The following is a 226,753-nucleotide window of genomic DNA, read 5'->3' as shown; positions in this document are numbered from 1 at the left end:
TTCTGCTCGCCCGCGAGGTACTGGGTCTCGGCCTCGACCGAGGAGTCCTTCAGCAGCGCGAGCTGGGCGACCAGCTCCTGCGACTTCTCCTCCTGCGCCGAGAGCGACGCGCGGGCCGACTCGGCGGCGGCGTCGGCGTCCTTGCGGGCGGCGTCGGCCTCGTCCGAGAGCGCCTGGTGCTCGGTGACGGCGCGGTCGGCCTGGTCGCCGAGCGACTCCGCGTTCTGCTTGTCGGCGAGGGCGTCGGCGTAGACCTTCTGCGACTGCTCCGAGAGCTGCGACATCGCGCCGAGCTGGTAGAGCAGGTCGCCCGCGTCCTTGCCCTTGGCCACGAGGCTGGCGGAGAGGTCGCCGCCGGCGGCGCGAGAGAGGTGCGCGGCCAGCAGGCCGGCGCGCATCTTCGAGGTCTGGGCCTTGGCGGAGGCGGTGGTCGCCTTCTCCTCGAGGTCGGCGACGGCCTTCGCAGCGGCGTCGAGCGCCTCCTTGGCCTGGCGCCAGGCCTCGGCCTTCCTCATCGCGGTGATCGACTTCTCGTCGACCGCGGTCTGCAGGCTCGCGATGAGGCCGGTGATCGAGTCGATCTCGGCCTGCTTGCTCGCCTCGTCCTTCTTGGCGTTCTGCACGTCGTCCCACGTGGGGTACTTCGCGTCGTCGGCGAGGGCCGGGGTGATGCCGAGGGATGCGGTGACCGCCGTGACCGCGAAGGCGGCGGAGATGACGAGCGGGAGGCGGCCCTTCCAGGCGCGCTCCCGGGGTGCCGGGGTGAAGGTGCGTGCGGTCGTCTGTGCGTCAGCCAAGGGTGACTCCTCGTTGGGCCATGAACGGTTGGGCGTCGACGGCGGAGCCGTTGACGCGGGTCTCGAAGTGCAGGTGGCAGCCGGTGGAGGCGCCGGTCGAGCCGACGGCGGCGATCTGCTCGCCCGCCTGGACCTGCTGGCCGACGCGGACGTAGATCCCGCCGGACATGATGTGGGCGTAGCCGGTGCTGATGCCGCTGCCGTGGTCGATCAGAACCCAGTTGCCGTAGGTGCCGTTGGGGCCCGCGTAGGAGACGGTGCCGCTGTGCGCCGCGAAGATCGGGATGCCGCAGCCGCCCGCGAGGTCGGTGCCGCGGTGGTACGAGCCGGAGGATCCTCCGCCGGTCGAGATGCTGTCGCGCGGGCCGAAGGTGCCGGTGATGCGGCCTCCGGCAGGGCGGACCCAGCCGGAGCCGCTGACGGCGCTGGAGCCGCCGCCGCCCGAGGGGGCGTCGTATCCGCCGCCGCCACCGCCGCCGCTGCCGCCGCTCGACGCGGCTGCGGCCCGTGCGGCCTCGCGGCGCGCGGCCTCGGCCTGGGCGGCGGCCTGACGGGCGGCCTCCTCCTCGGCGAGCTTCCGGAGGCGCTCGGCCTCGCGGGCGGCGACGCCGGCCTCGTACTCGGCCACGGTCTTCGACTCGGTGTCGCGGAGCGCGGCGAGCTGCTGCTCGAGCACGACGCTCTGCTCCTGCTGCTCGGCGAGCGCGGCCTCGGACGCCTCCTGGGCGGCGGTCGCCTCGGCCAGCTTCTGCTCGGCGGCGACGCGGAGGCGCTCGCGCTCCGCCTGCGCGACCTCGGCCTGGTCGGCGAGGGAGGACGCGGTGTTGCGGGCGGTGCTGGCCTGCTCGTAGATCGCGGAGGAGCGCTCGACCAGCTTGGTCATGCTCCCGATCTTCGACAGCAGCTGGTCGGCCTGGCCGGCCTTCTGGTCGAGGAAGATGTTGACGGACAGGTCGGTGCCGGTGCTGCGGTAGAGCTGCGCGGCGAGCAGGCCCGCCTGCTGCGAGGCCTTGTCGGCCTCCTCGGCGCTGGCGGCGGCCCGGTCCTCGAGCTTCTTCGACTGGTCCGAGGCCTCGTCGAACGCCTGCTGAGCGGCGAAGTGCTCGTCGCCGCGCTGCTGCGCGAGCTGCTGGGCGGAGGCGACCTCGCTCTGGAGGTCGCCGATCAGGGACGTGATCCGGTCGACCTGAGCGGCGGCGGCGGCGGTGTCGCCCTTCGCCGCCTCGACGTCGGCCCACGACGGGTACTCGACCGCCTGGGCGGGAGTGGCGACGAGCAGGCCGGCGACGAGCGCGACGACGGCGGAGGCCAGGGCAGCACCTCGGAGTCGCCCGAGTCGCGGCGCGCCGGGGAGGCGGGCGGGACGCGGACGGCGCAGGGAGTGGGGCATGGGACCTCGGGGATAGGGGCCCTCCCTCCGCGGCGGTGCGGCTCCGGCGCGCGGGTGGGGGGAAGAGCGATTCCGCCCCACCCTAACCGCGGCCCTGCCCGATCTCCTAGACCCGGGTCAACCCCGGACGGGGTGCACGCCGCCTGCGGAACCGTCGATTTTGCATCCTGCGCCGCAGCCCCCTATGCTTGCGTGTCGGTAGTCATGGGGGGTCGGCCGCAGGGTCGCCCCGCGAGTCTCCGGCCCCATCGTTTAGTGGCCTAGGACACCGCCCTTTCACGGCGGCAGCACGGGTTCGAATCCCGTTGGGGTCACGGATGGGTCGGTACTACCAGCACCACCAGAAGTACCAGCACCACCGGAAAGTGCACCGGCTCGAGAGGGTCGGGGCGTGAAAATAGAACAGCCTCGAAGGCAGTATGCTTGTCTTCGCAACGAGGCCCTGTAGCGCAGTTGGTTAGCGTGCCGCCCTGTCACGGCGGAGGTCGCGGGTTCAAGTCCCGTCAGGGTCGCAAAGAGGCCCTTCCGAGAGGAAGGGCCTTTTTCAGGAGATCACCTCTCCAGCGACATCACGTCGCAACGGCTCTGTAGCTCAGTTGGTAGAGCGCACGACTGAAAATCGTGAGGTCACGGGATCGACGCCCGTCGGAGCCACTGAAACCCTCGCCTAGCTTCTACATGGCGGGGGTTTCTTCGTACCCGGAGGTCCCCGCCGCCGCGATCCGCTACGTGCGCCCGTCCTGCCGATCCGGACCCCGCCGGGCAGCGACTGCAGCCCGGATCCCGTCCAGGCGGTCTGCGTAGGCTGGCCCGGTCATGCAACCCGACGCCTTCCCGCCGCCCGATCCCGCGACGCTCGCGCCCGACTCCGCTGGGGCGCCCTCGTGGTCGGCCGAGCCCCTCCCCTCGGTCCACGCGCCCTACTCCTCCCTCCTCTACCTGCCCGATCCTCGGGTCCGCTGGGGCCTGCCGACCGCCGTGCTCACGATCGTCGGGATCGTCCTGCCGCTGGCCGTGCTCATCCTGCTGTTCGGGTTCGGCGTGCTCCCCTACTCCGCCGGACTCGCCTTCGCGGGGGCGCTCGCGAGCTACCTCGTCGCGCTGATCGTCCCGTTCGCGGCGTCTCGGCTGCGCGGGCTGGGCACGATGGCGGCCGACTTCGGGCTGCGGTTCCGCTGGATCGACGTGCCCATCGGGATCGGGCTCGGCATCGCGGTGCGCATCGTGATCCTGTTCGTGCTCGCCGCGTTCGCTCCGCTCCTCCAGGACGCGCAGGGGAACCTCGACATCGACCCCGATCCGCTGTGGTTCGTGCTGAGCTCGGTCCTCATCCCCGTCGTCGTCGCGCCGCTGGTCGAGGAGGTCCTCTGCCGCGGCGTCGTGATGCGCGCGGTGCGGAACCGGATGCTCCGGGGCTCCGCGGAGTCGGCGCCGCCCACCCGCGGCCGCCGCGTCTGGGCGATGGTGTTCAGCATCCTGGCGTCCACGGCGGTCTTCGCCCTGCTGCACGGGCACCAGATGGTGAACCCGGCGACGATCGTGACGCTCGGCGTGACGACGGTCACCGCGGGACTCGCGCACGGCTGGATCGCGACGATCACCGGGCGGCTCGGAGCGGCGATCGTCTCGCACGCGACGCTGAACGGCTCCGCGGTGCTGCTGCTGGCGCTGCTGCCGCTGCTGACTCCGTAGGGGGATCTCGAGAGGCCCGCTGCGCGGGGTGCTCGATCGGCAGGAGTCGGGGCGGCCCGATCGGGGGCGTGGGGCGGCGCGTCAGACGTCGTAGGTGCGCGCCCCGGGCAGCGGGCCGCGGACCTGGCGGTGGAGGCGCTCCATGTCGGCGTCGAGGGTGGCGGCGGTGCGGGCCGCGTCGGCGAGGCCGTCGAGGAGCTCCTGCGGGACCTGGCGGTCGTACTTGTAGTAGATCTTGTGCTCCAGGCTCGCCCAGAAGTCCATCGCGATGGTCCGGAACTGCACCTCGACGCAGACGTCGACCGATCCGCCGGAGAGGAACACGGGCACCTCGACGATCGCGTGCAGGCTCTTGTAGCCGTTCTCCTTCGGCTCGGCGATGTAGTCCTTCACCTCGAGCACCGTCACGTCGGACTGCGAGGTGAGCAGGTCGAAGACGCGGTAGACGTCCGAGACGAAGCTGCAGGTGATCCGCACGCCGGCGATGTCGGTGATCGCGTCGGCGATGCCCTCGAAGGTCGTCTCGCAGCCCTTGCGCTCGATCTTCTCGATCAGGCTGTCGGCCGACTTGAGCCGGCTCGTGACGTGCTCGATCGGGTTGTACTCCTGCAGCTCGCGGAACTCCTCCTGCAGGATCGACACCTTCGTGACGATCTCGTCCATCCCGAACTTGTACTGGAGCATGAAGCGCGCGAAGTCGTCGCGCAGGGCGCGGATCTCGGCGACGGTGGTGGCGTCGAGCGCCTCGGCGACGGCGTCCGTCAGCGGAGGGACGGCGTGCGCGGGTTCGGGGATGCGGGATTCCACAGTCGGACACCCTACGCGCGGAGTCGTTCGAGACCGGTGGGAGGCGCCCGGCCTAGCCTGGGAGCGTGATCACCGAGCCCCGCCCGCTGCGCTTCTGCGCGTTCGTCATGAACACCGCCTCCCACATCCAGCACGGCCTCTGGCGCCACCCCGACGCCCGGCAGCACGAGTTCGACGACGTGCAGCTCTGGATCGACCTCGCCCGGACGCTGGAGCGCGGCCGCTTCGACGCGATGTTCTTCGCCGACGTGGCGGGGCTCTACGGTCCGGCGGACGGCGACTGGGACGTCAACGCCCGCGAGGGGCTGCAGCTGCCCAGCAACGACCCGTCGGTGCTGCTCTCGGCCCTGGCGGTGAGCACCGAGCACCTCGGCTTCGCGTTCACGAGCTCGGTGCTGCAGTCGCATCCGTTCGACTTCGCCCGGAAGGTCTCGACCCTCGACCACCTCTCGAAGGGGCGGATCGCCTGGAACATCGTCACCAGCGCCCTCGACGGCGCGGCCCGCAACTTCGGCTACGACCGGCTCGAGGAGCACGACGAGCGCTACGCCTGGGCGCAGGAGTACCTCGACGTGGTCTACAAGCTGTGGGAGGGCTCGTGGGACGACGGCGCGCTCCTGCGCGACAAGAGCGGCTCCTTCGCCGACCCGGCGCGCATCCACCGCATCGACCACGTCGGGAAGCGCTACCGCGTGCAGGGGCCGCACCTCTCGGCTCCGTCGCCGCAGCGCACCCCCGTGCTCTTCCAGGCCGGCTCCTCCCCCGCAGGCCGGCGCTTCGCCGCGCGGAACGCGGAGGCGCAGTTCGTGTTCTCGGGGTCGCCGGAGAAGACCCGCGAGCTGATCGAGGACACGCGCGCTCTCGCCGCGGCGGCCGGTCGCGGAGCGGGTGCGCCCTCCTTCTACCTGGGGCTCTCCTTCATCACCGGCGACACGGAGGAGGAGGCGCGACGCGCTGAGCGCGAGATCGACGAGTACCTCTCCTCCGACGCCTTCCTCGTGCACTCGAACCTCGGCTTCGACCCGGCGACGGGCGAGAAGCTCGACCCCGACCTGCCGCTCTCGGCGATCGAGACCTACGCCGGCCAGAGCCACCTGCAGTGGATCCGGGACGCCTCCCCCGACCGCGAGCCGACCGTCCGCGACCTGGCCCGGCTCTCGGCGAAGCTGCGCGGACGGGTCGTCGGCACTCCCGAGCAGATCGCCGACCACCTGGCGGGCTGGCGCGACGCGGGGATCGACGGGATCAACGTCGTCAACTGGATCCTGCCCGGCAGCTACGAGGAGTTCGTCGACCGGGTGATGCCGGTGCTCCAGGAGCGGGGCCTCGCGCAGACCGAGTACGCCGAGGGGACGCTGCGCCGCAAGCTGTTCGGGACGGACGAGCTGCCGGCGACGCACCCGGCGCGGGCGTACCGCGGGGCGTTCGCGGGCTGAGCCGCCGCGGGCCGGGCTCTGCGCGTCCGCTGCCCCTGCACGGGCCGCTCGCCTCGCCCCGCGCCCTCCGTCGGGCGGGGGACGCGAGGGCGGGCGCGGCTCCGTAGCGTCGAGGGATGATCCAGACCTGGGGAGTCCTGTCCGCGCTGTACGGAGTCGTCGTGACGGCGGTCGCGGTGCTCGCGATCGTCCTGCTGGTGCTGCTGTGCCGCCTGGTGCTCGCCGCGCGCGAGAACCTGCAGGCCTCGACGCGGCTGCGCGAGCTGCAGATCGAGCGGATGCTTCTCGAGGACGAGTAGCGGACGCGCGTCGCCGGCCGAGACCAGGTCTCCTCGGCGAGGAGCACTCGCGGCCGACGACGCGCGGTCCGGTCAGGGCAGAGCGGGTCGCGCCTCCGGGCGGGGCGCCCGCGGGATGAGCAGGCCGAGGGCGACGGCGACCAGCGCTCCGATCGCGCCGATCACGAACGTGGTCTCGAAGCCCTGCGAGCTCGGCAGCTGCACGTCGCCGACGGACACGGTCTGCTGCGCGAGCACGCCCGCGGTCACGGCGGAGGAGAGCGTCGTGCCGAGGGTGCGCATCAGCGAGTTCAGCCCGTTCGCGGCGGCGGTCTCCGAGGCGGGGACGGCGTGCATGATGAGCGTCGGCATCGCGGCGTAGGCGAGGCCCAGGCCGACCCCGATGAGGGCGTTGATCACCAGGATCTGCCACACCTCGCCGCCGAACGGGAGGATCAGCAGGTACGAGACCGCGATCAGCCCGGAGCCGGCGATCAGCACGAGCCGCGGCCCGGACTGCGCCGAGAGGCGGGCGGCGAGCGGGGACGTCGCCATCATCGCCAGGCCCGAGGGGGCGAGCACGAGGCTCGCCACGATCAGGCTCAGGCCGAAGCCGACGCCGGACGCGGCGGGCAGCTCGAGGCGCTGCGGCAGGGTGATCTGGGCGCCGAAGAACGCGAAGCCGACCGCGACCGAGGCGAGGTTGGTGAAGAGGACGGCGGGGCGGGCGGCCACCCGGAGGTCGACGAGCGGGCTCTCCTGCCGCAGCTCGTACCAGCCCCAGAGGAGCAGGACGGCGATGCCGCCGAGGCCGGAGCCCAGGATCGCGGGACTGGTCCAGCCGGAGTCGTTGCCGCGCGAGACGGCGATCAGCACGCCGCTCAGTCCGAGGGCGAGGCCGATCGTGCCGACCACGTCGAAGGTGCCCGGCGAGCGCAGAGTCGACACCGGCACGACCAGGAGGACGAGGACGATGTCGAGGACGCCGAGGCCAGCGGACATCCAGAACAGGACGTGCCAGTCGGTGTTCTGCGCGATGAGGGCGCTGAGCGGCAGGCCGAGCGCGCCGCCGATGCCGAGGGTCGCGCTGACCAGGGCGATCGCGCCGGGGAGCCGGTCGCGGTGGAGTGTGTCGCGGAGGATCGAGATGCCGAGCGGGATGACGCCCATCACTGCGCCCTGGAGGGCCCGGCCCACGACCAGCGTCCACACGTCACCCGCGAAGGCGCAGACGATCGAGCCGATCACGAGCACGACCAGCGCGGCCACGGCCATCCGCCGCTTGCCGTAGAGGTCGCCGAGGCGGCCCGAGACCGGGGTGAGGATGCAGGCGCTCAGCAGCGTCGCGGTGATCACCCACGCGGTCTCGGTGCGGTCGGCGCCGAGCAGCGTCGGCAGCTCGGACTGGATCGGGACGACCAGCGTCTGCATGAAGGAGGCGCTCATGCCCGCGAAGGCGAGGACGGCGGTGATGAGGCGCGGGTCCGGCGAGCGGGTCAGGGAGCGTCTGTCGGAGTCGGGCACGGCGGTCCTTCGTGTCGGCGGCGGACGCGCACCCGGACCGCGGCGGCGGGCGGGCCGTCGTCGGCGGGATCGTATCGCTCGGCTCTGCTTTCGACCGGCTCGGGGCTCAACAGCGCGGGCCGCCGCTTTGTTCCCTCCTCCTCCTTCCCGCGCGCGTCGGGCAGGACGAGGATGGGCGGATGATCGACATCGAGAGCTGGATCACCGGCTACGAGAAGGCCTGGGCCACGGACGACGCGGCAGACGTGGCCGCACTGTTCACCGAGGACGCCGAGTACTTCACGGCGCCGCACCGCGACGCGATCACTCCGCGCGACGCGATCGTGGAGTGGTGGCTGGCGGAGGAGGAGCCCGCCGGCCCGACGTTCGCGTGGGGCCTGGTCGCGCTGACGGAGGAGACCGCCGTGGTGGAGGCGCGCACCGTCTACCCGGGCGACCGCACCTACCTGAACCTCTGGGTCATCCGCTTCGCCCCCGACGGGCGGGCCCGCTCGTTCACCGAGTGGTACATGGAGGAGCCGGCCGACTCCGTGTCCTGACCCGCGCGGGTCCGCAGGCAGCGGCGAGGAGCCCTCAGCGGCGTCCGGTCAGAGCTGCGCGGCCGCGAAGGTGTCGCAGCTGGTGGCGTCGCCCTCGAAGCCGGCCTGGAACCAGCGCTGGCGCTGCTCGGCCGAGCCGTGCGTCCACCCCTCCGGATCGACGGTGCCGGTGGCCTGCTCCTGGATGCGGTCGTCGCCGACGGCGGCCGCGGCGCCGAGCGCGTCCTGGTACTCCTGCGCCGTCACCGGCTTGAGGTAGGGCGTGCCGGTCTCGTCGGGCACCGTCGAGGCGTCGCCCACCCAGGCTCCGGCGAAGCAGTCGGCCTGCAGCTCGAGGCGCACCGAGTCCGACTCGGGACCGGTGCCGGAGCGGTCCGCCGACTCCATCGCGCCGGTCAGGTTCTGGATGTGGTGGCCCCACTCGTGGGCGAGGATGTACATCTGCGCGAGCGATCCGCCCGAGGTGTCGAACCGGGTGCGCAGCTCGTCGAAGAAGTCGGTGTCGAGGTAGATCGTCCGGTCCGGCGGGCAGTAGAACGGGCCGACCGCGGCGGTCGCGCTCCCGCAGCCGGTGGTGGTGCTGTCCTCGAACAGGTCGACGCCGGTCGGGGTCGTGTAGGCGACTCCGAGGGTCGGCGTCTGCTCGCCCCAGTAGCGGTCGAGCGACTCGGCCGCACCCTCGAGGCGGCAGTCGACCTGCGTGTTCGCGTCGGCGCCGCTGTCGCAGGCCACCGCGGTGGAGGTGACGCCCTCCGGCGAGGACCCGCCTCCGCCGAACACCTCGCCGAGGCCCGAGAGGTTCACGCCGAGCAGCTGCGAGAGCAGCGCGAGCACGACCACGCCCACCGCGCCCCCGCCGACGGCGATGCCGGTGGTGCGGCCGCGGCGGCGGACCTTGCCGCCGCTGAGCTGGGAGTCGTCGTTGAAGGTCATGCCGACGAAGCTAGCGCTCCGCGGACGGGCTCCGCTCGGGCTTGCGGTCAGCCCCAGCGCGACTCGCTGGCCGAGCGGATGATCTCGAGCAGCGCCTCGCGCAGGGGGCCGTGCTCGAGCGAGCCCGGGAACATGTCGACCTCGAGGCGGTGCGCCCGGCGCCAGGCCTCGCCGCCCGCGTCGGTGAGCGCGACGAGCTGCCGGCGGCGGTCCGACGGATCCGTGGTGCGCGAGACGTGACCCTCGCGCTCGAGGCGCTCGATGGTGCGCGACATGGTCTGCACCTCGACGTGGGCCGCGGCGGCCAGCTCCTTCTGCGCGACGGGACCCGCCTGCAGGAGGTGCAGCACGATCAGGCCGGCGTGGGTGAGGCCGATCTCGGCGAGGGCGCCGTGCCAGGCGTGCTCGACCATCCGGGAGGCGGTGGAGAGCAGCCGACCGGTGGGCCAGTCCTCCATCCCGGAGGCGTCGTCCGCGCGCATCTGATCAGGGTAGACCCGCTCCCGGGGCACGACGGCACCGGGCGCGGGACGCTCCGGCACGGGCGCCCGGGCATCCCGGCCGCGAGGCGCGGACCGCCCCGCCCGTCAGGACGCGAAGCGGTCCGTCGCCTCGATCAGCGCGTCGAGGATCCCCGGCTCGTCGAAGGCGTGGCCCGCGTCGGCGATCATCCGGAAGTCGGCCTCGGGCCAGGCCCGGTGCAGGTCCCAGGCGGTGAAGGCCGGGGTGCACATGTCGTAGCGGCCCTGCACGATGACGGCCGGGATGTCGCGGAGGACACCGGCGTCGCGGATCAGCTGCCCCTCCTCCAGCCAGCCCCTGTGCACGAAGAAGTGGTTCTCGATGCGGGCGAAGGCGAGCGCGAAGACGGGATCGGACCAGTCCGCGATCAGCTCCGGCTTCTGCAGGAGGGTGATGGTCGACGCCTCCCAGGTGGTCCAGGCGACACCGGCGGGGCCGTGCACGGCGGGGTCCGCGTCGTGGAGGAGGCGGTAGTACGCCTCGATGAGGCTGCCCCGCTCGCCGGCCGGGACGACCGAGGTGTAGCCCTCCCAGAGGTCCGGGTAGACCGCGGCGGCGCCGCCCTCGTAGAACCACTCGAGCTCGGCGCGGCGGAGGGTGAAGATCCCGCGGAGGACGATCTCGCTGACCCGCTCGGGGTGGGTCTCGGCGTAGGCGAGGGCGAGGGTCGAGCCCCAGGAGCCGCCGAGCACGAGCCAGCGCTCGACGCCGAGGTGCTCGCGGAGGCGCTCGATGTCGGCGACCAGGTACCAGGTGGTGTTGGTCGAGAGGTCGGCCTCCGGCTCGCCGGCGTGCGGGGTGGAGCGGCCGCACATCCGCTGGTCGAACAGCACGATGCGGTACTTCTCGGGGTCGAACAGCCGGCGGTGGGCGGGCGAGGTGCCGGCTCCGGGGCCGCCGTGCAGGAACACGACGGGCTTGCCCTCGGGGTTGCCCGAGACCTCCCAGTAGAGCGAGTGGCCGTCGCCGACGTCGAGCATGCCGGAGTCGTGGGGCTCTATCTCGGGGTACAGAGTGCGCATGGCCCGCACCCTACCGACTGTCAGGGTCGCGGTCCGCGAGGCGGGCGGCCCGGCCCCGGAGTGGGCGGGAGCGCCCGCGTCCACCCGGCGCACCCGCCTCCCGCGGTCGTTACTGTGGAGCGGACCTGCACGCCCCCGTCGAAGGAGCCCCCATGCCCACCACTGTGCGCGGCGTCATCGCCCGGTCGAAGGGCGCTCCCGTGGAGCTCGTCGACATCGTCGTCCCCGACCCGGGCCCGGGCGAGGCCGTGGTCGACATCGAGACCTGCGGTGTCTGCCACACCGACTACCACTACCGCGAGGGCGGGATCAGCGACGACTTCCCCTTCCTCCTCGGTCACGAGGCGGCCGGACGGGTCAGCGCGATCGGAGAGGGAGTCACCCACGTCGCGGTCGGCGACTTCGTGGTCCTCAACTGGCGCGCGGTCTGCGGCGAGTGCCGGGCCTGCACCCGGGCCGAGCCCTGGTACTGCTTCGACACCTTCAACGCGACGCAGCGGATGACCCTGGAGGACGGAACCGAGCTCAGCCCCGCCCTCGGGATCGGCGCCTTCGCCGAGAAGACCCTCGTGCACGCGAAGCAGTGCACGAAGGTCGATCCGGAGGCGGACCCCGCCGCGGTCGGCCTGCTCGGCTGCGGGATCATGGCGGGCCTCGGCGCGGCGATGAACACCGGGAACGTGACGCGCGGCGACTCCGTCGCGGTCATCGGCTGCGGAGGAGTCGGCACGGCCGCCGTGGTCGGCGCCGCTCTCGCGGGCGCCGGCACGGTCATCGCGATCGACCGGGACCCCAAGAAGCTGGTCGCGGCCGAGAAGCTCGGCGCCACGCACGTCATCGACTCCAGCGGCCTCGACGAGGCGGGCGTCGTCGCGGCGGTGCAGGCCCTGACGAACGGCTTCGGAGCGGACGTCGTCATCGACGCCGTGGGCCGCCCCGAGACCTGGCGCCAGGCGTTCTACGCCCGCGACCTCGCCGGGACCGTGGTGCTGGTCGGGGTGCCGACTCCCGAGATGACGCTCGAGATCCCCCTGCTCGACGTCTTCGGCCGCGGCGGCTCGCTGAAGTCGAGCTGGTACGGCGACTGCCTGCCCGAGCGAGACTTCCCGATGCTGACCGGCCTCTACCTCCAGGGCCGTCTGCCCCTGGACGAGTTCGTGAGCGAGCGGATCGGGATCGAGGACATCGAGGAGGCCTTCGCCACGATGGCCGGCGGCGACGTGCTCCGCTCGGTGGTGGTGCTCTGATGGGCGCGCGGATCGAGCAGCTCGTCACGAGCGGCACCTTCAGCCTCGACGGCGGCACCTGGGACGTCGACAACAACGTCTGGATCGTCGGCGACGACTCCGAGTGCGTCGTCATCGACGCCGCCCACGACGCGGACGCGATCCTCGCGGCCGTCGGCGAGCGCCGGCTCCTCGCCGTGCTGCTGACCCACGGGCACGACGACCACCTCGACGCGGTCGAGGGAGTCCGCGCTGCGACCGGCGCCCCGGTGCTGCTCCACGAGGCCGACCGGATGCTCTGGGACGCCGTGCACCCCGGCACGGCCCCGAGCGGCGCCCTGGTCGACGGACGGATCGTGCCCGTCGCCGGCGTCGAGCTCGAGGTGCGGCACACCCCGGGCCACACCCCCGGCGCCGTCTGCTTCGTCGCCGAGGCGCTCGGCACGGTGTTCACCGGCGACACCCTCTTCCAGGGCGGGCCGGGGGCCACCGGCCGCTCGTACAGCGACTTCCCGACGATCATCGACTCGATCACGGAGCGCCTGCTGACGCTGCCCGCCGCGACGGTCGTCCGGACCGGTCACGGCGACTCGACGACGATCGGAGCGGAGGCGCCGCACCGCGAGGAGTGGATCGCGCGCGGGCACTGACCGGGCGGGGCGGGGCTCAGAGGCGGCGGTCGGCGGCGCTCTCCGCGGGGGCGGGGGCCTCGACGGCCCCGTCCTCCGCGGCTCCGGAGTCGGCCGCGCCGGTCGCGGACGCGCCGGCCGCGGACGCATCGTCCGGCTCCGCCCCTCCGCTCGCCGCGGCCTCCCGCAGGTACTGCGCCGACATGACGCGGTAGGAGCGGGTGAGCATCGCCGCGCCGGCCGCGATGATCATGACGACTCCGCCGACCAGGAACACCAGCGCGATGCCCCGGCCGATGCCGTCGCCGAGCAGCCCGCCGAACGCCGAGCGCCCGGCCGGCGACTCCATGTACGGGATGAGCGCGAACTCGGCGATCGGGGCGATGAGGAACGACGTGATCGGAGCGGCGGCCGACTCGAACGCCGCCGCGAAGCCGAAGACGCGCCCCTGGGTCTCGAAGGGGACGACCTTCTGGATCACCGTCTGCTCCGCGGCCTCGACCGCCGGGATCAGGGTCATGTAGATCCAGATGCCGCCGGCGTAGAGCCACCACCAGTCGCGGAGGGTGAAGACCGCGCCGATCAGGCCCATCGCCATCACGAGCAGCAGCATCGTCCGGATCGGGTTCCTCCCGAGGCCGAACCTCGCGACGAGCAGACCGCCGATGACGAAGCCGGTCGCCGTCACTCCGAGCACCACGCCCCACAGCTCGACCGGGAACACCTCGAGGCCGTACGGGTCCATCAGCGCCATGTAGACGCCGCCGATCAGGTTGTTGAACGTCGAGAAGACGATGAGCGCGAACAGCCCGGTCGCCGCCCGCACCGCGGTGATGCTGCCGCGCAGATCGATCAGCGGCTCCCTCTCCCCCGTCGGCGCGGGCCGGTCCTCCGGGATGCGCAGGAAGAGGAGGTGCAGGAGCGCGGCGGCGGAGAGGCCGATCGCGATCACCAGCGTCCACCCCATGCCGAGCAGGCCGATGGCGAGGCCGCTGAAGACGCTCGTCACCACGAAGGCGAGGCCCTGGACCGTGCCGACGAGGCCGTTCGCGCGGGCGTGCCCCTCCACCGGGACCAGCAGGGTCACCGTCGTGGACAGGGCGATGTTGCGCATGTTCTCGATGACGGCGCCGAAGAGGATCGTGCCCGAGAACACCCAGAACCAGGGGGCGCGGAAGTCCAGGAGCGCCGCCTCGGGCAGCGCGAGGAAGAGACCGCCCGCGACGCCGAAGGACACCAGCGTGACCGCGCCGGCGAACACCATGACGCGGAACTTGCGGTGCCGGTCCACGATCGTGCCGAAGGCCATCGCGAAGACCGCGACGAGCAGCATGTAGGCGCCGCCGATGATCCCTGTCGCCAGGACGGAGCGCGTCTCGAGGTACACCCAGAACGTGAGCGCGAACCAGAGGAAGCTCGTCGTCACGTTCGCGACGGCGGTGTTGAGGAGGATCTGGTGGAAGTCGCGGAGCCTCGTCGAGGCGTCGACGGCGGCTCCGGGCACGGGGGCGGTCGAGGACACGGCTTCCCTCCGCTCGCGACGGCGCCGTCGGTCCCGCGGCGGGAGTCGAGGGTCGTCGCAGCCACTGTAGGACCGCGCCGTCGGCGAGTCGAGAGGGGCCGGGCGTCCGGCGGGGATGCGCTGCCGCCTCCCGCGCGGAACGAGGGCGCCGCCGCCCTCGCGACCCGGATCAGCGGGCCTCGGAGGCGGCGGCGCCGACGGGTCAGACGATGGCGGCGCGGAGGGCCGCGGCGGCCTCGCCGACGTCCGGGGCGCCGTAGATGGCCCCGCCCGCGACGGCCACGAGGGCGCCGGCGCGCTGCACCGACTCGATGGTGGCGGTGCTCACGCCGCCCGCGACCGAGAACGGCACGCCGGAGGACTCGCCATCGCGCAGCAGGGTCTCGAAGGTGAAGCCCTCCTCCGCCTGCTCGTCCAGACCGGCGTGCATCTCGACGAATTCGGCGCCGAGGGCGACGACCTCGCGGGCGCGGGCGGCCTTGTCGGGCACGCCGATGAGGTCGACGACGACGCCCTTGCCGTGCTTCCTCCCGGCGGCGATCGCGCCGGCGATGGTGCTGTCGCCGGCGACGCCGAGGACCGTCACGAGGTCGGCGCCGGCCGCGAAGGCCATGTCGGCCTCGAGCTCGCCCGCGTCCATCGTCTTGAGGTCGGCGAAGACCGTCTTGTCGGGGTGCGCCTCCTTGATGGCGGTGATGGCGGAGAGGCCGGCGCTCTTGATGAGCGGGGTGCCCAGCTCGAGGATGTCGACGTGCGGGGCGGCGGCAGCGGCGAGCTCGAGGGCGGCGTCGGTGCTGAGGGTGTCCATGGCGAACTGGAGCTTCACGGGGTTCTTCTTCCTGTCGAGGTGGGGAGTCGGGTCATTCGAGGTTCGCGTGGCGCGGCCAGAGCTCGTCGGCGCTGTCGCCGCGGCGCTGCCAGAGCGCGTGGAACAGGGCGTCGCCGGTGAGCACGACGACTTGCTCGAAGAGCCCGCCGGAGTACTGCGCCGAGGCGGCCCCGGAGCGGTCGAGCTTGTCGGCGGCGGGCACGACCACCACGGCGGAGGCGAGCCCGGCCAGCGGGGAGTCGGCGGCGGTCGTGATCGCCGCGACCCGCGCTCCGGCGTCGACGGCGGCCTTCGCGGCGCGGACGATGCCCCCGGTGGTGCCGGAGCCGCTCGCGGTGAGCAGCACGTCGCCGCCGCGGATCGCCGGAGTCGTCACGTCGCCGACCACGTGCACCACGAGTCCGAGGTGCATGAGGCGCATGGCGGTCATCCGCAGGGCGAGGCCGGAGCGGCCGGCGCCGTGGACGAAGACGCGGTCGGCGCCGGCGAGCAGCTCGAGGACGGGCTCGAGGCGGTCGGTCGTCAGCGAGGAGGTCGCGGCGGACACCTCGGCGGCGATCACGGCGAGCGCCTCTGCGGGGTCGGTGGTGCGGTCGTCAGCGGGCATGGGTCCACAGTGCGCCCGGCGGCCGGATCCGCGCGCCACCTGATCGAGGAGGCCCACCTACCCGATCGGGTGGGCGGTGCCACTCGCGGGTAGGACGGGTAGGTTCGGGGGATGGATCCCGCCGAGTCCCCCGCCTCCCGCACCCTGCTGCAGCAGCACGCCCGCACGGTGGCCGAGCAGGCCGACCGGCACGCGGTGGCGCTGGAGTCGGTGCTCGCCGCCCTGCGCGCCGAGCGCCTCGACGACCGTGCGGCCCGCACCGTCGCGATCGACATCGCCGCGAACGCCCTGGTCGAGCTGCGCACCGCCTCGGACGAGCAGCGCAGCGCGATGCTGGAGCCCGTCGTGGGCGCGTTCGCGCGGCTCCGGAGCGACCTGCGCCCGCTCGTGCGCTTCGGCGACCTCGACGTGCAGTTCGTCGAGCCGCCCGCCACCGGGCGCGCCCTCCCCGGCGAGGTGGCGCACGCGGCCCGCGCGATCGTGCGGAGCGCCGTGCTGGCGTTCGTGGAGTCGGAGCAGACGCGCCGGGTGCGGATCCAGTGGGACTGCGACGGGCTCAACCTGCTCATCGAGATCCGCGACGACGGCCGGGGCGAGCTGACGACCCGCGACGACGCCCTGCGCCCGATCGCCGAGCGCGTGCGCGGGCTCGACGGGGAGCTCTCGGTCGCGTCGACCGCGGGCTGGGGGTCGACCCTGTCGATCCGCCTCCCCCTCGATCCGCCGGCGCAGCCCGACGGGCTCGACCTCGCCGAGCTCAGCGCCCGCGAGCGGGAGGTGCTGAACCTGATCACGCTCGGCGCCTCGAACCAGCGGATCGCGGACGACCTCGGCATCAGCGGCAACACCGTGAAGTTCCACGTGTCGAACCTGCTGCGCAAGGCCGGGGCCCGCACCCGGGCGGAGCTGGCGGCGCTGGCGCGCTGATCGATCCGGGTGCCCCGTCCTGGCAGAGCCGCCCTCGCAGTGCCGCCCCCGGACGCACGGACGGGCCGCGGCGGCCGCCGAGGGTCTCCCCCTCCTGCGGCGCCGCGGCCCGTCCGGCCGATCAGCGCGCCCCGATCACTCGCTCCGGAGCAGCCCGAAGCGGAATCGGCCGGAGCCGTCGAGCGTGTCGTCGATGCCCGAGATCGTGGAGGAGGCGATGACGGTCTCCGTGCCCTCGAGGAGCGGCACGGTGATCGCCTTCTCCGCCGCGAGGCGCTGCGCCTCCTCGATCGCCGCGGTGCGCTCGTCGCCGGGGGCCAGGCTCCGCTCGCGCAGCACGACCTCGTTGTAGGCGTCGTCCTTCACGGCGGCGCCGAGGATGGAGGGGGCCTCGTCGGTGCCGTAGAGCAGGTTCAGGTAGTTGTCCGAGTCCGGGTAATCCGCGAACCAGCCCTGCTGGTAGAGCGGGTAGGAGGTCGACTTCTCCTTCACGTACTGCGTCCACTCCGTCGACTGCAGGTCGACCGTGAACAGCCCGCTGCGCTCGAGCTGGTTCTTGATGAGCGCGTACTCGTCCGAGGTGCTGGAGCCGTAGTGGTCGGTGTTGTACTGCAGCTTGAGATCGACGGGACCGGTGATCCCTGCGGCCTGGAGCGCGGCGGCGGCCTCGTCCGCGCTGGGACCGCCGCTCCCGTCGCCGAAGGCCTGCTCGTACGCCGGCGTCGATCCGGTCAGAGCGCTGGGGACGATCGAGTAGACCGGCGCGTAGGTGCCCTTGTAGACCTGGTCCGACAGCTCGTCGCGGTCGATCAGGTCGGCGACGGCGGTGCGGACGGCGAGCGCCTTGTCGGCGTCGGCCTCGGAGGTCGCGGAGCCGTAGGGCATGGTCTCGGGGTTGAAGACCAGGAAGCGCATCTCGGCACCGGGACCGGAGTGCACCGTCAGGCCCTCCTCGCCGCGGAGGTCCTCGGTGTCGGTCGCGTTCAGCGTGCGGTAGGCGACCGCGATCTCACCGCGCTGGATGTCGAGCTTGAGGTTGCTCTCGTCCGCGTAGTAGCGGACGATCACGGACTCGTTGGCAGCGGCGCCGAGGAGGCCGTCGTAGGAGTCGTTGCGGGTGAGCTGCACGAGCGAGTTCAGCTTGTAGCTCGTGATGGAGTACTGCCCGCTGAAGGCGTCGCCGGCGACGATGTCGTCGTCGGTGGTGAGGGAGTCGGCCGAGAAGACGTCCTCGTCGACGATCGCGGCGGCGGGGCTGGTGAGGATCTGGGGCCAGAGGGCGTTGTCCGGGGTGGCCAGTGTGAAGACGACGGTGGAGTCGTCCTCCGCCTCGACCGAGACCATGTCCGAGAGCAGCGACGAGGGGCCGTTCGGAGCGGCGATCGCCACCTGGCGCTCGAAGGTGAAGACCACGTCCGAGGCGGTGAGCGGATTGCCGTTGGCGAAGGCGGCGTCCTCGCGCAGGGCGACGCGGTAGTGGGTGGGGTCGGTGAACTCGGCCGAGGCCGCGAGGTCCGGCACGGGATCCGTCGATCCGGGGGCGGAGGTCAGCAGCCAGGAGAAGACCTGGTTCTGCAGCGTCGCCGAGCCGAGGTCCCAGGAGCCGGCGGGATCCAGGGCGGTGACCTTGTCCGTGGTCCCCAGGAGGATCCCGGGGGGCGCCTGGGCTCCGGTGGTGCCCGGCGAGCAGGCGGTGAGGGCGACGGCCATCGCCGCACCGGCGACGAGGGGAGCCAGTACTCGGGATCTCATGGGGAACTCCTTGCGGGTCAGCCGTGCGGCGGGGATGAGGGAGGGACGCCGGGGCGCTGGGTCCATGGTGCCGAGGGAGCGTGCGTCCGGCGTCGAGTAGTCGTCGGGGTCTGCGGCCGCTCGCTTCGACAACTGTCGCACCGCGCTCCGGCGCCGCGCCCGGCCGGGAGGGCCCGGGTTCGACGTCTGCTGTGCCCCGGGCCCTCCGCCCTCGCCACCTGTCCATGGCCGCCGACCCTCCGCGTCGTCAGAGTGGAGTCCTCACGGTTCCGCGCGGGTCGGACCGGGAGAGAGAGGTCGCGGTGCGCGAGAACGTCGACACGGTCGTCATCGGAGGAGGCGCGATGGGCTCCGCCACCGCCTGGCAGCTGGCCCAGCGCGGCACCGACGTGGTGCTCCTCGAGCAGTTCGGCCCCGGCCACGAGAACGGCGCGTCCCACGGCCGCACCCGGAACTTCAACGAGGCCTACGCCGCCGACGACTACCTCGACCTCCTCGGCGAGGCCTCCCGGCTCTGGGACCGGCTGAGCGTCGAGGAGGGCACGACGCTGCTCGACCGGGTCGGCCTCGTGAACCTCGGACCCGTCGGTCCCCTCCGCGCGGTCCGGGAGGCGCACCGCGCCCGCGGCGTCGCGAGCGAGCTGATCTCCGCCGCCGAGGCCCGCGACCGCTGGCCGGCGCTCCGCTTCGAGAGCGAGGTGCTGCACGTCCCCAGCAGCGGACGCGTCCGCGCCGCCGACGCTCTGCTCGCGCTGCGGGCCGGCGCCGAGCGCCGCGGCGCCCGCTTCCGCTACGACACCGCCGTCCGCGGGATCGACGTCGTCGGACCGGACACCGTGATCGTGACGACCGACGACACCGAGTACCGCGCCCGACGGGTCGTCGTCACCGCGGGAGCATGGACGCAGCCCCTCCTCGCCGGCCTCGTGCCGCTGCGCCCCCTCCGGGTCTCGGAGGAGCACCCCGCGCACTTCCGGCTCCGCATGCCCGACGCGGCGTGGCCGAGCTTCAACCACACGCCCGACCCGGACCGCGCCGACCACGCGTACTTCCTCAGCCCCGTCTACGGCATGCTCACGCCGGGCGAGGGCCTGAAGGTCGGCTGGCACGGAGTGGGCAGGAGCGTCGATCCGGACGCCCGCACCCGCCGCCCGGTCGCCGAGCAGCTCGCGGCCCTCCGCCGCTACGTGGCGGAGTGGATCCCGGGCGCTGACGCGGAGGTCTGCGACGTCATCAGCTGCACGTACACGATGACCCGCAACGAGGACTTCATCCTCGACCGCAACGGGCCGATCGTCGTCGGAGCGGGCTTCTCCGGCCACGGGTTCAAGTTCACCCCGGCGATCGGGCGGGTCCTCGCGGACCTGTCCGAGGGCGTCGCCGCCCCCCGCCGCTTCGCCGCGACGGCGCGTCCGGTGCTCGCCGGTCCGGTCCTGTAGGGCGGACGGCCTGCGGAGCGGGCGCGCACCGGGGCGGACGCCCGCCCGACCGACCCTCGCCGGGGCGGACACCTGCCCGACCGGACGCGCTTGGGCGGACGCCTGCCCGACCGGACGCGCACCCGAGCCGCCCCCTGCCCGAGCGGAGGCACGCCGAAGCGGGCGCCCGCAGGAACGGACGCCCGCTGAGCCGGACCGGGTGCCGCCCGGTCCGGCCCGCCGTCAGCTCGCAGCCGCCAGCTCGTCCCGGCTCGCAGCGGCCAGCGCCTCCCGGGCCGCGCGCTGGAGCGCGGGATCCGGCACGGGGAGCGACGCCAGGAGCTTCTGCGTGTACGCCTCGCGGGGCGCGCGGAGCACCTCGGCGGTCGGCCCCTGCTCCACGACCGCGCCCTGCCGCAGCACGACCACCCGGCCGGCCACGCGGTCGACGACGGCGAGGTCGTGGCTGACGAAGAGGCAGCCGAAGCCGAGCGCGCCCTGCAGCTCGGCGAACAGCTCCAGCACGGTCGCCTGCACGGAGACGTCGAGCGCGCTGGTCGGCTCGTCGGCGATGAGCAGGCGCGGGCGCAGCGCGATCGCCCGGGCGAGCGAGGCCCGCTGCCGCTGCCCGCCGGAGAGCTCGTGGGGGAAGCGGTCGGCGAAGGCGCGGGGCAGGCGGACCGCGTCGAGCAGATCCAGGACCTCCTCGCGCACGCCGGCGGCCGACTCCGCGCGCCCGTGGATGACGAACGGCTCGGCGATGCACTCGCCGATGGTCAGGAACGGGTTGAAGCTGGTCGCCGGATCCTGGAAGACGAAGCCGAGGTCGGCGCGCGCGGCGGCACCGAGGGAGGCGCGGCGCCCGACGAGCTCGGAGCCGAGGACCCGGAGCGAGCCGCCGGTCGCGGGGACCAGCCCGGCGATCGTCCGGGCGAGCGTGGTCTTGCCCGAGCCCGACTCCCCCACGAGGCCCAGGACCTCGCCGGGGGCGAGCGTCAGCGAGAGGTCGGCGATCGCCGTGAAGGAGGGCTTGCCCAGGCGCCCCGGGTAGACGATCTCGAGCCGCTCCGCCACGACGAGCGGCTCGCTTCCCGGAGCGGGCTCGGGCCCCGCAGCGCCGGGCGCGCCGATCCGCGGGACCGCGGCCAGGAGCGAGCGGGTGTACTCGTGCTGCGGAGCGGAGAACAGCGACTGCACGTCCGCGGTCTCGACGATCCGGCCGCCGTTCATCACGATCACGCGGTCGGCCAGGTCGGCGACGACCCCCATATTGTGCGTGATGAGGAGCATCGACCCGCCGAGATCGCGCCGCAGCGTGCGCAGGAGCTCGAGGATCTCGGCCTGCACGGTCACGTCCAGCGCGGTCGTCGGCTCGTCGGCCACGATCAGCGGGGCGCCCTGGATCAGCGCCATCGCGATCACGATCCGCTGCTTCTGCCCGCCCGAGAACTGGTGCGGGTAGTCGTCGATCCGCCGCTCGGGATCGGGGATCCCGACGGTCCGGAGGATCCGGACGGCCTCGGCCCGCGCCTCGCGGCGGCCGAGGGAGGTGTGCGCGCGGAGCCCCTCGACGATCTGCCAGCCCACGGTGAAGACCGGGTTGAGCGCGGTCGACGGCTCCTGGAACACCATCGCCGCCGCCGCTCCCCGCAGCCGCCGCATCGTCTTCTCGGGGGCGCCGACGATCTCGACGTCGCTCCCGCCGTGGCGGAGGCGGATGCTGCCGGAGACGACGGCCGACTCCGGCAGCAGCCCGAGGACCGCCTTGCCGGTGACGGTCTTGCCCGAGCCCGACTCCCCCACGAGGGCGACGATCTCCCCCGGCGCGACGTCGAGGTCGACGCCCTCGAGCGCCTGGACCGGGCCGTGGTCGGTGTCGAAGACGACGCGGAGGTCGCGGATGCTCAGTACGGCGGTCATCGCCGGGCCTTTCTCTGGCTGCGGCGGCGGACGCGCAGGCGGGGGTCGGACAGGTCGTTGAGGCTCTCGCCGACGAGGGTGATCCCGAGCACGACGATCATGATCGCGGCGCCGGGAGCGACGCAGGTCCACCAGATCCCGCTCGTGACGTCCTGCACCGAGCGGTTGAGGTCGTAGCCCCACTCGGCGGCGGAGGTGGGCTCGATGCCGAAGCCGAGGAAGCCGAGGCCGGCGAGCGTCATGATCGCCTCGGAGGCGTTCAGCGTGATGATCACGGGCAGGGTGCGGGTGGAGTTGCGGAGCACGTGGCGGATCAGGATCCGCCGGTCCCGCGCGCCCATCACCCGCGCCGACTCCACGAAGGACTCGGAGACGACCCGGAGCACCTCCGCCCTGACCACCCGGAAGTACTGCGGCACGAAGACGACGGTGATCGACATCGCCGCGGCGAGGACTCCGCCCCACAGGCTCGACTGGCCGCCCGAGATCACGATCGACAGGACGATCGCGAGCAGGAGGCTCGGGAAGGCGTACACGGCGTCGGCGACGACCACGAGGATCCTGTCGAGCCAGCCGCCGACGTAGCCCGACACCGCGCCGAGCAGCACGCCCGCCGCGACCGAGGTCAGGAGCGACAGGGCGATCACCTGGACCGCGGTCCGCGCTCCCCACAGGGTGCGCGAGAGGACGTCGTAGCCGCCGACCGTGGTGCCCAGCAGGTGCTGCCCGCCGGGCGGCTGCTGCGCGCCGAAGTTGCGGCCGTCGACGGCGAGCTGGTCGTAGCCGAACGGGGCCAGCAGCGGCGCGCACGCGGCGACGATCACGAGGGCGCCGACGAGCGCGAGGCCGATCAGGAGCATCGCCCGCTGGGACCCTGTGCTGCTGCGCACCTGCGCGACGAGGGGGAGGCGGTCCCGCAGCGGACGCGGCGGAGCGGAGACGGTCGTCATGTCAGAACCTCACTCGGGGGTCGATCAGGGCGGCGAGGACGTCCACCGCGAAGTTCGTGACGGCGACGATGATGGCGAGCACCGCGACGATCCCCTGCACGGCGACGAAGTCGCGGGCGGCGAGGTACTGGCCGAGCATGAAGCCCAGCCCGCGCCACTCGAACGTGGTCTCGGTGAGGACGGCGCCGCCCAGGAGCATCGCGATCTGCATGCCGATGACGGTGATGATCGGGATGAGAGCGGGCCGGAAGGCGTGGCGGGAGACGAGCCTCCCCTCCGAGACCCCGCGGGAGCGGCCGGCCTCGACGTAGCCCGCCTGCAGGGTGCCGATCATGTTGGTGCGCACGAGGCGGAGGAAGGTGCCCGCGGTGAGCAGGCCGAGCGTGAGGCCCGGGAGCACCGCGTGGGCGAGCACGTCGGTCACCGCGGAGCTGCTCCCGGAGCGCAGCGCGTCGACGAGGAAGAGCCCGGTCGGCTGCTGCAGCGTCGTGAGCATCAGCTCCGTCCCGGTGCTCGAGCGGCCCGCCGTGGGCACCACGTCGAGGACGACGCCGAAGACGAGCTTGAGCAGGAGCCCGGCGAAGAAGACGGGGGTCGCGTAGCTGAGGATCGCGAGGACCCGCAGGACGATGTCGGGCATCCGGTCCCGCTTGCGGGCGGCGATCGCGCCGAGCGGCACGCCGACGACCAGGGCGACCAGGAGCGCGTAGACGGCGAGCTCGAAGGTGGCGGCGCCGTAGACGGCGAGGACCTCGGTGACCGGGCGGTTGTCGCTGATGGTGGTGCCGAAGTCGCCGCGCAGGACGCCCCCGAGGTACTCGACGTACTGCACCAGCACGGGGCGGTCGTAGCCGGCGGCGGCCACCCGGGCGGCCAGCTCGGCCCCGGAGAGCCGTCCGCCGAGGGCGGCGGTGATCGGATCGCCGGTCAGGCGCATCAGGAAGAAGACCATCGTGACGAGGATGAGCACCGTCGGGACGATCAGCAGGAAGCGGAGGAAGAGATAGCGCAGGAGAGGGTTCGAGGCGCTCTTCACGCCGCGACGCCCGGGGAGGACGAGGGGCAGTGAGACGGACACGGGGCTCCTTCCGGCAGGGCCGGTCGCTCCGGCCCGTCTCACGCTAGGGAGTGGGTCAGGCGCTCCTCGCCGTCAGGATTCGCGTTCTCGGAGCGGCCGTTCCGACAGCTGTCTGAACGGCTCCGGAGCGCCTCGCGCGCTCACCTGCGCGCGGGAAGAGGGGACTGGGGCTTGGTCACTCCGTAGGCGAAGGAGGTCTCGATCGAGGCCAGGGCGGGGATCATCCGGATCCTCGTGCGCACCAGCGTCTCGTACCCCTCGAGGTCCTCGACGGCGATCTTGAGGAGGAAGTCGCTGTCGCCCGCCATCAGGTACGCCTCCGTCACGTGGGGGATCCCGCGGATGGCCGTCTCGACCTGCTCGACGATCTCGGGGCTGTGGCTCTCGAGGCGCAGGCGCACGAAGGCGGTGATGGCCAGGCCCACCGCGCGGGGGTCGACGACGGCGCGGTAGCCGATCAGCACGCCGTCCTCCTCGAGCCGGCGCACGCGGCGCAGGCACGGTGAGGGCGAGAGGCCCACCCGGTCCGCGAGGTCCTGGTTGCTGAGCCGGCCGTCCTGCTGGAGCTCCTGCAGGATGCGCATGTCGATGTCGTCCATGCTGCCGATCCTGGCAGATCCTGCCGCTACCGCCCGATTACGCGCTCGGATCCGCAATCGCCCGCCTCCTCCCCCGACCTAGCCTCGGAGGGTCGGCATCCACCGGCCCCGCCGAGAGGACCGCCATGACCAGATCCGCCCTCATCGGGACCGTCGCGATGATCGCGACCGTGGCCACCTGGGCCGGATTCGCCCTGAGCATCCGCGGGATCGGCGGGTCGGGCCTCACCACCGTCGACGTCGCGCTCCTGCGCTTCGGGATCCCGCTACTGGTGCTGGCGCCGGCGCTCCCCGGCGCGCTCCGGGCGATCCGGCGCGAGTCGCCGATCACCCTCGCCTGCCTCGCGGTCGGCGCCGGGCTGCCCTACTTCCTCACGGCCGCCGCGGGCGGGAGCCTGACGAGCGCGGCGCTCGTGGGCCTGGTGATCCCCGGCTCGGTGCCGGTCTTCGTCGCTCTGCTCGCCCTCCTGCTGATGCGCGAGCGCCCGAGCGGCGCCCGCCTGGCCGGACTGGGCGCGATCGTCGTCGGCGTCGTCGTCATCGTGGTGCTCACCTCGGCGGCGTCGGTCGCCCTCGGCATCGGCATCCTGCTCGCCGCCGGGATCCTCTGGGCGGTGTACACGCTGGGCCTCCGGCGGACCCGGCTGACCCCGGTCGCGGTGCTCCTGGTGGTCTGCGCCCCCTCCTTCCTCCTGAGCCTCGTCGCGGCGGTCACCGGCGCCCTGCCCTCCACCCTGTTCTCGGGGTCGGCCGATCCGAGCGCCGTCGCGGTGTTCGGCCTCGTCCAGGGCGTCGGCGTCGGGATCGTCGCCGCGCTCGCCTACACCGTCGCCGTCCGCTCCCTGGGCGCGGGCCGCGCCGCGGCCTTCGGGTCGCTGAGCCCCGTCGTCACCGCACTGGTCGCGCTGCCGCTCTTCGGCGAGACGCTGCCGGCGAGCGAGATCGTCGGGCTCGCCCTGATCGTGCTCGGCGTGATCGTCGCGAGCACGGCGCGCCGGACCGCCCCGCTCGTGCCCGACCCCGTCTGGGAGCTCACCCGCCGCTACGCCGCCGACCCCCGGCCCGACCGCCTCGACCTGACCCTCGGCGTCTACCGCGACGAGAACCTGCAGGCCCCCGTGATGGACGCCGTCCACGACGCGGAGCGCCTCCTGCTCGGGCGGCGCGAGTCGAAGCAGTACCGGGGGCCGAGCGGGCACCCCGCCTTCACGGCGCGGATGAGCTCGCTCCTCCTCGGCGAGGAGCTGGCGCAGCGGGCGATCGGCGTGCAGACCGTCGCGGGCACCGGCGCGCTGCGGCTGCTGGCCGAGTTCCTCGCGCACTTCGAGCCGGGGCGGCGCGTGATCCTCGGCGCCCCCTCCTACGTGAACCACGCCCCCGTGCTCCGCGCGGCCGGCCTCGACATCCACGCCGTCCCCTTCCTGGACGCGTCGGGCCGCCCCTGGCTGGAGCCGACCGTCGACGCCCTGCGCTCCGCCCGGCCCGGCGACGCGGTGCTCCTCCAGGGCAACTGCCACAACCCCTCCGGAGCCTCGCTGACGCCCGCGATGTGGGACCGGCTGACCGACGAGATCATCCGGGCGGGCGTGATCCCCTTCATCGACCAGGCCTACTACGGGCTGGGCGACGGCTTCGAGGAGGACCTCGCGGGGATGCGGCGGCTGCTCGCCCGCGTGCCGGAGGGCGTCGTCTCGGTCAGCTGCTCGAAGGCGTTCAGCCTCTACAGCGAGCGCGTCGGCTGCGCCCTCCTCCTCCTGGACCCGTCCGGCACTCCGGGTGCGATGAGCACCCTCGAGGCGATCGCGCGGGCGGCCTACTCGCAGCCCCCGCACCACGGAGCGGCGATCGTGGCGACGATCCTCGGCGACGAGGAGCTCGAGCGCTCGTGGCGCGACGAGCTCGAGCGGATGCGGAACCGGGTCACCCGGCTCCGGGACGGCCTCATCGGCGGCGCTCTCGCGGCCGGCGCCCCCGCCCGCTTCGCCGCCCTCCGCGACCAGCGGGGCCTGTTCCTCTCCCTCCCGCTGTCGCCGACGGCCATGCACCGCCTCCAGCACGACTTCGGCGCCTACGGGCTCCCGTCGGGGCGGATCAACCTGGCCGGCGTCCCCCGGACCGCGGTCGACCGGCTCGCCTCCGCGCTGGCCGAGGTCGCGGCCGAGGACGACGCCGTCCGGGCGGTGGCCTGATGGACCGGCGGGAGCGCGCCCGGCTGCTCGACGAGCTCATCGCCCTGCCGACCGTCTCGGCCGATCCCTCGCGCCTCGGCGACCTGCGCCGGAGCGCCACCCTGCTCGCCGACGCCCTGCGGGAGCGCGGCTTCGACACCCGGCTCGTCGAGGACGACGCCGGCCGCCCCTCGGTCGTGGGCACGCGCGGACTGCTCCCCGGCGTCCCCTCCGCTCTGCTCTACGCGCATCACGACGTGCAGCCCGCGGGCGCCGGCTGGACGTCGGACCCCTTCGTGCCGCTGCACCGGGGGGACGTGGTCACCGGACGCGGCAGCGCCGACAACAAGGCCGGCGTCGTGGCACACCTCGCAGCGATCGACGAGCTCGGCCCCGACCGGGGGCTCGGCCTGATCGTCGTCCTCGACGGCGGCGAGGAGGTCGGCTCCCCCGGAGCGCCCGCCCTGCTCGCCGGGCTCGCCCTGGAGGAGGCGCCCGCGCTGGTCCTCGTGAACGACGGCGTGAACGCGGCCCGCGGCACTCCGTCGCTGACGCAGTCGCTCCGCGGGCTTCTCGCCGTCGACGTCGAAGTCGCCGTGATGGACGAGCCCGCGCACAGCGGCGTGAACGGCGGAGGAGCGGTCGACGCCCTGACCGCGTTCTGCCGGCTGGCCGCCTCCCTCCACGACGAGCGGGGCGAGGTGGCCGTGCCGGGGCTGCGGGTCGGCGCGCCGGCGACCGCCCGCGTCGATCCGGACGCCTTCCGGGCCCGGCTCGGACTGCTCGACGGGGTGCACGTCGCCGACGACCTCGCGACCGCCCTCTGGGCCTCGCCCGCCCTCTCCGTGCTCGCGATCGACGCGCCGCGGATCGCGGAGTCGGCGAACGTGCTGCTCCCCCGGGTGCGCGCGCGCGTCTCGCTCCGGGTGCCGCCGGGGCTCGCGATGGACGACGCGGCCGCCGCGCTCCGGGCGCACCTGCTCGCGCAGCGGCCCTTCGGTGCGCACGTGCGCGTGGACGAGGTGAGCCGGAGCGAGCCGTGGAGCGACGCGCGCATCTCCGGCGTCGTGGTCGCCGCGCTGCAGGACGCGTGGGGGCGCTCGCCCGACCTGCTCGGAGGCGGCGGCGGCATCCCCGTCGTCAGCGCCCTCTCCGCGGCGTTCCCGGAGTCGGTCCTCTGCATCACGGCCGTCGCCGACGCCGAGTCGAGGGTCCACGGGCCCGACGAGAACGTCGACCTGCGGGAGCTGGACCGCGCCGTCGCCGCGGAGGCCGCGGTCCTCGACGCCCTGGCCCTGCCGCAGGACTGACGAGAGCCGGCCGCCCCCACCGCTCAGCGGGAGGGACGGCCGGCTCTCGTGCACGTCAGCGGCTCAGCGCCGGGCCTTCAGCGCACGGGTGGCAGCGCACGGCCGTCAGCGCATGGCCTTCAGCACCCGGTCGCCGGCCATCTCGGCGATCATCGACGCCTCGTCCGGGTAGAGGGCGGGGTCGACGCGGTCGAGGCGGAACGGCTCCGGATCGGCGAAGGGCTCGGTGCCGGTGATCATCTCGGCGACGAGACGGCCCATGCCCGGCCCGTGCGTCACTCCGGACTCGTTGTCGCCCGCCAGCACCCAGAGGCCGTCGCACGCGGGGACGGGCCCGATGTAGAGGCCGCCGTCGACGGAGTAGACGGGCATGCCCTGGATGATCTCGGCGGTGCCGAGCCCTGCGAGCGCCGGGAACACCTCGGCGACGGACGCCTGGTAGTCGCGCTGCGCCTCGATCAGCTGCGGCGAGACGGGGCGGGCGAACGCGCGCTCCAGCCCCTCCTCGCGCTCCAGCACCGAGACGCGGCGGTAGGCGAAGCCGCCGCCCCACGAGAACGCACCGCGCAGCTCGCGCAGCCACAGGCCCAGGTCGAGGCTCTGGATCGTCGGCATCAGCGGCGAGAGGCCGGCCTGCTCCGAGACGAAGCGGGTGGCGACGGTGGGGATGAGCGGGAGCGCCCGGCCCACGGTGCCCAGGAGCGCCGGGGTCCATGCTCCGGCGGCGAGCACCACGGTCGCCGCGTCGACGACGCCCGCCGTGGTCTCGACACCGGTCACCCGGTCGCCGTCCCGGCGGATCCCGGTCGCCTCGGTGCCCCACGAGAAGCGGACGCCCAGCGCCTCCGCGCGGCGGAGGACCTCCTGGAGCGCGAGCCCGGTGGTGACCTGGATCGCCTCGGGGAGCAGCACTCCGCCGACGACGCTCGCCGGGTCGACCGCGCCGAAGGTCATCGACGCGACCTCGTCCGCGTTCAGCGCGCGGGTCCCCGGGGACGCCAGCGGGTGGCGCACGATGCCCTCGACGAGGGTGGTGAGGGTCGTCTCGGTGCGGGCGATCGCGATGTTGCCGTTGGCGGCGAACTCGATCTCGACGCCGGCGTCGTGCAGGCCCCGGTAGAAGGAGAGGCCGTACTCCTCGAGGGGCACGGCGTGGGTGCCGATCCGGCGGTTGCTGTCGGCGCCGTAGCGGGCGACGAAGCCGGCTCCGGCCGGGGTGGTGCCGCTCAGCGGCGAGCCGGCGTCGATCACCGTGACGTCGCGGGCGCCGAGCTCGATCAGGTGGAGGGCGGCCGAGGCGCCGATGATGCCCGCGCCGACGACGCAGACGGGTCCAGGATTCGAAGGCATGCCCGATGGTAGGCAGAGCGGGGGTCCCGGGGGCACGTGCTGCTGTCGAAGGGGCGGAGGGGGCGGCTCGACGGCTGTCGGAGGGTCAGCCCTCGGTGATCCGGACGTAGGGCGACATCCGGAACCAGAGCTGCAGCATCAGCCGGGTGTCGCCGTCGGCGAGGTCGAGCCCGGTCGTCTCGGCGAAGCGGCCGAGCCGGTAGTAGACGGTGGTGCGGTGCAGGTGCAGGTCGGCGCCGGTCTGCACGACGTTGCCCGCGTTCGCGAGGAAGGTCCGCACCGCGAGGATGTTGTCCTCGGACTGCTCCTGCATGGCCCGCCCGAGCTCGGGCGGCACCAGGTGCGACCGCAGCGCCTCGGGGAGCAGCGCCGCGAGCATCCCGTCGAGCCCCGACTCGTCCCAGCGGACCGCGCCCGCCTCCGTCGCTCCCGCGACCCGCGCCGCGCACTCGGCCTGCTCGTGCGAGTGCAGCACGCCGTCGAGCCCGGGCACGAGCGCCCCGACCCCGATCGTCGCCGCGATGCCCGCGCCGTCGAGGCCGCGGCGGAGCGACTCGACGAGCGCGGCGATCCGGTCCTCGGCGGGCGCGACCGAGTAGCCGACCAGCACGACGACGCCCTGGTCGGTCCGCGCGACGGCGGCACCGGAGCTGTGCTGGGCGACGGCCCGCGCGATCACCCGGACCGGGGCGCCGATCGAGCGGTCGCCCTCCCCCTTCGCGATCACCAGGCCGAGCACCTGGTACGCGACGCAGCCGCGGAAGATCCCCGCCGCCGCGATCTCCTCGGCCGCGTCGACCCGGTCGTCCGACCGGTCCGAGAGGAGCGCGAGCACCTGCGCCTCGACCTGCTGGAGGCCGTCGTCGAAGGTCATCGCGCGGCGGACGAGCACGGTCCGCATGTCGTCGACCGCGCGGTCGACGGCGTCGAAGTCCGCGGCCGTGAGGGTCTCGTCGTCGATGATCCAGATCACCGCGGCGAGCTCGCGGTCGACCCGCACGGGAGCGACGTACCGCCGCCGGAGGCCCAGCTCGGGCGCCGCGTCGGTGAAGAACGCCGCGGTCGCGCGCAGCACGCCGGCCCGCCGGGCCCACTCCGCCCGCTCCGGCGTCACCGAGCGCCCCACCAGCGACTCCACCCGGGCGGAGTCCTCGTCGCCGAAGTGGGCGCTGTGCGCGAGGAGCTGCAGCTCCGCGTCGTCGACGGCGACCGAGCGCCCCAGCACCCCCGCCAGGCGCTCGACGATGTTCTGGAGCGGCTCGGGCGAGAATCCTTGGCCTTCGGGCGGCATCGTCTGCTCCTCCTGGACGGATGCTCCGGCAGCACCGTGGCTTCACCGTAGACCAGCGCGGCGCCTGCGCCGACGAACCGGCGGTGCGGATCCTGGCGGGGCGGCGAGCGCCGCGCACGGCGCGACGCCGGCCCCGCGGGAGGGAGCCGGCGTCGTGCCGTCGCGGTTCCGGCTACTCGAGCAGCTTGCCCGCGGTGGCGACCTCGCCGCTGATCAGCGCCTGGATCTCCTCCGGCACCGCGGGGATCTCCTCGCGCGTGATCCCCGTGGAGGGCGACCAGACGAGGTTCACCTGGAGGGCCGGGTCGATGTCCGGGTAGTCGCTGCGGTTGTGGCAGCCGCGGCTCTCCCGGCGCTCGAGCGCTGCCTCGAGGGTGGCCCGCGCGGCCATCGCGGCCGACTTGAGGTCGAAGGCGTGGGCGAGGTCCTGGAAGCCGGCGATGTCCGGGTGCACGCCGATGTCGGCGATGCGCGCCTCGATCGCGTCCAGCTCGGCGAGCCCGGCGAGCAGGCCCTCCTCGTCGCGGACGACTCCGGCGTGCTCGGTCATCGTGTTGCGGATCGCGCGCTGCAGGGCGCGGACGTTCTCGGTGCCGTCGGCCGAGAGCAGGCCGGCGATCTCGTCGCGGGCGACCTGGACGGACGCGGCCGAGCGGGTCTGGGCGGTCAGCGAGGCGGAGTACTCCGCCGCCGCCTGCCCGACGATCCGGCCGAACACCAGCAGCTCGATCAGCGAGTTGCCGCCGAGGCGGTTGGCGCCGTGCAGTCCACTGGAGGCCTCTCCGATCGCGTAGAGCCCGGGGACGTCGGTGCTGTGGTCGTCCGAGCGCACCCAGACCCCGCCCATCGAGTAGTGCGCCGTGGGCGCGATCTCGATCGGGTCCTTCGTGATGTCGAGCATCTGCAGCTCGAGCATCGTCTGGTACACCCGCGGCAGCCGGGTCATGATCGTCTCGCGCGGCAGGTGCGAGACGTCGAGCCAGACCCCGCCGTTCGGCGTGCCGCGACCCTCCTTGATCTCGGTGTAGCAGGCGAGGGCGACGCGGTCGCGGGTCGAGAGCTCGAGGCGCTCGGCGTCGTACTTGCCCATGAAGCGCTCGCCGAGGCCGTTGCGGAGGATGCCGCCCTCGCCGCGCGCGGCCTCGGAGATCAGCGTGCCCGCCGCGTTCTCGGGCTCGATGATGCCCGACGGGTGGAACTGGACCAGCTCCGGGTCGCGCAGGCGGCCGCCGGCCTCCACGGCCAGGCGGAACGAGTCGCCCGTGTTCTCGTCGCGGCGGGAGGAGGTGCGGCGCCAGATGCGGTTGTGCCCGCCCGCGGCGAGGATCACCGCATCCGCGTGGATCAGGTAGCGGGTGCCGTCGACGAGGTCGAAGCCGTAGGCGCCGAACACTGCTCCGTCCTCGTTGACGAGGATGCGCGTGACGTACACGGTGTCCAGGATCGGGATCTCGAGCTGGGCGGCCCGGTTGACGAGCGTGCGCTGGATCTCGAGGCCGGTGTAGTCGCCCGCGAAGGCGGTCCGGCGGTAGGTGTGCGCGCCGAAGAAGCGCTGCGAGATGCGGCCGTCGTCCTCGCGGGCGAACGGCATGCCGTAGCGCTCGAGGTCCTGGATGCCGCGGGCGGCGTTGGAGGTGACGATCTCGACCGTGTGCGGGTTGGCGAGCTGGTAGGACTCGGTGATGGTGTCGGCCGCGTGCTGCTGCCAGCTGTCGTCGGGGTCCATCGTGGCGAGGGCGGCGTTGATGCCGCCGGCGGCGAGGGAGGTGTGCGCGTCCGACTTCGAGCGCTTGCCGAGCGCGAGGACGTCCACGCCCGCCTCGGCGAGCTCGATCGCGGCGCGCAGGCCCGATCCGCCGGTGCCGATGACGAGGACGGAGGTGGAGATCCGACGCTCCGGTGCGGTGGTCTCTGAAGTGGTCATGCCTCCACGCTAGGCACGGCGCTTCGATTACTCCAATGCATAATGCTGGGCACAGCCATGCGCATAGGGTATGCATGTGGATCTCGAGCAGCTCACCGGATTCGTCGAGGTCGCCCGCCTCGGCAGCTTCACCCGCGCCGCCGAGAAGCTGCATCTCGCGCAGCCCTCGCTGAGCCGCCGGATCGCCGCGCTGGAGCAGGACCTCGGCTCCGAGCTCTTCCACCGGGCGCGTTCCGGCAGCACCCTCACACCGGCCGGGGAGCTGCTGCTGCCGCTCGCCCGGCGCATGCTCGCCGACGCCGGATCGGTGCGCCGCGAGCTGGCCGAGCTGGCCGGGCTCGAACGCGGTCGGGTCCGGTTCGGCGCGACGCCGACGCTCTGCATCAGCCTCGTCGCGGAAGTGCTGCACGCCTTCCACTCCGCGCATCCCGCCGTGGAGCTGCACCTCGCCGAGGACGGGTCGCGGAGCCTCTTCGACCGGCTGGCCCGCGGCGAGCTCGACCTGGCGCTGGTGACGACCTCGACCGCGGCCGCTCCCGGCGCCTTCACGGTGACCCCGCTGCTCGTCGAGGAGCTCGTCGTGGTCTCCTCCGCTGCGGAGCCTCCCCTCGCCGCGACCGGCGCGCTCGACCTGGCGGCGGTCGCCCGCCTCCCGCAGATCGTCTTCAACTCCAGCTACGACCTGCGCCGGACGACCGACGCCGCGTTCGCCGCCGCGGGCCTGGAGCCGGACGTGGTGCTGGAGGGCGCCGAGATGGACGCGGTGCTGCGCTTCGCCGAGCGGGGCCTCGGCGTCGCGGTCGTCCCGGCGATGGTGCTGCAGGGGCGCCCGGGGCTGCGCTCGATCCGCCTCGAGGAGCCGACGCTCGAGAAGCCCACGCTGACCCGGACGATCAGCCTCGCGCGCCCGGCGGACCTCGCGCCGACCGCCGCGGCGCGGGTCATGCAGCGCACCATCGCGGCGACCGCCCGCGCCTTCGCCGCCCAGGCCGGCGGCACGATGCGCCTGGCCGACAGCCGCTGACCGAGCGGGGGCTCGAGGCGCCGCTGCTCGACCAGCAGTACGGCGATCATGCTGATCGAGCGGCCCCGGAGGGCGCATCGAGATCCCCCCGCACGCGCAGGAGCGCCCCCGACCCCGCAGGGCCGGGGGCGCTCCCCGATGGTTCAGCCGTGCGCTACGAGCACGGGCGCGCCGCGTACGGAGCGCTCACCTCCGTCTCGACGGGGGCGCCGTTCATCGTGGCCGTGGCCTCGACGGTCACCGCACCGGCGGGCAGGTTCGCCTGACGGGTGGTGAAGGCGTGCGACACGGTCTTGCCGGGCGCCACCGAGGTGAACGACTTCGTGCCGGACGTCGACGTGAAGGTCACGCCGACGGGGACGTCGGAGCCGTTGCTCGCCTGGACGGTGACGATCGCCTTGCCGGCGATGCAGCGGGTCGCCGCGCTCGCCGTGATGTCGAGCGCCGGAGCCGCCTCGCCCTCGGTGAAGGCGAAGGTGTCGAGCTCGAACAGGTCGCCGGAGGGTCCGGAGTAGCTGAAGAACACGTCGTGCACTCCGGTCGCTCCGGTCAGCGCGGCGCTGACGTCGGTCCACTCACCGGTCGTCCCGTTCACCGCGACGGTGCCCGCGACGGGCCCGGTCTCGGAGTCGAGGCGGACGGTGACGGTGCCGCCGGCCTGCAGCGCCTTGGCCTTCGCGGTGAACGTCGCGGCTCCGGTGTCCCCGAAGTCGACGGCGGACAGCGCGGTCCAGTCGCCGTTGTCGAGGTCCTTCAGCACGAGGTTCTGGGTCGCGCCCGCGGCGGGGGTGCCGAGCGGCGCCGTCGCGATGCCCTTGCTCCAGCCGATGGTCTCGGCCGGGAAGGTGCGGTACGGATCGAAGTCCTTCACCTGGTCGACGCCCTTGTAGTCGCCGACCACCTGCTGCACCGTGCCGTCGGCGTTGAACTGCAGCTCCTGGATGTGCGGGCTGCGGTACCCCTGGGTGGTGTCGCCGTTGATCCGCTTGTTGAGCGTCGGCGCGTGGTAGGTGAAGTAGTACTTGCCGCCCAGCTCGAAGACCGACTGGTGGTTGTTGCCGCCGGTGCCGGCTCCGAAGAAGCGGCTCTGGTTCGGGAACATCACGCCGGCGTAGTTCTCCTTGGGCCAGGACATCGGGTCGTCCGAGATCATGTAGCCGATCTCGCCGCCGCCCGGGTAGCCGGGCTCGCGGGTCTGGTTGCCGCCGAAGTCGTTGCCGCCGAAGTGGGACGAGTACGAGAGGTAGTACTTGTCCTGGCGCTTGAACACCTGGGCCGCCTCGAACGCGACGGGCGCGTCCACGACGGCGGAAGTGCCCTGGGTCGAGATCATGTCGTCGCCGAGCTCGATCACGCGGATGTTCTTCGGGTTGTTGAAGCGCTCGGCCGCGGGGAGCGCGGTCGAGGCGGGTCCGCCTCCGAAGAACAGGTAGCCCTGGCCGTCGTCGTCGACGAGCGGTGCCGGGTCGAACTTCCACGCGACCGCCTCGGCGCCCGGGGTGGACGCGTTGATGAGCGTGGAGGTCCGCTGGCTGGTCCACGGGCCCACCGGCGAGTCGCCGGTGATCACGTTGCTGGAGCCGCCGCCGTTGGCGTAGTAGAGGAAGTACTTGTCGACGCCGTTCACGGTCTTCTTCGCCATGCCGGGAGCCCACGAGTTGCCGGTGTAGGGCGCGACTCCGGTGGAGCCGGCGACCTGGATCTCGCCGTGGTCGGTCCAGTTGACGAGGTCGTCCGAGGAGATCACGGTGATCTGGTTGATCTTGCCGTAGTCGATGCCCGCCGAGACGCCCGTGGCGGGGTTCGGAGCGTAGCCCTGGGTGTCGTTCGTCATGTACATGTACACGCGGCCGTTCTCGACGAAGCCGAAGCCGTCGGCGCCGAACTTCCAGCCCATGAGCGGGTTGTGGTCGCCCGGGATCTTGCCCACGACCTCGATGGTGCGCGAGGCGGGCGCGGGCGGCGCCGCTCCGACCAGCGAGACGTCGTCGAGCTTGTAGTCCATGAGGTGCGTCTCGGGCGCGGCCGACGGAGTCGCCGTCCACGGCGTCTCGAAGAAGAGGCGCGCGGTGGCGACGCTCTGCCCGGCGGGGATGGTGAACGATCCGTTGATCGTCGCCCACTGCCCCTTCGTGGCGGTGACGCTCGCGAGGTTCGTGTAGGTGCCTCCGCCGTAGTGCATGGTGGCGAAGAACTGCTTGGTCGCGGGGCTCGCGGCGTTCTCGTACTTGATCTGCGCCTTGACCTGGTAGGTCTGGCCGGCGACGACCTTGCCGCTGAGGTCCTGCATGGCGCCCGCGCCGGTGGTCGTGCGGCCGGTGACGAGCGCTGCGGCGGTGCCGGTGCGCGCGTCCGTGGTCGTCGCGATGGTGCCGGCGTCGGCGGCGTTGCCGTTGTTGACGAACCAGCTGCTGATGCCGCTCTCGAAGCCGCCGTTGACGATGAGCTCCGCCTCAGCGGCGGACGAGGTCTGGGCGGCGAAGGGGGCCACCAGGAGCGCGGTCAGCGCGGCCGTGGCCAGCAGCCTCAGCCGCAACCGCCCCTTCGGAGCGGCTTCTCGTTGTGGTGATCTCACGGATCCTCCTTGATCGTGTCGTGCAGGAGATCGTCGGCGGCGGGTGCCGCTGACGCGTTCGGGGGCGGGGGCGGCCGCGCGGGCCGCCCCCGGAGTGCTCAGCCGCAGGACGCGGCCGGGTGGGGCGCTCTCACCGTGGTCGTCACCGGCTCGCCGTCGAGGGTGGCGGTCGCGGTCACGACCACCTCGGCGGCGGGGACCGAGGCCGCCCGCGTGGTGAAGGCGTGGCTCGTCGTGGCGCCGGGTGCGAGCGCGGCGACCGTCTTCGTGCCGGACGCGCTCTCCATCCGGAGGGCGACGGGCACGTCGTCGGCGTTGGTGGCCCGCACGGTCACGACGACCTTCCCCGCGATGCAGCGGGTCGCGGCGGCGGCGGTCACATCGAGCGACGCCTCCCTCAGCGTCCCGAGGCGGGCCAGCTGGTAGCTGAGCGCGCGCTCCGGGGCGTCGATCTGGTTCTGCGTTCCCGCGGTGCCGACCGCCTGCGCCTTCGCGAGGACCGATTGGAGGTCGGACCAGGCGTCGGCCGGGTAGTCGTCGGAGCGGAGCGTCGCCGCGTGAGCGACGGCCGCGTCGAGCTGCGAGCGGTCGAGCGCCTTCCCCTCCGAGGAGAGGGTGTCGCTCAGGAGGAACTCGTCGACGTCGACGTGGCCGCCGGCGGTCTTCGTCGCGTAGCTGAACAGCCCGAGGCGGTGGCCCATGAAGTGCGTGAGCTGACCGTCGAGGGTCTGCGGGCCGACGCGGCTGCCGAGCTTCGTCCAGCTCGTCCCGTCGAGGCTGTACGAGAAGGTCGTCCAGAGCTGTCCGGCCGGGGCCGAGAGCTCGAGATCGGCCTTCAGGCGCACCTGAGAGGCGTCGCCGAGGGCGGCGGTGGTGCCGGGGAGGAAGGACTCCACGGCCGCCTGGTCGAACGTGGTCGCGAACGGCTGACTGCGGTTCACGACGCCGACGGTGGTGACGCCGTCCACGCGCTTGACCGCGACGTAGGAGAAGCCGCGGTTGTAGGCCGCGAGCCCGGCGACGTCGCCGTCCTTCATCCCGGAGACGTCGAACGCCGCCTCCGCCGACTGCTTCGGAGCCACGATGCGCTGGGAGAGCGTGTTGCGCGCCTCCTCCAGGTACGTCATCTCGGGCGAGCCCGAGAGACGCGTGTGCGCGGCCGTTCCGCTGAGCACCTTCCCGTTGGTGAGGCGGAGCCAGCCCTCGCGCTCGGTCAGCGACCAGTAGCGGTTGTCGGGGGCGTGGTTCCACTGCCAGGGGAGGGCGAGGGTCGAGCCGTTCGGCTCGATCTCGGCGGCCGTCGGGCGCTCGAGGGTGGGAGCGGCGCCGACGAGCGAGACGTCGTCGAGCAGGTACTCGGTGCTCGAGGACGCCGGCTGCGGGTTGCCCCACGGCGTCTCGACGGCGAACTTCACGCTGCCGACATTCGCGGTCTCGGGCACCGTGTAGGTCCCCGTGATCGTCGTCCACTGGCCCTGCGTGACGGCGGCGGACGCCATCGTCACGGGTCCCGCGCCGAAGTCGGCGCAGAGGTTGAAGCGGACCGACGCGGGGCCGGTCGTGTACTTCACCTTCGCGGACACGGTGTAGGTCACGCCGCGCTGCAGCTTGTTCGCGAGCACCTGGCTCGGGCCGGAGCCGTTGAGCGTGCGGGTGCCCACGCGGAGCGCGGCGGTGCCGGACGCCGGGTCGGTCGTGTCGGCCGACAGCGTCGCGCCGAACTGGCCTGCCCACGGCGCCGTCCCCGACTCCGCTCCCGGGTTCTGGAGCAGCTGCACGCCGAGCAGCGACGCGTCGTAGGCGGGCGCGGGCGGGATCGTCCACGACTCGTCCTGGTAGGCCTTCGCCGGGGCGTCGTTGTCGAAGTCGTCCGAGACGACGATGCTCTTCTGCCGCTCGAACAGCTCCTCCTCGGGGCTGAGGCGGATCGGCTTCGGGAAGCTCCCGCCCACCGGCACCGAGCCGTTCGTCCCGAACGTCGGCCAGCCGTCCTTCCACGTCGCCGGGATGAGCCCGGGGATGCGGCCGGTCGGGAAGCTGTCGCGGAAGAACATGCCGTGCCAGGCGGTCGAGCCGTCCTCCTTCGCGATCGGCACGAGGCTCCCCTGGGCGAACCCGCTGGAGTTCAGCACGCCCTTGCCCTCGTAGGGGTTGCTGCCGTCGGCGGTCGCGTAGCGGCCCAGCAGCTCGGACGAGCGGAACAGCGCCACCTGGCGGCCCTGGCCCGAGGGCCAGGTGATGATGACGATGTAGTACTGCCCGTCGATGTACTGCACCTGCGCGCCCTCGAAGAGGCCGCCGAGGTAGCCGGCTCCCGGGTAGTCGGAGGTGCGGAGGATGTTCGGGTACTCGGCGACGACGGTCGTCAGGTCCTCGCTCAGCTTCACGGCGCTGGTGGATCCGGAGCCGTAGAAGATGTACGGCGTGCCGCCGTCCGCGTCGTCGAAGAAGAGCGACGGGTCGTGGAAGGCGCGGCCGAGGGCCGTGCGGGTCCAGGCCCCGTCCTCGATGTCGTCGGTCGAGTAGAGGTAGGAGCCGCCGAGGTTGTTGGTGTTGAAGACCGCGTAGTAGCGGCCGTCGTGGTACCGCAGCGACGAGGCCCACTGGCCGTTGCCGTAGGAGTTCTGCCCGTTGCGGAGCGAGAAGCGGTCGCCGATCTCGAGCCGGTCGAAGACGTAGTTGACGATCTCCCAGTTGACGAGGTCGTAGGACTTCATGATCGGAGCGCCCGGGCTCAGGTGCATCGTGGTGCTGATCATGTAGTAGATGTCGCGGCCCTCGTCGTTCTCGGACGCGGGCACGCGCTCGACACTGACGTCGGGCACGTCGGCGTTCAGCAGCGGCACGGAGTAGGTGCCGTCGCCGCGGTCCGTCGACGTGTAGGAGGCCTTCGGCGACCACGCGCCGGCCGCGGTCGCCGGAGCCGCGCCGGAGGCGAGCAGGCCCGCCGCGAGGAGGGCGCCGATCGCCGTGGAGGCGACTGCGCGCATCGGGGTCATTCGAACAGCGACAGCGTCAGGACGGAGGAGTAGTCGCCGGGGGCGACGTCGGCCTCGGTCTTCAGGGTGAGGCCCGCGGACACGGTCCAGGACCCGTCCGTCGCGGTCTCCTGCGAGTCGAGCGACAGCGCGAGCAGCTCCTGGTCGAACAGCCCCACGGCGTCGGCGCCCTCGTCGAGGATCGTGTCGACCGGGTCGCCCTCGGACACCAGGCCCGACTCGCCGCCGTCCACGAGGACCGGCGTCCAGCCGAGGTGGTCGGAGGAGATGTCCTCCTGGTCCGCGTCGCCGGTGAAGGCGCTCGCCGAGCCGAGGACGTACCAGCCGGCTCCGGCCGGGATCTCGTCGACGGTCCGGGTGTCCGTCACGGTCACGTCGGGCAGCTGCCCCGTGAAGGCGCGCACGGTCGGGGTGGAGCCCTCCTCGGCGAGCGTGGCGGAGGTGCCGTCGATCGACATCGAGAGGGCGCCGGGCTGCTCCAGCTCCTCGATGCTGACGTTCACGTCGACGTCGTCGGAGCCGTACTCGGTGTCGGCGGCCGCGGCCGCGGCGGCGACGCCGGACAGGAGCAGGCAGCCGGCGAGAGCGGCGCCCGAGCGGACGAGCCAGAGGGGTCGGGGGGTGCGTCGCGTGGACATGGTGTTCCTCACTCGATCGGCATCGTCGCCGATCAGGTCGAGCGCCGGACGGCGCGGAGTGGTGGCGCGGCCCGAGGCCGCGAGAGGACGGAGCGCGGCGCAGCCCGAGGGGCGTTCGGCCGCGCCTGGAGCGCAGGACGCGCGGAGAGCGGCGGACGGCTCGTGCGCGGCGGCTTCCACAGCGTGGCCACGCGAGCTCCAGCTCTCGACCCCCTCAGCACTGAGGGGAGAAAGGCTGCCCGACGCTCGTCTCTCTCGACTGCTGAGCTTTCCCTCAGCTAGTCTTGCGGGCAATGTTACCGGGAACATTCCCGATTGCAAGGACGTGTTCTCAACCGTCCGGAGCAGCGCAGCGAGGCGATCACCGCGTTCCGCCGCGGCCGGGCGGGGACGGCGGGAGGGGACGAGGATGTCCGCAGGGGCGGCGACGGCGGAGGCCGAGCAGGAGGTCGTGACGACGGAGTGCGCGGAGCGCTCCGACGTCATCGGCGTGCTCCTGGGCGACTTCGAGCCGTTCGGCACGGAGGTGCTGCAGGGAGTGGCGACGGCGCTCCGGGGGACCCGGTTCGACCTCCTCGCCGGCAGCGGGGCGAGCCGCCGGGGCCGGGCGGGCTGGGAGCAGGAGTCCCTGCGGCGCCTCACCGAGGCGCACGTAGCGGGGGCGATCCTGGTGACTCCCTCCGGCGTGATCCCCCCGTCGGACCTGCCGCTCGTCGTCGTGGATCCGCTGACCGCGCAGACCGAGCTGCACTCGGTGGCGACCGACGACTTCGGCGGAGCGCAGCTGGCGACGGGCCACCTGATCGGGCTCGGCCACCGCCGCATCGGCTTCGTCGCGGGTCGCCCCGACCTGGAGTCGTCGCACCGGCGCGGCGCCGGCTACCAGCGGGCGCTCGCGGACGCCGGCCTCCCCTACGACCCCGCGCTCGTGCGGATCGGCTACTACCGGCACGACCCCTCCCTCGTCGCCGCCCACGAGCTGCTGCTGCTGCCCGACCGGCCGACGGCGGTCTTCGCCGCGAACGACGCCTCCGCCATCGCCGTGATCGAGGCGGCCCGGGCGCTGGGCCTCTCGGTGCCGGGGCAGCTGTCGGTCGTGGGCTACGACGACGTGCCCGACGCCTCCCGGGTGGTCCCCGCGCTCACGACGGTGAGGCAGCCGCTGCACCGCGTCGGGCGCGCTGCCGCCCGGGCGCTCCTGACGCTCATCGACGGCGGGAGCGTGGCCGAGCCGCACGTGCGGCTGCGCAACAAGCTCGTGCTCCGCGGGTCGACGGCGCCTCCCGCCGAGGGCCCGCCGTCCGGCTGACTCCTCCCCCTCCCCCAGCCGGCGGGAATACGCTCGGCGCATGAACCAGCAGCGCACTCCGGTCACGGTCACGGTCACGGGAGCGGGAGGCGCCATCGGCTATGCGCTCCTGTTCCGCATCGCCTCGGGTCAGCTCCTCGGGCCGGACGTCCCCGTCCGCCTGAACCTGCTCGAGATCCCCTCCGGCCTCCGCGCGGCCGCGGGCACGGCGCTCGAGCTGCAGGACGGCGCCTTCCCCCTCCTCCGCGGGATCGAGGCGACGGACGACCCGGCCGCCGCGTTCGACGGCGCGAGCGTCGCCCTCCTGGTGGGCGCCCGGCCGCGCAGCGCGGGCATGGAGCGCGCCGACCTGCTCGCCGCGAACGCGGGCATCTTCGGACCCCAGGGCGCCGCGCTGAACGCGCACGCCGCCTCCGACATCCGCGTGCTGGTCGTCGGCAACCCGGCGAACACCAACGCCTGGATCGCGCGGCGCAGCGCCCCCGACATCCCCGCCGGCCGCTTCACCGCGATGACGCGCCTCGACCACAACCGGGCGGTCGCGCAGCTCGCCGCGAAGCTCGACGCCCCCGTCGACGCGATCGAGGGCGTCGCGATCTGGGGCAACCACTCCGCCTCGCAGTACCCCGACGCGACGCACGCCACCGTCGGCGGACGGCCGGTGCCCGAGCTGGTCGACGCCGAGTGGCTGCACACGGAGTTCGAGCCGCGGGTCGCCAAGCGCGGCGCCGAGATCATCGAGGTCCGCGGAGCCTCCTCGGCCGCGTCCGCCGCCTCCGCCGCGATCGACCACGTGCGCGACTGGGTCGACGGCACGTCGTGGACCTCGGCCGCTGTCGAGTCGGACGGCTCCTACGGGGTGGAGGAGGGGCTGATCTCCTCGTTCCCGGTCCGCTCCGTCGACGGCGAGTGGCGGATCGTCGAGGGACTCGAGATCGACGCGCACTCCCGCGCGCGCATCGACGAGTCCGTGCTCGAGCTGCGCGCCGAGCGCGACCAGGCACTGGCGTTCCTCGCGTCCTGACGCGCCCCTGCCCGTCCTGTCTCCGCGGGATGCCACTCCGGTGCGCCTCGCGCGGCGTGTCGCGTACCGGAGCGGCATCCCGCGGAGGGGCTCAGCGGCGCTTCTCCGGAGTGGGGAGGGTGCCGGAGGCGCGGGCGGCCTCGTACCAGGCGTGCGCCTCCTCCTGGCGCTCCGCCTCGGCGCCGGTCGCGATCACCGCGCGCACGTGCTCGGGCCCGTAGCCGAACGACGCGACCAGGTCGGCGGCGTGCGGGCGGATGCGCGCGAGCAGGCGGTCGATGTAGGACGTCACCGCGACCGCTCGCTGCGACGACAGGCGCCCGTGGATGAGGTACCAGTCGAGGTGCTTCTCGATCAGGCCCAGGCCGAACAGGTCGCGGAGCCAGGTGAGGACGGTGCGCGTGCCCGCGTCCTCGACGCCGGCGAGCGCCTCCGTGAACGCCTCCCACTGCAGCAGCTCGGCGTGCGCGCGCGCCGCCTCGATGAGCTCGCTCTGGTGCGCGTTGAACAGGCGGGCCGCCTCGTCGGAGGGCAGCTTCGACGCCGGGCGCAGCCGTGAGGCGATCCCCGCGACCATGCTCTCGACGCGGCCGGTGAGCAGCTCGCGCTGGTCCTCCCGCAGCTGGCCGACCGAGCGGGCCGTCGATCCGCGATCGGCGACGACCTGGGCCAGACGGCGCAGACCCGAGTTGTCGACGGTCGCCCCCGCGACCTGCGAGGCGGCGTACCGCGCGAGCTCCGCGGGCTGGGCGCCCTTGAAGCGGCGTCCGACGTCGGTCAGCAGGCGCTTGGCGACCAGTTGGAGGAGCACGGTGTTGTCGCCCTCGAAGGTCGCGTACACGTCGAGGTCGGCGCGCAGCTGCGTGAGCCGGTTCTCCGCGAGGAAGCCCGCGCCTCCGCAGGCCTCGCGCGCCTCCTGCAGCGTGTCGAGAGCGTGCCAGGTCGAGAGCGCCTTCAGTCCCGCGGCGAGGGTCTCGAGGTCCTGCCGCGACTGCTCGGTGTCGTTCGCGCCGGAGAAGACCTCGTCGAACGCCGTCAGCAGCTTCTCGTGCGCGAAGGCGGCGGCGTAGGTGGTGGCCAGGCGCGGCAGGAGGCGACGCTGGTGCCGCTGGTAGTCGAGCAGCACCTCCTCCCGCTCGCCCCCGCCGGTGAACTGGCGGCGCTGATCGCCGTAGGTGACGGCGACCGTCAACGCGATCTTCGCCGCAGCGACCGAGGCTCCGTCGAGCGAGACGCGGCCCTGCACGAGCGTGCCGAGCATGGTGAAGAATCGGCGGCCCGGGCTCGCGATCGGCGAGGAGTAGGTGCCGTCGGCGGCGACGTCGCCGTAGCGGTTCAGCAGGTTCTCGCGCGGGACGCGGACGCCGTCGAAGTGGAGGCGGCCGTTGTCGATCCCGTTCAGACCGCCCTTGAGGCCGTCGTCCTCCCCGCCGACGCCGGGCAGGAACGCGCCCTGCTCGTCGCGGATCGGGACGAAGAAGGCGTGGACGCCGTGGTTCACCCCGAGGGTGACCAGCTGCGCGAAGACGACCGCCGCGCGCCCGTCCACCGCCGCGTTGCCGAGGTAGTCCTTCCAGGCCGCGCGGAACGGCGTCCGCAGCACGAACTCGCCGTCCTCGTAGGTGGCGGTCGTGGCGATCGACGCGACGTCGGATCCGTGCCCGGTCTCGGTCATCGCGAAGGCGCCCGGGATCTCGAGGCTCATGATCCCCGGCAGCCACTTCTCGTGGTGCGGGCGGGTGCCCAGGTGCAGGACCGCGGCGCCGAAGAGCCCCCACTGCACGCCGGACTTGATCTGCAGGGAGGGGTCGGCGGTGACCAGCTCCTCGAAGCCGGCGATGTTGCCACCGTGGTCGGCCTCGCCGCCGAGGTCGACCGGGAAGGCGCGGTGCACGCCGCCCTCGGCCGCGAGCACGCGCATCTGCTCCGAGACGCGGAGGCGGTGCTCCTTCATCGGGAGGCCGTCGGTGCGGTGCAGCTCGGGGCGGGCGGTCAGAGCGCGGCTGGCGAGGCGCTGCTCGCGCCAGGCGCCGAGGAGGGTCTCGCCGAGGGCGGCGACGTCGACGGCGGGGGCGCCGTCCTCGTCCAGGCGCGCATCGACCTCGGAGCCGAGGGAGTCCACCGGCGGCGTGGGCGCGATGGAGCCCGAGCGGGAGCGCCGGGCCCGCGTGCGTCCGGTGGCCGCCCGGTCGGCGGCGTCGGCGGCGGAGCGGGGGTGGGGAGCGGTGCTGACCATGGTGTTCGTGTCCCTTCGACCGTCTGCGGTTCGGGCCGCTCCCGGTGCGTCGTGCGCCGACGGGCGCGGCAGCGGAGGCGGTCCTCGCACGGTAGGTCGCTCGGCGGCGCGGCGGAAACGTTCCGTCGCCCGGGCACAAACGGCGCCAGGCGGAGGCGGAAGCGCGTTGTCGGAACCGACCAGGCGGGGGCGGGGCGCCTCGTCTGTGCGCTGGACGGGCTGTCCCTGCCGACGGGAGCGGAGGAGGGGGCGGCTCGTCCGTGTGCTGAACGGACTGTCCCTGCGGATCCCAGCAGAGGAGCGACGCCGCACCGGAGGCCGCCTCGCTAGTCTCTCGGCATGAGCGAGCCGCCGCTGCCTCCCCCTCCGCCCGCCCGACACCCGGCGGCCGGGCCGCCCGCGGACGTCGCGGCAGCGCCTCCCCGGACTCCGGGTGCGCCGCCCGTGGACGTCGCGGCCGCGCCTCCCGCGCCTCCGGCCGCGCCGGGATCCGGGGTGCCGCATCGGCGCCCGGTCCGCGTCTGGGACCTGGTGCTGACGATCGTGCTGATCCTCGTGGCCTCCGCGGTGACGCTGCTGCTGTCGTTCTTCGGGCTGTTCTTCGCGATGGCCAGCGACTCGTGCGGCGGATCGAACGCCTGCGATATCGGCCTGATCGAGGGCGGGATGGTCCTCGCCGCAGGAGGAGTGTGGGTGCCGTTCCTCGCGGCGCTGGTCGTCTCGATCGTGCTGCTGGTGCGGCGGCGCATCGCGTTCTGGGTGCCGGTGGCGGGTCTCGCGGCGTCGTTCTGCTGCACGCTGCTCGGCGGGTGGATGGCGTCGACGGGCGCGGGCGGCTGAGGGCGCTCGCCGGCGCCTCGGACCGAGGACGCTCGCGTCGCTGACGAGATGGGCACGATCGCCGACGCGGACGCCGGAACGCGATCGCCCGCGCCGGCGCCCGCCTCCGTCGCGTGTGGTGAACCGCGCGCCTCAGCGACGGATCAGTAGCTGTCCCAGCCGGGCTCCCAGTCGGGCTCGTCCGGCGGCACCCAGTCGTCCTCCGGCGGCTGCGCGGCGGACACGGGCGGACCGGACGACTCGCGGCCGAACGAGGGCTTCGCCCCTTGCGAGCGGGACGACCCGCCACGGGCGGCCGGCGCGCGGCGGGGAGCGGGAGCCTCCTCACCGGGTTCCGGGACGGCGATCTCGGGGCTCTCCCCCGCGACGACGGCGAGCACGGCCTCGCCGTAGGTGAGCAGCTTCTTCTGGCCGACGCCGCCGATGATGCTGAGCGCGTCCATCGTCGCCGGCTCGGCGGTCGCGATCTCGCGGAGGGTCGCGTCGTTGAAGACGATGTAGGCCGGGACCGCCTGCGCGCGGGCCTGCGCGGCGCGCCACTCCCGGAGCCGCTCGAACAGCGGCTGAGCCTCGCCCGACAGCTCGGCCACGGTGGACCGTCCGGAGCGGGAGGATCCGCTGGAGCGGGCCGGCTTCTCCGGCTCCTGCCGCAGCTCGACCTTCCGCTCGCCGCTGAGGACGGAGCCGGACGCGGGCGTGAGCACGAGCGTGCCGAAGCCGTCGTCGTTCACGCCGAGAAGGCCCTGCGCGAGGAGCTGGCGGGCGACTCCGCGCCACTGGGTGTCGCTGAGCTCGGCGCCGATGCCCCAGGTGGCGAGGCCGTCGTGCTGGTGCTGGGTGGTGCGCGGCGTGGACTTGCCGCGGAGGACGTCGATGATGTGACCGGCGCCGAACTGCTGGTTGCGCTCCCGCTTGAGGCGGACGACCGTCGACAGGAACTTCTGCGCCGCGACCGTGCCGTCCCAGGAGGCGGGCGGCTCGAGGCAGGTGTCGCAGTTGCCGCAGGCGGTGCTCTCCTGGCCGAAGTAGGCGAGCAGGTTCACGCGGCGGCACTGGACCGTCTCGGAGAGCGCGAGCATCGCGTCCAGGTGCGCGGACATCCGCCGACGGTGCGCCAGGTCTCCCGGCGACTCGTCGATCATCCGGCGCTGCTGCACCACGTCCTGCAGGCCGTAGGCGAGCCAGGCGGTGGACGGCAGTCCGTCGCGGCCGGCGCGACCCGTCTCCTGGTAGTAGCCCTCGACCGACTTGGGCAGGTCGATGTGCGCGACGAACCGCACGTCCGGCTTGTCGATCCCCATGCCGAAGGCGATGGTCGCGCAGACGATGACGCCCTCCTCGCGGAGGAACCGCGACTGGGCGGCGGCGCGCACCCGCGAGTCGAGTCCCGCGTGGTACGCGACGGCGTCGAAGCCCGCCGATCGCAGCGCCTCGGCCGTCGCCTCGACGCTCTTGCGGGAGAGGGCGTAGACGATGCCCGCGTCGTGCGCGTGCTCGCGCCGCAGGAAGTCGATCAGCTGCTTGCGCGGCTCGACCTTGTTGACGATCCGGTACTGGATGTTCGGGCGGTCGAAGCTCGAGACGAAGTGGCGGGCGGCGCCGAGGTGCAGGCGCGACGTGATCTCGCGGTGCGTCGCCTCGGTGGCGGTCGCGGTGAGGGCGATGCGCGGGACGTCGGGCCAGCGCTCGGCGAGCTCGCCCAGTGCGAGGTAGTCGGGGCGGAAGTCGTGGCCCCACTGGCTGACGCAGTGGGCCTCGTCGATCGCGAAGAGGGCGATCCGGCCGCGGGCGAGGAACTGCTTCATGCCCTCGTTGCCCAGGCGCTCCGGGGCGACGTAGAGCAGGTCGAGCTCGCCGTCGAGGTAGGCGCGCTCGACGCGGCTGCGCTCGCCCGCGTCCTGGGTGGAGTTGAGGAACTCGGCGCGGACGCCGTTCGCGCGGAGGGCGTCGACCTGGTCCTGCATCAGCGCGATGAGCGGGGACACGACCACGCCGGTGCCGGGGCGCACGATGGCAGGGATCTGGTAGCAGAGCGACTTGCCGCCGCCGGTGGGCATCAGGACGACGGCGTCGCCGCCTCCGATGACCTGCTCGACGATGGCCTGCTGCTCGCCGCGGAAGGAGCCGTAGCCGAAGACCTTCTCGAGGATCGCCTGCGCCTCGGAGGATCCGGATCCCGGGGCGCCGCTCGCCGCGTCGCTCCGGACGCCGCCGCGGGACTCCGCCGAGGGGTCGGCGAGCGGCGGGGCGGGGAGGGATGTCGCGGTGGGCTCTGTCACCCGGGGAACTCTACCCGCCGCCTCCGACGCCGCCCCGGGGGTCCGGGGAACTGTGGAGAAGGGCTGCAGGGAGGGAGCTGGGGAGGCGGCTGCAAGGAGCGTCGGGGGGCTTCTGCGGCGCCCGGATCAGAGGTCGGTGAGGGCTCGGGTGTCGCCGTCCCAGAAGCGGACGCCCGCGAGGCCGACGGTGAACGGCTCGCCGAGGAGGGGGACGGCGCCGCCGAGCTGCTCGGCGCGGAGGCGGCGCGAGACGCTGATGTGCGGCGTCCAGGCGTCCGGCAGCGAGGTGTCGACGCCGCCCGGCACGAGGCGCGTGGCCCGGTCGTGCAGCGCGTCGAGGGCGGGCGAGCGGACCACTCCCCAGGCGAGGACGAAGCGCCCGGCGTGCGGGAAGAGGAGGACGGCGCCCAGGTCGGCCGTCGCCGGCAGCGGACCGAGCGCGCCCGGCTCCGGGGCGGTCAGCTCGGGCCCGGCGACCAGGGTGAGGTGCGGGCGGTTGCTGGCGGACGTGTGCAGCGCGAGGCTCGGGATGCCGGCCGCCTCGAGCGCCTCCCACTGGCTGCGGACGCGAGCCTCCGACTCCGGATCGAGGAGGACTTCGAGGCTGCGCATGTCCACATTCTGCCGCGGCTCCCGTGTGCGGGCCTTCGCGGGCGCGCGGCCACTCGCGGGTGCGCGCGATCCTCGTCGGCTCCCGCGAGTGTGCAGGAGTCGTCGCACTCGAGCTCGAGTGCGACAACTTTCGCGCACTCGCGGGGGCGAGGAGCGGGGCGGAGACGGGGAGCGGGCGGGCACCGCCGGCCCCGCGCCCCGCCACCCGCGTCAGCCGATCGTCACGAGGGCGGCGAACAGCTCCGGCGCTCGGCGGTCGACGATCCGACCGCCGACGCGGATGCCGACCAGCGCGAAGACGGTGCCCAGCACGAGGGCGGCCGCCAGTCCGATCAGGCCGAAGGCCGGGTCGCCGCCGATGAGCGAGATCGCGCCGAGGACGATCGACGGGAGCGCCAGCAGACCGGTCGCGGCCATGCTCCCCAGCATCACGACGCTCGAGATCATCCCGGAGCCCGGCGGCGTCTTCAGCGGGCTGTCCCCCGGCCCGGGCACGGGGTAGACGACGAGCGACGAGGCGACGCTCGACACTCCGAACCCGCTGAGAACGAGGGCCAGCGCCATGCCCAGCACGGCCGGGATCGCGTCGGCGCGTCCCGCGTACAGCGCGGTGCCCACCGCCACGACGACCACCGCAGGGACGCCGATGATCGCGGCGGCGACGACGCGACCGGCGCGGTCGGCCGACCCCGTCACTCCGGAGCTGACGTGCGCCGCCCAGGCGGTGCCGTCGTACGACACGTCGGCGCAGAGGGTCACGCCGAAGATCAGGCCGACGAGCACGGCCGAGAGCAGCACGAAGGTGTCGCCCCCGCTGCCGATCGCGGAGTAGAAGACCGCGAGGACGACGACGGCGGGGATGACGAGGAGCCCGCGGCTGTAGCGCGGGTCGCGCCACCAGTAGCCGAGGGCACGCGCGGCGACGGCGCCGGTCGGGGTGCCGGGGAAGCGCCCGAACAGGCCGAGGCCCGCGGATCCGGAGGCGGAGTGCGCGCCGGACGCGGCGGGCTCCGCGAGCGCGTGCCGCAGCGCCCGGGCCCACGCCCAGACGAGGACGGCCAGCGTCGCGAGCCCGATCAGCAGGCGCGCGATCGCCGCGACCCAGTCGCCCGCGACGACGGATCCGGGGACGGCCCAGATCGCGCCGAGCGGCGACCAGCCGAGGGCGCCCGCGATCACGGGCAGGACGTCCAGGCCGTCGCGGATCACGTTGGTCAGGCCGAAGAAGAGAGGTCCGAGCAGGATGACGACGACGAGCACGACGCCGCCGATCACCTCGCGGTAGCGGCGGCTCGAGCCCAGGCCCGTGGTGAGCGCGCCGATCAGGCGGGACGCGACCACGCAGGTCGCGACGCCGATCACCGCGGCGACGAGGCCGGGCAGGATGCCGATCGGACGGCTCCACCAGGCGGCGGCGGAGGCGAGCGCCCCGAGCGTGGTCACCACGCCGGGGATGCCCGCGAGGCCCGCGGCGGCGAGCCCGAGGAGGAGGGTCCGCAGCGGGATCGGGAACGTCGCGAGGGTGGGCAGGTCGAGGCTCTGGTCGGAGCCGGACAGGAAGATCGGCCCGAGCACCCAGCCGAGGATCAGAGCGGATCCGCCGAGGACGATCGCGACGTTCGCGAACGCCGGGTCCGTGCCTCCGAGCGCGACCAGGCCGGCCGCGACCAGGCCGAGCACTGCGATCGCGTAGAGACCGCCGAGGATCACGCCGATCAGCTGCCACACGTTCCGCGTCAGCGAGTTGCGGAGCAGGAGCAGCCGCAGCCTCAGGAGATGCGCAACCATGCCGGTCCCTCCTGGTGGGTGCGGCCGCCGACCAGCTCGACGAAGCGCTCCTCGAGGCTGGAGCCGGCGCGGACCTCCTCGAGGGTGCCGGAGGCGAGCACGCGGCCGTCGGCGATGACGGCGACCCGGTCGCACATCCGCTCGACGAGGTCCATGGAGTGGGACGACACGATGACGGTGCCGCCCGATGCGACGAAGCCGGTCAGGATGTCGCGGATGTTCGCCGCCGAGACCGGGTCGACCGACTCGAACGGCTCGTCGAGCACCAGGAGGCGCGGGGCGCGCACGAGCGCGCAGGCGAGCGCGATCTTCTTGGTCATGCCCGCGGAGTAGTCCACGACGAGCGTGCGGTCGGCCGGATCGAGGCCGAGCAGGGCGAGGAGGTCGTCGGTCCGCTCGACGACAACGGAGCGCTCGAGCCCGCAGAGCAGGCCGTAGTAGGTGACGAGCTGGAGACCGGTGAGGCGGTCGAACAGCTTGACGCCGTCGGCGAGGACGCCGATCAGCCGCTTCGCCTCGAGGGTGTCCTTCCAGACGTCGACCTCGTGGATCGTGACGACGCCGCTGTCGGGGCGGAGCAGGGCCGTGGCCATCGAGAGGGTCGTCGTCTTGCCCGCGCCGTTGGGGCCGACGAGCCCGAAGAAGGAGCCGGCGGGGACGTCGAGGTCGATGTCCTTCACGGCCTCCTTGTCGCCGAAGCGCTTGCGGAGGCCGCGGATCCGCAGGGCGACCTCGCCGTGGCGGCCGGAGGCCTCGGGGGCGGCCCATGCGGGGGTCGCGGAGTCGGTGAGCGCGGAGTCGGTGTGCTCGGCAGCGGTGCCGTCGGCGGCGGTGCGCGCGGCGGGGCTCTCGGTGTCCGTGCCGTCCTGGGGAATGCCGCGGGGCGTCGTCCCGTCCATGTGTGTCCCTTCCGGGCCGCGGTGGGCGGCCGCTCCTCCACCCTAGGCAGGCGCTGCGGCCGGGGCATCCGTCCCGCGATGGAGTCGCGCGGCCCCGGCCCCTCGACGGGGCGGGGCGGGAGCACGGCCGCCTACGCTGGCCCCATGCCCACGCTCCTCCTCGTCCGGCACGGACGCACCACCGCGAACACCGCGGGGATCCTCGCCGGACGCACCGCCGGAGTGCGGCTCGACGACGTCGGACGCACGCAGGCGGCGCGCACCGGGGAGCGGCTGGCGGCGGTCGAGCTCGCGACCGTGGTGTCGAGCCCGCTCGAGCGGTGCCGGCAGACCACGCGCTTCGTCCTCGAGCGGCAGACGGGATCGCCGGCGACCGTGATCGACAAGGGCATCACCGAGTGCGACTACGGCGACTGGTCGGGGCGCTCGCTGCGGGATCTCGCGACGGAGCCGCTCTGGGCGACGGTGCAGAACCAGCCCTCCGCGGTGGTCTTCCCCGGCGGCGAGGGGATGCTCGCGATGCAGGCCCGGGCCGTGTCCGCGATCCGCCGGCACGACGCGGCGGTGGCGGAGGAGCACGGGGCCGGCGCGGTGTGGGCGGCGGTCAGCCACGGAGACACGATCAAGGCGATCCTCGCGGACGCGCTCGGCATGCACCTCGACCTGTTCCAGAGGCTCAGCGTCGGACCGGCGTCGGTGTCGATCATCCGCTACGGCGCGGGGCGGCCCGAGGTCGTCGCGATGAACACGGACGCCGGGGACCTGGGCTGGCTGCGGAAGGCGGCCCCCGTGGCGGACGCCGCCGTGGGTGGCGGGGCGGGGCACGAGTAGGCGCGGGTTCGGGAGGGCCGCTTCAGGGCTCGATCGAGCGGCAGGGATGCGGGTGCTCGGCGGCGGCGGATCTCGATGCGTCCGCTCCGCGGGGGGCTCGGTCAGCAGAAGAGACGGCTGCTCGATCAGCAGGCCGCCCGAGCCCGACGCGCGCAGCCACTGCGGAGGCGGGCGCTCGTAGACTGGGGGCATGCCTCCGATCGTGCACGGATTCGACTGGCCCGATCGCGTCGTCGTGGGGACCGTCGGCTCACCCGGCTCGCGCTCCTTCTACCTCCAGGCCAAGACCGGGCCCCGCGTGGTCAGCGTCGGCCTCGAGAAGCAGCAGTCGGCCCTCCTCGCCGAGAAGATCGACGAGATCCTCGACCAGCTGATGACCGCCCAGGGCAACCCGGTCAGCGTCCCCGCCGGCACTCCCCCGGAGCTCGTCGACAACGACCCGCTCGACCAGCCCGTGGAGCCCGAGTTCCGCGTCGGCGGGCTCAGCCTCGGCTGGGACCCATCCACCGCGCAGATCGTGATCGAGGCCTACCCGCTGACCGAGGCGGAGGACGACTCCGAGGAGGAGCCCGAGCCCACCGAGATGCTGCAGGTGAAGATCCCGGTCGGCACGGCGCGCGCCTTCGCGAAGCGCACCCTCGAGGTCGTCGGCGCCGGACGTCCGCTCTGCCCCCGCTGCGGCGAGCCGATGGATCCCGACGGGCACGACTGCCCGCTCGCATGAGCGACCCGGGCGGGCTCGACGGCGAGCTGGAGCTGGCCGGCCGGATCACGATCGCCTCGAACGCGACGTTCCTCGCGCAGCTCGGCGAGACGTCCGTCGTCTACAAGCCGATCTCGGGCGAGAAGCCGCTGTGGGACTTCCCGGACGGCGTGCTCGCGGGCCGCGAGGTCGCCGCGTACCTCGTCTCGGAGGCGCTCGGCTGGAACGTGGTGCCGCGCACGTGGCTCCGCGACGGTCCGCTCGGGCCGGGCATGGTCCAGCTCTGGCAGGACATCGATCCGGACCAGGACGCGGTCGACCTGGTGCCCGCCGACGCCGTGCCCGACGGATGGCGGCACGTCCTCGACGGCAGCGACGAGGAGGACCGCGACATCTCCCTCGTGCACGAGGACTCGACGGCGCTGCGCCGGATGGCCGTGTTCGACGTGGTCGCCAACAACGCGGACCGGAAGGGCGGGCACGTGCTCGCGCTGCCCGACGGCCACCGCTACGGGGTAGACCACGGCCTCACCTTCCACTCCGAGCACAAGCTGCGCACGGTCCTCTGGGGCTGGATCGGCGAACCGCTGCTCGAGGAGGAGCTGACGGCGCTGGCGCTCCTGCGCGCGCAGATCGACGGACCGCTCGGCGAGGCGCTCTCGGAGCTGCTCACCGAGGACGAGGTCGCCGCGTTCGCGAAGCGCTGCGAGCGGCTCGGCTCCTTCGGCCGCTTCCCGGGCCCGCGGGGCGGGATGCCCGCGGTGCCCTGGCCGCTGTTCTGAGCCGGGCGCGTTCAGAACTCAGGGCGAACGCCTCCGGGGCGGCGGAGACGCGCTGATCCCCAGGCGCGGGAGCGGATCCCTCCTGCATCGTGAGCGGCTCAGAAGCTCCAGCCGCGGCCGAACAGCTCCTCACCGGGCGTCGTTCCGCCGCCTCCCGGACCCGCGCCGCGAGCGCCGAGGTAGGAGGAGACGACGGCCGCGCCCAGGTCCTCCGCCTCCGGGTTCACCACCGAGCCGCCGACCCGGCGGGCGAGCGAGTCGATGAAGCGCGCGAGGCCCGGGTCGTCGCCCAGGCGGAAGAACGTGGTGTGCGCGCCGAGGCGGAGCGACGCGTCGAGCTCGCGGACCGAGACGGCGACCGTCAGCGGGTCCGGCGGGTAGTCGAAGAAGACGCCGCCGTCGGGCTCGAGGTGCGCGGTCGGCTCGCCGTCGGTGACGATGAGCAGCACCGGCTGCGCGTTCGGGTGCTTGCGGAAGTGCCGGTTGGCCAGCAGCAGCGCGTGGTGCAGGTTCGTGCCCTTGTCCCACTCCGCGTCCAGGCCCACCAGCTGCTCGACGTCCATCACCTCGGCGCGGCGGCCGAAGGCGACGAGCTGCAGCGCGTCTCCGCGGAACCGGCTGCTGATCAGGGTGTGCAGGGCGAGGGCGGTGCGCTTCATCGGCACCCAGCGGCCGTCCATCGCCATCGAGAACGACGTGTCGACGAGGAGCGCGACACAGGCCTGCGTGCGCGCCTCCGTCTCCTGCACCTCGACGTCGTCGATCCGGATGCGCACCCCCGAGCCGACCGGCCGGCCCTCGCCGGCGCTGCGGGTGAGGGCGTTGGTCACCGTGCGGGGGATGTCCCAGGCCTCGGTGTCGCCGAACTCCCACGAGCGCGTCGCTCCGGAGCGCTCGCCCGCCGCGCCCGCACGCCGGACGTCGCGGGCGCCCTGACGGCCGGAGACGGTCTCGGCTATGTCGCGCAGGAGCGCCTTCCCGAGCTGGCGCATGGCCTTCGGGCTGAGGGCGAGGCGGCCGTCGGAGCCGCGGCGCAGGGTCCCGGAGTCGCGCAGGGCCCGCTCCAGGCGCTTCAGCGTCTGCGCGTCGACGGAGGCGTCCTCGCCGAGGCGCTTCGCCAGCAGGTCGAGGTCGAGGTCGTCGAGGGAGGAGCGGTCCGTCTGCGCGAGCTGGTCGGCGAGGGCGTCGAGGTCGGCCAGCTCCTGGAACACGCCCGTCCCGTCGCCGAGGCCGAGCCCCTGCTCGCCGTCCATCCGCTCGGAGCCGCCCCAGTCCTCGCCGGGACGGAGCCCCCGCAGGGTCTCGTCGAGGCGGCCGAGGGACTGCATGAGCTCCGGCGTGCCGAAGGCCTCCTGGGCGAGGGCGTCGAGCTCGGCGCGCTGCTCGGCGGTCATCGAGTTGCGCATCCGCTGGGCCGCCGCCGCGCGGGCGGCGAGCGCGTCGATCAGCTCGTCCACCGATTCCGGGCCCTCGGGGAAGTACTCGCCGTGCTGCTCCATGAAGGCGTCGAACTGCTCGGGGGTGTCCTCCCCGCGCGCGTGCGCCTCGAGCAGCTCGTTCAGGTCGCGGAGCATCGCGTCGATCGCGGCGCGGTCCTCGTCGCTCGCGTTCTCGAGGGCCTGCTTCATCCCCTCGAAGCGCTGATCGAGCATCTCGCGGCCCAGGAGCTCGCGGATCCGCTCGAAGTCGGCGCGCGCCTCGGGGCTCTGCCAGCGGTAGTCGCGGAGCTCCGAGACGGCCGCGGCCGGCGAGGGCGGGAGGCTGTCGAGCTGGATCTCTGCGAGCGCGCGGTCGCCGTCGTCCATCTGCGTGTCGCGGGCGAGCTGCTTGCGCTCGGCGAGGACGGCCTTGTCGAGGAGCTCGCGGATCTCGCGGAGCGTGCCCTCGAGGTTGTTCCTCTGCGTGAGCTCGCGACGCCGCTCGGCGACGCGGGCGGCCAGGTCGTCCAGGCCCTCGCGGTCGCGGGTGCCACGGCGGAGGAACTCGCGCAGGGCGCGCTCGGGCGAGGTGCCGCCCATCACGTCCTCGCCGATCGCGTCGAGGGCCTCCTTCAGGTCGACCGGAGGAGCGAGCGGATCGGGTCCCCCGTCGTACTTCGCGTAGCGCGCGTCGCGCTTCAGCCGCCGGTTGCCGCGCGGAGCATCAGCCATAGACGGCCTCGCCCCCGCCCGTCTCCTTGCTCAGCTTGCGCGACAGGTAGAGGCCCTCGAGGGCGAGCTCGACCGCTCCGGCGCGGCGCCCCTCCCCCACGGCGTCGAGGCGCTCGGCGACCTCGTCGTACACGCGGGCCTCGCCCAGCAGCGGCAGGCCGGCCAGGAACTCGCGGGCGGTCACCTGCTCGCCGGTCGTGATCATCGCGCCGTCCTCGACCGCCTCGACGAGCGGCCCGAGGTCGACGCCGCGCAGGTGGGCGCGGACGGTCTCGGCGGTGGCCTGACGGAGCAGGTGGTCGAGGATCTCGTCCTCGCGGCCCTCCTCCCCCGACTCGAACTCGATCTTGCCGCCGAGCACGTCGACGGCGGTCTCGAGGTCGATGGGGCGGGCGACCGCCTCCTCCTCGCCGCGGCGGGTGGCGCGGTGCAGGGCGGCGGCGGCGATCGTCTCGGCGCCGGCGATGGCGAAGCGGGCGCTGACACCGCTGCGCTGATCGACGGAGCTCGACTCGCGCAGGGCCCGCGTGAAGCGGGCGAGGATCTCGATGAGCGCGTCGGGCACGGTCGCGACGAGGTCCGCCTCCTGCCGGATGACGGCGACCTCGTCGACGAGAGCCGTCGGGTAGTGGGTGCGGATCTCGGCGCCGAAGCGGTCCTTCAGCGGCGTGATGATCCGGCCGCGGTTCGTGTAGTCCTCCGGGTTCGCGCTCGCGACGACGAGGACGTCGAGGGGGAGGCGGAGGACGTAGCCGCGGATCTGGATGTCGCGCTCCTCCATCACGTTGAGCATGGCGACCTGGATCCGCTCGGCCAGGTCCGGCAGCTCGTTGATCGCGACGATGCCGCGGTGGCTGCGCGGGATGAGGCCGAAGTGGATGGTCTCCGGGTCGCCCAGGCTGCGGCCCTCGGCCACCTTCATCGGGTCGACGTCGCCGATGAGGTCGGCGACGCTGGTGTCGGGGGTGGCCAGCTTCTCGACGTAGCGCTCCTCGCGGGGCTTCCACGCGACGGGCAGGTCCTCGCCCAGCTCCTCCACTCGGCGGCGGCTCTCCGTGGTGATCGGCTCGTAGGGGTGCTCGCCGAGCTCGGACCCCTCGATGACGGGCGTCCACTCGTCGAGCAGGCCGACGAGGGTGCGCAGGAGGCGGGTCTTGCCCTGGCCGCGCTCGCCCAGCAGGACGATGTCGTGGCCGGCGATGACGGCGCGCTCGACCTGCGGGATGACCGTCTCGGCGAAGCCGTGCAGGCCCGGCCAGGGGTCGCGGCCCTCGCGCAGGGCGTCGAGCAGGTTGTCGCGGATCTCGGTGCGGAGGCTCTTCTGCACGTGCCCGGAGGCACGGAGCTGGCCGAGGGTCTGGGTCGTCGGGCGCATCACCTCGGCAACGCTACGCCGCAGGTCCGACAGGTGGTGGAGGTGCGGCGGATTCGCGGCGCGGGCTTGCGCGGGGGCCGCGCCGCGGACGGCTCAGCGCTCGAGGCGCGGGGCGGCGGCGAGCAGGCGGCGCGTGTACTCCTCCTGCGGTGCGGCGAGGAGCGACGCGGCCGGCCCCGCCTCGACGATCCGGCCCTCGCGCATCACCGCGATGCGATCGCTCATGTGCGCGATCACGCCGAGGTCGTGCGAGATGAGGAGGAGGGCGAGGCCGTGACGGCGCTGCAGGTCGTCGAGCAGGTCGAGGATCTGCGCCTGCACCGACACGTCGAGGGCCGAGACGGGCTCGTCGCAGATCAGCACGTCGGGGCGCGTCGCCAGGGCCCGGGCGATCGAGACGCGCTGGCGCTGACCGCCGGAGAGGGTCCGCGGCGAGCGCCGCTCCAGGGCGGGGTCGAGCCCCACGCTCTCGAGCAGCGCGGGCACGGAGGCGGCGCCGGCGTCGCGGAGGAGGCGGCCGACGCTCCAGCGCGGGTCGAACGAGGAGAGGCTGTCCTGGTAGACGGCGCCGATCCGCGGGCGGCGGGGACGGCGGGAGCGCTCGGTCGCTGCCGACCACGGCTCGCCGAACAGCTCGACGGCGCCCGCGTCCGGACGCCGCAGCGCCAGCACGAGCCGGGCCACCGTGCTCTTGCCCGACCCGGACTCGCCGACGAGCCCGACGGTCTCGCCGCGCCGCAGCCGGAGGTCGACGTCGTCGACCGCGACCCTCACTCCTCCGCCGGGCAGCGGGAAGCGGGCGGCGAGTCCGCGGGCCGCGACCACGACCTCGCCGGGAGTCTCGGGCGGGGTCGCCGGTGCGGTCGGGTCGGTGAGCCGGGAGCCGCGCGGGCGCCCGGCGGGGACGGCGGCCACGAGCGCGCGGGCCTCGGGGCTGCGGGGCGCACGCAGCACCTCGGCCGCGGTCCCCTCCTCCACCACGCGGCCGTCGGCCAGCACGAGGATGCGGTCGGCGAGGCCCGCCACCACCGCGAGGTCGTGCGAGACCAGGACGAGCGCCCGGCCGCGCGCCTTCTGCTCGGCGAAGAGCTCGAGCACGCGGGCCTGGACGGTCACGTCGAGCGCGGTGGTCGGCTCGTCGGCGACGAGCAGCGGCGGATCGAGCGCCACGGCCGCCGCGAGGAGGGCGCGCTGGCGGAGCCCGCCGGAGAGATCGCCGGAGCGCTCCCGCATCCGCTCGGCCGGCTCCGGCATGCCGACGCTCGCCAGTGCCTCGACCGTCCGCTGCGCGCGCTCGGCCGCGGGGAGGCGGCCGTGGAGGCGGAGCACGTCGCCGATCTCGCGGCCGATCGGGCGCAGCGGGTCGAGCGAGAGCAGCGCGTCCTGCGGGACGAAGCCGACGGATCCGCCGCGCAGCCGCCGCAGCTCCCGCTCGCCCGCTCCGACCACCTCGGTCCCGCCGACGCGGACGCTCCCGGTCACGGCGCCTCCGCTCAGCCCCAGCAGCGCTCGCGCGGTGACGCTCTTGCCCGACCCGGACTCGCCGACGATCGCGACGCACTCCCCCGACTCCACGCGGAACGAGACGCCGTGCACCACCTCGACTCCGTCGAAGGCGACCCGGAGCCCCTCGACGACGACCGCGCTCACCGCGCACCCCGCAGACGCCCGCCGAGGACCGTCGTCGCGATCGTGGTCAGCACGATCGCCAGCCCCGGGAACACGGTCAGCCACCACGCGCTCGCGAGGTAGGTGCGGCCCGCCGAGAGCATCGCGCCCCACTCCGGCGCGGGCGGCTCGGCGCCCAGGCCCAGGTAGCTGAGGGCCGAGGCCCAGACGATCGCCTGGCCGACGCCGAGGGTCGCCAGCACGGCGAGCGGCCCGAAGGTGTTGGGGAGGACGTGCCGGACGAGGATGCGGACGGGTCCGTGCCCCAGCACGCGCGCCGCCTCGACGTAGCCGGAGTCGCGGATGCCGAGCAGCTGCGTGCGCAGGATGCGGGCGTACCCCGGCGCGGTCGAGAGGCCGACCGCGATGGTGGCGGGGACGACTCCGGGACCCGTGACCACGATCACGAGCAGCGCGAGCAGGAGTGCGGGGAAGGCGAAGAGCACCTCGAGCACGCGGCCGATCACGCCGTCGACGACGCGGCCGCCGAAAGCCGCGACCACCCCGAGCACCGCGCCGAGGACGAGGCCGATCGCGGTGGCGCTGGCGCCGATCAGGAGGGACGCGCCGGCCCCCGCGATGAGGCGGCTGAGGACGTCGCGACCGGACTCGTCAGTGCCGAGCAGGTGCGCGGCACCCGGTGGGGTGAAGGCGTCGCGCGGGGCGACGGCGAGCGGATCGGAGGGGGCGAGCAGCCCGGGCGCCACGGCGGCGAGCAGGAGCAGCACGACGAAGACCGCGGCCAGCACCTCGCCGGCGCGGAGGCGGGAGGCACCCCGGCGGAGCGGGCGGGCGGCGCGCAGCTCGAGCTCGCTCACGCGACCGCCTCCCGCCGGGCCAGCCGCGGGTCGATCACGCGGGTCAGCAGATCGGTGGCGAGCGTCACGACGATGTACGCCAGCGCCGTGACCAGAACGACACCCGTCACGACCGGCACGTCACGGACGGTCACCGCCGCGAGCAGAGTCCGGCCGAGCCCCGGCCTCGCGAAGATCGTCTCGACCACCACGGCCCCGCCGATCAGGTAGCCGAACGCCCAGCCCGAGAGCGAGACCCCCGGCAGCACCGCGTGGCGCAGGGCGTGGCGGGCGCGGACGCCGAGCTCGCCCTCGCCGCGCGCCCGAGCGGCGAGCACGAACGGCGACTCCAGCGCGTCGAGGAGGGAGCGGCGCATCACCTGGCCGAGGAAGCCCGCCAGCGGGATCGCGAGGGTGAGCGTCGGCAGCACCAGCCCGGCGGGCGACCCGGTGCTGACCGGGGGCAGCCAGCGCAGCGCGGTCGCGAAGACGGCGATCAGCACGGTCGCCAGCCAGAAGTGCGGGAGCGCGGCCGCCGTGAGCTCGAGGCCGGACCCGACCGCGGCGGCGAGGCGGCCGCCCCGGGTCGACCAGAGGGCGGTCGCGAGCGCCAGGATCCATGCGGCGGTGAGCGCGAGCACGGCGAGCAGGAGGGTGCCGGGCAGCTGCTCGCCGAGGATCTGCGCGACGGGAGTGCGCAGGGAGTAGGAGGTGCCGAGGTCGCCGCGCGCGAGCCTGCCGAGCTGCACCAGGTACTGCACGAGGAGCGGCTGGTCGAGGCCGTACTGCTCCCGCACCGCGGCGAGCGCCTCGGGCGACGCCTGCGAGCCCGGACCGCCGAGGATCGCCTGCGCCGGATCGCCGGGGACGAGGCGGATGAGGACGAAGACGGCGGTCGCGACGGCCCACAGCACCGCGAGGGCGCCGCCGAGGCGGAGGAGCACGCGGCGGATCATGCGGGCGGGCGTCCTCTCTGGTCGGGGCGATGGAGGGGCGGGGCTTCGTCGAGGTCCGCTCCCTCCGGAGCACGGGGACTCGACGCGCGACAGACGGCGGCTACTCGACCAGCATGGGGGACGGACCCCTGCTGATCGAGCAGCCCGCGGAGCGGGCGTCTCGAGCTCCGCCCATCCCGATCCCGGGGTCTCGGTGCGCCGCCGCGGCGACTACTCGACCGGCGTGCGTCCGCTCTTCGATCGGTGCAGGCGGCTCTCCGGGGCCGGGTCAGACCCAGGCGTCGGCGAACCAGGGGGTCGACACGGTGTCGAGGGCGACGAGGCCCTGGACGGCCGACCGGTGCAGGTAGTGGTTCTGCTGGTCGTAGAGCGGCAGGATCCAGTAGCCCTCGAGGACGATCCGCTGGGCCTGCTCGTACAGGTCGGCGCGGGCGTCCTCGTCGGTGGTGGCGCTCGCCTGCTCGAGCAGCGAGTCGAGCGCGGGGTCGGCGATCTGCGCGTGGTTGGCGAAGTAGCCGCTCGGCGCGGGGGTGATGCCCGAGGAGGAGTAGAGGATCCGCAGCACGTCGGGTCCGACCTTCGTGTACGGGGCGCTCACCAGCTCGTACTCGTTCGACGCGAGCGCGGTGTACCAGCTCGACAGGTCGAGCAGGCTGATCCGCACGTCGAAGCCGAGGGTCTTCGCCGAGGCCTGGATCTGCTCGAACAGCGACTGCTCGGCCGGGATCGACTGGTTGGTGCTGACGGGGAATCGCAGCGTCAGCGGCGTGCCGTCCTTCTCGCGGATGCCGTCGCCGTCCGAGTCCACCCAGCCGGCCTTCTCGAGCAGGTCCTCGGCGGCGGCCGTCTCGGAGTCGGACCCGGCGTCCTCGAAGAGCGACGGGTCGGAGTACGCGGTCGCCTCGCGGCTGGACAGCGGGGAGTAGGAGCGCTCGGCGGTGCCGAAGAAGAGGGAGTCGATCGCGTCGTTCACGCCGACGCCGCGGACGAAGGCCTCGCGAACGGACTCGTCGTCGAACGGCGCCTGCCCGGAGTTGAGCTCGAGGCGGTTGACCGAGCCGGGCCGGGGCGCGTCGAGCTCGACGAGGTCGGTGGCTCCGGTCGCGGCCTTCAGAGTGTCGGGCTGGGCGTTGTCGAGCACGTCGACCTCGCCCGACTGCAGCGCCGCGTAGCGGGTGGCGGAGTCGGGGATGAAGCGCCAGGTGATGCTCGCCAGGTGCGCGGGGCCCTCGTGGCCGTCCCCGGTCGGGCCGGTCGACGCGTCGTAGGCCTCGTTGCGGGTGAGGGTCACGTGGTCCTGCTTGACCCACTCCGAGACGGTGAAGGGGCCGGTGCCGACGGGCGCCTCGCAGTTGGCCTCCTCGCCGCGGGCGATGCCGGCGGGCGACTCGATCGCGGTCCACGGCTGCGCGAGCGACTCGAGCAGCGCGCTGTCCGGCGCGGTCAGGGTGAAGCGGGCCACGGTCGGCGAGACCGCGGTGACGGAGGCGACCTTCGCCACGGCGAGGTAGCCGGTGGAGGACTTGGTCGCCGGGTCCTGCAGGTGCGCGATGTTCGCGGCGACCGCCTCCGCATCGAGGGCGGTGCCGTCGGTGAAGGTCGCGCCCTCGCGCAGGGTGAAGTCGTAGCTGAGCGCGTCGTCCGAGACGGTCCACGACTCGGCCAGCCACGGCGTGATGGTGCCGTCGGCGTCGCGCGAGACGAGCGACTCGAGCACCTGCGTCGCGAGGAGCGCCTGCGGGTAGTTGCCGCCGACGTGCGGGTCGAGGCAGGTGGGCTCGGCGTCGCCGGACGCGTAGGTGAGGGTCCCGCCGTCGACGGGGGTGCTGGAGGCGTCGGGCGTCTCGGCGGTGCAGCCGCTGAGCAGGAGCGCGGCGGCCGCGACGGCGGCGGGGAGGGCGAGGAGGCGGGAGCGCAGCGGCATGACGTCTTTCGTGGAGGGGTCGGGGGTGCACGCGTTTCTTGGACGCGACCCAGGAAACGCTAGCAGGGCGTGGAGGCGGCGGGCGGGGATCGCTCGGATCCGTGGAGGAGCGCCCGGATCCCGCGCTGGGGAGGGACGAATCGCGCTGGCGGAGATCCCCGACGCGCCTGTCGGTGGGGATCGGCCTCCGCTCTCCTACTGTCGACGCATGACCTCCGCCGTACTCGCCCTCCTGTTCGGCTCCGCCGTCGCCCTCGTGGGCCTCGTTCCCTGGGCCGCCCTGCAGTACCGGCGCCGCGGCGTCCTCGGGATCGGCAACGCGGTGCTGGCCTTCGCCGCCGTGGTCTACGCGCTCGCCCTCGTCACCTACACGCTCCTCCCCCTGCCCGACGAGGCGACGGTCGCCGCCGCCTGCCGCACCGGATCGGGTCCGCAGCTGCGCCTGTTCGCCTTCGTCGGGGACATCGCGAAGGAGGGCGGGATCGACGGGCCCCGCGCGCTGCTGACGAACCCCGCGTCCGCGCAGGTGCTCCTGAACGTGGTCTTCTTCGTCCCCCTCGGGATGCTCGTCCGCCACCTCGCTCTGCGCGGGCGCCTCGTCGCCGGGCTGATCGGCGGCACCGTCGTCGGCTTCGCCGTCTCGCTCCTCATCGAGGTCACGCAGCTCACGGGCGACTGGTTCCTCTACCCGTGCGCCTACCGGCTCTTCGACGTCGACGACCTGCTGGCCAACACGGCCGGCGCCCTGCTCGGCACCCTCCTCTCCCCCGTCCTCCTCCTCTTCACCCGCCGGACCGAGGGCGCGGTGCAGGAGCTGGCCCGCCCGGTCACGATCCGCCGCCGCGCCTTCGGCATGTTCTGCGACGTGCTCGCGCTGAGCCTCATCACGGGCGCGCTCGTCTCGATCACCGGGGTCGGCCTCGTGCTCGCGGGGGTGGACACGCGCTCGAGCCCCGGGGACGTGGTTCTCGGAGCCCTGCCGTTCGTCGCTCCGCTGCTCCAGCTGGTGATCGTGCTGCGGTCCGGACGGACCCTCGGCGAGACGGTGGTGCGCCTGCGTCCCGAGCCGCGACCGCTCCTCTGGCAGCGGCTCGTGCGCTGGGCGGCGGGATCGGGCGGCTGGTCGACCCTGCTCGCCGTCGAGGGCGGGTTCTGGTCGCTGCTCGCCTTCATCCTCGCGGCGGCCGCGATGATCGGCCTGGTCGCGACGCGGGGCCGCCGGGGGACGGCGAACGCGCTGGCTCGCCTCGACGTCGTGGACGAGCGGGCGGAGGCGCCGTCCGCCATACGGAAGACGGACTGAGAGGAGCCTGCCGGACGCCTGGGCCGGCCGGTGGTCAGACCGCCGCGCGGAGCCCCTCGACCAGGTCGTGCTGCGCCTCGCGGCCGGCCCGCGTGGGCACGAGCGGGTACACGTGGACCTGCCCGACGGCCTCGTGGAGCTCGAACGGGACCGCGGCGGCCGCCGCCCGCTCGGCCAGCACATGGGCGTCCGGATTGAGGACGTCCCGCGTGCCGGTGAAGACGGTGAGGGGGCCGAGGCCCGCCAGGTCGCCGAACAGCGGGCTGACCACGGGATCGAGCAGGTCGAGGGCGCCGCGCCAGCTCTCGGCGAGGACGCGACCGCCCGGGGTGCCGAGCCAGGGATCGGTCGGCTGCACCTCGGGGATCCGCGGGTTGCTCCAGGAGAGGTCGAGCGCGGGCGAGACGAGGGTCGTGCGCGGCAGGACCACCCCCTCGTCGCGCAGGGCGAGGGCCGTCGAGAGGGCGATCTGGCCGCCCGCAGAGTCGCCGGCGAGGCAGGTCGCCCCGTGCCCTCAAGACTCCGCAGCACCAGGGCGCGGACACCGTCGCGCGCCTCGAGCGCCGTGCCGAAGGGCACGAGCGGGTAGATCGGGAGGGTCACCGCGACGGAGGCCTCGTCGGCGATGCGGGCGGCGAGCCACCAGTGCTGGGGCGCGATCTCGTTCACCCAGCCGCCGCCGTGGACGTAGACGACGCCGCCGCGGATCACCCGCGGGCGGATCGTGTAGACCGGCCAGGAGCCGACCTGCTCCACGTCGACGCGCACGCCGGGCCGGAGGCGGGGCGGCGGTCCGAAGGAGGCGGGACGGAGCGCGCGCTCCCGGATGCGGCGACGGGCTCCCTCCGCGCTGACGAAGGTGCGGTTCGCACGGGCGAGCCGGAGCGCGAGCGGGACGAGGGCATCGGGGACGACGCGCGGCATCGCCCGAGCATCGCGCACCCCGGTGCGCAGCGGCTGGGCGGTGACGGACTGCGCGGCTGCGGACTCTGCGACAACGGACTCGGCAGCCACCGACGCGGCAGCCACGGACTCCGCCGCCGATCCGCGGAGGTCGGAGGACGCGGCGCGGGCTCTGCGGACGGAGCGTCGGCACCCGCGGACGCAGCATCGGAGACCGCAATCGACGCCCGGGCACCCCGCGCACAGCACGACGGCCCGGCCCGTGGAGGGAGCCGGGCCGGGGCCGCCGGTCAGCGTGGTGCCTGCACGCCCGCGGAGCGCGGGTCGGCAGCGACCTCGCTGTCGCCGTGCGCTGCGGGTCAGCGGCGCGCGGCGGAGCGGCCGGCGAAGCGGGTGTAGACGAGCAGGACGATGATCGCTCCGATGATCGAGCCGATGATGCCGGCGGGCTGGAAGAAGCCGTCCATCGGGTCGTGCTGGAAGATCAGGAACCCGAGGAAGCCGCCGACGAACGAGCCGACGATGCCGAGCACGATGGTCATGCCGATGCTGATGCTCTGCTTCCCGGGGACGATGAGCCGGGCCAGCGCTCCTGCGATGAGTCCGACGACGATGAGGCTGATGATGAGACCGAGCATGGCGGTCGTCCTTCCGTTGTGCGGGCGGGGGCCCGCTGGTCGGTTCCGCGGTTGCGGGACCGGTGGCTACGCAACCACCCCGGAGGAGGCGGCGGTACACCCCTGGGGGTGTGCTCGCCCCGACGAGCCGTGCGGTAGCGTCCGACCATGACCCGCCGCGCGCCCCTCACCGTCGCGCTCGTCGACGACTACGACGTCGTCCTCACGGGCCTCGCGCACATGTTCGACCACTACCGCGACCGGGTGGTCGTCGCCGAGATCGACGCGAACGCCTCCCTCTCCGACCGGATCGACGTCGTCCTCTACGACTCGTTCGCCCAGCCGGAGTCGGACCACCACGAGATCGCGGAGCTCGTGCGCAACGAGCGGGCCGAGCACGTGGTCGTCTACACCTGGAACTTCGCGCCGACGCTCATCGCGGACGCCCTCGAGCAGGGCGTCCACGGCTACCTCTCCAAGACCCTGCCGGCGCGGGAGCTGGTGGCCGCGCTCGAGCGGGTGGCGGCGGGCGAGGTCGTCGTCAGCGATCCTCCGCGGCGGGCGGGCAGCGCACCGGGCCTCGACTGGCCGGGCCGCCACGAGGGCATCACCGACCGGGAGTCGGAGATCCTCGCGCTCATCACGCAGGGCAAGAGCAACGCCGACGTCGCCGCGCTCACCTACCTCAGCCCCAACACGGTGAAGTCCTACATCCGCAGCGTCTACGGCAAGATCGGCGCGACCAGCCGCACGCAGGCCGTCCTCTGGGGCGTCGACCACGGCTTCACCCCCGACCATCACCGCATCGACCACTGGCTCGGCGGCCCCTGACCCGCGCCCGCGGGACGCCGCTCCGGTACGCGACCCGCCGACGAACGCGCACCCGGGAGGCGTCTCGCGGGAGGGGGCGGGGGCGCACGCACCGCTACGGTGTGGCCATGCCCCTCGACCGCGCGCCGACCATCCGCGACGTCGCGGTGCGGGCCGGAGTGTCGTACCAGACGGTCTCGCGCGTGCTCAACGACAGCCCCCAGCTGCGGCCGCGCACCCGGGAGCGCGTGCTCGCCGCGATCGAGGACCTCGGCTTCCGCCCCAGCGCCGCCGCCCGCGCCCTGGCGACGAGCCGCTCCGGCCTGATCGGGATCCTCGCCGCCGAGAGCCACAGCTTCTACGGCACCGCCACCGCGATGGCCGCGATCGAGCAGGCGGCGCGCGACGCGGGCTACCGGGTCCCGGTCGTGAACGCGGCGCCGGACGCGGAGTCGCTGGCCGACGGCCTCGCCCACCTGCAGCGGGAGTCGGTGGAGGCGATCGTGGTCCTCGCCCCGCAGGAGCGCGCGCTGGAGGCGATCGAGAGCCTCGCGATCGGCGTCCCCTCGGTGACGCTCGGCGCGACGGACCGCGGCGCCGACTCCCTGCTCCTCGTCGACCAGGCGGCCGGAGCACGACTGGCGACCGAGCACCTCGTCGGCCTCGGCCACACCCGCATCGCGCACCTCGCCGGTCCGCAGCACTGGGTGGAGGCGCAGGCGCGGCTCGAGGGCTTCGGCGCCGGGATGAGCGCGGCCGGCCTCGACCCCGTCGCCGTCGTGGAGGGCGACTGGAGCGCCGAGTCCGGCTACCGCGCCGGCCTCCGCCTCCTCGGAGCCGCGCTTCTGCCGACCGCGGTGTTCGCCGGCAACGACCAGATGGCCCTCGGGCTCCTGCACGCCTGCACCGAGCGGGGACTGCGCGTGCCCGAGGACCTCAGCGTCGTCGGCTTCGACGACGTGCCCGAGGCGGCGCACTACCAGCCGCCGCTGACCACCATCCGCCAGGACTTCGCGGAGGTCGGCCGCCGCACGATCGGGGTCGTGCTCGCGGAGCTGCGCGGCGAGGAGCCCGCCGTCGACCGCCCGGTGCCGCCGGTGCTGGTGGAGCGGGCGTCGACGGCGGCGCCGCCGAGCTGACGCCGCGGCTGCTCACCGGGCCGGGACGAACGAGGGCGCCGCACCCGGTCGGATTGCGGCGCCCTCGTGGGACGGGACGGCGTCAGCCGCGGCCCTGCACCTTGTAGGGGTTGAGCAGCGCGTCCTTGATCTCGTCCGGCACGCCCTCCTCGGTCGCGCTCGGGCCGTCGGCCGGGGGGAACGACTCCGTCATCGACATCGGCATGGCGCTGTTGCGGTAGAAGTTGTTCGAGCCGAGCGAGGGCTTCCAGGTGTTCGGCGTCCAGTCCGGCACGTAGTTGCGGTAGCCGCCCGTGTTCATCTCGATGCGGAGCGTGGACGGGTCGCGGAAGTAGAGGAAGTTCTGCTCGCCGATGCCGTGGATCGAGGGGCCGTACTCCATCGGCACGCCGTTCTCCATCAGGATGTCGGCGGCCTGGAGGAGGTCCTCGCGCTGGTCGACCCAGAAGGCGTAGTGGTTGACGCGGCCGGGGCGCGAGGAGCCGTCCAGGACGACGCCGAGGTCGTGCGACTTCTCGTTGGTGGTCAGCACCGAGAAGACCGAGATCGGCGCCTCGTCGAGCACGGTGCGCGCCATGATGCGGAAGCCGAGCACGTCGTTGTACCACTTCGCGAAGCCGTCGACGTCGCGCGAGGCGATCGTGACGTGGTCGAGCTGGCGGGGCGCGCCGAGGTGGCGGCTGCGGCGCGAGGGGCGGTCGGGGTAGATCGAGCCGGCGTCGCCCTCGGCGTGGAAGTGCTCGACGTCCCAGTGCAGCGTCATCGAGTGGCCGTAGGGGCCGGTGAAGCGGTAGGCGCGGCCGATGCCGGCGCCCTCGAACCACTCGCCCGCGGAGCCGGCCTCCTCGATGCGGCGCGCCGCTTCCTCGAGGGCCTCGGCGCTGGAGGTTCGCCACGCCATGGTCTCGAGCGAGGGCTCGTCGCCGGCGACGATCACGACGCTGTAGCGGTAGTAGTCGCCCCAGCAGCGGAGGTAGACGGCGCCGTCGGTGCGGTCGACGACGGTGAGGCCGACCTGCTCCTCATAGAAGCGCACGCTCGCCTCGACGTCGGGGGCGGTGATGGTCACGAACGAGAGGTGGGAGAGCAGCTTGATCATCGTTGATCCTTTCCGGGGACTCGGGCGGCCTCGGCGTGCCGCGCTCCCCACTCTCGCGACGCCGGAGGTATCCGGGAACCTGCACTTGCCTATCGTCGGCATCAGCTCGGGTGATGCCCTCGGTCATCGATCCCGTGGATGCGCCGCATCGGGGAATCGATCTGGCGGATCACCCCGAGCGGGGTCAGAGTGAGGGAGCGGTGACGACGCCGCTGGACCGGAAGGACCGTCACTGATGACGCTGCGACCCGAGGACGCTCTCGTCCGATTCGGACTGGTGCGCTTCCGCACCCCTGACGGCCCCGCGCTGGGCGTCCTCTCGGAGGGACGCGTGCACCGCGTCGACCTCTCCGCCCTGGGCGTCGCGGACGCGAACGAGGTCTTCGCCCGCTGGGCCGAGCTCGAGCAGGCGGTCCGCGCGATCCCCGGCGGCTCGGAGGGCGTCGCCCTCGACGAGGTCGAGCTCCTCGCCCCCGTGGCTCCGCGCCAGCTGCTGCAGACCGGCGCCAACTACCGCACCCACGTCATCGGGCTGGTCGTCGGCCACCGCTCGCCCGACGATCCCCGTCCCGTGGAGCAGGTCCGCGCCGAGGCCGCTGCGATGATGGACGCCCGCGCCGCGCACGGCGAGCCCTACTTCTTCATCGGGCTGCCGCAGACCGTGGTCGCCGCCGACTCCGACCTGGTGCTGCCCGCCGCGAGCGAGCGCCACGACTGGGAGCTCGAGCTCGCCGTGATCATCGGCACGGAGGCGTTCCACGTCTCCCCCGAGGACGCCATGGACCACGTCTGGGGCTACACGATCGTGAACGACGTGAGCACCCGCGACCTGATCTTCCGCAAGGACATGCCCGAGATCGGCACCGACTGGTTCCGCGCGAAGAACTCGCCCGGCTTCAATCCGACCGGCCCGTTCGCCGTGCCCGCCTCTGAGTTCGCGGACGCCCCCTTCGAGCTGCGGCTCGACCTCAACGGCGAGACGATGCAGGACGCCGACACGAGCGACCTCCTCTTCGACATCCCGCGGCTGATCTCGGCCGCCTCGCAGACGATCCCCCTCCTCCCCGGCGACCTGCTGCTCACGGGCAGCCCGGCCGGCAACGGCCAGGCGCGCGGGATCTTCCTCAAGGCCGGCGACCGCCTCGAGGGCTCGGTGACCGGTCTCGGCACGCAGCGCTTCACCTGCGTGGCGGAGCAGCCCCGATGACGACCCCGCCGACCCGCGACCCGGCGGATCTCGACCGCAGCGACCCCGCCGAGGAGGTCCGCCGCTCCGCCGAGGCCCACCGCAACTGGGGCCGCTGGGGCGAGGACGACCGCGTCGGCACCGCGAACCTCATCACCGACGAGCGCCGCCTGGCCGCGGCCCGCCTCGTCACTCGCGGCGCGGCGTTCAGCCTCTCGCAGCGCTTCGACTCCGAGGGACCGCAGAACGGCTGGCGCCGCCGCACGAACCCCGTGCACACGATGCTCGACACGGGCCTGGACGCCGAGTTCGGCGACCAGGGCTTCCCGCACGGCATCGGCGGAGCGGACGACGTGGTCGCCATGCCGCTCCAGGCCTCCACCCAGTGGGACGGCCTCGGCCACATCTTCGACCGCGGGAAGGCCTGGAACGGCCGCGCCGCCGGCCGGGTCGTCACGAGCGAGGGCGACGCAGTGACCGGGATCGAGCACGTGAGCGCCCTGCTCAACGGCCGCGGCGTGCTCCTCGACGTCGGCAGCGCGATCGGCGAGGGCGGCGAGCTGCCCGACGGCTACGCGATCACCGTCGCCGACCTCGAGCGCACGATCGCCGCGCAGGGAGCGAGCTCCCGCGTCGGCGAGGGCGACCTGCTGCTCGTCCGCACCGGACGCCTCGCCCGCGCCAGGCGCGAGGGCTGGAACGGGTACGCGGGCGGCCCGAGCGCCGGCCTCTCCTTCACCACCGCGGGCTGGCTGCGCGAGCGCGACGTCGCGGCGGTCGCCACCGACACCTGGGGCTTCGAGGTCCGCCCGAACGAGTTCGACGAGGCCTTCCAGCCGCTGCACCAGGTCGCCATCCCGAACATGGGCCTCACCATCGGCGAGATGTGGGACCTCGACGCACTCGCGGCCGACTGCCGCGCGGATGGAGTCTGGGAGTTCCTCCTCGTCGCCGCCCCGATCCCGTTCACGGGCGCCGTCGGAGCCCCGGTCAACCCGATCGCCCTGAAGTAGCCCCACCTCCCCGGCGCTCGTCGCCTCCGCACCACCACTCTGAAGGAGCCGGTCATGCCAGCACTCTCCTCCGTCGGCATCGTCGGGGCCGGCTTCGCCGGTCTCGCCGCCGCGATCCTCCTGCGCGAGGGAGGGGTCGACGTCGACCTCCTCGACTCGCGCGACGGCCTCTCCGACACCGGGTCGGGCATCACGATCCAGGGCAACGCCTGCCGCACCCTCGCCCGGCTGGGCGTCTGGGACGAGGTGCTCGAGCGCTCCTACCCGGCCGACGTGCTGGGCCTACGCGCACCCGATCCGCAGGCCACGGTGGTCGCGCTGATCCCGGACGCGAAGACCGGCGGCCCGGAATTCCCCGCGACGATCGGGATGTACCGCCCCGAGCTGGCGCGGATCCTGCTCGCGCGGGCCGAGGAGCTCGGCGCCCGCGTCCGGTGGTCGACCCGCGTGGACGCGCTCGACGACCACGGCGACGCCGTCACCCTCCACTCCACCGTCGGCGGGGAGCGCGTCAGCGACCGCTACGACCTCGTGATCGGCGCCGACGGCCTGCACTCCGCGGTCCGCTCGATGATCGGCATCGAGACGACCCCGCAGCGCAACGGCATGGGCATCTGGCGCGCCTTCGTGCCGCGCCCCGCCGAGGTCACCCACACCGACCTCGTGTACGGCGGCCCCTGCTACATCGCCGGCTACTGCCCGACGAGCGAGGACCGGATGTACGCCTACCTCGTCGAGGACGCGCAGGAGCGCCAGCTGCTCTCCGCGGAGGAGCAGGTCGCGACGATGAAGGAGCTCGCCCGGGCGTACCACGGGCCCTGGGACGAGGTGCGCGAGAGCATCGACGACAGCTCCCGGGTCAACTACACCTGGTTCACCAGCCACCTCATCGACGGGCCGTGGAACCGCGGCCGCGTCGTGGTCATCGGCGACGCCGCCCACTCCTGCCCGCCCACCGTCGCCCAGGGCGCCGCGATGGCCCTCGAGGACGCCCTGGTGCTCTCGGAGCTGCTGCTCGCCGCGGACACCGTCGACGAGTCGGTCTTCCAGGCCTTCACCGCCCGCCGCCTCGACCGCGCCCGCCAGGTCGTCGAGGCCTCGGTGCAGCTGTGCGACTGGCTCTTCGCGCACGACCGCGGAGCCGACGTCCCCGGGCTGATGCGCCGCGTCGCCGCCGTCGTGGGGCAGCCGGCATGAGCGTCGTCGACGTCCACGCGCACGTCCTGCTCCCCGGTCTCCAGGCCGCGGTCGCCGCGCGCGACCCCGAGGGCATCGCCGCCGCGCAGGCGCTCGACGCGCGCCGCCAGGGACCGGAGTCGCTCGCCGTCTCCGGCGGCATGATCCGCTCCCGCTTCGACCGTCTCACCGTGCTCGAGCGCCGCCTCGCCGACATGGACGAGGCCGGAGTCGACGTGCAGGTCGTCTCCCCGTCTCCCTCCCACTACTACCCCTGGGCGGACGCGGCGCTGGCCGACTGGTCGGCGCGGGAGGCGAACCGCCTCGTGGCCGAGCTGGTCGCGCAGGCGCCCACCCGGCTCCGCGGCCTCGGGCTGGTCGCCGCGCAGCACCCGGAGCTCTGCGTCGACCTGCTGGACGACGCGCTCGGACGCGGGCTCGCCGGCGTCGAGATCTCCTCCACCGCGAACGGCGTCGAGGTCTCGGATCCGCGGCTCGACCCGTTCTGGGCCCGCGCGTCCGAGACGGGCGCCGTGCTGTTCCTGCACCCCTTCGGCTGCACCCTCGACGAGCGGATCGACGAGCACTACCTCTCGAACATCGTCGGCCAGCCCGCCGAGAACGCGATCGCGCTGTCGCACCTGATCTTCGGAGGCGTCCTCGACCGGTTCCCGGACCTGCGGATCGTCGCGGCCCACGCGGGCGGCTACCTCCCCACCTCGATCGGCCGGAGCGACCACGGCTGGCGCGTGCGCCCCGAGGCCCGCTCGTGCGAGCACCCGCCGTCCAGCTACCTGCGCCGCCTCTGGTTCGACTCGCTGACCCACTCGCCCTCGCAGCTGCGCGCCCTCGTCGAGGTCGCCGGAGCCGACCGGGTGCTGCTCGGATCGGACTACCCGTTCGACATGGGCGTCGAGGACCCGGTCGGGGCGGCGCGGGAAGCGCTCGACTCGCCGACGCTCGAGGCGGTGCTCGGCGGGAACGCGGAGGCGCTGCTCTCCGGTCCCGCGGTGCCGCGATGAGGCTCGCGCGCTGGATCGGGTCCGACGGCGCTTCCGCCGAGGGGCTCGTCGTCGACGACCGCGTGATCGCCTTCGCGGACGGGCTCACCGTGCTCGACGTCGTCCGCGGCGGTCTCCCGGAGGCGCTGCGCCGCGGCGCCGCGCTGGTCTCCGGCGACGGCGAGCCGCTGTCGGCCGTGCGCCTGCGGACTCCGCTGGACCCGCCGAGCGTCCGCGACTTCGTGGCCTTCGAGGAGCACGTGGAGGGCGTCGTCCGGAGCATCGACTCCTCCGAGGGCGTGGTCCCCGAGTGGTACGAGGCGCCGACCTTCTACTTCACCAACCCGCACACCCTGCTCGCGACCGGCGAGGAGCTCGTGCCGCCCGCCTCCGAGCGCCTCGACTTCGAGCTCGAGGTCGCGGCCGTCATCGGGGGCACCGGGCCGTCGCGCTCGCTCGACGCAGCCGCCGCGAACGAGCGGATCTTCGGCTACGCGGTCTTCAACGACTGGTCGGCCCGCGACGTCCAGGCCCGCGAGATGAAGGTGCGCCTGGGGCCCTGCAAGGGCAAGGACTTCGGCAGCACGCTCGGCCCGTGGATCACGACCGCCGACGAGGTGGCGGAGCGGCACGACGCGGAGGGGTTCCTCGATCTGACGATGACCGTCTCGGTCAACGGCGTCGAGATCGGCCGCGACACGCTCGCCGACATGGGCTGGCCGTTCGCCGAGCTGGTCGCCTACGCGTCCCGCGACTCGCGGCTCGCGGCGGGAGACGTGCTCGGCTCGGGCACGGCGGGCACTGGCTGCCTGGCGGAGCTGTGGGGCCGGGCGGGAACGCCGACGCCGCCTCCGCTCCGCGAGGGCGACGAGGTGACGATGACCGTGGACCGGCTCGGGACGATCACGACCGTGGTCGGAGCGGCTCAGCCGGTGCCGCCGCTGGTGCGGGCCCGGCGCCGACCGGGGTCCCCCGCGGCCCGGGCGCGCTCCGCGGGCTGATCCGCGCAGGGTTCCGGAGGCGTCAGCGGGGCCGGTTGGCAACATTACCGAAGCCAGCCGCGCTGGTAATGTCATCGGCGGTGACCCGACGCGACCGCGGATCGGGCGGGACGTCCGTCACTCCTCCTCGAGCACCCGCCCGTGCCGGCGGAACTGCTGCCGCATCCACTGGTGGCCCGGGTCGTCGGTGTGCATCGGGTGCCACCACAGCGCTCCCGAGAGCCGGAGCGCCTCGAAGGGCAGCGGCAGCACGCGCAGGTCGCCGGACGCGAGCATCCGGTCGGCCAGCCGCTTCTGCACGATCCCGATCCGGTCCGTTCCGACGATGAAATAGGGCAGCGCCAGGAACCCCTCGACCACGACGTCGACCCGCGGCTCGATGCCGATCGTCTCGAGCTGGCGGGACGCGGCGGTGAAGGCGCTGCGGGTCTTGTAGGTGAACACCCACGGCAGCCGGTGCAGGTCCTCCAGGGTCAGCGCGTCGCCGACGGAGTCGTTGCCCGCCCAGACCACGGCGAGCCAGTCGTCCTCGTAGAGGTCCATCGAGGGCAGGTCGCTCGCGAAGCCGCGCGGCAGGAGCATGCCGTCGACGTTGCGGAGGGTGTTCATCGGGTCCTCGACGATGGCCGGGTTGTGCAGGGCGAAGCGGAAGCGCACGTGCGGAGCGGTCTCGCGCACGGCGAGCGAGACGCGGCTGCCGACGATCGCGAAGGCGTAGTCGGAGCCGTAGAGGCTGAACTCCCGCGGCGAGGTGGCCGGATCGAACAGTGCGGCGGTGGAGAAGACCGCGCGGGTCGCCTCCAGTGCCGAGCTCGTCTGATCGATCAGCCGGATCGCGAGCGGAGTCAGCCGGTAGGTGTTGCCCACCCGGGTGAGGATCTCGTCGTCGAAGTGGATCCGCAGGCGGGCGAGCGAGGCGCTGACCGCGGGCTGGCTCAGCCCGAGGCTGCGGGCCGCCCGGGTGACGCTGCGCTCCGCGAGGAGGGCGTCGAGGACGACGAGGAGGTTCATGTCGGGCCGCGGGCTCATCCGGCCGGTGCTCACGCGGTCGACCGCCCTGTCGTGCGGTCGCGCGGAGCGGGTGCTGTCCGGCTCATGTCCGGCTCCTCTCGCGGACGCGTCGGCGCGCCCCCCTCACGGTAGCGCCTGGCCCGGCAGGCTCCTCCGGGGCCGCCGGCCCGATCGGCGCCGACGCTGCGTATCCGGCCCGCCACTCGAGCGCATCCACGGGGACGAAGCGCGGCATCACCGATCGCGTCTTCGCAGGCGCGATCCGCGCGGCGAGGATGAGGGCAGCCCTGCTCGACCGGAGGATCGCCGATGATCACCACGCCCACCCGCCGCGCCGTCGTCGTCGGCTACGCCCGGACCCCGTTCGCGCGGTACCTCGGCCGCTTCGCCTCCCTTCCCGCCACGGAGCTCGGCGCCCACGCCGTCGCCGCGGCCCTCTCGCGCTCGGGCGTCTCGCCCGACGACGTCGAGATCGTGCTGATGGGCCAGGTGCTGCAGGCCGGCGCCGGCCAGAACCCGGCGCGGCAGACCGCCCGGGGTGCGGGCGTCCCGCTGCACGTCCCGGCCCTGACGCTGAACGCCGTCTGCCTCTCGGGGGCGGAGGCGGTCGCCGACGCGGCGCGCCGCATCGTCCTCGGCGAGGTCGACGTCGCGGTCGCCGGGGGCCAGGAGTCGATGTCGCTCGCCCCGCACGTCTGGCCGGGCTCTCGCCGCGGCCGCCGCTTCGGCGAGGTGGCGATGCTGGACACGATGGAGGTCGACGGCCTGAGCGACGCGTTCGAGCGCCGCTCGATGGGAGCGTCGACCGAGGAGGAGAACGGACGGCTCGGCCTCGGCCGCGCCGAGCAGGACGCCTTCGCCGCCTCCTCGCACGCCCGGGCGGCGGCCGCGGCCGACGTGCTGGCCGAGGAGATCGCTCCGCTCACCACGCAGGGCCGCGACGGAGCGCTCGTGTCGGCGGACGACGGCGTGCGCCCCGACAGCACGGTCGAGACGCTCGGCGCCCTCCGCCCCGCGTTCGCCGCCGACGGCACGATCACGGCGGGCAACTCCTCGCAGATCACCGACGGCGCCGCCGCCCTCGTGCTGATGGAGGAGTCGGAGGCGCGACGCCGCGGCCTCGTCCCGCTCGCCCGCGTGGAGGCGGCCGCGACGGTCGCCGGCCCCGGGCTCACCCTGCACTCGCAGCCCTCCGCGGCGATCCTCCGCGCCCTCGAGCGGACGCCGTGGAGCGTCGCGGACCTCGCCGCGGTCGAGATCAACGAGGCCTTCGCCGCGGTGGCCGTGCAGTCGACCGCCGACCTCGGCGTGGACCCCGCCCTGGTGAACCCGCACGGCGGCGCGATCGCCCTCGGACACCCCATCGGCGCGTCCGGCGCCCGGATCGTCGGCCACCTCGCCCGCCGGCTCGCTGCGCTCGGACCCGGCTCGATCGGCGCCGCGGGCATCTGCGGCGGCGGCGGCCAGGGCTCCGCGCTCGTCCTCTCGGCCGTGGACTGAGCCCGTGACCGCGCCGGTGTCGGTGGCGTCGAGGCTGCTGTCCATCCTCGACGTGTTCGCCGAGCCCGGGGCGCGGGCCTCGCTCAGCCTCTCGGAGATCGCCCAGCGGACGGGCCTGCCGCTGTCGACCGTGCACCGGATGCTCGCCGAGCTCGTGGAGTGGGGCGGGCTCGCGCGCCGCGACGACGGCCGCTACACGCTGGGCCTGCGCCTGTGGGAGCTCGGGACCCGGGTCCCCGCGACCCGGTCCCTCCGCGCGATCGCCCTGCCGTTCCTCGAGGACCTGTACGAGGCCACCCACCAGCACGTCCACCTCGCCGTGCTCGACGGCGCCGAGGCGCTCTACATCGAGAAGCTGTCGGCGCACCGCGCGGTGCCCGTCGTCTCGAGCGTCGGGGCGCGCCTGCCCCTGCACGCGACCGGAGTCGGACTGGTGCTGCTCGCGCACGCCCCGGCCGAGGACCTCGAGGAGTACGTCGCCCGCGACCTCCCGCGCTTCCTCCCGCGCACGGTGACCTCGCCCGACGCGCTGCGCCGGCGGCTGGCCGAGATCCGGCACTGCGGCGTCGCGCTCTCCTCCGAGGAGATGACGGCGGGGACGAGCTCGGTGGCTGCTCCCATCCGCGACCGCGCCTCCCGCGTCGTCGCCGCACTCTCGGTGGTCACGGGCTCGGAGCCGCGGCCGGACGACCTCCTCGAGCGCGAGGTGCGCGCCGCTGCGGCCGGAGTGAGCCGGGCGCTCGGCTACCGGCGCTCGGTGGTCGCGTGAGCGCGTCCGGCGAGGCTCCTCCCCAGGCGGGCTCGACCCCGTTCCTTCCACTGGATGGAAACCCCGCTCCCCGCGGCCGGTCCCGCCCCGAGCATCGTGGTGTCCCTGTCACCGTCGCGAGGAACCCCGTGCCCACTCCCACCACACGTGTCGCCGTCATCGGCGCCGGGCCCGCGGGCCTGCTGCTCAGCTGGGCGCTCCGTCGCGCCGGCATCGACTCCGTCGTCCTCGAGAACCGCTCGCGCGACTACGTCCTCTCGCGCATCCGCGCCGGCGTGCTCGAGCAGAGCTCGGTCGACGTGCTCACCGGTCTCGGCCTCGGCGAGCGCCTGGCGCGCGAGGGGATGCAGCACAGCGGCATCTACCTCCAGGGCCCGGACGCGCAGGGCGTCAGCCGGCGCCACCACGTCGACTTCGACGAGCTGATCGGCCGGACCGTCACGGTCTACGGCCAGCAGGAGGTGGTCAAGGACCTCGTCGCCGCGCACGAGGCCGAGGGCTCGGACGTCCGCTACGGCGTCTCCGACGTGGCGCTGCACGACCTCGAGAGTGATCGGCCGTCTGTGACCTTCACGCACGACGGCGAGGAGCACCGGCTCGAGGCGGCGTACATCGTGGGGGCCGACGGCTTCCACGGGATCAGCCGACCCAGCATCCCGGCGGCCGAGCGCGCCGAGCTCGACCGCGCCTACCCCTACGCCTGGCTCGGCGTCCTCGCCGACGTCGCGCCGTCGACCGACGAGCTCATCTACGCGCTGCACCCCGACGGCTTCGCCATGCACTCGATGCGCAGCCCCTCGGTCTCGCGCCTCTACCTCCAGGTCGACCCCGACGACGACATCGCGGCCTGGCCGGACGAGCGCATCTGGGCGGCGCTGCAGGAGCGCCTGGGCGTCGAGGGCTGGACCCTGCAGGAGGGGCCGATCACCGAGAAGTCGATCACTCCGATGCGGAGCTTCGTCTCGTCCCGGCTCGCCCACGGCCGCCTGTTCCTCGTCGGGGACGCGGGCCACATCGTCCCGCCGACCGGAGCCAAGGGTCTGAACTCGGCCATCGCCGACGTCGTCCTGCTCGTGCGCGGCCTCATCGCGGCCGACGGGGGCGACGAGACGCTGCTGGAGGGCTACGAGGCGGCCGCCCTCGCCCGCCAGTGGCGGGTCCAGCAGTTCTCGGTATGGATGACCGAGCTGCTGCACCGGCCGACCCTCGAGGCGAGCGGCGAGTTCGACTTCCGCGCGCAGCTCGGGCGCCTCGACTACGTGATCGGCTCGGTGCACGCCCAGCGCTCGCTCGCGGAGCAGTACACGGGATTGCCGCTGTGAGCGCGCCGGAGCCGCTCGGCCAGGCCGCCGTCTCGGCCGAGATCGCCGCGATCGAGCAGGAGGCGCGCGACCGCGTCCGCTCCGGCGCCGCCGCCGAGCTGCACCCCCGCCGCGACTACCCGCCGTACCGGAGCACCGCCCTCCGGCACCCGACGCACGAGCTGGTGCGCGCCGATCCGGAGGAGATCGAGCTCACCTCGCCGGCGTTCGGCCACACCGACGTCGACGAGTACGAGAGCGACCTGACGATCCAGCACACGGGCGAGCCCCTCGGCGAGCGGATCACCGTGTCGGGCCGTGTGCTCGACGGCGACGGGCGGCCGGTGGCCGGGCAGCTCGTCGAGCTCTGGCAGGCGAACGCCTCGGGCCGCTACGTGCACAAGCGCGACCAGCACCCGGCGCCGCTCGACCCGAACTTCACCGGGGTCGGCAGGCTCATCACCGGGCCGGACGGCGGCTACCGCTTCACGACGATCAAGCCGGGCGCCTACCCGTGGCGCAACCACCGGAACGCCTGGCGGCCCGCGCACATCCACTTCTCCTTCTTCGGCACAGCGTTCACGCAGCGCCTGATCACGCAGATGTACTTCCCCGGCGATCCGCTCTTCCCGCTCGACCCGATCCTGCAGTCGATCACCGACCCGGCGGCGCGCGAGCGGCTCGTCGGCGCCTACGACCACGAGGCGAGCACGCCCGAGTCCTCGCTCGGCTACCGCTGGGACGTCGTGCTCACCGGGGCGCGGTCGACCCCCCTCGAAGCGGAGGACGACGATGCCTGAGCTCGCACCCACGCCGTCGCAGACGGTCGGCCCCTTCTTCGGCTACGCGCTGCCCTACGACGGCGGGCCGGAGCTCGTCGCGGCGACGCACCCCGGAGCGATCCGCCTGCGCGGCACGATCACCGACGGCGCGGGCGAGCCCGTCCCCGACGCGGTCGTCGAGATCTGGCAGCGCGACGCGGAGGGCCGCATCCCCCGCGAGCGCGGCAGCCTCCTGCGCGACGGGATCGCCTTCACGGGATTCGGCCGCACGGCCACCACCCGCGCCGGCGAGTACGCCTTCACCACGCTGCGACCCGGGGCAGCGGAGGGAGGCGCGTCCTTCGTCGTCGTCATCGTCTTCGCCCGCGGCGTCACCCACCACCTCGGGACCCGCGCCTACTTCGCGGGCGAGGACACGCTGCTCCGCTCGCTCGACCCGGCCCGCCGGCGCACCCTGCTCGTCGTCGAGGAGGGCGCGGCGACCGGTCTGCCCGTCGTGCGGTTCGACATCCGGCTGCAGGGCGAGGGCGAGACCGTCTTCCTCGACCTCTCGGGCGGACTCGATGACTGAGCGGCGGAGCCTCGTCGACCCGCTGGCCTCGCCCGCGATCCGCGAGCTGACCGGCGACGAGGCGCTGCTCGGCGCGATGATCGACGCCGAGATCGCCCTCGCGGCCGCTCTCCGGCAGGAGGGAGTGGTCGACGCCGACCTCTCTCCGCACGCCGAGGAGATCCGCTCCGCAGTGCTGGCGCAGCTCGACGCCGTCGCCGAGGAGGCCCGAGCGGGCGGCAACCCGGTCATCCCCCTCGTGCCGCGCCTCCGCGCCGCCGCCGAGGCGGCCTCCCCCGGCTCCGGCGCCGCGCTCCACCTGGGCGCGACCAGCCAGGACGTCGTCGACACGGCCGTGATGGTCCGCGCCGCGGCCGTCCTCGAGCGGATCGACGAGGAGCTCGTCCGGCTGGGCGACGCTCTGGCGGCGCTCGCCGACCGGCACCGGGCGACGCCGATGGTCGGCCGGACGCTCGGTCAGCACGCCGCCCCCACCGTCTTCGGAGCCGTCTCCGCCGAGCGCCTCGGCGCGGTCACCGCCGCCCTCGCCGCCGTCCGGCGCACCCGGACCGCCCTGCCCGCGCAGCTCGGCGGAGCGGTCGGGACCCTCGCGGCGCTCGTGGCGGTCGTCGGCGAGCGCACCTCCCCCGCCGACGCCGTCGAGCGGACCCTCCGCGTGGTCGCCGGATACGCCGACCGCCTCGGACTCCGCGCACCGGCCGCCGTCTGGCACACCGACCGCAGCCCCGTCGTCGAGCTGGCCTCCGCACTCGGGCTCGCCGCCGGAGCCGCGGGCGCCGTGGCCCTCGACGTCACCCTGCTCGCCCGCACCGAGACCGCCGAGCTCGGCGAGAGCCTCGGAGCGGGCGAGGGCGGCTCCTCGGCCATGCCGCACAAGCGCAACCCGATCGGCGCCGTCCTGGTCGTCGCTGCCGCTCGCCAGGCCCCCGGGCTCGTCGGCTCGCTCTTCGCGGCGCTCGCCGCCGAGGACCAGCGGCCGAGCGGCGCGTGGCACGCCGAGTGGCGTCCGCTGCAGCAGCTCCAGGAGGCGGCGCTCGGCGCGGTCACGGGCGCCGCTGATCTGGTCGCCTCGCTCGAGGTGCGCGCCGACGCCATGCGCGAGCACCTCGTCTCCGGCGACGGCTCCGTGTTCAGCGAGGACGTCGCGACGCTGCTCGGCGAGCACCTCGGGCGGGCGGAGGCGTTCGCCCTGCTCGGACGGGCCTCGCGGGAGAGCGCCGCGACCGGCCGCCCGCTCCGCGTCGTCGTCTCGGGCCTGCTCGGCCCGGACGAGGCCCTCCAGGAGCGCGTCGCCCGGGCCTTCGAGCCCTCCTCCTCGCCGGGCGTCACCGGCGCCTGGATCGACGCGGCGATCGCCCGCTTCGCCACGGTCCGCGACTCCGCGGCCGCCCCCGAGGGAGAGACCGCACCATGACCGTCCCCGTGCTCTCCGGCCTGACCACGGCCACCACATCCCTCCGCAGCGACGCGCCCCTGCTCGTGCTCGGCCCCTCGCTGGGCACGACCACCCGGCTCTGGGAGGGGGCGCTCCCCGAGCTCGCCCGCTCGTTCCGGATCCTCCGCTTCGACCTCCCCGGCCACGGCCGGAGCCCCGCCGCGACCGCGCCGTTCTCGATCGCCGAGCTGGCGGAGGCGGTCCTCGGCCTCGTCGACGCGGCCGGCGGCGGCGCCTTCCACTACGCGGGCATCTCGCTCGGCGGCGCGATCGGCCTCGGGCTCACGGTCGACGCCCCCGAGCGGCTCGCCTCCGTCACCGCGATCTGCTCGGCGCCGCGCATCGGAACACCCGACGGCTGGGCGGACCGGGCCGGGACAGCGCGACGGAGCGGCACCGCTTCCCTGGTGACGCTCAGCGCCGAGCGCTGGTTCGCGCCCGCGTTCGTCCGGTCCTCCCCGGACACCGTCGGCGCCGCTCTGGGCGAGCTGGTGGACGTCGACGACGAGTCGTACGCCCTCTGCTGCGAGGCCCTCGCCCACCCGTCGGGCCTCGCCGCCGCCCGCGACGTGCTCCTGGTGGCCGGCGGGCTAGACGCAGCCCTGCCGCTCGCGAGCATCCGGGAGCAGGCCGAGGCGATGCCCGGCGCTCGCGTCGAGGTGCTCGACGGCGTCGGCCACCTCCCCGGCTACGAGGCGCCCGAGCGGCTGGCGGCGATCGTCTCCCGCCGCGCCTCCCTCGGCGGCACGACCCGGCGGGCGGTGCTCGGCGACGCGCACGTCGACGCGGCCGCCGCCCGCATCACTCCCGAGACCGCCGACTTCCAGGAGTTCCTCACCCGGTACGCCTGGGGCGAGGTCTGGACGAGGCCCGGGCTCGGCCGCCGCGAGCGCAGCATGATCACGCTCGCCGCGCTGGTCTCCCTCCGCACCGAGGACGAGATCCCGATGCACCTGCGCGGAGCCCTCCGCAACGGCGTCACCCGCGCCGAGATCGCGGAGGTGCTGCTGCACACCGCGCTCTACGCGGGACTGCCGGCCGCCAACGCCGCGTTCGCGCGGCTCCGGGCGGTCCTGGCCGACCTCGACGCCGACGGAGGACCGGACGAGCCGGCCGCCGCCACGACCACCGACGACGAAGCAGAGGACCGACGATGACGCTGGACAAGGGCAGGACGAGCGCGGCGGAGGCCGTCGCCGACATCCCCGACGGGGCCTCGATCGCCGTGGGCGGCTTCGGCCTGGTCGGCGTGCCGATCGTGCTGATCCGCGCACTGCTCGCGCAGGGCACGCGCGGGCTCTCGGTCGTCTCGAACAACTGCGGCGTCGACGGCTGGGGACTCGGCGAGCTGCTCTCCGCGGGCCGGATCGACCGCGTCACCGCCTCCTACATCGGCGAGAACAAGGACTTCGCGCGGCGCTACCTCGGCGGCGAGCTCGAGGTCGAGCTGACCCCGCAGGGCACGCTCGCCGAGCGCCTCCGGGCCGGCGGCAGCGGCATCCCCGCGTTCTACACCGCGAGCGGCGTCGGCACGATGGTCGCCGAGGGCGGGCTCCCCTGGCGGTACGCCGCCGACGGGAGCGTGCTCGTGCGCAGCGACCCCAAGGAGGTCCGCGTCTTCGAGTCGCTCGGGAAGCCGACGCAGTACGTGCTCGAGGAGGCCATCGTCACCGACTTCGCCCTCGTCCGCGCCGCCCGAGGCGACCGCCACGGCAACCTCGTCTTCTCGAAGTCGGCCCGCAACTTCAACCCGCCGGCCGCGATGGCGGGGCGGATCACGATCGCCGAGGTCGACGAGCTCGTCGAGCCGGGCGAGCTCGACCCCGACGACATCCACCTGCCCGGCATCTACGTCGACCGCATCGTCGAGCTCTCGCCCGAGGAGGCCGCCGACCTGCCGATCGAGAAGCGCACCGTGAGGCCCCGCGCCTCGCGAGAGGAGGACCGCGCATGACACCGCTCACCCGTGACGAGACGGCCGCCCGCGCGGCCCTCGAGCTCACCGACGGCGCGTACGTCAACCTCGGCATCGGGCTGCCCACGCTCATCCCGAACCACATCCCCGCCGGAGTCACGGTGACCCTGCACTCCGAGAACGGCGTGCTGGGAGTGGGCCCCTACCCGTGGGAGGGCGAGGAGGACCCGACCCTCATCAACGCGGGCAAGGAGACGATCACGGTCGAGCCCGGCGCCGCCTACTTCGACTCCGCGCAGAGCTTCGCCATGATCCGGAGCGGCCGCGTGGACGTCGCCGTCCTCGGCGCCATGCAGGTCTCGGCGCACGGCGACATCGCCAACTGGGCCGTGCCCGGCCGGATGGTCAAGGGCATGGGCGGGGCGATGGACCTCGTCCACGGCGCCGACCGCGTCATCGTGCTGATGGAGCACGTGACGAAGACGGGCGAGCACAAGATCGTGCCCGAGTGCCTCCTCCCGCTCACCGGGCGGAGGGTCGTCGACCGGATCATCACGGATCTCGCCGTGATCGACGTCACCGAGGAGGGGCTATTCCTGCGCGAGACCGCCCCCGGAGTGAGCGTCGCCGAGGTCGAGGCCGCGACCGGGGCACCGCTGATCGTCGCCCTCGCGGAGGCGGCACGATGACGCTGCTGCGCGAGGTCGTGGTCTGCGAGCCGCTGCGCACGCCCATCGGCCGCTTCGGCGGGGCGCTGCGCTCGGTCGCACCGGCGGAGCTCGCCGCGACCGTCCTCCGGGCGATCGTCGAGCGGGCCGGGCTCGACGGCGGGGACGTCGACGACGTGATCCTCGGCCAGGGCTACCCGACGGCCGAGGCGCCGCCGATCGGCCGGGTCGCCGCTCTCGACGCGGGGCTGCCGGTGACGGTCGGCGGGTCGCAGGTCGACCGGCGCTGCGGCTCCGGGCTCCAGGCCGTGCTGGATGCGGCCATGCAGATCCAGACGGGCGTCAGCGACCTCTGCCTCGCGGGCGGGGTCGACTCCATGAGCTCGGCGCCGCTGTACTCGGTCGACGCCCGGTGGGGCGTGGCGGGCACGAACGGGCTGCTCCTCCGTGACGCGCTCGGCCGCGGCCGCGAGACTGCCGGCGGGCGCCACCACCCGATCCCCGGCGGCATGATCGAGACGGCGGAGAACCTCCGCCGCGAGTACCGCATCCCCCGCGACGAGCAGGACGCCCTCGCGCTGCGCTCGCACCGCCGGGCGATCGCGGCGGCGGAGGCGGGCTTCTCCGCCGAGGAGATCGTCCCCGTCTCCGTCCCGGGCAGCCGGGGCGCTGTCACCGTCGTCGACCACGACGAGGGGCCCCGCGCCGACACGACGCTCGAGGCGCTGGCCCGGCTCTCGCCCGTGCGGCGCGACGTCGACGCAGAGGCCACCGTCACCGCGGGCAACGCCTCCGGCCAGAACGACGCGGCAGCGGCGTGTATCGTCACCACCCCCGAGCGCGCCGCCGAGCTGGGCCTGCGCCCGCTCGTCCGGCTGGTCTCGTGGGCGCGCGCGGGCGTCGAGCCGGAGCGGATGGGGATCGCCCCCGTCGCCGCGACGGCGCGGGCCCTCCAGCGCGCCGGCCTCTCGCTCGCCGACATGGACCTGATCGAGCTCAACGAGGCCTTCGCCGCCCAGGTCCTCGCAGTGAGCCGCGAGTGGGGCTTCACCGAGGACGACTGGGAGCGGACCAACCCGCTCGGCTCCGGCATCTCGCTCGGCCACCCGGTCGGCGCGACCGGGGCGCGGATGCTCGCCACCGGCTCCCGGCACCTCGTGCGCACCGGCGGCCGCCACCTCCTCGAGACCATGTGCATCGGCGGCGGCCAGGGGCTCGCGGCGGTCTGGGCCGCCTGCGAATAGGAGCGGCCTGCCAGCAGGGGCCTGCGAAGAGGGGTCGCCTGCGAGCAGCATCCGTCCGCGGGGCCGGGCCGCCGGAGAGCGGAGCCCGGCCCCGCAGCGCCCTCCACCCGCGCCTGCCGCACCCTGCGGTGCAGGCCGGCGCTCAGCCCTGCAGCACCGGCACCGCCGCGTCGCGACGGCGGATCACGAACAGCCCGATCAGCGCCGCGGCGGCCATCACGGCGGCGCACGCCGCGAACACCCCGGAGAACCCGCGCACGAGCTCGGCGGCGGCATCCCCTCCCCCGGAGACCAGCAGGAACAGGTTCGTCAGCAGCGCCAGGCCGAGCGCCCCGCCCACCTGCGAGGCCGCCTGCGACGCAGCGCTGGCGGCGCCCGCCTCGCCCGGCTCCACGCCGAGCAGCGCCAGGTTCTGCGCGGCCACGAACACGCCCGACATCCCCACGCCCATGATCGAGAGCCCGGGGAGGATCTGCCACCAGTACGAGCCGCCCTCGGTGATCGTCGTCAGGAGCAGGACGCCGGGCGCGGCGACGGACGACGCGATGACGAGGGTCCAGCGCAGACCCACGCGGGTGCTCGCGCGGACGAAGACCGGGATGCCCGCGGCGATGCCGATCGCGAGGGGCAGCATCGCCAGCCCGGAGAGCAGCGGGCCGACCGCCAGCACCTGCTGGAGGTGCAGGGTCGCGTACAGCGAAACGGCCGCCATGACCGTCCCCGCGCAGACCTGGATGAGCAGCGCCCCGCCCCGCGAGCGGTTCAGGAGGATCCCCAGCGGCAGGACCGGCGACGCCGTCCGCCTCTCGACCAGCACGAAGGCGACGAGGAGCAGCACGCCCCCGACGAGGGCGACCGGGGTGAGGGGCGCCGGGCTGCCGCCTCCGAGCTCCGTCAGTCCGTAGACGGTGATCGACAGCCCGCCGGCGACGAGGAGCGCGCCGACGATGTCGAGCCTCCCCGGCCCCTCCGCGCGGCTCTCGTCGAGGGTGAGGGCCGCGAGGACGATCGCCAGGGCGCCGACGGGCACGTTGACGAGGAGGCACCAGCGCCAGCCGACCGTCTCGGTCAGCAGGCCGCCGAGGATCAGGCCGAGGGCGGCCCCGCTCGAGGCGACTCCGCCCAGGACCCCGAACGCGATCGCCCGGATGCGCCCGCTCGGGTAGGCGAGGGTGACGATCGAGAGAGCGGCCGGCGCCATCAGGGCCGCGCCGACGCCCTGCGCGGCGCGCGCGAGGACGAACTCGAGGCCGGACTGGGCGACTCCGCCGATCGCGCTGGCCGCGCAGAAGAGGACCACGCCTGCGATGAGGGTGCGCTTGCGCCCCCAGTAGTCGGCGATGCGCCCGCCGACGAGCAGCGCCGCGCCGAAGGCGAGGGCGTAGGCCGTGACCACCCACTGGCGTCCGACGCCGTCGAGCCCCAGCTCCTCGGCCGCGGACGGGATGGCCGCCGTCACGATCGTGGTGTCGAGGATGCCGAGCAGGTTCACGCTGACCACCGAGGTGAGCACCGAGAGCGAGCGGAGATCGAGTCGATCGAGGGACATGGGCTGTGCTCCGTTGTCGTCGACGGAGGTTTCCAGCCTGGATCGCAGTGCGACCGCCCGGTGCGTCACCGGTCCGGTGCCAGCCTAACGCGTCAGCGGCGGACGGGACGAGGCCCGCTCCCGACCGGCCCGGGCGTGCATCACGGAGGGGGACGGGTGACCCTGCTCGAACCACTGGGCGAAGGAGACCTCGAAGAGCTGGTCGCGGAGCAGCTCCGCGCCTCCGACGAGGAGGGCGTCGTCGTCCTCGGTCGAGGGGACGACGAGCAGGTCGCGGGTCGCCAGTGGCGACGAGGACTCGAGCACGGAGCGGCGGACGCCGTCGAGGAACAGCTCGCCGGCGCTCGCCAGCGGGCCGCCGACGACGACCGCCGACGGTCCGACCACGGTGACGAGGGTCGCGACCGCCTGCCCGATCAGCCCGGCCGAGCGGAGGACGAGCTCCCCCGAGACCTGGTCGCCGTCCTGCGCCGCGGCGGCGACGTCGGCGGGCGTGAGCGGGCCGCTCTCCTCCGCTCGACGGGCGAGCGCGGCGCTCCGCCCGGCGGCGACGGCGAGGTGCGCGTCGCGGACGAGCGCCCAGCCGCCGGCCTCCGCCTCGAGGCACCCCGTCCGGCCGCACCGGCAGAGGTGCGTGCCGCCGGGGACGCGCAGGTGGCCGATGTCCCCCGCCGCGCCGGAGGCCCCGCGCAGCAGCGACCCTCGGGAGAGGAGGGACACCGCGATCCGCGTGCCCGCCTCGATCCGCACGAGGTCCGCGCCCGCTCCCCAGCGGGGCGACCGTCCCTCCGCGAGCGCGAGGAGGTGCGCGTCCTCGTCCACCCAGACGGGCGCATCGAAGCGGTCGACCAGGCGCGAGCGCAGATCCGCGCCGTCCCACCCGGGCAGGGCCGGGGACGCGACCGGGCGGCCGGTGGCGGAGTCGACGGGTCCGGGCACGCCGACGGCGACTCCCCAGACGCGGGCGGCGAAGCCCTCCTCCTCGAGGAGGACGTCGAGGAGGCCGATCACGGCCGCGACGGTCTCCTCGGGCCCGTCCGCGCCGTCGCGGTCGCGTCCCCCGCGCGCCAGCACGACGCCCTCGAGGTCGGTGACGCCGACTCGCAGCTCGCGCTCCCCCACGACGCAGACGAGGAGGATCCCCTGGTCGGCGCGGAAGCGGAGCGTGCGCGGGGCCCGGCCGCCCGAGGAGGGCGCGAAGGGCCCGTCCTCGAGGTACCCTCTCCGCTTGGCCTGGTCGATCCGCTGGGTGACGACCGCCCGGGTCCACCCCGTCGCCGCTGCGAGCTCGGTCCTCGTCCGGGCCGCGCCGCTGCGGACGAGCTCCACGACGGTGAGCAGGCCCGCTGCGGAGTCGGACAGCGGAGCGGGCGGAGGCGCGGCGGGGCCCTCGGCGTCGACGCCCGCCCGCACGGCGTGGGCCGGCACGGCGGAGCCCTCCTCCCCGCCGCGCACTCCCCCGCCGGACGCGCTCATCGGAGCGGACCGAGCACGATCCGCCTCGGGCCGGCGACCCCCACCCACGGCCGCGCGGCGCCGGGGCGGCACGCGGCTCCCACGGGCGACCGCCCGCTCTCAGGCGCCGGAGCCGTCACGGCGGTCCTCCGACCGCGGGAGGCGGATCCCGGCGCCGTGGCGGTGCAGCGGATCGACGGTGTCGGACGGCACGTCCGGCCGGCTCGCCTCGACGGCCGCCATGGACCGCGGCAGCTCGACCGGGAGCCGGCCCTCCGCCGCGACGTCGCCGACGAGGGCGTCGAGCAGGGCGCGGTCCGAGACCCCGAAGTCCGCGGTGAGGGCGGCGACGGCGCCGGAGAACGGCGTCAGGATCGCCGCGCGGTCGAGGTGGACGTCGAGGACGACGGGCAGGCCGGCCGCGAGCCCGAGCACCCGGACGACGTCCCCGGCGGGGAAGTCCAGCGAGCCCTGGTGGGTCTGCTCCTCCAGGAAGTACTGCGACCGGGGCTCGAACGGAGCGGCGAGCCGCACGATCGCGAGGTCAGCGTCGGCGGGGTCGTCGACGACCTCGCCGTACTCGCCGGCGACGGCGGGATCGACGCCGACGACGTGCAGGCGCCGTCCCCGCGCCAGCGGCAGCACGCCGTCGTTCTCGAGGACGACGACGGAGCGGGACTGCGCGCGACGGCCCGCGGCGACGGCCGCAGGCGCCCCGATGCGGTCGGCGACGCGGCTCTCGTCGACGAACGGGTCGTCGAAGAGGCCGAGCCGGAACTTGACCAGGAGCAGCCGCCGGGCGGACTCGTCGAGGCGGTCGACGGACACGCGGCCGCTCTCGACGAGCTCGACGACCAGATCGGGTGACGCCTCGCCGCCGAACTGGTCGGCACCCGCCTCGAGGATCCGGAGCACCCGCTCCACCCGGGAGAGGTGCTCCACTCCCCAGGCCTTCGCGGGCCAGCTGAGCCCGCCGATCTCGAGGTCGGTCACCAGGGCCCAGTCGGTGAGGACCACACCGTCGTAGCCCAGCTCCTCCCGGAGCAGGCCCGTGATGATCCGCCGGTTGTAGGCGAAGCCGACCTCCTCGACCGGCTCCCCGTCGAGGACGAGACCGGAGGGGAGGGCGTAGTACGGCATGATCGCGCTCGTGCCGGCGGCGACGGCGGCGCGGAACGGCGCGAGGTGCTCTTCGAACCGGCCGCCGGGGTAGACCTGCTCCCGGCCGTAGGGGAAGTGCGGGTCCTCGCCGTCCTTCTGCGGCCCGCCGCCGGGGAAGTGCTTCGTCGTGCACGCCACGCCGTCCGGGCCGAGGACGTCCCCCTGCATCCCGCCCAGGTAGGCCGTGACGAGCTCGGAGGCGAGGCGGGAGTCGGCTCCGAAGGTCTGCAGCTGGCGCGCCCAGCGCGGCTCCGTCGCCAGGTCGACCTGCGGGTGCAGGGCGGCCCGGATGCCGACGGCGAGGTACTCCTCGCGCACCGTCTCGGCGTAGGAGCGCACCAGGTCCGGGTCGCCGAGGGCCGCGAGCCCGAGGAACTCCGGCCACTCCGAGAAGGCGCCCGCGCGGAACGCCATGCCCTCGTTCTGCGCGAAGCCGTGGCGGGGGTCGCTCGAGAAGGTGATCGGGATGCCGTGCGGAGCCGCGGCCGCCAGCTCCTGCAGCGCGTTCTGCCACGCGGCCGTCTCGACGGGGTCGTCGATGCGCCCGACGTTGAAGTGGTTGAGGAACCGTGAGCCGACGACCTCGCGGTGGGTGCCGCCGAGGAAGTGGTCCGTCGAGTCGTGGTCGCCGGCCGGGAGCGACGAGATCACCGTGTGGAAGAGCAGGCCCGCCTTCTCGGCGAGCGACAGCCGGGGCAGCAGGTCGTCCGCGCGCTGCTCCGGAGTGAGGCGCGGGTCCTCGAAGGGGTCCATCACGCCGTTGCCGTTCAGGTCGCGGAAGACCGCACCGTCCGGAGCCGTCTGCGAATCCCTGGCCATCGTGATCTCCTTGCCGTCTGCACTGACGGGCGACTTCGTCCGGTCACCGCAAAAGGACGATAGCCTAAGGATCGTCTTTCCTGCCGAAACTTCCGAGAGGACCCGCATGGCTGCCGAGCGGTTCACCGGGCTGGCGGCCGTGCTCGCCACCATCCGATCCGAGCCCTCCCTCACGCAGGGCGAGCTCACCGACCGCGTCGGCCTGGGGCGGAGTGTCGTGGCCGAACGGGTCTCCGAGCTCGAGGAGGCGCAGCTGCTCGTCACCGGCGGCCTGGCGCCGTCGACCGGCGGACGCGCACCGCGCCGCCTCCAGATCAACCCGCACGCCGGCTTCGTGATCGGGATCGACGTCACCGCCTACGACCTCTTCGTCGCCGCCGCCGACCTGACCGGCGGGATCCTCTCCTCCCTCCACGAGACCATCGACGTCGCAGACGGGCCGGAGCCGATCCTCGCCCGCGTCAAGGTCCTCACGAACCGGCTCCTCGCCCAGCGCACCTGGCCCGGAGAGCTCCTCGCGATCGCCGCCGGCATGGCCGGTCCCGTCGCGTTCGACACCGGGAGGACCGTCGGCGTCCCGATGCTCCCGGGGTGGGAGGACCACCCGGTGAGGGCCGAGCTCGAGGAGGAGTGGGACGTCCCGGTCTGGGTCGACAGCCGCGTGAACCTGCTCGCCCTGGCGGAGGCGCGCTCCAATCCCGCCGCCCGGACCGCCCGCAACGCGATCTACTTCGAGTTCGGCGTCGGCTGCGCCGCCTCCCTGATCGTCGACGGCCAGCTGTACCGCGGCGCCCACGGGCTCGCGGGGGCGATCGGCCACACCGCGGTCGCCGAGGCGAGCCACGTCGTCTGCCGGTGCGGGCGCGTGGGCTGCCTCGAGGCCATCACGAGCGGATGGGCGATCGCCCGCGACGGCCGCCTGCTCGCCGAGAGCGGCCGGAGCCCCCTCCTGGCCGCGGCGCTCGCGGCGAACGGCGAGGTGCGCCCCATCGACGTCACGGCGGCGGCGGAGGGCGGCGACGCGGCCGCGATCGCGCTGCTCGAGCGCGCCGCCGCCCTGCTGGGCAGCAGCATGGCGACCGTCGTCGCCTTCTTCGCTCCGCAGCTGCTCATCATCGGAGGCGGCATCGCCCGGGCCGGCGAGCTCGCGCTCGTCCCGCTCCGGCAGGCGCTCGACTCGCGCATCCTCCCGGCCGCGGCGGCCGACCTCCTGGTCGAGCTCCCCGTCCTCGACGAGAACTCCGGAGGCGTGGACGGAGCCGTCCACCTCGCCCTCGAGGAGCTCTTCACCCGCGACCAGCTCCCGCGCCTGCTCAGCACGGTCGCCACGAGGGCCGCGCTCTCGGCCTGACGAGCTTCAGTGCCTCGCGCACCGAAGTTGGCCCGGATCCTTGACTTTCCCCGGTACCCGGTAAAAGATCGTCTCAATGCGGGACGCCCTCGGGACATCGCTCGCCTTGCACCCGACCGCCTGCACCCGAATCGCACCGCGGCCCCCGCTCACCCACAGCTGCGGGAACGGGCAGAACATCCCTTCAACGACGAGGAGAACCATGCGCAAGCCCATCGCCGTCGCGACGATCGCGATCGCCGCCCTGGCACTGTCCGCCTGCTCAGCCGAGACGGGCGGCGGGAACGGCTCCGGCTCGACCGCGACGCTCCGGCTGTCCGCCATCGCCGCCGCGGAGTCCTTCGCTCCCGGCGCCTTCGGGACCGGCCCGGTCACGATCGTCCTCGAGCCGGTCTACGACTCGATCTTCCGCAACGACGACGAGGGCGAGCCCGGCGCGCACATCGCGACCGAGTGGAGCTACGACGACTCGAACACGGTCCTCAGCCTGACCCTGCGCGACGACGTGACCTTCACCGACGGGACCGCTCTCGACGCGGACGCCGTGAAGAAGAACCTCGACTCCGCCCGGGCCCAGTCCGGAGAGTCCGGCGGCCAGCTCCGCTTCATCTCCTCCGTCGACGTCGTCGACGCCACGCACCTCACGATCACCCTGACCGCGCCGGACCCGTCGCTGCTGACCAACCTCGGCGGCACGGCCGGCATGCTCGCCAGCCCGGCGGCCCTCGACACCCCCGAGCTGGCCACCGTGCCGGTCGGATCGGGCCCCTACGAGTACGACCAGGCCCAGAGCCAGGCCGGGACGACCTACGTCTACGACCGCAACGAGGACTACTGGGACAAGGACGCGTACCCCTACGACTCCGTCACGGTGACCGTCTACAACGACGCGACCTCGCTGATCAACTCCCTCCGCTCCGGTCAGCTCGACTCCGGCGTCGTGGACGCGAAGGAGGTCGCCGGGCTCGAGTCCGCAGGCCTGAAGACGACCTCCGCGCCGGCCTACACTACGAGCGGCCTCTTCCTCTTCGACCGCGCCGGGACCCAGGTGCCCGCGCTCGGCGACGTCCGGGTGCGCCAGGCCATCAACTACGCGTTCGACCGCTCGGCCTTCGCCGACCAGGTCTTCGGCGGAGAGGCCACGGCGACCGACCAGATGTTCAGCGCCGACAGCTCGGCGTACGACCCCGCGCTCGAGGACGTCTACCCCTACGACGTCGACAAGGCCAAGGCGCTCCTCGCCGAGGCCGGCTACGCGGACGGCTTCGATCTCCCGATGCCCGACGTCTCGGTCGTCTTCCCGGCCCAGCAGGCGGCCGTCACCGAGGCGCTGACCGCCATCGGCATCCGCCCCCAGTACCAGCCCGTCAACGGCGCCACGTTCATTTCGGACCTGCTCTCGGCCAAGTACCCCGCCGCGATCTTCAACCTGAACAGCTTCCGCCCGTGGGACGTCGCCCAGCTCTCCATGACCTCGCAGTCCGTCTGGAACACGTTCAAGACCGACGACCCGACCGTCAACGGCCTGATCACGACCGCCCAGACGCAGACCGGCGACGAGCAGGACGCGACCTTCCAGGAGCTCAACACGCACATCGTCGAGCAGGCCTGGTACGCCCCCTACGCGCAGCAGAACAACGTCTACGCGACCTCGTCGAGCATCTCGATCACGCCGCAGAAGTACCTGACCTCCATCCCCCTCTGGAACTACGCCCCGGCGTCCTGACGGACGGGCCGGCGCCCTCGCGGGCGCCGGCCCCCTCCCCCTTCCGTTCCGACCCTGGAGCCGTCCCATGCTGATGTTCCTGCTGCGCCGCGTCGGCGCCGGACTCGTCCTGCTGTTCGTGATCGCCTCGGCGACCTTCTTCCTCCTGAACCTCGCCGGGCAGGACCCGGCCCGCCAGGTCCTCGGACCGGTCGCGACGGCCGCCCAGGTCGACGCGAAGCGGGCCGAGCTCGGACTCGACCAGCCGGTCCTCGCCCGCTACGGCGAGTGGCTGCTGTCGGCCCTCCGCGGAGACCTCGGCGTCTCCTGGTTCTCGAACCAGCCGGTCGCCGTCCTCCTCGGGCAGGCGCTCCCCGCGACGCTCTCGATCGTCCTCGGCTCCGTTCTCGTCACCGCCCTGATCGGCACCCTGATCGGCGCCTCCGCCGCCGTGCGCGGCGGGATCATCGACCGCGGCCTGCAGCTCGTCTCGACCTTCGTGCAGGCCGTCCCCAACTTCCTCGTCGCGCTGATCCTCGCCTTCCTGTTCGCGGTCCAGCTGCGCGTCTTCCCGGCCACCGGGTTCACCTCGTTCGCGAGCAGCCCCTCGGGCTGGGCAGCCTCGATCGTGCTCCCCGTGATCGCCCTCGCCGTCGGCTCCATCGCCGCCGTCGCCCTTCAGGTCCGCGGCTCGATGATCGACGTCCTCCGGCTCGACTACATCCGCACCCTCCGGGGACGGGGCCTGCCCTCCGGCAGCATCCTGTTCCGCCACGCTCTGCGGAACGCGGCTCCCCCCTCGCTCACGACCCTCTCGCTGATGTTCATCGTGTCGATCTCCGGCTCGGTCGTCGTCGAGAAGGTCTTCAACATCCCCGGCATCGGGACCGCCGCGAACATCGCGGCCGGCCGCGGCGACCTGCCGATCGTGCTCGGGGTCGTGGTCGTGACCGTCGTCCTCGTCGTCCTCGTCAATCTCCTCGTCGATCTGGCGCAGGGATGGCTCAACCCGAAGGTGCGTGTGTCATGACCGAAGGCCTCGTCACGACCGGACCGGTCCGGCAGCGCCGCGCACCGCGGCCCGCCCGCCGCGGATTCCTCCCCCGCCTGCTGCGCGATCCCGGAGCCGTCCTCTCCGTCCTCTTCCTCCTCGCCGTCGTCGTCCTCGGCGTCTGCGCCCCGCTGCTCACCCCGTACAACCCGGTCGAGTCCCGCCTCGCGGACGTCCTGGCCCCGCCCTTCACCGCGGCTCACCCGCTCGGCGCCGACGGCGTCGGCCGCGACATCCTCGCCGGCCTGCTCTACGGCGCGCGGACCAGCATCCTCTGCGGCCTGATCGTGGTCGGCGTCGCCCTCGCCATCGGCGTGCCGACCGGCCTGGCCGCCGGCTACTACCGCGGCTGGATCGACGGCGTCACCTCCTGGGTCGCCGGAGCGCTGCTCTCCCTGCCCGCGATCATCGTGCTGCTGGTCGTGCTGGCCCGCGTCGGCCGGAGCACCTTCCTCGCCCTCGCCGTCTTCGGGGTGCTCATCGCCCCCGCCGTCTACCAGCTCGTGCGCACCTCGGTCCGCGGAGTCCGCGAGGAGCTCTACGTGGACGCCGCGAAGGTGTCCGGGCTCCGCGACTCGCGGATCCTGCGCCGCCACATCCTCCCCGTCGTCGTCAAGCCGACCATCGTCCAGGCGGCGTTGCTGGCGAGCGCCGGCATCGGCATCGAGGCCGGCATCGCCTTCCTCGGGCTCGGCTCCAGCGACAGGGCGAGCTGGGGGCTGATGCTCAACGACGCGTCGCAGAACGTCTACAACGCGCCGATCCTCCTGATCTGGCCCAGCGCGGCGCTGATCCTGACGGTCATGGCGTTCTCGATCCTCGGCAACGGTCTGCGCGACGCGCTGTCCGACGTCGGCACGGTCCGCGCCAAGCGCTCGCGCTCCGCCGCGGCGCTCGTGCCGCCGACCGCGGCCATCCGGACCTACGACCCGATCACCGTGCCCACCGCCATCGGCACGAGCGACTCCCTTCTGGAGCTCTCCGAGCTGCGGGTCGCCTACCCCCGCGCCGAGGGCGGCGAGTCCGAGGTCGTCCGCGGTGTGTCCCTGACCCTGAAGCGCGGCGAGATCCTCGGCCTGGTCGGCGAGTCCGGATCGGGGAAGTCGCAGACCGCCTTCTCCCTCCTCGGTCTCCTCCCCCGCCAGGCGCGGATGACGGCGGACCGGATGACCTTCGACGGCCTCGACCTGCTCTCGATGTCCCCCAAGGCCCGCAACAGCATCCGCGGGAAGCGCATCGGGTACATCCCGCAGGAGCCGATGAGCAACCTCGACCCGTCGTTCCGCCTCGGGTACCAGCTGACCGAGCCGATGCGTCACCACCTCGGCCTCTCGAGCAGCGCCGCGCGCACCTCCGCCCTGGAGCTGCTCGACCGGGTCGGGATCCGCGATCCCGAGCGCGTCTTCCGCTCCTACCCGCACGAGATCTCCGGAGGAATGGCGCAGCGCGTCCTCATCGCCGGCGCCGTCTCCTGCGACCCCGACCTGCTCATCGCCGACGAGCCCACCACCGCGCTCGACGTGACCGTGCAGGCCGACGTCCTCGACCTGCTGCGCAGCCTCCAGGCCGAGCGCGGGATGGCCGTCCTCCTCGTCACCCACAACTTCGGCGTCGTCGCCGACCTGTGCGACAAGGTCGCCGTGATGCAGGCGGGCGAGATCATCGAGGCCGCGACGGCCGACACCCTCTTCTCGGCACCCCGCCACGACTACACCAAGACGCTGCTCGCCGCGATGCTCGAGGACGCCCCGCTGCGCACTCCGGTCGGCGCACCGGGCCGCGCGACCGGAACGGACGGAACCCCGGCATGAGCACGCAGACGCCCCCGTCCGGCACCGCCGGCACACCCGTCCTCGAGGTGGAGGACCTGGTCGTGGAGTACCCGGGCCGCCTCGGACGCCGCTCCGCCTTCCGCGCCCTGCACGGGATCGACATGACGATCGCCCCCGGCGAGACCGTCGGCCTCGTCGGCGAGTCGGGATCGGGCAAGAGCACGCTCGGACGCGCGGTCCTCGGGCTCGCGCCGATCACCGAGGGCTCCGTCCGCTTCGAGGGGAAGGACATCACGAGGATCGGCCGGAGCGCCCGGCGGAGCCTCAGCCGGGACCTCCAGGTGGTGTTCCAGGACCCGTACACGTCGCTGAACCCCGCGATGACGGTCAGCGACATCCTCACCGAGCCGCTGCTCGTCTCCGGCTCCACCAGGAAGGACGCCGGGACGCGCGTCCGGGCGCTGCTCGACCAGGTGCACCTGCCCGCCGACGCCGCCGGCCGCTACCCGCGGGAGTTCTCCGGCGGCCAGCGCCAGCGCATCGCCATCGCCCGGGCCCTCTGCCTCGACCCCAAGCTCATCGTCTGCGACGAGCCCGTCAGCGCTCTGGACCTCTCGACGCAGGCGCGGGTCCTGGACCTCTTCATCGAGATCCAGGAGCGCACCGGAGTCGCGTACCTCTTCGTCACCCACGACCTCGCCGTGGTGCGGCACATCAGCCACCGCGTCGCCGTGATGCGCCGGGGCGAGATCGTCGAGTCCGGCGACGTCGACCAGGTGACCTCCCGTCCGGTCCACCCCTACACGCAGGCGCTGCTGCTGGCGGCGCCGGTCCCGGACCCCGCCCGGCAGGCCGAGCGCCGATCGGAGCGCCGCCGCTTCCTCGACGAGCAGAAGGCTGCTCCCGGGGACGCCCCGATCACGGCCTGACCGGCCCTCGAACACGTCATCGGGACCGCCCGCTCGGAGCGGTCCTCTGCACAGATCAGGAGAACAACCATGCTCGAGAGAGAGCTCATCCAGAACCGGGGCGTCCGGAACGTCGAGGAGGACGGTGCCGTCACCGGCTTCCAGTTCACGCTGCGCATGCCCAACTACCGGGGCGTCTGGGGCAGCCTGATCGACGGCGTCGACGTCACCGTCGGCGACCTGTCGTGGGACCGCGAGGTCCCCCGCTGGACGCTCCAGGGCCGCGAGTTCAGCATCCAGGAGCTCCGCGCGACCGACGCCGAGGTCCGCTGGCAGCTGGACGAGGTCGCGACCATCACGGTCCCCCACCCCGGCGGGCTCCCCGTCGGCGTGCACGACCTCGCCGTGGACATCGCGATCCACGCCCCCTACATCCCGGCGGAGTTCCAGCCGTCGGTGTTCCACTCCGAGCGGAAGGTCACGATCGTCGCATGAGCGCTGCACTGAAGTACGGGGTGTCCCTGTACAGCTACACCGGAGACATGAACACCGTCCTCACCCTCGAGGACGCCTTCGCCGAGATCGCCGACCTCGGTGCGACCGGCATCGAGATCCTCGGCGAGGGCAACATCAGCGGGTACCCGAATCCCGGGACCGCGTGGATCGACGAGTGGCAGCGCCTCCTGGAGACGTACCGCCTCGAGCCGACGAACTACGGCTCGTGGATCGACTCCCGCCTGTGGCGCGACCACGATCTCTCGGCCGAGCAGGGCACGAGCATGCTCGCCCACGACCTCCGGCTCGCATCGACGCTGGGCTTCACCACGATCCGGCCCAAGATCGGCGTCATCGCGATGGACCTCACGCCGCACCCCATCTGGGAGGAGGTCGTCGAGCGCAACCTCGACCTCGCCCACGAGCTCGGCCTCGTCATCTGCCCGGAGATCCACGCGCCGACCCCGATCAAGCACCCCGTGGTCGACGAGTACATCGCGTTCATCGAGCGCACCGGCTCGCCGAACTTCCGGCTCATGCTCGACACCGGCATCTTCCAGCGGACCATCACCACCGCGAAGCACGACGGGCTCAGCGAGGAGGCCGTGGACGAGGGCTGGCGCAAGCCCCTCGCCGTCCCGATGTCCGACCTCGCGGAGGTGCTCCCCTACACCGCCTTCATCCAGACGAAGTTCTTCGACATCGACGAGGACCTGGTCGACCGGCAGATCCCGTGGGAGGAGATCCTGCGGACCCTGATCGACAACGAGTGGTCGGGCTACCTCTCGAGCGAGTACGAGGGCGACCGCCTGCCCTACCGCTCGATCGAGCAGGTCCGCCGCCAGCACGCCCTGCTGCACTCGATCGAGGACCGGCTCACCGCATGACCGCCTCCGACCAGCGCCCCGTCGTCCCCGGGTTCCATCCGGATCCGTCGGTCTGCGTCGTGGACGGCGTCGCCTACCTCGCGAACTCGACCTTCGAGTACGCGCCCGGGGTGCCGATCCACTCGTCGACCGACTTCAGGACGTGGACGCTGGTCGGGCACGCCCTCCACCGGCCGGACCAGCTCCCGCTCGCCGGGACCGGCCCCTCCGGCGGGATCTTCGCGCCGACCCTGCGCCATCACGACGGTCGGTTCTGGATGATCACGACCAACGTCGCCGACGAGTGGGGGCAGGTGCTCGTCACGGCCGAGGACGCGGCCGGCCCGTGGTCCGAGGCGATCCGCATCCCGGGCATCGACGGCATCGACCCGGACATCGCCTGGGGCGCCGACGGCACCTGCTACGTGACCTACGCGGGCCGGACCGGGATCGCTCAGGTCGAGATCGATCCCTCCACCGGCGAGGTCCTGACCGAGCCGCGGCTGCTCTGGTCGGGGACAGGCGGCAAGTTCCCCGAGGGCCCGCACGTCCTCGAGCACGACGGCTCCTGGTACCTGCTGATCGCGGAGGGCGGCACCGAGCGCGGCCACGCGGTGTCGATCGCCCGCGGTCCGTCGCCCTCCGGGCCGTTCACCGGCGGCCCGGCGAACCCGATCCTCACGAGGCGCGGCACCTCCTCCTCCGTGCAGAGCACCGGCCACTCCGACCTGGTCGAGACGTCGCCGGGAGTGTGGGCGCTCGTCTACCTGGCCGTCCGGCCGCGCGGGAGCAGCCCGGAGTGGCACGTCCTCGGGCGGGAGACCTTCGCCTCCTCCGTCGAGTGGGTCGACGGCTGGCCCGTCGTCGGGGCGCCGATCGAGCAGCCCGAGCAGCCGAGCCGGGAGACCCTGGTACGGGGCAAGGCGCTGCCGCCGACCTGGGTCGGCGACGAGGTGTTCCCCGCCGACGTGGTGGAGGTCTCCGAGCGCGGATGGACCCTCACCGGTTCCGGGAGCGAGGAGGTGTTCGTCGGGCGCCGGCAGGACCGCCTCTTCTTCTCGGCGCGCGCCGCTCTCACCACGACCGGCCGGGCGGCCCTCTCCGTCAGGATCGACCGCCGGCACCAGTTCCGGCTCGAGCTCGAGGGCGATCGCCTGACGACCGTGCTCGTGGTCGGCGGCCACCGCGTCGTCCTCGACGAGCGCGAGGCCGTCGCGGGCGCCGAGCTCGAGATCCGCACGCTCCCGGTCGAGGGAGGCTTCTTCGAGGCCCGCGGACCGGACCATCTGGTCGGCGGCGTCGTCGTGGACGGCGCCTTCACCGAGACGGGCCGGGCCGACGGGCGCTACGTCTCCACCGAGGTGGCCGGCGGCATGACCGGCCGGATCATCGGGGTCGGCGTCCTCGCGGGCACCGCCGAGCTGACCGGCTTCCGCTACGAGGGGTCCGACACCTTCGCCGGCGCCGGACTCAGTTGAACGCGCCCGCGTAGCGCTGCAGCGCCGAGGCGTGGCCGAACGGCACGCCCTCGCCGACCCACTGGATGAGGCCGGCGGGGGCGAGCACGTTCTCGATCGCCAGGAGTGCCGCTCCGGTGACGCCCTCGAGCTGGTCCAGGCTCGCCGCGCGGATCACCAGGCGCTCGGCGACCAGGTCGGTGCAGCCGGACCGCACGGCGTCGGTGACGAGGTCGACGAAGTACTCGCCTCCGCGCAGCACGCCTCCGCCGATCGCGACGACTCCCGGGTTCAGCACGTTCACCAGGTTGGCGATGACTCCCGCGACGATCCGCCCCGCGCCCGTCAGGAGCTCCATCGAGAGCGGATCGCCCTCCTGCGCGCCCCGGCCGAGGTCGCCCAGGGCGACGGCGTCCCCGCGGCCGGTGATCTCCGAGAGGAACGGGCTCTCCTGTGCGCGCTCCTCCGCGGCCAGGAGGATCGCCCAGCCGCTCGCGACCGCCTCGAGGCAGCCCGCCCGCCCGCACCGGCAGACCGCGTCGGGGTCGTCGGTGACCCGCATGTGGCCGATGTCCCCGGCCCCGCCCCGCTCGCCGCGGATGAGGCGGCCGCGGATGATCATGGCCGCGCCGATGCCCGTCCCGACCTTCACGAACAGCAGGTCGCGGCTGTCGCGGTGGGCGCCTCCGGCCCACTCGCCGAGGGCCATCAGGTTCGCGTCGTTGTCGACCCAGACCGGAGCGTCGTAGTGGTCGCGGAACCAGGCGCGCACGTTGACGTCGTGCCAGCCGGGCATGATCGGCGGGGCCACGAGCCGGCCGGAGCCGAACTCGACCGGACCCGGGACGCCCACGACGATCCCCCAGGGCCGCGAGACGCCGGCCCCTGCCGCGACCCGCTCGAAGGCGAGGCGCACCCGCTCGAGCGTCGCCTGCGGGCCGGTCGCCACGCTCCAGTCCTCGTGGCCGGTCGCGATCAGCGTGCCGGCGAGGTCCGAGACCGCGACGGTGAACTCCGACGCCCCGATGACCGCCGCGTAGACGTGGCCGGCGTCGGACGCGAACTCCAGCGTCCTCGCCTGCCGCCCGCCCTCGGACGGGGCCAGCCCGCCCTCGCGCAGCAGCCCCAGCTCGAGCGCCTGCTCGATCCGCTGGGTGACGACCTTGCGGCTCAGGCCGCTCACGGCGACCAGCTCGGGACGCGTGCCGGCCCGGCCCGTCCGCACGAGCTCGATCAGGGCCGCGAGCGGAGCGGCCTCGAGGGTCGGCGCGACGGATCCGCGCAAGGCCTCGAATCCGCCGAGGAGGGGCGCCCGGTCCTCGTCGAGCAGAGGCGCTCTCGATTCCAGCGACATCGGTCCTCCGGTCCGCGATCCGCTCCCGGCCCGGGCAGGTCCCGGGGAACCGGCGGATCGCTCTGCATGGGTTCGTCCCGAGCGTAAGTCCCCGAGCGCCTCAGCGGGCGCATCGGCCCGTGATCGGGGGCGGATCGCGTATCCGTCCTTGCGGATAAGTACCTCAGGCACATAAGTTGGCTGTCGACCGACGGAGCTCTCCCGCCCCCTCGGCACGGCTGCGGAAGGCTCGGCATGACGAACGACACGGACACCTCGCGCGGATACCCGGACCGGGTGGACGTCGCGATCGTGGGCAGCGGGCCCGCCGGTGCCGCCTACGCGCGCATCCTCAGCGAGCGCGCTCCCGGAGCGGTGGTCGCGCTGTTCGAGGTCGGACCGACGATCAGCGACCCGCCCGGCACCCACGTGAAGAACATCGCCGACCTGGACGAGCGCGCCCGCGCGCAGCGCCGGTCGGAGGGGCCCCGCCCCCAGGGCGACGCGCAGTCGACGGACACCATGGACGACTACGCGACCGACGCCGCGCGGATGCAGCGCGCCGGCACCTTCCTCCTCGCCGACGGCTGGCAGCAGCCGGGCGAGGACGGCCTCCCCGCCGCGGCCATGTCGAGCAACGTCGGCGGCATGGCCGCCCACTGGACCGGAGCCTGCCCGCGGCCCGGCGACAGCGAGCGGATCGCCTTCCTCCCCGACCTCGACGAGCTCCTGGACGAGGCGGAGCGGCTCCTCTCCGTCACCGCCGACGCACTCGGCGACGCCCCGCTCGCCGGTGACGTGCGGGCCCGGCTCTCCGCCGCGCTCGACGAGGGCCGCGCGCCCGACCGCCGCGTCCAGCCGATGCCGCTCGCCGTGCGCCGCACCGAGGACGGCTCGCTGATCTGGTCCGGATCCGACGTCGTCTTCGGCGACGCCACCCGCGAGAACGAGAGCTTCACCCTCTACGACGAGTCGCTCGTCCTCCGGGTGCTCACCGAGGAGGGAGCCGCCTCCGGCGTGCTGGTCCGCGACCTCCGCAGCGGAGCCGAGCACCGCGTCGCCGCGCGCTTCGTCGTCGTCGCCGCGGACAGCCTCCGCACGCCCCAGGTCCTCCACAACTCCGGAGTCCGGCCCGAGGCGCTCGGCCGCTACCTCAACGACCAGCCCCAGATGGTGCACGGCGCGATCCTCACCGATGTCCCGGAGGTGGCCACCGCGTCGGAGGCGGACACCGCGATCACCGCGCAGAGCGGCGTCTCGTGGGTCCCCTTCACCGACGAGCACCCCTTCCACGGCCAGGTCATGCAGCTCGACGCCTCCCCGGTGCCGCTGGAGTTCGACACGATCCCCGGCTCGATCGTGGGGCTCGGCTGGTTCTGCGCGAAGGACCTGCAGGCGTCCGACCGCGTCGCGTTCTCGGACGACGAGACCGATGACTACGGCATGCCCGCCCTCCGCATCCACTACACGCTCACCGAGAAGGACCGCGAGACGCTGGCGCGGGCGCGCGAGTCGATCCTCGCCGCGGCGCTGGCCGTCGGCCGCCCCCTCGGCGACGGGCCGCTCGTCTTCCCCGCCGGCGCCTCCCTGCACTACCAGGGCAGCGTCCGCATGGGCGAGACCGACGACGGCACCTCCGTCTGCGACCCGACGGGCCAGGTGTGGGGCCACCCCGGCCTGTTCGTCGCGGGCAACGGCGTGATCCCCACGGCCACGGCCTGCAACCCGACGCTCACCGGCGTCGCTCTGGCCGTGCGCGGCGCCCGCCGCATCGCCGAGGAGCTGACCCGATGACCACTCCGACGACAGGATCCCCGATGACCGGCCTCCCCCGCCTCGACCGCACGGGCAGCCCCGTGCAGCTGATCGTGGACGGCGCGCCGTTCCTCTGCCTCGGCGGCGAGCTCCACAACTCCAGCCCCTCGGACCCGCGCCACATGGAGGCGGTCTGGTCCGCCATCGGCGCCTCGGGGATGAACTCGATCGTCGCCCCCGTCGGCTGGGACCAGGTGGAGCCCGTCGAGGGCGAGCTCGACTTCACCGTGGTCGACGCGCTGCTCGACGGCGCGCGCTCCGCGGGCGTCCGGCTCGTCGTGATCTGGTTCGGCGCGTTCAAGAACGCCCTCTCCACCTACGCGCCGACCTGGGTGCGGAGGGACACGGCGCGCTTCCCCCGCTCCGACCGCGGCCCGGCTCCGATGCGCGCGCCCCTCACCTACGAGGGCTCGATGCCCCGGCCCGGCCTGTCGGTGTTCTCGGAGGAGCTCCGCCGCGCGGACGAGCGGGCCTACACGGCGCTGATGGAGCACCTCGCCCGGGTGGACGAGCAGCACACGGTGATCCTGATGCAGGTGGAGAACGAGGTGGGTCTGCTCGGTGCGAGCCGCGACCTCTCCGCCACCGCGCAGCAGGCCTGGCTCTCGCCCGTCCCGGCCGCCCTCGTGCAGGCCGTGGCGGAGGACCCCGACGGCTTCCACGACGACATCGTCGCCCTCTTCGCCCGCTCCCGGCAGGACGGCGGATCGTGGCAGGAGCGGTTCGGCGACGACGACCCGGTGGCCGACGAGGTCTTCATGTCGTGGGGCTACGGCAGCTACCTCGGCTCGCTGGCCGCGGCCGGGAAGAGGGTCCTGGCGCTGCCGGCCTACGCGAACGCGTGGCTCGGCCCGCAGCCCGGGCAGGACTCGCCGGGGCAGTACCCCAGCGGCGGTCCGACCGCGCGGATGCGGGGCGTGTGGCGAGTCGCGGGCCCGGCCCTCGACTTCGTGTCGCCCGACATCTACGTCCCGTCCAGCGAGCCCGTCATGCGCGAGTACTCGGCGCCCGACAACCCGCTCTTCATCCCCGAGGCCCGCGTGCTGACCGGCGACGCCTTCCGCGCGGTCGGCGGCTACGGCGCCTTCGGCTACCACGTGTTCGGCGTCGACGACGTCCGCGAGGGCAGCCAGCTCCACGGCGCCTTCCGGCAGCTGATCGCCCTGGCTCCGCAGATCCTCCAGGCGCAGCGGGAGGACCGGATCATCGGCTTCGCCCTGGACGCCGGGACGGTCTCGCTCACCGGCCGGATCGGCGAGACGACCGTCGTCGTGCGCAGCGCGCCGGCGATGCTGGCGGACCTCCTCCTCGACGTCGGCGTGCGGCTCCCCGAGCCGGCGCCGCTCCCCGACGAGAACCTGCCCACCGCGCACGCCCCCTCCCCCGCCGACTCGCGGGCGTTCGGGATCGTGCTGCAGACCGGTCCGCTCGAGTACCTCGCCGTCGGGCAGCAGACCATGATCGACTTCAGCCGGGACGGCGTCGTGGTCGAGATCGACAGCCTGCGCGAGCTGCGGCTCGAGGACGGCGCCTGGGTCGAGGGGCGGATCCTCAACGGGGATGAGCGGCTCATGATCCTCGGGGCGCACGGCGTGACCGCGGTGCGGGTCACGCTCCTCGAGACCCCGGCGGCCTGACGGATGCGGGGGCGGCGGCGATGACCGGTCCGGTCCGGTGGGGCGTCGCCGGGACGGGGCCGGTCTCGCAGCAGATCGCGCGCGACCTCGCCCTGGTCTCCGGGGCCGAGCTCGTCGCCGTCTCCTCCCGCACCGCCGTGGGCGCGGCGCGCTTCGGCGACGGGTTCTCCGTCCCGCACCGCTTCACCGACTACTCGGCCATGCTCGACGCCGACATCGACGCCGTCTACCTCGGCACGCCCCACGTCACCCACTTCGCGCTGGCCGCGGAGGCGCTGCGGCGCGGTCGGCACGTCCTCTGCGAGAAGCCCCTGGGGCTCGACGCCGCCGAGGTCCGCGCTCTGGCGGAGATCGCGCGCTCCTCTGGCGTCTTCCTCATGGAGGCGATGTGGATGGCGTTCACGCCGCTGACGGCCCTCGTGCGCAGGATCGTCGACTCCGGGGAGATCGGCGAGGTGCGCGCCGTGCAGGCGGCGTTCGGAGCGCCGTTCCCGCGCGACGGCTCCAGCCGCTGGCAGCCCGGCGGCAGCTCGCTCCTCGACCAGGGGATCTACCCGGTCACTCTCGCGCACCTGATGCTCGGGGAGCCGCTCGGCGTGGTCGCCTCCGGCGTGATCGACGAGCAGGGGATCGACCTGAGCACGCACTTCACCCTCGAGTACGGCGACGGGCGGTTCGCGCAGGGCGCGAGCTCGATGGTCGAGTTCCTCGCCGGCACCGCCACCGTCTCGGGCAGCACCGGCTGGATCGGGATCGACCCCGGCTTCTGGTTCGCCTCCGGGCTGACCGTGCACGGGTACGGACCGGAGGGCCCGACCGCGCGCCGCTGCGAGGTCGAGCGGGAGGGGCACGGGTACGTCCCGATGCTCCGCGAGGTCACGCGCGCGATCGCCGCCGGACTGCTCGAGCATCCGCTCCGCACGCTCGAGGACACGGCCGCCGTCTTCGACACGCTCGACGCCGTGCGCCGGGCGGCCGCCGCCTCCTGACCGGCCCGCCTCACCCCGCGTGCGGCAGCAGCACCTCCACGCGCCCCTCGCGCACCCGAGTCTGGAACCGCGGCTGCGGCGAGGTGGCCGGCCCCCGCAGCACCTCGCCGGTCTCGAGCGAGAAGGCGCTGCCGTGCCACGGGCAGGCGACGCACGCCTCCCCCGAGCCGTCCGCCGAGACCTCGCCCTCGTCGAGCGGGCCCGAGAGGTGGCTGCAGACGTTCGAGAGCACGTCGATCCGCTCGCCCCGCCGGAAGGCGAGCAGGGGGAGGCCCGCGACCTCCCTCCTCACCGGCGTGCGCTCGGGCAGGTCCGCCAGGGCGCCGAGCTCCTGCCAGCCGGAGGGGAAGCGGTGCGGCACGTCCTCCGCGTGGTTCGCCCCCGCCGCCTGCCGGTAGCTGAGGTGGCCGCCCAGGTAGCCGCCGCCCGAGACGACGGCGAGTCCGAGCATCCCGAGCACCTTCCCGCTCGTGGTGCGCCCGCGGCGGCGCTGCACCCACGACGCGGCGTAGAGGCCCGTCGCGACCACGTTGGCCGCCGAGTGCACCAGCCCGACGCGGGTCTGCTGCTCGTGCAGCTCCGACCAGTCGGTGAAGCCGGAGGCGGCGGTCGGCAGGACGCTGATCACGCCGACGCCGACGAGGGTCCGCGCCGCGCGCTGGTTCCCCGGCAGCAGGTCGAGCACCGCCGCCGACACCCAGGCGCCGGTGGGCACGAGGACGAGCAGCGGATGGACGGGGTGGCCGACCGGGACGCCGTGCAGCACGTCCCGCACCGGCTGCGGCCGGACCACCGCGTTCACGGCCCGCTTCACCCGGCCGACGAGCGGATCGAGGGCGGCGGCGTTCTCGAGGCGGGTGACGAGTCTGACGAGTCTGATCTCACGCATGCCTCATGCGACCAAGCGGGCGGCCCCGGCGGAAGGGGCTTGCGGCGGAGGAGGAGCAGTCGGACCCCGTCGGCGGGCCCCTCGCTTGCCGACCCCGAGCCGTTTCGCCTACGCTGACCCGGGGCTTTGTGAACGGTCACATCGCCCGAGCGAGGAGCATGATGGACCAGCGCAGGCCCACCCCCGCCGACGTGATCACGAGCGGCGCCACCGCCCTCGGCATCGAGCTCGGCTCCACCCGGATCAAGGCGTGCCTGGTCGACGCGGCCGACCCGTCCGTGGTCCTCGCCGTCGGCAGCCACGAGTGGGAGAACCAGTTCGTCGACCGCCGCTGGACCTACTCCCTCGACGCCGTCCACGCGGGCCTCCAGGCCGCCTACGCGGACCTCGTCGCCGACGCCTCCTCGCGCCACGGCGTGCAGCTCTCCTCCGTCGGGGCGCTCGGCGTCTCGGCGATGATGCACGGCTACCTCCCCTTCGATGCGGACGGCGGGCTGCTCGTCCCCTTCCGCACCTGGCGCAACACCAGCACCGGGCCCGCGTCGGCCGAGCTCACCGAGCTGTTCGGCGCCAACATCCCGCTGCGCTGGTCGCTCGCGCACCTGCACCAGGCGGTCCTCGACTCCGAGCCGCACGTCGAGCGGATCGACTTCCTCACCACCCTCGCCGGCTACGTGCACTGGCGCCTCACCGGCGAGAAGGTCCTCGGAGTCGGCGACGCCTCCGGAATGGTCCCGACCGACCCGGCGACCCGCGACTACGACCAGCGTGTCGTCGACCTCTACGACGAGCGCGCGGCCGGCGCCGTGAAGCCGCTGCGCGAGCTGCTGCCCGCCGTGCTCCCCGCGGGCGCCGACGCCGGCTCGCTCACCGCCGAGGGCGCGCTCCTGCTCGACCCCACCGGCTCCCTCCGACCCGGCGCCCCCGCCTGCCCGCCCGAGGGCGACGCCGGCACCGGCATGGTGGCGACCAACTCCGTCGCCCCGCGCACCGGCAACGTCAGCGCCGGCACCAGCATCTTCGCCATGGTCGTCCTCGAGGGCCCGCTGGAGAGCGTGCACCACGAGCTCGATCTCGTCGCGACTCCCGCCGGGGACCTCGTCGCGATGGTCCACTGCAACAACGGAGCCAGCGAGCTCGCCGGCTGGGTCGGCCTGTTCTCGCGGTTCGCCGCCGCGTCCGGCGGACCCTCCGACAGCGACGCCGTCTACGGCACCCTCTTCGCCGAGGCGCTCGAGGGCGAGGCGGACGCGGGCGGACTGCTCGCCTACAACCACCTCGCGGGCGAGCCGATCGCCGGGCTCGTCGAGGGCCGCCCGCTCGTCGTGCGCACCCCCGACTCGCGCCTCACGCTCGCCAACTTCATGCGCGCGCAGCTCTACGGCGTGTTCGGCACGCTGGCTCTGGGCATGCGCGTCCTCGCAGGCGAGGGCGTCCGGATCGACGAGATGTTCGCGCACGGAGGCATGTTCCGCACCGCAGGGGTCGCCCAGCGCTTCCTCGCCGGCGCGCTCGACGCCCCCGTCTCGGTCGCCGCGACCGCCTCCGAGGGCGGCCCGTGGGGCATGGCGGTGCTCGCCGCCTACCGCCTGCAGAGCGGAGTCGCGCTCGACGCGTACCTCACCGATCAGGTCTTCGGCGACTCCGGCTTCGAGACCGTCGCCCCCGACGCGGACGACGTCGCCGGCTTCTCCGCCTACCTCGAGCGCTACCGCGCCGGCCTCGCCGTCGAGCAGACCGCCGTCGAGACCCTCACCGACCCGCAGAACCAGGGAGCCACCGCATGACCACCCAGACCCCCGCCGTCGAGGAGGCGATCGCCCGCGTCCGCGAGGACGTCGCGCGGCTGCACTCCGAGCTCGTCCGCTACGGCCTCGTCATCTGGACCGGCGGCAACATCTCGGGCCGCGTGCCCGGCGCCGACCTCTTCGTGATCAAGCCCAGCGGCGTCTCCTACGACGACCTCGCGCCCGAGAACATGATCCTCTGCGACCTCGACGGGAACGTCGTCCCCGGCACCCCCGGCAGCGACCGCAGCCCCTCCAGCGACACCGCGGCGCACGCCTACGTGTACCGCGAGATGCCCGAGGTCGGCGGAGTCGTGCACACGCACTCCACCTACGCGACCGCGTGGGCGGCCCGCGCCGAGTCGATCCCCTGCGTCATCACCGCGATGGCCGACGAGTTCGGCGGGGAGATCCCCATCGGCCCGTTCGCGATCATCGGCGACGACTCCATCGGCCGCGGCATCGTCGCGACCCTCAGCGGGCACCGCTCGCGCGCGGTCCTGATGCAGAACCACGGCGTCTTCACCATCGGCAAGGACGCGAAGGACGCCGTCAAGGCGGCCGTCATGGCCGAGGACGTCGCCCGCACCGTGCACCTCGCGCGCCAGGGCGGCGAGCTCGTCCCCATCCCGCAGGAGTCGATCGACGCCCTGTTCGACCGCTACCAGAACGTCTACGGACAGAACCCCACCGGAGCCATCGCATGAGCGTGTACCAGAGCATCATCCCCGACCTCGCCACCCGCACCGTCTGGTTCCTGACCGGCAGCCAGGACCTCTACGGCGAGGACACCCTCCGCCAGGTCGCCGAGCAGTCGCAGGCCGTCGTCGCGCGGCTGAACGAGGCGGGCGCGATCCCCGTGACCGTCGAGTGGAAGCCGGTGCTGAAGAGCTCCGACGCCATCCGCCGCACCATGATCGAGGCGAACTCCGACGACTCCGTGGTGGGCGTCATCACCTGGATGCACACCTTCAGCCCCTCGAAGATGTGGATCCACGGCTTCGACGCGCTCGCCAAGCCGCTGCTGCACTTCCACACCCAGGCGAACGTCGCCCTGCCGTGGCAGGACATCGACTTCGACTTCATGAACCTCAACCAGGCCGCGCACGGCGACCGCGAGCACGGCTACATCCTCAGCCGGATGAGCGTGCCCCGGAAGACGGTCGTCGGCCACGCGAGCGACGCCCGCGTCACCGAGGCCATCGGCACCTGGTCGCGCGCGGCCGCCGGCTGGTCCGCCTCGCAGAGCATGAAGGTCGCCCGCTTCGGCGACAACATGCGCAACGTCGCCGTCACCGAGGGCGACAAGACCGAGGCCGAGATCCGCCTCGGCGTCAGCGTCAACACCTGGGGCGTGAACGAGCTCGTCGAGCGCGTCGACGCCGCCACCTCCGAGCAGATCGACGCCCTCGTCGCGGAGTACGTCGAGAGCTACGACGTGGTCCCCGAGCTGCTCCCCGGCGGCGAGCGCCACGAGTCGCTCCGCTACGGCGCCGCGGTCGAGATCGGCCTGCGCTCGTTCCTGGAGGAGGGCGGCTTCGAGGCGTTCACCGACAGCTTCGAGGACCTCGGCGGGCTCCGCCAGCTCCCCGGACTCGCCGTGCAGCGCCTCATGGCCGACGGCTACGGCTTCGGCGGCGAGGGCGACTGGAAGACGGCCGTCCTCATCCGCATCGCCGCCGTCATGGGCGCCGGCCTCCCCGGCGGCACCAGCCTGATGGAGGACTACACCTACGACATGACGCCCGGCGAGGAGCTCATCCTCGGCGCGCACATGCTCGAGGTGTCGCCGTCCCTGTCGTCGAAGCGCGCCTCGCTCGAGATCCACCCGCTGGGCATCGGCGGCCGCGAGGACCCGGTGCGCCTGGTCTTCACCGCCGACGCCGGACCCGCCGTGGTGGTCGCCCTGAGCGACGTCCGCGAGCGCTTCCGCCTGGTCGCGAACAAGGTCCAGAACGTCGAGCCGCCCCAGACGCTCCCGCACCTGCCCGTCGGCCGCGCCGTCTGGCAGCCGGCCCCCGACTTCGGCACCAGCGCCGCCGCCTGGATCACCGCCGGTGCCGCGCACCACACGGTGATGACGACGCAGATCGGCCTGGAGGCGTGGGAGGACTTCGCCCGCATCGCCGGCGTCGAGCTCCTCGTGATCGACGAGTCGACCACCCTCCGCGGCTTCGAGTCCGACATCCGCTCGAACGCGGCGTACTACCGCCTCTCCCAGGGCCTGTAGATCCTGCGAGGCCGGACGGCCGGCTCCCTGCGGGGGGCCGGCCGTTCCGTCGTTCCCGGCGAGCCGCCGGGTCGGGGCGGGGGGCCCGCCGCCGAGACCGACCTGGATCACGTCCGCGATCGAGGGCGGATCGCCCTCTCCGGCCCGTTCGGCGCCCGCTGCAGCGTCCCGGCCTCGGTTGCGGACGCGCTCGCAGCACGACGGAGGCCGGGAGGCCCGGACGGCCCTCGCGGGCAGTCGGTCCTTCCGGCCTCCGGGATGCAGGCGGGCGGCGGGCGGTCAGTCGCGCGAGGTCGAGAACGCCGCGTCGAAGGCGTCGGCCGGCGGCGTGATCGCGTTGAGCTTCCGCACGAAGGCCAGGGCCTCGGGGGCGCCGTCGAGGCGGTCCATGCCGGCGTCCTCCCACTCGACGCTGGTCGGGCCGGTGTAGCCGATCGCGTTGAGCGCGCGGAACACCGGCTCCCACGGGACGGCGCCGTGCCCGGTCGAGACGAAGGTCCACCCTCGGCGCGGGTTCGCCCACGGCAGGTGCGAGCCGAGGACGCCGTTGCGGCCGTCGAGGTTGGTGACCGACTCCTTCACGTGCACGTGGAAGATGTGGTCGGCGAAGTCGAGCACGAACGCGACGCTGTCGAGCTGCTGCCAGACGAAGTGCGACGGGTCGAAGTTGAAGCCGAACGAGGCGCGGTGGCCGATCGCCTCGAGGGTGCGCTTGGCGGTCCAGTAGTCGTAGGCGATCTCGCTCGGGTGCACCTCGAGCGCGTAGCGGACGCCGACCTCCTCGAAGACGTCGAGGATCGGGTTCCAGCGGTCGGCGAAGTCCTGGTAGCCGGCGGCGATCCACTCGTCGGAGGCGGGCGGGAACATGGCCACGCCCTTCCAGATCGACGAGCCGGAGAAGCCGTTGACCTGCGTCACGCCGAGCGCGGCGGCGAAGCGGGCGGTGTCCTTGAGGTCCTGGGCGGCGCGCTGCCGGACGCCCTCGGGGTCGCCGTCGCCCCAGACGCGGTCGCTGAGGATGTCGCGGTGGCGCTCGTCGATCGGGTCGTCGCAGACCGCCTGGCCGGTGAGGTGGTTCGAGATCGCGAAGACCTGGAGGCCGTTGCGCTCGAGGATGTCCTTCCGGCTCTGCACGTACTCCGCGTCGTCCCAGCGGGCGACGTCGATGTGGTCGCCCCAGCAGGCGATCTCGAGGCCGTCGTAGCCCCACTCCCCCGCGAGGCGGGCCACCTCCTCGAAGGGGAGGTCCGCCCACTGGCCGGTGAAGAGGGTGATCGGTCGCGTCATCGCGGATTCCTAACTCTCGACTCCCGCGCGCCGTCGCACCGGGAGAGGTAATTTGAGGGTTCACGCAACATATCAGGCACTCCCGCGAGCCCGAAAGGAACCGATCATCGCCCCGATCGCCGGCGCACTGTCGCGCACGCCCACCCTCGTCACCGCCACTGCGGCCCCGACCTGGGAGGAGGGCCTGATCGTCGGCAGCGGCCGCGTCGGCGCCGTGGTGCACGGCCCGGCCGACTCCCTGACCGTCCCGCTCGCCCACGAGCGCTGGTTCCTCCCCGTCAATCCGCGCCCGGACGCGCCCGACCTCGCCGGCGTCCGCGACGAGCTGCGCGGCGCCCTGCTGGCCGGCGACTCCGACACCGCCACCGCCCTGCTCGCCCGCGCCGCCCGCGACAGCGGCTACGACGGCGGCCTGATCTGGACCGACCCGCTCGGCCTCTGCGCGACCGTCACGCTGCGCACCCCCGGCGGCGTCGCCTCCGCGGTCCGCCTGATCGATCCGCTCGGCGGCGAGGCCGCGGTGGAGTGGACCGACGAGGACGGCGGCCGCCACGCCGTGCGCCTGCTCGCCCCGCACGGCGGCGAGGGCGTCCGGCTGGCTCTGGAGTCCTCCGCGGACACCGTCGTCACCGTCGAGCTCGCGCTCGGGGCCGGCGAGGCGACCTCCTTCGACACCGGCGTGCCCGACGCCTCGGCCGTGGTCTCGTCGCACGTCGAGGGCGGCGCCTCCGCGGTGCTCACGGCCGAGGCGGGCGAGGGCCCGACCGCGATCCGCGCCGTGACGCGGGCGACGAGCGGAGCGACGTGGCGCGTGGCCGGGGGCGCCGCCGTCTCGGACGTGGAGATCTCCGCGGGGGTCGCCCGCGTGCTCCGGCTGGACGTCGCGATCGGCGCGGCTCCCGACGCCTCCGCCGACCTCTCCTGGGAGGAGCTGCGCGACGCCCAGCGCGAGGGGCACGGCCGGCTGGTCGGCGCCTCCGTGCTGGATCTCGACGGCGCCTCCGACGCCGAGCTGACCGAGGACCTGTGGGACGCCGCCCGCTCCGGCGACGCGGGCGCCCGTCGCCGCGTGGTCGAACTGGCCTGGCTCAGCGGCCGCGCGAACATCGTCGCGTCGACCGGCGAGCTGCCGCCGACGCTGCAGGGCGTCTGGCAGGGCACCTGGCGGCCGGCCTGGTCGGCCGACTACACGCTGAACGGCAACGTGCAGAACGGCGCGATGGCGGGGATGATCCCGACCGGCACGCCCGAGCTGGCGCTGTCGATCCTGGAGCTGGTGCTGCCGCACCTCGACGACTACCGCGAGAACGCGCGCCTCGTCTACGGGGCGGAGGGGATGCTCCTGCCGTCGCGGATGTCGACCCACGGCCGCGCCGACCACTTCGCGGCGAGCTACCCGCACCTCTTCTGGACGGGCTGCGGCGGCTGGGTGCTGCGCCTCGCCGCCGACGCCGTCGCGGCCACGGGAGATCGCGGCATCGTCGACGACCGGCTGTGGGAGCTGGCCGAGGGCGTGCTGCGCTTCGCCGAGACCGGGACGACCGTGGTCGACGGGGTGCGCCGGATCGTCCCCTCCTACTCCCCCGAGAACACACCGGGTGGTGCGCGCTCGCCGATAGCGGTCGATGCGACGATCGACGTCGCCGTGCTGCGGGACGCCGCGCGGGCGACGGCGCTGCTCGGCCGGGCCCGCGGCGACGACTCGCTCGACGAGCGCTGGGCGCGGGTGGTCGCGGAGCTGCCGGAGTACCGGGTCGCCGAGGACGGCACGCTGGCGGAGTGGATCGACCCGCGGTTCGCGGAGGAGATCGCGCACCGGCACGCGTCGCAGCTGTACCCGCTCTGGTACGCGGGCGACGCTGCCTTCGAGGGCCCCGGCGCCTCCGCGGTGCTGCTGCGGGCCGCCGCGGCGGCGACGGTGGCGGCGAAGATCGCGTGGCGGACCGAGGCGCCGACCGCTCCTCCCGGGCGGATGGAGATGGCGTTCGGGCTGGTGCAGGTGGGCGTCGCGGCGGCGGCGCTGGGTGACGGGGAGGCGGCGCTGAGCTGCGCGGAGTGGCTCGCGGTCGAGCACTGGTCACCGACCCTGACGACCCGGCACGACGCGGGGCGGATCTTCAACCTCGACGCCAGCGGCGGACTGCCGGGGCTCGTGGCGGCGATGCTGCTGGGATCGGATGACGAGACGCTGACGGTGCTGCCGGCACTGCCGTCCGCGTGGGCGCGGGGTGCCGTGACGGGGCTGCGCGCGCGCGGCGGGGTGGTCGTGGACCGGCTGGAGTGGTCGCCGGGGCGGGCGTCGCTGCGGGTGCGGCGGGTGCCGAGCGCGGAGTGGCTGGCACCGGCGGGCGGGACGCGGGTGCGCACGCTGCGCGACGCGGTGCTGCGCGTCGACGGGCGCGAGGTGTCGGGCGGGCTGGAGCTCGGTGCGGAGGCGGTGCGCGTGGACGTGGAGTGGCGCGGCTGAGGGCACTGCGGAGGGTACGGCTGCAGCACGCGGAACGGGCTCCGGTACGCCGACGGAGGCGGAGCAGCGCACCGGGTGTCGTCCCGGCTGGCCGCCGGACCCGCCGTGCGGCTGCGTCGACGTGAGGACGAGACGCGAGCAGGATGCGGTGGGTGGGGTCGGGTCAGCTCCGCGAGTGCCCGTAGCGGTCGTAGACGCGGTTGCGGGCCGCCCGCTCGGCGGCGGGCAGGCGCTGCGCGTCGGCGATCTCGTAGACGCCGAAGGTGTCGCGCAGGCGCGAGGCCGGGTCGACCTCGACGAAGGTGCACCAGGGCAGCCAGTGGTGGTGGCTGCGCAGGGTCTGGGTCGCGAAGTCGCCGCTCTCGTGGCCGAGGCCGGGCATCGCGTAGCCGATGCTGCCGTCGACGTCGGTCGACTGGCGGGTGTTGCGGTGCAGGAACTCGGCGAAATCGAGGTAGTGCTCGTCGCCCGTGATCAGATGCAGTCGGTAGTAGCTGTACGAGCAGGCCGCCATGTAGACGTCGGCGCCGCCGCCGAGGGTGATGATGCTCTGTCCGCTGATCGAGTACCGGTTGAAGGGATGCGCCCAGGGCGCGCGGACCGGGAAGGACCACGCGTACGTCCAGGTCTCCGTGTAGTCGGCGGCGCGGACGGCGCCCTCCAGCCAGCGCGGCTCCTCCGTCAGGTCGTACAGCGCGAGGAAGCCGAACAGTCCGTAGATGCCCGCCTCCTTGTCCTGGATGTCGGCGTTGTCGCAGGTGCCGCCGCGGTACTCCAGCGTGCGGTGGATGTTCGCGAACGACCACTCGCCGGCGCGCACGGCGGACGCGCGGTAGCGCCCCTCCCCCGTCACGAGGTGCAGCTGCACGAGGAAGCGGATCACGCTCGGGGTGTTCGAGCGCGAGTCCATCCGCACCGAGCCGTCGGCGTTGTAGGCGCGGTGGAAGCTGCCGTCGGCGTCCTGCACCTCGAGCAGCCAGTCGGCGGTCCGCCGGCAGAACTCGAGCCAGAGCGGGCGCTCGTCGCCGAGGTCCCGCAGGTGCAGGTAGGCGTCGAGGATCGCCTCGACGCCGTCGGCGAGCATCCGCAGGTAGTGCGGGTACGGCTCGAAGCCGCCGAGCGAGGGGTTGAAGCACATCCGCGGCGGGCCCGACTCGGGCAGCGCGGTCCGCGCCCAGAAGTCGACGATGCCGACGCCCTGCTCGAACGCCTCCGGCACGCCCTCGCGGTCGCCGTAGCGCAGCAGCTGGTAGCCGATGCCGGGCTGCTGCCCGACGAAGCCGAACTGGAAGGAGACGCTCGAGACGTCGAGGTCCGGCAGCTGGCAGGCGAACGGCAGGCCCCAGGAGTCGCCGTAGCGGCGGGTGAGGCGCTGGAGGATCGCCATGCCGTGGTGGAAGTGCCGCTCGTTGTCGACCTCGAACAGGTCGTCGCGGAGCCGGGCGTAGGTGCTGCGCCAGGTGGCGCGCATCATCGTCGCGAAGTCGTCGTACCGGCCGAGGTCGACTGCGACGGCGTAGCGCTGGCGGAAGCCGACCTCGACCGGGTGGTTCACCCGCTGCAGGGCCTTCGGGGCGGCGTCGTAGTCGAGGCCGGAGTAGGGGTTGTCGATCGTGCGCTCGCCGTCGGCGCCCGGGTGGACGTAGTCGATCGACAGGCCCGCGGGCGGCACGTCGAGCGGGGTCCGCACGCCGAAGCCGTAGTAGAGGTAGTTCAGCGTCGTGCCCTGCGGGCGGCTCAGGCCGATCGAGCCGACGGTGCACTCCGGGTCGGTGAAGTTCTCCGAGCGGACCACGTCCAGGCGCGGCAGCGTCGCGTCGGCCGCCCAGCGCGAGAGCGCCACGGTCTCGCCGGTCGCGAGGCTCTGCGCGGCGAACAGCGGCAGCGCGTAGTGCGTCTCGGTGCGCCAGAAGTACTCGCTGCCGGGGTCGCGGCCCATCGCGTCGGCGAGCCCGAAGGCGTTGTCGCGGTACCAGGCGCCGGGGGCGAAGCACTCGTAGTCGCGGAGGTCGTCGGACCCGGTCAGCCCGAGCGAGACGGCGGTGGAGAAGCCGAGGTCGCCGCCGGCCGCCAGCACCTCGACGTCGCGGTGCACGGAGAAGCCGTCGCCCGCGACGCGCCAGACGTCGGTGACGGCGAAGGCCGACCCGGAGCGGACGGTGATCGTCCCGCTCGCGGTGATCGCCCCCTCCGACAGCGAGACGTCGTCGTAGGGCGCGCCGGAGTACTCGCTGATCGCGGCGACGGTCTTGACCGTGACGCGCAGCGGCCGGTCGTTCGCGTAGAGGACGCGCTCGCCCTTGAGCACCTCGAGGCCGCCCGCCTCGACGCGGAGGGTGTAGTCGCCGGAGCGCAGTTCCACGGTGGTTCCTTCCCGGAGGGTCATCTCAGCTCTTCTCGTCGTGCGCGCGGGGGCCGGCCGATGGGGCGGCCCCCGCCGGCTCGTCCTCGAGCCGCTGCGCCCCGGGATCGAAGCGCCGCGAGCCCGGCCGGAACAGCAGCGCCACGCCGCCCTCGACCAGGCCCGCGAGCAGCAGCAGGATCGCGAACGGGATCAGCGAGATCTCGGCCCACGCGCCCATCACCGGCATCACCAGTCCGGCCGCCGTGAAGCTGACCGTGCCGAGGATCGCCGTGACGCTGCCCGCCTCGCTCGACGGGCCCTGCAGCGAGAGGTACTGCACCGGGGCGAAGCCGAGCGAGCGGCCGGCCAGCGCGAACGTCAGCGCGCCGACGACGACGAGCAGCGGCTGCGTGCCGGTGAGCGCGAGCACCGCGACCACGACGGCGCCGAGCGCCGTGACGATCGCCGAGGCGAACATCGCGAACCGGGGTCCGAACCGCGGCACGATCACCCGTCCCGTCGTCTGCCCGACCGCGATCGTCACGAGCGAGGTGACCAGGAACAGCAGCCCGTACAGGTCGGGACCGACCGCGTAGACGTTCGTGTAGAGGAAGGGAGCGGTCGCGAGATACGCGAAGCCGACCGACCAGCCCGCGGCCGAGGCGGCGGCGAGCGCCAGCACGCGCGGCCGCCGGAGCATCCCGAAGGAGTTGCGCAGCGACGGGCCGAGCCCGCCCTGGTGCCGCCGCTCGCGGGGCAGCGTCTCGGGCAGCACCAGGAGCGCGATCACGGTCGCGAGCGCTCCCCAGGCGGCGACCGCGAGGAAGGAGCCGCGCCAGTCGATCACCTTGGTCAGCTGCGCGCCGACGGAGGGCACCAGGATCGGGAAGACCGAGACGATCACGGCGAGGTTCGCGAGCATCGTGACGAGCCGCTTGCCGCTGTAGAGGTCGCGGACGATGGCGGTGACGACGACGCCCGCGGCGGTGCAGGCGGCGCCCTGGACGAAGCGAGCCGAGAGCAGCACGGCGGTGTCGGAGGTCATCGCCGCGACGAGGCTCGCCGCGATGTGCAGCGCCGCCGAGACGCCGAGCGGCCACTTGCGGCCGACCGCGTCGCTGAGCGGTCCTGAGACGAGCTGGCCGGCCGCGAAGCCGAAGGTGGCGCCGGTGACGACCAGCTGGGCGGTCGCCACCGAGACGCCGAGATCGTCCTGCAGCGTCGGCAGGAACGGCAGCACCAGGTCGATGGTGAGCGGCCCGAAGCCGACGAGCATCGCGAAGATCGGCAGCAGGAGGCGGCCGCGGGGCATCGCCCGGACGGCGGGGGAGGCGGTGGAGGCGGTCATGAGCGCGGAGCGCAGGTCACGGAGGGGATCCTGTCCATCAGCTCCCGGCCGAGACCGGGAAGTAGAGCGAGAAGGGTTCGTCGACGACCTCGTGCAGAGGCCGGAAGCGGACGGCGGCGGGCTGGCCGACGGCGCGGTAGCCGCGCAGCCACTGGGTCCACTGCCGCTCGTTGTCGGGGGCGAGCAGGGCGGGGGCGTCCTCGAGGCGCCCCCGCAGCGCGATCTCGCGGTCGACGAGGCCGGCCAGCACGATCGGGCCCTCGACGAAGGCGACCGTGCCCGGCTCGTCCGGGATCGGCACGGCGCGGATCTCGGTGCCGAAGGCGAGGTCGACGCTCGTGCGGCCGCCGGGGTGCTCGATCAGGAGCGCGCCGTCGCCCGCCCGGACGCGCTCGGCGTCGCCCGCGACCCCCGGCTCGCCGACGGTCCACTCCGGCACCCGCAGCCGCACGTGCAGCGCGACCCCCTCCTCCGAGACGATCTCGACCCGGATCCGCGAGGCGGTGGGGCGGTGCACGTCGCCCGCGGCACCCGCGTTGGCGTCCGGGCCGACGTAGCCGGCGGTGTCGAGCACCTCGACCCGCACCGCCGCGTCGCCGGCGGCGGACGGCAGGCGCAGGCTCGCGTCGACGTGCTGCGCGATCGTCAGCTCGGCGTCGCCGCCGCGGTAGAAGACGAGCCCGGAGTGGCGCGTGTGCGCCTGCACCAGCGTGCCGTGGCAGCACCAGAAGTCCTCGGTCGGGCTGCCCCAGTCCTTGCGGGCGCCGCCCTCGATCGGCAGGAAGTAGGCGACCATCCCGGTCCGCGGGTTCTGCTGGGCGAGGAGGCCGTTCCAGAGGTTCCGCTCGATGTAGTCGGCGTAGGCGAGGTCGCCGGTCCAGCGCAGCAGCACGTCGGCCAGCCGGATCATGTTGTAGACGACGCAGTGCTCCTGCGTCTTCTCGCCGCGGCGAGCGGCGAACGCGAAGGGCGGCGTCCAGATCTCGCCGGAGGTCTGACCGCCCGTGCAGAAGGTGCCGCGGAGGGTGACCGCCTGCTCCCAGTAGGCCTCGACGATCCTCCGCCAGCGCTCGTCGCCGGTGACCTCGTAGGCGCGGGCGGCGCCGAGGACCTCGGGGATCGTGGTGTTGGCGTGCATGTTGGTCAGCACGTCGCGGCCCTCGAGCAGGCCCTCGAAGAGGGAGCGGCGGTCGTAGCGGCCGAGCAGCTCGGTGTAGACGGGGTCGCCGGTGATCGCGAGGAGGTCGGCCCAGACCTCGAGCATGCCGCCGGTCTCGACCTCGAGGATCTCCTGGAACGCGGCGTCGTCGAATCCGCGGACCCACTCCAGCAGCGGGACCGTGGCGGCCCGCGCCATCCGCAGCGCCCGCTCGTCGCCGAGGTCGAGGTGCAGGTCGACGAGGCCCATCAGCAGCTTGTGCATCGCGTACTGCGGCGCCCAGACGGGGCGGCCGGTCGCGAGGCGGTCGAGGTAGCCGCGCGGGATCGCCCAGATCCAGCCGCCGCCGTTCTCCTCCTGGCAGCGCTCGAGTCCGTCGAGCACGGAGTCGATCCGGACGCGCAGCAGCGGGTCGCCGGTGACCGCGAGCTCGCGAGCCGCTGCGGAGAGCCAGTGGCCGAGGAAGTGCCCGCGCAGCTGCGAGCCCGGCGTCTCCCAGCCCCAGTGCCGGTCGAGGCCGCGGGCCTCGCGCGAGTCCTGCGAGGGGTGCAGGTGCCAGCCCTGGTCGCCGATCCCGGCCTCGATCAGGAAGTTCTGCAGCAGCCCCTCGTCGGTGAGCGAGAGGAGGTAGTCGCGGTTGAGCCGCCGCCGCGCGTCGAGCACCCCGCGCTCCAGGCGGGTCTCGTGCGGGGCCGGGTGGGTCAGCGGCATGGGTGCTCCTCGTCGAGGCGGTGGGTGGTGGGGATGAGCGGTGCGAGCGGTGGTCGATCGGCGCGGGTCGATCCGCGCGGTGGTCCATCCGACCGAGGGTCGAGATCGATCTCTCGCTGTACTCAGACCAGGATCGACGATAGGAATGGGGACATGCAATCCCCGAGAGTGATCCATCTCGTCGCCGATGACGTGTCCGCCCTCCTCACTCAGTCGGGAGGCGACCTGCCCGTGCTGCTGCACTGGGGTCCGCGACTCGACGCGAGCGACGACGATCTCGCAGCTTTCGCAAGAACTCCCGTGCGGACGGGGATCGAGGGCTCCTCCGACGTCCCCTACGAGCCCGGGATCCTGCCCGAGCACACCTTCGGCTGGGCCGGCCTGCCGGGTCTCCGGGTGCACCGGGAGGGCGCCGGCTGGTCGCCGAGGCTGACCGTGGACTCCGTCTCGGTGGACGGGGAGGCCCTCGCGGAGGGCGCGGTCGCGCAGGCCGGCAGCGCCGCCGTGACCGTCGAGGCGCACGACGCGCAGGCCCGGATCGGGGTGGTCCTAGAGATCGTTCTCTCCCCTGCCGGACTGCTCAGGACCCGCGTCTCGGTCCGCAACGACGGCGCCGGGCACCTCGAGGTGATCGGCGTCGACCCCGCCCTCCGGATCCCGACCGAGGCCCGCGAGATCCTGGACTTCTCCGGCCGCTGGGGCACCGAGAAGATCCCCCAGCGCCACCCCGTCGTCACCGGCACCCACTCCCGCTCCTCGCGGCGCGGCCGCACCGGCCTGGACGCGACGACGGTCGTCGCGGTCGGCACCCCCGGCTTCGACTCCGCCGACGGCCGGGTCTGGCTCTGCCACGTCGGCATCGGCGGCAACCACGAGCACGCGGTGGAGCGCGGCGACGGCTGGCTCGCCTTCCGCGGCGGCGAGCTGCTCCTGCCCGGCGAGGTGCGCCTCGCGAGCGGCGAGAGCTACTCCTCCCCCTGGATCTCCGGCAGCTTCGGCCACGGCCTCGACGCTGCGGCCGCCCGCTTCCACGCCCACCTCCGCGGGGTCTCCCGCTCCTCGCGCCGGCCGCGCCCGGTGACGCTCAACGTCTGGGAGGCGGTCTACTTCGACCAGGACCTCGCCGTCCTCGCCGAGCTGGCCGACCGCGCCGCCGCCCTCGGGGTCGAGCGCTACGTGCTCGACGACGGCTGGTTCCTCGGCCGCAGCGACGACCGCGCCGGCCTCGGCGACTGGACGCCCGACCCCGTCGCCTGGCCCGACGGCCTCCTCCCCCTCGCCGAGCACGTCCGCGGCCTGGGCATGGAGTTCGGCCTCTGGGTCGAGCCCGAGATGATCAACGAGGACTCCGACCTCGCCCGTGCGCACCCCGACTGGATCCTGCGGGCCCGCGAGGAGCTGCCGCCGCGGTTCCGCTTCCAGCAGGTGCTCGACCTGACGAACCCCGACGCGTTTGCGCACATCCTCGGCGTGCTCGACGGCCTGGTCGCCGACCTCGGCGTCGCCTACCTCAAGTGGGACCACAACCGCGACCTGATCGACGCGGGCCACCCCGCCACCGGGACGGCCGCGGTGCACGAGCAGACGCTCGCGCTGTACCGGCTGATCGACGAGCTGCGCGCCCGGCACCCGGAGCTCGAGATCGAGAGCTGCGCCTCCGGCGGCGGCCGGGTCGACCTGGGGATCCTCGAGCGCACCGACCGCGTGCACACCTCCGACAACCAGGACCCGCTGGACCGCTCGCGGATGCTGCGCTGGACCGGGCTGCTCGTGCCGCCGGAGATGCTCGGATCGCACGTCGCCTCGCCGGTCAACTCCGTCACCGGTCGCACCAGCGACCTGCACACCCGCTGCGCGATCGCCTTCCTCGGCCACTTCGGGATCGAGTGGGACCTCCGCGAGCTGGACGCGGAGGAGGAGCCCGTGCTGGCGGGCTGGATCGCGGCGTACCGCGAGCACCGCGGCCTGATCGCGACCGGCCGGGTCGTCGGAGGCGACGACTCCGACCCCGACGCGCCGTCGCTGCGGGGCGTCGTCGCGCCGGACGGCTCGGAGGCGCTGTACACGCTGGTCACGCCCGCGCTGACCGCGGACTCGCGCCGCCGCGTCCGCCTCCCGGGCCTGGATCCGCGGGCGCGCTACCGGATCGAGACCGCGCGCCCCGGCTCGCTCGGCCCGCCCTGGCAGAGCCCGCACTGGCTGGAGTCGACGGTGCCGCTGGACTCCGACGCCCCGGCCCCCGCCTACTCGGGGAGCCTGCTGGGCGAGGCGGGCCTGGACCTGCCGACCTTCCACGCCGACCGCGCGATCGTCCTGCGGCTCGTCCGCGAGACCGCGTGAGCACCGCCGCCGACCCCGGCGTCCTCGACACCGCCGACACCGCCGCCGACCCGTCCGCCACCACCCTGGAGCACCCCGTGAACAGCACCGTCACCGTCGACCTCGACCGCCCCGGCGCCACCATCAGCCGCCACCTCTACGGCCACTTCGCCGAGCACCTCGGCCGGTGCATCTACGACGGCTTCTGGGTCGGCGAGGACTCGCCCGTCCCGAACGAGGGCGGGATCCGCCTGGACGTCGTCGAGGCCCTCCGCGCCCTCGACATCCCCAACCTCCGCTGGCCCGGCGGCTGCTTCGCCGACCGCTACCACTGGACCAACGGCATCGGCCCGCGCGAGGAGCGTCCCGGCCTGATCAACACGCAGTGGGGCGGAGTCGCGGAGGACAACTCCTTCGGCACCCACGAGTTCATGGCGCTCTGCGAGCTGCTCGACGCCGACGCCTACATCTCGGGCAACATCGGCTCCGGCACCGTGCAGGAGATGGCGGACTGGGCCGAGTACCTCACCGGCGCGGGGAAGTCGCCGATGGCCGACCTGCGCCGCTCCCACGGCCGGGAGGAGCCGTGGACCGTCCGCTTCTGGGGGCTCGGCAACGAGACGTGGGGCTGCGGCGGCAACATGCGCGCCGGCGCCTACGCCGACCTGGCGCGGCAGTTCGGGACCTTCGTGCAGAGCGGCAACGACACTCCGCTCTACCGCGTGGCCGCCGGAGCCGACGGCGCCGACACCCACTGGACGCAGACGCTGATGGAGGTGATCCCCGAGATCGAGGGGCACCCCTTCTCCTCCGTGCCGTGGGAGTCGGTCTCGGTGCACTACTACACGATCGGCGGCAGCTGGCACGCGAAGGGCAGCGCGACCGACTTCGACGCCGACACCTACTGGAGCACGATCGTGGCCGCGCAGGGGATCGAGGAGCTGCTCCGCTCGCACGCCGCGGTGATGGACGTCCACGACCCCGAGAAGAAGTACGGGATGGTGCTCGACGAGTGGGGCACCTGGTGGGACGTGGAGCCGGGGACCCACCCGGGCTTCCTCTTCCAGCAGAACACGATCCGCGACGCGATGGTCGCGGCCTGGCACTTCGACGTCTTCCACGGCTTCGCCGACCGCCTGACGATGGCGAACATCGCGCAGACGGTGAACGTGCTGCAGGCGATGCTTCTGACGGACCCGGACGGCGGCGAGATGGTCCGCACGCCGACCTACCACGTGTTCGAGATGAACAAGGGGCACCACGACGCGACGGTGCTGCCGACCACGGTCGCCGGCCCGACGCACGCGGTCGACGGCCGCGAGATCCCCGTCGCCTCCGCCTCCGCCTCCACGAAGGACGGCCGCGTCCTGGTCTCGCTGACCAACGTCGACCTGGAGGAGCCGCTCGAGGTCTCCCTCGACTTCCGCGGTGGGACCGTGACCGGCGCGACCGGCCGCCTCCTGACGGCCGACCGCCCCGACGCGCACAACCGGCCCGGCGCCGCCGACGAGGTGAGCCCCGTCGCCCTCGAGGGCATCGAGACCACGGCGACAGGCCTGCGCGTCACGCTTCCCCCGCACTCCTTCGCGACCGTGACGCTGGAGCTGTCGTGATCGCCGCACGCACGGAGGCCGCCCGCCGCCCGCCGATGGGCTGGAACAGCTGGGACTGCTTCGGCGCCTCGGTGACGGAGGAGGAGGTGCTCGCGAACGCCGAGTACCTCGCCGAGCACCTCCTGCCGCACGGCTGGGACACTGTCGTCGTCGACATCCAGTGGTACGAGCCCGATCCCGGCACGAGCGACTACCAGGAGGTGTCGGAGCCGGTGCTCGACGACTGGGGCCGCCCGCAGCCCGCCGTCGGACGCTTCCCCTCCGCGGCGACGGGCGGATTCACGGCGCTGGCCGCGCGCGTGCACGCCCTCGGCCTCCGCTTCGGCGTGCACCTGATGCGCGGCGTCCCCCGACGGGCCGTCGAGCTCGGCCTGCCGGTGCTCGGGGCGGCGGCGACCTGCGCCGACATCGCCGACCGCGGGAACGTCTGCCCGTGGAACCCCGACAACTACGGCGTCGACATGAGCGCGACCGGCGCGCAGCAGTACTACGACTCCGTGATGGCGCAGCTGGCCTCGTGGGGCGTCGACTTCGTGAAGCTCGACGACGTGCTCTACCCGCCGATCCAGGCGGAGGAGATCGCCGCCCTCTCGCGCGCGATCGACGCGACCGGCCGCCCGATGGTGCTGAGCCTCTCGCCCGGCAAGCAGCTCTCGCTCGAGAACCTCGAGCTGCTGCGCTCGACCGCGCAGATGTGGCGGATCTCGGACGACTTCTGGGACGACTGGGCCCACCTGCACGAGCAGTTCCAGCGGGCCGCGCGCTGGGCGCCGCACCAGCGCCCCGGCGCCTGGGCCGACGCCGACATGCTGCCGCTGGGGCGGATCGGCGTGCGCGCGCACGTGGGCGAGGACCGGCTCTCGCGGTTCACGCCCGCGGAGCAGCGGACGCTCGTGACGCTGTGGTGCCTGCTCCGCTCGCCGCTGATGATGGGCGGGCACCTCCCGGACACGCCCGCCGACACTCTCGCGCTGCTGACGAACGGCGACGTCCTCGCGCTCCTCGGCAGCGACGGCAGCCGCGAGATCGTCCGCGACGGCGACCTGGTGGTGTGGTCGGCGTGGCGCGGCGACGAGCAGTGGCGCGGAGTGTTCTGGCTGGGCTCATCGGCGCGGACCTACTCGGCGCACCTGGCCGACCTGGGCTGCTCCGGCGCGACCTCGGCCGTCGACGTGTGGAGCGGCGCCGAGCTGCCGATCGTCGGCGGCGCCGTCGAGCTCGAGCTCGAGCCGCACGGCTGCCGCCTGCTGCGCCTGGCCTGACGCGCGGGCGCCGGCCGGGGCGGGCGGGGCCCGCCCCGGCCCGCCCCGCCTCGCCCCGGCTCGCCTCGGCTCGGCGAGAAGCCAGGACTTGTCGCACTCGACGCCCACTGCGACAACTCCTGCGCACTCGCGGAACCACGATCGGAGGAGTCCGGCGAGAAGCCAGGACTTGTCGCACTCGACGTCGAGTGCGACAACTCCTGCGCACTCGCGAGCGGAGTCGGCGGCGGAGGCGGCGGCGGACGCGAAGAGACGCAGGAAGCCGCCGCGCTCGAGCTCGAGTGCGACGGCCTCCGGACCGTCAGGAGCAGGCGCCCGCGGGTCAGGACTCCGTGTCGACGAGCGAGTCGAGGTGCGCGAGGTCCTCGGACGAGATCTCGAAGTCGACGTCGGCGTTCTCGACGATGCGCGAGGGCGTCGTCGACTTCGGCAGCGGCAGCACGTCCTTCTCGAGCAGGTAGCGGATGCAGAGCTGCGCCACCGACTTGTCGTACTTCGCGGCGATCTCGCCGATGTCGGAGTTGTCGAGCAGGCCGCCCGTCGCGAGCGGCGAGTAGCCCTCCACGAGGATGCCGTGCTCCTTGCAGTACGCGGTCGTCTCGTCCTGGGTGTTGCCGACGAACCAGCGGATCTGGTTGGCGTGCGGCACCACGTCGGTCGCCGCGATCAGCGACTCCAGATCGGCGACCTGGAAGTTCGAGACGCCGATGGCGCGCGAGCGACCGGCCTCGAGGATCTCCTCCATCGCCTTCCACGCCGCGATGTTGCCCTCGCGGTGGTCCGAGCCCATGTCCTGCCAGGGCCACGGGGCGTGGATGAGGTACAGGTCGACGTGGTCGAGCTCGAGCGCCGCCATGGTGGTCTCGAAGCTCGCCTTCGCGCCCTCGTAGTCCTTCACCTCGGCCGGGAGCTTGGTGGTGATGAACACCTCGTCGCGCGGGACGCCGCTGTCGCGCAGGGCCCGGGCGACACTCGCCTCGTTGCCGTAGGCGCGGGCGGTGTCGATGTGGCGGTAGCCGGCCTCGAGCGCGGCGGTCGTCGCGTCGTAGGCCTCGGGGCCGTCGGGGATCTGCCAGGTGCCGAACCCGATCTTCGGGATGGCGACTCCGTTGGACAGCGTGAACGTGTCGGTCAGGGCGGCATGACTCTCCTCTGCATCGGTCTTCTCCGCGGGCCGCCACCGGCGGCGCCGCTCCTTCCACGCTAGGCCGGGCCCCCGGCTCGCGCGGGCCCCTTGCGCTGTGCGCCTCCGGTGCTACGCGGCCGTCGCGCTCCCGGCCGCCGACCCCGCAGAAGTCGCAGGACTCGCGCGCGAGTACCGCGACTTCCGCGGACTCGAGCCGGCACCACCGGCCCGCCCCGCGAGCGGCCGGCGCCTCCCCCCTGAGGCGCCGACCGCTCAGCCTCGCGCCACCGACCAGGGGGTCCGCAGCGCCCGCTCGGCGAGGAATCGCCGCTCCCCCGTGATCGACACCTCCGCCGTCACCGCCGCGTCCGCCGCCGAGGCGCCGGCCGTCAGCCGCAGCGGCCCCGGGTCCACGGCGAGGCGGCCGTCCTCCCCCGTCACCGCGAGCCGGGCCGCGTCGACGTGGAAGTGCACCGTCAGCGTCTCGCCCGCCGCGATCGGCACGCGCGCGAAGCCGATCAGCTGCGCGACCGGCCGCACCACCGCAGACGTCGGGTAGCCCGCGTAGAGCTGCACCACCTCGACCGTGTCGGCGCCGTCGTTCCGGAGCGATACCGCCACGTCGAGCGATCCGCCGACCGGCAGCTCCGCCGCCGTCGCCAGCTCCGTGTACGTCACCGCGCCGCGGGTCAGCCCGTAGCCGAACGGGTAGAGCGGAGTCGCGTCCAGCGCCGTGATCCCGGGGTTCGAGAGCCCGAGCGACGGCTGCAGGTACGTGGTCGACGCGGACGGGAGCCGCGGGATCTGCACGGGCAGCCGCCCGGTCGGAGCCACGCGGCCCGAGAGCACGCCGGCGACCGCGGCCGCCCCGTCCGCTCCCGGGAAGAACGCCTGCACGAGTCCGCGCGCCGCTCCGAACGCCCCGAGCGCGTAGGGCCGGCCCGAGAGGACGACCACCACGGTGGGCACGCCGGTCTCGAGCACGGCCGTCACCAGCGGCTCCTGCGCTCCGGGGAGGCGGAGGTCGGCCGCGTCGCAGCCCTCGCCCGAGGTGCCGTCGCCGAAGAGCCCGGCGATGTCGCCGACCACGACGACCGCCGCATCGGAGCCGCGGACGAGGTCCACCGCCTCCTGCACGCCGTCGGTCGACGCGGAGGTGATAGAGCCGCCCTCCGCGAAGCGCACGCGCGACGCTCCGAACTCCTCCTGCAGCGCCGTCAGCACCGTCGGGATCGACAGGCCGAGGTCGTGCCCGGGGTGCTTGGAGAGCACGTGGTTGGGGAACGCGTAGCAGCCGACCAGGCTGCGGAACTGGTCCGCGGCCGGTCCTACGACGGCGAGCGAGCCGGAGGACAGCAGCCCCGCGACGTCCTCGTCGCGCAGCAGCACGACCGACTCCTCCGCGATCCGCGACGAGATCGCGCGGTTGCGGGCGCTGTCGAGGTCGACCTCCTCGGCCCCCTCGGGCACCAGCGGGCCGCCGTCGAGCAGGCCCGCCTCGAACTTGTGGCGCAGGTGCCTGGCCACGGAGCGGTCGAGGTCGGCCTCGTCGACGACGCCCTCGCGGATCAGGCGCGGCAGCTCGCCGTACGCCGCCGTCTGCGGCAGCTCGACGTCGACCCCGGCGTGCAGCGCCAGGCGCCCCGCGTCGGCCGCGTCGACCGCCACGTGGTGCATGGCCTGGAGGAACGGCACCGCCCAGTAGTCGGCGACGACCGTGCCCTCGAAGCCCCAGCGGTCGCGGAGCAGCGTCGTCAGCAGGTGCCGGCTGGCGCTGCTGGGCACGCCGTCGATGTCGGTGTACGAGGTCATCACGCTGCGGGCGCCGCCGTGCCGCAGGGCGGCCTCGAACGGAGGCAGCACCGTGTCGGCGAGCTCGCGCGGCCCCATGCTGACCGGGCCGTGGTTGCGGGCGCCGCGCGAGGCGGCGTACCCGGCGAAGTGCTTCAGCGTCGCGACGACGCCGGTCCCCTCCAGCCCCGCCACATAGGCGGCGCCGAGCTGCGAGACCAGGTACGGGTCCTCGCCGAGGGTCTCCTCGACGCGGCCCCAGCGGTAGTCCTTCACGACGTCGACGACCGGGGCGAGGCCCTGGTGGATGCCGAGTGCGCGCATGTCCGAGCCGATCGCCTCCGCCATCTCGCCCACGAGCTCCTCATGGAAGGTCGCCGCCCAGGCGAGCGGAGTGGGGAACGCGGTCGCGCCGTACGCGGCCAGCCCGGTGAGGCACTCCTCGTGCGCGATGGCCGGGATGCCGAGGCGGCTGCCGGTGACCACGCGCTCCTGCAGCTCGCGGAGCCGGCGGACGCCCTCGGGGACGGTGACCGGCTCGGTGCCGAACACGCGGGTCAGCTGGCCGAGGCCGCCGGTGAAGAGGTCGTCGCCCGTGGCGGGCCCGTCGTCGAGCTTCGGAGCGAAGTCGTCGGCGGAGTCGGTGAGCCAGACGGAGCCGAGCTGCGCCGCCTTCTCCTCGAGGGTGAGTTCCTGGGTCAGGAGGCGGGCGCGCTCGGCCGGAGGCAGAGCGCGGTCCCGCCAGTCCCGCCCGGGAGGACGCACGGCGTCCGTCCCGGGCAGTGCTGGGGAAGCGTCGTGCATCAGCCCTTGAACGCCCCGTCCATGATCCCGGACACCATCCGGCGGCCGACGAAGAAGAACGCGATCAGCAGCGGGAGGGTGGCCATGAACGATCCGCCCATCGCCAGGGCGACGTCGATCGAGCGGTTGGCCTGCAGCTGCTTCAGCGCGATCTGCACCGTGAACAGCTCCGGCGACTTGAGGACGATGAACGGCCACATGAAGTCGTTCCAGACCGCGGTGAACGTGATCAGCCCGAGGACGAACGCCGCGGGGCGGACCACCGGGAAGGCGATGCGCCAGAACAGCTGCCACGAGTTGGCGCCGTCGATGCGGGCCGCCTGGATCAGCTCGTCGCTGACCGTCGTGGACATGTGCTGCCGCATCCAGAAGATGCCGAAGGCGCTGGCCAGGCCCGGCACGATGATCGCCTGGAGGGTGTCGACCCAGTCGAGCGCCGAAACGATCAGGTACTGCGGGATGATGCTCAGCTGCGCCGGCACCGTCATGGTCAGCAGCACGATCAGGAACAGCACGTTGCGGCCCGGGAACTGCAGCTTCGCGAAGGCGAAGCCGGCCATCGCGCAGAGGATCGCCGAGATGACGGCGATGCTCAGCGACACGATGAGGCTGTTCAGCATCGAGGCGATGAACGGGACGGTGTCGAACACCTTCTCGGCGATCTCCATGAAGTTCGTGCCCGGGTACAGGCGCGGCGGGATCGACGTGACGGCGGTCGCTCCGACCGACGCGACGACGAACATGTAGTAGAGCGGGAAGATCGAGACGAGCACCGCGATCACGAGGAAGACGTAGGTCGGCCAGCCGACTCCGCCGCCCTTCCCGCGCCGCTTCGGCAGCTGTGCCTTCTGGACCGTGGGGGCCAGCGTCTGCGGGACGGCCTGGTCGATCACATCCGACATCAGACGGCCTCCTTCCGGGTGCGGGTGGAGAGGTAGAAGTTGAGGAGGGAGACGAGGACCACGATCACGAACAGCACGACGCCGATGGCGGATCCGTAGCCGAACTTGAACTGGCCGAAGCCCTGCTCGTAGAGGAAGAGCGCCAGCGTCTGGCACTGCCGGCCGGCGCCGCAGGTGAGGCCCGATTCGGGAGCCACCAGGAGCGCCTCCGTGAAGATCTGCAGACCGCCGATGGTCGACATGATCACGGTGAAGACGATGATCGGGCGCAGCGCCGGGATCGTGAGGTGGCGGAACTGCTGCCAGCTGGACGCGCCGTCGACGGAGGCCGCCTCGAACATCTCGCGGGGCAGCGACTGCAGGCCCGCCAGGTAGAGGAGCGTGTTGTAGCCGAACCAGCGCCAGAAGACCATCGTCGAGATGACGATCCAGGAGCCGTAGTTCGTGGCGAGGAAGTTGATCGACGGCAGTCCGAAGATGCCGAGGAACCAGTTGATCAGGCCGAAGTTCTTGTCGAAGATCTGCGCGAACACGATCGCGGTCGCCGCGACGGAGGTGATGTACGGCACCAGCAGCGCCATGCGGAAGAAGTTCGCCCAGCGGAGGCGGGCGTGGTTCAGCAGGTGCGCGAGGAAGAGGGCGAACAGCAGCTGGGGCACCGTCGAGATGATGAAGATGCCGAAGGTGTTGACCAGCGCGTTCCAGAACCGGGAGTCGGCGAAGAGCTGCTGGAAGTTCGCGATGCCGACGAAGGTCTGCTCGCCGATCGGGTTCCAGTCGAAGAGCGAGACGTAGAACGTGAACAGGAGCGGGAAGAGCCCGAAGACGATGAAGATGATGAAGAAGGGCGCGACGTACGCGTAGGGGGCGATCCGCTCCGAGAGGGAGTTGCGGATCCGCGCGGCCTTCTGGACCGGCGCGCTGGGCTGCTTGCGCTGCTTGCGGGGTGGTGCTGCTGTCACCGTTGACACGGGAGTACCTCCGTCGAGAAAGGGGGGAGGGGCCCGGCGCGCGAGGCGCCGGGCCGCTCGGGTGGGTGGGGCGATCAGCCGCCGATGGCCTGCTTGGCCGTGTCGAGTGCGGTCGACCACGCCTTGTCGGAGGTCACGTTGCCGGCCTCCAGCTCGACGAGGGTGTTGAGGAGCGCCCCGTTGATCGGGGTGGTGTCCGGTCCGTTGTAGAAGGACGGGAACTGCTCGACGGAGGTCGCCATGACCTCGCCGATCTTCGAGTCGCCGAAGAACGGGTCGGTGTACGACTGGACCTCTTCGCTGGCGACCGCCTCGGTGGCGGCGGGCAGCGTGCCCGAGGCCTTGAAGTGGTCGGTCTGGCCCTCGGCCGACATCATCGTCTTGATGTACTGCCAGGCGGCCTCGGGGTGCTCGGCGCGGGCGGGGATGGCGATGACGCTGCCGCCCCAGTTGCCGCCGATCCCGGGGACGCTGGTGACGCGCCAGTTGCCGGCGGTGTCGGGGGCGTCGGTCTTGATGCCGGCGAGGATCCACGAGGGGGCGATCGTCACGGCGAAGGCGCCGTTCGCGCGGCCCGGGGCCCAGCCCGAGGACCAGGCGGCGATGCCGGCGCTGATGCCGGCGTCCTTGGTGTCCACGGCGACCTGGAACGCGTCCTTCACCTGCGGGTTGGTGTCGTAGACCAGCTCGCCGTCGGGCGAGTAGTACTTCTCCGAGACCTGGTTGACGGTCGAGAAGAAGACGCTGGTCTCGATGTTGTCGACGAACGGCTTGCCGGTCGCCTCGGTGTACTTCTTGCCGGTCTCGATGAAGGACGGCCAGTCCTTCCAGAGCTCGGCGACCTGGTCGGGCTCGGTCGGCAGGCCGGCCTGCTCGAAGAGGTCGGCGCGGTAGGCGAAGCCCAGTCCGCCGACGTCGGTCGGGACGCCCACGACGGAGCCGTCGTCGGCGGTCGCGGCGGAGGCGGCCCACGGGAGGTAGGTCGAGGCGACGTCGTCGCCGCCGAGGGTGCGCAGGTCGAGGAAGTTCGAGCTGTTGGCGACGAACTGGGGCAGGTCGTCGTTCTGGATCATGACCAGGTCAGGCACCTTGCCGCCGGCGAGGGCCGCGGTGAGGGCGGTGGCGGTCTCGGTCGTGCTGCCGACCTCGGAGAGCTTGATCTTCGCGTCGGGCATCTTCGCGAGGTACTCGTCGACGCTGTCCTTGGCGTTGATGCCGGTGAAGGACCAGAAGGTGGCTTCGGCGTTCGGGTCGTCCGAGGCGCCTCCTCCCCCTCCGGACGAGCACCCGGTCAGGGTGAGCGCGACTACTGCTGCTGCGGCGGCTACGGCCGTCAGGCTTCTTTTCACGACAATTCCTCTTCGTTGGGGATTCGCAGGGTTTCGGTGAGGGCGGGCCTCAGAGAACGATCTCTTGGCGGCCAACCTAACCCGCCCACGAGCACGATGCAAGCGAGAACCGGTCTCCGCGAGATAACGATCTCCGCCTAGTATCAAAGGGAAGTTTCGCAAATCGAGCAGTTCCGGACGGCCGCCCGCCGCCCCGTGCGAGTCTTCACCTCGACGCTCTCCCCACCGTGCTCCGCGGGGAGGCGCGGAAGCCGGAACCTCCCCTCGCAGAAGGAAGCAGCATGACTCGACCCACGCTGGTGGACGTCGCCCAGGCCGCGGGCGTCTCGCGCGCCACCGCCGCCCGGGTGCTCGCAGGCGGCACCAATGTCGACGTCCGGATGACCGCCGCGGTCGAGCGCGCCGCGAAGTCCCTCGGCTACGAGGCGAACAGCGCCGCCCGGATGCTCCGCGGCGGGCGGGCCGGGGCCATCGCCCTGATCGTCGCCTTCAACGAGCTCGACAGCCTCACCGGGACGTTCTTCACCTCGGTGCTGAAGGGCGCCGCGAAGGGCCTGTACGCCGGCGAGGTGCAGCCCGTGCTGCTGCCCGCCGACCACGACGACAGCGACCGCATCCCCCGCTTCCTCCGCTCGCGGGCCGTCGACGGCGCGATCGTGATCCTCCAGCACGAGATCACCCACCTCGCCCAGGCGCTGGCCGACTCCCCCGTGCCGATCGCCTGGGTCGGCCGCCCGCGCGTCGCCCTGCCCGAGGACGCGATCGTCATCGACTCCGACAACTACGGAGGCGGCCGCCTCGCCGCCCGCGCACTCGCCGACTCCGGCCGCCGGCGCCTGGGCATCATCGCCGGCCCGCACGACATGGAGCCCGCCCGCGACCGCATCCGCGGCTGGCGCGACGAGCTCACCGAGCTCGGTCTCGACTCCAGCCCGATCGTGCACGGCGCCTTCACCCTCGAGAGCGGTTCCGCCGCGATGGCGCGTCTCCTGCAGCGCCACCCCGACCTCGACGGCGTCTTCGCCTCCTCCGACCTGATGGCCAACGGCGCGATCCGCGTGCTGCAGGCGTCCGGCCGCCGCGTCCCCGCCGACGTCTCCGTCATCGGCTTCGACGACGTCGTCATCGCGACCACCTCGGATCCGACCCTCACGACCATCCGGCAGCCCCTGGAGGACATGGGCCGCGTCGCCGCCGAGACCGTCGTCGCCGTCGTGCAGGGCCGCCCGGTCGACCGGCAGCCGATCCTCGCGACGACCCTCGTGCAGCGCGAGTCCGCATGACCCCGCCTTCCCCGCACCGCCTGATCGTCAGCACCGACGCCGCGAACGAGGCCGACGACCAGTTCGCGATCGTCCAGGCGCTGCTGACCGACACCCTCGACGTCCGCGGTCTGGTGGCGGCGCACTTCGGCCGGCCGGGGAGCATGCCGGAGTCGCGCGCCGAGATCGACCGCATCGTGGAGTTGGCGGGAGCGACGGTGACCGTCGTCGACGGCGCCGAGTCGGCCCTGCCCGCCGAGGCGTCGGACGGCGCCCGCCTGATCGAGGCCGAGGCGCTGCGCGACGCCGGCCGACTGTGGATCGCCGTGCTCGGGCCGCTGACCGACGTCGCCGCCGCCCTGCTGCTCGAGCCGTCGATCGCCTCCCGCGACGTCGTGGTCGTCTGGGTCGGCGGCCCGCCCTACGACGAGATCCCCGCCTACAGCCCCGAGTTCAACCTCATCAACGACGTCGACGCCGCGAACCGCGTCCTCGAGTCGGGCATCGCCCTCTGGCAGATCCCGATGCCCGTGTACTCCGGAGTCGGAGTCGGGCACGCCGAGCTGCGGACGCGCCTGCGCGGAACCAGCCCCCTCGGCGACTACCTGGTGGACCAGCTGATCGCGTTCAACGACACCATCCCGTACGGGCCGCTCGACTTCCGGTCGCTGGGCGACAGCCCGGCGATCGGCGCCGTGATGAACCCCGCCGGCGGACGCTGGCGGGAGCGCCGCGCGCCGCGGTTCTCCGCGGACGGCGAACTCCTGCCCGACTCCGGGCCGCACACGATCCGGGTCTGCGAAGCGTTCGACACCCGCTGGCTGATCGAGGACCTGTTCGCGAAGCTCGTGGAGTTCGGGGAGCGAGCGGGCGGCGAGTAGAGGAGGGCCTCCCCGACATGGTGGAGCTCGGCCTGATCACCGCTCGCCACACGGTCAGCTGGTGGAAGCTGCACCGCGACCGCAGGAAGATCCTCGCGGCGCTGGACGAGCTCGCGGACCGGTGACCGGATCGCCCGGCTGAGTATCGAGCCGCTGGCGAGGAGATCCGCGCCGCGCACGCGGGAGAGTCCGTCCGCGCGATCGGCGGGCGATCAGGCCGACTCGCGGAGCACCAGCTGGTGACGGACGGTGCGGTGGACGTCCGGGCCGCCCGGGGGGAGCTCGCCGGCGATCATGGCGACCGCGAGGTCGAGGGCGTGCCGCGCGAGCTCGTCGAGGTCGACGGCGAGGGTGGTCAGCGTCGGTGCGAGCAGCCGCCCGATCGAGAGGCCGTCGATCCCGACCACCCGGACGTCGCCGGGCACGTCGACGCCCGCCCGACGGCAGGCGGAGAGCACGCCGAGCGCGCAGAGGTCGTTGAACGCGACGATCGCGTCGGCGACCCGCGGCCGGGCGATGATCCGCTCGGTCGCGTCCGCGGCCGCCTGGGCGGTGGGGCCCTCGGCGCGGACGACGGAGGCCTCGAGTCCGCGCGCGGCGAAGGCCCGGATCAGCAGCTCGGCTCGCCGGCTCGGCCGCGCGTCCCGCGAGACGTCGACGACCACCGGGCGCCGCACGCCCGCTCCCACCAGGTGCTCGGCCAGCGCCTCGACGGCCTCGGAGTGGTCGAGCAGCACCGCGGCGCGCAGCGGGTCGCCGGTCGGGTCGAGCTCGACGACGGGCACGGAGCCGAGCCGCTCGATCCACTCCGCGGCACGATCGCCGAAGGTGCCGATCACCGCATCGGTCTGCGCGCCCAGCGCCTGGATCATCCGGTCGGAGTCGGCGGCGAGGCCCACGTCCGCGAGCGACACGTTCCAGCCCCGCGCCGCCGCAACCCGCACGACGGCCGAGGCGAGCTCCGGCGACCACGGGTTCCGCAGGTCGTCGACGACGAGCCCGAGCTGGTGCTCGCCGCCGGTGACCAGGCCGCGGCCGAACCGCGACGGGCGGTAGGACAGCTGCTCCGCGGCGTCGAGGACCCGCCGCTTCGTCTCCTCGCTGATGCCCGGCATGCCGTTCATCGCGCGGGTGACGGTCTGTCGGGAGACCCCGGCGGCGGCCGCGACGTCGTGGATCGTCGCGCGGCCGCCGGCCTCGGCACCGCTCAGGCGCGGAGGTCGAGCCATGCCGTCTGCTCCGGAGTCAGCTCGATCGACAGGCCGCGCATCGACGAGCGCAGCTCGGTGATCGTGCGCGGCCCGAAGAGCGGGAAGGTGGGGAACGGCTGCGCGAGCACGTAGGCCAGCGCGATCGCCGTCGCTCCGACGCCGTGCTCGGCCGCCAGCTGCTCGGCCCGGCGCAGGCGCTCGAAGTTGTCCGGCCCGTAGTAGCAGCGCACCAGCTCGGCGTCGCTGGTGTCGTCCGGGCGCGCGCGGCCGGTGAAGAAGCCGCGGGCCTGCGAGGACCACGGCAGCAGCGGGATCTGCCGCTCGACCAGCCACTCCTTCGACGCCCGGTCGGTGACGTGGACGCAGCCCTCCCACGGCACGTCGTACGCCTCGGCCAGGCCGAAGTGGTCGCTCAGCGCCTGGAACCCGGCCCGCCCGTGAGTGCGGGCGTACTCCTGCGCCTCGTCGAAGCGCGCCGGCGTCCAGTTCGAGACGCCGTAGGCGCGGATCCGCCCGGCGCGCTGGTGCTCGTCCATCACGTCGACGAACTCCCCCACCGGCACCTCGAGGTTGTCGCGGTGCATCAGGTAGATGTCGGCGTAGTCGGTGCCCTGCCGCTCGAGGCTCTCGAGCAGCTGCCGGGAGAGCGATTCCGGGTCGCAGTAGGGGGTGTGCGCGCCCTTGGTGATCACGACGACGTCCTCGCGGATGCCGCGGTTGCGGATCCACCGGCCGAGGCGGCCCTCCATCTCGCCGTCGCCGTAGATGTAGCCGGTGTCGAAGGCAGTGCCGCCCTGCTCGACGAACGCGTCGAAGATCGCCGAGGCGTGCGCCAGATCCGGCTGATTGTCGACACCCATCACGAGCCGCGACATCCGCTTTCCGACGCCGGGGATCTCGCCGAAGAGCATCGGGCTGTCCGATGCCGCGCGCAGCGGCCGCCCGGACACCGTCGGGATGTCCGCGGTCTCGGCCTCGAACGGGAAGCGCAGGCCGATCGCGGCGCGCCAGCGGTCGAGCGTGCGAGCCGTCGCGAGCGTCTCCTCGAGCGTCATCTGCGGCGCCTCGACCGAACCGGCCGCCAGGGCATCGGTCGTCGCGTCCGCCTCGAGCGCGTAGGGGCTCTCCCCCTCGAACGTGAGGATGCGCGGCTCCTCCCCCACGACGCTGATCTCGATGCCCGCGTCGGACGCACCGAACCACGGGTCGGCCACGTGCAGCCGGCCCCGTGTGCCGTGGATCGTCAGGGCGTTCACGTCGTCGAGCGCCACTCCGGTGCGGAGGGTCGCGGTGATGCCGCCGCGGTAGGTCGCGCGGGCGACGCTCCACTCGTCGACACCGGTCGGGCCGAGGCTGCCCCTCGCGTCGAACTCGACGGGCTCGGCGACGGCGGCACCGGTCGCGGCCTGCACCACGGCCGCCGCGGCGGTGACGGTGTACCCGCCGACGTCGAGGACGCCTCCTCCGGCCGTCGCGACGTCGTACAGGCGGCCCTCGCGGGACGGGGTGCGGAAGGAGAAGGAGGCGTCGATGTGCACGACCTCGCCGATCGCGCCGTCGCGGACGAGTTCGAGCAGCGCGGCCGTCTGCGGGTGGAAGCGGTACATGTACGCCTCGACCAGCGGCAGACCCGCGCTGCGGGCGGCGTCGACCAGGGCCATCGCCGTGCCGTGGTTGACGGCGAGCGGCTTCTCGCAGAGCACGGCCTTGCCGGCCTCGAGCGCCTGCAGGACGAGCGCGGCGTGACCCGTGTGCACGGTGGAGATGTAGACCGCGGTGACCCGCGGGTCGGTGAGGACCGCGGCGTAGTCGCCGGCGGTCGCGTCCGCGAAGCCGTGCTCGACGGCTTCGGCGGCGAAGGCCGCGGCGCGCCCCGGATCGGAGCTGCCCGCCGCGACGAGCCGGGCGCCGCGGTCGCTCGCCGGGAGCTGGGAGAGGAACCGGCGCGCGATGCTGCCGGGGCCGAGCACCGCCCAGCCGGGTGCGGGAGTGGTCGGGGTGGAGTCGGTCATGGGTGACCCTTTCGCGGCGTCGTCGGCGTGAACGTTCACGCACCACGGTAGGCGGGCGGGAGGGGACGGGACAAGTGCGGCGCGGAACCTGTACGTGAACGTTCACCAGGTAACGGAGGGTGCTCCCCCGCTGCTCGAGCGGGCGGGCGGAGGGACGGGAGCCGCGATTGCTTCGGATGCCGAGCGCCGTCACCACCCGAAGACTGGCGCCGATTAGCTGCGTTCGCTCTGTGGCTGCTCTCGGTCGGTTTGGCCGGGGTGGTGATGGTGATCGTGTGGGGCGGGGCCCTGCTCGGCTTTCACTTGACCGAGTTCGCTCGCTGGGGAGGCGTCGTGTACGTCGGTGTCGCGGCACTCGGCTGTGCGGCGCAGGGATGGTGGCGCTTTCGTTCGGGACCTCGAGCGCGCGGCTGGCTCTGGCTAGAAGATACTGCACTGATCACCGCCGGAATCGTCCTCATCGTCGCTACTGCGGCGCAGAACGCAGGGGCGATCACGTTCACCTGGGAGACGTAGAGCCCTACGAAGACCTGCTGGCGCGAATTCGGTTCCCACGACCGGTGGACGATCCCCATACGGGATGACCTGTTCCAGGCAGTCTCCGACTCACCGTCGCGGTGCCATCTCTTCGGTAGAAGCGATCTGCCCGCCGGAGAAGTCCACCTGGACCGGCGCGGCGCCGTCGAGACCTTCGGGCGCATCCAGCACGAAGCTCCACAGCGCGGCATCCTCCTGACATCCGGCGGGATCGACCTGCTGCTTCGTCTCGATCAGCAGCCGATCCGGGGCCAGGACTTCCATCGTCGCGGGGACGACGGGGCAGTTCCCACTTCCCGTCAGGGTCAGCTCGAAACCATCACCCTCATCGAGCCAGCGAACCCGACTCGCCTCGAATCCCTCGATACCGCCCCGAGAGATCGAACGGTACAGCACCCCTTCTGGAGCCGACTCACTCGACCCCAGTCCCGGCAGCCTCTGCGGCTCAGCACGCGCGCAGCCGAGCATCAGCAACCCGATCCCACAGATCCCGACCACTATCACTGCACGCCCCCGCATGCGCGACAGCCTAAGCGGCTCGTCCGGTCGCAGGAGCGATTCAGGACCCAGAGCTGTCCCCGGCCGAACTCGCTCTCCGCGGTGGAGCCGCTGCGTCAGAATGCGTCTGCGATCGACCGCCGTACGGGACGGCCGCGCTCGGTTTCCGGGGCTCGACTACCGGCGCCGAAACGCTCCGTACAGCGCGCCGAGGACGATCAGACTGCCGATCCCAACGAGGACCCAGGTACGAGGATCCTCATTGACGCTGGTGCACACGCCTGGGGAGTTCGCATACTCCGCACAGCTACCCGAACGGTCACTGGCGAGAAGGACTACAGCGACGAGAGCAACAAACGCGATCGCGAGCCACCACCACCGAACGCGACGCCGAACCACTGCACCCATGACCAGACTGTACGACGATGGCGCTTGGTTGAGGAGGTGGCCAAGCATCGATGGGGCATCGGTGTGATTGCCTGCCACTCCCCTGCCGGCGGAGCCGGCCGACGTCAGCTATTCAGAGGAGCGTTTTGACACCCCTGAGCTGTCCCCACCCGAACGAGCTCTCCGCGATGAAATCTTGAAGGTCGCTCTGCACGGCCACAGCGAGGACGGACATGGCGACGCCGCTCTGAAGCTCTCGCGATGAGCCCGTCTCCTCGAGGACAGCCCACTGCACGACGACGCTGCCGTCCTCGAGCCGATCCGCAGGACTCAGCGGGGAACCGTCCGGCCACTCTGCGAGCCGCACGAAGTGCAGCCGAAGCGACGAGCGTTCATCCTCGTGCAGCATCTCCTCGAACACGGGAACGAGCGCCAGTCGCAGCTCCTCGATCGTCGTCACCGCGTACCAGCGCTGTCGAGGTAGACGTTCTCACTGAGCAGCGTCCACGTCTCTTCCGCGCCCCCGCCGTCCGGAACGACATGGAAAGTGTTCCGGCCGATCGTGCCGTCGAACTCGCCGGCCCCGCAACTCTGATCCCACGTGTCTTCGTCAGCGAAGCTCGTCAAGCACGTCGTGCCCGGATCGCTCGCACCGACCGCTGTGGAGTCGATAGCGAACGTCCTGCTGTTCGTGCCAGTCGCGTTCCTTGCGGGAGTGCGCTGGCGGCGACCTGTTGTGGCGGGTCTCGGAGCGAGCGCGATGTCCGCGGGAATCGAGCTCATTCAGGCTGTGGTGCCGGCCATCGGTCGCGCGTGCGATACGAGCGACGGGATCACGAACACCATCGGCGCTGCCATCGGCAGCCTTCTCGCACACGCCGTGCTGTACCGGCAGCGACGACGCACTCACGCTCGGTGAGCCCGCCGGCACGTCGACCTCGCCGGCGCGGTTCACGCGGGGAAGCGCACGCCCGTCAGCTCCTCGGACAGTCCCCACATGCGACGTGCGTCGTCGACGTCGGCCACGCGGGAGAAGGGCCGCTGCTCCGCGGGCGCGCCGCCGAGGTGCCCGGGTCCGCTCGGGCCGATGAGGCGACCGCCGCCTCCGGTCGAGGTCGCCGCCAGCAGCGCCGGCAGGGACGCGGTCTCGGCGGTCCCCACGAGGATGCCGATCCGGGACAGGAAGCGGATCGTTCGCACGTCGAGCCCGTCACGGGAGCGGCCCGTCGCCGTGCGCGCCGCGAGGAGGCTCGTCGGCGCGACGCCGGGATGGGCGAGATCGCTCGTGATCCCCCATTCTCCCGCCGCGCTGCGGCGCTGCAGCTCGAGGCCGAAGAGGCCGAACGCGATCTTCGACGAGCTGTACGCCCGCATCGCGTGGTAGCGGCGCTCCCACTGGAGGTCGTCCCAGTTCACCGCGCCCTGGCCGGCCGCGACGCTCACCTGCGAGACGACGCGCGCGGCTCCGGCCCGCAGCAGTGGCAGCAGGCGCCCCAAGAGCGCGAAGTGACCCAGGTGGTTCGTCCCCAGCTGCAGCTCGAACCCGTCGGCCGTGGTGCGACGCGCGGGCGGCGTCATCACGCCGGCGTTAGCGACGAGCAGATGAAGGGGCGCACCCGTCTCCGCGAGGCGGGACGCGAGAGACCCCACGGAGTCGAGCGACGCGAGATCGAGGTCGTGCAGCGTCACGCGAGCCGCCGGGTGGCGCTCCCGGATGCGCGCGACGGCGGCCTCGCCTTTCCGCCGGTCTCGCACCGGCAGCAGGACCTCGGCATTCCTGCCGGCGAGCCGCGTGGCGAGAGCCAGGCCGATGCCGTCGCTTCCTCCGGTGACGAGTGCGCGGCGACCGGTGAGGTCGGGGACGGGGATGTCGATCGGACGACGAGCCATGGCGGGGCCTCCTGGCGGTGGTGACGCGGCGGATCCGCGTCGGCTGCGATGAGCCTGGCCGTTCCGCCGAGGCGGATCCACGGCGCGTCCAGACGTGGATCGGCAGGTCCTGGCTGAGATCACGGGCACCCGGGAGGATGGATCGACACCAGGAGGACGCATGCGCCAGATGGATCCCGCGGGGCTCGCCGAGTTCCTGCGCCGCCGCCGCGAGGCTCTCCAGCCGGAGGACGTCGGCCTGCCGCGCACGGCCCGCCGCCGCACGAGCGGACTCCGCCGCGAGGAGGTCGCGGCCCTCTCCAGCATGTCGGCCGACTACTACGCCCGCATCGAGCGCGGAAGCAGCCCGCAACCGTCCGAGCAGATGCTCGCGGCGATCGCGCACGGGCTGCACCTCACGCTCGACGAACGGGATCATCTGCTCCGCCTCGCGGGGTACGAGCCGCCGGCCCGCGGAGGTACGAGCGACCATGTCGCCCCTGGGCTGCTGCGCATCCTCGATCGCCTCGAGGACACACCCGCCGAGGTGGTCTCCGAGCTCGGCGAGACGTTGATGCAGACGCCACTCGGCGTCGCGCTCACGGGCGACACCTCCCACTTCATCGGACCCGAGCGCAGCATCGGGTACCGCTGGTTCGCCGACCCGGACAGCCGTCGCCTCTACGCGGAGGAGGACCATGCGTTCCTGGGGCGCCTGTGGGTCTCAGGTCTCCGCGAGGTCGCGACCCGACGCGGCCCGGATTCCCGAGCGGCGCGCTACGTGCAGCTCCTGATGTCGCAGAGCGCAGAGTTCCGCGGGCTGTGGACGGCACACGAAGTGGGCGTCCGGCCGAACGCCATCAAGCGGTTCGTGCACCCCGAGCTCGGCCGGTTGGAACTGTCCTGCCAGACGCTCGTGGATCCGGAGCAGCTGCACTACCTACTCGTCTACACGGCCGCACCCGGCTCGGAGAGCCACGAAAAGCTCCGGCTCCTCAGCGTCATCGGCACGCAGACGATGCGCTGACACGCAGCACCGACCGCACCGCCGGCGAGCAGGACCAGCAGGCGCTCGCGCCGGACAGGAACCCGGAAGGCGAGGGCCTGCGAGAACAAAGATCAGCACTCGGTATGCACCCGTGGTCGCGACGTGGCCGATGCCCGCGATGCCGAAACGGCACCCCGACCCCGTGTCGCACGCTCTCTTCGAGCGATCCCCTAACGGGACGACCCACTGAGATGGTTTGCGCGATGCCTGCTGGTGCTTCTACCCTCGAAAGGTGCATTTGTACTTCCTGTGACGGCTGAGTAAGGCCTACCGCGCTCGTTGAGTTCCTCCGAGCCTGCGGCGGCCGCTTGCTCTCGACCCCTTTCTGTCGGGGTCGCCGTCACTCGCGCATCGGCGCGCTGCTCAGCGCGTCGTGCGTCGTCTCGAAGGATTCGAATGCCCACCTCCACCCACCCGATTCCGGCGCGCCTGCGCGCCCAACTCACCGCCACCGACGTCTCCGTGATCCGCGGAGCAACGACGGTCCTCCACCACGTCGACGTCGCGGTCACACCCCTGTCCCGTCTTGCGATCGTCGGGGAGAACGGCCGCGGGAAGTCGACTCTTCTGCACGTCCTCGCCGACACCTTGGTCCCCGAGGAGGGTGCCGTGCACCGCGTCGGCACTCTCGGCCTGGCCGAGCAGGAGATGCCCGCGAGCGATGACCGGACGGTCGGCCAGGCGGTCGCGGACGCGATCGCCGCACCGCTCTCGGCTCTCGCAGCCCTCGCTGCGGCCGCCGTCGACCTCGCCGCCGGTGTCGAGGGCGCGGACGAGCGGTACGCGACCGCGCTCGAAGAGGCGGAAGCCCTCGACGCCTGGGACGCCGAGCGGCGGGTGCGGATCGCGCTCGACGCGCTCGACGCCGAGTCGGACCCGGCACGGCGACTCGATGACTTGTCGGTCGGACAGCGGTACCGGGTGCGGCTGGCGTGCCTGCTCGGCGCCGACGACGACTTCCTCCTACTGGATGAGCCGACGAACCACCTCGACCGCAGCGGCCTCGAGTTCCTCACCGAGCGGCTGCGCACCCGCCGCGGCGGCGTAGTGGTCGTGACTCACGACCGCGCTCTGCTGACAGACGTCGCGGACTCGATCCTCGACCTCGATCCGACACCCGACGACCGGCCCCGCGTATACGGCGGCGGCTACGCCGGCTACCGCGAGGGACGAGCGGCGGAGCGTGAGCGGTGGGAGCAGGAGTACGACCGGCAGCAGGCCGAGCACGCCCGCCTGCAGGACAGTCTCACCGCAGCGCAGAATCGACTCGTCTCCGGCTGGCGTCCGGAGAAGGGCACCGACAAGCACGGCCGCGCCACCCGTGCGGGCGGCCTCGTGCAGAGCGTGCACCGCCGCCAGGACCAGCTCGACGCGCATGCGGTGACCGTGCCGGAGCCTCCGCAGCAGTTCCGGTTCCCGGATCTCGCGACGCGCACCGGAGCGGCGCTGCTCACCGCCGACGGCGTGAGCGTCGAGTGCCGACTGTCCGTGGCGGCATCGCTGTCCCTGTCGCATCGGGGTCGGCTGGTGCTGACCGGGGCGAACGGCGCCGGGAAGTCGACGCTACTCGCAGTCCTCGCAGGCGACCTCGAACCGGACACCGGCACAGTCCGCCGGCCGCGCGGCGTGCGGCTGGGATTCCTCCGCCAGGAGAGCACCCTTCCGTTGGACCGACGCGCGAGCGACCTCTACCGGACTCGCGTCGACGCTCTCCTCGCAGAGGACGCGCTCAGTGGCGTCGAGGCGGTCGGGCTCTCGCAGCTCGGACTCCTGCGGCCGCGGGAGTCGAGCAAGCGGGTCGGTGAGTTGTCGACGGGGCAGCAGCGGCGCCTCGACCTGGCGCTCGTGCTCGCGGCCCGACCGCACGTGCTCCTGCTGGACGAGCCGACGAACCACCTCTCGATCGCGCTCGTGGACGAGCTCACCGATGCTCTCGCCGCCACCGAAGCGGCCGTCGTCCTCTCCACGCACGACCGGCAGCTGCTCCGCGACGTCGAGACGTGGCCGCATCTGCGCCTCGCGGCCGGAAGCGAGGTCGCAGCGTGAGCGCGGCGGAGCGGATGCGGGCGCTGCGCCCGCTCGCCTCGCGGGACTACCGGCTCGTGTTCGCTGCGGTCGGGATCGAGGTGTTCGGGACCGGCATGTGGACGATCGTCATGGTCTTCCAGGTGATCGAGCTCGAAGACAGCCCGCTGGCGCTGTCCGCGGTCGCGGCGGGGATGAGCCTGGGACTGTTCGCGTTCTCGATCATCGGCGGAGTCGTCGCCGACCGGTTCTCGAAGAGACGCATCATCATCACCGTGCAGGGGTGCACGGCTGCGGTCATGGCCGTCGTCGCCGGCCTCTCGCTCACCGGAGTGGTCGAGCTGTGGCACGTCGCTGCCGCGTCGTTCGTGATGGGCGCCGGCAGCGCCTTCTTCTACCCGGCCTACAGCTCCTACCTCCCGCAGGTGCTCCCCCCGGAGCAGCTGCTCGCGGCGAACGGGCTCGAGGGCGCGCTGCGCCCCTCCATGGGGCAGGGGCTCGGGCCGGCGCTCGGCGGCGTGATCGTCGGAGCGTTCTTCCCCGCAGTGGGCGCAGCGATCGTCGCGGCGTCCTCCGCGATCGCCTTCGTGATCACCCTGTTCCTCAGCCGCCGCGACGAAGAGCCGTCAGGCGATGCCTCGGAGAAGCGGACCAGCGTCTGGGCGGACCTCCGGGCCGGCATCCGGTACGTAGCCGGCACCAGATGGCTCCTCTGGACCCTGCTCTTCGGGTCCTCGCTCGCCCTGATCATCCAGGGACCGATAGAAGTACTCTTGCCCTTCCTCACCCGCGATCGATTCGAGAACGCGGAAGCAACCTTCGGTCTACTACTCGCGGCCTTCGGTATCGGCGGCGCGATCGGATCGCTCGTCGTCTCGTCGCTACGGCTGCCGCGCCGCTACCTCACGTTCATGCTCGCCTGCTGGGGCGGCGGCACCCTCCCGCTCGCCCTTCTCGGCTCGGCGGAAGAACTCTGGATCATGCTCGCGGCGCTCTTCGTCGTCGGCGCGACCACCGGAGCAGGCGTGGTGATCTGGGGGACGCTGCTGCAACGCCTCGTCCCGATGGACATGATCGGACGAGTCGCCAGCCTCGACTTCTTCGTCTCGATCGCGTTCCTCCCCGTCTCGATCACGATCGCAGGACCCCTGTCGCTGATCGTTCCCACAGAGACGATCTTCATCGTCGCGGGCCTCCTCCCGCCGGTCCTGGCCGTCCTCGCACTGACGGCAGGAAGGATGCGGACGACAGAACGCGTTCACGCGCTCGACGCCTGAATCACCCCTCCCCCTCGCTCGCACCGGCCGGGCGAGGAGGAGGGGTCCGCGCAACCCGGAACATCATCCCCGTACGGAACGGTGGACCGGCGCCCCGGTCGTGTTTGCAGGGGACCTCGAACATCCGAATACCCACGGTCGTCGGCAAGACCGCTGCATTGACGCGAAGAGCTGTGCAGACGAGCGCCAGGATCGACGGCCGGTTCTGCTGCGCACGCGTGTACCGGTGGATCATCCCCTTACGGGACGCGCGTGGGGTTGGTGATCTGCGCGATCAAGGATCAGACATCGAGGTCCTGCAGCCACTGCTCCACTGACCGCGGCGGGAGTCCCAGCAGAGTCTGCGCACTGCGCGCCTCCTCGATCAGTTCGTCCGGCTGGGTGGCGCGCCAGCGGTACGAGTCGATCACGGGGGTCATCCCCTGCTCACCGAAGAGCGGGATCGTCGTGGCGCCGAACTCATCGGGGGTCTGCGCATGGAAGACCACGTCCTTCCCGAAGTAGCGGGTGAAGCCGGCGGCGAGATCCTCGCCGAGGAGTCCGGGCAGGGCGCCGACGGCGACGACGCCGGTGACGTCGCTCCGCTCGAACAGGCGCGCTGCGGCGTCGGCGACGTCGAGGTGCGAGCTCCAGGACACGCGGAAGTCCTCCCGGATCGGGTACGGGAGGACGGCCTGCTCGCGGACGGAGGCGATCACGGGCGGGAGGAGGAGGTTCTCCAAGTAGAGCCGGGGCGCGAGGACCGCGGTCGAGACGCCCGTCGCGGCGAGCCCGCGCGCGAGGACCCCGTGCGGGCTGTCGTCCGTCTCCTCGAGCGGGTAGCCGCTGGTCGAGAAGACCACGCGCGCGGGGCGGGCCCGGCCGACCGCCGCCGCGATCGACCGAGCGTGCTCGAGCTGCTGCGCCGGAGAGCCCAGTGCCAAGTGGACGAAGACGCCCTCGGCGCCGGTGTACGCCGCGACGAGGCCGTCGACGTCAGCGGCGTCGACCGCGACAGCCGGCCCGGAGGCGTAGGCGTCGGGAGTGCGGACGGCTGCGGTGACGGTCTTGCCGGAGCGGAGGAGTGCGGCGGCGACGGGAGCGCCCTGCGCACCGGTCGCTCCGTGAACGATGTAGGTCATGAGAGCATTACTGCAGACGTTGCACCGGTTACGTCAACTGCAGTAATGGTGAGAGGGCCGATTCGATGTCGTTCTCCGCTGATCAGTGGCCCGAGTGCGGGATAGCGCGCTTCCTGACCCTTCTGGACGGCCCCTGGGCGACGCTCGTCATCCGCGAGCTCCTGAACGGCCCGATGCGGTTCGGCGACCTGATGAAGGCGCTGCCGGGAGTGAGCGCTCATACCCTGACCAACCGGCTGCGGCGCTTCGAGACGTACGGGCTGGTCACCCGCACCGCCTACCCGGAGATCCCTCCTCGGGTCGAGTACGAGCTGACTCCGGTCGGTCGAGGTCTGCGGCCCGTGCTCGACGCGATGAACGACTGGGCCGGAACCGTGCCCCGCATCGACAGCGACGACGCCGTGCCCATCTCGGCGTCATGCTCAGCTGACACCGCTTCTTCGTCGACGTCTTCCACCGGATGACCGGAGCCGCCTCCAGGCAGCACTCCGCTGACCGATCCCCAAACGGGACGACAGAACCTCTGAATGCGAGACAGAATCGGCTAGTGATGTTCTCGGGCCAAAGCGGTGGTCCTACCGCGAAGAAGGGCGAGCGAGCGCCGGGTGCTCGTTTGCGCGCCAGCACGGTCCTGGCGCTCGTGGGGTCATTCCTAGCGGTGGTGCCGTTCTCGCTTGGCAGGCTGGTCGATGCGGCGAACGGCAGGGGTCCGACGCCGCTCGCGGCGGACCCGGGCTTCACGCTGATCGCCATCAGCGGGCTCGCGTTGGTTGCCGCGTTCACGAGCATGCCAGTCGCTATGCTCACCTACCTCCTCGATCGTGTGGTCGAGCGAGTGTGGCTCAGCCGGGGCGGCCGCCTAGCCGCCGGAGCTACGGCACATGCCCTGGTCGGTAGTGCAGCCGGGTTGGTGCTCGGCGGGCTCGTAGCTCCGATGTGGCGGCCGATTGGGCAAGCACTGGCATTCACCGGCCCCTGGGCTGTTGCGGCCGCGATGCTGTTCGTAATCGCATCGATAATAAACCAGCCACGACGCGGGATCCGCAGTCGCAAATAAGCGCCGACAGGAACCGACGCCCGCTGGTCGATCCCCATACGGGCCAGCCTCGAGCACCCCGATAGTTACAGTGGGCGCATGAAGGCAGAGCTGCACGATCCGCGCGACCAAACCTTGCAGGTCGACGATCCGACGTACCGCGTCCACTTCTGGTCCGAAGACGGCTCCTCGAACCAAGAGTGGGAGCTCTCAGAAACCGACCTTGACGAGGTGCTGGCCTGGATCCCGAAGCGAGCTCACGGCCGGACCCATAGCCTCTGGGTAGTTACCCGCAGCGACCACGACGTCTGCCTCATCCGTCTTCGCGGCATTGACCTCGACGCGGCCGAGAGTTACTGGCCAAGCTGGGCGGCACGCACCTACTCAGCCGAACCCAAGTGAAGCGCTGACCGATCCCCTACCGGGACGGTCAGGACGGGCGTCGGCGTTCGATGAGGATTGTGTCGCGCCAGGAGCCGGCGGCTGGTCCGTAGCTCATCAGGGCGATGCGCTCGCGGGTGCCGACGCGGCGGAAACCGGCTCGATCATGGAGGGCGAGGCTGGCGGTGTTCTCGGGGAAGATGCTCGACTGGATGGTCCAAGGTTCTGCGGCGTCTGCGGCGTCGATGAGCGCCTGCAGGAGTTCGGCGCCGATGCCGCGGCCGCGGGCAAACGACGCGATGTAGACGGAGTGCTCGACCACTCCGCAGTAGACGGGCCGGCTCGACACGGGCGAGAGCGCTACCCACCCGAGGACCTGGTCGCCGTCGACGGCGACCAGACGTCCGACGTCGAGCTTCCCCGCGTCGAATGTCTCCCACGTCGGCGGTTCGGCCTCGAAGGTGGCGTGCCCGGTGGCGATGCCCTCGCGGTAGATCGTCTCGACCGCCGCCCAGTCCTCGGGGAGCATCGTCCGGATCGCGGTCATGAGCAGCAGCTTCCTCCTGCGGATCCGATGTCGGTGGAGCAGACGCCGGTCTCGGGCAGCACGAGCTGCACCTGGCGGGCCGCGGCATGATCGCCAGCGAGCTCGTCCGCGATGGAGCGGACCTGCTCGTAGCCGGTGACGAGGAGGAAGGTCGGGGCGCGGCCGTAGGACTTCATGCCGGCGATGTAGAAGTTCGGCTCGGGGTGCGCTAGTTCGGCGACGCCGTGGGGGTCGACGGTGCCGCAGGAGTGCAGGTTCGGGTCGATGAGCGTCGCGAGCGCGCGGGGCGCTTCCACGATCTCGTCCAGGGAGACGCGGATCTCCCGCAGCATGTCGAGGTCGGGCCGGAACCCGGTGGCCTGCACGACGACGTCGGCTTCGACGCTCTCCCGCTCCTTCCGGCGGCGCCCCAGCACCGTGACCCCACCGGAGGGAGCCTTCTCGAGGCGGTCGATCTCGAAGCGGTCGAGAAGCGTGATCGCGCCGTTGCGGACGAGCTGGTGAACCGTGCCGCCGAGCTTGCCGCGCTCCTCCAGCTCGTCGTCGCCCGAGCCGAAGACGCGCAGCGGACTGGTGCCGCGGATCGCCCAGGTGATCCGCGTATCCGGCTCCTCGCGGGCGAGGCGGGCGAGCTTGATCAGGGTGTTCGCGGCGGAGTGGCCGGCGCCGACGACGAGGATCCGCTTCCCGGCGAAGCGGGCGCGGTCGGCGCCGAGCACGTCCGGCAGCGCGTGGCTGAGGTGCTCGGCGACGTCGACGGCGCCAATCGGGTCGAGGCCCGCGGAGGCGAGGGCGTTGGGCGTGGAGTAGGTGCCCGAGGTGTCGATCACGGCGCGGGCGGTGACGTCGACGGCGCCCTCCGGCGTGTCCAGGCGCAGCAGGAACGGAATGGCGGCGCGGCCGGTGGAACGGGTGCGGTCCATGCCCTCGCGGGTGACGGCCAACACGCGGGAGCGATAGCGGATGACGGGGGCGAGCTGCGGGGTCGCGGCGAGGGGCGCGAGGTAGTCGCGGACGAACTCGTGCCCGGTGGGCAGCTTCCTCGCCGCGGGCGCCTCCCAGCCGGCGGCGTCGAGCAGGCGTCCGGCGGCGGAGTCGACCAGGTACTCCCACGGCGAGAACAGGCGGGTGTGACCCCACTGCTGCACAGTGGCACCTGCACTCTCGCCGGCCTCGTAGACGATGACGTCGAGGCCGCGCTCGAGCAGGTGCGCGGCAGCAGCCAGACCAACGGGCCCGGCGCCGATGACGGCGACGGGCAGGCCGGTGAGGCGGCGCTCATCGGTGCGGGGCGGGACGGTCAGCAGCATGGTCATCAGGTGCACTCCTCAACATCGACGATCATCGATGGACTGAGTCTGCCCCGGCATATCGATGACTGTCAATGTGTGGGAGGGTGGAGGCATGGCGACGACCGAGCTGACCCTCACCGCAGCGGCGGCCGCGTGCTGCGCGCCCCTCACGCGCGAGCCGCTGAGCGCCGAGGGCGCCGAGCTGCTGGCCCGGGCGTTGAAGGCGATGGCGGATCCGGCAAGGCTTCGCCTGGTATCGATCGTCGCGTCGAGCAGCTCGGGCGAGGTGTGCGTGTGCGACTTCACGGAGCCGGTCGGGCTGAGCCAGCCCACGGTGTCGCACCACTTGAAGATCCTCGTGGACGCCGGGATCCTGGCCCGCGAAAAGCGCGGCACGTGGGCGTACTTCTCCCTCGTCCCCGGCGCGCTCGACTCTCTCGCGGGGATGCTCACCCGCGTCTGATCAGGCGGCCGTGACCCTCGCCGCGAGAGCGTCGACGCGAGCGGCGAGCTCGTCGTAGGCGGCATCGAACGCGGCGTCCGTGCCGGCGGGCACCGGGTCGGGGATCGACCAGTGCAGCGCCTCCGAGCCGAGCTCCTCGTGCGCGGCGTCGCAGACAGTGATCACGAAGTCGGTGTCGGCGGCGACGTCCGCGAACTGCTGCGGAGCATTCCCTGTCAGCGTCAGGCCGTGCCGCTCGGCAGTCGTGATGGCGCCAGCCGCGATCGCCGCGGCGGGGTGCGTGCCGGCGGACGCCACGGGGATCGAGCTGCGCTGTGCCCAGAGCTGCGCGGCGAGCTGGGAGCGGGCGGAGTTCGCGGTACACACGAACAGCACCCGCCGCGCCGCGGCGGTGGTCGAGGGCCCGAGCTGATCGAACGCGCCGGGGATCAGGTGCACGTAGCTGCGGCGCCGGTCTGCCTCCGAGCGGCGACGGAGGATCATGCCCTCGCGCTCGAGGACGGCGAGGTGGTGCGCGACGAGGTTCGAGGTCATCCCCAGTCGGTCCTGCAGCTCCCGCGGCGCCAGGTCACCGAGGGTGAGCAGGTCCACGATCCGCAGGCGCGCGGGATCACTGAGGGCCGCGTGCCGGGCGGCCCGCGCTTCCAATTCGGTTCGCTCGGTGTTCATTGACTCAATATTGACTGAGTGAACGTGAGCGGTCAAGATGGCCGACGACATGGACACCACTTCCCTTCCTCCGCTCGCTCGTCGGGCCGTGGCCGAGTTCCTCGGCACGGGCCTGCTCGTAGCGATCGTCGTCGGCTCCGGCATCGCCGCCCAGTCGCTCTCCCCGAACGATGTCGGCGTGCAACTGCTGGAGAACTCCCTCGCGACCGCGCTGGGCCTCGCGGTGCTGATCCTGACACTCGGGCCGGTGTCGGGGGCGCACTTCAACCCGCTCGTCTCCGCCATCGACGCGCTCCTCGGCCGCCGCGACCGGACCGGCGTGTCGGGGCGGGAGCTGGCGGTGTTCGTCGGCGCGCAGCTGCTCGGCGGTGTCGGTGGCGCGGTCCTCGCGAACGCGATGTTCGAGGTCCCGACCTCGATCGCGACGACCGAGCGGGTCACTGCCGGGCACCTGCTCGGGGAGGTCGTCGCCACCGCGGGCCTGGTCCTCGTGATCCTCTCCCTCGCCCGCACGAACCGCGGCCCGCTCGCCGCGGCCGCGGTCGGCGCGTACATCGGTGCGGCGTACTGGTTCACGTCCTCGACCTCGTTCGCGAACCCCGCCGTGACCCTCGGCCGCGTCTTCACCGACACCTTCGCCGGCATCGCCCCCACCTCCGTCCTGCCGTTCATCGCTGCGCAGCTCGTCGGCGCCGCGATCGGCGTCGGCATCGCCGTGTTCCTCTTCCCGGGCGCCGCCCGGACCGCCGGGCACCTCGTGGTCCCGGCCACCACCTCCACCTCTTCACACGTCTGATCCGGAAGGCCCATCTGATGCATCTCGTCGCCATCGGCGGCAGCGACGCGGGGATCTCCGCCGCGCTGCGCGCCCGCGAGCTCGACCCGTCCGTCGACGTGACCGTCGTCGTCGCCGACTCGTACCCGAACTTCTCCATCTGCGGGATCCCGTACTACTTCTCCCGCGAGGTCCAGCCGTGGCAGTCGCTCGCGCACCGCACCCACGCCGACCTCGAAGCCACCGGCATGAGCCTGCGCCTGGACACCTTCGCGACCGACATCGACGTCGCCGGGCAGCGGCTCACCGTCCGCACCCCGGACGGCTCGCTCGATCGGATCGGGTACGACGAGCTGATCGTCGGGACCGGCGCCCTCGCGTCTTCCGCCGGCATCGCCGGCGTGGATGACCTGGGGCCGGAGGACGGAGTGCACGTGCTGCACTCGATGGGCGACACCTTCGCCCTCGAGCGGTTCCTCGATAGCCGCGACCCGCAGACGGCGATCATCGTCGGCGCCGGCTACGTGGGCCTGGAGATGGCCGAAGCCCTCACCGTCCGCGGCCTCCACGTCACCCAGCTCCAACGCGGCCCGGAAGTGCTCTCCACCCTCGACCCCGAACTCGGCGCCCTCGTGCACACCGAACTGACCGAGCGCGGCGTCGAGGTCCTCACCCGGACCACCGTCGCCTCGATCGAGAAGACCGCCGCCGGGCTCGCCGTGCACGCCGACCACGACGGCACACCCCTCATCCGCACCGCCGACGTCGTCCTTCTCGTCGTCGGCGTGAAGCCGAACACCGACCTGCTCGCCCGCGCCGGAGCGTCTCTCGGCGCCGGCCGCGGGGTCGTCGTCGACGAGGCGATGCGCACGGGCCTGCCGCACGTGTTCGCGGCAGGCGACGGAGTGACCACGCACCACCGTCTGCTCGGCAGCACCTACCTGCCGCTGGGCACCACGGCCCACAAGCAGGGACGGGTAGCCGGCGAGAACGCTCTCGGCGGCGATGCCCGCTTCGCCGGCTCCGTCGGCACCCAGGTCGTCAAGGTGTTCGACCTCGTCGCCTCCCGCACCGGCCTGCGCGAGCACGAGGCCCTCGCCGCCGGCTTCGCGCCGGCGTCGACGACAGCGGTCGCGGACGACCACAAGCGCTACTACCCGGGCGCGCAGCCCATCACGATCCGCATCACCGGTGACACCCGCGACGGGCGCCTGCTCGGCGCGCAGCTCGTCGGACGCCTCGGCACCGAGACCGCCAAGCGCATCGACACCTACGCGACCGCCCTGTTCGCGGGACTCACCGTCGAGCAGGTCTCCGACCTCGACCTCTCCTACACACCCCCGCTCGGCTCCCCCTGGGACGCCGTGCAGATCGCCACCCAGACCTGGACCCGCACGAACACCGGAGCAGTGACCCCCGCATGACCGAGAAGCCCACCGTCCTCTTCCTCTGCCAGCACAACGCCGGCCGCTCCCAACTCGGCGCAGGCCTGCTCCAAGTCCTCGCCAGCGACCGCTACACCGCCACCTCCGCCGGCCTCTCCCCGGCCGAAACGGTAAACCCCGCGATCGCTGCGACCGTCGCTGAGCTCGGCCTCGATATCAGCGACCGCACCCCCCGCTCCGTCACGGTGGAGGACCTCGAGAACGCGGACATCGTCGTCGCCATGAAGCCCGGGCTTACCCTCCCTGCGACTCCGACCGGCCGGTTCCTGGAGTGGAAGTTCCCCGACCCAACCGACTGGAGCGCCGAGAGCGTCCGCCCCCTCCGCGAGGCGGTCGCCGCTCGGATTCAGGCCGAGCTCCTCAACTAGGCGCGACACGGAGCGGCATCAGAACGCCGCCACAGAACGCTGATACTTACAGGACACTGCGAGCCGCGGGATCCCGCGGCCGGTTCTGCTGCGTGCGCGTGTACCGGAGAACCATCCCCATACGGGACGCGGTTCCTTCGCCGAACGATACGTCGGCGGACAAGCCTCGTCGTGTTGGGGTACTCTCTGGCCCGATCAGCGTGGGTGCCGTGTTCACCGGGCCGGACGGACGTCGGATATCGCGAGTTGCGGCCGCAATGGCTAGTTTGAGCAGGTGAACGACGCGCCGAAAGCGAACCGGCGAGAGCGGATCCGGATGATTCTGGCCATGCTCTTGGTGATCCTCGCCGTGACCGGCATCGTGCGAGCCTTGTCCGGCGGCGATCCCGTGAACGGCGTGTTCGCCGTCCTCTGGCTCCTCCTGGCCGCTGTGACGCTCGGCGACATCGTCGTTCGACGCCGCCGACAGAGCGCGGCGCCAGGCCCGCATACGACGCCGGAGGAAGACCCCCACGTACGTAGCCGCTGATCGCTGCCGACCTCGCTCGTGAGCGCCGGTCTCGCAACTGGGGGATGGAGTTCGGAGCCGCTCTACGCTCAGAGGCCGTGATGTCCGGCGCCGACGTCCGGGACGGTCAGCGGGCGGGTCGCGAGTTCGACGGCCTGCTCGCGAGTGAGGTGCTGCGGGAAGTTGACGTGAGCGAAGCGGCCGGTGGGGTCGTGCAGCGAAGACGGCATCGTGATGCTGCTTCCTTCCAGGAACGCGACGATCGCGCTTCGAGTCGGGTCGGTTGTAACCCGGCCGAGTCGGTCGCGCAACTCGAGAAGCACCTTCTGTGCCGGCGCTGACACCTCCAGAACGACCCGCTTAGACCGGGCCGTCTCCACCCTCCGCGCTGTGGTGAAATCCGTAAACGGTGTGACGCGGGAGCGCACGCGCACTGATCGCGCGGACAGATCGGCGTACGGCACAGGCTCGCGAATCGCGTGGACCACTAGAGGCACCACGAACAGCAACACGAACGCTCCCGTGAGTATCGCCAGCCGAGCAGCGAACGGCAGCGCGCCGGGATTCAGCAGGTCAGAGAGGAGTAAGCCGACGCCGATCGAGATGACAGACCCTCCGATGAGGGCACGCTCCGTCGGCGCCCCCAACCGACTGAACCACCCCCATTGCGTGAGCCGCACCTCGGAGCCCGACCGACCACTTCTCGACTTCGCCGCCACTACCCAACCTCTCGTTCCGATCAGCCTCCCACCCCAGCCCTACCGCCGCCCCCCTCAACCAGGCCTAGCTCCCATTACACGATCCGCTTACGGGACACTCCTCCGGAAGCGCCCGCTAGGCTGCGCTTCATGCCGGATAAGAATCGACTCCTCACCTCGATCGATGACGCCCAGATCGCACTGAATGCAAACACCCCGACCAGCCCAATCGACGCTGGATACGCTGCGCTGTTCGCCTACGACCACACCGGGGTCGATCTGATGAGCGAGAAACTTGCAGAAGCGAAGAGCTGCGCTGAGCGGGACGACATGCACGGAGCGGCCGAGGCGCTCCTGGTTGTGATTGCGGCCGCCGCCGCGCACGGGGCGAAGATCGACCGGTTCAAGAGCTAATACGGCTCTCCTCAGCTGATGTGTGGTCGGTTCGTCGTCAAGGACTCCACGGCGGCTCTGCTGCCGGATCTCGTCTCGGCTGGCTTCGGGGGTCTGCGTCCGAACTACAACGTGGCGCCGACGAATCCGGTGACCGTCGTGCGTGAGCGCGTCGGGGAGCGGTCGGCGCCGATGGTGCATTGGGGGCTCCTGCCGGTGTGGGCGAAGGACGTCAAGAAGCAGCGGCCGCAGCCGATCAACGCGCGGATCGAGACGGTGGCGAGCTCGCCCACGTTCCGGAGGGCGTTCGCGACGTCGCGGGTGCCGATCCCGGCGGCCGGCTACTACGAGTGGACGGTCACCGAGACGGGGAAGCAGCCGCACTTCATCTACGAGCCCGACGCGGCCCTCGCGATGGCCGGCGTCGTGTCGGCGTGGCCGGATCCGTCGAAGGCGGAGGACGATCCGGAGAAGTGGCGGCTGTCGACGGCGATCATCACCCGCGACTCGCACGTGGCGCCGGGCGAGGTCCACGACCGGATGCCGGCGTGCATCACGCCGGACGGGTACGACGACTGGCTCGGCGGTCACCTCGACGTCGACGCTCTGATGCAGCTGCTCGACCGGGAGTCGTACGCGGTCGCGCACGACCTCGAGCACTACGAGGTGTCCCGCGACGTGAACAGCGTCCGCAACAACGGACCCCACCTGCTCGACCCGCTCCCGCCGGCCGCTATCGCGACCTGACCGGGATGACTCTCGACCTCTGGGCGCTGCTGCTCCTTCTCTTCCTGAACTACCTGCCGTTCATCGCGGTCGGCTTCGTCGTGCTGTTCGTGATCGTGGGGTTCGTGGTCCTGATGCGCCGCGAGGCGCGGCGCGAGGGCAGGTAGCGTCTCCGCATTAACACGTCGTGTCTAATGGTGCGGTGCGGCCGAGAAGTGGGGACTTCGTTGACGCCGCGAGCGGCCATGCCGGGCAAGGGGCTCCGGTGCCGCCCTGCTCTCGGCCGCGCGAATGGCGCGGCCGAGAGCAGCACCCGCCAGCTCAACAGCGCCGCGAACGGCCCCTGGCCGAACGCGTCTACCCCGACAGTCATGGCGAGACGCACGACGACGGCAGTTCACGACTCCGGCAGCAGCGAGAGACGATCTTGGCTGGCGCGGCTCTTCGGCCGGCCGGCCGCGGAGCCGCAGCCCGTGGTTCCAGCCCGTGTACCACGGACGCCCCAGACGCGAGACCAAATCGTCGCGCAGTACACATCGATGGTGCAGGGGTTCGCGGACGACGACCCCACTCAGCCGCCGTCCGCGGTGTTCGTGTGTGGCGTTGGTCCGATGACGGTCAACGTCGACGCAGACGGCCGCGTTGCCCTCACCCCGCGAACCTCGATGAACTGAAGTGTCGCTCGCGGCGAGGTGACGCCGACCTCGATCTCGGCCCCGGGACGCGACGGTCGTTGCCGCGAGTGAGACTGTCGAGGCCGGCTCCATCGTGTTCAACCCAACGGTCTGGCACCAGCAGTAGCCAGCTCGCGAGCATCATCTCCACCCCTGGGTGTGCACCCGAGGGCGTTTCGAGGGCCTGCCGACACGCCGGGGCGCGTTGTACTCAACGAACGGACCGCGTCTGTCCACAGCTGTGGATTACTCCGCCAAATCCGCGTCTTTCCGCAGATTCGGGGGCTTCGGCCTGTGGATGGGCGGTGGAGGAACCGGTGGATAACTACACGGTTGTAACTACTACATGTAGTGCCCTGACGCGGCGACACGCCCTAGATGTAGAATTTTTCATGTATCGAGCGGGCCCGCCCGACCGGTGCAACTAACCCCGCCGTCAATCGTCGGCGGGGCCAACGAGTACGGCGGGGCTGAAGCGTCAACTTTCCAGAGCGACGCATCGACTCTAGTTCCGATCGGGACTGCTGTCTCTGGAGGTCACCTTCAGAGAACAGGGCCGTGCTCCTCACCTCACGTCCAACCACGCGAGGATTAAGGAACCCAAGATGCGTATTCCGACGCTCACCTGCCCCTACTGCCGGACTGTCTTCGTCGGGCGGGTCGTCCGCCACGGTCTGATCAACTGCGGCCACTGCCGCCGTTCGTTCCGGATCTAGGCGCATCGACGAGGGGGTGCGGTCGATTCCCACATCCCCTCGTCGACCAGGCCCGATCGCCTTGCCGCGCAACGAAGGACCGCTGCATTGGGGGCAGTCTCAGTCGGTGGTGTCACGGTGACGCCATGACCACTCCTCGCACTCCCCTGGCTCGAGCTGCGCTGATCAGTAACGGCATGGTCTGGTTCGGGCTGTCGCTGATGTTCGCGAGCATCGCCGGCGAGCAGACGTACGCGGCGTTCTCGGGCGAGTGGTTCAACGTGCTCGGCTGGTTCCTGCTCGTCGCGGTGGCGATCGGTCTGGCCGTCGTCGGAGTGATCGAGAATCGGAACATCCGGGCGGGGAAGAAGTACAAGCCGCGCCCTCGTAGCTGACTCCCGCTCGAGCGCGCGGCCGTTCCACGTGCTCGGGTGGGGGGTCGAGGGGGCTCTCCCTCTCGTGGGCCGGCACTGCCGGTCCGCCGCGCTCGAGGCGATCGCGGAAGTGCGCGCTGCGATTCCGGAGGATCACGTCATCCTCTACGTGCTTCGGCTCGCGAATGGCTCGAAGTAGAGCACCCGGGCGGCTCCAAACCACTAGCGTTGCCATCAAGTCCTGAAGGTGATGGTTCCGTGATGGCAACAGCGTTGAAGCTCGTCGGGAAGTCAGTAGCGTTCGTCGCCCGCATCGTGGGCGCGGCGGTGTCCGCCGGACTGGCCTCACTGGGTGTAGGCAGTTTTCAGCAGCCGAATCCGGGGCCGCCGCCCTCGACCACGGACAATCGCGAGTATCGCCCGTAGAAGAAGATCAACGCGGCGACGTCGGCCGCGGCAATCGCGGAAGTGCGCGCGGCGTATCCGGAGGATCACGTCATCCTCTCCGTGCTCCGGCTCGCGGACGGCTCGGCGTAGGGGTTCAGGCCGTCCCGGCGAGGAGGGCGACGGCCGCTGCGGAGAAGAGGACAACGGCCGCCAGGAGAGGCGCTCTATACCTCGGTCAGCAACGACTATAAGAATCGGATCTTGGCGCGCGCGCTGGCGAACGTCTATCAGGAGGAGAGCACGCGATGACCGCGATCGAGATGCCATGGAACCTCCGCCAGCTGATGGCCCAAAAGGGTCTGTTCAAGACGACGGATCTGGTGCCTCTGCTGAGCGAGCGGGGAGTCCAACTCTCCCGCGAGCAGATCTATCGCCTGGTGACCTCCAAGCCGGCACGGCTGAACATGGATGTGTTCGGAGCGCTCTGCGACATCCTCGACTGCAGCCCGACGGAGCTGGTCACCTTCACCAAGACCGGGACCGTGACACAGGTCGCCGCAACCGCTGCGGGACGCCGCAAGGGACCCTCGATCGGTGATCTGCGCCCCATTCCGGCGACCATCCGCCGCGCGGACTGACACGCCTCGGTGACACCACCACGTAGCGACCAAGTCACCATGTTGGTCGAGTACCTGCACCGATCCTGCGAAGATCGAGGCCGCCGACCGCTTCCTCCGCCACCTCGGACACTCCAACACCGACCTCGGATCGTTGCGTCAAGCGCAGCTGGAGCAGTTCGTCCTCGATGAGCACATCGACCAGAACGCCCTCAGTGCGTTCCTGCGGTGGGCTCACGGCGCCCGCCTCCTCGGCGATGTCGAGTTGGTCATCCGCCAACCCGCCACACCCAGCCCAGGCCACACCCAGACCGAACTCCTCGCCGCGATCACCAAGCTCTCCGAGGACGGAAGCATCCCGCTCCGCGCCCGGGTAGCGGGCCTGCTCGTCGCCCTCTTCGGGCAACGCTTGACGCACCTGGTCACCCTTACCCGCGCCCAGATCGACGTCAGCGAACTCCACAACAGCATCTCAATCCGACTCGGAGACGAACCCGTCCGGCTCCCGCCGGTCCTGGCGCAGCTCACGCTCGAACTCCGAGATGCTCCCCGCCCCTGGCCCGAGGATCCCGGACAAGGATGGCTCTTCCCCTCGATGAAAGGCGGACAGCCGGTGCAGCCGTCCACCCTTGGATCCGAGCTGAAACGGCACGGCTTCAGCGCTGCACGACTGCGCAGCGCGGCTCGCTTCAACCTCGCTGGCAAGATCCCGCTCGGCCCACTCGAGGAACTCACCGGCATCGGAGCTCAATCGCTCAACCGGTGGGCCACCATCGCCGGACGAGACTGGGCGGCATATATCCCACTCCGGCCAGAGCCAGAGTACAAACACCGCGCAGGCCGAACACGGACCTGACGCCAGCACGGGCCTTGGGAATAGCATGTCCACGTGCGGCCGCGACTCAGCGGCACTACCTAGAACCTCTTGGCCGAGAGACTTCGCACGCTTGAGGAAATCGACATCCTGGACGGGTGAGCGATCTCAGGCACTACAGACGAAGATGGAGTCATGAGCTCACTCCTGCCGAATGTCGAGGATCTGCTGGCGGCACTGCCGGACAACGCGACGGCTTCTGATGCAAGACAGCTCGCCGAGGCCGCCTTGAGTGCAGACAGCCAGGCCGAACTCGACGCCGCGCTCTCCCGCGTCGTGCAGGGGTGGCTGGCATGACATCGGCATCTAGCGCGCATCAGCGCGGCCACGATCAAGCGCGACGTCGACGCCGTACGAGAGTCTGCACGCGCCGCTCTGCAACTGGTAGAGGCCCCACCTCAATTCCGGTTCCACCCGACCGTCGGCCTCGTTCACACGGACCGCAAGACGCTGTGCCAGCTGCGTCGCTGGGCGAGGTGAACCCAAGCCACCTGCTCCAACAGCAGATGATGCTCTCAGCATCTCTCTAAGCCATCCCCCGACGGAACGCCCATGCGCTCTCTTCGGCACTGCTCTGGTAGGCGCCGAACTACAGCTGGGGAGAGACTTGGGGCATGTGGTTAGAGGGAATCGCGCTTGAGCGGCGGTTACGCGAGCTGGACACCCCTGGGCCCGGCGATGAGCCGGTTGACTTCGACGGTCAGCGACTGGCGGCAATGGTGGACGCCCTCGTCGCACTGCTCGATGAGAGCTTTCCCAGTGCTGTCACGGCGGACGATCCGTGGGAATGGCAGGACTCCGCTACCTTCACGCACGTCACGGTCGACGGTGCAGCAAACCGCACTTCGGCGAACCTCGTCATCTGCATCAGCCGACACGGGGACCTTTGCTTCATTGCCCTCGAAGCCCAGGAAGCGTATACACGCGAGGAGTTCGATGCGCTAGTCGAAGCGGAGGACTTGTCACCGATACTGGCAGCCCTCGACACCGAGAACTTCACAGTCGCTGCTGAAGAAACGCTCTGGGCCCGATACGACGGACCGCGCGTGATGAGCAACTCGAGCTGGATCGAACGCTACTTCGGGTATCCGATTTGAGCGCGCCCGGCGAGCAGGTCCGCGCGACGAAGCTGCGCTGACCGGTAAGCCATCCTCTTACGGGACGACTGGGATAACGTCGACGCACGCCCGACCGCTGGACGAGATGGGTACGAGATCTCTCGAGTGGATGTCAATTTTCGAGGTCGACAAGCATCTCGCCTCCCGCGCGCTTGTTGCGCCGCCACCGCGTATCGAGATCATCGCGCGCGCACACTTCTGCGTCGGGTCGTGCCGTCGACGTCAGCAGCACTTGCGATGGGTTCGTTCTTCAGAGGTCACGCCGGGCGGTGAGCGGCTCGGCGCCGAGAACCTCCAGCAGAGCGAGGTTCTCGGCGTCGCGTGAGCCTGCCGGTGCGGTGTAGAGCACGAGGTGCTGGTCGCGCTCGGTGATGGCAAGCGAGTCGCAGTCGACGGTGATCGCCCCCACCGGCGTGCGGCGGAACGTCTTCCGCAGGGGTGGCGGCGTCTGAACGTCGTGCCGTCTCCAGAGCCGTGCGAACTCGGCGCTGCCGGTCTGGAGCTCGTCGATGAGTTCCGCGACGACGGGGTCTGAGGGGTACGTGGCGTGAGCGTTGCGGAGCTGCGTGACGACGCCCTCTTGAAACGCGATCTCGTCCGAGATGCCGTAGATCGCTTCCCGTGGCTGCTCTGCGGCGAGGAAGGTCTTCCTCGCGAGGTTGCGGTCGCGCGGCGGCAGCAACGAGAAGTCCTCCATGAGGGCTGCTGCGAGATCGTTCCACGCGAGCACCTCGAAGGTGGCGGACAGGACGATGCCGGCGGTGTGCGGGAGTCGTTCGAGGAGCGCGAGAACGCTCGGTCGAACGTCGCGACGGTGCAGACCCGTCGGGGTCGGAGCGGTGCCGGCGAGCCGGTGCAGGTGGTCGGACTCCTCGGACGTAAGACGGAGAGCACCTGCGATACCACCGAGGACGACGTCCGAGGGTCGAGGAGCGCGGCCCTGTTCGAGACGGGCGTAGTACTCGGTGGAGATGTGCGCGAGAACGGCGATCTCCTCCCGGCGTAGACCCGGTGTTCTGCGGCGTGGTCCCGACGGTAATCCGACGTCCTCCGGCCGAAGACGCTCGCGGCGACTTCGGAGGAACGCTGCAAGCTCACCCTTGTCCATGCTCCCCAGTGTGCGCCTGAGCCGGCGATGGATCCTCGTACCGTTTGTGCCTGGATGCGGATTCTGCGGGCGGCGACGGTGTTCGTATGACACACACCAACGAATCCACACCGGTCGGCCTGCTGACCGGCAAAGTCGTCTTCATCACCGGAGCCAGCCGTGGCATCGGCGCCGCAGCGGCTCGCCTCTTCGCCGGCGAGGGTGCCGCTGTCGTGCTGGCGGCCCGCAACACGAAAGCGCTCGGCTCGATCGTCGACGAGATCCGCGGTCAGGGCGGCACGGCTGATGCCGTCGCCATGGACCTCGCTGACCGGGCGAGCATCCGCGCCGCCGTGGACCACGTCGAGGAGCTCCACGGACGCCTCGACGGCGCCTTTAACAACGGCGGCGTGAACCAGCAGAGCACCGGTCCCCTCGACACCACTTCCGACGAGGACATCGACGAGCAGTTCGCGGTCAACTTCCGTGCTCACTGGGTCGCGATGCTTGCCGAAGCAGCCCTCATGAGGAAGTCCGGAGGAGGTGCGATCGTCAACACCTCCAGCATCGGCAGCCGCCGCGCAGTTCCGCCCCTGCCCGCGTACGCGGCGATGAAGCGAGCACTGAACAGCATCACCGAGACCGCGGCGGTGACCTGGGCCGGGGAAGGCATCCGCGTCAACGGGATCACGCCGGGTGGAACCGCAACGGAGATGATGGACGAGTGGGAGAAGAAGACGCCGGGCATCATCGACGCGAATAACGCAGCCAGCCCCATCGGCCGCATGGCGAGCGCCCTCGAAGTCGCCGAAGTCGCCGGTTTCCTCCTCAGCGACCGCGCCTCAGCCGTGACGGGCGCCATCGTGCCCGTCGACGGCGGCGCCGGCGCCTGAGGCAGGGGGATCGCACATGACCGACACAACCACCGACAACGGCTCGACCCGCGGTAGCGGACCCTCCTGGACGGACCTCAGCAGCCAGGTGGCGGTCGTCACCGGGGCCAGCCGAGGGATCGGGCAAGCGATTGCAATCCGACTCGGCCTCCTCGGCGCCAGCGTCGTCGTGAACTACTCACGCGACGCAGCAGGAGCAGCAGACACCGTCGCCGCCATCACGGCAGCCGGCTCCAACGCCGTGGCCGTCCAGGCCGACGTGTCGGATCCGACGCAGGTCGAATCGCTGTTCACCTCAGCGCTGGCGCAGTTCGGAGGTGTCGACGTCGTCGTGGCGAACGCCGGTATCGATGAAACCGGCGGACCGATCGTCGACGTCACCGAAGCGGAGTACGACCGGATGTTCGGCGTCAACGCCAAGGGTGCGTTCTTCACGCTCCAGCAGGCAGCACGAACGGTGAACCGGGGCGGAACGATTCTCTACATCGGATCAGGTTCCGTACTGCGACCCGTCGCAGGGTTCGGGCTCTACGCGTCCAGCAAGCTGGTCGGCGAGTACCTCACCGGGGTGCTTGCTCAGGAGGTCGGGGGGCGTGGCGTGACCGTCAACACCATCATCGCCAGCGCGACGGACGGCGCCGGGTACTTCGCCGCCGCGTCCGATGATGACCCGCTCCGCACGCTGGTGCAGAGCGCCAGCCCCCTCGGATCAAGGATGGGCTCGGTCGATGACGTAGCCGACGCGGTCGAGTTCTTCGTCGGCCCGCTCGCACGCTGGATCAGCGGCGGCGAACTCCTCGTCAGCGGTGGACAGAACTGAAGGCGGCACAGCTGATCACGACCCCGCTCGAGCGTCATGCCCGAGCGGGGTCTCCACCACTCGATTCCTGATCGTCCCCAGCGGTCGCTCGAAAGGCGACGAGTGCCAAGCCTGTACCTGTTGTGCAGATGTCCCCGAGCATCTGAATCTCCACGGTCGTCTGCACGAGTGCCGCGACGTCGCCATGAGTTGTGCAGGAGGCCGAGAGAATTGACAGCCGGTTCGGCTGCGCACGCGTGTACCGGTGCACCATCCCTTTACGGGACGGCTTCCCGCAGCGTCGACCTCACCCGCACATAGCCTGAGCAGATGAATGGCGTGGTCGATCTGCTCACACCCCGCCTCCGCCTGCGTCGCCTCACCCGGGACGACGAAGCGTCGGTCATGGCGTACCGGGGCGACGCCCACGCCTCTCGGTTCCTCGGCCACCCGTCGCTCTCGGACGGGCAGTACGCTTCCTGGTTCGAGGAGCGGGACAGCGAGTGGGAGCTGCGCGAACCGGGTCATCGCCGCTTCTACGGAATCGAGGTCCGAGCATCGGCGGCCCTCGTCGGCGATGCCGTCCTGATCCGTTCGGCGGACGGGGAGCAGGGCGAGATCGGCATGTTCCTCCACCCCAACACGGCCGGCTTGGGCTACTCGCTCGAGGCGGGCGCCGCCCTGCTCGACGTCGGGTTCGGATCGCTCGGTCTGCACCGCATCATCGGACGTGCCGCAGCTCACAACCGCGGCTCCGTGCGCGCGATGGAGAAGATGGGCCTGCGGCGAGAGGCCCTGTTCCTGCAAAGTGAGAAACGCGGCGAGACCTGGATCAACTCAGCGGTCTACGCGATCCTCGCGGAGGAGTGGGAGCGGAAGCGGCACCACTCGAAACCGACCGGCTGACCATCGCTATACGGAACACCGTGGTTCGGACGGAGCTCGCCTTGCTCGTGCAGCGTCGCGCGGAGGATCATCTCTGAAGTGGCAGATGACTGGTTCCGTGATCCTGGGTGGGGTGTCGTTGATCGCGATGAGTTCGAGCGCCGACTGGGCCGAGCCCGTCCCAGTAACCGTCAGCAGTACCTCAAGATCAAGGCGATAGCTCTTCGCGATGCAGGTTTGATTGACGCCGCCCGCCCCCTGCTGGCCCGTGCCGTGGACCTCCCCGAGCACAACTGGGCTGCAGATCGTGCGCACAGTCGCGAGCTTCTCGGGAACATCGCGGCCCAAGCCGGCGACGCAGAGGAGGCGCTGCATCAGTACCGGTCGGCAATGGAGGAGCATCCGACCTTGAACGGGACCTCCGGCTCGCTACGCATCTCCGCCGCTGAGGTGCTTCTGAGTCGACGAGGCTCGGGAGACGTCGAAGAGGCGATCGCCCACCTCGACTCCTGGGCGGCTGAGGTCAGCTCGCAACTTTCTTCCGAAGTGTTTCGATGGCACCTTGCCCGCATCGGCGCGGCCACCGTCCAGGGCGACTCCGACACGATCCAGCGCTCGGCACGCGCCGCACTGGAGCTGGTCGATGCTCCCCCTCAATTCCGGTTCCATCGGGACGTCGGCATCGTGCGCGCAGATTCCAAGACGCTGCGCCGCCTTCGTCGCTGGGCAAAGTAGGCCAAACCACTCGCACTAGCAGCAACAGCCCGTGGGACTCCCTTGAGCCGTACTCGCCTGGCCACGCCCATCCACGTTGACCAAGAAGAAAGAGGAGCGCTCCTGACTGACGACATCAGCTTGCTCTACGACGCCGAGACGGCTGACCGCGCCCTGCGAGCTTTCGTGGAGAAGATGGTCGGCTTCATGGGACTCGACATGTGGACCTTGTTCTGCAGTATGGAGCGCGACTCGAACGTCGAGGGCGTCCCCGACGACTCAGGGCTGTGGACCGACTGGATGTTCGAGCTGTGGACCGCGAGCGGCTTCACATACGACGCACCCGCAGCAGAATTCGTGAGCTTCGCGGCCCCACCGAGACGACAGGACGTCACGAACTCCTACTACCCCGTCACTGTGCAGGTTGGCGTCAGCGTGTACCCAGTCAAGATGATGCTCGGCACCGACTCGCTCTGGCCAGCCGAGGCGTCGTCTCTCTCCCGCCCCGGAGGGCGGACCGAGGGAGAGCACTTCGACCTCATCGTCCGAAATCTGCACCTCCTCCTGACCCGGAACCCCGACCTCGAGGACAAGCGCTCGATGCTCGGCCTCCTGTCCTCCTGGGACGTCCCCGGTGCCAGCACGCACCGCGGACCTACCCGGGTGAGGTAAGCCACTGGTGGGGAGTTCGGTTACGGGTCTCCCGACCCGGCCGCCGTGCTTACCCACAGACCTCTGGGGTGACACCAGCCCTCGGAACTGACCGGTTGACGATCGTGCACCGGACGGATTCGCTAGTGGTCCTCGCTGGCCGGTCCTTCTGTGTCAGCGAGGAAGGTGGCGGCGAGTCGAAGGACCTTCTGGCGGTATCGCTCGCCCGCTCCGATGCCTCGTGCGTCGAGCTCGTCATCGACCTCGACAAGGGGCTGCGCAGCTGCCGGTCCTTCGTGGCCAATGCGGTCGTGCACCCAGGAGGAGAAGGAGCGGAGATCCCAGTCCCCGTCGAGCAACCGGAGGCATGCGACGCGCAGCGCGAGAAGCGGGATCTCTTCCCCGTCCCGATCTAGCGGTCGCGCGCCCGCCTCGATGAGTGCCGCGAAGCTGAGGTCGAAGACGTCGGCGGGAGTGGCGCTGGAGTAGAGAGACGCGAGTGCGACGAGGGACACGCCGTCACTCCCCGCTGCGAGAAGATCTGCCGCCAGAGCGATCACATCTCTGGGCTGGACCAGCCCGAAGAAGAGAGCGGCTGTCGCTTCGCGCAGGGTCGCGATCGAAGAGGCGTCACGGTCTTCTTTTGCGACCCGAATCCGGCCTCCTCCGACCAATTGATCACTGCGGCCCTGCCCTGCCGCCGCCGCAGCGGCATCAGCGCGACTCAACACATCGATCGGAACCGGTCGGTGACAAATCGGTCCGCTACTGAACCCATGCTCGAGCTCGTAGACGCACTCCGAGCACACGGGGCTGCCGACCAGGCCGGCGTCCGCGAGGTGCTCCACCCAGGGGTGCGAGCACTCACCACAGACCTCAGCGAGCAGAACCCGGAACCGGGCGCGGCGCGAACGGCGAGCGTCAGCTCGCCGGCGCCACTGCGAGAGGCCGACCATCACGTGAGCGTAGCGAGCGCGCCACCAAGCAATCGCGCGCTTCGCCTCATCCGCATCGCCTCTGGCGTCCCGTTTGGGGATTCCCATACGGACGGTAACTAAGGATCTATCCGGCGGTGATCAGCTCGCCGGGCGCACCGAGAGACGCGAGGTCGACATCGCCCTGTGACGTCAGGAGCTCTCCGCTGATCCCGTCGTAGACGGCGGTGAAGACGTCCACCCGATGGAGGTCGAAGCCATAGGGCACGTCTGTTCTCTCCGCGGGCGCGTGCACGGTCAGCGCCCAGACCGGCTCGTCCTGTGCGACCCAATAGTGGTCCGCGAGAGCGGGGTCATACGCGGCGAGCTCCTCGTACGTGGTTCCGACCGCGTAGATCGGGTACTGCTTCTTCTCCTCCGCACTGAGCGTCGAGAGGAGTCTTCCGGTGCCGTTGGCCAGGTCGAGCGCCGGGTTCGTCAGCTTCTGGACGTCGATGATCGGCCCCTCAGAGGCGGCGGTGGCGATGGGGGTGCCCGGCGGGCCCTCTGTCGGGACCGTAGGTGTCAGGGCCTCCGTCGTCTCCGTTGGTTGGGCAGGCGTCTCGGTGGAGATGGGGGTCGTGCTGGCGGTGGCGTCGATGGTGACGGGGCCGGAACGGATGCGCATCGTCGTGGAGGTCTGGGTGAGGCTGACGTCCTCGGTGCCCAGGACGTCCATCAGCCACTGCTCTCGTTCGCCAGCGGCGGCGAGGCAGCCGACGTAGGTCGTCGCGGGGCCCCCGCTGACGACCCACACGGACGTCTGCAGACCCGCGGACTGGAGGTCGTAGGTCAGCGTGTTGCATGGCCCGTCGACGCTGAGCTTCGACCGGCCGTCGATGCCGATGATGCGAAGGCTGACGGGGTGATCGAGCAGCCATCCGCCTGATCCTTGATCGCCGATGACCGCGGTGGTCTCGTAGACGGGCCTGGTCGCGTCCTCGGCGCTGAGCAGCTCACCCGGCAGCTGCGCCGTCGACGGCGACCCGGGGCTGCTGGCGCTCGTCGCGCATCCACTGGCGAGGAGCGCCGCGGAGAGGCAGAGGGTACTGAGGGCGAGGGTTCTCGTGCGTCTGAAGGTCACTGGTCGACTCCGGTCCGGGTCACGGGCGGGTTGATGCAGTCGACTGTGGTGGTCAGTCCCGTGAAGATGTCGATCCGGCCGCCCTCCTGGCACACCTGGGTTCCTGCGAGGGAGAACAGGGCGGCGTCCGTTCCGTCTCCGTTGGTGCCCGCGAGCGCAGCACACGCCGCTGCGAGCGACGCCGTGGACTGCTTCGCGGGCGTCTGGATCTCGCCCGACAGAGCGACGCCCCGCCCGTCCTGTTCCCAGCAGGTGACGGGCGCTGCGACCGGAGTGCCGCGCTCCGTCGTCACCGCCGACAGGACTGCCGCGCTGAGGACCGCGCCCGCGACACCGGCAATTGTCACCGCCGCGGCTTGACCGAGACGTCGGCGGCGGCGGATGCGGTGCGCGAGTCGTGCGCTGATGCGCTCGAGCTGCTCATCGCTCAGGTCACGACTGTCCATGGTCCTCTGTCCGTTCCGTCACAGTTCTCGCCAGCGATGCCCGCACCCGCGAGAGGCGGTTGCGGACCGTCCCGTGGGACAGGCCGAGGGAGCGCGCGGCATCGCTGTAGCTGAGGTCGTCTTCGATGCACGCCGTCCAGATCGCGCGGTCCGTCGCACTCATCTGCTCGACCAGCCTCCGCACGTCGAGCAGCCGGTCGCTCGTCTCCGCATCGACGCCGCGAGAGGCGGTGTCGTCGGAGAGGGGCTGGTGGCGCCGGCGCTGCTCGCGGCGATTGGTCGAGGAGCTGACGTTGCGTGCCGTCACCAGCAGCCACGGCAGCACCGACTCCCCCACGATGCGCACGCTCGAGCGGCGCTTCCAGAGCAGGAAGAAGCTCTCCTGCACGACGTCCTCCGCATGGCCGGCGTCCGCGAGGAAGCTTCCCGCGGCGCGGTAGACCGCGCGGCCGTGCATCCGGAAGAGAGCATCCAGCGCCGAAGGGTCACCGCCGCGAAGACGATCTACCAGCGTCGCCTCAGCAGCACCGACCATCCGACATCACCCCCTCAGTAGTGAATGCCCTCAGAGCACGGTTTCGTCTCAGGCGTCGTTAACGAACTTTGTCGGTTCGACAGTGCCTCTGTGACCTATCCCCTACCGGACGCCCGCCAGATCATCATCCGCGCGCGACGGTCGGCCTGGCATCGCGCCGCCGTGATCATCGCTCGGGAGTCGAGGGACGGCCTTAAGGCATGTGGGAGGCGACGATGCCAGCCGCGAGGAGGAAGGCTTTCCCTGCTGCGGCCTCCTCGTCGGTGGGCATCAATCCCATGCCGATTCCTCTCTCGCTGATGGAGAGGTAGGTCAGCACGACGGGCGCGACGATCATCCCGAGGACGGCGATCGCGGCGATCACCGGACTCAGGGGTCCCTTCCGAGCGACGTCAACCACGCAGTGCACACTATCCGCGCGTCGCTAAGCCCCCCCTGCGAGCGGGCCGCTCGTCGTCCGGCATGGAGACGCCCTGCCGGACGCCCGCTGGACCATCCCCATACGGGACGCGCACAAGGCGCTCGGGTTCGCGAGACTGAACTGATGTCGGGGTTGCTGGTCATCGATCTCGTGTCGCGCGTGATCAGAGCCCGCTGCGGCCGAGCCGCGGCGCATGAGAGGTGACGCGCCCGACGTCGGGAATCAGCACGCCTCATGATTCATGGCGACGGAGAACAGGACATCAACCGGCCGATCTGCGGCGTCGGCTCAGTGCCCAGACGAGTGCGCCGGCGAGGAGTACCGCGCAGGTCAGGCCGGCGACGTGCAGGACGAGCGACGGCATTCCGTTCTCGGGGAGCAGGAAGCCGTACGGCACCCATCCGTCGGTCGCTCCGCGGACGAGCACGACGACGACCCAGACGATCGGGTAGGGCAGGACCACCCACAGCCGGCGCCAGGAGAGCGGTCCGCGGTCGGCGACGACGATCCAGTCGAGGAGGACGAGCGCGGGGAGCGCCACGTGCAGGACGGCGCTGACCCAGGGCGGGGCCGTCCCGGTACCGGGTACGAGGGTGTTGTAGATCACGGCGACGACGATCGAGTAGGCCGTCGCCGCGCCGCGGACGTAGCTCAGCCACGCCGGAGTCGGACGGCGGGCGAGCGCGACCGATCCGGCGACGATGAGCACCGCGCTCGCGAGGAGGCTGGTCTGGTTCGTGAAGTAGCCGAAGTAGTCGAACGGATTCGGGTCGCCGGCCACGATGCTCAGCGCGTAGGTGTGGAGGATCACCGCGACCGCGGCTGCACCGACGGCGATGCGCGCTACACCCACGAATGGGCGGGTCGGTGCCGGGGAACTCATCGGGTCAGCCTAGGAGCCGTTGGGCTTCCTGCTGGCCCGCGACAGACGTTCCCCTTTCCGAACCGTGCTGAGCATTTCAGGCCGAGACGCGACCACGAGGAAAGCGGTGACGTCGCTTAACCTGAGCCGGTGGGGACGCTCTCGAAAGTGCGCAACACGGTCGCGGTCGCGGCATGCCTGGCGGTCGTGACGGGATGCACGGCGCAGCCTGCACCACCGACTCCGCCACCGGCGACGAACACGGACGACGGCTTCACCTCCCCGCTGACCGGCGATCTAGGCGTGGCGACGTTCACCGGGAGCGACGGGACCACCGGCGCCGTCCAGTTGAGAGCGGCGGACGGCCGGCTGGCCCTGACATCCGACGAGCTCGTCATCCCCGCCGCGTCTTTCGGTCCCGACGATTCGGCATGACGGCCGACGACCTGTTCTACCTCAACCCGTTCCGGTTCCCCTCGGACGAGATCCTCCGCGTCGGTGAGGACCTGAATCTCACCGTTGCCGCCCGATGACCGCGAGCCACTCGGTCGCCCTCGACGGAGGAGCGTGATGGTCGCCGTATCGGCCGCGGCGCTCTTCCTGCCCCAGCTGCGGATACTGTCGCGGCCCGTCATCGACCAGGAGCACCCGTGTTTCTAGCGTTCCTCGCTGGCGCTCCGGCCGTCATCGGAATCCTGTGGCTCGTCAACCTCTCAGGCGACGGGTCCCAAGAGAAGATGCGGCGGGACACCTGCATCGGCGCCCTTATCGTCAGTTTGCTGTTCATCGTCGGAGCCGTCGTCTACTGGTTCGTGCCGGTGGAGACGAGCAACGATGCTCAGGGATCGTTCGGCGGTTCCGCCTTCGCCGTCGCTGCGCTGGTCGTCAGCGGCATCCTCGGCCTCCTCCTCACCTTCATCCTCTGGCTCACGATGCCAAGAGGGACAGGGTTGGAGCGCGACTGATGTCCGGCGCTGCTCGCACGACGATTCGATCGACAGGCGTTCACACCACTGACCCCGCGGAGACCCTTCGACAGGGCGATGAGAATCGTGCCCTGCGTAGGCTGAGCGACAGTTCGACGGACGGAGCAGCGCACACCATGACAGACACGAACGCGATCGGCCGGCTATCCGTCATGGCCGCTGCGACCGGGCTCGTTCTGGCCCTGGCCGGGTGCACGGCACCCCTCGAGGGAACCGCCGTCGCCAGCCCCTCGGCGACGTCCGCCGCTCCCAGCCTTCCTACGAACAGCCCCACGGATGACTTTGATGCAACGGACTCTCCCGCCGCCAAGTCGCTTCTGGAGCAGCTGCCCATCCGCACGTCACTCGAGAGCGTGTCCAACGATGCGAGCGGCGATCTCCTGATCGAGGAGCGAGAGGACGGGACGGTGTGGCTGTCCTTCAGCGGGCTGAGCCTGACCGGAGCAGTGGAACCGCGAGTCCTTCTCACGAGCGCTCCACTCGAGGACAACGACGGCGAGTTGAGGTTCCCTGCGGACGTCGGAAGCGAGGTCGGCTCGCTGACAGCGGATGCTGATCAGGAATTGCAGATCATCGATCCCGACACGATCGGCAGCATCGAGAGCGTCCTCATCCTGGGTGTCGGTGATCCCGGCACCCGTCAGCTCGCAGCCGCTCGAGTGCCGCCCTCCAGCACGGAACAGTGACGCCGCTGCGCCGCGAACGGGCATCGCCAGGCATCGCTGCCAGCATCCGCGTCGCCCCAGGAGCATCACGAGCGCCCCGACTCGTCGTGGAACGCGCACGAGCCCTCATGGTGTTCTCCGCGTGAATCACCGGTCATCGATTCGGAAGGAACGCGATCCGCGCACTCCGGTTGCGATGCTCGCTGTGGCCGCCGTCGGCGTGCATCTAGTTCCCGGCTTCCTACTCGTCCACGCGTTCTACATCGGGCTCTTCGGAATCGACATCGGAGCAGGAGCCGCCTACCCGAGCAGTCACGACGTTCCCCGAGCCCGCTTTGAAGCAGACCTGGACCACGTTCTTCGCTAGCCGAGTGAACGCACGCGAAGCGTGGGTCGGCTCGTCGGCGCACTCCGGCAGCCTTTTCGAGAGGAACGCCTGACACGCTGAACGTCCGCACCCGGTAGACCATCCCCTACTGGGACGGCGACTCGCCGCGCAATGGCGTCCCGACGTCATCGCGGCCGGCGCCGACGGCGGGGACAGTCAGCGGGTGGGAGGCGAGTTCGATGGCTTGCTCGCGGGTGAGGTGCTGCGGGAAGTTCACGTGAGCGAACCGGTCCGTGGGATCGTCCGAAGAGGACGGCATCGAGACACTGCTTCCCTGGAGGAACGTCACGATCGCGTCCTGGGTGGGGTCGGTGGTGACTCGGCCCAGCCTGTCGCGCAGTTCGAGGAGCACCTTCTGGCCTGGCGCCGACACCTCGAGGACGACCTGTTTCGACCGACCGGTCTCGATCCTCCGTGCCGTGGTGAACGACGCGAACGGCGTGACCCGTGAGCGCACGCGCACCGTCTCGGCTGACAGGTCGGCGTACGGTGCAGGTTGGCGAATGGCGTGCACGACGAGCGGCAGAACGTTCAACACCACGAGCGCACCGACGAGTACCGCCAGGCGAGCAGCAAGGGGAAGGGCGTCCGGGTTCAGTGCGTCGAAGATGACGTTGCCGCCGATGATCGCAACGACAGTGATTCCGATGAGAACACGCTCCGTCGGAGCTCCTGCGCGATTGAACCAGTTCCACTGAGTGAGTCGCACCTCGGGCGCCGAGCGCCCACCTCTGAACCCTGCCGCCATCGCTCGCCCCTTCCGTTTCATTCAGCCCGTCCTACGGCCTGCGGTACTGGCCACTGGACGCTCAACCCCGACCGACGATCCTCAATCGAGACGGCGTTCTCTTGCCATGAAGCTCGAAGGGCCTCGTGACTCGCACCGACGAGCAGGTGCGAGAAGGTCACTCATGAGCACTGACGAGGAGCGGTGGAACCACACGGGGCTGATTCGAGTGTTCACCATCACCGCGTGCGCCTCTCTCGCCGCCGCCATCGCGTTCATGATCCTCGAGCTCACGACGGACCTCGACGCCGCGACGGGCGCGTTCATCTTCCTGACGCTGTTTGTCCTGAATGTCGGGCTGATTCTCGCCCGGCGACGACAGGAGGTTGCAACGGACACACCGGTCGTTCCCTTCTGAAGCGCACTGCTCCGTATGGGGATCCTTCAGCGGAACGATCAGGCGTTCGGTGCGGGTGCGAGTGTTGCGCTTCCGGAGACGACCATCCAGCGCCCGGCGATTCGTCGCCATGCGCGGACGTAGTGAAGCCGAGCCTCGATCCGTGTGCCGTGGTCGATCACAACGACGTCTACGACGGACGTGGTCTGGGCGCCGCCGGCAGAGGCCAGCGTGCTGCGACTGATTTCATCGATCGACTCGAACTTCGTTGTGCCCGACGAATGTGCTCCGAGATCTTCGTCCCGGCTGATGATCGAGCCTTCGGGTGTCGTGAAGATCAGCTCGGGTGCGAGCAGTCGACCAAGCGCATCGACGTCACTTGCGCGCATCGCGTCCAGCAATCGATCCTCGGCAGCATCGACGGTTTCGTGGAGCATGGACGGGAACGACATCCGGAAAGAGTATCTCTGCTCGTTGCGCGGCCTGCGTCCGTAGGGGGATCGGGTGCCGGGACCCTCTTCTCTCAGGCAGGCGTGTCGGAGCTCGATACTGATGTCATGGCATCACCGCTCGTCTCCGACGTCGCTCACTCCGGTCTCACCGTGGCCGACCTCGATGACGCGCTGGTGCTGTGGTGCTCCGGTCTCGGGTTCGTGCTCGAGCGCACCTTCACGCTCGACGTCGACGTCACGGCGGCGACCACCGGCGTCCGTGGAGCCGTGATCCGCGCAGCGACGCTGGCACTCGGCCCCCACCGGGTGGAGCTGCTGCAGTACGACCCGCCCCGACAGCTCGAGTCCGCCGGCTCGCCCGCACAGGTCGGCACGGTGCACATCGCGCTCACGGTCTCGGACCTCGATCGTGTCCTCGAGCTCTGCGCTGGACACGGCTGGAGACCGGTCGGGACACCTCACTGGATGACCGGTGGCGCCCGAGCCGGCACGCGCATCATCTACCTCGAAGGTGCCCTCGGTGGATTCCTCGAACTGATCGCACCCCCGCAGCTCCCGTAGTCCGCGTCGACTATCGCATCTCGTCCGGTTCTCGATGTCTCGACCACCGACCGCTCCCCTGACGCGTGTAGCGGCAGGATCGACTCCGCTGCCTCACTGGTGCCGGACCGGCGTCTCGCAGCCGGAACGCGATGCCGAGCGCGAGCCGGGCCACTGATCAGCCTCGGTGTGAGGCGGTTCGGCTGATCACCGGCAAGCAGGGGCGCGTCGTGTCGTTCTCGTCGAGCGCGACGGTTCGGAGTCGGCTCGACGCACGTCGAGACGGTGAGACCGCCAGCCCTGCTTGGGGGGCGGCAGTGCGCGCAGACCATAGGACAGAGTGGGCTGACGGCGCAGTGTAGATCGCCTCGGATTCGGAGGCCCCTGTGCCGTTCTTCCCTGCCCATCGAGCGAAGCGCCGCTGGAACCGTACAGCCGGCGTCGTCGCGGCTATCGCGCTCCTGGGATCCGGATTCGCCGTGTCAGGCGTCGACGCTGTCTTCGCTCAGGACTCGGTGGGCGGCTCGGCCACGGGCTCCATCGACTGCCCGGCGATTCAGCGGAGCGTCGGGGAGCTCGGGGTGGGAAGTCCGCCGCCCGACCTGGGAAGCCCGCCTGCCGCAGCCGAGGTCGGCGAATCGCTGTTCTCCTCCACCGCGAAGGATCTGCTGAAGAGTGTCGTGGGGAGCGCTCTCGGGAAGGTCGGTGACGTCGCCTTCGGGTGGGTGGTCAGCGAGCTGACCGGCCCGACGAAGCCCACGAAGATCGAGGCGGAGGAGCTGCAGGACCTCGCGGACCTCAAAGCGCAGGTCACTCAGGTGCAGACGGAGATCGCGGACCTCGGCAGAACCATCCAGACCGATGTGAGTGCCCTCGCGACCGAGATCGATCAGGACGCGAAGTGGCAGACCTTCGTCACGAAGTCGACTGCAGCGAACACGGCGTTGCAGAAGGTCGAGGACGACATCCAGCAGGTGTGCGAGATCACCGAGCTCCACCGCGACGACGCCGAAGCATCGGGTGTGACCGAGTCGCTGACGCAGGAGGAGATCGACAGTCTCAAGGAGGTCGCCGAGAACGGTCAGGCCAACTTCAACGCGCTCAGTGCCGTGCTCGTCGGAGACGACATCACGGGCGGACTGTTCGAAGCGTACCGAGACGTGCTGTGGTCGGTGAAGGCGGTCGGCAGCTCGAGCCCCTCCGCGACACTCCTGTCCGCTGAGGACGCGAACACCTTGCAGTCGCAGGTCGCCTACTACGGGAACATCGCCACTCTTCATCTTCAAGCGTTCGCCGAGGTCGTCCACTCTCCTCAGGTTCAGACGCGCCCCGCACTGCTCGAGCAGTACTACGACAACAGCTGGGTACCGGCGATCCAGGAGTGGTCCCTCCTCGGGAATCGCAATCTACCCACCCTCCCGGCCGGCACGAGCGTCGACCTGCTCCAGGAGAAGCTGACGGATCCGAGCAACGGAGACGTCTCGGGAACCATCCGTCTGTGGACCACGGAGACGGTCACGCTCGCGGGCTCCGCTCAGAACTCGTACTGCATGGCCTCCGTCACCTGCTACGCCCCGGAGTGGGCAGCGACGTCGAGCGCTCGGAGCGAAGCTGTGCTGCGCGCCTCCGTTCTGCCGAACTTCCCACCGCTGAGCCTTTCTGTCGGTGCCGAGCAGCTCGGTCTGACCGGCTGGCGCGTCCCCACGGACGACGACTTCGCCTCCCTCGTCATGACCCGTCCCTCGCGCATCAAGAATCCGCCGTCCCTGATCACGATTCCCCGAGTCGAGGACGGCGTCTCGCAGTGGGCGGAGATCGAGAACGTCCCCGCCCTCCAGTACCAGCCGATCTCCAATGGAATCGACACGTCGAACACCATTCCACCGGTCGTCGTCGACTCCGACAGCGCACAGGTTCTCGTCTTCACCAGCAACCCCTACTCCGGCCCGGAGCGCCTGACCTTCGCCGAGGACGGCATGGATCCGACCGCGAGCTTCGGCGGACGCTTGATGCTCGTGCAGGACCTGCCTGTCGGACCGCCCGACACACCCCTGTACCCGGACGCGTCCGCGGACTCCCGCGCAGCGGACGCTGTCGAGGAGGCGTCAAGCGCCGCAGCACCGCCGTCCGCATCCGCTTCCACCCTCTCGAACAGCTCCGCGATCGGCGACGCGAGCCCCGTGACGTACACGGCGCCGGCGCAGTGCAACACCGACGACCCTTACGTCCAGCCGCAGGGCTACAACGGCATCAGTGTCACGGTCTCGGGTGCCGCGGGTGGTTCGCGCGCAGGCGAGGACGTCATCTTCGATGAGAGCTACCGGTACGGAGGACGGGGCGGAGTGGTGAACGCGGTCCTTCCCGTCAGCGCGGGCACACAGCTCTTCGCCGGTGTCGGAGGCGCCGGTGGATTCGTCGACGGCAGCCAGCGAGAGCGAGGAGCAGCGGGAGGCATCGGCGGTGGTGGCGGCGGTGGCACCTGGACCAGCGACACCGATCTCGGGCGGCAGGCGGGCGCGGGAGGAGGTGGCCTGTCCTCCATCGCTCTGGATGACGAGTGCCTCCTTCCGCTGGTCGTCGCCGGCGGCGGTGGCGGCGCCGGCGCCGCCGCGTCGGCTTTCGATGCTGACGCGGCGCGAGACGGAGGGAACTCCTGCGTGATGAACGGCTGCATCCCTTCGAACAGCGACAGCACGCTCGCAACGAACAGCTACTTGACCGGCGCTACGGCCCCCGACGGAGAAGGAGAGGATCCGTACAGTGACAACGGCCTCGGCGGAGGCGGAGGCGGAGGTTTCATCGGCGGTGGCGCGAGCCGTCTCGGCGGCGGAACCGGAGGCACCAGCTTCGTCGCGGACGGCGCGCTGAGCTCCTCGTTCACCGTCGGCTCCAACGACTCTGGGACGAACGGGTCCGTGACCATCACCCCGGTCGTCATACCGGAATTCACCATCGGCTTCGTGGACAGTCAGTTCGAGTGGGTGCTCGTTCGAGCCGACCAGTCCGTTCGCGCAGATATTCCGCAAGACCTGCTGCCTGACTCGTCGATCGTCGAGTGGAGAACGGTCGCCGAACCGGCGAGCGTCTCTCCGAGCGGAACCCCGATCGTCCGCCTCCTGGACACGGTCACCGGGAACTGCGCGACAGGCCGGGGAGTTCTCAGCTTCAACCAGATCGTCACACTCGAGCCGTGCGCGGACAGCGACGACAACCAGCGCTGGTACCTCCAATCGACCGCCGTCGACCCGTCGAACGGCTCCGTCAACTTCAGGACCATCGGGGGAACGGGTCTCGCTGAGGCCGTCTCGCAGCCTGTAGCGGCGTTGTTCCTCACACCCCTGAAGGCGCCGCCGCTGTCCGACAACCTCTCGGAGACCCCCGGCAGTGGGCCCTCCGACCCAGCGCCGACCCCCACTACCGACCCCGCGGCCAGCCCCTCCCCCTCCACGACGAGCGGCCCGGTGAACGGCGATCTTCCGACCGACCACTCGCCGCGACCAGCAGCTGACAGTGGCGGACTCGCGTCCACCGGAGTGGAAGGACTCCTGCTCCTCGCCACATCGATCGCCCTGATCGGACTCGGCGGGCTGGTCATCATGTCCACGCGGCGCCGCCGAGCATGATCATGGCGTCGTCTTCGCTGCGACGAAGTCACAGAAGGAGACGGCTTCTCGAACTCCTCAGGGTGATACGGCGGCAGTACACGAGCGCAGGCGGCGCCTCCCGGAACGGGACTACCGGGGAGTGTGAGGGGCCCGCCCCTCACGAGCTTCCTGCCTGGGTGTCCAGGTAGGAAGCTCGCAGCCGTTCAGCTCGTGGCGGCCTTCTCGGCGACCGCGGTACGGGCCCCCTCGGCGTCGGTGGCGCTGTGGTGTCCCTGCACGTCGCTGTGAGCGACTGTGGAGGGGCGGGTTCCGTCGAAATCGTGCGAGCTGCCCTCGATCTTCCGCGTGCGTCCGCGAATGCCGGTATCGAGCCGGTCGATGCGGCGGGCGACCGTGCCCGGCGCGCAGCGGTGTCCGGTGGTCCAAGCGGCGACGTCGGCGCGGGCTCGGCCGCAGGTCGCCTCGCGGCAGGCCTCGACGCGTCAGCCCCTCGCGGTGCGCGCCCGACCTCTCAGCCCGCCAGCCTCCCCATCCACTCCTCCACCGCGTCGGGCGTGCGCGGCATCGCCGCCGAGAGCAGGATCGACGACGTCTCCGTGACCACGAGGTCGTCCTCGATCCGGATGCCCAGGCCCCGCAGCTCGGCGGGGACCGTCAGGTCGCCCGGCTGGAAGTAGAGGCCCGGCTCCACGGTGAGCGTGTGGCCGGCCGCGAGCACTCCGCCGAGGTACGTCTCGTGCGGAGCGTGGTTGCAGTCGTGCACGTCCATCCCGAGCATGTGCCCGGCGCGGGAGATGCTCCACCGGCGGTGGTACGACGCGGACGGGGCCATGGCCTCATCGACGGAGCAGCGGATCAAGCCGAGGTCGATCAGCCCTTCGGTGAGGGCTCGCCCGCACGCGTCCTGGTAGTCCTGGAAGCGCACTCCCGCGCGCAGGGAGTCGATGCCGGCCTGCTGCGCGCGCAGCACGATCGAGTACACGTCCCGCTGCAGCGGGGTGAACTCCCCGCTGACCGGGAAGGTGCGGGTGATGTCGGCGGCGTAGAGCGAGGGCAGCTCCACTCCCATGTCCATCAGGACGAGGTCGCCGTCGGCGAGGGGCCCGGTGTTCCGCGTGTAGTGCAGGGTCGTGGCGTGCTCTCCCGAGGCGACGACCGATCCGTAGGCCGGCCCCTGTCCCTCGACCAGGGCGCGGCGGGCGAAGGTGCCCTCGAGGTAGCGCTCGCCGCGGGGCATCGCGCGGGCGACCTGCCACGCCTCGAGGCAGTCGTCGAATCCCCGCGCCGTGCCGTCGACGGCGAGCTGCAGCCGTCCGATCTCCCAGTCGTTCTTGATCAGGCGCAGCTCGTCGAGCGTCGACTTGAGCACGAGGTGCGGTCCGAGCTCCGGCCCGCAGATGCTCCGCACCAGCTCGTCGACGCTCTCGTCGAGGGTGGGCAGGACCCGGATGCGCCGGGCCCGCCGCGCGGCCCGCTCCACGTCGCGGGTGAAGTCGGCCAGCGGCCGGGTCTCGATGCCCAGTGCTGCCTGCGTCTCGGCGAGCGACGGCCGCGGCCCGACCCAGAGGTCGCCGAGCGCGTCGTTCTGCCAGAACTCGTCGCCGTCGCGGCCGGAGGGAGCACGCAGGTACAGGATCGAGCCGGCCTCCCCTCCCGTCGTGTCGACGACGAGCACGCTCTCGGCGACTCCGTTGCCCGTCAGCCACACGTGGTCGGTGCCCGGGCGGAAGCGGTGGTCGCTGTCGTTCGAGCGCACCCGCGGCAGGCCGGAGGGGATGATCAGCAGCTCGGCGGGCAGCGCCTGCGCCAGTCGCGACCGGCGCTCCGCGGTGTAGGCGAGCACCGGCTCGTCGGGGTCGATCACCGGCTCCGGATCGGCCCAGCCGGCGGTCATGAACGCGCCGTCCCCGGGGAGCGGACTGCGGTTCACGGCCCTCGGCATGCTCCAGAGAGCGGACTCCTCGGCCCGGGCCTCCTCCACCGCGCTCACGCGCCCGTCCGCTCCAGCGCGTCGGGCAGCTCCTCGAGCCAGGCCGCCCGGTCGGCGTCGAGTGGAGCCAGCGGCAGCCGCCCCAGGCCGTCCGGCAGCGGGATCGCCGCGAGCAGCGCTCGCGTGTACGGATGCAGCGGGCTCTGCCACACCGTCTCGGTGTCCCCCGACTCCACGACCCGGCCGCGGTACATCACGAGCACCCGGTCGGCGATGCGCCGGACCACCGAGAGGTCGTGTGAGATGAACAGCATGCCCGCGCCGGCCTCGACGCTGAGCGAGCGCATCAGCGCGGCGACGCTCGTCTGGGTCGAGGCGTCGAGGGCCGAGATCGGCTCGTCGGCCACGAGCATCCGCGGCCTCGCCGCCAGTGCCCGCGCGATGGCGATGCGCTGCTTCTGGCCGCCGGAGAACTCGTGCGGGAACCGGCTCGCCATCGCCGGGTCGAGCCCGACGCGGCGCAGCCAGTCGGCCGGATCCGAGCCCTCGGCGCCACGGGCGAGCGCCGCCCGGACGCCGTCGCCGATCTGCTCGCCGATGCGGCGACGGGGGTTGAGCGAGGAGTTCGGATCCTGGAAGACCATCTGCACGCCGGTCATCGCCGGACTGCGCCGACGGAGTCCGAGCGCGGGCACGTCGACGCCGTTCAGGCGCACGTCGCCACCGCGGCGCTTCTCGATGCCGACCACGGCGCGCGCGAGGCTCGACTTCCCGCAGCCGCTCTCTCCGACCAGTGCCACGACCTCGCCGGCCGCCACCCGGAAGCCGACCCCGTCGACGGCACGCAGCGGCGGTCGCCGCCCGTACTCGACGACGATGCCATCGGCCTCGAGAACCACTCCCGCGCTCATCGCGCACCCCTCTCGACGTCGCCTTCCGCGGCCGCGCCCGGATCGTCCGCGGCGGCGGCCCTCTCGTGCCCCTCGACGAGCTCGGCGACCAGCTCCTCCGGGCTCTCCTCGAAGCTCGAGCCGGGCAGAGCCGCGAGCAGCGCCCGCGTGTACTCGTCCTCGGGCGCGGTGAAGAGCCGCTCCCGCGGAGCCGACTCGACGACGAGCCCCTGGCGCATCACCGTCACCTCGTCGGCCACAGCGCTCATCACGCCGAGATCGTGGGTGACGAGCAGGATGCTCAGCCCGCCGTCGTCGACCAGCTCCCGCAGCAGCTGCAGCACTCCGGCCTGCACGGTCACGTCGAGCGCGGTCGTCGGCTCGTCGGCCAGCAGCACGGAGGGCTCGCACGCGAGCGCCACCGCGATCGCGATGCGCTGCCGCTGACCACCGGAGAACTGGTGGGGATAGCGCCCGAGGGAGACCCGGGCGTCCGGCACCCGCACCCGCTCGAGCAGGGCCTCGGCCCTGGACCGCGCGGCCTCCTTGCCGAGACCGAGGTGGTGGCGCAGGTGGTCGGTGAGCTGGCGGCCCACGGTGAGCTGCGGGTGCAGGCTCGTCGACGGGTCCTGGAAGACCATGGCGACCCGGCGTCCGCGCACCGCGCCGAGCACCTGCCGGGACGCGCCGACGAGCTCCGTCGTGTCGTCGCCGGTGTCGTCGGCGAGGCGGATGCTGCCGCTGGCCGTCATCGATCCGGGCAGCAGTCCGAGCACCGCCAGGGCGGTCATGGTCTTGCCCGAGCCCGACTCGCCGGCGAGACCGTGGATGCCGCCGCGGCGCAGCGCCAGATCGATGCCGTCGACGACGGCGTGGCTGCGGGTGCGGATGCGCAGCCCGCTGATGGTCAGTGCGTCGCTCACAGCGTGGCGCCTCCTCCGCGGATCGTCTGCGACCGCGGGTCCAGGGCGTCGCGCAGGGCGTCGCCGACGAAGTTGAACGCGATGACGACGGTGAGGATGGCCAGGCCCGGGAAGACGCCGATCCACCACGCGTCGAAGTTCTGGATGGCGTCCGACACCATCGAGCCCCACTCGGCGGTCGGCGGCTTCGCGCCGAGCCCGAGGAACGACAGGCCCGACAGCAGGAGGATGGCCGTGCCGATGTCGAGGCTCGCCAGGACGAGCACCGGGCCGACGATGTTGGGCGCGATGTCGCGGACGAGGGAGCGCAGCGGCGAGAAGCCGAGCAGCTGTCCGGACACGACGTAGTTCGACGAGCGGAGGCCGAGCACGAGACCGCGGGTCAGCCGGGCGTAGGACGGCCACGACACGATCAGCGCCGCGAGCACCGCGTTCAGGAGCGAGGCTCCGAGCGCGGCCGCGATCACCATCGCCAGGATGACCGTGGGGAACGCCATCACGAGATCGGTGATGCGCATCGCGACCTCGTCGACCGCACGGCCGAAGAATCCGGCGACGGATCCGACGATCGCGCCGATCAGCACCGACATCACGACGAGCAGCAGGGCGAGCGGGATGGTGACCCGGGCACCCCAGATCACCCGCGAGAACACGTCCCGGCCCAGCGCGTCGGTCCCCATCAGCGTGCCCTCGCCGGGCGCCTGGAGGAGGGGCAGGTCCTGCGCGAGCGGATCGTGCGGGGCGATGACGGGGGCGAGCACGGCGATGAGGATCCAGAGCACGCCGACGGCGGCGCCGAGGAGTCCGAGCGGCGCCGACCAGCGGCCCAGGCGCAGGCGGGGGCGGCGCAGGCGGAGGCCGGGGGCGGCGACCGGGTCGAGCACTCCGGCACCGACGCCGTCGCGCGGACCGGCCGGAGCGCCGTCGCGCGGGTCGGACCGGGTGGTTCGCGGATCCGTCACGAGGCCAGCCTCACTCTCGGGTCGAGCACGCCGTACAGCAGGTCGACGATCAGGTTCACGAGCAGGTACATCACGCCGATGAGCAGGCCGACGCCCATGATGCCGCGCAGGTCGAGGTGCGACGCGGCCTGGTAGGCGTAGGAGCCGATCCCGGGCCAGCCGAAGACCGCCTCGACGAGCACGGTGCCGCTGAGCAGGCTGCCGAAGGCGAGGCCCACGACGGTGAGGATCGGGATGCTCGCCCCGCGCAGCACGTAGGAGAAGGTGACCGCGCGGTTCGGCAGCCCCTTCGCGCGGGCGGCCCGCACGTAGTCCTGGTCGAGGATCTCGAGCACCGCGGTGCGCACGAACCGGGTCAGCAGGCCCACCGTGTAGAGCGTCAGGACGAGCACGGGGAGGAAGAGGTGCGACGCCGCGTCGAGGAAGGTGTCGAGCTGGCCGGCGAGCAGGGCGTCGACCGTGTAGAGGCCCGTCACCGTCGGCGGCGTGGTGAAGTCGCTGCTCAGCCGACCGGATCCCGGCGCGATCCGCAGCTGGAAGTAGAGGACGTAGTAGAGGACCAGCGCGAGCCAGAAGGTCGGCACGCTGAGTCCGGCCAGCGACACGACGCGCAGAACGTGGTCGGAGGCCCTGCCGCGCCGGTAGGCGGCGACGGTGCCGAACAGCACGCCGATGATCACGCTGAGCACGATGGCGCCGAAGGCGATCTCGAGGGTGGCCGGCAGCGCCTTCGCCAGGTCGGCGACCACCGGGTTGTGCGTGGTGGTGGAGACGCCGAGGTCGCCGTGCAGCAGGTTGCCGAGGTAGGTGAAGTACTGCACGACGAGGGGCTGGTCGAGACCGTACTGGGCGCGGAACTGCGCGACGATCTCCGGATCCTCCGCAGCGCGCTGGCCGAGGGCGGCCGCCACGGGGTCGCCCGGCACGAGGTTGGTCAGGATGAAGGTGACGAGGGTCACGCCCACCACCAGCAGCAGCGAGGTGAGCACGCGGCGGAGCGCGTAGCGGAGGAACGGGTGGGCCGCCCGGCCCCCGCGCTGACGCGGGGTCCGGACGGCCGTCGTGGTGGTGGACACGGGCTACTGCGCGGTGAGGGCCGCGATGTCGATGGTCCACACCGCGTTGTAGACGACACCCGAGACGTCCTTCGCCGCGGCGATGTTGTTTCCGGGCTGGAGCAGCGGGATGAAGGGGCCGTCGGCGTTCAGCGCGGTCTGCAGCTCCTCGAAGCGCGACTGGCGCTCGTCGTCGCTGCCGCCGGTGGCCGCGGCGTCGGCCAGCGCCGAGATCGCGGGGGCCGCACCGTCGGTCCAGCCGGAGCGGAGGCCCACGACGTCGCCCGGGGTGAAGACGAGGTAGTCGCTCGGGTCCGGGTAGTCCGGGCCCCAGTACCAGAGGCCCATGGTCTCGGTGCCGTTGCGGTAGGCGTCGAGCTCGGTGGCGACGGGGGCCGGGGCGAGCTCGACGGTGATGCCGGCGTCCTTCAGCTGCGACTGGATGCGCTGCGCGATGGTCGGGAAGTCGATGCCGTTCAGGCTGATGTCGCTCGGGAAGTTGAGCGTCACGGACTCGCCGGCGTAGCCGCTCTTCGCGAGGTCCGCCTTCGCGGCGTCGAGGTCCTGGGTGAGCGCGCCGCTCTCGGGCAGGGCACCGAGCAGCATGCTCGGGATGACGCCGGACGCCTGGGCGGTGCCGTTGCCGGCGATCGAGACGAGGTCGTCGTAGTCGACGGCCTCCTTCACGGCCTTCACGAAGTCGGGGTTCGACGTGATCGCCGAGACGCTCGGGTTCTGGTTGAGCAGCAGGAAGATCACGTTCGCCGACGGGTCGCTGGTCACCGCGACCGAGTCGCCGAGCGCCTCCGCCTGAGTGCCCGAGAGGTCCAGCGCCACATCGGCGCTGCCGCCCTCGACGTTGATCTTCTGGGTCGCACCCTCGACGTTCTGGATGACCACGCGGCTGTAGCCCGGGGCGTCGCCGTCGTAGTTCTCGTTCGCGGTCAGCACGACCTGCGAGGCGAGGTCGAGCGTGTCGAGCACGTACGGGCCGGAGCCGGCGGAGGTGGTGTTGAGGAACGTCTCGGCGGTGTCGGTCTCGTCGGTGGTGCCACCGTTCTCCTTCACGACCTTCGAGTTCAGGATGCCGAGCGCCGGGTTCGCCAGGATCGCCGGCAGGGCGGGCGTGGGGTTCTCGGTGGTCAGCACCACCGTCGTGTCGTCCTTCTTCGTGACGGTGACGCCGTCGAGGAGGAACGAGGGGTTGCCCTTGAGGCCGATCACGCGCTGCAGCGAGAACACCACGTCGTCGGCGGTCATCGCGGTGCCGTCCGAGAAGGTGTGCTCGCCGTTCAGGGTGAGGGTGAAGGTCTTCGCGTCGTCGGACTGCTCGAGGCTCGCGAGGCCGTCGACGACCTGCGAGACGTCGCCGCCCTCGAAGGTGAGGAGGGTCTCGTAGAGCGCCTTGTCGACCATCTGGCCGGTCGGCTCGTACATGCGGCCCGGGTCGGCGGTCTTGAGGTCGAACGCCTTGTTGATGGTGAGCGTCGCGCTGCTGCCGTCGGCGGTGTCGACGCGGCCCGAGGAGCAGCCCGCCACCAGAAGGGCGAGGGAGACCGCCGCAGCGGCGATCACCACTCGCGTCGGGGCGGAGCGCGGGGTGCGGGTGGAGCGGACAACCATGGAGGCCTCCTGGCGAGGGTTCGGCTGGACGTGTTGCGAAACGATGGCACATCGCGACGCACTCCGTTTCCAGAGAGCCGCTATCGTGGACGAAATGCCGCCGGCAGCGACGAAGGAGTGGATTATGTCGATCACCGATCCGGCCGCCGGTGCGGTCGCTGGACAAAGCGCGGGCGGGCTCGACGACCTCAATCTGCGCATCCTCGCCGTCCTGCGCGAGAACGGGCGCATCTCGATGTCCGCCCTGGCCGAGCGGGTGAACGTCTCGCGGGCGAGCGTCTACAACCGGGTCGAGCAGCTGACCGCATCCGGCGTCATCACCGGATTCTCGGCCCTGGTCGATCCGGGGAAGGTGGGGCTCGACGTCTGCGCCCTGGTGTTCGTGACGGTGCATCCGCAGTCGTGGCACCGGTTCCGCGAGGGCATCCTCCAGATGCCCGACGTGGAGTACTGCTGCATCACGACCGGCGAGCACGACGCGATGCTCCTGGTCCGCTCGCTCGACATCGGCGGCGTGCACGACTTCGTCACCGGCGTGGTCGCGGCCCGGCCCGAGGTGAAGTCGGTGGTCTCGGTCGTCGTGCTCGACGAGGTGGTGCGGAAGGCCTATCTGCTGCCCTCCGACATTCCCGACCGCTCCGGATCGACGAACCGGCTCGGCATGACGCGGTTCACCACCGCGGGGAACGGCCGCGACGCGGCGCGCTGAGCGTCAGACCTCGACGCAGATGCTGACGTGGTCGTCGCCGTCGATCTCGAACTCCTCCACGAGCCGCAGCAGGCCCTCTCCGTCGAGCTCGACGCGGCTGCCGCCGGTGCCGCTGACCACGGTCCCACCGTCGATCAGCTGGTGCACGAACGAGACCTGCAGGGCGTCGCCCGTGCGCGTGCCCACGAACCGGCCGAAGGTCACGGTGTCGCCGACGTAGTCGCCCCAGACCACTCCGTCGCGCTCGGAGTAGTGGAACCGCGACGGCGACTCCGGGTCGACCGCGCTGTTGGTCGAGGAGGTCATCACGAACTCGCGGCCGTCGAGACTGGGGGCGGTGGTGGCGTCGTTCACGTCATGGAGTATGCCGGAGAGGTCGAGGTGTCCTGGCCGCACGCCGGTTTCGTCTCGTTCTTCGGGTCCGAGGTCCCGAGAGCTGGACGAAAGCGCCGTCTGCACGTCTCTGGACTGTCCATTCGTCTGCGATCCTCCGCCGTCCGTCCCGATCCACCGAGCGACTCCGGGATCGGACGGGCGATACCCGCGGACAGGCTGCTGCGAGGCGTCCGGACTTCCCTTGCCGCCTCGATACTCCATCGACTCGTCCGTGATCGGATACTTTCCCGTACTCTCAGGACCCGTACGGGGAATGAACCGGGGGCTCATTCGCATCCGGTTCGAATTCGACATCTTGGGGGCGCAATGGATCCGCAGCAATCGGTGAACAGTGATCGCGCCGTGTGCGCCCACGCGAGGAGCGGCGGATGACCGGGTCGAGCACGACCGGCGCCGTGGTGAAGCGCCCCGAGTCGCGGGAGTGGATCGACTTCGCCAAGGGCATCGCGATCAGCCTCGTCGTGCTCTACCACTCGTCGTTGTTCCTGGGATTCTTCGATCTCGCGGGCTACGTCCCGAAGCTCCGCACGGTGCTCCTCTACTTCCCCATGCCCGTGTTCTTCTTCATCGCGGGCCTCACGGCCGCCCGGATGCTGACGTGGACGTTCGCCGAACTGTGGCGCCGCCGAGTTCTCGCGCTGGTGTACCTCTACCTGCTGTGGTCGTTCATCCGGGTCGTCTTCTACCTCATCGTCCCGTTCTCACGGTCGGAGGCGACCTCGCCGACGGACCCGCTCAACGTGCTGGTGCTCCCCATCCTGCCGTCGAGCAGCTACTGGTTCATCTGGGCTCTCGCGATCTTCAGCATCCTCGCCTGGCTGATCCGCAAGGTGCCCCGATGGATCCAGCTCTCGGTGGCCGGGCTGCTGGCCGTCGCGGCGACGACCACCGGCCTGCTGGACACCGACAACATCGGTTGGGACCGGGTGCTCCAGAACTTCATCTTCTTCCTCGTGGCGATGTTCATCCCCCGCACGTTCTACCGCTTCGCCGCTCGCGTGAAGCTCTGGCAGGCGCTCGCGCTCGCGGTGGCCTACCTCGGCATCATCGCGGTGATCGTCGCCTTCGACGCCAACCGCATTCCGGGCGTCATCCTGATCGCCAGTTCGGTCGCGATCATCGCGGGCATCGCCGGCTCCCAGTACCTCGTCAAGGTCCGCGCACTGAAGATCTTCGTCACCATGGGGCAGCAGAGCTTCCAGATCTATCTCCTGCACCTCTTCGTGATCGCGGTCGTCGTCGCATTCGTCCCCCTGCTCGGCGAGACGAATGTCCCACCCCTTCCGGCGACGGTCTTCCCGGTCGCCCTGACGGTGTTCTCCCTCTGGGCGTCGCTGTTCATCTTCCAGTCGCTGCGGCGCTTCTCCTGGCTGTGGGTGAGCCCGTTCAGCACCGGAAAGTCCCAGAAGAAGCGCCTCGCCGCCAGGAATGCGAGATCAGCCGAGGTCCAGCCCACCGCGGTCGAGTCCGCAGCTCCTGTCGCCCCGGCCGATGAGCCCGCTGACGCGGGGACTGCGGGCAGACCGGAGAAGGACTGACCGGCGAATACCTCCCGGGCGACTCCCCGGGCGACCCTTCTGCAGGCCCGAGTCGTCTCGGGCGCTGGTGAGTCCGCGTCAGACCGGGCCGGCCCGCGCTGCTCGGTCTCGGGCGAGCCGAGGGAGCAGTCGGACGAGGACGACCATGCCGACGAGTTCCACGAGAGTCTGCGTGACGATGACGACGGGCGCGAGCGACAGCGGTGCCGGGAGCGCGAGTGCGAGGGGCAGCACGACGAGCGAGTTGCGGGTCGCGCCGCTGAACACGAGGGCGCGCGTCGCGGGCACGTCGAGTCGGAAGACGCGTCCAGCACCGAGCCCCAGAGCGGTCATGACCACGAGGAATCCCGCGTAGAGCGGGACGAGGACGAGAAGCCGGCCGGCCGAGGCGCCCACGGCGCCGGCCTGGGAGGCGACGACGGTGAAGAGCGTGGCCGTCATGAGCGGCACCATGAGCCCGAGCATCGTGGACTCGACGATCCGGCCGGACACGTGTCGGCGCGCGAGGGCCTGCACCAGCCCGGCCGCAGACAACGGCACCACGATCAGCAGCAGGAACGCCCGCGCGAACGGACCGGCGTCGACCACCGCCACCCCCGCAGGACCGATGAAGAGCAGCAGATACACGGGGAGGAGGAGGATCTGCGCGAGCATCAGCAGCGGTGCGGCGGCGAGCAGCCGGTCGGACGCCCCTCCGGCGAGCCCGGCGAACACGATCACGTAGTCGATGCACGGCGTCAGGAGCACCAGGAGGACCCCGAACAGCAGCACCGGAGTGTCGGCGACGAATCGGGACAGCCCGTAGGCGACGAGCGGCACGACGACGAAGTTCAGCACCCCGACCGCGACGAGGAAGCGGCCGTCGCGCAGAGACCGCGCGATCGCGGCGAACGGGACCCCGAGGAACGTGGCGAACAGCAGCAGCGCGAGCACCGGTTCGATCGCGACCTCGAGGTGGTGCGCGGCGGGCAGCCGCAGTCCGAGAGCGGCGCCGGCGGCGATCGCGGCGAGGTAGAGCGGGATCTGGCGGTGCTCGAGCCAGGCGACGAGCGCTCTCACGACAGCAGGTCGGCGAGAAGGAGGGGCACGGGTGCAACGGTAGAGGTCCGAACCGCTTGAGGGTCGAGCGGGGGTGGACCAGTGACGACACGTCGATCGGGTGCCCTCCGTGAACCTCGCGCACCGGTGCTCCCTCGACGTGCTCGCATCTGCCGGCCGTTCGAAGCGGCCCGCACGTGCTGTTCTGCCGCTCGTCGCGGCGGAGGGGCTTCTCCCTCGACCCCGCCCCGGTGAACGGACCGGGCAGAGGTCCTGATCTCCCCGATGCTCGACGACGGCGATTCGACCGTCTCGACGCGGCAAGCCGGAGTCCAGGCGGAGCTCCACGTCTGGCCCGGCGCGTTCCACGGGTTCACCAGCATGATGCCCGGCGCCGAGCTGTCGCGAACCGCCGTCTCCGCGCTGGCCGGATGGACGACGCGCCTCCTGAGCGGACGACCGTGACACGACTCGTGTCCCGCGCTCCTGCGCCCGCCGGATCCGGAGACCACCATCGATCGCGGGCCCACGACGGCAACGAACGGTCTCGTGCAGGACGGTCGCCTGTCGGAGGGGAGATCAGGAGGCGGGTGCCGGCAGCAGGCCCGCCTGCTGCTGGAAGGTCAGGTCGTCCTCGAGGTGCCAGTCCTCGACGATCCGCCCGCTCGCGCCGACGTGCTGGATGTCGATCGCGCCGAACTCGATCGGCTGGCCCTGGCCCTGGACTCCGCCGGAGACGCCGGTGAAGTGGCCGGTGAAGGTCAGGCGCGCGGTGAAGGTGTCGCCCGTGACGTACAGGTCGTCGAGCGAGCACGCCAGGTCGGGCACCGCCGCGCGGAACTGCTCCGAGGCGGTGATCGGCCCCTCGACTCCCTGGGGTCGCCCCGTCGGGAGGGTGCGGTCGAGGAAGGAGTCGTCGACGGCGAGCTCGAGCCAGGTCTCGTCGCCCGTGTTCCAGAAGGAGTAGAGCTGTTGCGCGCGGAGGACGACGGGTCGGCTCGCTTCGACGCTCGAGTCCCCCAGATGCACGGTCCCGGGCTGCACGAGGCCGTCGTCGCCGCTCACCGCCGCGGCCGGGTCCTCCGTCGCGACCGTGCTCGCGCAGCCGGCGGTGGCGAGGAGTGCGGCGAGACCGACGGCGAGGAGGGGTGCGCGGCGGTTCATGCGAGCCGCCCGCCGCCGTCGACGTGCAGCGTCGTCCCGGTCACGAACGTGTTGTCCATGGCGAAGCGGACGGCCGAGACGATGTCGTCGACCGAGCCGATCCGGCGAACGGGGTTCCCGGCCGCGGTCTCAGCGAACATCGCTGACTTCTCCTGCTCGCCCAGTGCGTCCCAGGCGCCGGAGTCGATGATCCCCGGCGAGATCGCGACCGCGCGGACCGGAGCGAGCTCGACCGCGAGCGCCTCGACGAGGAAGGACACCGCTCCGTTGGTCGTCGCCATCACCACGAGCCCCGCCGACGGCCTCCACGCCGCGACACCGGAGAAGAAGAGGAAGCCGCCGCCCGGCCGGATCGAGGAGGCGAGGTGCTTGGCGAGCAGGATCGGCCCGATGACCTTCGCGTCGAACGCCGTCAGGACGGCGTCGCGCTCCAGCTCGCGGACCGGGCCGTTCGCGTGCGCCGCCGCGAACGACACGACGAAGTCGAGCGGCCCGAGGTGCGCGGCCGCGGCGATGCTCGCCTCGTCGGCGAGGTCGATCGGAAGGGACCGGAACCGGTCTCCGAACTCCATCGCGTCATCACCGAGTGCCTCCGGGTGACGCCCGCCGACGATCACCTCATCGCCCTTCGCGAGCAGCTCGCGCACGAGAGCGCGGGCGATGCCGGATCCCCCTCCGACGACGAGCACGCGGTTCTTCTTCTCGTTCATGGTGCCTCCCTGTCGAGGAGCCGGTGCGGCTCCTTCGTTCGTGACAACCAGGGGACGGACACCATCAGTCCATAAACGACCGTCGTATATCTGAGGTCAGGGATAGAGTTCGTCTATGCCCAGTCTTCGAGCCCTCGAGGTGATGGTGACGCTGGCGCGGGTCGGATCGATCGGCGCGACCGCGCGCACGCTGCACCTCTCGCAGCCCGCGGTCTCCCACCAGGTCGCGTCCCTCGAGCGCGAAGTCGGAGTGCCCCTCGTGGACCGGAACCCTGGCGGCGCGACCCTCACCCGGTACGGTCGCGCGCTCGTCGAGCACGCCCGCCTCGCCGTCGACGCCGCCGAACGCGCCGTGGCGGCCGCGCGGACGGCGGACGCGGAGCAGCCGATCCGGCTCGCCGTCGCCGAGAGCTTCACCCTGCCCTTCCTCGTCCCCGTGGTCACCCGGTGGAACGCCGACGGACGCACGCCGCTGCAGCTCGTCGAGACGACCAGCGCCGCCACCTCGATCGAGGACCTGCGCGCCGGCCTCCTCGACCTCGTCGTCGTCCCCGGGCCGGCGACGGTGGACGGACTGCACGTCGAGCGCCTCGGGACGGAGGAGATCGTCGTCGTCGGCCGGCCCGCCGGAGAGGTCTCGGCGGGCCGGCTCCCCATGGCCGAGCTCGGTGAGGCGGGAGGCCTGATCGGCGTGGACGCGTCGAACGGGTACGGCGCCTGGCTGGCCGAGCGGCTCGCGGGAGCCGGAGTGCTCGTCTCCTACGCCCTCCAGACCCGGTCCGTGCAGCAGGCCGCCGCCCTCGCCTCCGCCGGTGTCGGGGCCGCCCCCGTCCCGCGGAGCGCCCTCGCGCACGGGATGGTCGCCGTCGGACTGCACCCGCCCCTCGAGCGCACCGTCCTGGCCGTCACTCGTGCCGTACCGGACGCCTCGGTGGCGGCACTCGTCGACGCCCTGAGACGCAGAGTCGCGAGCGCGACCCGCGCCGAGCCGGATCGGCTGTCGGGTGGCCGACCGGTTCGTCGTGTCGGACGCAGGGATCCGCGACCGCTTCCCGCCGTCGGCGCCCCGGCCACGCGTGCGCTCGAGGACGCGGGCGTGCACGATCTGGACGACGTGAGGCGGGTGGGCCTCGACCGTCTCGCAACCCTCCACGGAGTCGGGCCGAAGGCGCTCCGGCTCCTCCAGCAGGCCCTCGGCGCAGACGATCCCGCTCCGTAGCGATCCCTTCCCCGCACGGTCGCCTCGACCCGGAATGGTCGGAGACTCGGCGCGCCGGATCCCGGGGGCGATCCGACCGCGGAGGCGGCCGCCGGGGGAACGGTGGTCGGATGGACCAGGAGGCGCGATGAAGGTCATGCTCGTGATGCGGTCCGACGGCAGCTACGCCGGGGGCGATACCCCCGAGGACTACGCGGCCTGGGCGGACTACGACGCGTCGCTGAAGGCGGACGGCGTCCTCGTCGACTCCGGACGCTTCGCCGACGCCTCCGGGGACGTCTCCGTCGAGACGGATCTGACCGCGGCGCGAAGAGAAGGCGGCACTCCGGCCCCGTCCCGAGCGGAGGAGCGGTCCGCCCTCGTCGGCTACTACCTGCTCGACTGCCCGACCCGGGACGACGCCGTGCGGTACGCCCGACGCGCCCCCCTCTACGGCTCGGTCGAGGTGCACGAGCAGGCGCAGTACTGAGCCCAGCGCTGCGGCCGCTCGCGGCGGCCCCGGGCGGATGATGGTCGGGTGAACCGCACCGATCGTCTCTACGGGCTCGTCGAGGAGCTGCGGGCGGTCTCGCCCCGGCCGCGGAGCGCGCGCCGTCTCGCCGAGCGGTTCGAGGTGTCGGTGCGGACCATCGAGCGGGACCTGTCCGCGCTGCAGCAGGCGGGTCTGCCGATCTGGGCGGAGCCCGGCCGCACGGGCGGCTACGTCATCGACGCGTCCGCGACCCTCGGTCCGGCCGGGTTCACGGTGGAGGAGGCCGTCGCGGTGCTGATCGGCCTCAGCGCGCTGCAGCGCAGTCCGTTCCGGCAGGCAGCCAGGACCGCTGCCCGGAAGACGCTCGCGGTCCTGCCGGACGACGTGGCCGCCCGCGCCGGCGCGGTCGCCTCCCGGGTGCACTTCCTCGAGAGCGAGGAGGAGGCGGCCGTCCCGGCGGAGTTCGCGACGGCCCTCCGAGCGGATCGAGTCGTCCGGCTGCGCTACCGCGACAGCAGCGGCGCGGAGTCGGTCCGAGACGTCGAACCGCTCGGCTCGATAGGGAAGGAGGAGCACTGGTACCTGATCGCGTGGTGCCGGCTGCGGGAGGGGGTCAGGGCGTTCCGCGGCGACCGGATGCTGTCGGTCGAGGTGACCGACGAGCGGCCTCCGCAGCGCACCCTCCGGGCCGAGGACCTCGCGCTCCAGTACGGCCGGCTGCGGTCCGTCGTCGACGGCTGACCCGCTCCGGGGACGGGCCCCGCTGGCCTCGCGGAGACGCGGACGATCTGCGGAAACACCGACAGGACGGTGTCGCGGCGACCGGCGAGCCTGGTGCCTCCACCTGATCCCCGCCCCTGAAGGAGCCCCATGTCGTTCACCTCCCTCCGCATCGTCACCGACGACCTCGACGCCCTCGTCGCCTTCTACGAGCAGGTCGTCGGCCGACCGGCCGAGCGCCCGGCGCCGGTCTTCGCGCAGTTCACGGGAGCGGGTGCGACCCTCGCGATCGCCCACACCTCGACGGTCGCCGTGCTGGACGGCGCCGTCGTCCCCGCGTCGAACCGCTCCGTCCTGCTCGAGTTCGAGGTGCCCGACGTCGACCGCGCCTTCGCCGGGCTCGGACCCCGGAGCGAGGACGTGGTGCTCCCGCCGAGCACCATGCCGTGGGGCAACCGCTCCGCCCTCGTCCGCGACCCGGACGGGAACGTCGTCAACCTGTTCAGCAGGCCCGCCGGCTGATCGGGCGCACTCCGTCGGTCCGAGCACGCCCATGCCTGGCCGGTGGGACCCGACGGGGATCGCGGAGACCACCGGGGATCCTCTCTCGCGACGCGATCCTCCCGAGCCGGCGTGGCCTCGGGCCGACCGCGACCGGTCTGCGGTTCGCAGGCGGGAGCACGGCGACTCCGTCCAGCGTGACGTCCCGACCGCACTCCGACCGGCGAGACGGCCACCCGCCGCCGGTGTCCTCGGCGGTACCCTCGCGGCATGACCTTCGTGAACGTCGGCACCCTCGGGGCCGTCCCCGGCAGACGCGACGAGCTCGTCGCCGTCCTCACCGAGCACAACGACGACCTCGTCGACGCCGGCTGCCTGCTCTACGAGGTCGGGGTCGACGACGAGCAGCCCGACACCGTCTTCGTCGTCGAGCTGTGGGAGAGCGCCGAGGCGCATCGGGCCTCCCTCGCCCTCCCCCGGGTCCAGGCCGCGATCGCGACGGCGCGCCCGCTGCTCAGCGGCGCCTTCGGCGGCTACCGCTTCGACGCAGCAGGCTCTCCCCTCCGGAGCTGACTCGCGCCGAAGGCCTGCCGGCTGTCGGCACAGGCCGACCTGGAGTGAGCGGGCCGTCCGTCAACGGAAGACCTCTTCCTCTCCCGCCACCCCGACACCTCGAAGCGGAGCACCGTGATCAGCACATTCCTCGTCGACCACGCCGCGCTCGTCCCGATCGCCTTCTGGATCGCGGTCGCGGTGGTCACGGCGATCGCCTGGCTGCTGCACCGGCGCGGCGCGGAAAGGTCTCTTCTCGTCCTCGCCGCGCTCGCCTTCGTCGTGGGGATCGCGCTGACCGTGTATCCGCCCGACGGGACGCCGCGGGTCTTCTGCACCGTGCAGTTCTCGGTGCCGTTCGACGGCATCGACACCCTCGCGAACATCGCGCTCCTGCTCCCCGGGGCCCTGCTGCTCGCGGTCGCGGTCGGCCGGCCCCTGCTCGTCGCCGCCGCCGTCTCCGGCCTGTCCGCCCTGATCGAGCTGGTCCAGGCGGGCGTTCCGGCGATCGGCCGCTCCTGCGACACGAACGACTGGTTCATGAACACCATCGGCGCAGTCCTCGCCGCGTTCCTCGCGGCCCTGATCCTCAGAGGGGAGAAGCGGCGCGGGCGTCGGCGCATGTCCCGCTGACACCGCCTGTCACGTCGCCCTGCTCTCGGCCGGGTGTCTCGGCGGCCGACATCAGCACGGGTCCGTCGATCCACGTCGCTGTGACGCGGACCTGCTCAGAGGACGGCCGACGCCACGGGTGCCGTCTCGGCGACGCCGAGGACGACCGGGCGCGACCGGGCGTCACCGGGTGCCGCGGTCGCGTCTGTCGACCGCACCAGGAGCTGTCAAGTCTCTCCCCCGTCGGCCTCGGCGCTGCGCACGCTGGGGGCATGAAGCATCTCCACTTCGCGAACAAGACGATGCTGGTCGGAGACGACGCGGCGGACGCTCTGATCGAGTACGGCGTCGCCCTCGCCGTGAGCAGCACGGCGGACCGCGTGGAGTACACCGGCATCGGCGGCGACGGCGGCACCGTGCAGGCGGTGTTCCTGCTCAACGCCGGCGCCGCCCTGGTCGCCGAGACCACTCCCTCCGATCTCCCGGAGCCGGACAACACGGCCGAGGTCGCCCGCATCCGCGAACGCACCAGGACGCTCACGGGAGTGTTCCCCGTGCAGCCGAGCGAGGACGACGTCACCTTCGACGTCGAGCTCGAGCACGGCTTCGGGTACTGACCGGCCCGCCCATGCCCTCCCTCCACGCCTCCTGGCCGACGCTCTGACCGAGGACACGGACGACGCCGAGGTCCGTCGCTGGGCGGCGTCCCGCGCCCCGCTCACGCCGGGGACGATCGCCGTGCTGCAGGCCGTCGGCTTCATCAGCGCAGCGCAGCGGATCCCCGCCGACACGGCCCTCGCTCTCCTGCTGACGGCGGCGGAGGACGACCGGCGCGATCCGCCCGACGTGGCTCGCGATGTCCTCGCGCGCCGCCATCCCCTGGCCGATCCCGGTGACGATCGCGGCGCGTCGGTGACCCCGTGATCACCGCCCTTCCAGAGCCGTGGTCGGTCCGCCGCCGGGGGCGCTGTCTCCCGAGTCCGCGACGCGAAGTGCACCGCGCGCCGCCCGCCCCGCCCGCTGGATGCGCGCCCGCACCAGCCGCTGCAGCAGCGCGGGGTAGAGCTGGACGGCGATCGTCGACCCGAGCAGCCAGGCCGCGCCGCCCGTCGCACCCGTGACTGTCGCGGCGAGGGCGAGCGCGACTCCGACGGCCGTGCACGCGAGGTGCACCGCCTCGGAGCGGCGGGTGTGCTGATCGAGAGCGGTCAGTCCCGCGCGCGTGCCGTCGAAGCCGCGCTCGCGGGTGACGAGGCGGTTCCACCCGACGACGTCGAGCAGCCGGCCGAAGACGCCGACCCCGAGCGCTCGCAGCAGCGCCGGCTCGCGGCGACCCACGTCGAACCAGGACTGCTCGAGCGGACGCGTGCGCCCGCCGAAGGTCAGTGCCGCCCAGCTGGTGAGGACCATCTGCGCGACCGCGGCGAAGACCGGATGCGAGGGTCCGATCGCGGTCCAGCCGGCCGCGAGGAGGGCGGCCGCGAGGACGGTGGGAACGAGGATCCGGATCACGTCCGCTCCCTCCTGCTCGTGCTGCGGTGCTCGAGGCCAGTCCAGCAGATGCGCGGCATCCGTGCGCCGCGTCCTCCGCCGGTCGCCCCGCACCGGGCATCCACCGCCTTCCCGGCAGCGCTTCCTTGACACCGCCGCCGGCCGGTCATCATCATGCAGTCACGACCGGCGGCGGCGCGCCACCGGCGTCCCGACAGGAACGGTGCACCGATGCCCACCATGCTCTTCGTCAACCTGGCCGTCGCCGATCTCGCCCGGGCGAGGGCCTTCTACGAATCGCTCGGCTACTCGATCAACGAGGGCTTCAGCGACGAGAACGCCGTCAGCGTGGTGATCAGCGACACGATCACCGCGATGCTGCTCACGCGGGAGTTCTTCGCCGAGTTCACCAGCAAGCCGATCATCGACGCCACCACCTCGACCGAGGTGCAGCTCGCCCTCAGCGCCGACAGCAGGGAGGAGGTCGACACCCTCCACGGGAAGGCCCTCGCCGCGGGCGCGACCCCGGCCGGCGAGCAGGACCACGGGTTCATGTACTCGAAGAGCTTCGACGACCTCGACGGCCACCACTGGGACTTCGTCTGGATGGACCCGGCGGCTGCGGCGGGCGGTGCGCCGGAGCTGTCCGTCGAGGAGATCCGGGCGAACACGACGCACAGCTGAGTCACGACCCGCGGACTCCGAGCGGTCGACGTCCACGACCCGCGACGACGCGCCCTCGCAGTCACACTCCGTCACGATCCGGCGCGCACTCCCCTCGGCCTGACAGGCTCCCGGCATCCGCCTTCCGGGCGTCTGGACAGGAGCACACCGTGACGATCACTGCACCGGCGACCACCGCGACCACCGCTGCGGCGACCACAGCGACCACTGCGGCGAGCGCCGCGACCTCGACCCCGGCGCCCGAAGACCGTGCCTCCGCGGCGGCCGGCTTCACCACGCGCCAGGTGCACGCCGGTGCCGCGCCCGACGGCGCCCACGGAGCGCGAGTCACGCCCGTGCACCTCAGCGCCGGCTTCGTGTTCGACAGCTTCGAGCACGCCCGCGAGCGGTTCGCCGGCGAGGACGAGGGCTACCTCTACACCCGCAACGGGAACCCGACCACCGAGGAGGTCGAGCGTCGGCTCGCCGATCTCGAGGGCGGCGCCGAGGCGATCCTGGTGGCGAGCGGCCAGGCGGCCACCGCCTCCGCTCTCCTGGGGATCCTGCAGGCCGGCGACCGGGTGCTCTCGTCGCGCCGCCTCTACGAGGGCAACCGCGGGCTGCTGGTGCAGAACTTCGGTCGGCTCGGGATCGGCGTGGACTTCGTCGACGACGCGTCGGACCTCGGCGAGTGGGAGCGGCGGATCGGGCCCGACACCCGGGTCCTCTTCGGCGAGCCGATCCCCAACCCGAAGAACGATCTGCTGGACCTCCCGGCGCTGGCCGCGATCGCGCACCGGCACGGGCTGCCGTTCGTGGTCGACAACACGCTCGCGACCCCGTACCTCCTCCGCCCGATCGAGCACGGTGCCGACGTGGTCGTGCACTCGACCAGCAAGTTCCTCGCCGGGCACGGCTCCGCCCTCGGCGGCGTGATCGTCGACGCCGGCACGTTCGACTGGGCGGCGCGCCCCGCGCTCTTCCCGCACCTCAACCAGGAGGAGCGGTCGTTCGGCGGCCGCAGCTGGACCGAGCAGCACGGCCGGCGCGCCTTCGTCTCGTACACGCGGGACATCGTGGTCTCCCGCCTCGGACCGACGCCGTCACCGCTGAACTCCTTCCTGCTGCGGCAGGGCGTCGAGACGCTGTCGCTGCGGGTCGAGCGGCACTCCGCGAACGCCCTCGCCGTCGCCCGCTTCCTCGAGGGGCGGCCCGAGGTCGTGTCGGTCGACTACTCCGGCCTGGAGTCGAGCCCGTCGTTCGCCCTCGCGCAGCGGCTGCTCCCCCGCGGGCAGGGCTCCGTCTTCTCCTTCACCGTGGCCGGAGGCGAGGCGGGCGCGGCCGCCTTCATCGACGCCGTCGAGCTGTTCAGCCACATGACCCACCTCGGCGACGTGCGCTCGCTGGTGCTGCACCCCGCGTCGACCACCCACGCCGGACGCACCCCCGCCGAGCGCGCCGCCGCCGGGATCCACCCCGGGCTCCTCCGGCTGTCGATCGGGATCGAGGACGTCGACGACCTCCTCCGCGACCTCGAGCGCGGGCTCGCCGCGGTGCGCGCACACGCCCTCCCCGCGCTCGCGGAGGTGTGAGCGTGGCGCGCCGTCAGCACTTCGGCTGGTTCTTCTCCCGGGGCTTCGGCCCGCAGGGGTGGGGGCACCCCTACCGGGAGTGGAACCACGACTGGACGAAGCCCGGCCTCTACCAGCAGTCGGCCCGCGAGCTGGAGCAGGCCGGCTTCGAGCTGATCGTGATGGAGGACGCCGTCTCGCTCGGCTCCCCGGAGACGCTCGACCTGCGGGTACGGGGAGCGTACGGCGGGCCGAAGCACGATCCGCTCCTCCTGGCGCCGTACCTGTTCGCGGCGACCCAGCGGATCGGGCTGGCACCGACGATCAACGCCGGCATCACGCCCCCGTACCTCGCCGCCCGGCAGGCGGCGACGCTGCAGCACCTCAGCTCCGACCGCTTCGGGATCAACCTGGTCACCGACGTCGGCAGCGCCCGCCACGTGGGCCTGGAGCCGCTGTCGCACGACGCGGCCTACGACCGGGCCGACGAGTGGATGGCGGTCGTCCGCCGGCTCTGGCGCAGCTGGGGCGAGGGCGCGCTGATCGCCGACCCCGGGTCGGGCCGCTACGCCGACGGCACCCGGATCGACGCGTTCCGCCACCGCGGGGAGCACTTCCGCGTGGACGGACCCCTGAACGCCGTCCCCTTCGAGAACGGCGACCCGATCGTCGTCTCCCCCGGCGGGTCTCCGCGCGGCCTGGCCTTCGCCGGCACGCAGTCGGACGTGCAGCTCGCGCTCGCCCCTCTGGAGGCCCGGGCGGTGCGCGACTACCGGGCGCGCGTGCTCGCCGCGGCCGAGCAGCACGGGCGGACCGCGGACGACCTGCGCGTGCTCTTCGTCGTGAAGCCCGAGATCGTGTCGAGCCCGGAGGAGGCCGCGCGCGTCGTCGAGGCGTCGCGCCACCCCGACGAGGACGCGCTGCGGCGGATCGCGCTCGGCTGGTCGAGCGACCTGGAGACCGACCTCACCGGGCTGGACCTGGACCTCCCCGTCCCGCGGTCGGTGTTCGGCGAGCACGTCTCGCACGGCACCATCGCCGGCCTCTACGGCGGCACGGAGGACGCTCCGCTGCGGGAGTTGCTGACAAGGAAGGCGCGCAAGGGCCGCGTCGCCGAGCGCGCCGGCTTCGTCGGCACCGCGGAGGAGTTCGCCGACTTCGTCGAGGAGCTCGGCGACGACGGCGGCAGCGACGGGCTCCTCCTCTCCGGGGACCTGCACCCGGTCACCCTGCACCGGATGCTCGACGACCTCGTCCCCGTCCTGCGCCGCCGCGGGATCCTCCGCGACGAGCTCGCTCCCGGCGGGACCCGCGCCAACCTCTTCGGGACGTAGGGGACCCGCCCCCGCCCCTGTCCCTCCTACCGATCGGCCGATCATGACGAACGAACCCGCCTTCAGCATCACCCTCACCCCCTTCGACGAGGACTACTCGCCGGCCCGGAGCTCCCGGATCACCACCAACTTCGCGAATCTGGCCCGCGGCGAGCGCCGCCGGGAGAACCTCCGGACCGCGCTGCGGATGATCGACGACCGGTTGAACGATCTCGTGCCGGGCGACGATCCGAGCCGCGGCCGCTACACGGTCGGGCTCGACATCGTCTCCGTCGGGCTGCGGCTCACCACGGACGGCGAGGACCGGGAGTTCCCCCTGCTGGAGGTCCTGCGCACCCGGATCCTCGACCGCCGCACCGGCCGATGTCAGCCGGGGACACTGGGGAACAACTTCTCCTCCTACCTCCGCGACCACGACTTCAGCGTGCGGCTGCCGGCGGTCAACGCCGCGCAGGCCGGCTTCACCGTCCCCGACGACTTCGGCGTCCTGCACGGCGCGCTCTTCCAGCACTTCCGGGACTCCGCGCAGTACGCGGAGCTCTCGTCGACGCCGCCCGTCATCTGCATCAGCGTCTCGACGAGCAGGACGTACCGGCGCACCGGGACCCTCCATCCGATCCTCGGCGTCGAGTACCGGCAGGACGAGCTCTCGCTGACCGACCGGTACTTCGCGGAGATGGGCCTCGGGGTCCGCTTCTTCATGCCGCCCGGCAGCACGGCGCCGCTCGCGTTCTACTGCGGCGGCGACCTGCTGGAGGACTACTCGGACCTCCAGCTCATCGCCACCATCAGCACGATGGAGACGTTCCAGAGGATCTACCGGCCCGAGATCTACGGCGCGCGCTCGGCCGCCGCCGACGTCTACCGGCCGGACCTGGAGCAGCAGGACTACGTGCGGCCCGCGGTCTCCTACGACCGCGAGGAGCGCGGCCGGCTCGCGGTCGAGCAGGGGCGGTTCGCGGAGGAGCATCTCATGAAGCCGCACGGGGAGCGGCTGCGGCAGTGGGCCGCCGAGTACGCGGGAGCGGTCCGATGAGCGCGCGCGGAGCCTCGGCGGCCCTCCCGCTCCTGCCCACCTCGATCGCCGGCAGCCTGCCGAAGCCGTCGTGGCTCGCGCAGCCGGAGACCCTGTGGTCCCCGTGGCGGCTGACCGGCGACGCCCTGGCCGAGGGCAAGCAGGACGCCCTGCGCGCCGCTGTCCACGAGCAGCACCACCGGGGCCTGGACATCGTCAGCGACGGGGAGCAGACCCGGCAGCACTTCGTCACGACGTTCATCGAGCACCTCACGGGCGTCGACTTCGAGCGGCGCGAGACGGTGCGCATCCGCGACCGGTACGACGCGAGCGTGCCGACCGTCGTCGGCGCCGTGGGGCTCGAGAGGCCCGTGTTCGCCGACGACGCCCGGTTCCTGCGCGAGCAGACCGATCAGCCCATCAAGTGGGCGCTGCCCGGCCCGATGACGATGATCGACACCCTCTCCGACCGGCACTACGGGAGCCGCGAGAAGCTGGCGTGGGAGTTCGCGACCATCCTCAACGAGGAGGCGCGAGCCCTCCAGGACGCCGGAGTCGACATCGTCCAGTTCGACGAGCCCGCCTTCACCGTCTTCTTCGACGAGGTGCACGACTGGGGTGTGGCCGCGCTGGAGAGGGCGGCGGAGGGACTCCGCATCGAGACCGCGGTGCACATCTGCTACGGCTACGGGATCAAGGCGAACACCGACTGGAAGGCGACCCTCGGGTCGGAGTGGCGGCAGTACGAGGAGTCGTTGCCGCTCCTCCAGCAGTCCTCGCTCGACATCGTCTCGCTGGAGAGCCACCACTCCCACGTGCCGATGGAGCTGATCGAGCTCGTCCGTGGCAAGAAGGTCATGCTCGGAGCGATCGACGTGGCGAGCGGGACCGTCGAGACGCCCGAGGAGGTCGCCGACACCCTGCGCCGCGCCCTCCGGTTCGTCGACGCGGACCTGCTCCTCCCGAGCACGAACTGCGGCATGGCGCCGCTGCCCCGCGACCTCGCCTGGGGGAAGCTGAGCGCGCTGAGCGCGGGAGCGGCGATCGTCCGCGAGGAGCTCGCGCCCTGACGGGCATCCGGGGAGACGGGTCGCGGCCGGCCCGTCTCCCCGCACGTCCCATCCGCCTCACCCCTCTGCTCGCGCCTCCTGCGCCGCGATGTCCTTCATCGCCAGGTCCGCCCGGCGGAACTGGTCCGTCTCCGGGAGCGCGAGGTGCAGTCCGGCGACGGTCGTGAGCGAGACCGTCACCTCGGCCACGGTCACGTCGAGGACGTGCCCGCCCTTCTCTCGGGCGTCGTCGACGTGGTGCAGGTGGTACCCGGGGACCGACACGGCCTGCTCGAACTGCGGAGTGCGGAAGCCCGCGATCGTGCCGCGGGTGTCGGCGATGCCGGTCACGCTCTGGTGGGCGGTCGCCTCGATCAGGGGCGGGTACGGCTCGGTCTGCGCGCCGACGGTCCGGGTGCGGACCTCGGTGAACCGGCCGTCGATCCGCAGGGCGACGGGGATGTTCCCGCCGTCGACCGCGTCGTCGATCAGCCGGGTGAGGCCGGCGAGACCGGTCGGCTCCTCGACCGTGAACGTCGTGGTCGCGTGGAAGGGCAGCACGGCCGCGAAGGGCGTCCGGTCGTCGCCGTCCGCGACCTGGACGGAGCCGTCGCTGCGCAGGTGGTAGCAGACGCCGTCGACGATCACCATCTCGCCGTCCAGGTGGTTGAAGGTGCCCAGCCCGAGGTCGCCGTGGGTGAGCAGCTCGCGGATCGTCAGGTCTCCGTCGTAGACCCCGGCCAGCAGCGCGGCCATGGTCGAGCTCTGGTAGATCGCGTAGTCGTCGGTCGAGTCGACCGTGTGCGTGCTCATTCGAAGGCGTCCTCGACCAGGTGGGCGGCGATGTCGACGTTGCGGCTGTAGTCCACCGCGACGTCGATGATCGAGACGCCCGGCTCGGCCAGGGAGGCGCGGAAGGCCTCCTCGAACTCGGCGAGGCCGCTCACCCTCCTGCCCGTGGCGCCGAAGGCCGCCGCGAACTTCTCGATGTCGTAGTCGCCGAGCTGGACCCCGGACTTGCGGCCGTACTTCAGCAGCTGCTGGAAGCCGACCATGTCGTAGGTGTCGTCCCGCATGATCACGTGCGTGAACGAGAGGCCGAGCCGCGTCGCCGTCTCGATCTCCGTCGCGGAGAACAGGAACCCTCCGTCGCCCGAGACGGAGACCACCGGGGTCCCGGGGCGCAGGAGGCTCGCCGCCATGCCCCACGGGAAGGAGACGCCGAGGGTCTGCTGCCCGTTCGAGAAGAGCAGGTGCTTGGGCTCGTACACGCGGAAGTGCCGGGCCATGAAGATGTAGTTCGAGCCGATGTCGCAGGCCACGGTGGCGTCGTCCGAGAGCAGGTCGCGCATCAGGAGCACGAGGCGGGCGGGATCGACGGTCCCGGGAGCCGCCTCGGCCGTCCGCGCCGCGTCGTCGATCCGCTCCAGCTCGCTCCGGTGCCGGGCGACCCGGTCGGCCGCGTCCTCGTCGAGCTGCAGGCCGGAGACGAGCGGCGTGAGGGCAGCGACAGTCTGCGCGAGATCGCCCTTCAGCTCCAGCGCCGGCAGGTAGTGGTTGTCCAGCGGGGCGTCGACGGAGTCGATGTGGACGATCCGGCGGTCGACGTCGCTGTTCCAGATCACCGGGTCGTACTCGACGGCGTCGTAGCCGATCGCGACGACGAGATCGGACTCGGCGAGGGCGAGGTCGGCGGGCTGGTTCTTGAACAGGCCGACGCGGCCCAGGTAGTGGTCCTCGAGCTCGCGGGAGACGAGGCCGGCCGCCTGGAACGTCTCGATCACCGGCAGCTCCGTCTCGCTGATCAGGACCCGCAGTGCCGCCACGGTCGCCGGCTCCGACGCGCGGAGTCCCACGAGGAGGACGGGCCGCTCCGCGGTGTTGATCAGGTCGGCGGCGTGGGTGAGGTCCTCGGCGCGCGCCGGACCGCTCGTCGGCCCCGTGGCCGCCCGGGTGATGACCTGCGAGGTCGGCGCGGCCATCACGCTGGCCGAGAGGACGACCGCCGCGGCGCCTCGGGGCTCGGTGACGGCGGCGCGGAAGGCGTTGCTGACCGCCTCCGAGACGTCGTCCGGATCCGTCGACTCGACCGTGTACTTCGTCACGGTGGTGAGGAAGGCGGCCGCGTCCATCGACTGGTGCGTGCGCTTGAGGCGGTCGGAGAGCTGCACGGCCCCGGCGAGCGCGACGACCGGGTCCTGCTCCGTGTTGGCCGTGAGCAGGCCGGTGGCGAGGTTGGTCGTGCCGGGGCCGGAGGTCACGAGGACGACGCCCGGGCTGCCCGTCAGCCGTCCCACCGCGGCGGCCATGAAGGCGGCGTTCTGCTCGTGCCGGCAGACGATCAGCTCCGGCCCCTCGTCGGCGAGGACGTCGAAGACCGCGTCGATCTTCGCTCCCGGGATCCCGAAGACGTACTTCACGCCGTTGGCGGTCAGGGTCTCGATCACCCGCCGTGCACTGCGCGTCTCGACGTTCGGCTGCTCCATGGTCCGCTCCGCTCTCTCCTCGGTTGTACCGACGAGCGTAGGAACGGGGGCACCCGGAGCGACCCGGTCAGATGACTCGTTCCCACCGGTGCATCTCCGGCGGCGTACCGATCGCAGTGACGGAGCGCTCGGGCGGGACACGCTCGGCTCCCCCGCCGACGGTCTGCTCCGAGAGTCGTCCGACGCTCGCCGCGACGTCCCCGGTCGTGATGGACTTGCCCGCATGATGATCTCTCCGCGCGAGTCCGCGCACGACACGAAGGCAGGCGTCTGATGGCCGAGGAGCGCGCGATCCTCGCGGGCGGATGCTTCTGGGGGCTCCAGGAGCTCATCCGCGACATGCCGGGCGTCTTCAGCACCCGCGCCGGGTACGCCGGCGGCAGCACGCCGAACGCGACCTACCGCCACCACGGCGACCACGCTGAGGCGGTCGAGATCGAGTTCGATCCCGAGCAGCTCTCCTACCGCGACCTGCTCGAGTTCTTCTTCCAGGTGCACGACCCGACGACGAAGAACCGTCAGGGCAACGACATCGGCACGGCCTACCGCTCCGTGATCCTCTTCCTCTCGCCTGAGCAGGAGAGGGTCGCGCGTCAGACGATCACCGAGATCGACGCGTCGGGCCGCTGGCCCGGACCGGTCGTCACCGAGGTCGAGCCCGCCGGCGAGTTCTGGGACGCCGAGGAGGAGCACCAGGACTACCTGCGCAAGCACCCCGGCGGCTACACCTGCCACTGGGTCCGGCCGAAGTGGGCGCTCGACGCCTGATCCCGGTCACGCGGGACGCGGGGCCCCGGGCTCCGCTCCCGCGGGCACGGCTCGCGTCCGGCGTGCGAAGAGCAGCACCACGGCGAGCGCCGAGAGCACGAGGGCCGGCGTCGGAGCCCAGGCCGGGGCGAGCGTCACGGTCGCCGCTCCGACGACGGCCCCGACCGCGAGGCTCGCGACGATGAGCGCCTGGAGGGTCCTCGACCCGGACGAGCGCTCGGCGAGTTCCTGCATCAGGCTCGTGAGCGTGCCCGTGACGAACGTGGTCGTCAGGCCGGCGGCGCCGGAGATCCGCTTCGCGAGCACGGTCTGCAGCCCCAGCGCCGCCGCGCTGGTCGCGATGAACGCGCAGTCCACGAGCAGCGACGTGCCGCCCTGCACCGTCGGCCAGGCGACCGCGACGGCGAGCTGCAGGACGACCCCCACGAGCGCGATCGCGCGGAGCGGACGTCTCCCGTCGCCGGTCGACGGCGTGCGCGCCCGGGTCGTGCGGAACCCGGCGTAGACCGCTCCGGCGAAGAAGACGATCGCCGTGACCGCTCCGGCCGCGGTCGTCAGCCAGGCGGAGCGGGGGTACAGCCCCAGCAGCACCAGGTTGCCCGTCATGTTCGCGGTGAAGATGCCGCCGAGCAGGAGGAACGCGAACGCGTCGGTCGCGCCCGAGGCGATGGCCAGCAGCACCAGGGCGAGCCTGAGGCGCGCGGGGCCGGTCACCGCCGTCACGCGCGGCCCTCACCCATGGAGCTGCCGCCAGGTGACGATCTGCTCGCCGCGGAGCTCGTAGCTCCCGAAGCAGCGGAGCCAGTGGCCCTCCCCCGTGTCCGAGCGGAGGTGCAGGGCGTGCTCGGTGAGGACGACGCTGCCGGCGACGGCGATCGTGACGAGGGCGATCCGGATCTCGGTGAACGCCCGATGGACCTCGTCGCACATCTCGAGGACCCGCGCCCGCCCCGCGATCTCCTGCGAGCTCGACGCGCTGTAGACGACCTCCGGATGCAGGAACGGGAGGAGCTGGCGGCTGTCGCGAGCGCTCCACACCTCGAGGAAGTCCCGCACGACCAGCTCGTTCTCGATCATCGCGACGCCCCGCACCGATGCGTCCTGCCAGCTCTCGGCCATGGGTCCTCCCGCCGTCCCCGCACCGACACTCGTCGATGGCGACGAGCCTGCCCGAGAGAGCCCCGGGCGCCTACGCGTCGGATGACCCGATCTCCCCGCCGGCGGGCTCACCGCGCGTGGGCCGTCGCCAGCTCGCCCCAGTGCGTCGTCGCCCGGAGCGAGAGGGCGTCGCGCTTCATCGTCCACACCGGCCCCGTGCGGATGCCCGCCAGCCCGAGGCCGACCGCGGACCGGCCGTGGCGCTTGGTCACGGCGTCGATGGTGGCGCCGAGGCCCTTCGTGTCGAAGGCGGTGTCGAAGATCTCGAGCAGCGCGTGCGAGTGCCGCGGCGACAGGTTCGTGAGGATGACGCCGGCCCGCACGTAGCGCGCGCCCTCCCGAAGCCGCGGGCGCAGGGTGCCGATCGCGGCCCTCACCATCGCCACCGGGTCGTCCGTGGGGACGGGGAAGCCGGCCAGGCCGCCGGCGGACTCGGAGGGCGCGTCCGCGAACGGCGACGTCGACGCGAACACGCTCATCGTCCTGGTGACCGACTCCTGAGCGCGGAGGCGGTGGGCGGCGCGCTGCGCGTAGACGGAGAGCACCTGCTCCATGTCGCTGATCGTCGTCACGGGAGTGGCGAACGACCGGGAGAAGATCAGCTGGTCGCGGACGGTGCGGGCGGCCTCGAGGGGGATGCAGTCGACGCCGCGCAGCTCGTAGACGGAGCGCTGCAGGACGACCGAGAACTTCTTGCGGATCAGCGCGGGGTCCGCGTCGCGGAGGTCGCGGACGGTGTGGATGGACAGCTCCGCGAGGCGCTTCCCGGTGCGGCCGGCGACTCCCCACAGCTCGGTGACGTGCTGCGAGGCCATGAGCGCGTCGAGCTGCTCGGGCGTGTACCAGTCGGTGTCGCAGACGCCCCCCAGGCGCGGGTGCTTCTTCGCTCCGCCCTTGTTGACGAACTTCGCGAGAGTCTTGCTCGGCCCGAATCCGACGCAGACGGGCAGGCCGACGTTCTTCGCGACGGCCGCCCGCATCGCCCGGCCGATCTTCGCCCGCTCCGCCACGTCGCCGTCGACGCCGAGGAAGGACTCGTCGATCGAGTACACCTCCTGCCAGGCGGAGTAGCGGCCCAGCAGCTCCATCACGCGCGCGGACAGCTCGCCGTACAGCTCGTAGTTGCTCGATCGGGCGATCACCTCCGGGAGGCGACCGGAGCGGATGAGCGGCTCGATCTGGAACCAGGGCGTGCCGTTCTCGATCCCGAGCCTCTTCACCTCGTCGGAGCGGGCGACCACGCAGCCGTCGTTGTTCGAGAGGACGACGACGGGGCGGCCCGCGAGCCTCGGATCGAACAGCCGCTCGCAGGAGACGTAGAACGAGTTCACGTCGACCAGGGCGATGCGCCGCTCAGAGCGCACGGTGCAGCCGGTGGAGGCAGACGGTGACGACGCCCCACACCTGGAGGTCGCTCAGCTCGGCGACGTGGATCGGCGGGTACTCCGGGTTCTCGGCCCGCAGCACCACTCCCCCGGGGTGCAGCTCGAGGCGCTTCACGGTCAGCTCGCCGTCGAGGATCGCGATGACCACGCTCCCGTGCGTCGGCGTGATCGACCGGTCGACCACGAGCTCGTCGCCGTCGCTGATGCCCGCGCCGACCATGCTCTCGCCCGAGACGCGGACGATGAACGTCGACGTCCTGTCGCGGATCAGGTGGTCGTTGAGGTCGAGGGACCCGTCGAAGTAGTCCTGCGCCGGCGACGGGAATCCCGCCGCCACGGCCTCGCTGGTGACGAGGAAGGTGACGGCGACGGCGTCCGAGGCCGGAGTCGCGATGCGCTCCACGACGGTCACGCTCATGGTCGGCTCCCTCCTCATCGCATCGAACGTGTGTTCGAACGCGTCCGAGTGTAGGTCGGGGGCACCGACATTCGGGAGGCGCTCGGCGCGGTCCTCGACCGCTCGCGGGGACGATCACCGGCGACGCCGCTGGGCGCCCGGAGGAGTGGCGCGTCGGCCGACGCGAGTCCAGCCTCCCTGGAGCCTTCTCCGGCACGATCCGACCTCATCCCCTCGGAAGGAGCTCCTCTCATGCGCGCATCCCGTCCTCTTCCCGGCGACCCCTGGCCGTCGGAGATGGTCATCAAGGTCGAGGACAACCCCGCGGCGCTGCTCGAGCTCCTCTGGATCCGCGAAGCGTGGGGCTTCACTCCGGCGGGCGACGGGCCGCCGCCGCTCGAGCGGTCCCCGGAACGGGTCGGGTCGGCGGAGCCCGGCGCCGACGAGCAGCGCGCCTGGCCTCAGCTGTGGCAGGACTGCGTCGAGCATCTGGCGGTCGAGACCGGCCCGCTCCTCCGGCAGCTCTCCAGCACCGCCGACGGATCGCTCGAGCGCGCACGCCTCCTCGACCTCGCTCGCGGCCCCGGCTGGCGCGAGCGCTTCGGCGACGACTCCCTCGGAGCCCCATTCCGCGCCTGGCACGACGAGCTGCGGTCCGCCCGGATGGACGCGCGGGACGTCCCGCTGGACGCCGCTCCGGAGCGGCGCTGCCTCGGCTCCCTCGTCCCCGCCTGGGAGGCCGGACTGACGACGGTGGTCACCCTCCCCTGTCGCGGCGAGTACACGCGCGCCGTCTCCGGCACGGTGCTGATCCTGACCGACAGCGACCACCGGGACCCGGACCGCTACGCCGCCGCGCTCCGACGGTTCGCCGACGGCTCGCCGGAGTGACGGACCCCCGCCACTCCCTCTCCGTCGCCGCCTCCGTCACCCCCGTCAGAGTCAACGGACCCCTCGTGGTTGACGAGCGCACTCCCCTGCACTTGCCTCCCATCAGGGGGTATCGCAGTCACGCGCTCTCCTACGTGCTCCATCATCGAATCCCGGGGGGACTCCACCATGACCGTCACATCACGACGATCCACCACTCATCGCCGCTGGCGTGCCGCACTCGGCGCTGGTCTGGGCGCCGCCGCACTCTTCGGCAGCCTCCTCGTCGCCGGGCCGGCGCAGGCCGCCGGGACGCAGACCCTGCTCGCCCTGGGCGACTCGATCTCGCGCGGGGCGGGAACCTGCAACGGGCCCGGTGACTGCGTCGCGAGCAACTGGTCGACCGGAACGAACCCGGCGGTCGACTCGATCGCTGCGCGTCTCGAGGCCTCGAGCTCGACCACGAGCCTGACGACGGTCAACGCGGCGAGGTCGGGCAGCTTCATCGGCGGCGTGGGCGCCAAGATCGACGAGGCCGTCGCGGCCGGCGCGGAACCGGACTACGTCACGCTCCTCATCGGCGGGAACGACCTCTGCCAGACGTACGACATGACCTCCGTCGCGGGCTTCACCTCCTCCGCGAAGGGCGTGATGTCGAAGATCGCCTCCGCCTGGCCCGACGCCACCGTGCTCGTCGGCTCGGTTCCGAACATCGCCGCGGAGTGGAGCACCGTCAAGGCGACGAAGGGCGCCGTGATCTGGCAGGCGGCGGACCTGTGCGGGAAGTTCCGCGGCGTGAGCGAGGCCGGAGTGCAGCAGACCGGTACCCAGTACACAGCCCTGCTCGCAGAAGCGGCGAGCCGCGCGACCGCCTACAACAGGGCGCTCTCCGACGCCTGCGCCGCGACGACGAACGACTGCAGATGGGATGGAGGAGCGCTCTCGCGCATGGCCGTCCCGGCGAGCGCCGTCTCGACCGTGGACTACTTCCACCCCAGCGTGTCCGGTCAGGCGACGATCGCGAAGACCACCTGGGAGGCCTGGGGCCTCTCCGGTGATTCCGGAGGCACGCCCACGCCGACCCCGACGCCCGGTGCGGACACGACCGCCCCGTCCGTCGTCATCACATCTCCCACGACAGGGACGACCGTCGGCTCGAGCGTGACCTTCGTCGCCTCCTCGACCGACGACGTCGCCACGACCCGGGTCAGCTTCTGGAGCGGCTCGACCAGGCTCGGCGACGCGACCAGGGCGTCCAACGGGACCTGGCGCCTGACCGTCTCCACCTCCGCTTACCCGTCCGGCACCTTCAGCATCACCGCCCGCGCGTTCGACGCCGCCGGCAACGAGGGCCGCAGCACCGCCATCAGCATCAGGCACTGATCCCCGCCGCTGACGCTCGGACCCGGTGACCGGGCTCGAGCGTCTTCGACACGAAGAGGCCCGTGACGACCACTGCCGTCACGGGCCTCTCCGTGTCACCCTCCAGGCGCCGCTCCTCTCGCTCGGCCGCAGAGCAGCGCCCGTCGCCGGCGGATCGTCGCGGCTTCGGCCGTACCCGCCGTCTGCACGGCTCCCGGAAGTACGGCGACGAGTCCGACGGCGACTTCCGTCGTCGTGGCGGTGGCGTTCCGTGCGCGTCGGGCTCCGACATCCGGTCGTCGTCGCGGAGATCGGTTTCCGGATCGGATGAACGCTCGCGCGCTCCGGACGGTATCCCCCTCCGAGCCGCCGATCTCCGGCGACCGCAAGTCTCGAGGAGTGCACGATGACCAGGAACATCAGAGTCGGTATCGCAGCTGTCGCCGTCGCGGGCGTGATGGCGGTGGCACCCGTGCTCGCCGGTGCGAGCAGCGTCGCTCCCGCCGCGGCGACCAGCGACTCCAGCAGCGCGTCGGACAGGAACCTGATCAACGCGGTCCGCTCCGTGGCGGCGAAGCTGCGGGTCGTCGGACTCTCCGACGGCGGCACGAAGCTCGTGCAGTTCAACCCGACCAAGCCCGGCAAGGTCACCAACCGCGTCGCCGTCACCGGCCTCACCGGCGGCGACACCGCGCTCATCGGCATCGACTACCGGGTCCAGGACGGCGCCCTCTACGGCGTCGGCGACAACGCGGCGAGCGCCGGCGTCTACTCCATCAACCCGTCCACCGGTGCGGCCACCCAGGTGACCCGTCTCACCGTGGCGCTGAGCGGCACCTCCTTCGGCGTCGACTTCAACCCCGCCGCCAACGCGCTCCGAGTGGTCAGCGACACGGGCCAGAACCTCCGTCAGCCGTTCGCCACCGCGGGCGCCGCGACGGTCGCCGACGGCACGCTCAGCTACGCCGCGCCCGCCGTGGCCACCGGTGTCGCCGGGGCCGCGTACACGAACAACGACCTCGACGCGAACAGCGCGACCACCCTGTTCGTCCTCGACACGGCCCTCGACCAGATCGCCATCCAGTCCCCGGCCAACGCCGGCACCCTGGCGCCGACCGGGAAGCTCGGCCTCGACGCAGTGGGTGCGACCGGCTTCGACATCTACTCCGTCCTCCGCAACGGCAGCTCCATCGGCTCGGTCGGCCTCGCCGCCGTCAACGGGTCGCTCTACGAGATCGGACTGCTGAACGGCACGGCGACTCCGCTCGGCGCCATCGGGGCGAACGTCACGGACATCGCCGTTCCGCTCGTCCAGCGCTGACCCGACCCCGGCGACCGCGCTCCTGCCGAGGAGCGCAGGGCCGACGGAGTCGCGGGAAGGGCCGTCCTCCGGGGCGGCCTTTTCTCGTGTCCGGGCGCTGCCGACATGGCGGGCCGGTGAGCCCGCCTTCAGGAGGCCGCGGCTCCCGGCGACCGGTCGCGATGCGGCACGGCCGCCGCGCGCTGCGCGATCGAGCGGATCAGCGCTTCGAGCAGCAGCGCCGCCCCGGCGAGCGCCACGGCGGCGGCGACCACCGACTCCGTCCAGGGCGTGGTGTCGTACGACTGGGAGCCGACGAGCGCGGGAGCGATCGCGAACGTCGCGACGAGGTAGCCGGGCAGCGTCGATCCGATCAGGAGGACGAAGGACACGGCGCGGAGGGGCGACGTCCTCGCCACGAGGACCGCGAGCGCGAGAAGAGCGGTGGGCGCGACCAGTCCCAGCAGGACCGCCGGGAGCATCGCCTGCAGGATCGTCGGTGCTCCGAGGATCCCGGACAGGACCGCGTGCAGGCCGAGGCAGCCGAACGCCGCGGCGACCACGGTCCGCATCACCGCGACCGGGCGCCGCCGTCCCGGACCGACCGCAGCGAGGACGGCGAGAGCGACGAGGAGGTGCCCGATCCCGAGCAGCTGCCCTGCCGATCCGACGTTCTCCCACGGATCGGAGGGCCACGAGTAGTCGTACCGGTGGTCCTCGATCGCCTGCTCGCCCAGGATCGGCCCGGCGACGGCCCAGCGCTGAACGGCGGCGAGCTGCTGCAGCCCGGCCGAGGCGAGCATCAGAGCGCCGGCCGCGAGGATCCGGCTCGAGCTGCGCTCTCGGGCTCCGGGACGTCCTGACTCCGCTGCTGTCATGCGGCCACGGTAGGGGCCGGGCGTCCGGCACGGGTGGCCGGGAGGAGAACGTCTCGCCGCGATCGGTCCGCGCGAGACGCTTGCGCGCGATCCGTCGGGACCGGCCCCGGCGCCGGTGGGGGATGCTCCGCGGGGGACGAGACGAGGCCACCGCGTCCTCCGCGAACCGGCCCCTGCCCTGTTGCGGACATGTCCGCTAGAGGCTGTTGTCGGCGGTGGGACCGGGTGCCACTGTTCGGAGACGGCCGCCCACGGTCGACCCGATCGAAGGCTCCAGCATGCGCTCTCCCTCCGCCTCCCGCCCGACCGACCCGGACGCCGGCACGGCCCGCTCGACCCCTGAGCGGAGGACGAGGCCCCGGCCGGCGCTCGGCCTGCTCGCGCTGACGGCGACCGTCGCGCTCCTCCTCGGGACCACGGCTCCCCTGTCCGCGGTCGCCGCGGCTCCCGCTGCGACCGGTGTCGTCGGCTGGGGTGACGACTCCAGCGGTCAGGTCGCTGCGCCGGCTGGGCTCACCGACGCGACGGCGATCGCCGCGGGCGGCTCCCACAGCCTCGCCCTGCGCAGCGACGGCACCGTCGCCGCCTGGGGCGAGGACAGCAGCGGGCAGGCCACCGTGCCGACCGGTCTGGACGACGTCGTCGCCGTCGACGCCGGCGTGAACCACAGCCTCGCCCTGCGGAGGGACGGGACCGTCACCGCCTGGGGCGACGACGGCGACGGGCAGGCCACGGTGCCGGATGGGCTCGCCGACGTCACCGCCATCGCCGCCGGCGGCTACCACAACCTCGCCCTGCACGGGGACGGGACCGTCACCGCCTGGGGATACGACTTCTCCGGACAGGCGACCGTTCCGGACGGGCTCAGCGGAGTCGTCGCCATCGCCGCCGGCCGCTTCCACGACCTCGCGCTGCACCGCGACGGCACCGTCACCGCATGGGGAGACGACGCCTTCGGGCAGACCGACGTGCCCGCGGGACTCACCGGCGTCACCGCCGTCTCCGCCGGAGCCTCCCACAGCCTCGCGCTGCGCTCGGACGGGACCGTCGTCGCCTGGGGCAGCGACAGCGACGGCCAGTCCGACGTCCCCGACGGCCTCGCGGACGTCACCGCCGTCGCCGCCGGCGGGTACCACAGCCTCGCTGTGCGCCGCGACGGCACCGTCACCGCCTGGGGCTACGACGGCTTCGGCGAGGCCTCCGTGCCGGCGGGACTCACCGGCGCCACCGCCGTGTCCGGCGGCAGCTTCCACAGCCTCGCCCTCGGCGCTCGGCCCGTCTTCACGGCCGACGCCCCTCCGGCGACGGCGCCTCTCGGAACGCCCTTCTCCTACACCTTCGCCACCGGCGGCGCGTCGACGTTCGAGCTCGCGTCCGGGTCCCTCCCGGCCGGCCTGACCCTCACCTCCGCGGGCGTCCTCTCCGGCACCCCGACCGTCGAGGGGGCGTCCTCCTTCACCGTGACCGCCCGCACCACCTTCGGCACCACCACCGGCGCGCCCCACACCCTCACCGTCGGACCGGCGGTGACCGCTCCGACCCTCTCGGGGACGGCCGCGGCCGGCGTGGTCGGCTCCGCCTACGACTTCACGTACACGGCGACCGGATCCCCGGCGCCGGTCGTCACCGTCGCGTCGGGCACTCTGCCTCCCGGACTCGCCCTCGACGGCTCAGGCCGCCTCACCGGCACCCCGACCACCGCGGGGACGTACGGCTTCACCCTCCGCGCGGTGAACCCGGCGGGCACCGTCGAGGCGGCGAGCACGCTGACCGTCTCTCCGCAGAAGGCGACCACGAGGGCCGACCTGCGCGTCGACGTCTCCGCTCCGACCACGGCCGCGAAGGGGAGGACGTTCACGTACACGCTCATCACGAGGAACGCCGGACCCTCCGCGTCGACGTCCGTCTTCTCGAAGGTGGTCCTCCCCCCGACGGTGCAGTTCGTCTCCGCCACGGGCTCGTACAGCCGCATCGGGAGCATCGTGATCTTCCCGCGCTCGAGTCTCGCGAACGGGCGGACCGTCACCGAGAGGATCACCGTCACGGCCACCGGCACCGGCACCGCGACCGCCTTCGCCGCCGCGTTCTCGGTCAGGACGCCGGACCCGTCGATCCGCAGCAACACCGACACCGCCGCAACGACCGTCCGCTGACGGCGGGCGCAGGAGGACGGCGGGGCCCGAGGACCCCGTGGCGTGGTGCCCGCCGCCTCGACGGAGACGGTGTCCAACGACCTCGAACGTCGGATCCGCCGCGTCTACGCTGTGGCGATGGACGACCCCGAGGTCAGGACGACCGAGCACAGAGCGGTCTTCGACGCCGAGATCGCCTTCTCCAACGGAGGCGGGCTGTCCGCTCGCCGCTTCCGGGTGGATGTGCCCCGCGCCGACGTCAGCAGCGACGAGATCGCGCGACTGTTCGTGACGTCGCTCGATCTGCTGATGACGGACACCGCGGTGGTCACGGACGTCACGATCATCGAGGAGCCGCACAAGGGCACCCGCGGCGGGCCGAGCGACCCGAGGCGACCACGGGACGAGCAGGGCGAGCGGGCGGGGATCGAGCACCTGCGGTGGACCGACGAGGCGCCGGAGGTGCGCGAGGTGCTCGTGCGGATCGACGCGCTGGTCTCCGACCGGCAGGACGGGTGGTCCGACGAGGCGCTGCGGGACCGGATCCGTTCCGCTCTCGCCCCGTGAGCACGGTTCGGCTCCTGCGTGCTCCCGGCGCCACTGGAGCGGCGGTCGTCCTCTCCGCCCACGACCGGCAGCTGCTCCTCTCCGCCCACGACCGGCAGCTGCTCCTCGACGTCGAGACCCGGCCCCACCTGCACCTCACGGCCGGGGGCGGGGTCGGGGCGTGAGAACGGCGGTGCGGGCGGTGCACGCTCGCGTCGCGGCCCGGGCGCAGTGGGCGCAGGACGCCGTCCTGTTGCGGCCCGCTCCGAGGACGATCGCAGGACCCGGTCGGATCACCGCCGGGGTGCCGCCCCGCCCGATCAGAGCAGCGCGGCGTGGACGGCGCTGCGGATGCCGCCCGCTCCGAGGTCGCTGATGTCGAGGGCGACGGTCTCGCCGATGAGGACGGGCCGGCGGAGGTAGTCGCTGACCGCCGTCGCGAGGCGGCCGGGATCGAGGTCCGCTCCGCCGATCCCGACGACGGAGGCCTCGATGCCGTAGGTGGTGCGCGCTCTCTCGGCTATGTAGTCGCACGTGTCGTCGAGGACGGACCGCGCGGACGCGTGCCACGCGCCGGTCGTCTCCATCACGACGACCACCACGCCCCGAGGGGCGAGGAGTGCGAGGTCCTCGTCGAACCGGTCCTCGAGGGCGCGGTGGTCGTCGAGGTCGCCGGTGGGCGTGAGCCGGAGCGCCCAGACGAGTGCGGGTGCGTCCCCGGTGTCGCCGGAGCCGAGGTGCTCGCGGAGACCGTCGAGCAGGTCGAGCGCGTTGCCGCGGAGGAGGGCGGTGGGCGGGGTGGTCATCGAGTGCCTGCTGCTTCTGTGAGGACCGCGGCGGGGGTGCCGCCGGAGTCGAGGGTGAGGGAGTGCGTGCGCGTCGCGGACCGCGATGGTGCGGACGTCCAGGCTCGGTGCGTGGTCGTCCGCGTCAGGCGGTCACCGGGTGGTGGCGTCGGCGGCGACGGGCGCCTCGTCGCGGGCGGTGCCGTCGCGGCCGGTCGGGATGAGGCGCCAGGCGACGATCGAGGCGATCGCGATCAGCGCCGCGGCGAGGAGGGAGGTGACCTGCATGCCGGTCGTGAACGCGTGCTGGGCGCTCTCGAGCAGATCGGCCTCGGCCGAGGGGCGGGCCGCGGCGAGGGAGTCGCGGGCGGCGGCCGCCGTCCCGCCGTCGGTTCCCGGCGGGATGACGAGAGCGGAGCGGTAGACGAGGGTGTGCAGGGAGCCGAGGAGCGCGATGCCCAGGGCGACGCCGAGCTCGTAGGCGGTCTCGGACACGGCGGAGGCCGCTCCGGCCCGCTGGCGGGGGACCGCGGACATGATCACGTCGGTGGAGACGGTCATCGCGATGGTGGCGCCGAACGAGAGCACGGCCAGCGCGAGGATCAGCCAGAGGAGATCGGGGGCTCCCTCGGCGACGGCGACCAGGACCATGCCGATCGAGGCGGCGGCCAGGCCGACGGCGATGCTCGGGCCGCGGCCGAGGCGGCCGACGACGATGCCGACGACGAGGATCACGACCAGGGAGGCGAGCGTGGCGGGGAGCTCGACGAGTCCGGCCTGCAGGGGGCTGAGGCCGCGCACGAGCTGGAGGTACTGGGAGAAGAAGAACAGCGTCCCGATGAACGCGAAGATCGCGAGGGTGTTCGCGGCGACCGCGCCGGAGAAGGCCGGGTTGCGGAACAGGGTGACGTCGATCATCGGGTGCGCGAGGCGTCGCTGACGGCGGACGAACGCGACCAGGGACACGACGCCCAGGGCCGCCGCGGCCGCCGCGGGGACGGTGACGCCCTCGGAGGCGAGCGCCTTCACGGCGTAGACGATCGGGACGACGCCGGCCATCGAGAGGACGGCGCTCCACAGGTCCAGCGGTCCGGCGTCGGGGTTGCGGGACTCGGGGATGAGGAAGGCGCCGGCGACGACGAGGACGACCATGACGGGCACGTTGATGAGGAACACCGACCCCCAGGGGAAGTGCTCGAGCAGCGCGCCGCCCACGAGCGGCCCGATGGCCGCGCCTCCGGTGGCTCCGGCCGACCAGACCGCGATCGCCCGCGTGCGCTGGGCGGGATCCGTGAAGAGGTTGCGGACGATGGAGAGCGTGGAGGGCATGATCGTCGCCCCGCTGATGCCGAGGAGGACGCGGGCGAGGATCAGCGTCTCGGCGGTGGGCGCGAACGCGGCGAGGACGGATGCGGCGCCGAAGCCGACGGCACCGATCAGGAGCAGGCGCTTGCGGCCGATGCGATCGGCGAGGTTGCCCATCGTGACCAGCAGGCCGGCGAGGGCGAAGGAGTAGACGTCGCCGATCCACAGCAGCTGGGTGGCGGTCGGAGCGAGGTCGGCGGTCAGCGCGGGGACGGCGAGGGCGAGCACCGTGCCGTCCACGGCGAGCAGCACCACCGCGAGGGTGAGGACGGCGAGGGCGAGCCGCTCACGGAGACCGGCGCGCGCACCCGGGGAGGAGGAGGAGGGAGTGATGAGCACCAGCAGAAATTACCGACCATGTGGTCGGTAGAACAAGACAGATGGTCTGGGAAAGCGCCTGGGGCGTCTAGTGTGGTCGAGAGGCGAGGAAGGCGGACCGGCATGACCACCACTCCGGCAGGACGCAACACCGAGCGGACGCGGCGCGCGATCCTCGATGCGGCGGTCGCGCTGGTCGGCGACCGCGGCTCCGGCGCCTCCCTTGCGGACATCGCCGCCGCCGCCGGCGTCTCCAAGAGCGGCCTGCTGCACCACTTCTCCTCCCGGGAGGGACTGCTCGCGGCGGTGGGAGAGGATGCGGCCACGACGTTCCGGCAGCAGGTCCTCCGTCACGTCGACCTCGCCGAGAACCGCCCGGGCAAGCTGCTGCGCGCCTACGTCCGTGCGCTGTGCGGCGGGAGCGAGGAGGCGATGGCGGCGTTCTCGTCCTCGCCCGCATGGAACGCTCTCGCCCAGGACCCGTCGTTCACCGGAGTACTCAGCGCCGACAACGACCGGTGGAACCGCGAGCTGCTCGCCGACGGGATGGATCACGACCGCATGACCGTGGTCCGCCGCGCCGCCGAGGGAGCGGCGATGGCCTACAGCTACGGCGACGAGACCCGCGAGTCGCTCCAGCGGATCGGCCGGGTCCTGCTCCGGCTCGCCGAGGCCGGCGGCATCGGAGAGACCATCGGCTGAGCGCGGCCGGGCGGAAGTCGTCGCCCGCTCCTCCTGATGCGACGACTGCGGCCGGAGCGTCCGCCCGGGGCGCCAGCCTCCGTGGTCGTCGGGGCCCGGATGTCCCGGGGGATCGTCCGCTCCCCGGGCCTCGGCTAGAGCACGTCCGCGATCGCGGCGAACGTCCGGTCCGGATCTTCGAGCTGCATGTCGTGGTGCACCCCCTCGATCCGGCGCACCTGCCAGCCCCGCTGCTCGAGCCGCGCGGCCAGGGCGTCGGGCAGCACCGCCGGCGACTGGTCGGAGAGCACGATCGTCGACGGGACCGCCGGCGCCTCGACCGGGACCGGGTGGAAGGCGACGTCCCGGAACACGCCGACAGCCATCCGAGAGTCGAACCGCTTCTTCGCGTCGTCGAGGAGCGCGCGGGTCTGGGGGCTGTAGGCGGCGCGGACCGCGGCGCTCGCCCGCGCCTGCCCGAGCTGGGCGACGCCGAGCGACAGCAGCGGTGCCGCCCAGAACAGCCGTCCGCGCAGGCCGCTCGTGGGGAGCGACAGGGCGAACCCGGGATCGAGGTAGACGGCCCGGCCGGGCGCGAGTCCGGCGACGGCACGCTGCAGCACCGCGCCGCCGAGCGAGTGGCCGACCACGCTGTCGAGTCCCGCCGGCAGCGACTCGACCAGATCGGCGGCCATGTCGTCGATCCGGTACGACTCGGCCCGCGGGCTCTCGCCGTGCCCGCGCAGATCGACGGCGGTGACGGTGTAACGGCCGGTCGCGACGAGCCGCTCGACGAGCGGCCCCCAGGTCGCCGCCGACCCGCCGAGACCGTGCACCAGCCCGACGTGTCGTGGTCCGGATCCGGTGGTGAGGGTCTGCAGGCGCATCCCCTGATCCTGCCCGAGACGGCGGTGCCGAGTGCAGGGAGAGACGAGGCCGACCGGGACCGCGGGCCGGGCCGACGGGGACGCTCGAGCGCCTCCGCTCACTCGTCGTCGTCGACGAACGGTGGGAACGGTCCGATGTCGCCGGTGCGGAGGTTCCCGTAGTAGCTCGGCACCCAGGCCTCCTCGGGGACCCGCCCGACCACCGGCGACACGATGACGACGTGATCGAGGAACTCCTGCTCCCACACGAGGCAGTCCCGGTAGATGTGCCCGCGCAGCGGCCCGTCCACGTCACGGGCCGGCAGCTCCCTCGCGTGGACGGGGAGGAAGAGCGCGTTGACCGGCGTCATCGTGATCGTGTGGTCGATGTGGGGCTGCTCCGCCTCGACCTTGTCGAGCATCGCGTCGACGAGCTGCTGAACGCCGTTGCTCACCGTGTCCTCGCTTCCTCGTCCGGGGCCCTCCGCGTCCGCGAGGCCGGCTCGCGACGACCGTACCCATCCCGCGCCGCCCGGCTGAAGCCCGTGGCGCGAGCATCGGGGGCCGCGTCGCGAATCGCTCGGACGGCGTCGACGGGCGACCGGAGGACCGGGCCGGTCGACTGCGCGCCCAGCGCCGATCCTCCTCCGGAATGCCCACCGGACAGGGGCCTCCGCAGGGGGTCCGCTCCGGTGCGGTCCGGGCCTACGCTCACCCCATGCACCTCCGCACTGTCGCGATGAGGCCCGGCGCCGCCGCTCTCGGGCCGGTCGGCGCGCCGCCACGGACCGCGCTGGACGACGTGCTCGCCCACCTGGTCGCGGCGCTGGCGATCGGATCCGGCCTGCTGCTGATCCCGACGGGCGTCGGCGGAGTACCGCTGCTCGCCACCGGAGCGTCCGGAGCGAGCGCCTTCGAGGCCTGGACGCTGATCCGCACCACCGTGGCGCTGCAGGTCGGTATCGCCGTGCTCGCGATCGGTCTCGGCGCCGTGGCGCGGACGCGCGGACCCGCGGGAACCCGAGCGGAGCGCTGGTGCGTGGTCGCCGCGATGAGCGCCGCGATCGGCGTGGTGCTGCTGGTCGTGCCGCCGGTCTGAGGACCCCCCGGGGAGCGTCGCCCACCGGCTTGTCCGGGTCGCCGTGCGCGCCCGCGACCGAACCGTCACCTCGCGCCGCGCGGCGTGATCGGATCGTTGCAGGATCCGGCACCGGCTGAGGTTCCGCATAGGACACACTCAGCGACAGGGGGCGAGCGTCCCCCGCTCATGGGGAAGCCGACCGCGATCAGCGGCTCGGAGAAAGCAGGAATCGTGCGCTCTGCGCGACGACGCCACGGCGTCACCGTCATCACCACTGCGGCACTGCTGGGGGCGCTCGCGTTCCCGTCCGTCGCTCTGGCCACCGAGGTCGTCCCGGACGCCGCCTCGAGTCCTGCACCGGCCGAGCCGACTCCCACCGCGGAGCCGACCGCGACTCCGGAGCCCACGGCGACGCCCCAGCCGGCCTCGATTCCGGCGCCCACTCCGGCTCCGACCATCGCGCCCCTCGAGAGCGCGCAGTCGCCCCTGGCGATCGCCCTCGACCGCACCACCTACGAAGCGGGCTCGGCGTTCTCCGCGATCCCGTCGGCGGAGGGCTGGGCCGGCGGCCTGGACGTGTCCGGGACCGGTTTCCAGCCCGGCACCGTCGCCGTCGTCGTGCTCCGCGACGGCGACTCGGAGGAGGCCGTCACCACCAGCGTGATCACCGCCTCCGGCGAGCTCCGCCTCCAGGACTGGCTCCCCACCGACGCGGACGGCGTCGCGGTGGACCCCCACCTCCCGCTCCCCGGCGAGACGATCTCCGTCGTCGCGGAGGGACTCGACGCCTCGGGCGCCCCTGTCGCCTCCGATGCCGTCGAGCTGACCGTGACGCAGCCCGACACGAGCGTCGTCTTCCAGAACCGGGAGGACGGCGGGGTGCTCCCGGCCGGTGCGGACATCCAGGTCGGAGAGTTCCGGATCTACGGCGTCGTCGCCTCGTTCCGCGGATTCGACCGCGGCGAGGACGTGTCCGTCACGCTCACCGCGCCCGACGGCAGCACCTCCGCCCTCGTGCCCCCCGCGCCGACCCCGCTCTCGGGCGAGACCTTCGTCCTGCTCGACGCCGACACCATGGCGGACCAGCTGGGCACCTTCACCGTCACCGCCACGGGAGAGACCAGCGGACGCTCCGTGACGTCGTCGCTCGAGCAGGTCCCCTCACGCACCGCGATCCGGATCTGGCCCCAGGGGGCTCCGCCCGAGCCCGCCCCGGCGGACGGACAGCCCACCAGCGGTGGCGCTCTCCTCGGCTTCGGCGCGGACGAGACCGTGTCGATCGGCGTCTTCTCGACCTCGGGTGCGCGCCAGACGCTCACGGGCGGCGGCTCGAGCCTCGAGGTCGGCGTCGACGCGCTGGGCTGGAGCCTGATCTCCCTCGGCGAGTACCCGCTGCAGGACCCGGCGAGCGAGATCTACTGCGTCATCGCCCGCGGCACGTCGAGCGGTCTCGTGGCGAGCACCTCCTACGACTACACGCTGACGGAGGAGGACCCGATCGCCGGAGAGGCCGACTGCTCCGCCGCGGTCGCCGCGGTCATGGCGCACCCTGTCGGCGCCGGGCCCGCAGGGCACCCGGCCGGCTCCGGACCCGCTGCGCAGACGGGCGGCCACCGCCCTGTCCTCGCCTCGACCGGCGTCTCGACGACCGCGCCGCTCGCCCTGGCCGCCTTCGGCATCCTCGGCGGTCTCGCCCTGACGGTGCTCCGCCGCCGCCGCGCGTAGACGGCCGCGCACCGCGCACGACGAAGGCGCCCGGGCACACCGCCCGGGCGCCTTCGTCGTCGCGAGACCCGTCGGGTCAGTCGGACGGCACCGCGCAGGTCTCCTCCGCCGCGGTCTGGCCCGGAGCGTCGACGGCGACGGGAGCGGGATCCGTCGGAGCCGCGCCGCCGTCCGCGGGCGCCTCCGCCGCGGGCGCCTCCTCCGCCGGAGCGTCGGATGCGAGGGTCACCGGCTGGTCGTTGAGGACGCGGTTCATGAGCTCGGCGCCGACCTCGGCGTTCGGCACGACCTTGCCCGGGTAGTCCGGGTCGTCGAGCGCCGGGTACTGCACGAACACCATCTTCGAGAGGTCGACGTCCTTCAGTGCGAGGGCGAGCGAGATCATCGTCGCCGGGCTCGTGAGCGACGTCGACAGGTGCACGTTCGACGAGGTCGCCTGCGCGAGTCCGTAGAGGGCGGGGATGTTCGAGAGGGTGTCGGCCGAGCGGACGGTGCGCATCAGCGAGGCCAGGTACTGCTGCTGCGACGAGATGCGGCTGAGGTCGCTCTGGTCGCCGACGCCGTGGCGGCTGCGGAGGAACGAGAGCGCCATCGACCCGGAGACGGTGGAGGTGCCGGCGGGCAGGTCGAGTCCCGAGTCGGTGTCGAGGATCGGACCGGTGAGGCAGATCGGGACGCCGCCGACGGCGTTGCTCATCTCGATGACGCCGTTGAAGGACACCCAGCCGGCGTAGGGCACCGTCAGGCCGGTGAACTGCTGCAAGGTGTCGTTGACGCAGGCGAGCCCGCCGTACTGGAACGCGGCGTTGAGCGGGACACCGGCGGCGGCCTCGGTGACGACGCCCGTCTCGGGGTCGGTGCAGGCGGGACGGTCCAGGATCAGGTCGCGCGGGAAGCTGATCACCGTCGCGCTGCGGTGGTCGGCCGAGACGTGGAGCAGGATGTTCACATCGTTCAGCGTGTCGTCGCGGACGCCGAAGGAGTCGCCCTGCGTGGCGTCGTTGTCGGTGCCGACCACCAGGACGTCGAAGCCGCCCTCGACCGCGCCCATCTGCACGTTCCCGGCGGTGGGAGGAGCGACGCCCAGGTCGACCGCGTTGTCGGCGACGTTCCGGCTGATGCTCACCGTCGCGATCGCCACGAGCGAGGTGGCGCTGACGGCGAGGACGCCGACCACCGCCGCGATCCCGACCACCACTGACCGCGCCCCGGACCGCCGCCGGAGCCGCCCGTGCCGCACCGCACGCTCGTGAACCCTCATGCGCTCCCACCCCTCGCCCCGCCCGCCCGTTCGCCGACGCAGTCGCTCGCCAGTGTAGGCAGGCCCCCTCCGATGCGGCGCGGAACGGCCCTGCTACCGTCGTGCGCGCATCGAGGAGCGGAGGAGGAGCCGTGGAACGCCGAGTCGTCGATCCCGTCACGCAGATCGAGTGGATCGTCCCGCCGTTCGCGACGGAGGAGGACACCCTCGCCCGCGCGCGGGCCGATCGGGAGGGGCGGCTCGCCGACCTCCGCCTGTACCCGGACCACTGCGCGGAGTATCCGCTCTGGGCGGTCGACGGCCCGATCGACGACCCGGGTGCGATCGGCGTCCCGGAGACCCTGCACGGACCGCTGCTCCGCTGGCAGGAGCTCTGGGCCGCCGGATGCGACGTGTTCGAGGGCTGGAGGAGCGCCGAGGCGGAGGAGCGCTGGCTCGCCCTCGGCCGGGAGCTGCACACCGAGCTCGAGGCCGCCCTCTGGCTGACGACCCGGGTGCTCGCCTGCTTCTGAGGACTGCTGCTCGGACATCCGCGGGAAAGCCGCCGCAACCCGTCCCCGGACCGGCCCCCGCGTGCCTACCCTGGACGGTGCGCTCTCCTCGTCTTCTGCAGCAGGTCGTCGGCAAGCTCGGCGGGCAGCGGCCCGCGGCCCCGGTGAGCCGTCGAGCGCAGCGCGCGCTCCTCGCCGAGCAGACGGTCCGCGGGGTGCTCGAGCTGGCCGTGCGGCTGGGCGAGACGCTGCTCTCGCTGGGGTCCGCGGCCGCCGAGGTGACCGAGACGATCCAGCGGGTGTGCCGCGCGTACGGCATCGAGTGCCAGGTCGACCTCACCTTCACGTCGATCCTGGTCGTGCACGACGGAGGCGACGACTCCCCCAGCGTGAGCGTGCTGCGCGTCGTCCCCTCCCGCAGCGCCGACTACGAACGGCTCGCCCGCGTGACGGCGCTCGTCACCGCCATCACCGAGGGCTCGCCGGAGGTGCGGGTCGCCGACGCCGTCGACTCCGCCGAGGCCCGCGAGGAGGCCCGGCACCAGTTCGAGGCCGCGCACGACCGGCTCGACGCGATCCTCGTCCAGCCGCACCGCTACCGCCGCGGAGTCGTCACCCTCACGCTCGCGCTGATGGCCGCGGGCGTCGCGCTCCTGCTCGGGGGCGGACCCCTCGTCGTGCTCCTCGCCGCCGCGACGGCCGCCGCGATCGACCTGGTCAACCAGCTGCTCGCCCGCTGGGGTCTGCCCGCCTTCTTCCAGCAGATCGCGGGCGCCGCGCTGGCGACCGGAGTGGCGGTGGTGCTGCTCGCGGTCGTGCCGCGGCTGCCCGTGGAGCTGGCGGTGCTGCCGCCCGCGCTCGTCGTCGCGTCGGGGGTGGTCGTGCTCCTCGCCGGGCTCTCGTTCGTGGGAGCGGCGGACGACGCGATCAACGGGTTCCCGATCACCGCGGGCGGCCGGCTGCTCGAGGTCGGGCTGCTGACGCTGGGCATCGTCGTCGGCATCGCCGTGGTGCTCGACGGCGCGCGCTCGCTCGGGGTCGAGCTGGTGCTGGTCGACTCCTACGCCCGCCCCTGGCCGGCGGCCGTGCAGGTGCTCGGCGCCGGGGTCGCGGCGGGCGCCTGGGCGCTCTCGTCGCACACCCCGCCGCGGCCCGCGCTCATCGCCGCCCTCACCGGAGCCGGCGCGTTCCTCGTCTCCGACTCGCTGACCACCTCGGGCTTCGCGCCGCTCATGGCCAACGCCCTCCCGGCGCTGGCGATCGGCCTGCTCGGCGAGATGCTGGCCGAGCGGATGCGGGTGCCCGCCGTGGTGACGACCGCGTGCGCGATCGTCCCCCTCCTGCCCGGCCTCACCCTCTACCGCGGCGTCCTCGGCCTCACCTCGAACGCCGGCCCGAGCGCCGGGATCGAGCTCCTGCTCCAGGCGGGCATGATCGCGCTGGGCCTCGCCGGCGGAGTCACGCTCGGCCGGATCGCCTACCGCCGCCTGCGCACCCCGATCGTGCGGGCGGTGGCGCCGGTCCGCGCCCGGACCCGCCGGGACCGCGGGATCGAGCAGGCCCTCGCCGCCGACGTCCTCTACCCCGACGGCGCCGAGGCCGGGCAGGCGGACACCGCGCAGGACGCCACGGCGCCGGGCAGCGGATCCGGCCTCACGGCGTCCGACCCGTCGGCGCCGGCCGCGGTCGACCCCGCGCCGCTGCCCGACGAGCCGGCGCCGGCCGCCGAGGAGCCGTTCACCCGCACCGGGATCGTCCCGATCGTCAGCACGATCGGCGTGACGGAGCCGGTGCCGATCGTCACCGGGGAGGATCCGGCCGACCGGGGCTGACGACAGGGCCTGCTCCCGCGGCCGGCTCCTCGCCGCAGAGGGAGCCGCCCCGCCGGTCAGCCCGCGTCGCCCCGCACGACCGCGGTCCGGCGGGTGTCGATGACGATCACCGAGCCGAGCACGATCAGGGCGAGCGACACCGAGGCGAGCGTGTCGGTCAGCCAGTGGTAGCCGAGGTAGAGCCGGGCGACGATCTGGCCGGCGATCATCCCGAGCGAGAGCGCGAAGCCCCCGATCATCCAGCTCCGGGAGGAGCGGCGGGAGGCGAGGAGGAACGTGGTGATCAGGAAGAAGTCGCTCACGCCGGTGACGTGGCCGGAGGGGAACGAGAACGTGCCGTCGGGCCCGAGCAGCATGTACTCGACCGGCGGGCGCATCCGCATCACGAGGTGAGCGGCCAGCTGCACGCTGAGCATCCCGACGAGCATGCCGCCGGCCAGGAGGATCGGCCGCCAGAGGTGGCGGGCGAGGACGAACCAGAGCACGAGCACCGCCAGGATGATGACCGGCAGGTAGACCGGCCCGAAGACGGTGGCGAGCGCGTCCATCACGACCGTGCCCTCGGCGGAGCGCTTCTCGCGGAACCACTCGGCGACGACCGGATCGAGGACGGTGAGGCCGGTGCCGCTCGCGACCTGCGCGGTGAAGGCCGCGAAGAGGACGACGCCGACGCCGATCAGGCCGAAGCCGGCCCGGTCGAGGCCGCGGCGCGCCTCCGGGGCCATCACGCGCTCCTCCACGAGGAACCGCTGGTGGAAGCGGGCGCGGCGCGAGAGGGCGGGGGTGCTCATCCGCTCACCCTAGGGCTGCGGAGGCGCCGCCGACCGGGCCGTTCGCTCAGCGTCCTGCCGCGTAGTGCGTCTGGATCTGCTCCGGCGTGAGGACCGTCGAGTACACCGCGGCGTAGCGCAGGCTCCCGCCGAAGTACGAGGAGCCGACGTTCGGCCACTGGCCGCCCAGGCTGTCGTATCCGATCTTCCAGGTGCCCGTCGTGTTCTCGGCCGTGCGGTACGTGCTGTTCGAGGCGACCTTCACGCCGTCGACCCAGAGCGCGATGCCCGCCGTCGGCGAGAGCGTGGAGACGACGTGGTGCCAGAGCCCGTCGTTGACGGCTCGGGTGCTCGTGATGGTCTGCGCGGCGCCGTTGTAGACGCCGAAGACGAGCTTGCCGTCGGCACCGATGTAGGTGTGGCGGTCGTACTGGCCGCCGGGAGCGGTGGCGCCCGCGCTGAAGCTGAAGAGCTTGCCGCCGGCGTTCGTGGTCTTGAACCAGATCTCGGTGCTGAAGGTGCCGGGGTTCCTGATCTCCAGCGGCGTGCTCAGGTACTGGTTGGTGCCGTTCGGCGTCCACGAGCCGCCCGCGTCGCGCGGGCAGGCCTTGGGCGTCGCGGCGGAGCTGACCATCGCGGTCGGGAAGAGGCTGGTGGAGCGGTAGGTGCCCGGGTACTGGCCGGAGTCCGTGTCGGGCGCGGTCGTCGATCCGCTCGGCTGCGCGAGCGTGTAGGCGAAGAGCGCGGCCCCGCGGTCGGCGGCGAGGGCGCCGTCGCAGGTGAAGAACGCGGCGGCGCTGCCGACCGTGTTGGTCGAGTTCAGGATGGAGGCGGTGTACGCGCCGGAGGTGGCAGGGGCGGTGAGCAGCACGGCGGCCAGGGCGGCGGCGGCGAGGGCGGCGACGACAGACCTCGGGCGGGCGAGGAGGGTACGCAGCCGCGCGGCCGGCGAGGCGGCGGAGAGGCGGTGCCGGCTCATGCCGTCTCCTCCTCGCGGGCGGCGCGGCGGCCGCGCTCGGCGGTCCGCTCCGGCTCGCCGGGGAGGCCGACGAAGACCGTGTAGAGCACCGGGATCGCGCAGAGCAGGACGAAGAGGACCCAGCCCCAGAACGGCAGGTGCAGAGCGGAGGAGAGGGCGTAGGCGTCTCCGTCGTGCGCCGGGATCTGCAGGCGGCCGACCTGTCCGGAGACCAGGTCGACGGGGTCGGCGCCCTCGGCGCTCACGCGGATGGGGAGGACGCCCGTCGAGACGAGCGTGGCGTTCGTCGTGCCGCTGTCGACCGTGGCCTCGAGGACGACGATGCCGACCAGCGGGCGGAGCACGAAGACGGTGACGGACGCGACGAGCGAGAGGCCGAGGATCCGCATCGACGCCCGCTGGGTGGGCGAGGCGATGAAGCGGGTGAGCAGCTGCACGAGGACGGCGCCGATGATCAGCAGCGGCAGGCCGCGCACGAGCCAGCCGAGCACCGGCAGCGCCGTGGTGACGACTCCGATGAGCTGGTCCTGGCCGGTGGCCCACGGATCGACGGCTCCGTTGATGTCGCCCTGGGTGCGGAGCGTGCCGTCGTCGGCGATCTCGACGACCCGGTGGGTGTAGGTCTCGTCGGGCGTGGTGGTGGGGTGGAAGCTGACCGCGTCGCCGACCCGGACGTCCTCGAGGGCCGTCGGCTCGGTGAGGACGAGGGTGCCGACCGGGGCGGCCGTGCCCATGGAGGGCGTCTGCACGATGAACCAGCGTCCGCCGGACGCGTGGAACAGGAGCGCCGCCGCGACCAGGACGGCCAGCAGAGCGGTCGTCGTCCAGATCAGGGCGGTGCGGAGGAGGGACCGGCGGGGGCGGTCGGTGCGGGGGCGAGCGGGAG

209 protein-coding genes and 3 tRNA genes (1 of these 212 cut by a window edge) are annotated in these 226,753 nt (G+C 72.4%); 116 read left to right on the top strand and 96 right to left on the bottom strand.

Annotated features, from left to right (window positions below; genetic code table 11):
- Both C5C10_RS01040 and C5C10_RS01035 read right to left on the bottom strand, forming a co-directional pair.
- A protein-coding gene (locus C5C10_RS01040; protein WP_104328289.1) for an NlpC/P60 family protein crosses the window boundary here: on the bottom strand, window positions 1-797 show its 5' portion. Its footprint begins 652 nt before the window's first position; 797 of the gene's 1,449 nt are visible here — the first part of the coding sequence; it begins with the start codon at window positions 795-797; its stop codon lies off the left edge, out of view.
- Window positions 790-2,187 carry a peptidoglycan DD-metalloendopeptidase family protein gene (locus C5C10_RS01035; RefSeq protein ID WP_104328288.1) on the bottom strand — a complete coding sequence of 466 codons (1,398 nt, stop codon included), beginning with the start codon at window positions 2,185-2,187 and terminating at the stop codon, window positions 790-792. Before C5C10_RS01035 ends, C5C10_RS01040 begins: the two co-directional genes overlap by 8 nt.
- Before the next feature lie 241 nt (window positions 2,188-2,428).
- Between C5C10_RS01035 and C5C10_RS01030 the strand changes: the two genes are divergently transcribed.
- From C5C10_RS01030 to C5C10_RS01015, 4 genes are all read left to right on the top strand, one after another.
- Window positions 2,429-2,501, top strand: a tRNA-Glu gene (locus tag C5C10_RS01030).
- A 124-nt stretch (window positions 2,502-2,625) separates the two neighbouring features.
- Window positions 2,626-2,699 (top strand) — tRNA-Asp (locus tag C5C10_RS01025).
- Window positions 2,700-2,768: 69 nt separating this feature from the next.
- Window positions 2,769-2,841 (top strand) — tRNA-Phe (locus C5C10_RS01020).
- Window positions 2,842-3,003: 162 nt separating this feature from the next.
- Entirely contained in the window at window positions 3,004-3,879 is an 876-nt protein-coding gene (locus C5C10_RS01015) for a CPBP family intramembrane glutamic endopeptidase (protein WP_104328287.1), read from the top strand.
- A gap of 81 nt (window positions 3,880-3,960) precedes the next feature.
- Here the strand turns inward: C5C10_RS01015 and C5C10_RS01010 are convergent, their stop codons facing one another.
- On the bottom strand, window positions 3,961-4,563 hold the full coding sequence (locus C5C10_RS01010) for a GTP pyrophosphokinase family protein (protein WP_104234325.1): 603 nt from the start codon (window positions 4,561-4,563) through the stop codon (window positions 3,961-3,963).
- Window positions 4,564-4,793: 230 nt separating this feature from the next.
- Between C5C10_RS01010 and C5C10_RS01005 the strand changes: the two genes are divergently transcribed.
- Together C5C10_RS01005 and C5C10_RS01000 are read left to right on the top strand one after the other, a co-directional pair.
- On the top strand, window positions 4,794-6,122 hold the full coding sequence (locus C5C10_RS01005; protein ID WP_374953130.1) for an NtaA/DmoA family FMN-dependent monooxygenase: 1,329 nt from the start codon (window positions 4,794-4,796) through the stop codon (window positions 6,120-6,122).
- 116 nt (window positions 6,123-6,238) lie between these two features.
- A complete protein-coding gene (locus tag C5C10_RS01000) occupies window positions 6,239-6,421 on the top strand; it encodes a hypothetical protein (RefSeq protein ID WP_104328286.1) in 183 nt (60 codons plus the stop codon).
- 72 nt (window positions 6,422-6,493) lie between these two features.
- On the opposite strand, the gene C5C10_RS00995 is transcribed toward C5C10_RS01000, so the two are convergent.
- Entirely contained in the window at window positions 6,494-7,924 is a 1,431-nt protein-coding gene (locus C5C10_RS00995) for an MFS transporter (RefSeq protein WP_258060329.1), read from the bottom strand.
- A gap of 179 nt (window positions 7,925-8,103) precedes the next feature.
- On the opposite strand from C5C10_RS00995, the gene C5C10_RS00990 reads away from it, so the two are divergent.
- Entirely contained in the window at window positions 8,104-8,463 is a 360-nt protein-coding gene (locus tag C5C10_RS00990; RefSeq protein ID WP_104328285.1) for a nuclear transport factor 2 family protein, read from the top strand.
- A gap of 48 nt (window positions 8,464-8,511) precedes the next feature.
- Here C5C10_RS00990 and C5C10_RS00985 read toward each other — a convergent pair whose 3' ends face one another.
- The 3 genes from C5C10_RS00985 to pip all read right to left on the bottom strand — a co-directional run bounded on the left by C5C10_RS00985 (window position 8,512) and on the right by pip (window position 10,940).
- Window positions 8,512-9,396: a neutral zinc metallopeptidase gene (locus C5C10_RS00985; protein WP_104224400.1), complete on the bottom strand. Its 885-nt coding sequence runs from the start codon at window positions 9,394-9,396 to the stop codon at window positions 8,512-8,514.
- Between the two features lie 47 nt (window positions 9,397-9,443).
- Window positions 9,444-9,878, bottom strand: a complete 435-nt coding sequence (locus C5C10_RS00980; RefSeq protein WP_104224399.1) for a MarR family winged helix-turn-helix transcriptional regulator — start codon at window positions 9,876-9,878, stop codon at window positions 9,444-9,446.
- Between the two features lie 105 nt (window positions 9,879-9,983).
- Window positions 9,984-10,940, bottom strand: a complete 957-nt coding sequence (gene pip / locus C5C10_RS00975; RefSeq protein WP_104226020.1) for a prolyl aminopeptidase — start codon at window positions 10,938-10,940, stop codon at window positions 9,984-9,986.
- 152 nt (window positions 10,941-11,092) lie between these two features.
- On the opposite strand from pip, the gene C5C10_RS00970 reads away from it, so the two are divergent.
- Together C5C10_RS00970 and C5C10_RS00965 are read left to right on the top strand one after the other, a co-directional pair.
- Window positions 11,093-12,187, top strand: coding sequence for an S-(hydroxymethyl)mycothiol dehydrogenase (locus C5C10_RS00970; protein ID WP_104328284.1), 1,095 nt, complete (start codon window positions 11,093-11,095; stop codon window positions 12,185-12,187).
- The gene (locus C5C10_RS00965) at window positions 12,187-12,816 is read left to right on the top strand and encodes an MBL fold metallo-hydrolase (protein WP_104224396.1); all 630 of its coding nucleotides are present in this window, start codon (window positions 12,187-12,189) and stop codon (window positions 12,814-12,816) included. The genes C5C10_RS00970 and C5C10_RS00965 overlap by 1 nt, the downstream gene beginning before the upstream one ends.
- A gap of 16 nt (window positions 12,817-12,832) precedes the next feature.
- On the opposite strand, the gene C5C10_RS00960 is transcribed toward C5C10_RS00965, so the two are convergent.
- From C5C10_RS00960 to hxlB, 3 genes are all read right to left on the bottom strand, one after another.
- The gene (locus tag C5C10_RS00960; protein WP_104328283.1) at window positions 12,833-14,317 is read right to left on the bottom strand and encodes an MFS transporter; all 1,485 of its coding nucleotides are present in this window, start codon (window positions 14,315-14,317) and stop codon (window positions 12,833-12,835) included.
- Between the two features lie 202 nt (window positions 14,318-14,519).
- Window positions 14,520-15,143: a 3-hexulose-6-phosphate synthase gene (gene hxlA / locus C5C10_RS00955; protein WP_104224387.1), complete on the bottom strand. Its 624-nt coding sequence runs from the start codon at window positions 15,141-15,143 to the stop codon at window positions 14,520-14,522.
- A gap of 34 nt (window positions 15,144-15,177) precedes the next feature.
- Entirely contained in the window at window positions 15,178-15,753 is a 576-nt protein-coding gene (gene hxlB, locus C5C10_RS00950) for a 6-phospho-3-hexuloisomerase (protein ID WP_104328282.1), read from the bottom strand.
- A 111-nt stretch (window positions 15,754-15,864) separates the two neighbouring features.
- On the opposite strand from hxlB, the gene C5C10_RS00945 reads away from it, so the two are divergent.
- Entirely contained in the window at window positions 15,865-16,680 is an 816-nt protein-coding gene (locus tag C5C10_RS00945) for a response regulator transcription factor family protein (protein WP_104239653.1), read from the top strand.
- A 135-nt stretch (window positions 16,681-16,815) separates the two neighbouring features.
- Here C5C10_RS00945 and C5C10_RS00940 read toward each other — a convergent pair whose 3' ends face one another.
- A complete protein-coding gene (locus C5C10_RS00940) occupies window positions 16,816-18,432 on the bottom strand; it encodes an ABC transporter substrate-binding protein (RefSeq protein WP_104328281.1) in 1,617 nt (538 codons plus the stop codon).
- Between the two features lie 302 nt (window positions 18,433-18,734).
- On the opposite strand from C5C10_RS00940, the gene C5C10_RS00935 reads away from it, so the two are divergent.
- Window positions 18,735-19,871 (top strand): FAD-dependent oxidoreductase, encoded by a 1,137-nt coding sequence (locus C5C10_RS00935; RefSeq protein WP_258060328.1) that lies wholly within the window; start codon window positions 18,735-18,737, stop codon window positions 19,869-19,871.
- Window positions 19,872-20,093: 222 nt separating this feature from the next.
- Here C5C10_RS00935 and C5C10_RS00930 read toward each other — a convergent pair whose 3' ends face one another.
- The 4 genes from C5C10_RS00930 to C5C10_RS18335 all read right to left on the bottom strand — a co-directional run bounded on the left by C5C10_RS00930 (window position 20,094) and on the right by C5C10_RS18335 (window position 24,397).
- Entirely contained in the window at window positions 20,094-21,770 is a 1,677-nt protein-coding gene (locus C5C10_RS00930; RefSeq protein ID WP_104328279.1) for an ABC transporter ATP-binding protein, read from the bottom strand.
- Window positions 21,767-22,720, bottom strand: coding sequence for an ABC transporter permease (locus C5C10_RS00925; RefSeq protein WP_104328278.1), 954 nt, complete (start codon window positions 22,718-22,720; stop codon window positions 21,767-21,769). The genes C5C10_RS00930 and C5C10_RS00925 overlap by 4 nt, the downstream gene beginning before the upstream one ends.
- Window position 22,721: 1 nt before the next feature.
- Window positions 22,722-23,756 carry an ABC transporter permease gene (locus tag C5C10_RS00920; RefSeq protein ID WP_374953334.1) on the bottom strand — a complete coding sequence of 345 codons (1,035 nt, stop codon included), beginning with the start codon at window positions 23,754-23,756 and terminating at the stop codon, window positions 22,722-22,724.
- 182 nt (window positions 23,757-23,938) lie between these two features.
- Window positions 23,939-24,397 carry an Lrp/AsnC family transcriptional regulator gene (locus tag C5C10_RS18335; protein WP_104282519.1) on the bottom strand — a complete coding sequence of 153 codons (459 nt, stop codon included), beginning with the start codon at window positions 24,395-24,397 and terminating at the stop codon, window positions 23,939-23,941.
- Window positions 24,398-24,522: 125 nt separating this feature from the next.
- Between C5C10_RS18335 and C5C10_RS17460 the strand changes: the two genes are divergently transcribed.
- A complete protein-coding gene (locus C5C10_RS17460; protein ID WP_219813221.1) occupies window positions 24,523-26,586 on the top strand; it encodes an aromatic amino acid transaminase in 2,064 nt (687 codons plus the stop codon).
- On the top strand, window positions 26,586-27,875 hold the full coding sequence (locus tag C5C10_RS00905; protein WP_104328277.1) for a M20/M25/M40 family metallo-hydrolase: 1,290 nt from the start codon (window positions 26,586-26,588) through the stop codon (window positions 27,873-27,875). Before C5C10_RS17460 ends, C5C10_RS00905 begins: the two co-directional genes overlap by 1 nt.
- 105 nt (window positions 27,876-27,980) lie before the next feature.
- Here C5C10_RS00905 and C5C10_RS00900 read toward each other — a convergent pair whose 3' ends face one another.
- From C5C10_RS00900 to C5C10_RS00890, 3 genes are all read right to left on the bottom strand, one after another.
- Complete coding sequence (locus C5C10_RS00900) at window positions 27,981-29,225, bottom strand: FAD-binding oxidoreductase (protein WP_104328276.1); 1,245 nt, start codon at window positions 29,223-29,225, stop codon at window positions 27,981-27,983.
- An 85-nt stretch (window positions 29,226-29,310) separates the two neighbouring features.
- A complete protein-coding gene (locus tag C5C10_RS00895) occupies window positions 29,311-30,516 on the bottom strand; it encodes a CdaR family transcriptional regulator (protein WP_104282523.1) in 1,206 nt (401 codons plus the stop codon).
- A gap of 172 nt (window positions 30,517-30,688) precedes the next feature.
- Window positions 30,689-32,440, bottom strand: coding sequence for an L-aspartate oxidase (locus C5C10_RS00890; RefSeq protein ID WP_104328275.1), 1,752 nt, complete (start codon window positions 32,438-32,440; stop codon window positions 30,689-30,691).
- Window positions 32,441-32,510: 70 nt separating this feature from the next.
- On the opposite strand from C5C10_RS00890, the gene C5C10_RS00885 reads away from it, so the two are divergent.
- The gene (locus tag C5C10_RS00885; RefSeq protein WP_104328274.1) at window positions 32,511-33,464 is read left to right on the top strand and encodes a LysR family transcriptional regulator; all 954 of its coding nucleotides are present in this window, start codon (window positions 32,511-32,513) and stop codon (window positions 33,462-33,464) included.
- A 154-nt stretch (window positions 33,465-33,618) separates the two neighbouring features.
- Here the strand turns inward: C5C10_RS00885 and C5C10_RS00880 are convergent, their stop codons facing one another.
- The 3 genes from C5C10_RS00880 to C5C10_RS00870 form a co-directional block, all read right to left on the bottom strand.
- Window positions 33,619-36,039: a family 43 glycosylhydrolase gene (locus C5C10_RS00880; RefSeq protein WP_219812654.1), complete on the bottom strand. Its 2,421-nt coding sequence runs from the start codon at window positions 36,037-36,039 to the stop codon at window positions 33,619-33,621.
- Between the two features lie 98 nt (window positions 36,040-36,137).
- Window positions 36,138-39,029 (bottom strand): family 43 glycosylhydrolase, encoded by a 2,892-nt coding sequence (locus C5C10_RS00875; protein ID WP_258060326.1) that lies wholly within the window; start codon window positions 39,027-39,029, stop codon window positions 36,138-36,140.
- A 5-nt stretch (window positions 39,030-39,034) separates the two neighbouring features.
- Window positions 39,035-39,676, bottom strand: a complete 642-nt coding sequence (locus C5C10_RS00870; protein WP_104233676.1) for a hypothetical protein — start codon at window positions 39,674-39,676, stop codon at window positions 39,035-39,037.
- Window positions 39,677-40,085: 409 nt separating this feature from the next.
- Between C5C10_RS00870 and C5C10_RS00865 the strand changes: the two genes are divergently transcribed.
- On the top strand, window positions 40,086-40,985 hold the full coding sequence (locus tag C5C10_RS00865) for a substrate-binding domain-containing protein (RefSeq protein WP_104328272.1): 900 nt from the start codon (window positions 40,086-40,088) through the stop codon (window positions 40,983-40,985).
- Window positions 40,986-41,025: 40 nt separating this feature from the next.
- Window positions 41,026-42,009, top strand: coding sequence for a malate dehydrogenase (locus C5C10_RS00860; protein WP_104226035.1), 984 nt, complete (start codon window positions 41,026-41,028; stop codon window positions 42,007-42,009).
- Between the two features lie 91 nt (window positions 42,010-42,100).
- Here C5C10_RS00860 and C5C10_RS00855 read toward each other — a convergent pair whose 3' ends face one another.
- Window positions 42,101-44,245, bottom strand: a complete 2,145-nt coding sequence (locus tag C5C10_RS00855) for an acyl-CoA dehydrogenase (RefSeq protein WP_104328271.1) — start codon at window positions 44,243-44,245, stop codon at window positions 42,101-42,103.
- A 339-nt stretch (window positions 44,246-44,584) separates the two neighbouring features.
- Between C5C10_RS00855 and C5C10_RS00850 the strand changes: the two genes are divergently transcribed.
- Complete coding sequence (locus C5C10_RS00850) at window positions 44,585-45,085, top strand: DUF6264 family protein (RefSeq protein ID WP_219813220.1); 501 nt, start codon at window positions 44,585-44,587, stop codon at window positions 45,083-45,085.
- A 143-nt stretch (window positions 45,086-45,228) separates the two neighbouring features.
- Here the strand turns inward: C5C10_RS00850 and recQ are convergent, their stop codons facing one another.
- The 4 genes from recQ to C5C10_RS00830 all read right to left on the bottom strand — a co-directional run bounded on the left by recQ (window position 45,229) and on the right by C5C10_RS00830 (window position 50,663).
- Window positions 45,229-47,364, bottom strand: coding sequence for a DNA helicase RecQ (gene recQ, locus C5C10_RS00845; RefSeq protein WP_181073351.1), 2,136 nt, complete (start codon window positions 47,362-47,364; stop codon window positions 45,229-45,231).
- A gap of 126 nt (window positions 47,365-47,490) precedes the next feature.
- The gene (locus C5C10_RS00840; protein ID WP_104328268.1) at window positions 47,491-47,976 is read right to left on the bottom strand and encodes a hypothetical protein; all 486 of its coding nucleotides are present in this window, start codon (window positions 47,974-47,976) and stop codon (window positions 47,491-47,493) included.
- A gap of 210 nt (window positions 47,977-48,186) precedes the next feature.
- Window positions 48,187-49,764, bottom strand: coding sequence for a transporter (locus C5C10_RS00835; protein WP_104291761.1), 1,578 nt, complete (start codon window positions 49,762-49,764; stop codon window positions 48,187-48,189).
- On the bottom strand, window positions 49,746-50,663 hold the full coding sequence (locus C5C10_RS00830; protein WP_104328267.1) for an ABC transporter ATP-binding protein: 918 nt from the start codon (window positions 50,661-50,663) through the stop codon (window positions 49,746-49,748). Before C5C10_RS00830 ends, C5C10_RS00835 begins: the two co-directional genes overlap by 19 nt.
- Before the next feature lie 144 nt (window positions 50,664-50,807).
- On the opposite strand from C5C10_RS00830, the gene C5C10_RS00825 reads away from it, so the two are divergent.
- From C5C10_RS00825 to C5C10_RS00815, 3 genes are all read left to right on the top strand, one after another.
- Window positions 50,808-51,494 (top strand): histidine phosphatase family protein, encoded by a 687-nt coding sequence (locus tag C5C10_RS00825; protein ID WP_104226042.1) that lies wholly within the window; start codon window positions 50,808-50,810, stop codon window positions 51,492-51,494.
- A 190-nt stretch (window positions 51,495-51,684) separates the two neighbouring features.
- Complete coding sequence (locus tag C5C10_RS00820) at window positions 51,685-52,218, top strand: DUF3090 domain-containing protein (RefSeq protein WP_104225051.1); 534 nt, start codon at window positions 51,685-51,687, stop codon at window positions 52,216-52,218.
- Window positions 52,215-52,979: an SCO1664 family protein gene (locus C5C10_RS00815; RefSeq protein ID WP_104226043.1), complete on the top strand. Its 765-nt coding sequence runs from the start codon at window positions 52,215-52,217 to the stop codon at window positions 52,977-52,979. Before C5C10_RS00820 ends, C5C10_RS00815 begins: the two co-directional genes overlap by 4 nt.
- A 98-nt stretch (window positions 52,980-53,077) precedes the next feature.
- Here C5C10_RS00815 and C5C10_RS00810 read toward each other — a convergent pair whose 3' ends face one another.
- The 6 genes from C5C10_RS00810 to C5C10_RS00785 form a co-directional block, all read right to left on the bottom strand.
- On the bottom strand, window positions 53,078-55,129 hold the full coding sequence (locus C5C10_RS00810) for a VWA domain-containing protein (protein WP_104328266.1): 2,052 nt from the start codon (window positions 55,127-55,129) through the stop codon (window positions 53,078-53,080).
- Window positions 55,122-56,504, bottom strand: coding sequence for a magnesium chelatase (locus tag C5C10_RS00805; protein ID WP_104328265.1), 1,383 nt, complete (start codon window positions 56,502-56,504; stop codon window positions 55,122-55,124). Before C5C10_RS00805 ends, C5C10_RS00810 begins: the two co-directional genes overlap by 8 nt.
- Window positions 56,505-56,597: 93 nt before the next feature.
- Window positions 56,598-58,154: an ABC transporter ATP-binding protein gene (locus tag C5C10_RS00800; protein ID WP_104328264.1), complete on the bottom strand. Its 1,557-nt coding sequence runs from the start codon at window positions 58,152-58,154 to the stop codon at window positions 56,598-56,600.
- Window positions 58,151-58,990, bottom strand: a complete 840-nt coding sequence (locus C5C10_RS00795) for an ABC transporter permease (protein WP_104255502.1) — start codon at window positions 58,988-58,990, stop codon at window positions 58,151-58,153. The genes C5C10_RS00800 and C5C10_RS00795 overlap by 4 nt, the downstream gene beginning before the upstream one ends.
- On the bottom strand, window positions 58,987-59,925 hold the full coding sequence (locus C5C10_RS00790; protein ID WP_104328263.1) for an ABC transporter permease: 939 nt from the start codon (window positions 59,923-59,925) through the stop codon (window positions 58,987-58,989). The genes C5C10_RS00795 and C5C10_RS00790 overlap by 4 nt, the downstream gene beginning before the upstream one ends.
- Window positions 59,926-60,193: 268 nt before the next feature.
- Window positions 60,194-61,849 carry an ABC transporter substrate-binding protein gene (locus C5C10_RS00785; RefSeq protein ID WP_104226049.1) on the bottom strand — a complete coding sequence of 552 codons (1,656 nt, stop codon included), beginning with the start codon at window positions 61,847-61,849 and terminating at the stop codon, window positions 60,194-60,196.
- Window positions 61,850-62,057: 208 nt separating this feature from the next.
- On the opposite strand from C5C10_RS00785, the gene C5C10_RS00780 reads away from it, so the two are divergent.
- The gene (locus C5C10_RS00780) at window positions 62,058-63,152 is read left to right on the top strand and encodes a VanZ family protein (protein WP_181073350.1); all 1,095 of its coding nucleotides are present in this window, start codon (window positions 62,058-62,060) and stop codon (window positions 63,150-63,152) included.
- Window positions 63,153-63,186: 34 nt separating this feature from the next.
- On the opposite strand, the gene C5C10_RS18025 is transcribed toward C5C10_RS00780, so the two are convergent.
- Together C5C10_RS18025 and C5C10_RS00770 are read right to left on the bottom strand one after the other, a co-directional pair.
- Window positions 63,187-63,597, bottom strand: a complete 411-nt coding sequence (locus C5C10_RS18025; RefSeq protein ID WP_258060331.1) for an alpha/beta hydrolase fold domain-containing protein — start codon at window positions 63,595-63,597, stop codon at window positions 63,187-63,189.
- An 817-nt stretch (window positions 63,598-64,414) separates the two neighbouring features.
- A complete protein-coding gene (locus tag C5C10_RS00770; protein ID WP_104225042.1) occupies window positions 64,415-64,693 on the bottom strand; it encodes a GlsB/YeaQ/YmgE family stress response membrane protein in 279 nt (92 codons plus the stop codon).
- Between the two features lie 147 nt (window positions 64,694-64,840).
- Between C5C10_RS00770 and C5C10_RS00765 the strand changes: the two genes are divergently transcribed.
- Window positions 64,841-65,503 carry a response regulator transcription factor gene (locus C5C10_RS00765; RefSeq protein WP_104225041.1) on the top strand — a complete coding sequence of 221 codons (663 nt, stop codon included), beginning with the start codon at window positions 64,841-64,843 and terminating at the stop codon, window positions 65,501-65,503.
- Between the two features lie 107 nt (window positions 65,504-65,610).
- Entirely contained in the window at window positions 65,611-66,621 is a 1,011-nt protein-coding gene (locus C5C10_RS00760) for a LacI family DNA-binding transcriptional regulator (protein WP_104282541.1), read from the top strand.
- 82 nt (window positions 66,622-66,703) lie between these two features.
- Here C5C10_RS00760 and C5C10_RS00755 read toward each other — a convergent pair whose 3' ends face one another.
- Window positions 66,704-67,720: a VOC family protein gene (locus C5C10_RS00755; RefSeq protein WP_104328261.1), complete on the bottom strand. Its 1,017-nt coding sequence runs from the start codon at window positions 67,718-67,720 to the stop codon at window positions 66,704-66,706.
- Between the two features lie 235 nt (window positions 67,721-67,955).
- On the opposite strand from C5C10_RS00755, the gene C5C10_RS00750 reads away from it, so the two are divergent.
- Genes C5C10_RS00750 through C5C10_RS00730 form a run of 5 tightly spaced genes read left to right on the top strand, consistent with a single transcriptional unit; the run spans window position 67,956 to window position 73,097 of the window.
- Complete coding sequence (locus tag C5C10_RS00750) at window positions 67,956-68,927, top strand: fumarylacetoacetate hydrolase family protein (protein WP_104328260.1); 972 nt, start codon at window positions 67,956-67,958, stop codon at window positions 68,925-68,927.
- A complete protein-coding gene (locus tag C5C10_RS00745) occupies window positions 68,924-69,919 on the top strand; it encodes a cyclase family protein (RefSeq protein ID WP_104328259.1) in 996 nt (331 codons plus the stop codon). Before C5C10_RS00750 ends, C5C10_RS00745 begins: the two co-directional genes overlap by 4 nt.
- 54 nt (window positions 69,920-69,973) lie before the next feature.
- On the top strand, window positions 69,974-71,116 hold the full coding sequence (locus C5C10_RS00740) for an FAD-dependent monooxygenase (RefSeq protein WP_104328258.1): 1,143 nt from the start codon (window positions 69,974-69,976) through the stop codon (window positions 71,114-71,116).
- A complete protein-coding gene (locus tag C5C10_RS00735; protein WP_104328257.1) occupies window positions 71,113-72,117 on the top strand; it encodes an amidohydrolase family protein in 1,005 nt (334 codons plus the stop codon). Before C5C10_RS00740 ends, C5C10_RS00735 begins: the two co-directional genes overlap by 4 nt.
- On the top strand, window positions 72,114-73,097 hold the full coding sequence (locus C5C10_RS00730; protein ID WP_104328256.1) for a fumarylacetoacetate hydrolase family protein: 984 nt from the start codon (window positions 72,114-72,116) through the stop codon (window positions 73,095-73,097). Before C5C10_RS00735 ends, C5C10_RS00730 begins: the two co-directional genes overlap by 4 nt.
- Before the next feature lie 117 nt (window positions 73,098-73,214).
- Here the strand turns inward: C5C10_RS00730 and C5C10_RS00725 are convergent, their stop codons facing one another.
- On the bottom strand, window positions 73,215-74,126 hold the full coding sequence (locus C5C10_RS00725) for a LysR family transcriptional regulator (protein WP_104328300.1): 912 nt from the start codon (window positions 74,124-74,126) through the stop codon (window positions 73,215-73,217).
- A 291-nt stretch (window positions 74,127-74,417) separates the two neighbouring features.
- Between C5C10_RS00725 and C5C10_RS00720 the strand changes: the two genes are divergently transcribed.
- The 10 genes from C5C10_RS00720 to C5C10_RS00675 all read left to right on the top strand — a co-directional run bounded on the left by C5C10_RS00720 (window position 74,418) and on the right by C5C10_RS00675 (window position 84,293).
- Window positions 74,418-75,608, top strand: coding sequence for an acetyl-CoA C-acyltransferase (locus tag C5C10_RS00720; RefSeq protein ID WP_104328255.1), 1,191 nt, complete (start codon window positions 74,418-74,420; stop codon window positions 75,606-75,608).
- A gap of 4 nt (window positions 75,609-75,612) precedes the next feature.
- Window positions 75,613-76,377, top strand: a complete 765-nt coding sequence (locus tag C5C10_RS00715) for an IclR family transcriptional regulator (RefSeq protein ID WP_104282549.1) — start codon at window positions 75,613-75,615, stop codon at window positions 76,375-76,377.
- Between the two features lie 128 nt (window positions 76,378-76,505).
- On the top strand, window positions 76,506-77,699 hold the full coding sequence (locus C5C10_RS00710) for a 4-hydroxybenzoate 3-monooxygenase (protein WP_104328254.1): 1,194 nt from the start codon (window positions 76,506-76,508) through the stop codon (window positions 77,697-77,699).
- The gene (gene pcaH, locus C5C10_RS00705) at window positions 77,696-78,478 is read left to right on the top strand and encodes a protocatechuate 3,4-dioxygenase subunit beta (protein ID WP_258060324.1); all 783 of its coding nucleotides are present in this window, start codon (window positions 77,696-77,698) and stop codon (window positions 78,476-78,478) included. Before C5C10_RS00710 ends, pcaH begins: the two co-directional genes overlap by 4 nt.
- On the top strand, window positions 78,471-79,031 hold the full coding sequence (pcaG, locus tag C5C10_RS00700; protein WP_104328253.1) for a protocatechuate 3,4-dioxygenase subunit alpha: 561 nt from the start codon (window positions 78,471-78,473) through the stop codon (window positions 79,029-79,031). The genes pcaH and pcaG overlap by 8 nt, the downstream gene beginning before the upstream one ends.
- Window positions 79,024-80,445, top strand: coding sequence for a lyase family protein (locus C5C10_RS00695; RefSeq protein ID WP_104328252.1), 1,422 nt, complete (start codon window positions 79,024-79,026; stop codon window positions 80,443-80,445). The genes pcaG and C5C10_RS00695 overlap by 8 nt, the downstream gene beginning before the upstream one ends.
- On the top strand, window positions 80,442-81,623 hold the full coding sequence (locus tag C5C10_RS18110) for an alpha/beta fold hydrolase (protein WP_104328251.1): 1,182 nt from the start codon (window positions 80,442-80,444) through the stop codon (window positions 81,621-81,623). The genes C5C10_RS00695 and C5C10_RS18110 overlap by 4 nt, the downstream gene beginning before the upstream one ends.
- Window positions 81,624-81,625: 2 nt before the next feature.
- Entirely contained in the window at window positions 81,626-82,420 is a 795-nt protein-coding gene (locus C5C10_RS00685) for a CoA transferase subunit A (protein WP_104328298.1), read from the top strand.
- A complete protein-coding gene (locus C5C10_RS00680) occupies window positions 82,417-83,070 on the top strand; it encodes a CoA transferase subunit B (RefSeq protein ID WP_104328250.1) in 654 nt (217 codons plus the stop codon). The genes C5C10_RS00685 and C5C10_RS00680 overlap by 4 nt, the downstream gene beginning before the upstream one ends.
- Window positions 83,067-84,293 (top strand): acetyl-CoA C-acetyltransferase, encoded by a 1,227-nt coding sequence (locus C5C10_RS00675; RefSeq protein WP_258060323.1) that lies wholly within the window; start codon window positions 83,067-83,069, stop codon window positions 84,291-84,293. Before C5C10_RS00680 ends, C5C10_RS00675 begins: the two co-directional genes overlap by 4 nt.
- A 142-nt stretch (window positions 84,294-84,435) precedes the next feature.
- Here the strand turns inward: C5C10_RS00675 and C5C10_RS00670 are convergent, their stop codons facing one another.
- The 3 genes from C5C10_RS00670 to C5C10_RS00660 all read right to left on the bottom strand — a co-directional run bounded on the left by C5C10_RS00670 (window position 84,436) and on the right by C5C10_RS00660 (window position 89,277).
- Window positions 84,436-85,842 (bottom strand): MFS transporter, encoded by a 1,407-nt coding sequence (locus tag C5C10_RS00670; RefSeq protein ID WP_104328249.1) that lies wholly within the window; start codon window positions 85,840-85,842, stop codon window positions 84,436-84,438.
- Between the two features lie 84 nt (window positions 85,843-85,926).
- Window positions 85,927-87,270 (bottom strand): ROK family protein, encoded by a 1,344-nt coding sequence (locus C5C10_RS00665; RefSeq protein ID WP_258060322.1) that lies wholly within the window; start codon window positions 87,268-87,270, stop codon window positions 85,927-85,929.
- A 147-nt stretch (window positions 87,271-87,417) separates the two neighbouring features.
- A complete protein-coding gene (locus C5C10_RS00660; RefSeq protein WP_104328247.1) occupies window positions 87,418-89,277 on the bottom strand; it encodes a glycoside hydrolase family 3 protein in 1,860 nt (619 codons plus the stop codon).
- A 106-nt stretch (window positions 89,278-89,383) separates the two neighbouring features.
- On the opposite strand from C5C10_RS00660, the gene C5C10_RS00655 reads away from it, so the two are divergent.
- The 8 genes from C5C10_RS00655 (at window position 89,384) to C5C10_RS00625 (ending at window position 98,903) form a co-directional block, all read left to right on the top strand.
- Entirely contained in the window at window positions 89,384-90,628 is a 1,245-nt protein-coding gene (locus C5C10_RS00655) for an ROK family transcriptional regulator (RefSeq protein ID WP_104282558.1), read from the top strand.
- A gap of 202 nt (window positions 90,629-90,830) precedes the next feature.
- On the top strand, window positions 90,831-92,354 hold the full coding sequence (locus C5C10_RS00650) for an ABC transporter substrate-binding protein (protein WP_181073349.1): 1,524 nt from the start codon (window positions 90,831-90,833) through the stop codon (window positions 92,352-92,354).
- 67 nt (window positions 92,355-92,421) lie between these two features.
- On the top strand, window positions 92,422-93,363 hold the full coding sequence (locus tag C5C10_RS00645) for an ABC transporter permease (RefSeq protein WP_104282561.1): 942 nt from the start codon (window positions 92,422-92,424) through the stop codon (window positions 93,361-93,363).
- Entirely contained in the window at window positions 93,360-95,195 is a 1,836-nt protein-coding gene (locus C5C10_RS00640) for a dipeptide/oligopeptide/nickel ABC transporter permease/ATP-binding protein (protein WP_219813219.1), read from the top strand. The genes C5C10_RS00645 and C5C10_RS00640 overlap by 4 nt, the downstream gene beginning before the upstream one ends.
- Complete coding sequence (locus C5C10_RS00635; RefSeq protein WP_104282563.1) at window positions 95,192-96,085, top strand: ATP-binding cassette domain-containing protein; 894 nt, start codon at window positions 95,192-95,194, stop codon at window positions 96,083-96,085. The genes C5C10_RS00640 and C5C10_RS00635 overlap by 4 nt, the downstream gene beginning before the upstream one ends.
- Window positions 96,086-96,154: 69 nt before the next feature.
- A complete protein-coding gene (locus C5C10_RS18105) occupies window positions 96,155-96,559 on the top strand; it encodes a DUF6379 domain-containing protein (protein ID WP_258060320.1) in 405 nt (134 codons plus the stop codon).
- A complete protein-coding gene (locus C5C10_RS00630; RefSeq protein WP_258060318.1) occupies window positions 96,556-97,446 on the top strand; it encodes a sugar phosphate isomerase/epimerase in 891 nt (296 codons plus the stop codon). Before C5C10_RS18105 ends, C5C10_RS00630 begins: the two co-directional genes overlap by 4 nt.
- Window positions 97,443-98,903, top strand: a complete 1,461-nt coding sequence (locus C5C10_RS00625; protein WP_104328245.1) for a glycoside hydrolase family 43 protein — start codon at window positions 97,443-97,445, stop codon at window positions 98,901-98,903. The genes C5C10_RS00630 and C5C10_RS00625 overlap by 4 nt, the downstream gene beginning before the upstream one ends.
- Here C5C10_RS00625 and C5C10_RS00620 read toward each other — a convergent pair.
- Window positions 98,896-100,236, bottom strand: a complete 1,341-nt coding sequence (locus tag C5C10_RS00620; RefSeq protein ID WP_104328244.1) for an ROK family protein — start codon at window positions 100,234-100,236, stop codon at window positions 98,896-98,898. The two genes, C5C10_RS00625 and C5C10_RS00620, sit on opposite strands and share 8 nt — an antisense overlap.
- Before the next feature lie 234 nt (window positions 100,237-100,470).
- On the opposite strand from C5C10_RS00620, the gene C5C10_RS00615 reads away from it, so the two are divergent.
- The 3 genes from C5C10_RS00615 to C5C10_RS00605 are packed head-to-tail and all read left to right on the top strand — an operon-like array spanning window position 100,471 to window position 104,656.
- Window positions 100,471-102,009: a GMC oxidoreductase gene (locus C5C10_RS00615; RefSeq protein WP_104328243.1), complete on the top strand. Its 1,539-nt coding sequence runs from the start codon at window positions 100,471-100,473 to the stop codon at window positions 102,007-102,009.
- Window positions 102,010-102,032: 23 nt separating this feature from the next.
- On the top strand, window positions 102,033-103,667 hold the full coding sequence (locus tag C5C10_RS00610; protein ID WP_104328242.1) for a DUF5597 domain-containing protein: 1,635 nt from the start codon (window positions 102,033-102,035) through the stop codon (window positions 103,665-103,667).
- Window positions 103,668-103,687: 20 nt separating this feature from the next.
- Window positions 103,688-104,656, top strand: coding sequence for a Gfo/Idh/MocA family protein (locus C5C10_RS00605; protein ID WP_104328241.1), 969 nt, complete (start codon window positions 103,688-103,690; stop codon window positions 104,654-104,656).
- A gap of 10 nt (window positions 104,657-104,666) precedes the next feature.
- On the opposite strand, the gene C5C10_RS00600 is transcribed toward C5C10_RS00605, so the two are convergent.
- A complete protein-coding gene (locus C5C10_RS00600) occupies window positions 104,667-105,545 on the bottom strand; it encodes a Rieske 2Fe-2S domain-containing protein (protein WP_104308061.1) in 879 nt (292 codons plus the stop codon).
- Between the two features lie 161 nt (window positions 105,546-105,706).
- On the opposite strand from C5C10_RS00600, the gene C5C10_RS00595 reads away from it, so the two are divergent.
- From C5C10_RS00595 to araA, 3 genes are read left to right on the top strand one after another with little or no spacing between them, the layout of a single operon-like run.
- On the top strand, window positions 105,707-107,332 hold the full coding sequence (locus C5C10_RS00595) for a xylulokinase (RefSeq protein WP_104248018.1): 1,626 nt from the start codon (window positions 105,707-105,709) through the stop codon (window positions 107,330-107,332).
- Window positions 107,329-108,039 (top strand): L-ribulose-5-phosphate 4-epimerase, encoded by a 711-nt coding sequence (locus C5C10_RS00590; protein WP_104224687.1) that lies wholly within the window; start codon window positions 107,329-107,331, stop codon window positions 108,037-108,039. The genes C5C10_RS00595 and C5C10_RS00590 overlap by 4 nt, the downstream gene beginning before the upstream one ends.
- Window positions 108,036-109,562, top strand: coding sequence for an L-arabinose isomerase (araA, locus tag C5C10_RS00585; RefSeq protein ID WP_104328240.1), 1,527 nt, complete (start codon window positions 108,036-108,038; stop codon window positions 109,560-109,562). Before C5C10_RS00590 ends, araA begins: the two co-directional genes overlap by 4 nt.
- A gap of 279 nt (window positions 109,563-109,841) precedes the next feature.
- Here the strand turns inward: araA and C5C10_RS00580 are convergent, their stop codons facing one another.
- The gene (locus tag C5C10_RS00580) at window positions 109,842-110,849 is read right to left on the bottom strand and encodes a sugar phosphate isomerase/epimerase (RefSeq protein WP_104226056.1); all 1,008 of its coding nucleotides are present in this window, start codon (window positions 110,847-110,849) and stop codon (window positions 109,842-109,844) included.
- A gap of 52 nt (window positions 110,850-110,901) precedes the next feature.
- Between C5C10_RS00580 and C5C10_RS00575 the strand changes: the two genes are divergently transcribed.
- Window positions 110,902-113,316 carry a glycoside hydrolase family 95-like protein gene (locus tag C5C10_RS00575; protein WP_146082080.1) on the top strand — a complete coding sequence of 805 codons (2,415 nt, stop codon included), beginning with the start codon at window positions 110,902-110,904 and terminating at the stop codon, window positions 113,314-113,316.
- A 163-nt stretch (window positions 113,317-113,479) separates the two neighbouring features.
- Here C5C10_RS00575 and C5C10_RS00570 read toward each other — a convergent pair whose 3' ends face one another.
- Genes C5C10_RS00570 through C5C10_RS00560 form a run of 3 tightly spaced genes read right to left on the bottom strand, consistent with a single transcriptional unit; the run spans window position 113,480 to window position 118,878 of the window.
- Window positions 113,480-115,678 (bottom strand): hypothetical protein, encoded by a 2,199-nt coding sequence (locus C5C10_RS00570; RefSeq protein ID WP_104328238.1) that lies wholly within the window; start codon window positions 115,676-115,678, stop codon window positions 113,480-113,482.
- 25 nt (window positions 115,679-115,703) lie between these two features.
- Entirely contained in the window at window positions 115,704-117,008 is a 1,305-nt protein-coding gene (locus tag C5C10_RS00565) for a multidrug effflux MFS transporter (RefSeq protein WP_104328237.1), read from the bottom strand.
- Between the two features lie 37 nt (window positions 117,009-117,045).
- Entirely contained in the window at window positions 117,046-118,878 is a 1,833-nt protein-coding gene (locus C5C10_RS00560) for a beta-L-arabinofuranosidase domain-containing protein (RefSeq protein ID WP_181073348.1), read from the bottom strand.
- 153 nt (window positions 118,879-119,031) lie between these two features.
- Here C5C10_RS00560 and C5C10_RS00555 point away from each other — a divergent pair, with 153 nt between their 5' ends.
- Genes C5C10_RS00555 through C5C10_RS00545 form a run of 3 tightly spaced genes read left to right on the top strand, consistent with a single transcriptional unit; the run spans window position 119,032 to window position 124,072 of the window.
- Complete coding sequence (locus C5C10_RS00555; protein ID WP_104328296.1) at window positions 119,032-121,218, top strand: alpha-galactosidase; 2,187 nt, start codon at window positions 119,032-119,034, stop codon at window positions 121,216-121,218.
- The gene (locus C5C10_RS00550) at window positions 121,215-122,810 is read left to right on the top strand and encodes an alpha-N-arabinofuranosidase (protein ID WP_374953333.1); all 1,596 of its coding nucleotides are present in this window, start codon (window positions 121,215-121,217) and stop codon (window positions 122,808-122,810) included. Before C5C10_RS00555 ends, C5C10_RS00550 begins: the two co-directional genes overlap by 4 nt.
- A complete protein-coding gene (locus tag C5C10_RS00545) occupies window positions 122,807-124,072 on the top strand; it encodes a glycoside hydrolase family 27 protein (protein WP_258060316.1) in 1,266 nt (421 codons plus the stop codon). Before C5C10_RS00550 ends, C5C10_RS00545 begins: the two co-directional genes overlap by 4 nt.
- Before the next feature lie 322 nt (window positions 124,073-124,394).
- Here the strand turns inward: C5C10_RS00545 and C5C10_RS00540 are convergent, their stop codons facing one another.
- From C5C10_RS00540 to C5C10_RS00520, 5 genes are all read right to left on the bottom strand, one after another.
- Window positions 124,395-125,162 carry an aldo/keto reductase gene (locus tag C5C10_RS00540; protein WP_258060330.1) on the bottom strand — a complete coding sequence of 256 codons (768 nt, stop codon included), beginning with the start codon at window positions 125,160-125,162 and terminating at the stop codon, window positions 124,395-124,397.
- A gap of 309 nt (window positions 125,163-125,471) precedes the next feature.
- A complete protein-coding gene (locus C5C10_RS00535; RefSeq protein ID WP_104328234.1) occupies window positions 125,472-127,793 on the bottom strand; it encodes a glycoside hydrolase family 3 N-terminal domain-containing protein in 2,322 nt (773 codons plus the stop codon).
- Window positions 127,793-128,695 (bottom strand): carbohydrate ABC transporter permease, encoded by a 903-nt coding sequence (locus tag C5C10_RS00530; protein WP_104328233.1) that lies wholly within the window; start codon window positions 128,693-128,695, stop codon window positions 127,793-127,795. Before C5C10_RS00530 ends, C5C10_RS00535 begins: the two co-directional genes overlap by 1 nt.
- Window positions 128,695-129,657, bottom strand: coding sequence for a carbohydrate ABC transporter permease (locus C5C10_RS00525; RefSeq protein ID WP_104224677.1), 963 nt, complete (start codon window positions 129,655-129,657; stop codon window positions 128,695-128,697). Before C5C10_RS00525 ends, C5C10_RS00530 begins: the two co-directional genes overlap by 1 nt.
- Window positions 129,658-129,740: 83 nt before the next feature.
- A complete protein-coding gene (locus C5C10_RS00520; RefSeq protein ID WP_104226495.1) occupies window positions 129,741-131,015 on the bottom strand; it encodes an extracellular solute-binding protein in 1,275 nt (424 codons plus the stop codon).
- Between the two features lie 281 nt (window positions 131,016-131,296).
- Here C5C10_RS00520 and C5C10_RS00515 point away from each other — a divergent pair, with 281 nt between their 5' ends.
- Entirely contained in the window at window positions 131,297-132,298 is a 1,002-nt protein-coding gene (locus C5C10_RS00515; protein WP_104224675.1) for a LacI family DNA-binding transcriptional regulator, read from the top strand.
- The gene (locus C5C10_RS00510) at window positions 132,295-133,158 is read left to right on the top strand and encodes a nucleoside hydrolase (protein WP_104328232.1); all 864 of its coding nucleotides are present in this window, start codon (window positions 132,295-132,297) and stop codon (window positions 133,156-133,158) included. Before C5C10_RS00515 ends, C5C10_RS00510 begins: the two co-directional genes overlap by 4 nt.
- 212 nt (window positions 133,159-133,370) lie before the next feature.
- On the opposite strand, the gene C5C10_RS00505 is transcribed toward C5C10_RS00510, so the two are convergent.
- Both C5C10_RS00505 and C5C10_RS00500 read right to left on the bottom strand, forming a co-directional pair.
- Window positions 133,371-134,387, bottom strand: a complete 1,017-nt coding sequence (locus tag C5C10_RS00505; RefSeq protein ID WP_104328231.1) for a LacI family DNA-binding transcriptional regulator — start codon at window positions 134,385-134,387, stop codon at window positions 133,371-133,373.
- The gene (locus tag C5C10_RS00500; RefSeq protein WP_104328230.1) at window positions 134,366-136,381 is read right to left on the bottom strand and encodes an aldo/keto reductase; all 2,016 of its coding nucleotides are present in this window, start codon (window positions 136,379-136,381) and stop codon (window positions 134,366-134,368) included. Before C5C10_RS00500 ends, C5C10_RS00505 begins: the two co-directional genes overlap by 22 nt.
- A gap of 258 nt (window positions 136,382-136,639) precedes the next feature.
- Between C5C10_RS00500 and C5C10_RS17455 the strand changes: the two genes are divergently transcribed.
- Window positions 136,640-136,897: a hypothetical protein gene (locus C5C10_RS17455; protein WP_146082078.1), complete on the top strand. Its 258-nt coding sequence runs from the start codon at window positions 136,640-136,642 to the stop codon at window positions 136,895-136,897.
- A 90-nt stretch (window positions 136,898-136,987) separates the two neighbouring features.
- Here the strand turns inward: C5C10_RS17455 and C5C10_RS00495 are convergent, their stop codons facing one another.
- The gene (locus tag C5C10_RS00495; RefSeq protein WP_146082077.1) at window positions 136,988-137,392 is read right to left on the bottom strand and encodes a hypothetical protein; all 405 of its coding nucleotides are present in this window, start codon (window positions 137,390-137,392) and stop codon (window positions 136,988-136,990) included.
- A gap of 544 nt (window positions 137,393-137,936) precedes the next feature.
- On the bottom strand, window positions 137,937-138,263 hold the full coding sequence (locus C5C10_RS00490; protein WP_104328228.1) for a hypothetical protein: 327 nt from the start codon (window positions 138,261-138,263) through the stop codon (window positions 137,937-137,939).
- A 141-nt stretch (window positions 138,264-138,404) separates the two neighbouring features.
- Here C5C10_RS00490 and C5C10_RS18400 point away from each other — a divergent pair, with 141 nt between their 5' ends.
- A complete protein-coding gene (locus C5C10_RS18400; RefSeq protein WP_104328227.1) occupies window positions 138,405-138,722 on the top strand; it encodes a VanZ family protein in 318 nt (105 codons plus the stop codon).
- A gap of 32 nt (window positions 138,723-138,754) precedes the next feature.
- Here C5C10_RS18400 and C5C10_RS00480 read toward each other — a convergent pair whose 3' ends face one another.
- On the bottom strand, window positions 138,755-139,693 hold the full coding sequence (locus C5C10_RS00480) for an SDR family oxidoreductase (protein WP_104328226.1): 939 nt from the start codon (window positions 139,691-139,693) through the stop codon (window positions 138,755-138,757).
- A gap of 160 nt (window positions 139,694-139,853) precedes the next feature.
- Here C5C10_RS00480 and C5C10_RS00475 point away from each other — a divergent pair, with 160 nt between their 5' ends.
- The 3 genes from C5C10_RS00475 to C5C10_RS00465 all read left to right on the top strand — a co-directional run bounded on the left by C5C10_RS00475 (window position 139,854) and on the right by C5C10_RS00465 (window position 144,022).
- A complete protein-coding gene (locus tag C5C10_RS00475) occupies window positions 139,854-140,699 on the top strand; it encodes a helix-turn-helix transcriptional regulator (protein WP_104328225.1) in 846 nt (281 codons plus the stop codon).
- Between the two features lie 417 nt (window positions 140,700-141,116).
- Window positions 141,117-142,766: an ABC-F family ATP-binding cassette domain-containing protein gene (locus C5C10_RS00470; RefSeq protein ID WP_104328224.1), complete on the top strand. Its 1,650-nt coding sequence runs from the start codon at window positions 141,117-141,119 to the stop codon at window positions 142,764-142,766.
- A gap of 14 nt (window positions 142,767-142,780) precedes the next feature.
- On the top strand, window positions 142,781-144,022 hold the full coding sequence (locus C5C10_RS00465; protein WP_104328293.1) for an MFS transporter: 1,242 nt from the start codon (window positions 142,781-142,783) through the stop codon (window positions 144,020-144,022).
- Window positions 144,023-144,303: 281 nt separating this feature from the next.
- Here the strand turns inward: C5C10_RS00465 and C5C10_RS00460 are convergent, their stop codons facing one another.
- Complete coding sequence (locus C5C10_RS00460) at window positions 144,304-145,143, bottom strand: SDR family oxidoreductase (RefSeq protein WP_104328223.1); 840 nt, start codon at window positions 145,141-145,143, stop codon at window positions 144,304-144,306.
- 65 nt (window positions 145,144-145,208) lie between these two features.
- Here C5C10_RS00460 and C5C10_RS00455 point away from each other — a divergent pair, with 65 nt between their 5' ends.
- Window positions 145,209-145,607 carry a helix-turn-helix domain-containing protein gene (locus tag C5C10_RS00455; protein WP_104328222.1) on the top strand — a complete coding sequence of 133 codons (399 nt, stop codon included), beginning with the start codon at window positions 145,209-145,211 and terminating at the stop codon, window positions 145,605-145,607.
- Between the two features lie 671 nt (window positions 145,608-146,278).
- The gene (locus C5C10_RS00445) at window positions 146,279-146,581 is read left to right on the top strand and encodes a hypothetical protein (RefSeq protein WP_104328220.1); all 303 of its coding nucleotides are present in this window, start codon (window positions 146,279-146,281) and stop codon (window positions 146,579-146,581) included.
- Between the two features lie 28 nt (window positions 146,582-146,609).
- Here C5C10_RS00445 and C5C10_RS00440 read toward each other — a convergent pair whose 3' ends face one another.
- Together C5C10_RS00440 and C5C10_RS00435 are read right to left on the bottom strand one after the other, a co-directional pair.
- Window positions 146,610-147,107, bottom strand: a complete 498-nt coding sequence (locus C5C10_RS00440) for a GNAT family N-acetyltransferase (protein ID WP_104328219.1) — start codon at window positions 147,105-147,107, stop codon at window positions 146,610-146,612.
- Entirely contained in the window at window positions 147,104-148,423 is a 1,320-nt protein-coding gene (locus tag C5C10_RS00435; RefSeq protein WP_104328218.1) for an FAD-dependent oxidoreductase, read from the bottom strand. The genes C5C10_RS00440 and C5C10_RS00435 overlap by 4 nt, the downstream gene beginning before the upstream one ends.
- An 88-nt stretch (window positions 148,424-148,511) precedes the next feature.
- On the opposite strand from C5C10_RS00435, the gene C5C10_RS00430 reads away from it, so the two are divergent.
- Window positions 148,512-148,862, top strand: a complete 351-nt coding sequence (locus tag C5C10_RS00430) for a helix-turn-helix transcriptional regulator (protein ID WP_104328217.1) — start codon at window positions 148,512-148,514, stop codon at window positions 148,860-148,862.
- Here the strand turns inward: C5C10_RS00430 and C5C10_RS00425 are convergent, their stop codons facing one another.
- A complete protein-coding gene (locus C5C10_RS00425) occupies window positions 148,863-149,531 on the bottom strand; it encodes an ArsR family transcriptional regulator (RefSeq protein WP_104328216.1) in 669 nt (222 codons plus the stop codon).
- A 49-nt stretch (window positions 149,532-149,580) separates the two neighbouring features.
- Between C5C10_RS00425 and C5C10_RS00420 the strand changes: the two genes are divergently transcribed.
- From C5C10_RS00420 to C5C10_RS00405, 4 genes are all read left to right on the top strand, one after another.
- A complete protein-coding gene (locus C5C10_RS00420) occupies window positions 149,581-150,327 on the top strand; it encodes an MIP/aquaporin family protein (RefSeq protein ID WP_181073347.1) in 747 nt (248 codons plus the stop codon).
- A gap of 17 nt (window positions 150,328-150,344) precedes the next feature.
- Window positions 150,345-151,730: an FAD-dependent oxidoreductase gene (locus C5C10_RS00415; RefSeq protein WP_104328214.1), complete on the top strand. Its 1,386-nt coding sequence runs from the start codon at window positions 150,345-150,347 to the stop codon at window positions 151,728-151,730.
- A complete protein-coding gene (locus C5C10_RS00410) occupies window positions 151,727-152,119 on the top strand; it encodes a low molecular weight phosphatase family protein (RefSeq protein ID WP_104328213.1) in 393 nt (130 codons plus the stop codon). Before C5C10_RS00415 ends, C5C10_RS00410 begins: the two co-directional genes overlap by 4 nt.
- A gap of 274 nt (window positions 152,120-152,393) precedes the next feature.
- Complete coding sequence (locus C5C10_RS00405) at window positions 152,394-152,648, top strand: hypothetical protein (protein ID WP_146082076.1); 255 nt, start codon at window positions 152,394-152,396, stop codon at window positions 152,646-152,648.
- 68 nt (window positions 152,649-152,716) lie between these two features.
- Here the strand turns inward: C5C10_RS00405 and C5C10_RS00400 are convergent, their stop codons facing one another.
- A complete protein-coding gene (locus C5C10_RS00400) occupies window positions 152,717-153,346 on the bottom strand; it encodes a hypothetical protein (RefSeq protein WP_104328211.1) in 630 nt (209 codons plus the stop codon).
- Between the two features lie 129 nt (window positions 153,347-153,475).
- Here C5C10_RS00400 and C5C10_RS00395 point away from each other — a divergent pair, with 129 nt between their 5' ends.
- The 5 genes from C5C10_RS00395 (at window position 153,476) to C5C10_RS00380 (ending at window position 157,212) form a co-directional block, all read left to right on the top strand.
- The gene (locus C5C10_RS00395; protein WP_104328210.1) at window positions 153,476-153,739 is read left to right on the top strand and encodes a hypothetical protein; all 264 of its coding nucleotides are present in this window, start codon (window positions 153,476-153,478) and stop codon (window positions 153,737-153,739) included.
- Window positions 153,740-153,757: 18 nt separating this feature from the next.
- On the top strand, window positions 153,758-154,465 hold the full coding sequence (locus C5C10_RS00390; protein WP_104328209.1) for an SOS response-associated peptidase: 708 nt from the start codon (window positions 153,758-153,760) through the stop codon (window positions 154,463-154,465).
- Window positions 154,466-154,470: 5 nt separating this feature from the next.
- Window positions 154,471-154,611 (top strand): hypothetical protein, encoded by a 141-nt coding sequence (locus C5C10_RS17665; RefSeq protein WP_181073346.1) that lies wholly within the window; start codon window positions 154,471-154,473, stop codon window positions 154,609-154,611.
- Window positions 154,612-155,959: 1,348 nt separating this feature from the next.
- Complete coding sequence (locus C5C10_RS00385; protein WP_146082075.1) at window positions 155,960-156,208, top strand: hypothetical protein; 249 nt, start codon at window positions 155,960-155,962, stop codon at window positions 156,206-156,208.
- Between the two features lie 671 nt (window positions 156,209-156,879).
- Window positions 156,880-157,212, top strand: coding sequence for a helix-turn-helix transcriptional regulator (locus C5C10_RS00380; protein ID WP_104328207.1), 333 nt, complete (start codon window positions 156,880-156,882; stop codon window positions 157,210-157,212).
- A 34-nt stretch (window positions 157,213-157,246) separates the two neighbouring features.
- Here the strand turns inward: C5C10_RS00380 and C5C10_RS00375 are convergent, their stop codons facing one another.
- Window positions 157,247-157,654 (bottom strand): hypothetical protein, encoded by a 408-nt coding sequence (locus C5C10_RS00375; protein WP_104328206.1) that lies wholly within the window; start codon window positions 157,652-157,654, stop codon window positions 157,247-157,249.
- 546 nt (window positions 157,655-158,200) lie between these two features.
- Between C5C10_RS00375 and C5C10_RS17660 the strand changes: the two genes are divergently transcribed.
- Window positions 158,201-158,362, top strand: a complete 162-nt coding sequence (locus C5C10_RS17660) for a hypothetical protein (RefSeq protein WP_181073345.1) — start codon at window positions 158,201-158,203, stop codon at window positions 158,360-158,362.
- A 317-nt stretch (window positions 158,363-158,679) separates the two neighbouring features.
- The gene (locus C5C10_RS00365) at window positions 158,680-159,162 is read left to right on the top strand and encodes a hypothetical protein (protein ID WP_104328204.1); all 483 of its coding nucleotides are present in this window, start codon (window positions 158,680-158,682) and stop codon (window positions 159,160-159,162) included.
- A gap of 271 nt (window positions 159,163-159,433) precedes the next feature.
- Here C5C10_RS00365 and C5C10_RS00360 read toward each other — a convergent pair whose 3' ends face one another.
- Window positions 159,434-160,384: a helix-turn-helix transcriptional regulator gene (locus tag C5C10_RS00360; RefSeq protein WP_258060310.1), complete on the bottom strand. Its 951-nt coding sequence runs from the start codon at window positions 160,382-160,384 to the stop codon at window positions 159,434-159,436.
- On the opposite strand from C5C10_RS00360, the gene C5C10_RS00355 reads away from it, so the two are divergent.
- From C5C10_RS00355 to C5C10_RS00335, 5 genes are all read left to right on the top strand, one after another.
- On the top strand, window positions 160,378-161,163 hold the full coding sequence (locus C5C10_RS00355) for an SDR family NAD(P)-dependent oxidoreductase (RefSeq protein ID WP_104328202.1): 786 nt from the start codon (window positions 160,378-160,380) through the stop codon (window positions 161,161-161,163). The two genes, C5C10_RS00360 and C5C10_RS00355, sit on opposite strands and share 7 nt — an antisense overlap.
- A gap of 16 nt (window positions 161,164-161,179) precedes the next feature.
- A complete protein-coding gene (locus C5C10_RS00350; RefSeq protein ID WP_104328201.1) occupies window positions 161,180-161,983 on the top strand; it encodes an SDR family oxidoreductase in 804 nt (267 codons plus the stop codon).
- 309 nt (window positions 161,984-162,292) lie between these two features.
- Entirely contained in the window at window positions 162,293-162,868 is a 576-nt protein-coding gene (locus C5C10_RS00345) for a GNAT family N-acetyltransferase (RefSeq protein WP_104257703.1), read from the top strand.
- A gap of 78 nt (window positions 162,869-162,946) precedes the next feature.
- Window positions 162,947-163,582, top strand: coding sequence for a hypothetical protein (locus tag C5C10_RS00340; RefSeq protein WP_104328200.1), 636 nt, complete (start codon window positions 162,947-162,949; stop codon window positions 163,580-163,582).
- A 120-nt stretch (window positions 163,583-163,702) separates the two neighbouring features.
- On the top strand, window positions 163,703-164,233 hold the full coding sequence (locus C5C10_RS00335) for a hypothetical protein (RefSeq protein WP_104328199.1): 531 nt from the start codon (window positions 163,703-163,705) through the stop codon (window positions 164,231-164,233).
- Window positions 164,234-164,355: 122 nt separating this feature from the next.
- On the opposite strand, the gene C5C10_RS00330 is transcribed toward C5C10_RS00335, so the two are convergent.
- The 6 genes from C5C10_RS00330 to C5C10_RS00310 form a co-directional block, all read right to left on the bottom strand.
- Window positions 164,356-165,168, bottom strand: a complete 813-nt coding sequence (locus tag C5C10_RS00330; RefSeq protein ID WP_146082074.1) for a hypothetical protein — start codon at window positions 165,166-165,168, stop codon at window positions 164,356-164,358.
- A gap of 106 nt (window positions 165,169-165,274) precedes the next feature.
- Window positions 165,275-166,270, bottom strand: a complete 996-nt coding sequence (locus tag C5C10_RS00325) for a hypothetical protein (RefSeq protein ID WP_104328197.1) — start codon at window positions 166,268-166,270, stop codon at window positions 165,275-165,277.
- On the bottom strand, window positions 166,267-166,716 hold the full coding sequence (locus tag C5C10_RS00320; protein WP_104328196.1) for a hypothetical protein: 450 nt from the start codon (window positions 166,714-166,716) through the stop codon (window positions 166,267-166,269). The genes C5C10_RS00325 and C5C10_RS00320 overlap by 4 nt, the downstream gene beginning before the upstream one ends.
- Window positions 166,703-167,251: an RNA polymerase sigma factor gene (locus C5C10_RS00315; protein ID WP_104328195.1), complete on the bottom strand. Its 549-nt coding sequence runs from the start codon at window positions 167,249-167,251 to the stop codon at window positions 166,703-166,705. Before C5C10_RS00315 ends, C5C10_RS00320 begins: the two co-directional genes overlap by 14 nt.
- A gap of 193 nt (window positions 167,252-167,444) precedes the next feature.
- Complete coding sequence (locus C5C10_RS17655) at window positions 167,445-167,615, bottom strand: hypothetical protein (RefSeq protein ID WP_181073343.1); 171 nt, start codon at window positions 167,613-167,615, stop codon at window positions 167,445-167,447.
- 319 nt (window positions 167,616-167,934) lie between these two features.
- Window positions 167,935-168,555 carry a Pr6Pr family membrane protein gene (locus tag C5C10_RS00310; protein WP_104328194.1) on the bottom strand — a complete coding sequence of 207 codons (621 nt, stop codon included), beginning with the start codon at window positions 168,553-168,555 and terminating at the stop codon, window positions 167,935-167,937.
- Window positions 168,556-168,684: 129 nt separating this feature from the next.
- On the opposite strand from C5C10_RS00310, the gene C5C10_RS00305 reads away from it, so the two are divergent.
- The 3 genes from C5C10_RS00305 (at window position 168,685) to C5C10_RS00295 (ending at window position 170,206) form a co-directional block, all read left to right on the top strand.
- A complete protein-coding gene (locus C5C10_RS00305; RefSeq protein WP_104328193.1) occupies window positions 168,685-168,969 on the top strand; it encodes a hypothetical protein in 285 nt (94 codons plus the stop codon).
- Between the two features lie 215 nt (window positions 168,970-169,184).
- Window positions 169,185-169,499 carry a hypothetical protein gene (locus C5C10_RS00300; RefSeq protein ID WP_104328192.1) on the top strand — a complete coding sequence of 105 codons (315 nt, stop codon included), beginning with the start codon at window positions 169,185-169,187 and terminating at the stop codon, window positions 169,497-169,499.
- A gap of 137 nt (window positions 169,500-169,636) precedes the next feature.
- Complete coding sequence (locus C5C10_RS00295) at window positions 169,637-170,206, top strand: hypothetical protein (RefSeq protein WP_104328191.1); 570 nt, start codon at window positions 169,637-169,639, stop codon at window positions 170,204-170,206.
- Between the two features lie 452 nt (window positions 170,207-170,658).
- On the opposite strand, the gene C5C10_RS00290 is transcribed toward C5C10_RS00295, so the two are convergent.
- A complete protein-coding gene (locus tag C5C10_RS00290; protein WP_104328190.1) occupies window positions 170,659-171,321 on the bottom strand; it encodes a hypothetical protein in 663 nt (220 codons plus the stop codon).
- A gap of 163 nt (window positions 171,322-171,484) precedes the next feature.
- On the opposite strand from C5C10_RS00290, the gene C5C10_RS00285 reads away from it, so the two are divergent.
- Window positions 171,485-171,718, top strand: coding sequence for a hypothetical protein (locus tag C5C10_RS00285; RefSeq protein ID WP_104233966.1), 234 nt, complete (start codon window positions 171,485-171,487; stop codon window positions 171,716-171,718).
- Between the two features lie 38 nt (window positions 171,719-171,756).
- Here the strand turns inward: C5C10_RS00285 and C5C10_RS00280 are convergent, their stop codons facing one another.
- Window positions 171,757-172,149 (bottom strand): nuclear transport factor 2 family protein, encoded by a 393-nt coding sequence (locus C5C10_RS00280; protein ID WP_104233967.1) that lies wholly within the window; start codon window positions 172,147-172,149, stop codon window positions 171,757-171,759.
- Between the two features lie 105 nt (window positions 172,150-172,254).
- Here C5C10_RS00280 and C5C10_RS00275 point away from each other — a divergent pair, with 105 nt between their 5' ends.
- Together C5C10_RS00275 and C5C10_RS00270 are read left to right on the top strand one after the other, a co-directional pair.
- Entirely contained in the window at window positions 172,255-172,710 is a 456-nt protein-coding gene (locus C5C10_RS00275) for a VOC family protein (protein ID WP_104328189.1), read from the top strand.
- A 659-nt stretch (window positions 172,711-173,369) separates the two neighbouring features.
- Window positions 173,370-176,312 carry a glycine-rich protein gene (locus C5C10_RS00270; protein WP_146082073.1) on the top strand — a complete coding sequence of 981 codons (2,943 nt, stop codon included), beginning with the start codon at window positions 173,370-173,372 and terminating at the stop codon, window positions 176,310-176,312.
- 493 nt (window positions 176,313-176,805) lie between these two features.
- On the opposite strand, the gene C5C10_RS00265 is transcribed toward C5C10_RS00270, so the two are convergent.
- The 6 genes from C5C10_RS00265 to C5C10_RS00240 are packed head-to-tail and all read right to left on the bottom strand — an operon-like array spanning window position 176,806 to window position 183,677.
- The gene (locus C5C10_RS00265) at window positions 176,806-178,284 is read right to left on the bottom strand and encodes an aminopeptidase P family protein (protein ID WP_219813218.1); all 1,479 of its coding nucleotides are present in this window, start codon (window positions 178,282-178,284) and stop codon (window positions 176,806-176,808) included.
- Window positions 178,281-179,135 (bottom strand): ATP-binding cassette domain-containing protein, encoded by an 855-nt coding sequence (locus C5C10_RS00260; RefSeq protein ID WP_104239496.1) that lies wholly within the window; start codon window positions 179,133-179,135, stop codon window positions 178,281-178,283. The genes C5C10_RS00265 and C5C10_RS00260 overlap by 4 nt, the downstream gene beginning before the upstream one ends.
- Window positions 179,132-180,037 (bottom strand): ABC transporter ATP-binding protein, encoded by a 906-nt coding sequence (locus tag C5C10_RS00255; RefSeq protein WP_104328187.1) that lies wholly within the window; start codon window positions 180,035-180,037, stop codon window positions 179,132-179,134. The genes C5C10_RS00260 and C5C10_RS00255 overlap by 4 nt, the downstream gene beginning before the upstream one ends.
- A complete protein-coding gene (locus C5C10_RS00250; RefSeq protein WP_244230527.1) occupies window positions 180,034-180,999 on the bottom strand; it encodes an ABC transporter permease in 966 nt (321 codons plus the stop codon). The genes C5C10_RS00255 and C5C10_RS00250 overlap by 4 nt, the downstream gene beginning before the upstream one ends.
- Window positions 180,996-182,075, bottom strand: a complete 1,080-nt coding sequence (locus C5C10_RS00245) for an ABC transporter permease (protein ID WP_104223257.1) — start codon at window positions 182,073-182,075, stop codon at window positions 180,996-180,998. The genes C5C10_RS00250 and C5C10_RS00245 overlap by 4 nt, the downstream gene beginning before the upstream one ends.
- A 3-nt stretch (window positions 182,076-182,078) precedes the next feature.
- A complete protein-coding gene (locus C5C10_RS00240; RefSeq protein ID WP_104328186.1) occupies window positions 182,079-183,677 on the bottom strand; it encodes an ABC transporter substrate-binding protein in 1,599 nt (532 codons plus the stop codon).
- A 124-nt stretch (window positions 183,678-183,801) separates the two neighbouring features.
- Here C5C10_RS00240 and C5C10_RS00235 point away from each other — a divergent pair, with 124 nt between their 5' ends.
- Complete coding sequence (locus tag C5C10_RS00235; RefSeq protein ID WP_104223259.1) at window positions 183,802-184,386, top strand: Lrp/AsnC family transcriptional regulator; 585 nt, start codon at window positions 183,802-183,804, stop codon at window positions 184,384-184,386.
- Window positions 184,387-184,389: 3 nt separating this feature from the next.
- Here the strand turns inward: C5C10_RS00235 and C5C10_RS00230 are convergent, their stop codons facing one another.
- Complete coding sequence (locus C5C10_RS00230; protein ID WP_258060307.1) at window positions 184,390-184,740, bottom strand: hypothetical protein; 351 nt, start codon at window positions 184,738-184,740, stop codon at window positions 184,390-184,392.
- Between the two features lie 410 nt (window positions 184,741-185,150).
- On the opposite strand from C5C10_RS00230, the gene C5C10_RS00225 reads away from it, so the two are divergent.
- Window positions 185,151-186,320, top strand: a complete 1,170-nt coding sequence (locus C5C10_RS00225; RefSeq protein ID WP_104328185.1) for an acyltransferase — start codon at window positions 185,151-185,153, stop codon at window positions 186,318-186,320.
- A gap of 78 nt (window positions 186,321-186,398) precedes the next feature.
- On the opposite strand, the gene C5C10_RS00220 is transcribed toward C5C10_RS00225, so the two are convergent.
- Entirely contained in the window at window positions 186,399-187,379 is a 981-nt protein-coding gene (locus C5C10_RS00220) for an arsenic resistance protein (RefSeq protein ID WP_104328184.1), read from the bottom strand.
- 264 nt (window positions 187,380-187,643) lie between these two features.
- On the opposite strand from C5C10_RS00220, the gene C5C10_RS00215 reads away from it, so the two are divergent.
- Complete coding sequence (locus C5C10_RS00215; protein ID WP_244229562.1) at window positions 187,644-187,823, top strand: hypothetical protein; 180 nt, start codon at window positions 187,644-187,646, stop codon at window positions 187,821-187,823.
- 114 nt (window positions 187,824-187,937) lie between these two features.
- On the opposite strand, the gene C5C10_RS00210 is transcribed toward C5C10_RS00215, so the two are convergent.
- Window positions 187,938-188,522, bottom strand: a complete 585-nt coding sequence (locus C5C10_RS00210) for an ester cyclase (protein WP_104283975.1) — start codon at window positions 188,520-188,522, stop codon at window positions 187,938-187,940.
- Entirely contained in the window at window positions 188,519-189,232 is a 714-nt protein-coding gene (locus C5C10_RS00205) for an SDR family oxidoreductase (protein WP_104328183.1), read from the bottom strand. The genes C5C10_RS00210 and C5C10_RS00205 overlap by 4 nt, the downstream gene beginning before the upstream one ends.
- Before the next feature lie 115 nt (window positions 189,233-189,347).
- Here C5C10_RS00205 and C5C10_RS00200 point away from each other — a divergent pair, with 115 nt between their 5' ends.
- From C5C10_RS00200 to C5C10_RS00165, 8 genes are all read left to right on the top strand, one after another.
- The gene (locus C5C10_RS00200; RefSeq protein ID WP_104328182.1) at window positions 189,348-190,451 is read left to right on the top strand and encodes a LysR substrate-binding domain-containing protein; all 1,104 of its coding nucleotides are present in this window, start codon (window positions 189,348-189,350) and stop codon (window positions 190,449-190,451) included.
- Between the two features lie 127 nt (window positions 190,452-190,578).
- On the top strand, window positions 190,579-190,920 hold the full coding sequence (locus C5C10_RS00195) for a YciI family protein (RefSeq protein ID WP_160033412.1): 342 nt from the start codon (window positions 190,579-190,581) through the stop codon (window positions 190,918-190,920).
- A gap of 48 nt (window positions 190,921-190,968) precedes the next feature.
- On the top strand, window positions 190,969-191,664 hold the full coding sequence (locus C5C10_RS00190) for a YafY family protein (RefSeq protein ID WP_104328180.1): 696 nt from the start codon (window positions 190,969-190,971) through the stop codon (window positions 191,662-191,664).
- Between the two features lie 129 nt (window positions 191,665-191,793).
- Entirely contained in the window at window positions 191,794-192,165 is a 372-nt protein-coding gene (locus C5C10_RS00185) for a VOC family protein (RefSeq protein ID WP_104328179.1), read from the top strand.
- Window positions 192,166-192,414: 249 nt separating this feature from the next.
- Window positions 192,415-192,717: a putative quinol monooxygenase gene (locus C5C10_RS00180; RefSeq protein ID WP_104226533.1), complete on the top strand. Its 303-nt coding sequence runs from the start codon at window positions 192,415-192,417 to the stop codon at window positions 192,715-192,717.
- Between the two features lie 114 nt (window positions 192,718-192,831).
- Window positions 192,832-193,329 carry a VanZ family protein gene (locus C5C10_RS00175; RefSeq protein ID WP_104268970.1) on the top strand — a complete coding sequence of 166 codons (498 nt, stop codon included), beginning with the start codon at window positions 192,832-192,834 and terminating at the stop codon, window positions 193,327-193,329.
- Between the two features lie 251 nt (window positions 193,330-193,580).
- Window positions 193,581-193,925 (top strand): hypothetical protein, encoded by a 345-nt coding sequence (locus tag C5C10_RS00170; protein WP_104328178.1) that lies wholly within the window; start codon window positions 193,581-193,583, stop codon window positions 193,923-193,925.
- 121 nt (window positions 193,926-194,046) lie between these two features.
- Window positions 194,047-194,232 carry a hypothetical protein gene (locus C5C10_RS00165; protein ID WP_104328177.1) on the top strand — a complete coding sequence of 62 codons (186 nt, stop codon included), beginning with the start codon at window positions 194,047-194,049 and terminating at the stop codon, window positions 194,230-194,232.
- Here C5C10_RS00165 and C5C10_RS00160 read toward each other — a convergent pair whose 3' ends face one another.
- A complete protein-coding gene (locus C5C10_RS00160) occupies window positions 194,233-194,820 on the bottom strand; it encodes a hypothetical protein (RefSeq protein WP_104328176.1) in 588 nt (195 codons plus the stop codon). It abuts the gene before it with no gap.
- A 210-nt stretch (window positions 194,821-195,030) separates the two neighbouring features.
- On the opposite strand from C5C10_RS00160, the gene C5C10_RS00155 reads away from it, so the two are divergent.
- The 5 genes from C5C10_RS00155 (at window position 195,031) to C5C10_RS00130 (ending at window position 200,452) form a co-directional block, all read left to right on the top strand.
- On the top strand, window positions 195,031-195,483 hold the full coding sequence (locus tag C5C10_RS00155; RefSeq protein ID WP_104250854.1) for a VOC family protein: 453 nt from the start codon (window positions 195,031-195,033) through the stop codon (window positions 195,481-195,483).
- Between the two features lie 284 nt (window positions 195,484-195,767).
- Window positions 195,768-197,054, top strand: a complete 1,287-nt coding sequence (locus C5C10_RS00145) for an O-acetylhomoserine aminocarboxypropyltransferase/cysteine synthase family protein (protein WP_104309669.1) — start codon at window positions 195,768-195,770, stop codon at window positions 197,052-197,054.
- Window positions 197,055-197,056: 2 nt separating this feature from the next.
- Window positions 197,057-198,367: an LLM class flavin-dependent oxidoreductase gene (locus C5C10_RS00140; protein ID WP_104328174.1), complete on the top strand. Its 1,311-nt coding sequence runs from the start codon at window positions 197,057-197,059 to the stop codon at window positions 198,365-198,367.
- 43 nt (window positions 198,368-198,410) lie between these two features.
- A complete protein-coding gene (locus C5C10_RS00135) occupies window positions 198,411-199,403 on the top strand; it encodes a putative oxygenase MesX (protein ID WP_104328173.1) in 993 nt (330 codons plus the stop codon).
- Window positions 199,400-200,452 (top strand): methionine synthase, encoded by a 1,053-nt coding sequence (locus C5C10_RS00130; protein ID WP_104262243.1) that lies wholly within the window; start codon window positions 199,400-199,402, stop codon window positions 200,450-200,452. The genes C5C10_RS00135 and C5C10_RS00130 overlap by 4 nt, the downstream gene beginning before the upstream one ends.
- A gap of 57 nt (window positions 200,453-200,509) precedes the next feature.
- Here C5C10_RS00130 and budA read toward each other — a convergent pair whose 3' ends face one another.
- Window positions 200,510-201,244, bottom strand: a complete 735-nt coding sequence (budA, locus tag C5C10_RS00125) for an acetolactate decarboxylase (protein ID WP_104328172.1) — start codon at window positions 201,242-201,244, stop codon at window positions 200,510-200,512.
- Complete coding sequence (alsS, locus tag C5C10_RS00120) at window positions 201,241-202,917, bottom strand: acetolactate synthase AlsS (RefSeq protein WP_104283990.1); 1,677 nt, start codon at window positions 202,915-202,917, stop codon at window positions 201,241-201,243. The genes budA and alsS overlap by 4 nt, the downstream gene beginning before the upstream one ends.
- Window positions 202,918-203,190: 273 nt before the next feature.
- Between alsS and msrA the strand changes: the two genes are divergently transcribed.
- The gene (msrA, locus tag C5C10_RS00115) at window positions 203,191-203,685 is read left to right on the top strand and encodes a peptide-methionine (S)-S-oxide reductase MsrA (protein ID WP_104226547.1); all 495 of its coding nucleotides are present in this window, start codon (window positions 203,191-203,193) and stop codon (window positions 203,683-203,685) included.
- Between the two features lie 6 nt (window positions 203,686-203,691).
- On the opposite strand, the gene C5C10_RS00110 is transcribed toward msrA, so the two are convergent.
- The 4 genes from C5C10_RS00110 to C5C10_RS00095 all read right to left on the bottom strand — a co-directional run bounded on the left by C5C10_RS00110 (window position 203,692) and on the right by C5C10_RS00095 (window position 206,646).
- Entirely contained in the window at window positions 203,692-204,408 is a 717-nt protein-coding gene (locus tag C5C10_RS00110; protein ID WP_104328171.1) for a YoaK family protein, read from the bottom strand.
- 9 nt (window positions 204,409-204,417) lie between these two features.
- Window positions 204,418-204,804: a nuclear transport factor 2 family protein gene (locus C5C10_RS00105; RefSeq protein WP_104328170.1), complete on the bottom strand. Its 387-nt coding sequence runs from the start codon at window positions 204,802-204,804 to the stop codon at window positions 204,418-204,420.
- 107 nt (window positions 204,805-204,911) lie between these two features.
- A complete protein-coding gene (locus C5C10_RS00100; RefSeq protein WP_104328169.1) occupies window positions 204,912-206,207 on the bottom strand; it encodes a Y-family DNA polymerase in 1,296 nt (431 codons plus the stop codon).
- Entirely contained in the window at window positions 206,197-206,646 is a 450-nt protein-coding gene (locus C5C10_RS00095) for a LexA family transcriptional regulator (protein ID WP_104233991.1), read from the bottom strand. The genes C5C10_RS00100 and C5C10_RS00095 overlap by 11 nt, the downstream gene beginning before the upstream one ends.
- 231 nt (window positions 206,647-206,877) lie before the next feature.
- On the opposite strand from C5C10_RS00095, the gene C5C10_RS00090 reads away from it, so the two are divergent.
- The 3 genes from C5C10_RS00090 (at window position 206,878) to C5C10_RS00080 (ending at window position 210,178) form a co-directional block, all read left to right on the top strand.
- Window positions 206,878-207,516 (top strand): hypothetical protein, encoded by a 639-nt coding sequence (locus C5C10_RS00090; RefSeq protein WP_104328168.1) that lies wholly within the window; start codon window positions 206,878-206,880, stop codon window positions 207,514-207,516.
- Window positions 207,517-207,684: 168 nt separating this feature from the next.
- Window positions 207,685-208,878 carry an SGNH/GDSL hydrolase family protein gene (locus tag C5C10_RS00085; protein WP_104328167.1) on the top strand — a complete coding sequence of 398 codons (1,194 nt, stop codon included), beginning with the start codon at window positions 207,685-207,687 and terminating at the stop codon, window positions 208,876-208,878.
- A gap of 385 nt (window positions 208,879-209,263) precedes the next feature.
- The gene (locus C5C10_RS00080; protein ID WP_208543578.1) at window positions 209,264-210,178 is read left to right on the top strand and encodes a DUF4394 domain-containing protein; all 915 of its coding nucleotides are present in this window, start codon (window positions 209,264-209,266) and stop codon (window positions 210,176-210,178) included.
- 128 nt (window positions 210,179-210,306) lie between these two features.
- On the opposite strand, the gene C5C10_RS00075 is transcribed toward C5C10_RS00080, so the two are convergent.
- A complete protein-coding gene (locus tag C5C10_RS00075; protein WP_146082072.1) occupies window positions 210,307-211,035 on the bottom strand; it encodes a hypothetical protein in 729 nt (242 codons plus the stop codon).
- Between the two features lie 278 nt (window positions 211,036-211,313).
- Between C5C10_RS00075 and C5C10_RS00070 the strand changes: the two genes are divergently transcribed.
- From C5C10_RS00070 to C5C10_RS17645, 3 genes are all read left to right on the top strand, one after another.
- Entirely contained in the window at window positions 211,314-213,188 is a 1,875-nt protein-coding gene (locus C5C10_RS00070; RefSeq protein WP_104328165.1) for a putative Ig domain-containing protein, read from the top strand.
- Between the two features lie 117 nt (window positions 213,189-213,305).
- Window positions 213,306-213,734: a hypothetical protein gene (locus C5C10_RS17650; protein ID WP_181073342.1), complete on the top strand. Its 429-nt coding sequence runs from the start codon at window positions 213,306-213,308 to the stop codon at window positions 213,732-213,734.
- Complete coding sequence (locus tag C5C10_RS17645) at window positions 213,731-213,898, top strand: hypothetical protein (protein WP_181073341.1); 168 nt, start codon at window positions 213,731-213,733, stop codon at window positions 213,896-213,898. Before C5C10_RS17650 ends, C5C10_RS17645 begins: the two co-directional genes overlap by 4 nt.
- Before the next feature lie 135 nt (window positions 213,899-214,033).
- Here the strand turns inward: C5C10_RS17645 and C5C10_RS00060 are convergent, their stop codons facing one another.
- Both C5C10_RS00060 and C5C10_RS00055 read right to left on the bottom strand, forming a co-directional pair.
- The gene (locus tag C5C10_RS00060; RefSeq protein ID WP_104328164.1) at window positions 214,034-214,519 is read right to left on the bottom strand and encodes a hypothetical protein; all 486 of its coding nucleotides are present in this window, start codon (window positions 214,517-214,519) and stop codon (window positions 214,034-214,036) included.
- 132 nt (window positions 214,520-214,651) lie between these two features.
- Window positions 214,652-216,202 carry an MFS transporter gene (locus tag C5C10_RS00055; protein ID WP_219813217.1) on the bottom strand — a complete coding sequence of 517 codons (1,551 nt, stop codon included), beginning with the start codon at window positions 216,200-216,202 and terminating at the stop codon, window positions 214,652-214,654.
- 102 nt (window positions 216,203-216,304) lie between these two features.
- On the opposite strand from C5C10_RS00055, the gene C5C10_RS00050 reads away from it, so the two are divergent.
- Window positions 216,305-216,883, top strand: coding sequence for a TetR/AcrR family transcriptional regulator (locus C5C10_RS00050; protein ID WP_181073340.1), 579 nt, complete (start codon window positions 216,305-216,307; stop codon window positions 216,881-216,883).
- A gap of 134 nt (window positions 216,884-217,017) precedes the next feature.
- On the opposite strand, the gene C5C10_RS00045 is transcribed toward C5C10_RS00050, so the two are convergent.
- Both C5C10_RS00045 and C5C10_RS00040 read right to left on the bottom strand, forming a co-directional pair.
- Window positions 217,018-217,749 (bottom strand): alpha/beta fold hydrolase, encoded by a 732-nt coding sequence (locus C5C10_RS00045; RefSeq protein ID WP_104328161.1) that lies wholly within the window; start codon window positions 217,747-217,749, stop codon window positions 217,018-217,020.
- 98 nt (window positions 217,750-217,847) lie between these two features.
- Entirely contained in the window at window positions 217,848-218,183 is a 336-nt protein-coding gene (locus C5C10_RS00040) for a hypothetical protein (RefSeq protein WP_104255926.1), read from the bottom strand.
- A 263-nt stretch (window positions 218,184-218,446) separates the two neighbouring features.
- Between C5C10_RS00040 and C5C10_RS00035 the strand changes: the two genes are divergently transcribed.
- On the top strand, window positions 218,447-218,827 hold the full coding sequence (locus C5C10_RS00035) for a hypothetical protein (RefSeq protein ID WP_146082071.1): 381 nt from the start codon (window positions 218,447-218,449) through the stop codon (window positions 218,825-218,827).
- Between the two features lie 213 nt (window positions 218,828-219,040).
- Entirely contained in the window at window positions 219,041-220,534 is a 1,494-nt protein-coding gene (locus C5C10_RS00030) for an LPXTG cell wall anchor domain-containing protein (protein ID WP_146082070.1), read from the top strand.
- Between the two features lie 76 nt (window positions 220,535-220,610).
- On the opposite strand, the gene C5C10_RS00025 is transcribed toward C5C10_RS00030, so the two are convergent.
- Window positions 220,611-221,732, bottom strand: coding sequence for an LCP family protein (locus C5C10_RS00025; RefSeq protein ID WP_181073339.1), 1,122 nt, complete (start codon window positions 221,730-221,732; stop codon window positions 220,611-220,613).
- Between the two features lie 194 nt (window positions 221,733-221,926).
- Here C5C10_RS00025 and C5C10_RS17640 point away from each other — a divergent pair, with 194 nt between their 5' ends.
- Both C5C10_RS17640 and C5C10_RS00020 read left to right on the top strand, forming a co-directional pair.
- Complete coding sequence (locus C5C10_RS17640) at window positions 221,927-222,307, top strand: hypothetical protein (RefSeq protein WP_181073338.1); 381 nt, start codon at window positions 221,927-221,929, stop codon at window positions 222,305-222,307.
- Window positions 222,308-222,384: 77 nt separating this feature from the next.
- On the top strand, window positions 222,385-224,118 hold the full coding sequence (locus C5C10_RS00020) for a threonine/serine exporter ThrE family protein (protein WP_181073337.1): 1,734 nt from the start codon (window positions 222,385-222,387) through the stop codon (window positions 224,116-224,118).
- Window positions 224,119-224,174: 56 nt separating this feature from the next.
- On the opposite strand, the gene C5C10_RS00015 is transcribed toward C5C10_RS00020, so the two are convergent.
- The 3 genes from C5C10_RS00015 to C5C10_RS17635 all read right to left on the bottom strand — a co-directional run.
- Window positions 224,175-224,909 carry a phosphatase PAP2 family protein gene (locus C5C10_RS00015; RefSeq protein ID WP_104260750.1) on the bottom strand — a complete coding sequence of 245 codons (735 nt, stop codon included), beginning with the start codon at window positions 224,907-224,909 and terminating at the stop codon, window positions 224,175-224,177.
- A 46-nt stretch (window positions 224,910-224,955) separates the two neighbouring features.
- Window positions 224,956-225,867 (bottom strand): LamG domain-containing protein, encoded by a 912-nt coding sequence (locus tag C5C10_RS00010; RefSeq protein ID WP_104247132.1) that lies wholly within the window; start codon window positions 225,865-225,867, stop codon window positions 224,956-224,958.
- The coding region (locus tag C5C10_RS17635) for a S26 family signal peptidase (RefSeq protein WP_104328156.1) at window positions 225,864-226,753 on the bottom strand (890 nt) is incomplete at its 5' end. The genes C5C10_RS00010 and C5C10_RS17635, both read right to left, overlap by 4 nt.

This window comes from Rathayibacter sp. AY1A3, assembly GCF_002930975.1.
Classification (GTDB): Bacteria; Actinomycetota; Actinomycetes; order Actinomycetales; family Microbacteriaceae; genus Rathayibacter.
This window is presented reverse-complemented; position numbering and strand designations above follow the sequence as displayed.

Coding starts and splice junctions, on each gene's coding strand:
- C5C10_RS00615 (WP_104328243.1), top strand. CDS start 100,471: ATGACGAACGACACGGACACCTCGCGCGGATACCCGGACCGGGTGGAC.
- C5C10_RS00650 (WP_181073349.1), top strand. CDS start 90,831: ATGCGCAAGCCCATCGCCGTCGCGACGATCGCGATCGCCGCCCTGGCA.
- C5C10_RS00060 (WP_104328164.1), bottom strand. CDS start 214,519: ATGACCACCCCGCCCACCGCCCTCCTCCGCGGCAACGCGCTCGACCTG.
- C5C10_RS00345 (WP_104257703.1), top strand. CDS start 162,293: ATGAATGGCGTGGTCGATCTGCTCACACCCCGCCTCCGCCTGCGTCGC.
- C5C10_RS00560 (WP_181073348.1), bottom strand. CDS start 118,878: ATGCCGCTGACCCACCCGGCCCCGCACGAGACCCGCCTGGAGCGCGGG.
- hxlB (WP_104328282.1), bottom strand. CDS start 15,753: ATGCCCGCTGACGACCGCACCACCGACCCCGCAGAGGCGCTCGCCGTG.
- C5C10_RS00295 (WP_104328191.1), top strand. CDS start 169,637: ATGACAGACACGAACGCGATCGGCCGGCTATCCGTCATGGCCGCTGCG.
- C5C10_RS00750 (WP_104328260.1), top strand. CDS start 67,956: ATGACGCTGCGACCCGAGGACGCTCTCGTCCGATTCGGACTGGTGCGC.
- C5C10_RS00170 (WP_104328178.1), top strand. CDS start 193,581: ATGAAGCATCTCCACTTCGCGAACAAGACGATGCTGGTCGGAGACGAC.
- C5C10_RS00290 (WP_104328190.1), bottom strand. CDS start 171,321: ATGGCGGCAGGGTTCAGAGGTGGGCGCTCGGCGCCCGAGGTGCGACTC.
- C5C10_RS18110 (WP_104328251.1), top strand. CDS start 80,442: ATGACCGTCCCCGTGCTCTCCGGCCTGACCACGGCCACCACATCCCTC.
- C5C10_RS00865 (WP_104328272.1), top strand. CDS start 40,086: ATGTCCGCAGGGGCGGCGACGGCGGAGGCCGAGCAGGAGGTCGTGACG.
- C5C10_RS00825 (WP_104226042.1), top strand. CDS start 50,808: ATGCCCACGCTCCTCCTCGTCCGGCACGGACGCACCACCGCGAACACC.
- C5C10_RS00805 (WP_104328265.1), bottom strand. CDS start 56,504: ATGCGCCCGACGACCCAGACCCTCGGCCAGCTCCGTGCCTCCGGGCAC.
- C5C10_RS00815 (WP_104226043.1), top strand. CDS start 52,215: ATGAGCGACCCGGGCGGGCTCGACGGCGAGCTGGAGCTGGCCGGCCGG.
- C5C10_RS00595 (WP_104248018.1), top strand. CDS start 105,707: ATGGACCAGCGCAGGCCCACCCCCGCCGACGTGATCACGAGCGGCGCC.
- C5C10_RS01015 (WP_104328287.1), top strand. CDS start 3,004: ATGCAACCCGACGCCTTCCCGCCGCCCGATCCCGCGACGCTCGCGCCC.
- C5C10_RS00380 (WP_104328207.1), top strand. CDS start 156,880: ATGACCGCGATCGAGATGCCATGGAACCTCCGCCAGCTGATGGCCCAA.
- C5C10_RS00210 (WP_104283975.1), bottom strand. CDS start 188,522: ATGAACCGCCGCGCACCCCTCCTCGCCGTCGGTCTCGCCGCACTCCTC.
- C5C10_RS00635 (WP_104282563.1), top strand. CDS start 95,192: ATGAGCACGCAGACGCCCCCGTCCGGCACCGCCGGCACACCCGTCCTC.
- C5C10_RS00130 (WP_104262243.1), top strand. CDS start 199,400: ATGAGCGCGCGCGGAGCCTCGGCGGCCCTCCCGCTCCTGCCCACCTCG.
- C5C10_RS00990 (WP_104328285.1), top strand. CDS start 8,104: ATGATCGACATCGAGAGCTGGATCACCGGCTACGAGAAGGCCTGGGCC.
- C5C10_RS00940 (WP_104328281.1), bottom strand. CDS start 18,432: ATGAGATCCCGAGTACTGGCTCCCCTCGTCGCCGGTGCGGCGATGGCC.
- C5C10_RS00765 (WP_104225041.1), top strand. CDS start 64,841: ATGACCCGCCGCGCGCCCCTCACCGTCGCGCTCGTCGACGACTACGAC.
- C5C10_RS17660 (WP_181073345.1), top strand. CDS start 158,201: ATGAGCTCACTCCTGCCGAATGTCGAGGATCTGCTGGCGGCACTGCCG.
- C5C10_RS00965 (WP_104224396.1), top strand. CDS start 12,187: ATGGGCGCGCGGATCGAGCAGCTCGTCACGAGCGGCACCTTCAGCCTC.
- C5C10_RS00260 (WP_104239496.1), bottom strand. CDS start 179,135: ATGAGCGCGGGAGTGGTTCTCGAGGCCGATGGCATCGTCGTCGAGTAC.
- pcaG (WP_104328253.1), top strand. CDS start 78,471: ATGCCTGAGCTCGCACCCACGCCGTCGCAGACGGTCGGCCCCTTCTTC.
- C5C10_RS00180 (WP_104226533.1), top strand. CDS start 192,415: ATGACCTTCGTGAACGTCGGCACCCTCGGGGCCGTCCCCGGCAGACGC.
- C5C10_RS00885 (WP_104328274.1), top strand. CDS start 32,511: ATGCATGTGGATCTCGAGCAGCTCACCGGATTCGTCGAGGTCGCCCGC.
- C5C10_RS00215 (WP_244229562.1), top strand. CDS start 187,644: ATGCTCGACGACGGCGATTCGACCGTCTCGACGCGGCAAGCCGGAGTC.
- C5C10_RS00350 (WP_104328201.1), top strand. CDS start 161,180: ATGACCGACACAACCACCGACAACGGCTCGACCCGCGGTAGCGGACCC.
- C5C10_RS00980 (WP_104224399.1), bottom strand. CDS start 9,878: ATGCGCGCGGACGACGCCTCCGGGATGGAGGACTGGCCCACCGGTCGG.
- C5C10_RS00075 (WP_146082072.1), bottom strand. CDS start 211,035: ATGACAGCAGCGGAGTCAGGACGTCCCGGAGCCCGAGAGCGCAGCTCG.
- C5C10_RS00050 (WP_181073340.1), top strand. CDS start 216,305: ATGACCACCACTCCGGCAGGACGCAACACCGAGCGGACGCGGCGCGCG.
- C5C10_RS00410 (WP_104328213.1), top strand. CDS start 151,727: ATGACCGAGAAGCCCACCGTCCTCTTCCTCTGCCAGCACAACGCCGGC.
- C5C10_RS00445 (WP_104328220.1), top strand. CDS start 146,279: ATGAAGGCAGAGCTGCACGATCCGCGCGACCAAACCTTGCAGGTCGAC.
- C5C10_RS00810 (WP_104328266.1), bottom strand. CDS start 55,129: ATGGCTGATGCTCCGCGCGGCAACCGGCGGCTGAAGCGCGACGCGCGC.
- C5C10_RS00780 (WP_181073350.1), top strand. CDS start 62,058: ATGACCTCCGCCGTACTCGCCCTCCTGTTCGGCTCCGCCGTCGCCCTC.
- C5C10_RS00320 (WP_104328196.1), bottom strand. CDS start 166,716: ATGGACAGTCGTGACCTGAGCGATGAGCAGCTCGAGCGCATCAGCGCA.
- C5C10_RS00625 (WP_104328245.1), top strand. CDS start 97,443: ATGACCGCCTCCGACCAGCGCCCCGTCGTCCCCGGGTTCCATCCGGAT.
- C5C10_RS00760 (WP_104282541.1), top strand. CDS start 65,611: ATGCCCCTCGACCGCGCGCCGACCATCCGCGACGTCGCGGTGCGGGCC.
- C5C10_RS00285 (WP_104233966.1), top strand. CDS start 171,485: ATGAGCACTGACGAGGAGCGGTGGAACCACACGGGGCTGATTCGAGTG.
- C5C10_RS00475 (WP_104328225.1), top strand. CDS start 139,854: ATGCGCCAGATGGATCCCGCGGGGCTCGCCGAGTTCCTGCGCCGCCGC.
- C5C10_RS01005 (WP_374953130.1), top strand. CDS start 4,794: ATGAACACCGCCTCCCACATCCAGCACGGCCTCTGGCGCCACCCCGAC.
- C5C10_RS00385 (WP_146082075.1), top strand. CDS start 155,960: ATGACCACTCCTCGCACTCCCCTGGCTCGAGCTGCGCTGATCAGTAAC.
- C5C10_RS00620 (WP_104328244.1), bottom strand. CDS start 100,236: ATGTCGCTGGAATCGAGAGCGCCTCTGCTCGACGAGGACCGGGCGCCC.
- C5C10_RS18105 (WP_258060320.1), top strand. CDS start 96,155: ATGCTCGAGAGAGAGCTCATCCAGAACCGGGGCGTCCGGAACGTCGAG.
- C5C10_RS00135 (WP_104328173.1), top strand. CDS start 198,411: ATGACGAACGAACCCGCCTTCAGCATCACCCTCACCCCCTTCGACGAG.
- C5C10_RS01010 (WP_104234325.1), bottom strand. CDS start 4,563: ATGCTCCAGTACAAGTTCGGGATGGACGAGATCGTCACGAAGGTGTCG.
- C5C10_RS00035 (WP_146082071.1), top strand. CDS start 218,447: ATGCACCTCCGCACTGTCGCGATGAGGCCCGGCGCCGCCGCTCTCGGG.
- C5C10_RS00860 (WP_104226035.1), top strand. CDS start 41,026: ATGAACCAGCAGCGCACTCCGGTCACGGTCACGGTCACGGGAGCGGGA.
- C5C10_RS00725 (WP_104328300.1), bottom strand. CDS start 74,126: ATGAGCCCGCGGCCCGACATGAACCTCCTCGTCGTCCTCGACGCCCTC.
- C5C10_RS00745 (WP_104328259.1), top strand. CDS start 68,924: ATGACGACCCCGCCGACCCGCGACCCGGCGGATCTCGACCGCAGCGAC.
- C5C10_RS00645 (WP_104282561.1), top strand. CDS start 92,422: ATGCTGATGTTCCTGCTGCGCCGCGTCGGCGCCGGACTCGTCCTGCTG.
- C5C10_RS00930 (WP_104328279.1), bottom strand. CDS start 21,770: ATGACCGCCGTACTGAGCATCCGCGACCTCCGCGTCGTCTTCGACACC.
- C5C10_RS00515 (WP_104224675.1), top strand. CDS start 131,297: ATGACTCGACCCACGCTGGTGGACGTCGCCCAGGCCGCGGGCGTCTCG.
- C5C10_RS00600 (WP_104308061.1), bottom strand. CDS start 105,545: ATGCGTGAGATCAGACTCGTCAGACTCGTCACCCGCCTCGAGAACGCC.
- C5C10_RS00080 (WP_208543578.1), top strand. CDS start 209,264: ATGACCAGGAACATCAGAGTCGGTATCGCAGCTGTCGCCGTCGCGGGC.
- C5C10_RS00870 (WP_104233676.1), bottom strand. CDS start 39,676: ATGTCCACGCGACGCACCCCCCGACCCCTCTGGCTCGTCCGCTCGGGC.
- C5C10_RS00085 (WP_104328167.1), top strand. CDS start 207,685: ATGACCGTCACATCACGACGATCCACCACTCATCGCCGCTGGCGTGCC.
- C5C10_RS00480 (WP_104328226.1), bottom strand. CDS start 139,693: ATGGCTCGTCGTCCGATCGACATCCCCGTCCCCGACCTCACCGGTCGC.
- C5C10_RS00850 (WP_219813220.1), top strand. CDS start 44,585: ATGAGCGAGCCGCCGCTGCCTCCCCCTCCGCCCGCCCGACACCCGGCG.
- C5C10_RS00770 (WP_104225042.1), bottom strand. CDS start 64,693: ATGCTCGGTCTCATCATCAGCCTCATCGTCGTCGGACTCATCGCAGGA.
- C5C10_RS00630 (WP_258060318.1), top strand. CDS start 96,556: ATGAGCGCTGCACTGAAGTACGGGGTGTCCCTGTACAGCTACACCGGA.
- C5C10_RS00730 (WP_104328256.1), top strand. CDS start 72,114: ATGAGGCTCGCGCGCTGGATCGGGTCCGACGGCGCTTCCGCCGAGGGG.
- C5C10_RS00590 (WP_104224687.1), top strand. CDS start 107,329: ATGACCACCCAGACCCCCGCCGTCGAGGAGGCGATCGCCCGCGTCCGC.
- C5C10_RS00460 (WP_104328223.1), bottom strand. CDS start 145,143: ATGACCTACATCGTTCACGGAGCGACCGGTGCGCAGGGCGCTCCCGTC.
- C5C10_RS00785 (WP_104226049.1), bottom strand. CDS start 61,849: ATGCCGCTGCGCTCCCGCCTCCTCGCCCTCCCCGCCGCCGTCGCGGCC.
- C5C10_RS00455 (WP_104328222.1), top strand. CDS start 145,209: ATGTCGTTCTCCGCTGATCAGTGGCCCGAGTGCGGGATAGCGCGCTTC.
- C5C10_RS00070 (WP_104328165.1), top strand. CDS start 211,314: ATGCGCTCTCCCTCCGCCTCCCGCCCGACCGACCCGGACGCCGGCACG.
- C5C10_RS00365 (WP_104328204.1), top strand. CDS start 158,680: ATGTGGTTAGAGGGAATCGCGCTTGAGCGGCGGTTACGCGAGCTGGAC.
- C5C10_RS00555 (WP_104328296.1), top strand. CDS start 119,032: ATGCAATCCCCGAGAGTGATCCATCTCGTCGCCGATGACGTGTCCGCC.
- C5C10_RS00565 (WP_104328237.1), bottom strand. CDS start 117,008: ATGACCGCCTCCACCGCCTCCCCCGCCGTCCGGGCGATGCCCCGCGGC.
- C5C10_RS00675 (WP_258060323.1), top strand. CDS start 83,067: ATGACGCTGCTGCGCGAGGTCGTGGTCTGCGAGCCGCTGCGCACGCCC.
- C5C10_RS18335 (WP_104282519.1), bottom strand. CDS start 24,397: ATGGACGACATCGACATGCGCATCCTGCAGGAGCTCCAGCAGGACGGC.
- C5C10_RS00225 (WP_104328185.1), top strand. CDS start 185,151: ATGACCGGGTCGAGCACGACCGGCGCCGTGGTGAAGCGCCCCGAGTCG.
- C5C10_RS00470 (WP_104328224.1), top strand. CDS start 141,117: ATGCCCACCTCCACCCACCCGATTCCGGCGCGCCTGCGCGCCCAACTC.
- C5C10_RS00925 (WP_104328278.1), bottom strand. CDS start 22,720: ATGACGACCGTCTCCGCTCCGCCGCGTCCGCTGCGGGACCGCCTCCCC.
- C5C10_RS00240 (WP_104328186.1), bottom strand. CDS start 183,677: ATGGTTGTCCGCTCCACCCGCACCCCGCGCTCCGCCCCGACGCGAGTG.
- C5C10_RS00200 (WP_104328182.1), top strand. CDS start 189,348: ATGCCCAGTCTTCGAGCCCTCGAGGTGATGGTGACGCTGGCGCGGGTC.
- C5C10_RS00985 (WP_104224400.1), bottom strand. CDS start 9,396: ATGACCTTCAACGACGACTCCCAGCTCAGCGGCGGCAAGGTCCGCCGC.
- C5C10_RS00390 (WP_104328209.1), top strand. CDS start 153,758: ATGTGTGGTCGGTTCGTCGTCAAGGACTCCACGGCGGCTCTGCTGCCG.
- C5C10_RS17650 (WP_181073342.1), top strand. CDS start 213,306: ATGGACGACCCCGAGGTCAGGACGACCGAGCACAGAGCGGTCTTCGAC.
- C5C10_RS00895 (WP_104282523.1), bottom strand. CDS start 30,516: ATGCCGCCCGAAGGCCAAGGATTCTCGCCCGAGCCGCTCCAGAACATC.
- C5C10_RS00890 (WP_104328275.1), bottom strand. CDS start 32,440: ATGACCACTTCAGAGACCACCGCACCGGAGCGTCGGATCTCCACCTCC.
- C5C10_RS00680 (WP_104328250.1), top strand. CDS start 82,417: ATGACACCGCTCACCCGTGACGAGACGGCCGCCCGCGCGGCCCTCGAG.
- C5C10_RS00835 (WP_104291761.1), bottom strand. CDS start 49,764: ATGGTTGCGCATCTCCTGAGGCTGCGGCTGCTCCTGCTCCGCAACTCG.
- pip (WP_104226020.1), bottom strand. CDS start 10,940: ATGCGCACTCTGTACCCCGAGATAGAGCCCCACGACTCCGGCATGCTC.
- C5C10_RS00840 (WP_104328268.1), bottom strand. CDS start 47,976: ATGCGCAGCCTCGAAGTCCTCCTCGATCCGGAGTCGGAGGCTCGCGTC.
- alsS (WP_104283990.1), bottom strand. CDS start 202,917: ATGGAGCAGCCGAACGTCGAGACGCGCAGTGCACGGCGGGTGATCGAG.
- C5C10_RS00655 (WP_104282558.1), top strand. CDS start 89,384: ATGGCTGCCGAGCGGTTCACCGGGCTGGCGGCCGTGCTCGCCACCATC.
- C5C10_RS00420 (WP_181073347.1), top strand. CDS start 149,581: ATGGACACCACTTCCCTTCCTCCGCTCGCTCGTCGGGCCGTGGCCGAG.
- C5C10_RS00235 (WP_104223259.1), top strand. CDS start 183,802: ATGTCGATCACCGATCCGGCCGCCGGTGCGGTCGCTGGACAAAGCGCG.
- C5C10_RS01000 (WP_104328286.1), top strand. CDS start 6,239: ATGATCCAGACCTGGGGAGTCCTGTCCGCGCTGTACGGAGTCGTCGTG.
- C5C10_RS00605 (WP_104328241.1), top strand. CDS start 103,688: ATGACCGGTCCGGTCCGGTGGGGCGTCGCCGGGACGGGGCCGGTCTCG.
- C5C10_RS00530 (WP_104328233.1), bottom strand. CDS start 128,695: ATGTCGGATGTGATCGACCAGGCCGTCCCGCAGACGCTGGCCCCCACG.
- C5C10_RS00280 (WP_104233967.1), bottom strand. CDS start 172,149: ATGTCGTTCCCGTCCATGCTCCACGAAACCGTCGATGCTGCCGAGGAT.
- C5C10_RS00695 (WP_104328252.1), top strand. CDS start 79,024: ATGACTGAGCGGCGGAGCCTCGTCGACCCGCTGGCCTCGCCCGCGATC.
- C5C10_RS00435 (WP_104328218.1), bottom strand. CDS start 148,423: ATGACCATGCTGCTGACCGTCCCGCCCCGCACCGATGAGCGCCGCCTC.
- msrA (WP_104226547.1), top strand. CDS start 203,191: ATGGCCGAGGAGCGCGCGATCCTCGCGGGCGGATGCTTCTGGGGGCTC.
- C5C10_RS00015 (WP_104260750.1), bottom strand. CDS start 224,909: ATGAGCACCCCCGCCCTCTCGCGCCGCGCCCGCTTCCACCAGCGGTTC.
- C5C10_RS00875 (WP_258060326.1), bottom strand. CDS start 39,029: ATGCGCGCAGTCGCCTCCACGGCGATCGGCGCCCTCCTCGCGGCGGGC.
- C5C10_RS00330 (WP_146082074.1), bottom strand. CDS start 165,168: ATGGTCGGCCTCTCGCAGTGGCGCCGGCGAGCTGACGCTCGCCGTTCG.
- C5C10_RS00205 (WP_104328183.1), bottom strand. CDS start 189,232: ATGAACGAGAAGAAGAACCGCGTGCTCGTCGTCGGAGGGGGATCCGGC.
- C5C10_RS00900 (WP_104328276.1), bottom strand. CDS start 29,225: ATGCCTTCGAATCCTGGACCCGTCTGCGTCGTCGGCGCGGGCATCATC.
- C5C10_RS00090 (WP_104328168.1), top strand. CDS start 206,878: ATGCGCGCATCCCGTCCTCTTCCCGGCGACCCCTGGCCGTCGGAGATG.
- C5C10_RS00425 (WP_104328216.1), bottom strand. CDS start 149,531: ATGAACACCGAGCGAACCGAATTGGAAGCGCGGGCCGCCCGGCACGCG.
- C5C10_RS00945 (WP_104239653.1), top strand. CDS start 15,865: ATGGATCCCGCCGAGTCCCCCGCCTCCCGCACCCTGCTGCAGCAGCAC.
- C5C10_RS00535 (WP_104328234.1), bottom strand. CDS start 127,793: ATGCACGACGCTTCCCCAGCACTGCCCGGGACGGACGCCGTGCGTCCT.
- C5C10_RS00790 (WP_104328263.1), bottom strand. CDS start 59,925: ATGATCCGCCGCGTGCTCCTCCGCCTCGGCGGCGCCCTCGCGGTGCTG.
- C5C10_RS00355 (WP_104328202.1), top strand. CDS start 160,378: ATGACACACACCAACGAATCCACACCGGTCGGCCTGCTGACCGGCAAA.
- C5C10_RS00580 (WP_104226056.1), bottom strand. CDS start 110,849: ATGACGCGACCGATCACCCTCTTCACCGGCCAGTGGGCGGACCTCCCC.
- C5C10_RS00045 (WP_104328161.1), bottom strand. CDS start 217,749: ATGCGCCTGCAGACCCTCACCACCGGATCCGGACCACGACACGTCGGG.
- C5C10_RS00720 (WP_104328255.1), top strand. CDS start 74,418: ATGATCACCACGCCCACCCGCCGCGCCGTCGTCGTCGGCTACGCCCGG.
- C5C10_RS00430 (WP_104328217.1), top strand. CDS start 148,512: ATGGCGACGACCGAGCTGACCCTCACCGCAGCGGCGGCCGCGTGCTGC.
- C5C10_RS00820 (WP_104225051.1), top strand. CDS start 51,685: ATGCCTCCGATCGTGCACGGATTCGACTGGCCCGATCGCGTCGTCGTG.
- C5C10_RS00440 (WP_104328219.1), bottom strand. CDS start 147,107: ATGACCGCGATCCGGACGATGCTCCCCGAGGACTGGGCGGCGGTCGAG.
- C5C10_RS00640 (WP_219813219.1), top strand. CDS start 93,360: ATGACCGAAGGCCTCGTCACGACCGGACCGGTCCGGCAGCGCCGCGCA.
- C5C10_RS00740 (WP_104328258.1), top strand. CDS start 69,974: ATGCCAGCACTCTCCTCCGTCGGCATCGTCGGGGCCGGCTTCGCCGGT.
- C5C10_RS00660 (WP_104328247.1), bottom strand. CDS start 89,277: ATGGCCAGGGATTCGCAGACGGCTCCGGACGGTGCGGTCTTCCGCGAC.
- C5C10_RS17665 (WP_181073346.1), top strand. CDS start 154,471: ATGACTCTCGACCTCTGGGCGCTGCTGCTCCTTCTCTTCCTGAACTAC.
- C5C10_RS00755 (WP_104328261.1), bottom strand. CDS start 67,720: ATGATCAAGCTGCTCTCCCACCTCTCGTTCGTGACCATCACCGCCCCC.
- C5C10_RS00505 (WP_104328231.1), bottom strand. CDS start 134,387: ATGGCTCGACCTCCGCGCCTGAGCGGTGCCGAGGCCGGCGGCCGCGCG.
- C5C10_RS00905 (WP_104328277.1), top strand. CDS start 26,586: ATGGACCGGCGGGAGCGCGCCCGGCTGCTCGACGAGCTCATCGCCCTG.
- C5C10_RS00195 (WP_160033412.1), top strand. CDS start 190,579: ATGAAGGTCATGCTCGTGATGCGGTCCGACGGCAGCTACGCCGGGGGC.
- C5C10_RS00465 (WP_104328293.1), top strand. CDS start 142,781: ATGCGGGCGCTGCGCCCGCTCGCCTCGCGGGACTACCGGCTCGTGTTC.
- C5C10_RS00970 (WP_104328284.1), top strand. CDS start 11,093: ATGCCCACCACTGTGCGCGGCGTCATCGCCCGGTCGAAGGGCGCTCCC.
- C5C10_RS00095 (WP_104233991.1), bottom strand. CDS start 206,646: ATGAGCGTGACCGTCGTGGAGCGCATCGCGACTCCGGCCTCGGACGCC.
- C5C10_RS00275 (WP_104328189.1), top strand. CDS start 172,255: ATGGCATCACCGCTCGTCTCCGACGTCGCTCACTCCGGTCTCACCGTG.
- araA (WP_104328240.1), top strand. CDS start 108,036: ATGAGCGTGTACCAGAGCATCATCCCCGACCTCGCCACCCGCACCGTC.
- C5C10_RS17460 (WP_219813221.1), top strand. CDS start 24,523: ATGACCAGATCCGCCCTCATCGGGACCGTCGCGATGATCGCGACCGTG.
- C5C10_RS01035 (WP_104328288.1), bottom strand. CDS start 2,187: ATGCCCCACTCCCTGCGCCGTCCGCGTCCCGCCCGCCTCCCCGGCGCG.
- C5C10_RS00395 (WP_104328210.1), top strand. CDS start 153,476: ATGCCGGATAAGAATCGACTCCTCACCTCGATCGATGACGCCCAGATC.
- C5C10_RS00735 (WP_104328257.1), top strand. CDS start 71,113: ATGAGCGTCGTCGACGTCCACGCGCACGTCCTGCTCCCCGGTCTCCAG.
- C5C10_RS00185 (WP_104328179.1), top strand. CDS start 191,794: ATGTCGTTCACCTCCCTCCGCATCGTCACCGACGACCTCGACGCCCTC.
- C5C10_RS00500 (WP_104328230.1), bottom strand. CDS start 136,381: ATGACCGACTCCACCCCGACCACTCCCGCACCCGGCTGGGCGGTGCTC.
- C5C10_RS00155 (WP_104250854.1), top strand. CDS start 195,031: ATGCCCACCATGCTCTTCGTCAACCTGGCCGTCGCCGATCTCGCCCGG.
- C5C10_RS00855 (WP_104328271.1), bottom strand. CDS start 44,245: ATGGTCAGCACCGCTCCCCACCCCCGCTCCGCCGCCGACGCCGCCGAC.
- C5C10_RS00415 (WP_104328214.1), top strand. CDS start 150,345: ATGCATCTCGTCGCCATCGGCGGCAGCGACGCGGGGATCTCCGCCGCG.
- C5C10_RS00610 (WP_104328242.1), top strand. CDS start 102,033: ATGACCGGCCTCCCCCGCCTCGACCGCACGGGCAGCCCCGTGCAGCTG.
- C5C10_RS00510 (WP_104328232.1), top strand. CDS start 132,295: ATGACCCCGCCTTCCCCGCACCGCCTGATCGTCAGCACCGACGCCGCG.
- C5C10_RS00830 (WP_104328267.1), bottom strand. CDS start 50,663: ATGGACGGGACGACGCCCCGCGGCATTCCCCAGGACGGCACGGACACC.
- budA (WP_104328172.1), bottom strand. CDS start 201,244: ATGAGCACGCACACGGTCGACTCGACCGACGACTACGCGATCTACCAG.
- C5C10_RS00670 (WP_104328249.1), bottom strand. CDS start 85,842: ATGTCCCTCGATCGACTCGATCTCCGCTCGCTCTCGGTGCTCACCTCG.
- C5C10_RS00310 (WP_104328194.1), bottom strand. CDS start 168,555: ATGAGTTCCCCGGCACCGACCCGCCCATTCGTGGGTGTAGCGCGCATC.
- C5C10_RS00010 (WP_104247132.1), bottom strand. CDS start 225,867: ATGAGCCGGCACCGCCTCTCCGCCGCCTCGCCGGCCGCGCGGCTGCGT.
- C5C10_RS00105 (WP_104328170.1), bottom strand. CDS start 204,804: ATGGCCGAGAGCTGGCAGGACGCATCGGTGCGGGGCGTCGCGATGATC.
- C5C10_RS00315 (WP_104328195.1), bottom strand. CDS start 167,251: ATGGTCGGTGCTGCTGAGGCGACGCTGGTAGATCGTCTTCGCGGCGGT.